The sequence below is a fragment of the Pseudoxanthomonas sp. SORGH_AS_0997 genome (assembly GCF_031453535.1).
GTDB lineage: Bacteria > Pseudomonadota > Gammaproteobacteria > Xanthomonadales > Xanthomonadaceae > Pseudoxanthomonas_A > Pseudoxanthomonas_A winnipegensis.
This window is the reverse complement of record NZ_JAVIZI010000001.1, coordinates 2,053,515-2,284,200: the sequence shown is the minus strand read 5'-3', so window position 1 is coordinate 2,284,200 and position 230,686 is coordinate 2,053,515. Positions and strand designations below refer to the sequence as shown.

General features: G+C 70.3%; 183 protein-coding genes, 1 other RNA gene, 2 pseudogenes and 1 riboswitch (2 of these 187 only partly in view). Of the genes and pseudogenes, 99 read left to right on the top strand and 87 right to left on the bottom strand.

Features of this window, described 5'->3' with window-relative positions; translation table 11 throughout:
• The 5 genes from ilvG to QE438_RS10070 form a co-directional block, all read right to left on the bottom strand.
• On the bottom strand, nt 1–870 hold the 5' portion of the coding sequence (ilvG, locus tag QE438_RS10090) for an acetolactate synthase 2 catalytic subunit (RefSeq protein ID WP_307183944.1). 855 nt of this gene lie to the left of the window's left edge; 870 of the gene's 1,725 nt are visible here — the first part of the coding sequence; it begins with the start codon at nt 868–870; its stop codon lies beyond the left edge, outside the window.
• Nucleotides 867–1,880: a ketol-acid reductoisomerase gene (gene ilvC / locus QE438_RS10085; protein WP_130517002.1), complete on the bottom strand. Its 1,014-nt coding sequence runs from the start codon at nt 1,878–1,880 to the stop codon at nt 867–869. The genes ilvG and ilvC overlap by 4 nt, the downstream gene beginning before the upstream one ends.
• A 314-nt stretch (nt 1,881–2,194) precedes the next feature.
• On the bottom strand, nt 2,195–3,727 hold the full coding sequence (locus tag QE438_RS10080) for a BCCT family transporter (protein WP_306995918.1): 1,533 nt from the start codon (nt 3,725–3,727) through the stop codon (nt 2,195–2,197).
• 277 nt (nt 3,728–4,004) lie between these two features.
• Nucleotides 4,005–5,942 (bottom strand): S9 family peptidase, encoded by a 1,938-nt coding sequence (locus QE438_RS10075; protein ID WP_306995920.1) that lies wholly within the window; start codon nt 5,940–5,942, stop codon nt 4,005–4,007.
• A gap of 570 nt (nt 5,943–6,512) precedes the next feature.
• Nucleotides 6,513–9,554 (bottom strand): TonB-dependent receptor, encoded by a 3,042-nt coding sequence (locus QE438_RS10070; RefSeq protein ID WP_130535666.1) that lies wholly within the window; start codon nt 9,552–9,554, stop codon nt 6,513–6,515.
• A 348-nt stretch (nt 9,555–9,902) separates the two neighbouring features.
• Here QE438_RS10070 and QE438_RS10065 point away from each other — a divergent pair, with 348 nt between their 5' ends.
• Both QE438_RS10065 and QE438_RS10060 read left to right on the top strand, forming a co-directional pair.
• Entirely contained in the window at nt 9,903–10,589 is a 687-nt protein-coding gene (locus QE438_RS10065) for an ion channel (RefSeq protein ID WP_131659004.1), read from the top strand.
• Between the two features lie 49 nt (nt 10,590–10,638).
• Entirely contained in the window at nt 10,639–12,486 is a 1,848-nt protein-coding gene (locus tag QE438_RS10060; protein WP_306995924.1) for a sulfotransferase, read from the top strand.
• A gap of 517 nt (nt 12,487–13,003) precedes the next feature.
• Here QE438_RS10060 and ppa read toward each other — a convergent pair.
• The 3 genes from ppa to QE438_RS10045 all read right to left on the bottom strand — a co-directional run bounded on the left by ppa (nt 13,004) and on the right by QE438_RS10045 (nt 17,010).
• Nucleotides 13,004–13,543, bottom strand: a complete 540-nt coding sequence (gene ppa, locus QE438_RS10055) for an inorganic diphosphatase (protein ID WP_130517015.1) — start codon at nt 13,541–13,543, stop codon at nt 13,004–13,006.
• Between the two features lie 121 nt (nt 13,544–13,664).
• Nucleotides 13,665–15,698, bottom strand: a complete 2,034-nt coding sequence (locus QE438_RS10050) for a sodium-translocating pyrophosphatase (protein ID WP_306995927.1) — start codon at nt 15,696–15,698, stop codon at nt 13,665–13,667.
• Nucleotides 15,699–15,852: 154 nt separating this feature from the next.
• On the bottom strand, nt 15,853–17,010 hold the full coding sequence (locus QE438_RS10045; protein ID WP_306995930.1) for a hypothetical protein: 1,158 nt from the start codon (nt 17,008–17,010) through the stop codon (nt 15,853–15,855).
• 252 nt (nt 17,011–17,262) lie between these two features.
• On the opposite strand from QE438_RS10045, the gene QE438_RS10040 reads away from it, so the two are divergent.
• A complete protein-coding gene (locus QE438_RS10040) occupies nt 17,263–17,775 on the top strand; it encodes a hypothetical protein (protein WP_130524302.1) in 513 nt (170 codons plus the stop codon).
• A gap of 37 nt (nt 17,776–17,812) precedes the next feature.
• Here QE438_RS10040 and QE438_RS10035 read toward each other — a convergent pair whose 3' ends face one another.
• Nucleotides 17,813–19,069, bottom strand: coding sequence for a 6-phosphofructokinase (locus QE438_RS10035; protein ID WP_307183945.1), 1,257 nt, complete (start codon nt 19,067–19,069; stop codon nt 17,813–17,815).
• Between the two features lie 131 nt (nt 19,070–19,200).
• Between QE438_RS10035 and QE438_RS10030 the strand changes: the two genes are divergently transcribed.
• From QE438_RS10030 to QE438_RS10020, 3 genes are all read left to right on the top strand, one after another.
• The gene (locus QE438_RS10030; RefSeq protein ID WP_130517025.1) at nt 19,201–19,767 is read left to right on the top strand and encodes an adenylate kinase; all 567 of its coding nucleotides are present in this window, start codon (nt 19,201–19,203) and stop codon (nt 19,765–19,767) included.
• A 128-nt stretch (nt 19,768–19,895) separates the two neighbouring features.
• Nucleotides 19,896–21,323 carry a UDP-N-acetylmuramate:L-alanyl-gamma-D-glutamyl-meso-diaminopimelate ligase gene (gene mpl, locus QE438_RS10025; protein WP_306995932.1) on the top strand — a complete coding sequence of 476 codons (1,428 nt, stop codon included), beginning with the start codon at nt 19,896–19,898 and terminating at the stop codon, nt 21,321–21,323.
• Nucleotides 21,324–21,409: 86 nt separating this feature from the next.
• The gene (locus tag QE438_RS10020) at nt 21,410–21,988 is read left to right on the top strand and encodes an LON peptidase substrate-binding domain-containing protein (RefSeq protein WP_130517029.1); all 579 of its coding nucleotides are present in this window, start codon (nt 21,410–21,412) and stop codon (nt 21,986–21,988) included.
• 227 nt (nt 21,989–22,215) lie between these two features.
• On the opposite strand, the gene QE438_RS10015 is transcribed toward QE438_RS10020, so the two are convergent.
• Nucleotides 22,216–24,255 (bottom strand): bifunctional DedA family/phosphatase PAP2 family protein, encoded by a 2,040-nt coding sequence (locus tag QE438_RS10015; RefSeq protein ID WP_306995934.1) that lies wholly within the window; start codon nt 24,253–24,255, stop codon nt 22,216–22,218.
• A 160-nt stretch (nt 24,256–24,415) separates the two neighbouring features.
• Between QE438_RS10015 and QE438_RS10010 the strand changes: the two genes are divergently transcribed.
• The 9 genes from QE438_RS10010 to QE438_RS09970 all read left to right on the top strand — a co-directional run bounded on the left by QE438_RS10010 (nt 24,416) and on the right by QE438_RS09970 (nt 35,598).
• A complete protein-coding gene (locus tag QE438_RS10010; protein ID WP_306995936.1) occupies nt 24,416–25,234 on the top strand; it encodes an NAD(P)-dependent oxidoreductase in 819 nt (272 codons plus the stop codon).
• A gap of 53 nt (nt 25,235–25,287) precedes the next feature.
• Nucleotides 25,288–25,722, top strand: coding sequence for a VOC family protein (locus QE438_RS10005; protein ID WP_306995938.1), 435 nt, complete (start codon nt 25,288–25,290; stop codon nt 25,720–25,722).
• Nucleotides 25,723–26,029: 307 nt separating this feature from the next.
• On the top strand, nt 26,030–27,904 hold the full coding sequence (locus QE438_RS10000) for a hypothetical protein (protein WP_306995940.1): 1,875 nt from the start codon (nt 26,030–26,032) through the stop codon (nt 27,902–27,904).
• Between the two features lie 289 nt (nt 27,905–28,193).
• Entirely contained in the window at nt 28,194–29,420 is a 1,227-nt protein-coding gene (locus QE438_RS09995) for an acetylornithine transaminase (protein WP_306995941.1), read from the top strand.
• Between the two features lie 279 nt (nt 29,421–29,699).
• The gene (locus QE438_RS09990; RefSeq protein WP_130517041.1) at nt 29,700–29,897 is read left to right on the top strand and encodes a zinc-finger domain-containing protein; all 198 of its coding nucleotides are present in this window, start codon (nt 29,700–29,702) and stop codon (nt 29,895–29,897) included.
• Nucleotides 29,887–31,020, top strand: a complete 1,134-nt coding sequence (locus QE438_RS09985; protein WP_130524294.1) for a glycosyltransferase family 4 protein — start codon at nt 29,887–29,889, stop codon at nt 31,018–31,020. The genes QE438_RS09990 and QE438_RS09985 overlap by 11 nt, the downstream gene beginning before the upstream one ends.
• Entirely contained in the window at nt 31,017–32,339 is a 1,323-nt protein-coding gene (locus QE438_RS09980; protein WP_131658993.1) for an O-antigen ligase, read from the top strand. The genes QE438_RS09985 and QE438_RS09980 overlap by 4 nt, the downstream gene beginning before the upstream one ends.
• Nucleotides 32,323–33,219 carry a lysophospholipid acyltransferase family protein gene (locus tag QE438_RS09975; protein ID WP_306995943.1) on the top strand — a complete coding sequence of 299 codons (897 nt, stop codon included), beginning with the start codon at nt 32,323–32,325 and terminating at the stop codon, nt 33,217–33,219. Before QE438_RS09980 ends, QE438_RS09975 begins: the two co-directional genes overlap by 17 nt.
• A 1,134-nt stretch (nt 33,220–34,353) precedes the next feature.
• Entirely contained in the window at nt 34,354–35,598 is a 1,245-nt protein-coding gene (locus tag QE438_RS09970; RefSeq protein WP_309733847.1) for a hypothetical protein, read from the top strand.
• Nucleotides 35,599–35,647: 49 nt separating this feature from the next.
• On the opposite strand, the gene lpxL is transcribed toward QE438_RS09970, so the two are convergent.
• A complete protein-coding gene (gene lpxL, locus QE438_RS09965) occupies nt 35,648–36,598 on the bottom strand; it encodes an LpxL/LpxP family Kdo(2)-lipid IV(A) lauroyl/palmitoleoyl acyltransferase (RefSeq protein WP_306995946.1) in 951 nt (316 codons plus the stop codon).
• 67 nt (nt 36,599–36,665) lie between these two features.
• Between lpxL and waaA the strand changes: the two genes are divergently transcribed.
• Nucleotides 36,666–37,958, top strand: coding sequence for a lipid IV(A) 3-deoxy-D-manno-octulosonic acid transferase (waaA, locus tag QE438_RS09960; RefSeq protein WP_306995948.1), 1,293 nt, complete (start codon nt 36,666–36,668; stop codon nt 37,956–37,958).
• A 277-nt stretch (nt 37,959–38,235) separates the two neighbouring features.
• Here waaA and QE438_RS09955 read toward each other — a convergent pair whose 3' ends face one another.
• The 3 genes from QE438_RS09955 to QE438_RS09945 all read right to left on the bottom strand — a co-directional run bounded on the left by QE438_RS09955 (nt 38,236) and on the right by QE438_RS09945 (nt 40,173).
• Nucleotides 38,236–39,081, bottom strand: coding sequence for a SirB1 family protein (locus tag QE438_RS09955; protein ID WP_306995950.1), 846 nt, complete (start codon nt 39,079–39,081; stop codon nt 38,236–38,238).
• Nucleotides 39,082–39,141: 60 nt separating this feature from the next.
• Nucleotides 39,142–39,597 carry a DUF192 domain-containing protein gene (locus QE438_RS09950; RefSeq protein ID WP_306995952.1) on the bottom strand — a complete coding sequence of 152 codons (456 nt, stop codon included), beginning with the start codon at nt 39,595–39,597 and terminating at the stop codon, nt 39,142–39,144.
• A gap of 81 nt (nt 39,598–39,678) precedes the next feature.
• Complete coding sequence (locus QE438_RS09945; protein ID WP_306995954.1) at nt 39,679–40,173, bottom strand: hypothetical protein; 495 nt, start codon at nt 40,171–40,173, stop codon at nt 39,679–39,681.
• 155 nt (nt 40,174–40,328) lie between these two features.
• Between QE438_RS09945 and QE438_RS09940 the strand changes: the two genes are divergently transcribed.
• On the top strand, nt 40,329–40,754 hold the full coding sequence (locus QE438_RS09940) for a helix-turn-helix domain-containing protein (protein WP_306995955.1): 426 nt from the start codon (nt 40,329–40,331) through the stop codon (nt 40,752–40,754).
• A gap of 183 nt (nt 40,755–40,937) precedes the next feature.
• On the opposite strand, the gene rpiA is transcribed toward QE438_RS09940, so the two are convergent.
• The 7 genes from rpiA to QE438_RS09905 all read right to left on the bottom strand — a co-directional run bounded on the left by rpiA (nt 40,938) and on the right by QE438_RS09905 (nt 46,222).
• Nucleotides 40,938–41,585, bottom strand: coding sequence for a ribose-5-phosphate isomerase RpiA (gene rpiA / locus QE438_RS09935; RefSeq protein WP_130517063.1), 648 nt, complete (start codon nt 41,583–41,585; stop codon nt 40,938–40,940).
• 102 nt (nt 41,586–41,687) lie between these two features.
• Nucleotides 41,688–42,161: an EVE domain-containing protein gene (locus QE438_RS09930; RefSeq protein ID WP_306995958.1), complete on the bottom strand. Its 474-nt coding sequence runs from the start codon at nt 42,159–42,161 to the stop codon at nt 41,688–41,690.
• Entirely contained in the window at nt 42,158–42,745 is a 588-nt protein-coding gene (locus QE438_RS09925) for a 5-formyltetrahydrofolate cyclo-ligase (protein ID WP_130524284.1), read from the bottom strand. The genes QE438_RS09930 and QE438_RS09925 overlap by 4 nt, the downstream gene beginning before the upstream one ends.
• A gap of 53 nt (nt 42,746–42,798) precedes the next feature.
• Nucleotides 42,799–42,983, bottom strand: a non-coding RNA gene (ssrS, locus tag QE438_RS09920) — 6S RNA.
• A 469-nt stretch (nt 42,984–43,452) separates the two neighbouring features.
• Nucleotides 43,453–43,749, bottom strand: a complete 297-nt coding sequence (locus QE438_RS09915; protein ID WP_130517069.1) for a cell division protein ZapA — start codon at nt 43,747–43,749, stop codon at nt 43,453–43,455.
• A complete protein-coding gene (locus QE438_RS09910) occupies nt 43,746–43,967 on the bottom strand; it encodes a TIGR02449 family protein (RefSeq protein ID WP_130517071.1) in 222 nt (73 codons plus the stop codon). The genes QE438_RS09915 and QE438_RS09910 overlap by 4 nt, the downstream gene beginning before the upstream one ends.
• A gap of 68 nt (nt 43,968–44,035) precedes the next feature.
• Nucleotides 44,036–46,222: a GGDEF domain-containing phosphodiesterase gene (locus QE438_RS09905; RefSeq protein WP_306995961.1), complete on the bottom strand. Its 2,187-nt coding sequence runs from the start codon at nt 46,220–46,222 to the stop codon at nt 44,036–44,038.
• Between the two features lie 216 nt (nt 46,223–46,438).
• Between QE438_RS09905 and QE438_RS09900 the strand changes: the two genes are divergently transcribed.
• Complete coding sequence (locus QE438_RS09900) at nt 46,439–46,978, top strand: UPF0149 family protein (protein WP_130517074.1); 540 nt, start codon at nt 46,439–46,441, stop codon at nt 46,976–46,978.
• Nucleotides 46,978–48,306: an aminopeptidase P N-terminal domain-containing protein gene (locus tag QE438_RS09895; RefSeq protein ID WP_306995962.1), complete on the top strand. Its 1,329-nt coding sequence runs from the start codon at nt 46,978–46,980 to the stop codon at nt 48,304–48,306. The genes QE438_RS09900 and QE438_RS09895 overlap by 1 nt, the downstream gene beginning before the upstream one ends.
• A 645-nt stretch (nt 48,307–48,951) precedes the next feature.
• Here QE438_RS09895 and pepQ read toward each other — a convergent pair.
• From pepQ to rph, 7 genes are all read right to left on the bottom strand, one after another.
• Nucleotides 48,952–50,277 carry a Xaa-Pro dipeptidase gene (gene pepQ / locus QE438_RS09890; protein ID WP_306995964.1) on the bottom strand — a complete coding sequence of 442 codons (1,326 nt, stop codon included), beginning with the start codon at nt 50,275–50,277 and terminating at the stop codon, nt 48,952–48,954.
• Nucleotides 50,278–50,781: 504 nt separating this feature from the next.
• Nucleotides 50,782–51,120 carry a PilZ domain-containing protein gene (locus QE438_RS09885; protein ID WP_130517082.1) on the bottom strand — a complete coding sequence of 113 codons (339 nt, stop codon included), beginning with the start codon at nt 51,118–51,120 and terminating at the stop codon, nt 50,782–50,784.
• Nucleotides 51,117–53,435 carry a DUF1631 domain-containing protein gene (locus QE438_RS09880; protein WP_306995966.1) on the bottom strand — a complete coding sequence of 773 codons (2,319 nt, stop codon included), beginning with the start codon at nt 53,433–53,435 and terminating at the stop codon, nt 51,117–51,119. The genes QE438_RS09885 and QE438_RS09880 overlap by 4 nt, the downstream gene beginning before the upstream one ends.
• A 407-nt stretch (nt 53,436–53,842) precedes the next feature.
• Nucleotides 53,843–55,000, bottom strand: a complete 1,158-nt coding sequence (hemW, locus tag QE438_RS09875; RefSeq protein WP_235872084.1) for a radical SAM family heme chaperone HemW — start codon at nt 54,998–55,000, stop codon at nt 53,843–53,845.
• Nucleotides 55,001–55,117: 117 nt separating this feature from the next.
• Complete coding sequence (rdgB, locus tag QE438_RS09870) at nt 55,118–55,714, bottom strand: RdgB/HAM1 family non-canonical purine NTP pyrophosphatase (RefSeq protein WP_306996372.1); 597 nt, start codon at nt 55,712–55,714, stop codon at nt 55,118–55,120.
• The gene (locus tag QE438_RS09865) at nt 55,714–56,100 is read right to left on the bottom strand and encodes a VOC family protein (protein WP_306995968.1); all 387 of its coding nucleotides are present in this window, start codon (nt 56,098–56,100) and stop codon (nt 55,714–55,716) included. The genes rdgB and QE438_RS09865 overlap by 1 nt, the downstream gene beginning before the upstream one ends.
• Nucleotides 56,097–56,825, bottom strand: coding sequence for a ribonuclease PH (gene rph / locus QE438_RS09860; RefSeq protein WP_130517090.1), 729 nt, complete (start codon nt 56,823–56,825; stop codon nt 56,097–56,099). Before rph ends, QE438_RS09865 begins: the two co-directional genes overlap by 4 nt.
• Nucleotides 56,826–56,928: 103 nt before the next feature.
• Here rph and QE438_RS09855 point away from each other — a divergent pair, with 103 nt between their 5' ends.
• From QE438_RS09855 to QE438_RS09810, 10 genes are all read left to right on the top strand, one after another.
• Nucleotides 56,929–57,789, top strand: a complete 861-nt coding sequence (locus QE438_RS09855; RefSeq protein WP_306995970.1) for a YicC/YloC family endoribonuclease — start codon at nt 56,929–56,931, stop codon at nt 57,787–57,789.
• Nucleotides 57,790–57,880: 91 nt separating this feature from the next.
• The gene (gmk, locus tag QE438_RS09850; RefSeq protein ID WP_130517109.1) at nt 57,881–58,495 is read left to right on the top strand and encodes a guanylate kinase; all 615 of its coding nucleotides are present in this window, start codon (nt 57,881–57,883) and stop codon (nt 58,493–58,495) included.
• Between the two features lie 10 nt (nt 58,496–58,505).
• Complete coding sequence (locus QE438_RS09845) at nt 58,506–58,832, top strand: low molecular weight protein tyrosine phosphatase family protein (protein ID WP_306995973.1); 327 nt, start codon at nt 58,506–58,508, stop codon at nt 58,830–58,832.
• Between the two features lie 136 nt (nt 58,833–58,968).
• Entirely contained in the window at nt 58,969–59,265 is a 297-nt protein-coding gene (rpoZ, locus tag QE438_RS09840) for a DNA-directed RNA polymerase subunit omega (RefSeq protein ID WP_130517111.1), read from the top strand.
• Between the two features lie 191 nt (nt 59,266–59,456).
• A complete protein-coding gene (locus QE438_RS09835) occupies nt 59,457–61,625 on the top strand; it encodes a bifunctional (p)ppGpp synthetase/guanosine-3',5'-bis(diphosphate) 3'-pyrophosphohydrolase (RefSeq protein WP_130517113.1) in 2,169 nt (722 codons plus the stop codon).
• An 802-nt stretch (nt 61,626–62,427) separates the two neighbouring features.
• The gene (locus tag QE438_RS09830; protein ID WP_306995977.1) at nt 62,428–62,814 is read left to right on the top strand and encodes a RidA family protein; all 387 of its coding nucleotides are present in this window, start codon (nt 62,428–62,430) and stop codon (nt 62,812–62,814) included.
• Nucleotides 62,815–62,915: 101 nt separating this feature from the next.
• Complete coding sequence (recG, locus tag QE438_RS09825) at nt 62,916–65,150, top strand: ATP-dependent DNA helicase RecG (RefSeq protein ID WP_306995980.1); 2,235 nt, start codon at nt 62,916–62,918, stop codon at nt 65,148–65,150.
• A gap of 150 nt (nt 65,151–65,300) precedes the next feature.
• The gene (locus QE438_RS09820; protein WP_306995982.1) at nt 65,301–66,239 is read left to right on the top strand and encodes a nucleoside hydrolase; all 939 of its coding nucleotides are present in this window, start codon (nt 65,301–65,303) and stop codon (nt 66,237–66,239) included.
• A 71-nt stretch (nt 66,240–66,310) separates the two neighbouring features.
• Nucleotides 66,311–66,553 carry a type B 50S ribosomal protein L31 gene (locus tag QE438_RS09815; protein WP_130517121.1) on the top strand — a complete coding sequence of 81 codons (243 nt, stop codon included), beginning with the start codon at nt 66,311–66,313 and terminating at the stop codon, nt 66,551–66,553.
• Nucleotides 66,554–66,800: 247 nt separating this feature from the next.
• Nucleotides 66,801–68,081 carry a citrate synthase gene (locus QE438_RS09810; RefSeq protein ID WP_130535706.1) on the top strand — a complete coding sequence of 427 codons (1,281 nt, stop codon included), beginning with the start codon at nt 66,801–66,803 and terminating at the stop codon, nt 68,079–68,081.
• 466 nt (nt 68,082–68,547) lie between these two features.
• On the opposite strand, the gene QE438_RS09805 is transcribed toward QE438_RS09810, so the two are convergent.
• The 6 genes from QE438_RS09805 to QE438_RS09780 form a co-directional block, all read right to left on the bottom strand.
• Complete coding sequence (locus QE438_RS09805; protein WP_306995985.1) at nt 68,548–69,558, bottom strand: HlyD family secretion protein; 1,011 nt, start codon at nt 69,556–69,558, stop codon at nt 68,548–68,550.
• A gap of 70 nt (nt 69,559–69,628) precedes the next feature.
• Complete coding sequence (locus tag QE438_RS09800; protein WP_286575196.1) at nt 69,629–69,832, bottom strand: DUF1656 domain-containing protein; 204 nt, start codon at nt 69,830–69,832, stop codon at nt 69,629–69,631.
• Nucleotides 69,819–71,969, bottom strand: coding sequence for an FUSC family protein (locus tag QE438_RS09795; RefSeq protein ID WP_307183946.1), 2,151 nt, complete (start codon nt 71,967–71,969; stop codon nt 69,819–69,821). Before QE438_RS09795 ends, QE438_RS09800 begins: the two co-directional genes overlap by 14 nt.
• Nucleotides 71,966–72,484, bottom strand: a complete 519-nt coding sequence (locus QE438_RS09790) for a MarR family transcriptional regulator (protein ID WP_306995990.1) — start codon at nt 72,482–72,484, stop codon at nt 71,966–71,968. The genes QE438_RS09795 and QE438_RS09790 overlap by 4 nt, the downstream gene beginning before the upstream one ends.
• Before the next feature lie 54 nt (nt 72,485–72,538).
• Nucleotides 72,539–73,456, bottom strand: a complete 918-nt coding sequence (locus QE438_RS09785; protein WP_306996375.1) for a M23 family metallopeptidase — start codon at nt 73,454–73,456, stop codon at nt 72,539–72,541.
• Entirely contained in the window at nt 73,444–74,538 is a 1,095-nt protein-coding gene (locus tag QE438_RS09780) for a phytase (protein WP_306995992.1), read from the bottom strand. The genes QE438_RS09785 and QE438_RS09780 overlap by 13 nt, the downstream gene beginning before the upstream one ends.
• A gap of 131 nt (nt 74,539–74,669) precedes the next feature.
• Nucleotides 74,670–74,795: riboswitch (SAM riboswitch) on the top strand.
• A gap of 91 nt (nt 74,796–74,886) precedes the next feature.
• Between QE438_RS09780 and QE438_RS09775 the strand changes: the two genes are divergently transcribed.
• From QE438_RS09775 to QE438_RS09765, 3 genes are read left to right on the top strand one after another with little or no spacing between them, the layout of a single operon-like run.
• On the top strand, nt 74,887–75,924 hold the full coding sequence (locus QE438_RS09775) for a homoserine O-succinyltransferase (protein WP_306995994.1): 1,038 nt from the start codon (nt 74,887–74,889) through the stop codon (nt 75,922–75,924).
• The gene (locus tag QE438_RS09770; RefSeq protein ID WP_130528431.1) at nt 75,921–77,138 is read left to right on the top strand and encodes an O-succinylhomoserine (thiol)-lyase; all 1,218 of its coding nucleotides are present in this window, start codon (nt 75,921–75,923) and stop codon (nt 77,136–77,138) included. The genes QE438_RS09775 and QE438_RS09770 overlap by 4 nt, the downstream gene beginning before the upstream one ends.
• Complete coding sequence (locus QE438_RS09765) at nt 77,135–78,220, top strand: homoserine dehydrogenase (RefSeq protein WP_306995997.1); 1,086 nt, start codon at nt 77,135–77,137, stop codon at nt 78,218–78,220. The genes QE438_RS09770 and QE438_RS09765 overlap by 4 nt, the downstream gene beginning before the upstream one ends.
• Nucleotides 78,221–78,385: 165 nt before the next feature.
• Here QE438_RS09765 and QE438_RS09760 read toward each other — a convergent pair whose 3' ends face one another.
• The 4 genes from QE438_RS09760 to QE438_RS09745 form a co-directional block, all read right to left on the bottom strand.
• A complete protein-coding gene (locus QE438_RS09760; RefSeq protein ID WP_165394628.1) occupies nt 78,386–78,544 on the bottom strand; it encodes a hypothetical protein in 159 nt (52 codons plus the stop codon).
• Nucleotides 78,545–78,759: 215 nt separating this feature from the next.
• Nucleotides 78,760–79,758 carry an alpha/beta hydrolase gene (locus QE438_RS09755; protein WP_306996000.1) on the bottom strand — a complete coding sequence of 333 codons (999 nt, stop codon included), beginning with the start codon at nt 79,756–79,758 and terminating at the stop codon, nt 78,760–78,762.
• Nucleotides 79,759–79,926: 168 nt separating this feature from the next.
• The gene (locus QE438_RS09750; RefSeq protein WP_306996002.1) at nt 79,927–81,309 is read right to left on the bottom strand and encodes an L-serine ammonia-lyase; all 1,383 of its coding nucleotides are present in this window, start codon (nt 81,307–81,309) and stop codon (nt 79,927–79,929) included.
• 33 nt (nt 81,310–81,342) lie between these two features.
• The gene (locus tag QE438_RS09745) at nt 81,343–82,068 is read right to left on the bottom strand and encodes a GntR family transcriptional regulator (RefSeq protein ID WP_130561528.1); all 726 of its coding nucleotides are present in this window, start codon (nt 82,066–82,068) and stop codon (nt 81,343–81,345) included.
• Between the two features lie 191 nt (nt 82,069–82,259).
• On the opposite strand from QE438_RS09745, the gene QE438_RS09740 reads away from it, so the two are divergent.
• Nucleotides 82,260–82,490 carry a glutaredoxin family protein gene (locus tag QE438_RS09740; protein WP_130524261.1) on the top strand — a complete coding sequence of 77 codons (231 nt, stop codon included), beginning with the start codon at nt 82,260–82,262 and terminating at the stop codon, nt 82,488–82,490.
• 13 nt (nt 82,491–82,503) lie between these two features.
• Here QE438_RS09740 and QE438_RS09735 read toward each other — a convergent pair whose 3' ends face one another.
• The 4 genes from QE438_RS09735 to QE438_RS09720 all read right to left on the bottom strand — a co-directional run bounded on the left by QE438_RS09735 (nt 82,504) and on the right by QE438_RS09720 (nt 85,098).
• Nucleotides 82,504–82,953: a nuclear transport factor 2 family protein gene (locus tag QE438_RS09735; protein ID WP_306996004.1), complete on the bottom strand. Its 450-nt coding sequence runs from the start codon at nt 82,951–82,953 to the stop codon at nt 82,504–82,506.
• 318 nt (nt 82,954–83,271) lie between these two features.
• Nucleotides 83,272–83,841: a YceI family protein gene (locus QE438_RS09730; protein WP_306996006.1), complete on the bottom strand. Its 570-nt coding sequence runs from the start codon at nt 83,839–83,841 to the stop codon at nt 83,272–83,274.
• Nucleotide 83,842: 1 nt separating this feature from the next.
• Nucleotides 83,843–84,421, bottom strand: a complete 579-nt coding sequence (locus QE438_RS09725) for a cytochrome b (RefSeq protein ID WP_130524258.1) — start codon at nt 84,419–84,421, stop codon at nt 83,843–83,845.
• Entirely contained in the window at nt 84,418–85,098 is a 681-nt protein-coding gene (locus QE438_RS09720) for a YceI family protein (RefSeq protein ID WP_306996008.1), read from the bottom strand. The genes QE438_RS09725 and QE438_RS09720 overlap by 4 nt, the downstream gene beginning before the upstream one ends.
• A gap of 188 nt (nt 85,099–85,286) precedes the next feature.
• On the opposite strand from QE438_RS09720, the gene QE438_RS09715 reads away from it, so the two are divergent.
• From QE438_RS09715 to QE438_RS09705, 3 genes are all read left to right on the top strand, one after another.
• On the top strand, nt 85,287–88,808 hold the full coding sequence (locus QE438_RS09715; protein ID WP_306996010.1) for a two-component regulator propeller domain-containing protein: 3,522 nt from the start codon (nt 85,287–85,289) through the stop codon (nt 88,806–88,808).
• A 512-nt stretch (nt 88,809–89,320) separates the two neighbouring features.
• Nucleotides 89,321–92,836 carry an ATP-binding protein gene (locus tag QE438_RS09710; protein WP_306996013.1) on the top strand — a complete coding sequence of 1,172 codons (3,516 nt, stop codon included), beginning with the start codon at nt 89,321–89,323 and terminating at the stop codon, nt 92,834–92,836.
• A 103-nt stretch (nt 92,837–92,939) separates the two neighbouring features.
• Entirely contained in the window at nt 92,940–94,709 is a 1,770-nt protein-coding gene (locus QE438_RS09705) for a hypothetical protein (RefSeq protein WP_306996015.1), read from the top strand.
• A gap of 38 nt (nt 94,710–94,747) precedes the next feature.
• Here the strand turns inward: QE438_RS09705 and hemE are convergent, their stop codons facing one another.
• The 4 genes from hemE to QE438_RS09685 all read right to left on the bottom strand — a co-directional run bounded on the left by hemE (nt 94,748) and on the right by QE438_RS09685 (nt 97,478).
• Entirely contained in the window at nt 94,748–95,818 is a 1,071-nt protein-coding gene (gene hemE / locus QE438_RS09700) for a uroporphyrinogen decarboxylase (protein WP_306996377.1), read from the bottom strand.
• 32 nt (nt 95,819–95,850) lie between these two features.
• Nucleotides 95,851–96,408: a GNAT family N-acetyltransferase gene (locus tag QE438_RS09695; RefSeq protein WP_306996017.1), complete on the bottom strand. Its 558-nt coding sequence runs from the start codon at nt 96,406–96,408 to the stop codon at nt 95,851–95,853.
• A gap of 2 nt (nt 96,409–96,410) precedes the next feature.
• Entirely contained in the window at nt 96,411–96,668 is a 258-nt protein-coding gene (locus QE438_RS09690) for a WGR domain-containing protein (RefSeq protein WP_130517162.1), read from the bottom strand.
• Between the two features lie 165 nt (nt 96,669–96,833).
• Nucleotides 96,834–97,478, bottom strand: coding sequence for a TetR/AcrR family transcriptional regulator (locus QE438_RS09685; protein ID WP_306996019.1), 645 nt, complete (start codon nt 97,476–97,478; stop codon nt 96,834–96,836).
• A 52-nt stretch (nt 97,479–97,530) separates the two neighbouring features.
• Between QE438_RS09685 and QE438_RS09680 the strand changes: the two are divergent.
• The 3 genes and pseudogenes from QE438_RS09680 to QE438_RS09670 all read left to right on the top strand — a co-directional run.
• Nucleotides 97,531–99,180: pseudogene (locus tag QE438_RS09680) on the top strand (TonB-dependent receptor); the annotation flags it as partial.
• Entirely contained in the window at nt 99,104–99,913 is an 810-nt protein-coding gene (locus tag QE438_RS09675) for a TonB-dependent receptor (RefSeq protein WP_309736242.1), read from the top strand. The pseudogene QE438_RS09680 and the gene QE438_RS09675, both read left to right, overlap by 77 nt.
• 17 nt (nt 99,914–99,930) lie before the next feature.
• Nucleotides 99,931–100,845 (top strand): tyrosine-protein phosphatase, encoded by a 915-nt coding sequence (locus tag QE438_RS09670; RefSeq protein WP_306996024.1) that lies wholly within the window; start codon nt 99,931–99,933, stop codon nt 100,843–100,845.
• Between the two features lie 76 nt (nt 100,846–100,921).
• On the opposite strand, the gene QE438_RS09665 is transcribed toward QE438_RS09670, so the two are convergent.
• Entirely contained in the window at nt 100,922–101,872 is a 951-nt protein-coding gene (locus tag QE438_RS09665) for a helix-turn-helix domain-containing protein (RefSeq protein WP_306996026.1), read from the bottom strand.
• Nucleotides 101,873–101,966: 94 nt separating this feature from the next.
• Here QE438_RS09665 and QE438_RS09660 point away from each other — a divergent pair, with 94 nt between their 5' ends.
• The gene (locus tag QE438_RS09660; RefSeq protein WP_306996028.1) at nt 101,967–102,911 is read left to right on the top strand and encodes an isochorismatase family protein; all 945 of its coding nucleotides are present in this window, start codon (nt 101,967–101,969) and stop codon (nt 102,909–102,911) included.
• A 15-nt stretch (nt 102,912–102,926) separates the two neighbouring features.
• Here QE438_RS09660 and aroB read toward each other — a convergent pair whose 3' ends face one another.
• The 3 genes from aroB to QE438_RS09645 all read right to left on the bottom strand — a co-directional run bounded on the left by aroB (nt 102,927) and on the right by QE438_RS09645 (nt 105,455).
• A complete protein-coding gene (gene aroB / locus QE438_RS09655) occupies nt 102,927–104,039 on the bottom strand; it encodes a 3-dehydroquinate synthase (RefSeq protein WP_306996030.1) in 1,113 nt (370 codons plus the stop codon).
• A complete protein-coding gene (locus QE438_RS09650) occupies nt 104,036–104,581 on the bottom strand; it encodes a shikimate kinase (protein WP_130517171.1) in 546 nt (181 codons plus the stop codon). The genes aroB and QE438_RS09650 overlap by 4 nt, the downstream gene beginning before the upstream one ends.
• A gap of 64 nt (nt 104,582–104,645) precedes the next feature.
• Nucleotides 104,646–105,455: a kinase gene (locus QE438_RS09645; RefSeq protein WP_307183948.1), complete on the bottom strand. Its 810-nt coding sequence runs from the start codon at nt 105,453–105,455 to the stop codon at nt 104,646–104,648.
• A gap of 48 nt (nt 105,456–105,503) precedes the next feature.
• Between QE438_RS09645 and pdxH the strand changes: the two genes are divergently transcribed.
• The 3 genes from pdxH to QE438_RS09630 are packed head-to-tail and all read left to right on the top strand — an operon-like array spanning nt 105,504 to nt 107,435.
• On the top strand, nt 105,504–106,118 hold the full coding sequence (gene pdxH, locus QE438_RS09640; protein WP_306996032.1) for a pyridoxamine 5'-phosphate oxidase: 615 nt from the start codon (nt 105,504–105,506) through the stop codon (nt 106,116–106,118).
• A gap of 55 nt (nt 106,119–106,173) precedes the next feature.
• Nucleotides 106,174–106,635 carry an aminoglycoside 6'-N-acetyltransferase gene (gene aac(6'), locus QE438_RS09635; protein WP_306996034.1) on the top strand — a complete coding sequence of 154 codons (462 nt, stop codon included), beginning with the start codon at nt 106,174–106,176 and terminating at the stop codon, nt 106,633–106,635.
• A gap of 5 nt (nt 106,636–106,640) precedes the next feature.
• Nucleotides 106,641–107,435, top strand: a complete 795-nt coding sequence (locus QE438_RS09630; RefSeq protein WP_306996379.1) for an ABC transporter substrate-binding protein — start codon at nt 106,641–106,643, stop codon at nt 107,433–107,435.
• Nucleotides 107,436–107,438: 3 nt separating this feature from the next.
• On the opposite strand, the gene QE438_RS09625 is transcribed toward QE438_RS09630, so the two are convergent.
• Nucleotides 107,439–108,809, bottom strand: a complete 1,371-nt coding sequence (locus QE438_RS09625) for an MFS transporter (RefSeq protein WP_306996036.1) — start codon at nt 108,807–108,809, stop codon at nt 107,439–107,441.
• Between the two features lie 94 nt (nt 108,810–108,903).
• Here QE438_RS09625 and soxR point away from each other — a divergent pair, with 94 nt between their 5' ends.
• Nucleotides 108,904–109,338, top strand: a complete 435-nt coding sequence (soxR, locus tag QE438_RS09620) for a redox-sensitive transcriptional activator SoxR (protein WP_130517177.1) — start codon at nt 108,904–108,906, stop codon at nt 109,336–109,338.
• A 19-nt stretch (nt 109,339–109,357) separates the two neighbouring features.
• On the opposite strand, the gene QE438_RS09615 is transcribed toward soxR, so the two are convergent.
• From QE438_RS09615 to QE438_RS09605, 3 genes are all read right to left on the bottom strand, one after another.
• A complete protein-coding gene (locus tag QE438_RS09615; RefSeq protein ID WP_306996040.1) occupies nt 109,358–109,828 on the bottom strand; it encodes a DUF4426 domain-containing protein in 471 nt (156 codons plus the stop codon).
• Nucleotides 109,829–109,833: 5 nt separating this feature from the next.
• Nucleotides 109,834–110,685 (bottom strand): pyrroline-5-carboxylate reductase, encoded by an 852-nt coding sequence (gene proC, locus QE438_RS09610; RefSeq protein WP_306996041.1) that lies wholly within the window; start codon nt 110,683–110,685, stop codon nt 109,834–109,836.
• Nucleotides 110,686–111,370: 685 nt separating this feature from the next.
• Nucleotides 111,371–112,024, bottom strand: a complete 654-nt coding sequence (locus QE438_RS09605; protein ID WP_306996381.1) for a YggS family pyridoxal phosphate-dependent enzyme — start codon at nt 112,022–112,024, stop codon at nt 111,371–111,373.
• A 128-nt stretch (nt 112,025–112,152) separates the two neighbouring features.
• Here QE438_RS09605 and QE438_RS09600 point away from each other — a divergent pair, with 128 nt between their 5' ends.
• The 4 genes from QE438_RS09600 (at nt 112,153) to QE438_RS09585 (ending at nt 115,905) form a co-directional block, all read left to right on the top strand.
• On the top strand, nt 112,153–113,190 hold the full coding sequence (locus tag QE438_RS09600) for a type IV pilus twitching motility protein PilT (protein ID WP_130517185.1): 1,038 nt from the start codon (nt 112,153–112,155) through the stop codon (nt 113,188–113,190).
• Between the two features lie 120 nt (nt 113,191–113,310).
• Nucleotides 113,311–114,441: a PilT/PilU family type 4a pilus ATPase gene (locus QE438_RS09595; RefSeq protein ID WP_130517187.1), complete on the top strand. Its 1,131-nt coding sequence runs from the start codon at nt 113,311–113,313 to the stop codon at nt 114,439–114,441.
• 61 nt (nt 114,442–114,502) lie between these two features.
• Entirely contained in the window at nt 114,503–115,072 is a 570-nt protein-coding gene (locus tag QE438_RS09590) for a hypothetical protein (RefSeq protein ID WP_306996045.1), read from the top strand.
• A 143-nt stretch (nt 115,073–115,215) separates the two neighbouring features.
• Nucleotides 115,216–115,905, top strand: coding sequence for a YitT family protein (locus tag QE438_RS09585; protein ID WP_309733771.1), 690 nt, complete (start codon nt 115,216–115,218; stop codon nt 115,903–115,905).
• A gap of 83 nt (nt 115,906–115,988) precedes the next feature.
• Here the strand turns inward: QE438_RS09585 and QE438_RS09580 are convergent, their stop codons facing one another.
• The 4 genes from QE438_RS09580 to QE438_RS09565 form a co-directional block, all read right to left on the bottom strand.
• A complete protein-coding gene (locus QE438_RS09580; RefSeq protein ID WP_306996047.1) occupies nt 115,989–116,855 on the bottom strand; it encodes a DUF72 domain-containing protein in 867 nt (288 codons plus the stop codon).
• Nucleotides 116,856–117,507: 652 nt separating this feature from the next.
• Nucleotides 117,508–118,077 carry a DNA-3-methyladenine glycosylase I gene (locus QE438_RS09575; protein WP_306996049.1) on the bottom strand — a complete coding sequence of 190 codons (570 nt, stop codon included), beginning with the start codon at nt 118,075–118,077 and terminating at the stop codon, nt 117,508–117,510.
• A 36-nt stretch (nt 118,078–118,113) separates the two neighbouring features.
• Nucleotides 118,114–119,913: a DNA helicase RecQ gene (gene recQ / locus QE438_RS09570; protein ID WP_306996052.1), complete on the bottom strand. Its 1,800-nt coding sequence runs from the start codon at nt 119,911–119,913 to the stop codon at nt 118,114–118,116.
• A gap of 267 nt (nt 119,914–120,180) precedes the next feature.
• Nucleotides 120,181–120,729: a Dps family protein gene (locus QE438_RS09565; RefSeq protein ID WP_130517195.1), complete on the bottom strand. Its 549-nt coding sequence runs from the start codon at nt 120,727–120,729 to the stop codon at nt 120,181–120,183.
• 84 nt (nt 120,730–120,813) lie between these two features.
• On the opposite strand from QE438_RS09565, the gene hrpA reads away from it, so the two are divergent.
• The gene (gene hrpA / locus QE438_RS09560) at nt 120,814–124,998 is read left to right on the top strand and encodes an ATP-dependent RNA helicase HrpA (protein WP_307183949.1); all 4,185 of its coding nucleotides are present in this window, start codon (nt 120,814–120,816) and stop codon (nt 124,996–124,998) included.
• Nucleotides 124,999–125,153: 155 nt separating this feature from the next.
• Here the strand turns inward: hrpA and QE438_RS09555 are convergent, their stop codons facing one another.
• The gene (locus QE438_RS09555) at nt 125,154–126,905 is read right to left on the bottom strand and encodes a chloride channel protein (RefSeq protein ID WP_307183951.1); all 1,752 of its coding nucleotides are present in this window, start codon (nt 126,903–126,905) and stop codon (nt 125,154–125,156) included.
• Between the two features lie 225 nt (nt 126,906–127,130).
• Here QE438_RS09555 and QE438_RS09550 point away from each other — a divergent pair, with 225 nt between their 5' ends.
• The 3 genes from QE438_RS09550 (at nt 127,131) to QE438_RS09540 (ending at nt 132,145) form a co-directional block, all read left to right on the top strand.
• On the top strand, nt 127,131–129,302 hold the full coding sequence (locus tag QE438_RS09550) for a bifunctional (p)ppGpp synthetase/guanosine-3',5'-bis(diphosphate) 3'-pyrophosphohydrolase (RefSeq protein WP_306990804.1): 2,172 nt from the start codon (nt 127,131–127,133) through the stop codon (nt 129,300–129,302).
• A 405-nt stretch (nt 129,303–129,707) separates the two neighbouring features.
• A complete protein-coding gene (locus QE438_RS09545) occupies nt 129,708–131,282 on the top strand; it encodes a hypothetical protein (RefSeq protein WP_306996055.1) in 1,575 nt (524 codons plus the stop codon).
• 2 nt (nt 131,283–131,284) lie between these two features.
• Nucleotides 131,285–132,145, top strand: coding sequence for an EcsC family protein (locus tag QE438_RS09540; protein WP_130524947.1), 861 nt, complete (start codon nt 131,285–131,287; stop codon nt 132,143–132,145).
• 67 nt (nt 132,146–132,212) lie between these two features.
• Here the strand turns inward: QE438_RS09540 and QE438_RS09535 are convergent, their stop codons facing one another.
• A complete protein-coding gene (locus QE438_RS09535; RefSeq protein WP_306990808.1) occupies nt 132,213–134,318 on the bottom strand; it encodes a glycosyltransferase in 2,106 nt (701 codons plus the stop codon).
• Between the two features lie 97 nt (nt 134,319–134,415).
• On the opposite strand from QE438_RS09535, the gene mrcB reads away from it, so the two are divergent.
• The 4 genes from mrcB to QE438_RS09515 all read left to right on the top strand — a co-directional run bounded on the left by mrcB (nt 134,416) and on the right by QE438_RS09515 (nt 141,417).
• Nucleotides 134,416–136,845, top strand: a complete 2,430-nt coding sequence (gene mrcB, locus QE438_RS09530; protein ID WP_306990809.1) for a penicillin-binding protein 1B — start codon at nt 134,416–134,418, stop codon at nt 136,843–136,845.
• Entirely contained in the window at nt 136,842–137,369 is a 528-nt protein-coding gene (locus QE438_RS09525) for a tetratricopeptide repeat protein (RefSeq protein WP_306990811.1), read from the top strand. Before mrcB ends, QE438_RS09525 begins: the two co-directional genes overlap by 4 nt.
• 31 nt (nt 137,370–137,400) lie before the next feature.
• Nucleotides 137,401–139,413, top strand: a complete 2,013-nt coding sequence (locus QE438_RS09520) for an ATP-dependent DNA helicase (RefSeq protein WP_306990813.1) — start codon at nt 137,401–137,403, stop codon at nt 139,411–139,413.
• 366 nt (nt 139,414–139,779) lie between these two features.
• Nucleotides 139,780–141,417, top strand: a complete 1,638-nt coding sequence (locus QE438_RS09515) for an NAD+ synthase (RefSeq protein WP_306990815.1) — start codon at nt 139,780–139,782, stop codon at nt 141,415–141,417.
• Here the strand turns inward: QE438_RS09515 and QE438_RS09510 are convergent.
• Both QE438_RS09510 and QE438_RS09505 read right to left on the bottom strand, forming a co-directional pair.
• Nucleotides 141,405–142,265: a PhzF family phenazine biosynthesis isomerase gene (locus tag QE438_RS09510; RefSeq protein WP_306990818.1), complete on the bottom strand. Its 861-nt coding sequence runs from the start codon at nt 142,263–142,265 to the stop codon at nt 141,405–141,407. The two genes, QE438_RS09515 and QE438_RS09510, sit on opposite strands and share 13 nt — an antisense overlap.
• Before the next feature lie 307 nt (nt 142,266–142,572).
• A complete protein-coding gene (locus QE438_RS09505; RefSeq protein WP_130528462.1) occupies nt 142,573–143,451 on the bottom strand; it encodes an outer membrane protein assembly factor BamD in 879 nt (292 codons plus the stop codon).
• 106 nt (nt 143,452–143,557) lie between these two features.
• Between QE438_RS09505 and rluD the strand changes: the two genes are divergently transcribed.
• The 4 genes from rluD (at nt 143,558) to QE438_RS09485 (ending at nt 146,567) form a co-directional block, all read left to right on the top strand.
• Entirely contained in the window at nt 143,558–144,562 is a 1,005-nt protein-coding gene (gene rluD, locus QE438_RS09500) for a 23S rRNA pseudouridine(1911/1915/1917) synthase RluD (protein WP_306990823.1), read from the top strand.
• Complete coding sequence (gene pgeF, locus QE438_RS09495; protein ID WP_306990826.1) at nt 144,559–145,329, top strand: peptidoglycan editing factor PgeF; 771 nt, start codon at nt 144,559–144,561, stop codon at nt 145,327–145,329. Before rluD ends, pgeF begins: the two co-directional genes overlap by 4 nt.
• Nucleotides 145,326–145,766: a DCC1-like thiol-disulfide oxidoreductase family protein gene (locus tag QE438_RS09490; protein WP_306990828.1), complete on the top strand. Its 441-nt coding sequence runs from the start codon at nt 145,326–145,328 to the stop codon at nt 145,764–145,766. The genes pgeF and QE438_RS09490 overlap by 4 nt, the downstream gene beginning before the upstream one ends.
• 144 nt (nt 145,767–145,910) lie before the next feature.
• Nucleotides 145,911–146,567, top strand: coding sequence for a hypothetical protein (locus tag QE438_RS09485; RefSeq protein WP_306990830.1), 657 nt, complete (start codon nt 145,911–145,913; stop codon nt 146,565–146,567).
• A 71-nt stretch (nt 146,568–146,638) separates the two neighbouring features.
• Here the strand turns inward: QE438_RS09485 and QE438_RS09480 are convergent, their stop codons facing one another.
• Nucleotides 146,639–149,074: a TonB-dependent receptor gene (locus tag QE438_RS09480; RefSeq protein ID WP_306990832.1), complete on the bottom strand. Its 2,436-nt coding sequence runs from the start codon at nt 149,072–149,074 to the stop codon at nt 146,639–146,641.
• A gap of 248 nt (nt 149,075–149,322) precedes the next feature.
• Here QE438_RS09480 and QE438_RS09475 point away from each other — a divergent pair, with 248 nt between their 5' ends.
• Together QE438_RS09475 and QE438_RS09470 are read left to right on the top strand one after the other, a co-directional pair.
• A complete protein-coding gene (locus QE438_RS09475) occupies nt 149,323–149,799 on the top strand; it encodes a DUF3574 domain-containing protein (RefSeq protein WP_130517227.1) in 477 nt (158 codons plus the stop codon).
• A complete protein-coding gene (locus QE438_RS09470) occupies nt 149,766–150,266 on the top strand; it encodes a GNAT family N-acetyltransferase (RefSeq protein WP_306990835.1) in 501 nt (166 codons plus the stop codon). Before QE438_RS09475 ends, QE438_RS09470 begins: the two co-directional genes overlap by 34 nt.
• A gap of 51 nt (nt 150,267–150,317) precedes the next feature.
• Here the strand turns inward: QE438_RS09470 and QE438_RS09465 are convergent, their stop codons facing one another.
• Nucleotides 150,318–153,341, bottom strand: a complete 3,024-nt coding sequence (locus QE438_RS09465) for a TonB-dependent receptor (protein ID WP_130517230.1) — start codon at nt 153,339–153,341, stop codon at nt 150,318–150,320.
• A 680-nt stretch (nt 153,342–154,021) separates the two neighbouring features.
• On the opposite strand from QE438_RS09465, the gene QE438_RS09460 reads away from it, so the two are divergent.
• The 7 genes from QE438_RS09460 to QE438_RS09430 all read left to right on the top strand — a co-directional run bounded on the left by QE438_RS09460 (nt 154,022) and on the right by QE438_RS09430 (nt 163,894).
• Nucleotides 154,022–155,743, top strand: a complete 1,722-nt coding sequence (locus QE438_RS09460) for a thiamine pyrophosphate-dependent enzyme (protein WP_306990840.1) — start codon at nt 154,022–154,024, stop codon at nt 155,741–155,743.
• Between the two features lie 278 nt (nt 155,744–156,021).
• Entirely contained in the window at nt 156,022–157,614 is a 1,593-nt protein-coding gene (locus QE438_RS09455; RefSeq protein ID WP_306990843.1) for a hypothetical protein, read from the top strand.
• A gap of 84 nt (nt 157,615–157,698) precedes the next feature.
• On the top strand, nt 157,699–158,643 hold the full coding sequence (locus QE438_RS09450; protein ID WP_306990845.1) for an alpha/beta hydrolase: 945 nt from the start codon (nt 157,699–157,701) through the stop codon (nt 158,641–158,643).
• Nucleotides 158,644–158,801: 158 nt separating this feature from the next.
• Nucleotides 158,802–160,133, top strand: coding sequence for a cytochrome c (locus tag QE438_RS09445; RefSeq protein ID WP_307183952.1), 1,332 nt, complete (start codon nt 158,802–158,804; stop codon nt 160,131–160,133).
• 1 nt (nt 160,134) lies between these two features.
• Nucleotides 160,135–160,635, top strand: a complete 501-nt coding sequence (locus QE438_RS09440) for a (2Fe-2S)-binding protein (protein WP_306990849.1) — start codon at nt 160,135–160,137, stop codon at nt 160,633–160,635.
• Nucleotides 160,628–162,925 (top strand): molybdopterin cofactor-binding domain-containing protein, encoded by a 2,298-nt coding sequence (locus QE438_RS09435; RefSeq protein ID WP_306990851.1) that lies wholly within the window; start codon nt 160,628–160,630, stop codon nt 162,923–162,925. The genes QE438_RS09440 and QE438_RS09435 overlap by 8 nt, the downstream gene beginning before the upstream one ends.
• A 138-nt stretch (nt 162,926–163,063) precedes the next feature.
• On the top strand, nt 163,064–163,894 hold the full coding sequence (locus QE438_RS09430) for a DUF3014 domain-containing protein (protein ID WP_306990852.1): 831 nt from the start codon (nt 163,064–163,066) through the stop codon (nt 163,892–163,894).
• A gap of 29 nt (nt 163,895–163,923) precedes the next feature.
• Here the strand turns inward: QE438_RS09430 and QE438_RS09425 are convergent, their stop codons facing one another.
• From QE438_RS09425 to QE438_RS09415, 3 genes are all read right to left on the bottom strand, one after another.
• Entirely contained in the window at nt 163,924–164,631 is a 708-nt protein-coding gene (locus tag QE438_RS09425; protein WP_306990854.1) for a glutathione S-transferase, read from the bottom strand.
• Between the two features lie 190 nt (nt 164,632–164,821).
• Nucleotides 164,822–166,138: a discoidin domain-containing protein gene (locus QE438_RS09420; protein ID WP_306990856.1), complete on the bottom strand. Its 1,317-nt coding sequence runs from the start codon at nt 166,136–166,138 to the stop codon at nt 164,822–164,824.
• A 259-nt stretch (nt 166,139–166,397) separates the two neighbouring features.
• The gene (locus QE438_RS09415) at nt 166,398–166,655 is read right to left on the bottom strand and encodes a GIY-YIG nuclease family protein (protein ID WP_130561549.1); all 258 of its coding nucleotides are present in this window, start codon (nt 166,653–166,655) and stop codon (nt 166,398–166,400) included.
• A 119-nt stretch (nt 166,656–166,774) separates the two neighbouring features.
• On the opposite strand from QE438_RS09415, the gene clpB reads away from it, so the two are divergent.
• Both clpB and QE438_RS09405 read left to right on the top strand, forming a co-directional pair.
• A complete protein-coding gene (gene clpB / locus QE438_RS09410) occupies nt 166,775–169,360 on the top strand; it encodes an ATP-dependent chaperone ClpB (protein WP_306990858.1) in 2,586 nt (861 codons plus the stop codon).
• Between the two features lie 203 nt (nt 169,361–169,563).
• Nucleotides 169,564–170,664, top strand: a complete 1,101-nt coding sequence (locus tag QE438_RS09405) for a sterol desaturase family protein (RefSeq protein WP_306990860.1) — start codon at nt 169,564–169,566, stop codon at nt 170,662–170,664.
• A 36-nt stretch (nt 170,665–170,700) separates the two neighbouring features.
• Here QE438_RS09405 and ybaL read toward each other — a convergent pair whose 3' ends face one another.
• The 4 genes from ybaL to QE438_RS09385 all read right to left on the bottom strand — a co-directional run bounded on the left by ybaL (nt 170,701) and on the right by QE438_RS09385 (nt 177,844).
• Entirely contained in the window at nt 170,701–172,428 is a 1,728-nt protein-coding gene (gene ybaL / locus QE438_RS09400; RefSeq protein ID WP_286575129.1) for a YbaL family putative K(+) efflux transporter, read from the bottom strand.
• Between the two features lie 321 nt (nt 172,429–172,749).
• The gene (locus QE438_RS09395; RefSeq protein WP_306990863.1) at nt 172,750–173,706 is read right to left on the bottom strand and encodes a DMT family transporter; all 957 of its coding nucleotides are present in this window, start codon (nt 173,704–173,706) and stop codon (nt 172,750–172,752) included.
• A 101-nt stretch (nt 173,707–173,807) separates the two neighbouring features.
• Nucleotides 173,808–174,635, bottom strand: a complete 828-nt coding sequence (locus tag QE438_RS09390) for an AraC family transcriptional regulator (protein ID WP_306990865.1) — start codon at nt 174,633–174,635, stop codon at nt 173,808–173,810.
• 791 nt (nt 174,636–175,426) lie between these two features.
• Nucleotides 175,427–177,844, bottom strand: a complete 2,418-nt coding sequence (locus QE438_RS09385) for a TonB-dependent receptor (RefSeq protein ID WP_306990867.1) — start codon at nt 177,842–177,844, stop codon at nt 175,427–175,429.
• 279 nt (nt 177,845–178,123) lie between these two features.
• Between QE438_RS09385 and QE438_RS09380 the strand changes: the two genes are divergently transcribed.
• Nucleotides 178,124–179,986, top strand: coding sequence for an ATP-binding cassette domain-containing protein (locus QE438_RS09380; protein ID WP_130517261.1), 1,863 nt, complete (start codon nt 178,124–178,126; stop codon nt 179,984–179,986).
• A 9-nt stretch (nt 179,987–179,995) separates the two neighbouring features.
• Here QE438_RS09380 and QE438_RS09375 read toward each other — a convergent pair whose 3' ends face one another.
• Entirely contained in the window at nt 179,996–180,883 is an 888-nt protein-coding gene (locus tag QE438_RS09375; RefSeq protein WP_306990869.1) for a LysR family transcriptional regulator, read from the bottom strand.
• A gap of 168 nt (nt 180,884–181,051) precedes the next feature.
• On the opposite strand from QE438_RS09375, the gene bla reads away from it, so the two are divergent.
• Nucleotides 181,052–181,972 (top strand): class A beta-lactamase, encoded by a 921-nt coding sequence (bla, locus tag QE438_RS09370; protein ID WP_306990871.1) that lies wholly within the window; start codon nt 181,052–181,054, stop codon nt 181,970–181,972.
• Between the two features lie 1,457 nt (nt 181,973–183,429).
• Here bla and metK read toward each other — a convergent pair.
• The gene (gene metK, locus QE438_RS09365) at nt 183,430–184,641 is read right to left on the bottom strand and encodes a methionine adenosyltransferase (RefSeq protein WP_130517268.1); all 1,212 of its coding nucleotides are present in this window, start codon (nt 184,639–184,641) and stop codon (nt 183,430–183,432) included.
• Nucleotides 184,642–184,866: 225 nt separating this feature from the next.
• Here metK and QE438_RS09360 point away from each other — a divergent pair, with 225 nt between their 5' ends.
• The 4 genes from QE438_RS09360 to QE438_RS09345 all read left to right on the top strand — a co-directional run bounded on the left by QE438_RS09360 (nt 184,867) and on the right by QE438_RS09345 (nt 190,865).
• Nucleotides 184,867–186,573 (top strand): GNAT family N-acyltransferase, encoded by a 1,707-nt coding sequence (locus tag QE438_RS09360; protein ID WP_306990873.1) that lies wholly within the window; start codon nt 184,867–184,869, stop codon nt 186,571–186,573.
• Complete coding sequence (locus QE438_RS09355; RefSeq protein WP_130517272.1) at nt 186,570–187,367, top strand: UDP-2,3-diacylglucosamine diphosphatase; 798 nt, start codon at nt 186,570–186,572, stop codon at nt 187,365–187,367. The genes QE438_RS09360 and QE438_RS09355 overlap by 4 nt, the downstream gene beginning before the upstream one ends.
• A 78-nt stretch (nt 187,368–187,445) precedes the next feature.
• On the top strand, nt 187,446–189,524 hold the full coding sequence (locus QE438_RS09350; RefSeq protein ID WP_306990877.1) for a hypothetical protein: 2,079 nt from the start codon (nt 187,446–187,448) through the stop codon (nt 189,522–189,524).
• Nucleotides 189,525–189,749: 225 nt separating this feature from the next.
• On the top strand, nt 189,750–190,865 hold the full coding sequence (locus tag QE438_RS09345; protein ID WP_307183953.1) for a metal-dependent hydrolase: 1,116 nt from the start codon (nt 189,750–189,752) through the stop codon (nt 190,863–190,865).
• Here the strand turns inward: QE438_RS09345 and dusB are convergent.
• The 4 genes from dusB to QE438_RS09325 form a co-directional block, all read right to left on the bottom strand.
• Nucleotides 190,811–191,809, bottom strand: coding sequence for a tRNA dihydrouridine synthase DusB (dusB, locus tag QE438_RS09340; RefSeq protein ID WP_306990879.1), 999 nt, complete (start codon nt 191,807–191,809; stop codon nt 190,811–190,813). The two genes, QE438_RS09345 and dusB, sit on opposite strands and share 55 nt — an antisense overlap.
• 95 nt (nt 191,810–191,904) lie before the next feature.
• Nucleotides 191,905–192,855: a ribokinase gene (locus QE438_RS09335; protein ID WP_130528491.1), complete on the bottom strand. Its 951-nt coding sequence runs from the start codon at nt 192,853–192,855 to the stop codon at nt 191,905–191,907.
• A gap of 153 nt (nt 192,856–193,008) precedes the next feature.
• Nucleotides 193,009–194,307 (bottom strand): nucleoside transporter C-terminal domain-containing protein, encoded by a 1,299-nt coding sequence (locus QE438_RS09330; protein WP_130517310.1) that lies wholly within the window; start codon nt 194,305–194,307, stop codon nt 193,009–193,011.
• Nucleotides 194,308–194,463: 156 nt separating this feature from the next.
• Complete coding sequence (locus QE438_RS09325) at nt 194,464–195,336, bottom strand: hypothetical protein (RefSeq protein WP_306990882.1); 873 nt, start codon at nt 195,334–195,336, stop codon at nt 194,464–194,466.
• 184 nt (nt 195,337–195,520) lie between these two features.
• Between QE438_RS09325 and QE438_RS09320 the strand changes: the two genes are divergently transcribed.
• From QE438_RS09320 to QE438_RS09265, 12 genes and pseudogenes are all read left to right on the top strand, one after another.
• Nucleotides 195,521–195,715: a hemin uptake protein HemP gene (locus tag QE438_RS09320; protein ID WP_165394674.1), complete on the top strand. Its 195-nt coding sequence runs from the start codon at nt 195,521–195,523 to the stop codon at nt 195,713–195,715.
• Nucleotides 195,716–195,750: 35 nt separating this feature from the next.
• Nucleotides 195,751–196,518, top strand: a complete 768-nt coding sequence (locus QE438_RS09315) for a Hemin transport protein (RefSeq protein WP_306990885.1) — start codon at nt 195,751–195,753, stop codon at nt 196,516–196,518.
• 307 nt (nt 196,519–196,825) lie between these two features.
• Nucleotides 196,826–199,084 carry a TonB-dependent hemoglobin/transferrin/lactoferrin family receptor gene (locus tag QE438_RS09310; protein WP_306990888.1) on the top strand — a complete coding sequence of 753 codons (2,259 nt, stop codon included), beginning with the start codon at nt 196,826–196,828 and terminating at the stop codon, nt 199,082–199,084.
• A gap of 86 nt (nt 199,085–199,170) precedes the next feature.
• The gene (locus QE438_RS09305) at nt 199,171–200,115 is read left to right on the top strand and encodes a DUF6607 family protein (RefSeq protein ID WP_306990890.1); all 945 of its coding nucleotides are present in this window, start codon (nt 199,171–199,173) and stop codon (nt 200,113–200,115) included.
• 99 nt (nt 200,116–200,214) lie between these two features.
• Nucleotides 200,215–201,180, top strand: a complete 966-nt coding sequence (locus QE438_RS09300; RefSeq protein WP_306990892.1) for an SPFH domain-containing protein — start codon at nt 200,215–200,217, stop codon at nt 201,178–201,180.
• Nucleotides 201,167–201,616 carry an NfeD family protein gene (locus tag QE438_RS09295; RefSeq protein ID WP_306990894.1) on the top strand — a complete coding sequence of 150 codons (450 nt, stop codon included), beginning with the start codon at nt 201,167–201,169 and terminating at the stop codon, nt 201,614–201,616. Before QE438_RS09300 ends, QE438_RS09295 begins: the two co-directional genes overlap by 14 nt.
• Before the next feature lie 81 nt (nt 201,617–201,697).
• The gene (gene gcvT / locus QE438_RS09290) at nt 201,698–202,804 is read left to right on the top strand and encodes a glycine cleavage system aminomethyltransferase GcvT (protein WP_306990896.1); all 1,107 of its coding nucleotides are present in this window, start codon (nt 201,698–201,700) and stop codon (nt 202,802–202,804) included.
• A 15-nt stretch (nt 202,805–202,819) separates the two neighbouring features.
• Nucleotides 202,820–203,227 (top strand): annotated as a pseudogene (locus tag QE438_RS09285) (DsbA family protein); the annotation flags it as partial.
• 285 nt (nt 203,228–203,512) lie between these two features.
• Complete coding sequence (gene gcvH / locus QE438_RS09280) at nt 203,513–203,908, top strand: glycine cleavage system protein GcvH (RefSeq protein WP_130517329.1); 396 nt, start codon at nt 203,513–203,515, stop codon at nt 203,906–203,908.
• Nucleotides 203,905–204,381: a hypothetical protein gene (locus QE438_RS09275; RefSeq protein WP_306990899.1), complete on the top strand. Its 477-nt coding sequence runs from the start codon at nt 203,905–203,907 to the stop codon at nt 204,379–204,381. The genes gcvH and QE438_RS09275 overlap by 4 nt, the downstream gene beginning before the upstream one ends.
• Before the next feature lie 396 nt (nt 204,382–204,777).
• Nucleotides 204,778–205,134: a histidine biosynthesis protein HisIE gene (locus QE438_RS09270; protein ID WP_130517333.1), complete on the top strand. Its 357-nt coding sequence runs from the start codon at nt 204,778–204,780 to the stop codon at nt 205,132–205,134.
• Nucleotides 205,135–205,438: 304 nt separating this feature from the next.
• Nucleotides 205,439–206,146, top strand: coding sequence for a DUF2968 domain-containing protein (locus QE438_RS09265; RefSeq protein WP_235871647.1), 708 nt, complete (start codon nt 205,439–205,441; stop codon nt 206,144–206,146).
• Nucleotides 206,147–206,934: 788 nt separating this feature from the next.
• Here the strand turns inward: QE438_RS09265 and QE438_RS09260 are convergent.
• Nucleotides 206,935–208,410, bottom strand: coding sequence for a serine hydrolase domain-containing protein (locus QE438_RS09260; RefSeq protein WP_130517337.1), 1,476 nt, complete (start codon nt 208,408–208,410; stop codon nt 206,935–206,937).
• 211 nt (nt 208,411–208,621) lie between these two features.
• On the opposite strand from QE438_RS09260, the gene QE438_RS09255 reads away from it, so the two are divergent.
• The 3 genes from QE438_RS09255 to QE438_RS09245 all read left to right on the top strand — a co-directional run bounded on the left by QE438_RS09255 (nt 208,622) and on the right by QE438_RS09245 (nt 211,342).
• Nucleotides 208,622–209,521 (top strand): DMT family transporter, encoded by a 900-nt coding sequence (locus QE438_RS09255; protein ID WP_306990901.1) that lies wholly within the window; start codon nt 208,622–208,624, stop codon nt 209,519–209,521.
• An 80-nt stretch (nt 209,522–209,601) separates the two neighbouring features.
• Nucleotides 209,602–210,918 (top strand): MFS transporter, encoded by a 1,317-nt coding sequence (locus tag QE438_RS09250; RefSeq protein ID WP_235873226.1) that lies wholly within the window; start codon nt 209,602–209,604, stop codon nt 210,916–210,918.
• Between the two features lie 67 nt (nt 210,919–210,985).
• Nucleotides 210,986–211,342 (top strand): DUF1304 domain-containing protein, encoded by a 357-nt coding sequence (locus QE438_RS09245; protein ID WP_131660440.1) that lies wholly within the window; start codon nt 210,986–210,988, stop codon nt 211,340–211,342.
• On the opposite strand, the gene QE438_RS09240 is transcribed toward QE438_RS09245, so the two are convergent.
• The 3 genes from QE438_RS09240 to QE438_RS09230 all read right to left on the bottom strand — a co-directional run bounded on the left by QE438_RS09240 (nt 211,337) and on the right by QE438_RS09230 (nt 215,323).
• Nucleotides 211,337–211,822 (bottom strand): hotdog fold domain-containing protein, encoded by a 486-nt coding sequence (locus QE438_RS09240; RefSeq protein ID WP_306990903.1) that lies wholly within the window; start codon nt 211,820–211,822, stop codon nt 211,337–211,339. The genes QE438_RS09245 and QE438_RS09240 overlap by 6 nt on opposite strands.
• A 73-nt stretch (nt 211,823–211,895) precedes the next feature.
• Complete coding sequence (locus QE438_RS09235) at nt 211,896–214,370, bottom strand: acyl-CoA dehydrogenase (protein ID WP_306990906.1); 2,475 nt, start codon at nt 214,368–214,370, stop codon at nt 211,896–211,898.
• Complete coding sequence (locus tag QE438_RS09230; RefSeq protein WP_306990908.1) at nt 214,367–215,323, bottom strand: alpha/beta hydrolase; 957 nt, start codon at nt 215,321–215,323, stop codon at nt 214,367–214,369. Before QE438_RS09230 ends, QE438_RS09235 begins: the two co-directional genes overlap by 4 nt.
• Before the next feature lie 125 nt (nt 215,324–215,448).
• On the opposite strand from QE438_RS09230, the gene QE438_RS09225 reads away from it, so the two are divergent.
• The 5 genes from QE438_RS09225 to QE438_RS09205 all read left to right on the top strand — a co-directional run bounded on the left by QE438_RS09225 (nt 215,449) and on the right by QE438_RS09205 (nt 221,602).
• Nucleotides 215,449–216,048, top strand: a complete 600-nt coding sequence (locus tag QE438_RS09225; RefSeq protein ID WP_130517351.1) for a TetR/AcrR family transcriptional regulator — start codon at nt 215,449–215,451, stop codon at nt 216,046–216,048.
• A 48-nt stretch (nt 216,049–216,096) separates the two neighbouring features.
• On the top strand, nt 216,097–216,681 hold the full coding sequence (locus tag QE438_RS09220) for an RNA polymerase sigma factor (RefSeq protein WP_130524902.1): 585 nt from the start codon (nt 216,097–216,099) through the stop codon (nt 216,679–216,681).
• A 201-nt stretch (nt 216,682–216,882) separates the two neighbouring features.
• The gene (locus tag QE438_RS09215; protein ID WP_309733658.1) at nt 216,883–217,212 is read left to right on the top strand and encodes a hypothetical protein; all 330 of its coding nucleotides are present in this window, start codon (nt 216,883–216,885) and stop codon (nt 217,210–217,212) included.
• Between the two features lie 11 nt (nt 217,213–217,223).
• A complete protein-coding gene (locus tag QE438_RS09210) occupies nt 217,224–218,117 on the top strand; it encodes a DUF4097 family beta strand repeat-containing protein (RefSeq protein WP_306990910.1) in 894 nt (297 codons plus the stop codon).
• A gap of 371 nt (nt 218,118–218,488) precedes the next feature.
• Nucleotides 218,489–221,602, top strand: coding sequence for a TonB-dependent receptor (locus QE438_RS09205; protein ID WP_306990912.1), 3,114 nt, complete (start codon nt 218,489–218,491; stop codon nt 221,600–221,602).
• Nucleotides 221,603–222,044: 442 nt separating this feature from the next.
• On the opposite strand, the gene QE438_RS09200 is transcribed toward QE438_RS09205, so the two are convergent.
• A complete protein-coding gene (locus QE438_RS09200) occupies nt 222,045–222,863 on the bottom strand; it encodes a hypothetical protein (protein WP_130517666.1) in 819 nt (272 codons plus the stop codon).
• A gap of 152 nt (nt 222,864–223,015) precedes the next feature.
• Nucleotides 223,016–223,915 (bottom strand): Hsp33 family molecular chaperone HslO, encoded by a 900-nt coding sequence (locus tag QE438_RS09195; RefSeq protein ID WP_130528511.1) that lies wholly within the window; start codon nt 223,913–223,915, stop codon nt 223,016–223,018.
• Nucleotides 223,916–224,079: 164 nt separating this feature from the next.
• Between QE438_RS09195 and mtgA the strand changes: the two genes are divergently transcribed.
• Together mtgA and QE438_RS09185 are read left to right on the top strand one after the other, a co-directional pair.
• Nucleotides 224,080–224,811, top strand: a complete 732-nt coding sequence (gene mtgA, locus QE438_RS09190; RefSeq protein WP_306996059.1) for a monofunctional biosynthetic peptidoglycan transglycosylase — start codon at nt 224,080–224,082, stop codon at nt 224,809–224,811.
• Between the two features lie 2 nt (nt 224,812–224,813).
• On the top strand, nt 224,814–225,806 hold the full coding sequence (locus tag QE438_RS09185; protein ID WP_306990915.1) for a glycosyltransferase family 2 protein: 993 nt from the start codon (nt 224,814–224,816) through the stop codon (nt 225,804–225,806).
• 100 nt (nt 225,807–225,906) lie between these two features.
• On the opposite strand, the gene QE438_RS09180 is transcribed toward QE438_RS09185, so the two are convergent.
• From QE438_RS09180 to QE438_RS09165, 4 genes are all read right to left on the bottom strand, one after another.
• The gene (locus QE438_RS09180) at nt 225,907–227,871 is read right to left on the bottom strand and encodes an AsmA family protein (RefSeq protein WP_306990918.1); all 1,965 of its coding nucleotides are present in this window, start codon (nt 227,869–227,871) and stop codon (nt 225,907–225,909) included.
• 76 nt (nt 227,872–227,947) lie between these two features.
• Nucleotides 227,948–228,616: a hemolysin III family protein gene (locus tag QE438_RS09175; protein ID WP_130517365.1), complete on the bottom strand. Its 669-nt coding sequence runs from the start codon at nt 228,614–228,616 to the stop codon at nt 227,948–227,950.
• 109 nt (nt 228,617–228,725) lie between these two features.
• Nucleotides 228,726–230,330, bottom strand: coding sequence for a peptide chain release factor 3 (locus tag QE438_RS09170; protein WP_306990920.1), 1,605 nt, complete (start codon nt 230,328–230,330; stop codon nt 228,726–228,728).
• 72 nt (nt 230,331–230,402) lie between these two features.
• Nucleotides 230,403–230,686: the 3' portion of a hypothetical protein gene (locus QE438_RS09165; protein WP_286575090.1), read on the bottom strand. It continues 361 nt past the right edge of the window; 284 of the gene's 645 nt are visible here — the last part of the coding sequence; its start codon lies beyond the right edge, outside the window; its stop codon occupies nt 230,403–230,405.

Genomic DNA, 230,686 nt, shown 5'->3' with positions numbered 1-230,686 from the left:
GCCGGTGGCGCGGTCGTCGAAGCGCGCGCCGACCACGATCAGCAGATCGCTTTCCTGCACGGCCATGTTGGCCGCGCGGGTGCCGTGCATGCCCAGCATGCCCAGGTAGTTGCCGTGGTTGGCCGGCAGTGCGCCCAGGCCGCGCAGGGTCAGCACGGTCGGGATGCCGCTGGCCTCGACGAACTGGCGGAACGCCTCGACCGCATTGCCCAGCGCGATGCCGCCGCCGCCGTAGACCACCGGCTTCTCGGCGCCGGCGATGGCCGCCAGCGCCTCGGCGATGGCCGCTTCGGACGGCGCCGGGGCCGGCGCGACCGCCGCCGGCACGTGATCGGGCAGGTGCGAGGCGTCGTTGATCTGCACGTCCTTGGGCAGGTCGATCAGGACCGGACCGGGGCGGCCCTCACGGGCGATGCGGAAGGCCTCGGCGAACACCTGCGGCAGATCCTCGACCCGGCGCACCAGGAAGCTGTGCTTGACGATCGGCATGGTCATGCCGAACACGTCCAGCTCCTGGAAGGCGTCGGTGCCGATCAGCGGCGTGGCGACCTGGCCGGTCAGGCACACCATCGGCACCGAATCGAGCATCGCATCGGCGATGCCGGTGATCAGGTTCGACGCGCCCGGGCCGGAGGTGGCCACGCACACGCCGACCTTGCCGGAGGCGCGTGCGTAGCCGTTGGCGGCCAGCGCCGCGCCCTGCTCGTGGCGCACCAGGATGTGCTTGAGCGCAGAGTCCACCAGCGCGTCGTAGAACGGCATGATGGTCCCGCCGGGATAGCCGAAGATCGTGTCCACGCCCTCGGTTTCCAGGGCGTGGGCGATCCAGCGGGCGCCATTGCGTGGGGCAGTGGCGGTCGGTGCGTTCATGCGGCGGCGGCCTGTGGTTGCGCTGCGGGCTTGGGGGCGTTGTCGGCCAGCCACACCATCTTGGCGCGCAGCTGCTTGCCGACCACTTCGATCGGATGCTCCAGATCGGCCTGCTTGAACTTCTTGTAGTTCGGCAGGCCCGCCTCGTACTCGGCCACCCAGTTCTTGGTGAAGGTGCCGTCCTGGATGTCGGTCAGGACCTCCTTCATGCGCGCCTTGGTCGAGGCATCGATCACGCGCGGGCCGCTGACGTAGTCGCCGTACTGCGCGGTCTCGGAAATGAACTCCAGCATGCGGGTAATGCCGCCTTCGTAGAACAGGTCCACGATCAGCTTCAGCTCGTGCAGCACCTCGTAGTAGGCGATCTCGGGCTGGTAGCCGGCTTCCACCAGCGTCTCGAAGCCGGCCTGCACCAGCGAGGACGCGCCGCCGCACAGCACGGCCTGCTCGCCGAACAGATCGGTCTCGGTCTCTTCCTTGAAGGTGGTCTTGATGATGTTGGCGCGCGCGCCGCCCAGGCCGGCGGCGTAGGCCAGCGCGTACTGCTCGGCCTTGCCCGACTTATCCTGGTAGACCGCGTAGATGCACGGTACGCCGCGGCCGATCTCGTATTCGCGGCGCACCAGCGCGCCCGGGCCCTTGGGCGCGACCAGGACCACGTCCAGGTCCTCGCGCGGGGCGATCATGCCGAAGTGCACGTTCAGGCCGTGGGCGAACAGCAGCACCGCGCCCTGCTTCATGTTCGGCGCCAGCACCTCGTTGTACAGCTGCTTCTGCACCATGTCCGGGGTCAGCACGGCGACCAGGTCGGCGTCCTTGACCGCCTCGGCCGGCGACTTGACCAGGAAGCCGTCGGCCTTGGCCTTGGCTTCGGTTGGGCCGCCCGGACGCAGGCCGACCGTCACATCGAAGCCCGACTCGCGCAGGTTCATCGCATGGGCGCGGCCCTGGCTGCCGTAGCCGACGATGGCGATGGTGGGCTGGGGGAGGTTGGAGGTCGAAGCGGTCATGGGCGGCGTTCCTGTCTGGCTGAAAGTTGGGGTTGAAACTTTTGAAGGGGCTGAAAGCACGAAACCCCGCACTTCGCAGTGCGGGGTTTCGTCAGGGTTTCGTGTGCTTGCTGCTTACACGACCGTCCGTCCCGCACCGTGAGGCGAGTGAATAAGTACGAGCACGAGGAGCGATGCCGCGGCGTGCGCGGTCTGCTGGGCGGTCGTGATCGGACGGAAGGCGTTCATCAGGCCGGCAGAAAACCATGCCCGGCGCGGGGCTGTCAAGCGCGGATTTCGTTGCGCCAGAAACCGTGCCGCAGCACCGGTGGGCCTCACCGCTCCCGCTCGCGCTCCAGCCACTGCGCGATGGCCCGGCGGTCGTGCTGCAGGCGGCGCTGCTGGTCCTGGTACTCCTGGTCCAGCGCGCGGTACAGCGCGACGATCACCAGCACCATCAGCAGGGCGAAGGGCAGGGCGGCCACGGTGATCATCGCCTGCAGCGCCTCCAGGCCGCCGACCAGCAGCAGCGTCGCGGCGATCAGGGCGATGGCCGAGCCCCAGACGATCTTGCGCGACAGCGGCGGGTCCTGCGCCTTGTCGTAGGACATGCTGGCCAGCACCAGCACGGCCGAGTCGGCCGAGGTGACGAAGAAGATCGACAACAGCAGCAGCGCCAGGCCGGACAGCAGCCAGGACAGCGGCAGGCCGTCGAACATCGCGAACAGGACCGTCTCGTAGCCCTGCGCCAGCGCCGCGGCCAGATCGACATGGCCGAACAGCTGCGCCCACAGCGCCGCGCCGCCGAAGCTGGAGAACCACAGGAAGCCCAGCAGGCTCGGCGCCAGCACCACGCCGAACACGAACTCGCGGATGCGCCGGCCGTAGGACACCCGCGCGATGAACGCGCCCACGAACGGCGCCCAGGCGATCCACCAGGCCCAGTAGAAGATCGTCCAGGTCGCCACCCAGGTCGAACGCGAGAACGGCGACATGCGCAGGCTCATGTTGACCAGGCTGTTGAGATAGCTGCCCAGGGTGGTGGTGAAGGTGTCGAAGATGAAGCTGGTCGGCCCCAGCACCAGCACGAACGCCAGCAGCAGCGCCGCCAGGCCGACGTTGAAGTTGGACAGCCATTTGATGCCGCGCTCCACGCCGGTGACGCTGGAGGCCATGTACAGCACGAAGGACACCGCGATGACGGTCAGCTGCACCGGCGCGGAGGCGTGGATGCCGAACACCCGCTCCAGGCCCGCGGCGATCTGGATGGTCCCGAAGCCCAGCGTGGTGGCCACGCCGATGGTGGTGGCCACCACCGCGGCGATATTGACCGCGTGGCCGATCCAGCCCTCATGCCGGCGGCCGACCACCGGTTCGAGCAGGTCGCTGATCAGCCCGCGTCCGCCGCGGTTGAACTGGAACCAGGCCATCGCCAGCCCGATCAGCGCGTACACCGACCACGGATGCAATCCCCAGTGGAAGAAGGCGTAGCGCATCGCCGCGCGCGCGGCGTCCATGCTGCGCGGCTGCAGCCCCTCGGGCGGGGTGATGAAATGCGACAGCGGCTCGGCCGCGCCCCAGAACACCAGGCCGATGCCCATGCCCGCGGCGAACAGCATCGACAGCCAGCTGGCGTTGGAGAACTGCGGCTGCGCATCCTCGCCGCCGATGCGCAGGTCGGCGAACCGGCCCACGCACAGGAACAGCAGGAACACCAGCGCGGCGAACACCACCAGCAGATACAGCGAGCCGGCCGCGCCGATGGTCTGCTTCAGCGCCGCCTGCATCACTGCATTGAACGCATCGGGCGCGACGCCGGCGGCGAGCACCAGCGCGATGACGATGAACAGCGAAATCCTGTAGACCACGGCCAGCTCCGTTCATGCGGTGCGCCCAGCGGTCGCCGCGAAAAGCGGTGCACGGTACAGCCGCGGCGGTGATCGGCACGTAGCGATGCACTGCACGGCGCATCACGGGCGCCGCATCGGCCCGATTGGCGCGTCTCACGCCCAGCACAGGCCTCAGCGCAGGCAACCCCCTCCGTCATTCCCGCGAAAGCGGGAATCCATGGACGTCGCGCCCTCGCATGGGCGCCACCCACTTCGCGCCCTCTAAACCACGACGAAAGCCTTCTCTCAGCGTCGCTTAGCGCGCCCCATCCCCGATATGCGCATCCAGGAAGGCCTGCAGCTGATTGAAGAAGGCGATGGAATTTGCCTCGTTGTAGAAGCCGTGGCCCTCGTTGGGCACCGCCATCCACTGCGGCGGATGGCCGGCGGCGGTGAGCGCGGCGCGCATCGCCTTGGCCTGGGCGAAGGGCGCACGCTCGTCGTCCTCGCCATGGGCCAGCAGCACCGGCACGGTGATCTTGCCGGCCAGGGTGACCGGCGAGTTGGCGGCCAGCTCGGCCGCATCGCGCCCGATCACCCGCTGCAGGTAGTGACGGCCCGAATCGGTGCGCTTGATGTCGCCCTTGCTGTACATCATGTCCAGGTCGTAGATGCCGGCCAGGCCGACCGCGCACTGGAACATCCCGGGCGCGCGCGCCACCGTCATCATCGCCGAGTAGCCGCCGAAGCTGCCGCCGTAGACGCACACGCGCTTGGGATCGGCCATGCCCTGGGCGATGGCCCAGCGCACGCCGTCGAGCAGATCGTCCTGGATGCGCGTGCCCCACTTCAGATAACCGGCCTCCATGAAGGCCGCGCCGCGCCCGCCGCTGCCGCGATAGTTGACCTGCAGCACCAGGTAGCCGCGGCTGGCCAGGAACTGCGCGTCGGTATCGAACTCCCAGTCGTCGCGGATGCCGTGCGGGCCGCCGTGCGGCAGCAGCACCATCGGCAGCGCCTTGGGATCGCGCACGCCCGCGGGCACGGTGACGATCGCCTCCAGGGGCAGGCCGTCGCTGGCGGTGAAGCGCTGCACGCGCCGCTCGCCCATCCGCGCCGGGTCGATGCCCTCGCGCGGGGTCAGCAGGCGGCGCAGCTTGTTGTCGCTGCGGTTGATCAGATACCACGCGCCCGGGTCGCGGTCGCTGTCGATGAACAGCAGCACGACCTGGCCGTCCTGGCTCTGGTTGACGAACTCCACATGCTTGCCCGGCAGCGCCGTGGTCAGCGCCTGATGCAGCTGCGCGTCGGGCGAGTCGGTGTCGAAATAGGTGAAGCGGCTCGGCCCGCGCCCGGCCTGCGCGGCGAACGGCACCGACGGCGCATGGGTCCACTGCAGATCGCTGACGCTGGCGAAGCTGTCGCGCGCCAGGACCTGCAGGTTGCCGCCCTGGGCGTCGCTGCGCACCAGTTCGGCCGGCCCGCCCTTGCGGCTGCGCAAGGCATAGAGCTGACGATCGTCCGGGCTGAAGGCGAACGGCTGCCACAGCTCGGCCTCGCTGGTGGGCATGGGCAGCCACGCGCCGTCGTCGCCGGCCCGGTACAGCAGCGGCTTGTCGTCATCGTCGGTGCCGATGGCGAAGCGCGGCTTGCCGGTGTGGTCGAGCACGAAGTCCAGGTCCGGCACGCCGATGTCGGCGATCAGGCGGAAGGTGACCTTCTCGGTGTCCACGTCGTAGAGCATCGAGCGCCGCGCTTCGAGCGAGAGCTGGCGCAGGTAGAAGTGGCCGTTGGGGATCTCCGGCACGCCTTCGATGTAGCCGAAGCCGCGGTCGAGCGTCGACCTGGCCGCGCGCTGCTCGTAGCCGTAGATGTACTTCTGCCCGCTGCCGTCGAAATTGCTGGCGATGACCTCGCCGTTGGGCCGCGGCTTCTCCAGGGTGCCGACCTTGCGGCCCTTGGCGATCACCAGCCGCGTGTTGCTGACCCATTGCACCTGGGTGGCCAGCTCATAGCGCGGGAACTTCAGCAGCGCCGTCTGCACCATGTCCGACAGTCGGTAGACCGCCAGCGCCGACATGCCGTGGTCCAGATCGACCGAGGCCGCCAGATACTTGCCGTCCGGCGAGAGCATCGGGTCGGACAGCTTGCTCGCCTGCGCGAACGCCTCCACCGGCACCGGCGCCTCCGCCCCGGCCTGCGCACACGCACATGCCACCACCGCGGCCACCATGGCCCGCTTCCATGCCTTCATCGTCGCCCCTTGTCGTGTTGTCGCCCATGCCGGGCGTCTATCCCCGCCAAAACGATAGCGCAAACCCGCAGGCGCGTGAATGCGGCGACGCCCGCCCGGGCAGGGTGTTGTCGTCGGCGTACCAGGCTGGGGAACTCGACTTCGCCAACCAGCCTCGACCCGGCCGGGCGCGGCTTCTCGGCTGGGTTCGCCATCCATGGCGGACTCGCCGCCGCGGGCCACCCCTGCTCCCTCTCCGCGCGCCCGGCCGGGTCGAGGCGCTGCGAGCGGATGGGTCGGGACTTGTTTTGACTTTCGACCCGAAGCCTCATCGCGTGAGGTGTGAGGCAGCGGGCCGGCGGGTGGGGGCCGCGCCCAGCGAGGCAGGGCGCCGAGCGCCCGAATCAGGGCGGGATGCCCTGATTGAGGGGAAAGCGGCCCCCCGCCCGCCGGACCGATACCCCTCCGAAGCCGCAAGGCGTCCCACTCGGGCACTTGAAGAAAGCACAAAATAAAAGACCCCGCCGGTCGCCCGGCGGGGTCTGTCTTGCGACTTCCAGACGGGCTCAGACCGACGCCCGATCAAACCACTTAGAAGTCGTACTGCACCTGGAAGCGCACATAGCGCGGGGTGGTGTAGTACTTGCCCAGCTTGTAGCTGTTGTAGGTCTCGCCGTACTGGGTGTCTTCCTTGGTCTCGTACACCTGCAGCGGCTTGACCGAGTTGAACAGATTCAGCACCGACATCTGCAGGCTCAGGCCATTGGCCCACTGCGGCTTGTAGACCACGTTCGGGTTGACGGCCCAGGTCCACGGCGTGCGGCCGGCGGTGCCCTGCTTGGCGATCTCGCCGTTGCAGTAGTGGAACACGCCGCCGTAGCCGTACTCGGTGCCGAAGGTGCCGGTACCGCCACCCAGGCAGCTGATCGGCGCGCCCGACTGGACCTGCAGATCAACACCCATCGACCACTCGTCGGTGAAGTTGTACGCACCGTACGCCTTCAGCGTGTGGCGATGGTCGTTGAACAGATAGCCATCGGCGCCGTACATGATCTCGGCGAAGTCGAAGTCCGAGGTGGTGCCGGTGTCGGACTGGCCATTGGTGCTCTTGACCAGACCCTCGTAGTTGCCGCTGAGCTTGGACCAGGTGTAGTTGATGCTGGCGTACCACTTGTCGGTGGCCTTCTCCGCGCTCAGGGTCAACGCCTTGTAGTAACGCTTGGCCTTGGGACCCAGGGCGCTGCCATCGACGTGGATGTTGTCGGCCTTGCCGTCGCCATCGACATCCAGCGTGATGTTCAGGTCTTCGCCCGGGTTGTAGAGGTAGCAGCCCGGCAGACCGTCCGGAATCGTCCACTGGTCAGCCCAGTGACCGGCCACGTCGTAGCCCTGCGCCTGGGCGGCGTTGTAGATCGCCCGCACATCGCAGGTGTCGTCGATGGCCTGGTTGATGCGACGGTAGGTGGCCTTGGCCCCCAGCGTCCAGCCGTCGACGAAGCTGTTGTCCGAGTGCAGCAGCTGCTGGTAACCCAGGATGGCCTCGTCCTGCGTGTAGGGCTTCAGGCCCTTGCTGGCCACGGCCTTCGGATCCGGCGCAACACCGTTCTCGCCGTTGATGACATAGTCGGCCGAGCCGCCGCGGAAGGGCGCGGTGTTCAGCGGCGCGCCGCTGACCGGATCGATGCCGTCATAGGTGTAGTAGTTGACGGTGTAGAACGAGGCGCTTGCGGCGCGCAGGGCGACGTTGGCCGCGATCGGCAGCGAGTAGCGGCCCAGCGAACCGAACAGCTTGCTGTCGCCGTTGCCGGCCACATCCCACGAGAAGCCCAGACGCGGCTGCCAGATGTCGTCCTGCTTGACGAAGGTGGTGCCCGAGCTGTTCTTGTTGTCGAACGAGTCGTTGCGGATACCGCCGTACAGCATGAAGTTGTCGGTGATCTGCCAGTTGTCCTGCAGGTACCAGGACTTCTGGTCGATCTTGACGCCGCCGCCGGTGCGGAAGTTGATCAGGCGCGCATAGCCGTCGTACAGGCGCCAGTAGCCGCCCGAGGAGTAGGCCGTGCCCGAGGTCGACTTCCACTGCTCATCGCTGTAGCCGAAGGCCACCTTGTGGTCGCCCAGCTGCCACTCGAAGTCGGCCTTGTAGCTGTCGCGGGAGTTCTTGCCGCCTTCCATGCCCACGCTCTGGGCCACGGCGCAGCCGATCTTCGTGCCGGTCTGGTCGATCACGTACGGGCAGTCGCCGATGGGGCCGAAGACGTTGCCGTCGTACGAGCTGTGCTTGCCGTCAGGGCTGATGGTGAACTGCGAATCCTTGTTGCGCATCTGACCGTACTGCAGCGCCATGGTCAGGTTGTCGGTCAGGTAGCTGGTCCACTTGAAGATGTCGGTCTGGCCGCCGCTCTTGCCGACCAGCTGGCCGTTGTAGTCGGTCTTGGCCGGATGATCGTCGGCGCCGTAGGCGGCGTTGTAGTAGTCGTAGGTGTAGCGGCTGCCGTTGTCGAAGCCGGTGTACTCGAGGTGGTTGGCGTCGTTGAGGTACCAGTCCAGCTTGACCAGCCAGTACGGCGTCTTGGACTCGTAGTCCTGCGCGGTGGTGGAGCGCGAGGCCGTGGAGGGCGACAGGGTCGGATTGCCGTCGGCGTCCAGCTCGGTCTGCACGTCCGAGCGCGCACCGTAGGAGGTGGTGTTGCTCTTGTCGAACTCGGCCAGCGCGAACACGAACAGCTTGTCCTTGATCAGCGGACCGCCGATCCAGCCGGTGTAGGTGTTGGAGGCGTTGTAGTTGTTGTGGTAGCTGCGGAAGATCTGGTCGTCGCTGTTGCGATAGACGTTGGGCACGCTGGCGCGCAGGCTGTCGGGCACGCTGGTCCAGCTCAGGCCGCCGTGCCATTCGTTGGTGCCGCGCTTGACGTTGACGCTGGTCACGCCGCCGGTGGAGAAGCCGTACTGCGCGCCGTAGCCGCCGGTCTGCACGTCCAGCTGGTCGATCGCCTGGAAGGGGACTTCCGAAAAGGACAGGCTGTCGTAGAGGTTGGTGATGTTGAAGCCGTTGACGTAGTAGCTGTTCTCGGCCGCCGAGGCGCCGCCGAAGGAGGCGTTGCCGAAGTAGCCCGAGCTCTTGACCGTGCCCGGGGTCAGCAGCGAGACGCTGGTGATGTCACGCGGCACCGGCAGCGCGTTGAGCTGCTCGGCGGTGAAGGTGGTGCGCGACTCGACGCTGGACAGGTCGATGCCGTTGACGTTCTTCATGCCGCGCACGACGACCGTGTCCAGGCTCTTGGCCGCGCCGCCGCCGCTCGCATCGGCGAACTCGGCGTTGACCGTCTGGCCGGCCACGACGGTGACGGTCTGGCTGGAGGCGGTGCCGTCGGCGCCGGTCAGGGTGACCGTGTAGGTGCCGGTGGGCAGGGCGGGAATGCGGAAGCGGCCGTTGGCATCGACCGGCACCTGACGCGACACGCCGGAGGCGGAACTGGTGATCTGCACGGTCTGGCCGGCGACGGCCGGCGCGGTACCGGCGATGTTGCCGGCGGTGCTCTGCGCGTAGGCAGCGCCCTGCGCCAGCGCGGCGCCGAGCACGAGGGCCAGGGCGGTGCGGCGCAAGCCGTGGTGACGATTTCTGTGGCTCATGTGAATGTGGCTTCCCAATAAATGCATCAAGGCAAAAGCGCCCCTCCGGACCGGCCCGCGGGATGCGGAGACGGGGGTAGGGCGCGGGCAATGCGCGCGGCCGCGTAACGGACGTCCAACGGCGCGCGAACGGGAACTTAACGAGCTAGTTCGTCCCAAGCGTGGCGATGTGTGTCGCAATTCACGTAATTTGTCACGGATCGTCAGAAATTAATGGCATCAAAACTAAAAGCCAGCTAATCAGTGACGTGTTTGTTATTTTTCAGACCTGTTAAGGGGGATTTCATCTTTTTGACGGCCCCGACAGGGAGGTGATTACGATGCGATCCCGCACTGCAAGATCGCCCCATGCGCCTGGACCTCCATTTCCTGCGTCGACACCCCTCGGCCATGCTGCTGGTCGTCCAGCTGGCCGGAGTGCTGCTCTACCCGGCCATGAACGACACCCGCACCGGCCAGGCGCTGCTGGGGGCGTTCGGCATCCTGGTGCTGGCCCTGGCGCTGTGGGTGGTCAACCGCAGCCCGGCGGTCAACTGGATCGCCTGGCTGCTGGCGCTGCCTTCGGTGGCCTGCTCGCTGCTCGGGGTGACCCGGCAGCTGCCGGGCCTGGTGACCTTCGCCCAGGCCATGGAATGCCTGCTGTACTTCTATACCGCCGCCAGCCTGATCGGCTACATGCTGGACGACCACCGCGTCACCAGCGACGAGCTGTTCGCCGCCGGCGCCACCTTCACCCTGCTGGCGTGGGCGTTCGCCTTCGCCTTCTCGGTGTGCCAGCAGTGGTACCCGGGCAGCTTCAGCGCCAACGGCGTGACCAGCGGCGCGCGCAGCTGGATGGAGCTGCTGTATCTGAGCTTCAGCGTGCTCTCGGCGGTGGGCCTGAGCGACATCGTGCCGGTGCTGCCGCAGGCGCGCGCGCTGGTCATGCTCGAGCAGTTCGCCGGGGTGATGTACATCGCGCTGGTGGTCTCGCGCCTGATCGCGCTGACCACCCTGCGCGTGCGCGCGCAGCGCGACGACCGGCCCGAGGGTTGACCCACGCGCTACGATGCGCGGCTTTGGCCACGCCTCGTCCGCGCACCGCATGAAACTGCAGGTTCCCTTCATCCAGCTCCCGGTCCTGTTCGATCCCGGACCGCTGCTGCACGAGGCGATGGCCGTGGCGGACAGGCACTGGCAGCGCTGCGCCGACGGCGGCGAGCGGCTGCGGCTGGTCAGCAGCGGCGGCGATGCGGCCAGCGGGGCGCTGTCAGGCCCGATGCGTGCCACGCCGTTCCTGCGGCAGATGCCGCTGCTGCAGCAGGCGCTGGCCGGGCTGGGCGCGACCTGGGGCCAGGTGTTCCTGCAGCGCATCGCGGTCGGGCGGCAGTGCGCGGCCGAAGTGGCGGTGGACTACTACCACCGCGAGCGCCTGCGCCTCCACCTGCCGCTGGCGAGCCCGCCGGACGTGCTGCTCGAATGCGGCGACGAGGTCGCGCACCTGGCGCCGGGCACGGCCTGGGTGTTCGATACCTGGCGTCCGCATCGCTTCGCCGGCCCGGCGCAGGGGCCGTGCCTGCATCTGGTAGCCGACACCGTCGGCGGCGAGCGCTTCTGGGAGCTGCTGACCCGCGGCCGCACGCCGGGCCGCGCCGAGCGTGAGCCCTGGCAGCCGCTGCAGCTGACCCTGGCGTCCGATCAGCGCGTGGTGCTGGCGCTGGAGGCGCATGGCGCGCCCCAGGTGATGACGCCCTGGGAGCTGCGCGAGCATTTGATGTTCCTGTTGAACGAGGCCGTGCCGCATCCACGTCTGGCCGGCCTGCAGGCCTTGCTGCTGCGCCTGTCGCGGCACTGGCATGCGCTGTGGGCGCGGCATGGAGCCGAGGCGGCCGGCAGGCCGGCGTATCGGGCGCTGCTGGCCTCCACCGCGCAGGCCTGCCAGCAGTTGGGCGTCGAACAGTTGGTGCTGCGCAACGGCATCGGCCTGTGGCCGGCGCTGCAGGCGCAGGTGCTGGACGTGGCCGTGGCCGAAGAGGACGGGCTGCGCCGGGGAGGCGCGCGGAAATCCGAGGCGCCGCCGACTGGGGCGCCCACGGTCGCCACGCCGAAGCCGCGCTCGCCGCCAACCCGCCTGCGGCAGCCGTTGTTCGTGGTGGCGGCGCCGTGTTCGGGTGCGGGTCTGGTGGCGCGCACGCTGGTGCGGGCGCCGGGTCTGTATGCCGCTGGCGAGGAGGCGCGTCGGGCGATCGACGGCATCCAGCGCCTGGCGGCGCCGCAGCGGGCCGACTTCAGTCATCGCCTGCTGGCGGGCGATGCGGTCGAGGACACGGTGCGCCGGGTGCGCGAGCGTCTGGCGCGCGGCTTGCGCGGTCACGACGGCAAGCCGGTGCCGGCCGCCGGCGGCACGGTGCGCCTGCTGCGTGCGGACGCGCGCGATGCGCTGCGGGTGCCGTTCCTGGCGCAGGCGTTCCCCGATGCGCGCTTCGTGTTCGTCCATCGCGAGCCGCATGACGCGCTGGGCAGTCTGTTGCGCGCCTGGGAGGAGGGCCGCCTGCAGGACGCGGGTGTGCTGCCGGGCTGGGAGGGGCCGGCGTGGACGTTGGCGCGGCCGCCGGGCTGGCAGGCGCTGTCCGGTCTGCCGCTGGAGGCTGTGGTCGCGGGTCAGTGGTCGGGGATCATGCGGGTGCTGCTCGACGATCTGGCGCAGCTGCCGCCCGAGCGTTGGCTGGGGCTGGACCTGGACCGGCTGCTGGCCGATCCGGACGGGGAGATGCAGCGCGTGGCGGGCTTCGCCGGGTTGGAATGGCACCTCGAACTGGGCCAGACCCTGCCGCGCGCGCAGTCGCCGGCCAGTCCGTCCTCGGCGGAGCGCTGGCGTCCGCATGCCGCGCGTCTGCAGCCTGCCCTGGGCGATATGCCGCAGCGCGCGCTGGAAGCTTCCTTCCACGGCTGAGCCGTTCTTCCGTTCTAGGTTGCGGCGGGTGCGCGTCGCGGCTTCGGCAGAGCAGTGCTTCCGGCTTCGGAAGGGCAGCGGTCCGGCGGGCGGGGGCCGCTTTCCCCTCAATCAGGGCATCCTGCCCTGATTCGGGCGCTCGGCTTCCTGCCTCGCTAGGCGCGGCCCCCGCCCGCCGGCCCGCTGCCGCGCGCGTCAGGTAATAGGGCTTCGGGTTTGTGCCCCCTCCCTTGTGCGCAGCGCAGGGGAGGGATGGGGAGGGGTCGGGGCTTTCCCGGTCAAGCCACAGAAGCAAAAGCACCCCACCCCGGCCCTCCCCTTCGCCTGCGGCGAAAGGGAGGGGGCACAGCATTTGCTCGATGCCTTCGAGTTGGAAGAAGACCTGATCTATTCGCCGAGGAGCCGCGCCCGGCTGGGTCGAGGCGGGTTGGCCAAGTCCGACGGCCTCGCGCTAGGGCGAGGGACACAAAAAAAAGGCGCCCTAGCGGGCGCCTTTCGTGACGACGGCTGGCCTGGATCAGGCCTTGTCGTGGCCTGCGTCGCGCGCGATGGCGTCTAGCAGGATCTTCTTGGCCTCGTCGGCGCCGCCCCACCCGTCGATCTTGACCCACTTGCCCTTCTCCAGGTCCTTGTAGTGCTCAAAGAAGTGGCCGATGCGCTCCAGCCAGTGGCCGCTGACCTGGGCGATGTCGTTGATGTGCGAGTAGCCGCTGAAGACCTTCTCCACCGGCACGGCCAGCAGCTTCTCGTCGCTGCCGGCCTCGTCGCTCATGCGCAGCACGCCGACCGGGCGGCAGCGGATGACCGAGCCGGGCACCAGCGGCAGGGGCAGCACCACCAGCACGTCGGCCGGGTCGCCGTCGCCGCACAGGGTGTGCGGCACGTAGCCGTAGTTGCAGGGGTAGCGCATCGGGGTGGACAGGATGCGGTCGACGAAGATCGCGCCGGATTCCTTGTCCACTTCGTACTTCACCGGCTCGGAATCCTTGGGGATCTCGATGATGACGTTGATCTCGTCCGGCGGATTCTTGCCGGTGGGGACGCTGCCCAGGCCCATGCGTTGCTCCAATGCTTTGAGGTGATCGAAAGTGGGCCGCATTCTAGCGCAGCGGTGCTGCAACGCAGCGCCAACGCCCGGCCAGGGGCTGCCAAGGCGTCGGCGCCATCGGGGCGCGGGCTCAGCCCAGCAGCGGAATGATGAGCAGCGCGGCGATGTTGATGATCTTGATCAGCGGGTTGATCGCCGGGCCCGCGGTGTCCTTGTAGGGGTCGCCGACGGTGTCGCCGGTGACCGCGGCCTTGTGCGCCTCGCTGCCCTTGCCGCCGAAGTGCCCGTCCTCGATGTACTTTTTGGCGTTGTCCCAGGCGCCGCCGCCGGTGGTCATCGAGATGGCCACGAACAGGCCGGTGACGATGGTGCCGATCAGCAGGCCGCCCAGCGCCTGCGCGCCCAGCACCAAGCCGACGATGATCGGCACCACCACCGGCAGCAGCGAGGGCACGATCATCTCGCGGATGGCCGCGCGGGTGAGCAGGTCGACCGCGGCGTGGTACTGCGGCTTGCCGCTGCCGTCCATGATCCCGGGGATCTCGTGGAACTGGCGCCGCACTTCCTCCACCACGCTGCCGGCGGCGCGGCCCACCGCTTCCATGGCCATGGCGCCGAACAGGTAGGGGATCAGGCCGCCGATCAGCAGGCCGATGATCACGCGGTGATCGGACAGGTCGAAGCTGTAGGCCGATCCGGGATGCGCGGCGGCCAGGTTGTGGGTGTAGTCGGCGAACAGCACCAGCGCGGCCAGCGCCGCCGAGCCGATCGCATAGCCCTTGGTCACCGCTTTGGTGGTGTTGCCGACCGCGTCGAGCGGGTCGGTGACCGCACGGACCTCGGCCGGCAGCTCGGCCATCTCGGCGATGCCGCCGGCGTTGTCGGTGATCGGGCCGTAGGCGTCGAGGGCGACGATCATGCCGGCCATCGACAGCATGGCCGTGGCGGCGATGGCGATGCCGTACAGGCCGCCGAGCGCGTGCGCGCCCCAGATCGCCAGGCACACGGCGACCACGGGCAGGGCGGTGGATTTCATCGACACGCCCAGGCCGGCGATGATGTTGGTGCCATGGCCGGTGGTGGAGGCCTGCGCGACGTGCTGCACCGGCTTGTACTGGGTGCCGGTGTAGTACTCGGTGATCCACACGATCGCGCCGGTGAGGACCAGCCCGATCAGGGCGCAGCCGTACAGCGGCAGGGCGCCGATGGCCGAGTCGCGCATCAGGGCGGTGGTGATGGGGTAGAAGGCGATCGCCGCCAGCACCGCCGAGACGATCACGCCCTTGTACAGCGCGCCCATGATCGAGCCGCCGGCCTTCACCCGCACGAACAGCGCGCCGATGATCGAGGCGATGATCGACACCCCGCCCAGCACCAGCGGGTAGAGGATCGCGTTCGCGCCGGCCTGCGCGGCCATCAGCCCGCCCAGCAGCATGGTCGCGATCACCGTGACCGCGTAGGTCTCGAACAGGTCGGCGGCCATGCCGGCGCAGTCGCCCACGTTGTCGCCGACGTTGTCGGCGATCACCGCCGGATTGCGAGGATCGTCCTCGGGAATGCCGGCCTCGACCTTGCCCACCAGGTCGGCGCCCACGTCCGCGCCCTTGGTGAAGATGCCGCCGCCCAGACGCGCGAAGATCGAGATCAGCGAGGAGCCGAAGGCCAGCCCGACCAGCGCATGCAGCGCCTGCTCGGTCGGCACCTGCAGCACATGGGTCAGCAGCGCCCAGTAGCCAGCCACGCCCAGCAGGCCCAGGCCCACCACCAGCATCCCGGTGATCGCCCCGCCGCGGAAGGCCACGTCCATCGCCGGGCCCATGCCGTGGCGCGCGGCCTCGGCGGTGCGCACGTTGGCCCGCACCGAGACATTCATGCCGATGTAGCCGGCCGCGCCCGACAGCACCGCGCCCAGGGCGAAGCCGATCGCGGTTGGCCAGCTGAGGAAGACGCCGACCAGCACGAACAGGACCGCGCCGGCGATGGCGATGGTCAGGTACTGGCGGTTGAGATAGGCGCGCGCGCCCTCCTGCACGGCCGCAGCGATCTGCTGCATGCGCGCGTTGCCGGCCGGGCGCGAGAGCACCCAGCGCGACGAGACGATTCCGTACAGGATGGCGATTGCCGCGCATGCCAGCGCCAGCGCAAGACCGTAGTGTTCCAACATGACCCCTCCCAAGGCAGATGGACGGTTCGCCGCGCGCATCGACACGCCCGGCGCCGAGGACGGGCGTCGATCGACCGGTGCCCGTTGTGGGGCAGTGTAGGCCTGCGCGCGCTCGGCGCGATGATGCAGTGCCGCGCGATGCGTGATGGCGCGCTCAGGCGTCGGCGCGCCGCTGGGCAGTGGGGTGCGGTCGGGCCGGTGCCGGCGGCGTGGCGCCGGTCTCGGCGGTCGATGCCAGGCCCAGGGCCAGCATGCGTCCGGTCACCCCGTCCCAATCCAGCACGCCGCTGTTGTCGATGCTGGCGCGGTCGTAGGCCAGGGCGCGGCGCAGCGCCGCCACGATGCTGCCCTCCACGCCGGGCGTGTAGGCCGAGGTGTGCACGCCGCGCGCGGCGAAGTCCGGCGCCACGATCGGCACCCGGCAATAGGTGTACTGCAGCATCTTCATGCTCGACTGGCTCAGGTAGTCGGCATTGAGCGCCGGCCGGTACGGCGCCAGTCCGGCATCGGCATGCTGCAGGTAGGGCACGATCGCATCGAAGGGCTGCTCGCCGTGCTCGACCACGTTGGGCGGCGGCGCCTGCAGCCGCGCGCCCTTGCCGAACAGGTGGAAGCGCACCTGCGGCTCGGCGCGCGCCATGCAGTCCACGGCGTGGTCGTCGAACAGCATGTCGCCCACGCTGACCACGTTGCGCGTGCCGGCCGGGTAGGGCGAGGGCCGCGGGGTGTCGAACAGCGCCTTGTCGATGCCGTGCGGGATGTAGTGCACGTGGGGCACGTGCGGGTAGTCGGCCACCATCACCTCGGCCGGCACGCGCACCAGGCTGAAGTGCGGCAGCGCCTCGCGCTCGGCATCCAGGATCAGCGGGTGGTACTTGAGCGTGGCGATGCGGTCGCACACGCTGTAGATGAAGCGCGCCTGCGGGAAGCGCCGTGCCAGGGCCGGCACCAGGCACAGGCCGGCGCCGTTCTCCACGACGAACACATCGGCATCGGCGATGCCCTGCAACAGCGTGCGCGTGAGCATCGCCGGATACAGCGAGAACAGCGGCCGGGTGATCGCGTCCAGCGCCGGGCGCCCCAGCGACAGTGGATGCAGCGCCGGCCGCCACAGGTACTTGCGCACGCCGGGCCCGACCTGGCGCCAGGCGTTGAACGGCCCCTGGAACCGGCGCGCCTGCGGCTTGAGCCGGGTCAGCGGGCTCAGGCCCACGGTCACGAAATCCACCGCGTGCCCCTGCCGCGCCAGCGACTCGGTCCAGAAGTGAAAGTCCACCTTGCGCGCCGAAGTGGCCTCGTGGACGGTCAGCATCACAATCTTCAAAACGCGAATACCCTCAAACACGCACGGCGGGAACGTTGCGCGTCCTCCATCTCGCCGGGATGACATGACGTGACGGAGTCCGCGCGCCTAGTGGAACGCGAGCCCGCCATGACACAGGTCACGCGCTCGCGCGCTCGGTTCAGCACGGTGTGGACACCGTGAAGGGGCGAAGCGATCCGGTGTTCAGCCACCGCGTGCCAGCCTGCCGGCCGCTTCCCTTCCCTTAGAAAGGACCTGCCCATGTCCGCATCCGCTTCCCGCCTGGCCCTGGCCGGCCTGCTGTGCCTGCCGCTGACGGCGCTGGCCCAGCAGGCGCCGGAGATCCAGCGCCCGGTTGGCACCCCACAGGCCAACGGCGTGCTGCATACGCTGCGCCAGATCCCCGAGGCCTGCACCCGCATCGAAGGCCGCTTTACCGGCGAGGCCGCCCAGCCCTATGCGATGAACCTGGTGCGCACCAGCAGCGTCTGCCAGGCGCGTGCGATGTTCATGGACTACGACAAGGTCCAGCCCAGCGAGGCCAAGGGCTGGAAGCTCAACGACATCATCAAGGTGCCCTCGGCCAGCTGCGCCGGCCAGCAGGCCGTGGTGCAGGTCTGGCGCAAGCCGGCCGGGCAGGCGCTCAAGCTCGACGGCCAGGAACGCGCCCGCCTGTACCTGCAGGACGCCAAGGCCCAGGCCCAGGCCGGCAAGCTGGCCGCACTGCCGGCCTACGCGGCCAAGCTGGAGGTCGAGGGCAAGCCCTGCCGGTAAGCATGGTGCTCTGGCCTCCGCCCGGGAATGCGCGGCCTCAGCCTTCCCAGGCAGGCAGTTTCCGCTTCACCGCCACGTTCTTGAGTTCCACGTACTTGGGCAGGCCGTCGCGGCCGTAGGGCAGCGGCGCCTCGCCCTGGATCAGCGGCGAGAGGTAGCGGCGCGCGCGCTCTGTGATGCCGAAGCCGTCCTTGCGGATGAAGCCGGCCGGCATGGTCTTCTCGTGGTTGGCGACCTTGGACAGCGGTGCCGGGGCGATCTTCCAGCGGTAGGGCGCATCGCCGCCGCGCACGATCACCGGCATGACCGCGTTGTGCCCGGCCAGGGCGTACTGCACGGCCGCCTTGCCCACGGCCTGGGCCTGATCCCAGTCGGTCTTGGAGGCGATGTGGCGGGCCGAGCGCTGCAGGTAGTCCGGCAGTGCCCAGTGCACCTTGTAGCCCAGCGCGGCCTTGACCTTGCCGGCCAGGTACGAAGCCACGCCGCCCAGCTGGGCATGGCCGAAGGCATCGGTGCCGCCGCCGGCGTCGGCGACGAAACGGCCGTCGGCGCTGCGGATGCCCTCGCTGGCCACGACCACGCAATAGCCGACCCGCTTGACCACCTTGTCCACCTGGGCCAGGAAGGCGGCCTCGTCGTAGGCGCGCTCGGGGAACAGGATCAGGTGCGGCGCCTGGTCCGGGCCGGTGCCGGCCAGACCCGCGGCCGCGGCCAGCCAGCCGGCATGGCGGCCCATGGCCTCGTAGACGAAGACCTTGGTCGAGGTTTCGGCCATCGCCGCCACGTCCAGCGCGCATTCGCGCACCGACACGGCGGTGTACTTGGCCGCCGAGCCGAAGCCGGGGCAGGTGTCGGTGACCGCCAGGTCGTTGTCGATGGTCTTGGGCACGCCCACGCAGGTCAGCGGATAGCCGAAGGCCTGGGCCAGCTGGGAGACCTTCCACGCGGTATCGGCCGAGTCGTTGCCGCCGTTGTAGAGGAACCAGCGCACGCCGTGGGCCTTGAGCACCTCCAGCAGGCGCTCGTATCGGGCGCGGTCGGCCTCCAGCGACTTGAGCTTGACCCGGCACGAGCCGAACGCGCCGCCCGGCGTATGCGCCAGCGCGGCGATCGCCGCGGCCGATTCCTTCGAGGTGTCGATCAGCTCCTCGCGCAGGGCGCCGAGGATGCCGTTGCGCGCCGCCAGGACCTTGACCTTGTGGCGCCTGGCCTCGCCGATGACGCCGGCGGCGGTGGCATTGATGACGGCAGTGACGCCGCCGGACTGCGCGTACAACAGGGTGGAAGCCGCCATCGTCTTTCCTGGGGTCTGGACCGGATGGGGTAAGCTTCCCATATCGATGCGCCGGTCGCGTCGGCGCCGCCGCCGTGCTGGCTGCCCGCTCCGGCCTCACAGGTTTCCTCATTGAATGCTGGAGTGACACGATGCGACTGGTTCTTCTGGGACCGCCCGGTTCGGGCAAGGGCACGCAGGCCACGCGCCTGAAGGACCACTTCAAGGTCCCGCACATCTCCACTGGCGACCTGCTGCGTGCCGAGGTGGCGGCCGGCACCGAGCTGGGCAAGCAGGCCAAGGCGGTGATGGATGCCGGCAACCTGGTCTCCGACGAGATCCTGCTGGGCATGCTCGAATCGCGCCTGTCCCAGCCCGACGTCGCCAACGGTTTCATCCTGGACGGTTATCCGCGCAACCTGGCCCAGGCCGACGCGCTGAACCAGCTGCTGGCCCGCATCGGCCAGCCGATGGACGCGGCCGTGCAGCTGGACGTGCCGACCGAGCTGCTGGTCGAGCGCATCGCCGGCCGCGCCCAGGCCGAGGGCCGCGCCGACGACAACCCCGAGTCGGTGCGCAAGCGCTTGCAGGTCTACGCGGACAGCACCGCGCCGGTGATCGACTTCTACAAGCAGCAGGGCCGTCTGACCGTGGTCGACGGCGTGGGCGAGCTGGACGAAGTCACCCAGCGGCTGACCGAGGCGCTGGCCAAGCGTTAGTCGAAAGCCGGGAGTGGGCGCGCAGGAGTGAAGACCGAGCAGAGGCAACCGCTGCCGGATTGGCTCGCTCCTCGCTTCTCGCTCCTCCCGCTCACTTCTCGCTCTTTCCCCTCACTCCTGCTGCAACGATGAGCAAACTGCACATCCTCGGCATCGCCGGCACCTTCATGGGCGGCGTGGCGGCGCTGGCGCGCGAGCTGGGCCACACCGTCGAAGGCAGCGACCAGGCGATCTATCCGCCCATGTCCACGCAGCTGGAGCGGCTGGGCATCGCGCTGGCGCAGGGCTATGCGCCTGGCAATATCTCGCCGGACTGCGATGCGGTGATCATCGGCAACGCGCTTTCGCGCGGCAACGCCGCGGTGGAGGCGGTGCTCGACGCCGGCCGCGCCTACACCTCCGGCGCGCAGTGGCTGAGCGAGGCGGTGCTGCCGGGGCGCACCACGCTGGCCGTGGCCGGCACGCATGGCAAGACCACCACCACCACCATCCTGGCCTATCTGCTGGAGGCCGCCGGGCGCGCGCCGGGCTTCCTGATCGGCGGGGTGGCCGAGGACTTCGGCGTGTCGGCGCGGCTGGGAGGCTCGCCCGCCGCGGCCGCATCCGGCGCCGCGCCGGACCAGGGCGATCCGGTGCCGGACGCCGACGCGCCGCTCTTCGTGGTCGAAGCCGACGAGTACGACACGGCCTTCTTCGACAAGCGCAGCAAGTTCGTGCACTACCGGCCGCGCGTGGCGATCCTCAATAACCTCGAGTACGACCACGCCGACATCTTCCCCGACGTGGCCGCGATCCAGCGCCAGTTCCACCATCTGGTGCGCACCGTGCCGGGCAACGGCCGGCTGATCGTCAACGGCGCCGATGCGCGCCTGGACGAGGTGCTGGCGATGGGCTGCTGGACGCCGGTGGAGCGCTTCGGCTTCGATGCTTCGCTGGACTGGAGCGCGCGCCTGATCGAGGCCGACGGCAGTGCCTTCGCCGTGCTGCGGCATGGGGTGGAAGTGGGCCAGGTGCATTGGCCGCTGGTCGGCCGGCACAACGTGCTCAACGGCCTGGCGGCGCTGGCGACCGCCAACGCCGTGGGTGTGGACATCGCCGGCGTGATGCCGGCGCTGGCCGCGTTCCGCAGCGTCAAGCGCCGGCTGGAGGTGATCGGCCAGGCGCGCGGCGTCACCGTGTACGACGACTTCGCCCATCACCCCACGGCCATCGCCACCACGCTCGAGGGCCTGCGTGCGAAGGTCGGCGCGGCGCGCATCGTGGTGGCGATGGAGCCGCGCAGCAATTCGATGCGGCTGGGCGCGCACGCACAGGCGCTGGCGCCGTCGCTGGATGGCGCCGATGCGGTGGTGTTCCTTCACCGGCCCGAGCTGGCCTGGGACGCCGGCAAGGTGATCGCCGCCGTCCGCGGCCAGGCGCGTGCAGTGCCCGACAGCGATGCGCTGATCGCCGCGCTGGGCACGCTGGTGCGCGAGGGCGACCATGTGGTGTTCATGTCCAACGGCGGCTTCGACGGGGCGCCGCGGCGCTTCCTGGCGTCCTTGCAGCAGGAGTGAGCGAAAGCCGGGCCTGTGCGCCCTGTGCCTTGCGCGCTTCGCTTCGCTCACCCCTCTTCACCTCCGCTCTGCCTACACTCCCGGCCATGCCCGCGACCGAGACGCTTCCCCTGTTCCCGCTCAACACCGTGCTGCTGCCCGGGGCGGGGCTGGGGCTGCGGGTGTTCGAGCGTCGCTACCTGGACCTGATCCGGGAATGCGGGCGCAGCGGGCGCGGCTTCGGCGTGTGCCTGATCCTGCAGGGTGGCGAGGCCGGCGCCCCCGCGACGCCCGCGGCCTATGGCACCGAGGCGACCATCGAGGACTTCGGCACCGGCAGCGACGGCCTGCTGACCCTGCGCCTGCGCGGCGGCCGGCGTTTCCACGTGCAGCGCACGCGGGTGCGCGACAACGGGCTGGTGGTGGGCGAGGTGGACTGGTGCCCGCCCGAGGACGACGACGAACTGCGCCCCGAGCACGGCCTGCTGGCCACGGTGCTGGAGAAGATCTTCGAGAAGGCCGGCGCGACCCCGCCCGGCATGACCGCCGCCGACCTGGACAGCGCCGCCTGGGTGGGCTGGCGCCTGGCCGAACTGCTGCCGCTCAGCGACGCCCAGCGCCTGGCCGTGCTGCAGGAAGACGACCCGCATGCGCGCCTGGATCATCTGCTGGCGCTGATGGCCTAGCGCCTTTCCCCGGCTAACGCCGCGACACACGCTCCCCCGTCGTTAGCCGCGACAAACTTTCTACCGTCGTTCCCGTGCAGGCGGGAACCCAATGGCTTTCCCGACGACAACCAAGGCACCGGAATCCCCCTTTCGCGGGAACGACGGGCGCTTGATCGGCGTTGATGGACGGCGACCGTCCGAAGGGCCTGTCACCCGCAGCGGGCATCGCACCCGCGCCGCAGGCCTCAGCGCGCCCGCACCGGCGGCAGCTGCGCGGGCGGGGCGTGTTCCAGCGGCAGCTGATCGGTGCGCAGGCGCAGCACCGGCAGGCCGGAGGACGGATGCGGCGCCAGCGCCTGCGGCAGACCGCGCACCGAATCGCGCACCTGGTCCAGCGAGGCGTCGGCGTCGGGCAGCGGCCGCCACATGCCGACCAGCCCGAACAGGGTCTGGTGGCGCAGCGTCTGCGCGCCGCCGATCCACAGCGGCACCTGGCCCGGCTGCAGCGCGATCGGGCTGGCCCACAGGCGCAGCGCGTACTGCTGGTCGGCGCGCGGGCCGGGCTTGAGCATCAGCAGGCTCTCGGCGCGCGTGTCCAGCGTCGCCGGCAGCACCGGATGGCGTTCCGGCGGCAGGTCGCTGTCCAGCAGCTGCAGCGCGCGCTCCCAGCCGGCCTGCGGCTGCAGGCGCCAGCCCTGGTCTTCCAGATGGCGCACCAGCGGCTGCAGCGGGCCGGCGACCTGCACGTCCAGCGGCCAGCGCTGGGCGTCGTCGAACTCGTTGCGCGTGGCCGGCAGCTTGCGCCAGTCGTCCTTCCACCAGTCCGGCAAGGGCCAGGCGATCGAGGCGATCGGCGCATCGAACAGCGCCAGCATGCGATCCACCGCGCGCGGCCCGTGCCACAGCGCGGCCAGCACGAACACGCCGTAGAACAGCCAGGCCAGCGGCTTGACCCACAGCGAGCGCCGCACCCGGCTGCGGTAGGCCACGCCCAGGATCAGCACCCACACCACGCCCAGCAGGGTGCCGCCCACCACGTCGCTGAGCCAGTGCGCGCCCAGGTAGATGCGGGCGAAGCCGATCGTGCTGACCACCACGCCGGCGACCACGTACGGCCAGGCGCGGTCGCGGCCCGGCAGCTCGCGCGAGATCAGCACGGCGAAGAAGCCGAAGATGATCGTGCTCATGGTCACCGCCTTGGACGGGAAGCCGAAGCCCCCCGCCACCACCGGCGGCTTGGGAATGTCCACCACCACGCCCAGCCAGCCGGTCAGGGCCACGCCGAAGACGATCGCCGCCACCCAGTGGCCCACCGCCAGCCAGCGCTTGCGCCAGGCCAGGTAGCCCAGCACCGCCAGCCAGGCCGGCGCCAGCACGTCGGCATCGCCGATCGCCGCGATCGCCGCCAGCGGGCGGTCGGCCAGCGGGTTGCGCAGGCTGTGCATGAGTTCGTACAGCGCCAGGTCCACGCCCAGCGGCTCGCCATGGCCCAGCACCACCACCAGGAAGGCGAACAGCACCCAGGCCAGGGCCAGCAGCGCCACCGCCAGCACCGCCAGCGAGACCGTCTCGCGGCGCCGGGGGTCGAACAGCGCCACCGAATGGCGCCCCAGCACCGGATGCGCGCGCGACCAGGCCAGGCCGCGCGCGAGCAGCGCATCGGCATGCGCGGCGAACCAGCGGTAGCTGTACAGCACCGCCGCCCAGATCACGCCCAGCACCACCAGCAGCAGGCCCACCACCACCGCCAGGCGCCCGGCGACCGCGGCGACTGCGTCGTAGGCCTGGCCCAGCATCCAGCCCGGCAGCAGGAACAGCACCGCCCAGGACAGGCCGGCGGCGGCGCTGGCCGGCAGATAGCGCTTGAGCGGCATGTGCAGCATGCCGGCCACCGCCGGCACGAACGGCCGGATCGGTCCGACATAGCGCGCGATGAAGATCGCCTTGAGGCTGTTGCGGTGGAACAGGCGCTCGCCGCGTTCGAGTAGCTGCGGATACTTGCTGAAGGGCCAGTGCGCGCGCAGCTGCGTGCCCCAGCGCCGGCCCACCCAGAAGCTCACCCCGTCGCCGACGAAGGCGCCCAGCGCCGCGCACACCACCGCGTAGGGGCCGGACAGTTCTCCCAGCCCGATCACCACGCCCACGCCGATCAGCAGCGGCAGCGCGGGCACGATCGCGCCCAGCACGATCAGCGAATCGCACAGGGCAATGAGGAAGACCACCGCGCCGGCGGCGACCGGATGCGCGGCGATCCAGTCGAGCAGGCCGTCGAACCAGGAGTCCATCGGCGAAATTATAGGTGCCCGGCGCGGGCGCGCAGGAGCGCGAAGTGAACGGCGCCCGCGCGCGGCGCCCGGTCCTCGCCTGCCGCGCATGCCGCTCTGCGCGGGCCTGGCACTTAAACTTGCGCGGCGACCGGCCCGGTCGCGCCATTGGCGCTCGCGCATGACGACTCTGTCAGGCAAGACTCTCTTCATCACCGGCGGCTCGCGCGGCATCGGCCTGGCCATCGCGCTGCGCGCCGCGCGCGACGGCGCCAACGTGGCCATCGCCGCCAAATCCTCGGTGCCCAATCCCAAGCTGCCCGGCACCATCCACAGCGCGGCCCAGGCGGTGAACGAGGCCGGCGGCAGTGGCCTGGCCCTGCAGTGCGACATCCGCGAGGAGGATCAGGTGCGCGCGGCGGTGGCGGCCACGGTCGACACCTTCGGTGGCATCGACATCCTCATCAACAACGCCAGTGCGATCTGGCTGCGCGGCACGCTGGACACGCCGATGAAGCGCTTCGACCTGATGCAGCAGGTCAACGCGCGCGGCAGCTTCCTGTGCGCCCAGGCCTGCCTGCCGCACCTGCTGCAGGCGCCCAATCCGCACATCCTGACCCTGTGTCCGCCGCCGTCGCTGGATCCCAAGTGGTGGGGTCCGCACACTGGCTACACGCTGGCCAAGATGGGCATGAGCCTGGTCACGCTGGGCCTGGCGGCCGAGTTCGGCCCGCAGGGCGTGGCGGTCAACGGCCTGTGGCCGCGCACGCTGATCGCCACCGACGCGCTGAACATGATCCCCGGCGTGTCGCTGGCCAACGGACGCTCGCCTGCGATCATGGGCGACGCCGCCCACGCCGTGCTGACCCGCCGTGCGACGGATTGCACCGGCCAGTTCCTGATCGACGATCAGGTGCTGGCCCAGGCCGGCGTCCACGACTTGTCCGGCTACGCCATCGACCCCACCCAGCCGTTGCTGCCGGACCTGTTCCTGGACTGACCTGCCTTCAGGCCCGCTGGCGCCTCTCTCCCCCTCTCGAGTTGTTCAACACCATGAAATATCTGCACGCCATGCTCCGCGTCCGCGACCTGGACGCCACCGCCAAGTTCTTCACGCAAGGGCTGGGCCTGCGCGAGACCCGCCGCAAGGACAGCCCCGAAGGCCGCTACACGCTGGTCTACTTCGGCGCCCCGGAGAACCCCGAGGCCGAGGTCGAGCTGACCTACAACTGGCCGGCCGAGGATGGCAGCGTCGAGGACTACGGCAGCGCCCGCAACTTCGGCCACCTGGCCTTCGAGGTGGACGACATCTACGCCGCCTGCGCCCACATGCAGTCGCTGGGCGTCACCATCAACCGTCCGCCGCGCGATGGCTACATGGCCTTCGTGCGCAGCCCGGACCTGATCTCCATCGAGCTGCTGCAGAAGGGCAAGCCGCTGGCCCCGGCCGAGCCCTGGGCCTCGATGGCCAATACCGGCACCTGGTAAGCCGGTTTCCCCGCGGCGCTTTGCGGCGCCGCGGGCTTCGGTCCGCATCGCCTGCGCCGGTGTGCGGCGGCAGGATGCGCGCCGTCCAGGTTGGAAGCACCGATCCGCCGTTCCCGCGAAAGCGGGAACCCGGTGACTTGGCTTGTCCGCGTGGAAGCCGCCGGGCTCTTCCGCGCGCCGCGCCGCGCGGGGCGCGGGGCTCGGCGCCGCGCCGGGCTGGCCGTATCATCGCCGCCGGCCGACGCGCGCTGGCCCGGGTCGAGGGCGCGGGCGGGCCGTGTCTTTCGTCCTTTGCCGGTATCGCCGAATGATGTCTTCTTCCGTGGCGCAGCGTCGCCTGCGCTGGCCGGCACCGGCCTATGCCGCCATCGCGCTGGTGGCCTGCGCGTTCGCCTTCGTCGGGTTGGCGCGCAGCAACTACTGGGCCGATGAGCTGTTCACGGTCTACGTGATTGGCGGAGGCGACGGCCTGGCCGGCGTCTGGCGGCGCGCGCTGACCGACGTGCATCCGCCGCTCTATTACATGTTGCTGTACGGCTGGAGCCGGCTGGGCGGGCTGTCGGAGGTCTGGCTGCGCCTGTCCAGCGCGCTGTGCGCGGTGCTGGCGCTGGCGCTGACCGCGCGCGTGCTGTGGCGGCGCTTCAGCCTGGCGGCGCTGGGCTTCGCCCTGGCGCTGGTGGCGGTGTCCACGTTCTGGTTCGAGCAGTCGCAGAACGCGCGCAGCTATGGCGCGGCGATCCTGATCGCCGCTGCGCTGATGGGCCTGACGCTGCGCCTGCGCGAACGCACGCCGGCGACCGGGGCCTTCCCGTGGGGCGCGTTCACCGCGCTGTTCGCGCTGGGCCTGGCCGGCAGCCTGATGCACTTCTACCTGCTGCTGCTCACCGGCATGGTGCTGGCCTGGCTGCTGCCGGTGCCGCGCCTGCGCGTGCCGGTGATCCTAACCGGGCTGCTGATCCTGGCCGTGGTCGGTGGCTACACCTGGCTGCTGCTGCACGCCACGCAGCAGGACGTGGACAAGACCTGGTACCGCGCCGATGTGCACTTCTTCTGGTCGCAGACGCGCATTGCGCGCAAGCACCTGGCTGCGACCGGCGCGAGCTGGGCGCTGACCGCGCTGATCGTGGCCGCGCTGTGGCAGCGCTGGCGCGGCGGCCGCGGCAGCCCGGGCGCGCGCGTGCCGGAAGGAGGCCGCCACGCGGCACGGCTGGCGCTGTTCGTGCTGCTCGGCGTGATCGCCAGCGGCGTGCTGGTCAGCTGCCTGGTCGCCCCGTCGTACTCGGCGCGCAATGTGCTGATCACCCTGCCGTTCCTGTGCGCGCTGCTGGCCTGGCTGTACGAGGCGGCCGGCCCGCGTCTGTCCGGGCGCGGCGGCCAGTTCGCCGCGGCGCTGCTGGTGGTGGCCGTGGCCAGCGGGCTGTGGATGTGCAGCGGGCGCTTCGTCGAGCGCAACGAGCCCTGGCGCAGCGGCGCGCAGTTCGTCGCGGGCATGCCCGGCTGCGCGGGGCAGCAGATCCCGGTGATGCATCCCTACAAGTTCGGTCCGCCCACGCCGCAGTACCGGGCCTTCGCCGAGCGCCAGTTCTTCGGTCACTACGCGCCGGCCGGGATGCAGCTGCGCGCGTGGATGCCCAACGAGCTGGTCGGCCGCCACCGCGTGCCGGAGCTGACGGCGTTGCTGGCGGCGCGCGCGCAGCAGGCCGGCAGCGGCGCCTGCCCGCTGCTGGCCTGGGCCGTGCACGACCTGGACAAGAAGTCCGCGCCGCTGCTGGCGCAGGACCTGGCGCGCGCGCCAGGCATCGCGCCGGCGCGGGTGGTGATGCAGACCTTCGAGCGCGCGCGGCGTCGCTCCACCGGCTGGCAACCGGTGGAGGATGGCTTCGTGTTCTACGTGGTGCCGGCGGACGCGCCCGGCGCCGCGCCGGCCGACCCCGGGCCGCTGGTGGCGATGCCCGCGGGCACGCTGGGCAAGCGCGAGGTGGTAACGCTGCTGCCGGCCGCGCCGGGGCAGGGCACGGTGGACCGCTTCGGCGTCCAGGACTGGCGCGACGGGACGCTGCAGCGCCAGGACACGGTCAGCACGCCGCAGCTGTTCTGCGATCCGCCGATGCGCGCCGACAGCGAGATCCGGCCCAATGCCAAGCGGCCTGGGTGTTCGGCGCCGGTGGGCGCTTCCCGGTAAAGCCGCTCGCCGCCATTGGCCGAAAAGGCCACAAGGGCGGCTTCCCACCTGTAGAGCGGAGCTTGCTCCGCTGGGGCCGTCCCGACGAACCGAACGAAAGGCAGCGGAGTCCCCAAAAGGGGATTGCCACAAGCTCCGCTCTACAGTGCGCCCCCGGGGCCTTTTCGGCCAATGGCGGCGATGGGGCTTTACCGATGCAAGATCGGTCATCGCAGTGACCCCCACACGCACCACCAGGCGATCGGCGACAATGCCCCGCTCATCCCCTCCGCACGCAGGACCGATCGCCATGACCGCCGCTTCCGACCTCATCGCCTCCGCCAAGCAGTACACGCTCAGCGTGTACCGCCAGCGCGAACTGGTGCTGGAGCGAGGCCAGGGCGCGCACGTGTGGGATACCGAGGGTCGCGAGTACATCGACCTGGCGGCCGGCATCGCCGTGTGCGGCCTGGGCCACCACGACCCGGACCTCACCGCTGCGCTGATCGAACAGGCCGGCAAGCTCTGGCACACCAGCAACATCTTCTACAGCGAGCCGCCGCTGCGCCTGGCGCAGGAGCTGGTGGAGTCTTCGCGCTTCGCCACCCGCGCCTTCCTGTGCAACTCCGGCGCCGAGGCCAACGAGGCGGCGATCAAGCTGGTGCGCAAGTGGGCGGCCGGGCAGGGGCGCGCGCCCGAGCGGCGCGTGATCGTCACCTTCCGCGGCAGCTTCCACGGCCGCACGCTGGCCACGGTCACCGCCACCGCCCAGCCCAAGTACCAGGAAGGCTACGAGCCGCTGCCCGGCGGCTTCCGCTACGTGGACTTCAACGACCTGGCCCAGCTGGAAGCGGCGATGGCCGGCGGCGACGTGGCCGCGGTGATGCTCGAGCCGGTACAGGGCGAGGGCGGCGTGCTGCCGGCCGCGCCGGGCTATCTGAAGGGCGTCGAGGCGCTGTGCCGCCAGCACGACGCCCTGCTGGTGCTGGACGAGATCCAGTGCGGCATGGGCCGCACCGGTGAGTTGTTCGCGCACTGGCAGGACGGGGTGACGCCGGACATCGTGACCCTTGCCAAGGCCCTGGGCGGCGGCTTCCCGATCGGCGCGATGCTGGTGGGGCCGAAGGTGGCCGAGGTGATGCAGTTCGGCGCGCACGGCACCACCTTCGGCGGCAATCCGCTGGGCGCGGCGGTGGCGCGCGTGGCGCTGGCCAAGCTGGGCTCGCCGCAGATCGCGGCCAATGTCGTGCGCCAGTCGCAGGCGCTGCGGGCGGCGCTGGCCCGCCTGGATGGCGAGCTGCAGCTGTTCGCCGAGGTGCGCGGCCGCGGGCTGATGCTCGGCGCGGTGCTGCGCCCGGCGTACGCCGGCCAGGCTGCGGCCATCCTCGACGCCTGCGCCGCGCACGGCCTGTTGCTGCTGCAGGCCGGCCCGGACGTGCTGCGCTTCGTGCCGGCGCTCAACCTCACCGACGAGGAACTGGCCGAAGGCCTCACCCGCCTGGAAGCCGCCCTGCGCGATTGGCTGGCCGCGCGCTGAGAGGCCGGCCAAGCCTGTGGGAACAACGCGCTTTTCCGATCAAGTCGCCACCGCCCTGTAGAGCGGAGCTTGCTCCGCTGGGGCTTTCCCGATGATCCGGCCGAAATGCAGCGGAGCAAGCTCCGCTCTACAGGGGGAGCGGGCCCTGTGGCCTTCTTGGCCTACGGCGGCGAAGGTGTGCAAGCGAAACCCATCGCCGCCGTGGCGGCTCCCACCGAAGCGGGGCAAGCCCCCTGCTAGAATCCTCGCCCTTCACGGTCTGCGTTCGAGTACCCCGCCATGAGCCAACCCGCCACCGCGCCGGCCAATGCCGAAAAGCGCTACACCGTCACCCGCGCCGACCTGCCGCTGAGCTGCCCGCTGCCGTCGATGGCGCTGTGGAACTCGCATCCGCGCGTCTACCTGCCCATCGAGGACGCGCCCAACCGCGAGGCCGACTGCCCGTACTGCGGTTCGCACTTCGTCCTTGCCGACTGAGCCGGGCACGCGCCGGCTGACGGTGGTGCAGCTGCTGCCGGCACTGCACGCCGGCGGCGTCGAGCGCTCCACCCTGGAAATCGCCGCCGCGCTGGTCGCGGCCGGCCATCGCGCCCTCGTGGTCTCCGCCGGCGGGCGCCTGGTGCCGGCGCTGGAAGCCAGCGGCGCCACCCATCTCACGCTGGACATCGGCCGCAAGGCGCTGGGCACGCTGCGCCATGTGCGCACGCTGCGCGCGCTGTTCGAGCGCGAGCGTCCCGACATCGTCCACGCGCGCTCGCGCCTGCCGGCCTGGATCGGCTGGGGCGCGCTGCGCGGCATGCCGCGCGCCGCGCGCCCGCACCTGGTCACCACGGTGCACGGGCTCAATTCGCCCGGCGCCTACAGCGCCATCATGACCCGCGGCGAGCGCGTGATCTGCGTGTCCGACACCGTGCGCCGCTACGTGCTGCAGCACTACCCCAGGACCGATCCGGCGCGCCTGCGGGTGATCCCGCGCGGCCTGGATCCGACGCAATTCCCACGCGCGCCGTGGCCTGATGCGCCGATGCGCGCCTGGGCCGCCGAGCAGTTCCCGCAGCTGGCCGGCGACGGCCCGCTGCTGCTGCTGCCCGGGCGCGGCACCCGGCTCAAGGGCCATGGCGACGGCCTGCAGCTGCTGGCCGCGCTGCGCGCTGACGGGCTGGACGCGCGCCTGTGGCTGCCTGGCGCGCGCGCGCCCGGCCGCGAGGACTATGTGGCCGAGCTGGAAGCCCTGGCGGCGCAGCTGGGCATCGCCCAGGCGGTCGCCTTCACCGAGGTCACCGCGCGCATCGCCGACGCCTATGCCGCCAGCGACCTGGTGCTGCAGCTCTCGCGCAAACCCGAGTCGTTCGGCCGCACCGTGATCGAGGCCCTCTCGGTCGGGCGCCCGGTGCTGGGCTGGGCGCACGGCGGGGTGGGCGAACTGCTGGGCGAACTGCAGCCCTCCGGCGCGGTGGCGCCGTTCGATGCGCAGGCGCTGGCCGCCGCCGCGCGCGCACTGCTGGCCGCACCGCCGGCGCCGCCGGCTACCATGCCCTACACGCTGGCCGCGATGCAGCGCGCCACGCTGGCGCTCTACCAGGAACTCACCGCCCCATGACCACGCCCGCCCCGACGCCCCGACTTGCCCCGCGCGCGGACGGCTGGCGCTGGGCGCCGGCCTGGATCCTGCTGTTCGTCGCGCTGTGGCCGGCGCCGGGCTATGCCGAAGCGGTGCTGGCGCTGGGCGCGCTGGCCGCGCTGGTGCAGCTGGCCCTGCACCGCTTCCGCGGCGGCGATCGCCTGCTCAGCAACGAGGCCTGGGCGCTGACCAGCGTGATGTTCTGCGCCTACTGGGTGCCGGAATTCATCTCCGCATTCGACGCGGTCGATCACGGCCGCGCCTGGGGTGAGGCCGCCACCGACCTGCGCTATCTGCCCTTTCTGTGGCTGGTGGCCTCGGCGGTGGCCAACGAGCGCGGCCGGCGGATCACCTTCGGCGGGCTGGCCATCATCGTGGCGATCTGGACGCTGGATGCGCTGGTCCAGGTGGCGGTGGGCACCAGCCCGCTGTTCTTCGGCATCGATGCGCTCAAGCAGGCCTTCAGCGGCCATCCGATGTGTTCGGCCGCCGAGGTCGAGGCGGTGGACCGGCTCAGCGGGTTCCTGGGGCCGTGCAACCTCAAGCTCGGCCTGGTGCTGGCCAGCCTGTCGCCGTTCGGCCTGTTCGCGGCCGGGCGCCGCTTCGGCATGGGTGGCTGGCTGCTGGCCGCGGCGGCGATCGGCGTGGTGGTCCTGCTGGCCGGCGCGCGCGCGGCCTGGATCACCTATGCGCTGGTGCTGGTGTTCTCCGGCTGGCGGCTGCTGGGCTGGAAGCCGCTGCTGGGCGTGTTCGCCACCGCCGCGGTGCTGCTGGCGGTGATGGCCGTGGCCTCGCCCAAGCTGGCCAAGCGCGTGCAGCTGACCACCGCGGCCTTCGCCGGCGACGAGGCCGGCGTGGACACCGCGCTGTCCGGGCGCGGGCGCATCTGGCAGGCCGCCGGCTGCATGATCGGCGAGCACCCGATCAACGGCGTGGGCGTGCGCAACTTCCGCGATGTCTTCCCGGCCTGCGATCCCACGCCGAGCGTGGCGCCGGCCTGGGGCCACGGCCCGGCGCTGCATGCGCACCAGATCGTGCTGGAGATCCTGGCCGAGACCGGCGTGATCGGCCTGCTGCTGTGGCTGTCCGGCGCGGCGCTGGCCTGGCGCGCCTGGCGCTTCGCCACGCCGGAAGCGCGCGATCGCGCGCGGCCGGCGATGCTGGCGCTGGCGGTGACGGTGTTCCCGTTGAACACGCACTTGGCCTTCTACTCGACCTTCTGGGGCGGGCTGACGCTGCTGCTGGCCGCGCTGTACGCCGGCAGCCTGCTGGCGCGCCACGATGCCGCCGCGGCCTGAGCCGCACTGCCCCGGCCTGGGTCCGCTGCGCTGGCTGTGCCGGCGCGTGGCGGCCTGGCCGCAGCGGCGCGTGCTGGCGCTGGGCCGCGCGCTGGCCTGGCTGCTGACGCCGCTGCTGGCCTCGCGCCGGCGCATCGCGCGAATCAATTTGGCGCTGTGTTTCCCGCAGCTGGACGCAGCCGCGCGCGAGGCGCTGGTGCGCGCCAACACGCGCGACAGCGTGATCGGCCTGCTGGAGATGATCCGCGCCTGGTACGCGCCTTCCAGCGCCTTGGCCGGCCTGTTCGAGGTCGAAGGCCTGGAGCACCTGCGCGCCGCGCAGGCGCAGGGCCGCGGCGTGCTGCTGCTGACCGCGCACTTCCCCAATGTCGACCTGGGCGCGCGCCTGCTGGGCGAGGCGCTGGGCGCGCCGATGTCGTGCATGGTCCGGCGCACCGGCGGTTCCTGCGGCGAGCGGCTGATGCAGGACGGGCGGCGGCGAGTGTTCGCCCATGTGGTCGGCAAGAAGGACGTGCGCGGCCTGCTGCGTGCGCTGTCGGGCGGCGCGCGCATGGTCTACCTGGCCGACCAGAACTTCACCTACAACAGCGCCTTCGTGCCGTTCTTCGGCGTGCAGGCCGCCACGCTGACCACCACGCCCGAGCTGGCGCGCCGCGCCGGCGTGGCGATCGTGCCGTACTGGTGCCAGCGCCTGGCCGATGGCCGCTACCGCGTGCGCGTGGACGCGCCCTGGCCGCAAACCGACGCATCCGACCCGAGCGCCTTCGCCGCGCGCTACATGCGCGAGCTGGAAGCGGTGATCCGCGCGCATCCCGCGCAGTACCTGTGGTGGCACCGGCGCTTCAAGACGCGGCCGGCGGGGGAGGCTTCGCCTTACTGACAAGGAGTGAGCGAGCGCCGCCGTTACTCACTCCTTACTCCTCCGCGCTCACTCCTGCCCAATGATGCGGCGCGGCGGGCGTCACACCTGGCGGCCGGGCCACAATCGCGCGTCGCTCCCGGGGGTCGAGCATGGCGCTGCGCAGCGTGTCCGCGGTTGTGTTGAGCATGGCCGCGACGGTCTGCCTGCTGGCAGAGGGGAGCAGGGCGGCGACGCAGGCAGACGCCGCGGCGCCGCGCGACGACGCAGGCGTGCCGTCCTGGACCGTCACGGCGCCCGTGCAGGAGCGCTACCTGGCCGCGCACGGCCTGCGCGGCTTCGCCGGCGGCTACGGCAGCGATGGGCTGGAGGTGTGGAGCTTCCCGGTGCAGATCGCATCGGGCTATCGGCTGGAATTCCTGCGCGGCGACGGCACGCGCTGGGAGGCCGCCGACGCGCCGGCCGCGGCCACGGTCGATCCCTTCGGCCTGACCCGCGTCTACGCGGCGCCGGGGCTGCGCGTGTCCGAGCGGATCGAGGCGCGCGACACGCTGCCCGGCGTGCGCGTGCGGCTGCGGGTGGAGCAGGCGCCGACCGGGCTACGCATCCGCGTGCACCTGGTGCCCTCGCTCAACCTGATGTGGCCGGCGGGCATCGGCGGCCAGGAATTCGGCTGGGACGATGCCGCCAAGGGGCTGCTCCTGCAGGAGCCCAGCGGCGCCTTCCGCGCCTTGGTGGCCTCGCCGCAGGCCGGCGCGCACAGCGTGCCCAACAACGACCGCCGCGGCAGCGCCTTCGGCCAGCCGCTGTTCCTGGACCTGCTGCCGTCCGCCTGCGGTCGCGCCCGCTGCGCCACGCTGGCGTTCGCCGCGCAGAGCGAGCGCGACGAAGACGTGTACGCCACGGCGGCCGCGCTGCTCGAGGCGCCCGAGGCGCCGGCCGCGGCGGATGCGGCGCGCTACGCGCAGGCCACGCGCCTGCGCATCGCCACGCCCGATGCCCAGGCCGACCGCGCGCTGCGCTGGGCGCAGGTGGCGCTGGAACCAGGCCTGGTCGTGCAACCCGCGGCTGGGCTGCGGCCTGGTCGCCGGCTACGGGCCCTCGCACGGCGCGCGGCGGCCGCAGTACGCCTGGTACTTCGGCGGCGACGGGCTGGTGACCACGCGCGCCCTGATCGCCAGCGGGCAGTTCGAGCGCGCGGCGGCGCAGCTGGCGTTCGAGCTGCGCTACCAGCATCCGGACAACGGCATGCTGTGGCACGAGCTGTCGCAGAGCGCGGGCTTCCTGCAGTGGGTGCGCGACTACCCGCATATGTACGCGCACGTGGACATCGCCTTCGATTTCCTGAGCGTCACCGCCGAGTACGCGCGGGCCAGTGGCGATGACGCCTTCCTGCGCGCGCACTGGCCGCAGCTGCTGGCGGCCTGGCGCTACTGCCGGGGGCTGATCGATGCCGGCGACGGCCTGCCGCGTGTGCCGGCGGGCAAGATGAGCGGCAACGAGCAGGACGCGCTGACCGATGAGCTGACCCTGTCGGCGGCCTGGGTGGACGCGGCGCAGGCGATGGCGGTGATGGCCGACACGCAGGGCGAGGCGGCGCTGGCCGCGCAGGCGCGCGCCGACGCCGTGCGCGCCCGCGCTGCCATCCGCGCGCGCTATCGCGACCCGGCGGGGCAGTGGATCAGCGGCTTCCACCGCGACGGGCGCCCGGGCGAGCGCTTCAGCGGCGCGGACCTGGCCGCCATCGGCAGCGGCGCGGCCACCCCACAGGAGGCCGCGGCCATCTTCGCGCAGCTGGCCTCGCCGGACGTGCTCACCGACTGGGGCCTGCGCAGCAAGCCGGCGAGCGCGCCGGACTACGAACCGCAAGCCTATTCGCGCGGCAGCGTCTGGGGCCTGGGCAGCGCGGGCGCGGCCGAGGCGATGTGGCGCGCCGGCCGCGGCGCGCAGGCGGCGGACCTGTGGCAGCGGCTGGTGCCCTGGGCGGCGCAGGATGCGCCCGGGCACATGCACGAGGTGCAGTCGGGCGCGGCCTTCGTGCCGCAGCGCGAGTCGGTGCCCGAGCAGACCTGGTCCTCGGCCTCCTTCCTGTCGGCCGCCATCGGCGGACTACTGGGCCTGGAGGTGGACGGCGCGCGGCGGCGGCTCGCCTTCGCGCCGCAGCCGCCGGCCGAATGGGACTGGCTGCGCGTGCAGGGCGTGCGCGTCGGCGCCGATGGCGGCACGGTGGACCTGGCCTGGCGGCGCGAAGCGCACCGCGCCGTGCTGGAGCTGGACAACCATGGCCAAGCCTTCGACCTGACCTGGCGCCAGCTGGGCGGCGATGCCGCACCGCCCACGCTCGAACGCCGCATCGGCCCCGGACGTACGCGTCTGGTCCTGCCTTGGAGCGAGGAGTGAGCGCAGAGGCGTGAGGCATGAGCAGGAGCGGCTTTCGCTCACGCCCGCCTCACCGATACAGCGCGCCGCGCCCCTCAGGCTGGCGCTTGAAGCGCCGGTGGATCCACAGGTACTGCGCCGGCGCCACGCGGATCATCGCCTCGATCGCCGCCATCACCCGCGCCGTGTCGGCGGTGGCGTCCTTGGACGGGAAGTCCTCGAACGCCGGCGACAGCCGCAGCGTATAGCCGCCATCGGGCCGGCGCTCATGGGCGAAGGCGATCACCGCCGCGCCCGACAGCCGCGCCAGCTGATGCGTCGAGGTCAGGCTGTAGGCCGGCCGGCCGAAGAACGGCACGAACACGCTCTCGCCCCGGCGCGTGTCCTGGTCCGGCGCGAACCACAGCAGCCCGCCCTGCTTGAGGTGCTTGAGCGCCGGGCGCAGCTCCTCGCGGCCGAACATCGCCGTGGCGTAGCGCAGCCGGCCGCGCTTGACCGCCCATTCCATCGCCCCGGTGGCGTGCGGGCGATACATGCCGGCCAGCGGCGCGTAGTCGCACATCAGCCGCGCGGAGAGCTCCAGCGTGGTGAAGTGGCCGGAGATCACGATCACCCCGCGCCCGCCGGCCTGCGCGGCCCGCAGATGCTCCAGGCCTTCCACGCGCAGGTCGCGGCGCATCGGCGCCACATCGCCCCACCAGGCGCGCGCGAACTCGAACAGGCCCACGCCCAGCGCGGTGAACACCTCGTCCAGCAGCCGCGCGCGCGCGGCCGCGTCCAGTTCGGGGAAGCACAGTTCCAGGTTGCGCGCGGCGACCTTGCGGCGCGCACCCAGGACGATTTTGAGCAGCCGGCCCAACGGCTTGCCGAGCCTGCGCTGCAGGCCCCAGGGCAGGCGCGCGGCCAGCGCGGCCAGGCCGATCCCCAGCCACGTAGGCCAGGTGGAGGGCGCCAGCGGCGCCGGGCCGGGGTCGAAGGGCGTGGCCTGGCGCGGTGCGGCCTGCGCGGAACGGTCGGTCATGGCCGCCATTGTAGGCCGGGCGGCGCTGGATCCCCGTGCCGCGTCCTTTCTCGTATCCTTGCGCCCGATGCGTCGTGACCTGACCGAAACATGGTTGCGTGCCCTGTATTCGGCCGTGCTCTACGTGCTGACGCCGGCCACGGTCTACCACCTGATCTGGCGCGGGTTCCGCGTGCCGGGCTATTTCCAGCGCTGGGGCGAACGCTATGCCGCCTGGAGCGGGGCGCCGCACGACGTGGACGTGTGGGTGCACGCGGTCTCGGTGGGCGAGGTCAACGCCGCCGCGCCGGTGGTCGACGCCCTGCGCCGCGACCATCCGCACCTGAAGCTGCTGATCACCACCATCACCCCGACCGGCTCGGACCGCGTGCGCGCGCTATGGGGCGATGCGGTGCTGCACGTCTACGCGCCCTACGACCTGCCCGGCGCGGTCGGCCGCTTCCTGGCGCACTTCCAGCCCGGCGTGGCCCTGGTGATGGAAACCGAACTGTGGCCCAACCTGCTGCTGGGCTGCCGCGACCGCGGCATCCGCAGCTACATCCTCAACGCGCGGCTGTCGGCGCGCTCGCTGCGCGGCTACCGCGTGCTGGCGCCGCTGATCCGCCGCGTGGTGGCCAGCGTGCACCGCATCGGCGCCCAGTCCGTCGCCGACGGCAAGCGCTTCGTGCGCCTGGGCGCCTCGCCCGAGGCCATCGTCGACACCGGCAACCTCAAGTTCGACATCGCCGTGCCGCAGGGCCTGGATGCGCTGGTGACGCAGTTCGGCCGCCAGGTCGGCGCGCGGCCGGTGTGGATCGCCGCCAGCACCCATCCGGACGAGGAAGCGCAGGTGGTGGCCATCCACCGCCGGCTGCTGGCGCGCTTCCCCGACCTGCTGCTGCTGTGGGCGCCGCGCCATCCCGAGCGCTTCGGGCGCGTGGCCGAGCTGGCCCAGGCCGCCGGCTGGCGGGTCGGCCGGCGCAGCCTCGCCGGCTGGCCGCGCGCGGGCGATGCGGTGTTCGTGCTCGACACGCTGGGCGAGCTGATGGGCTTCTACGCCTGCGCGCAGGTGGCCTTCGTCGGCGGCAGCCTGCAGGCCATCGGCGGCCACAACCTGCTCGAGCCGGCCGCGGTCGGCACCGCGATGGTCACCGGCCCGCATCTGCACAACTTCGTGGAGATCTCGCGCCGCCTGCAGGAGGCCGGCGCGCTGGAGATCGGCCGCAATGCCGAGGAGGTCGGCACGCTGCTGGAAGCCCTGTTGGCCGACGCACCACGGCGCGCACAGATGGCCCAGGCCGGCCGCCTGCTGGTCGAACGCGGCCGCGGCGCCCTGGCCCGCACCATGGCGATGGTCGCCCCGGACCTGCGCCCGCACTAGCCGCGCCAGAAGACATCAGCCGCCTTCGGCGGCCGCCCTGTAGAGCGGAGCTTGCTCCGCTGGGGCTTTACCCACGAACCAACCGAAGCGCAGCGGAGCAAGCTCCGCTCTACGGGGCTTGCCAATGATCCGATAAAGCGCAGCGGAGCAAGCTCCGCTCTACAAGGAGGGCGCGGCGTGAGCGGAGGAGACCGCGACTCCGGCAGCGCCATCCCATGGCTGCCGGCGCTCGGGGCGAGGCCAGATCCGGCTTGCCTCGAACCCGCAGCCTCAACCCTCAATGCGTCCGCGAACGCCCGGCATTGAGCTCGATCAGCCGTTCGCGGATCGCATCGGCATCCTGCGCCTTCGGCGCCACCTGCAGATAGCGCGACAGGTCGGCCTGCGCGCCGCGGGCGTAGTCGAGCCTGAGATAGGCCAGGCCGCGATCGCGCAGGGCGTCGGGCTGGTCGGGCACCAGCTTGAGCACGCGGTCGGCGCTGCGCGCGGCGCGGTCCCATTGGTCGCGCTCGGCGTAGACCCCGTGCAGGTTGCGCAGCACGCGCACCAGGATCGCCCGGTGCGAGGCCGGGTCCAGGATCTGCAGCAGCGCATTGTCGTCGGGCACATCGCCGCCCAGGTGCGGCTTGGCGCGCTCGCGCAGCTCGTCGGCGCCCAGCGGCCGGCCGCCGTTGAACGGGTCCATCACCAGGATGCCGTCGTCCACCGGCAGGCGCACCAGGAAATGCCCCGGGAAGGACACCCCGTCCAGCGGCACGCCCAGCCGGCGCGCCACCTCGATCTGCACCACCGCCAGCGAGATCGGATTGCCCAGGCGCCGCTCGAACACCTCGTTGAGGTAGCTGTTGCGCGGGTCGTAGTACTCGTCGTGGTCGCCGGCGTAGCCCAGCTCCTCGAACAGGTGCCGGTTGATCGCCGCCATCTTCAGCGGCCAGGAGGCGATCAGGTCGATCTCCGGGCGCAGATGCTCGGCGTGGCTCTGCACCAGGGTGTCGTAGAGGTCGGCGTCCAGCTGCGGGTATTCATCGCGCGCGATCAGCAGCGCGGTGCCCAGCAGCGGTAGCGCGTCGTCGGCCTGGCCGGCCAACGAACCCCATTCCGGCAGTGTCAGTCGATCCCCCATGCCCACAGACTGCAGGCATTCGCGCGGCTTATCAAGCCCGCCCGTGTGGTGCGTTGTCGCCTAGTTGGGCTGGGCTTTCAGCTCGACCTTGGGGTCCACTTTCAGCGTATCGCCGTCCTTGACGCCGAGCTTGGCGGCCTGGCCCGCGTTGAGCTCCAGCACGTACAGCGCCGGGGCCTTGCTGGGATAGGACGGGCAGGCGTTGCCGGCGCTGCACGGCGGCACGTCGCGCTGCTGGCCGACCAGCTTGAAGTCGTGGTCGAAGTAGAGGATGTCCAGCGGGATGTGGGTGTTCTTCATCCAGTACGACAGCGGCTGCTCGTCGTCGTGGATGAACAGCATGCCGTGGTCGGCGGCCAGCTCGTCGCGGAACATCAGCCCGCGCTGGCGCTCGCCTTCCTGATCGGCGATCTCGACCTGGTAGCGCTGTCCGGCCAGCTCCACCCAGGGCGTGCGCGCGCAGCCGGTGGTGCAGATCAGCAGGAGCGCGGTGAGCAGGACGAGGCGAAGAGACATGCGGACAGCCGTGGCGCGTTCGGGAGCGCGCACCTTCGTGCAAGGCCCGGGGCAGGTCAAGTGCGCCGCGGCCGGCGGCCGTCACCGCGCGTCCGGTCGCTCCGCGTCGTAGGCCTGGGCGATGCCGGCGTACTGGCCACGCGCGCGGCGCGCCAGCGCATCGACCACGGACGGGTCCGGCTGGCCGAACAGCTGGCCGGCCAGCGCCGCGGCCGCGGCCTCCAGGCCGAGCGGATCGTCCGGCGTCCCGGCGCGCGCAGCGGCGTCGTACTGGCCGAAGCGCTGCTCCAGCAGCGCGGCCAGCCCCGCGTGCACCGCGTCCCGGGTGACCCCGGTGGCCTCGGCCTGCTTGGACAGCAGCCACCACGGCGGCCGCGGCGTGGCCTGGCGCGCGGGCGGCGCGCCGCCCAGCACCCGCAGCAGCGCGAACTGCGCCAGCCAGACGCGGAACACGAACAGCTCCAGCAGACAGGCCGGCGGATCGCCGTGCCGTTCCAGCACCTGCGCATAGGCCAGGCGGTAGTCGATCCAGCGGTAGGAGGCTTCGACGGCGGCGTAGGGCGAGCTGTGGTGCATGCGACATCCTGTCGGTGCGGTTCCGCGCGCATCGGGGCCTGGATGAAGCACAGGCCCGTGCCGGGCGGGGAGTCTGGCTTGTCTAAAGCCTAACTTTACTTTATTTGAAAGTCAGATGCGCAAGTTGCAGACTCCGGCCTCGCTACCGTCGTGGCATGGATATCGCGCGCAGACGGCAAGGCTTCGCCAGCCGTTTCAACAAGGCCCTGGAGACCTCGGGTCGTTCGGGGCTCAGCGACGGCGAGCTGCTCAAGCTGTTCGGCCGTCACGGCATCGCGGTGACCACCCAGACCGTCTCCAACTGGCGCAACGGCAAGCACATGCCCCGGCTGGAGCAGATCGAGGGCCTGGCCGAGGCGCTGAACATGGAGGCCGCCGAGCTGGCCTTCGGCGGCAAGGGCGGCAAGCTGCGCGTGCAGGAGCCGCGTGCGGCCTGGCACGTGGGCAGCCCGGAGGAGCGCACCCTGGTCGAGGGCCTGGCGCTGCTGGAGCCGGAGGAGAAGGCGCTGGTGCAGGAACTGGTGCGCGTGCTGGGCCAGCGCCACGCCGCCAAGCGCCGCGGCCGCCGCAAGCGCGTCTGACGCAGCCTGGGGGAGCCACCGGCGCTTCCGATTTGTAGAGCGGAGCTTGCTCCGCTGCTCTTACGTCCGGTTCGCGGCAAACGCCCGCAACGTAGAGCGGAGCTCGCTCCGCTGCGCTTCGTCCGGTTCGTCGGGAAAGCCCCAGCGGAGCAAGCTCCGCTCTACACGGGGGATCGGCCTGCTTTACAGCACCTGCGGCGGCTCGCCGCCGACGATGACCACATCGGCGCGGCGGCGCGCGAACAGGCCGACGCTGACCACGCCCGGGATCTGGTTGAGCGCGGTCTCCATCGCCACCGGGTCGGTGATCGACAGGTTGTGCACGTCCAGCACCACGTTGCCGTTGTCGGTGACCACGCCGTCGCGCCAGACCGGCTGGCCGCCGGTCAGGGCCAGGATCTCGCGCGCCACCAGGCTGCGCGCCATTGGGATCACTTCCACCGGCAGCGGGAAGCGGCCCAGCACCGGCACCTGCTTGGACGGGTCGACGATGCACACGAAGCGCGCGCTGGCCTGGGCGATGATCTTCTCGCGCGTCAGCGCCGCGCCGCCGCCCTTGATCAGGCACTTGTGCGGGTCGCATTCGTCGGCGCCGTCCACGTACAGCGACAGCGTGCCGGTGTGGTTGAGGTCCAGCACCTCGATGCCGTGCGCCTTCAGCCGCGCGGTGCTCTGCTCGGAGCTGGACACCGCGCCCTTGATGCGCGACGGATCGCGGCCGAGCGCGTCGATGAAGTAGGCCACGGTCGAGCCGGTGCCGACACCGACGATCATGCCGTCTTCGAGGTAATCCATGGCTTTTTCGGCGGCCAGGCGCTTGGCTTCGGTCATGAGGGCAGGTGTGAGTTGAGCGGAGTGAGGAGTGAAAAAAGGCAGGAGCGAAGGCGATGAGCAGGAGAGGCGAGCGTTCGCTCACTTCTCACGCCTCTTCGCTCACTTCTGCTCCAACGACAGCAGCAGCTTCCACTGCGCCGCCGTCACCGGCAGCACCGACAGGCGCGTGCCCTTGCGGATCAGCGCGAAGTCCTCGCCCAGCGCATCGGCATGCGCGCGGATCTGCGCCAGGCTGACGCCGTGCTTGAGATGGCGCACGTACTTGACGTCCACCAGCTCCCAGCGCGGCTGCGCCGGATCGGACTTGGGGTCGTAGTACTTGGACTTCCTGTCGAACTGGCTCGGGTCGGGATAGGCCGGGGTCGCCACCTCGGCCACGCCGTAGATGCCCGGCACCTCGGCGTTGGAGTGGTAGAACAGCACGCCGTCGCCGACCTGCATGGCCTTCATGAAGTTGCGCGCCTGGTAGTTGCGCACGCCGGTCCACGGCTCGGTGCCCACGCGCCCCAGGTCATCGATGGAGAAGTCGTCCGGTTCGGACTTCATCAGCCAGTAGCGGCGGCGGGCGGTCATCGCGGTTCCAGGAGGAGCGTGGAGGATTCGGTGCAGATCGCGTCGGGACGCACGTCCCAGGCGCGCGGCGGCGGCAGGTCGGTGCGCTGGGTCTCGAAGCCCACGCCCACCAGCCACGGCGGCGGCGCGCTCGCGGTGCGCATGGCGAAGCTGCGGTCGTACCAGCCGCCGCCCATGCCCAGCCGGTGGCCGCTGGCATCGAAGCCCACCAGCGGCATCACCACCAGCGCCATCTGCTCGGGTTCCAGCGCCGAGGAAGGCGCCACATCGGGTTCGGGAATGCCGAAGCGGTTGGTGACCAGGCCATCGCCCGCGCGCCACGGCGCGAAGCGCAGCTCTTCGCCGTGCAGCACCGGCAGGCAGTACACCAGGCCGGCGGGCAGCTTGAGCTGGAAGGCGTGCAGGCCGATCTCGCCATCGGTGGCCCAGTAGCCGGCGACATAGCCGCGCTCGGGCAGGAACGGCAGCGCCAGCAGCCGCGCGGCCAGGGCCTCGGCGCCAGCGATGCGCGCGGCGGCGGGCAAGGCGCGGCGGCGTTCGCGCAGGCGCGCGCGCAGGGCGGGCAGGGCGTCGCTATCGCTCATGAAAAAAGAATGCCGCGTCCTGGTGCAGGGCGCGGCATTCTAGAAGATTGAAGACATCCTCCGCCAATGGCGATGCGGCGAAACGACCTTGAACCCGGGGTTCAAGTGGGACAGCTTGGGGGCCATCGGGCTTCCCGCTACAAGGCGGACTTGCGCTCCCGGCTTCCGTTGCTGCCCCGCGGTCGTCATTAAGGGACAAGGCGAATGTTTTGCACGCTGTCGATCACAGCAGAGGATGCGTGGCCAGTATAGCGATGCATCGAGGTTTGCCTAGGCCGTTCGTCGGCGCGGTTCAGTGCGCGGTGGTGGACGTGCAGCGGATGTGTGGATGACGCATGGCATCGTGCGCGCTGCGATGCAGAGGTGAATGCTGATTGCGAAGGCCTCATCGCCCAGAGAGCGGCTCCCATTCCTGCGTGGGAATGACGAGGACGACAGACAGAACTGCGTCTGGCGATGGCCCACCTGTAGAGCGGAGCTTGCTCCGCTGCTCTTCGTTCCGTTCGTGGGGAAGGCCCCAGCGGAGCAAGCTCCGCTCTACAGAAGGGCGGCCGCTAGAGTTGAGGAGACAGTTACTCCCACAAGAGCGGGATGGAATGACGAGGACGACAGGCCGAACTGCGGAGGGCAGGAACTATCACTGCGTCACCGGGCTACTGACGACTTTTTGCGATAGCCGCCATGGCTTCTCCTACCTGGCACCCGCGTCAGCGCGGTTCGAGCCAGCCGTCCAGGCGGCGGTGCAGGTCGGCCAGGGTGCGCGTGAGTTCGCTGTCCTGTGCGGCCTGCTGGTCGCGCAGCTGCTGCAGTTCGTGCGCCAGGTTGAGCGCGGCCAGCACCGCGATGCGGTCGGCCGAGGCCATGCGGTGCGCGCCGCGCACCTCGCGCATGCGCGTGTCCAGCAGCTTGGCCGCGGCCATCAGGCTGCCGCGCTCGCCCGGCTCGACGCCGATGGTGTATTCGCGATCCAGGATATGGACGTTGACCGGCTCGCTGCTGCTCACGTGTGCTGCTCCAGCGAGCGCAGGCGGGTGATCATCGCTTCCACGCGCGAACGCGCCAGTTCGTTCTTGGCCAGCAGCTGCGAGCGCTCGCTGCTCAGCTGCTCCTGCTGCACGCGCAGGCTGCGGTTCTCCTCCGTCAGCCGCTGGCAGCGCTCGCCCAGCTCCTGCAGGCGCGAGGCCAGGGCGCGCAGCTGTTCGATGGCATCGGGTGGATTCATGCCGGCACCTTAGGCACGGGGCCGGCGGCCGGTCAAGCTGGAGGCGGGCGCGCGGCGCAGGCCTGGGTTCAGGCGCTGGCGCGCAGGTCAGGATCGGGGGCGTAGTCGCGCAGGAATTCCAGGCACTGCAGGCGCTCCATCGCCCGGGCGACGTAGTGGCCCTGGACCTCGTCGCAGCCGCGCTGGCGCAGGAAGGCCAGCTGCGCTGCGGTCTCAACCCCCTCGGCCACCACCTTGAGCGAGAGCGACTGGGCCAGGGCGATGATGGCGCTGGTGATGGCCTCGTCCTCGAGGTTCTGGTCCAGGTCGCGCACGAAGGTCTGGTCGATCTTCAGCGTGGTCAGCGGCAGGCGCTTGAGATAGGCCAGCGAGGAATAGCCGGTGCCGAAGTCGTCGATCGCGATCGACACGCCCAGCGCGCGGCAAGCCTCCAGCACGCTGCTGCTCTGCTCGGGATTGGCCATCAGCACGCTTTCGGTCAGTTCCAGTTCCAGTCGCGAGGGGTTGACGCCGGCCTCGGCCAGCACGCGGGCGACCACGTCGGCCAGGTCGCCGCGCTGCAGCTGCAGGGCCGAGACGTTGACCGCCACGCTCAGATGGGTCAGGCCGGCCTCGTGCCAGGCGCGCAGGGTCTGGCAGGCCTGGCGCAGCGCCCAGATGCCGATCTCCACGATCAGGCCGCTCTCCTCGGCCAGCGGGATGAACAGGCTGGGCGAGATCTCGCCCAGTTCGCGGCTTTCCCAGCGCAGCAGCGCCTCGGTGCCGGTGATGCGCTCGCGATGCAGCGATAGGCGCGGCTGGTAGACCACGCGCAGCTCGTCGCGCTCCAGCGCCCGGCGCAGCGCGCTGGACAGGATGGCGCGGTGGCGGGTCTTCTCGTCCATCACCTCCGAATACACCGCCCAGGTGTGGCGGCCGGCGGCCTTGGCCTGGTACATGGCCGTGTCGGCGTGCTTGAGCAGCTCGGTCGGCACCTGGGCGTGCTCGGGGTAGAGGCTGATGCCGATCGAGGGCGAGACCGCCAGTTCCAGCCGGTCGCCGAAGGACAACGGCTGGGTGAAGGCCTGGATGATGCGCTCGGCCACGCGCTCGGCATCGACCGGCGCGGCGATGCCTTCCAGCACCACGGTGAACTCATCGCCGCTGAGCCGGGCCACGGTGTGCTGGGCGCCGACGGTCTGCTGCACGCGCGCGGCGGCCGCGCGCAGGATGCGATCGCCGGTGGCGTGGCCCAGCGAGTCGTTGATGTCCTTGAAGCGGTCCAGGTCGATGAACAGCACCGCCACGCGGCCCTTCTCGCGGCGCGCGCGCACCACCGCGCGCGAGAGCCGCTCGGACAGCAGCGAGCGGTTGGGCAGGCTGGTCAGGGTGTCGTAGTTGGCCAGGTAGCGCAGCTCCTGCTCGGCGCGCTTCTGCTCGGTGATGTCGCCCAGCACCAGCACCACCATCGGCCGCTGCCCGCTGCCGTCGGGCACCACGTTGGTCTCGATGCGGCACAGGATCTCCTCGCCGTCCTTGCGCACCTTCCAGGCCTCGCCGGACCAGCGGCCCTCGCGCGCCAGCTGCTGGCTCATGCGCGAGGCGCTGTCGCCCAGCTTCTGCCGGCTGTCCAGCAGCGACAGCGGCTGGCCGGCCACTTCGGCGCCGTCGTAGCCGGTCATGCGGCTGAAGGACGGGTTGACGGTGATGAAGCGGTAGTCGGCATCGAGCACGGCCACCGCCTCGCTCATGCTGCGCATCACCTCGCTGGCCACGCGGTGCTCGTATTCGGCGCGGCGGCTGGCGGTGATGTCGCGCGCGGTGCCGGCCAGGCGCAGGGCGCGGCCGTGGGCGTCGCGCTCGACCACCCGGCCGCGGGCGCGGACCCAGATCCAGTCGCCGTCGCCGCGCAGGTCCATGCGGTGTTCGGACATGAACAACGGTTCCTGCCCGCGCAGGTGGCTGCGCAGGCGCTGGGTCACCAACGGCAGGTCGTGCGGATGCACCGCGGGCATCTTGCCGATGCGGGTGAGCATGACGATGGTGTGGCTGGCGGCAGACTGCTCGTCGGCGCGCATGCGATGCAGGCGGCGGCCGATGAGGTCGTAGTCCCAGAACACCTCGCCGGAGGCCCACAGCGCCAGCTTGAGCGGATCCTCGCTCTCCGGCGCGGGCGATACGTGCGCACGGTGGCCGGGCAGGTACGGCCGCCACAGCGCGCGCGTGCCGACCGCGATCACGCCCAGCAGCACCAGCGCCGCCAGCGCCATCCACATCGATGACAACGATATCGAAGCGGCGCCAGCGCCAAGCAGGAAGGGCAGGGAGGACGGTGGCATCACGTGGGAACGGCTCCGCCGCGGCGGCCAGGACAGGCGCTGCCCGGCAGTGTAGGCGTGAGCGCCGTCACACAACAAGCGGCGCTGCGGGCTTTCGATTTACACTTGTTCGATGCATCCGTTTTTCAAGTCAGACCGTGCGCAGGTGACCCCATGAGCCTGCCCACTCCCGAGGACGTCGACCAGGCCGCGCGCGCGCTGGCCCTCGGCGCCAGCCCTTACGAACTCCACGGCGCGCTGTGCGGCTGGCTGGCCGGTGGCGGCGCCAATGCGCAGGACTGGCCGGCCCGCGTACTGGCCGACCCGGCGCTGCCGACGCCGCCGGCCGACAGCGCGCTGGACACGCTGCGCACCACCACCGCCACCCAGTTGGAGGACCGCGGCTTCGGCTTCGACCTGCTGCTGCCCGATCCCGCCGCCGGCCTGGAGGAACGCGCGCAGGCGCTGTTCGACTGGTGCCGGGCGTTCCTGGGCGGCTTCGGCCTGGCCGCGGTCGGCGATGCGCCGCTGTCCGACGATGGCGCCGAGGCGCTGGCCGACCTGGGCAAGCTGGCCCAGGCCAGCCCCGAGCTGGGCGAGGGCGAAGAGGACGAGGACGCGCTGGCCGAGATCGAGGAATTCGTGCGCGTGGCCGTGCTGCTGCTGCACGGCGACTGCGTGCTGGCGCCGCGCCATCGCAAAAGCCTGAACTGATGCGCGCGGCCACCGGCATCGGCGCGGCCGAATTCGCGCGCCGGCGCAAGGCCCTCATGCGCATGGCCGGCGAGGACGCCATCCTGGTGCTGCCGGCCGCGCCCGAGCGCGTGCGCAGCCACGACACGCACTATCCGTACCGGCAGGATTCGGACTTCTGGTATCTCACCGGCTATCCCGAGCCGGGTGCGGTGCTGGTGCTGATCCCTGGCCGCCGCCACGGCGAGGTGATCCTGTTCAACCGCGACCGCGACCCGGCGCGCGAGGTCTACGACGGCCCGCGCATCGGCCAGCAGGGCGCGGTGGACGGTTACGGCATGGACGATGCCTATCCGATCGAGGACATGGACGAGATCCTGCCGGGCATGCTGGAAGGCCGCTCGCGGGTGTATTACCACTTCGGCCGCGACACCGAGTTCGACCTCAAGCTGATCGGCTGGGTCAACCAGGTGCGCGCCCAGGCGCGCGGCGGCGCGCAGCCGCCGCACGAGTTCCTCGAACTGGGCCATCTGCTGCACGAGCAGCGGCTGTTCAAGTCCGCCGACGAACTCAAGCTGATGCAGCGCGCCGCCGAGATCAGCATCGACGCGCACCTGGCCGCGATGCGCGGCGCCCATGCCGGCGTGCGCGAGTACCAGCTGCAGGCGGTGATCGAATGCGTGTTCCGCGCCAGCGACGCCTGGCCGGCCTACGGCAGCATCGTCGGCGCCGGCGCCAATGCCTGCATCCTGCATTACGTGGCCAACAACGCGCAGGTCAGGGCGGGCGAGCTGGTGCTGATCGACGCCGGCGCCGAATACCGCAACTACGCCGCCGACATTACCCGCACCTTCCCGGTGGACGGGCGCTTCAGCAAGCCGCAGCGTCAGCTGCACGACCTGGTCGGCGCCGCGCAGGCCGCCGCGCTGGCGCAGGCGCGCCCGGGCATGCCCTACGAGGCCGGCCACGAGGCGGCGGTGGAAGTGCTGACCGAGGGGCTGCTGCAGCTGGGCCTGCTCAAGGGCAAGCTGGAGACGTGCATCGCCGAGGGCAGCTACAAGCGTTTCTACCGGCACAAGACCGGCCACTGGCTGGGCCTGGACGTGCACGACGTGGGCGACTACCGCCTGCAGGGCGAGTCGCGCCTGCTCGAGCCGGGCATGGTGTTCACCATCGAGCCGGGCCTGTACATCTCGCCCGACGACACCAGCGTGGAGGCCAAGTGGCGCGGCATCGGCATCCGCACCGAGGACAACGTGGCCATCACCGCCGACGGCCACCGCGTGCTCACCGCCGCGCTGGCGCGCAGCGCCGACGAGATCGAGGCGGTGATGGCCAGCGGCGGTTGAGATTCGGGCAAGCCGCTGTCTCCTCAAATCTCGCAGCGGCCTATCTGTAGAGCGGAGCTTGCTCCGCTGGGGCCTTTCTCACGAACTGACCGAAGAGCAGCGGAGTCCCCAAGAGGGGATTGCCACAAGCTCCGCTCTACAGGTGGGAGCCGCCATGCCGGCGAAGGGCGCTCCAGGTAAAGCCTCACTGCCACGCTGGCGCGCAGCGCCGACGAGATCGAAGCGGCTCAAATCTCACAGCGGCCTATCTGTAGAGCGGAGCTTGCTCCGCTGGGGCCTTTCTCATGAACTGACCGAAGAGCAGCGGAGCAAGCTCCGCTCTACACATGGGAGCCGCCATGGCGGCGAAGGGCGCTCCACGTAAAGCCTCACTGCCACGCTGGCGCGCAGCGCCGATGAGGTTGAAGCGGTGATGGCTAGCGGCGGTTGAGATTCGGGGGAAGCCACTGTCTCCTCAAATCTCGCAGCGGCCTATCTGTAGAGCGGAGCTTGCTCCGCTGGGGCCTTTCTCATGAACTGACCGAAGAGCAGCGGAGTCCCCAAGAGGGGATTGCCACAAGCTCCGCTCTACACGTGGGAGCCGCCATGGCGGCGAGGGGCTCTACCGGGAAAGCTCCATCGCCGCCATGGCGGCTCCCACCCACATCAGCGCTCCGCAAATGCCGGGCGGGTGAGGTTGTCGGCGCCGGTCTCGGTGCACAGCACCTCGTCCTCGATGCGGATGCCGCCATAGGGCTTGAACTGCGCCACGCGGTCCCAGTCGATCGCCTCGCCGTGGCCGGCGGCCCTGGCGTCGTCCAGCAGCATGTCGATGAAGTACAGGCCCGGCTCGATGGTCACCACCATGCCCGGCTCCAGCACGCGGGTCAGGCGCAGGTAAGGGTGACCTTCGGGGCGCTCGATGCGCCCGCCGCGGTCGGAGGCCGCGAAGCCGGCCACGTCGTGCACCTGAAGGCCGATCGCGTGGCCCAGGCCATGCGGGAAGAAGGTCGCCGACAGCCCGCTGGCAACCGCCGCCTCGGGCGAGACGGTGATGACGCCGAAGTCCTTGAGGATGCCCATCAGCGCCAGGTGCGCGTCCAGGTGCAGCTGCCTGTAGTCCACGCCCGGCGCCACGGCCTGGCCCATGCGGATCTGGGCCGCGTCCAGCGCCTGGATCATGGCCTGGAACTCGCTGCCCGGGTCGGCCGCGTAGGTGCGGGTGATGTCGCTGGCGTAGCCGGCGGCGCTGGCGCCGGCGTCGATCAGGAAGCTGCGCGACTGCGCGGGCGCCACCCGCTCCAGTTCGGTGTAGTGCAGCACGGCGGCGTGTTCGTTGAGGCCGATGATGTTGCCGTAGGGCAGCTCGGTCGCGTCCTGGCCGACCGCGGCGCAGTAGGCCATGTGGATGTCGAATTCGCTGGCGCCGGCGCGGAAGGCCGCCTCGGCCGCGCGATGCCCGCGCACGGCCAGCGTCTGCGCCTGGCGCATCAGCGCGATCTCGTAGGGCGTCTTGTAGGCGCGGTGGTAGGCCAGGTAGTCGATCACCGCCTCGGGATTGTTGGGCACGTAGGCGCCCAGCGCGCTGTGCGCCTCGCCCAGAATCGCGCAGCGCGCGACGTCCTTGGGCAGCAGCGCGGCGGCCTGGTCGGCGGTGCGGATGATGTCGATGTCGACGTGCGCGACCCACCAGCCGCTCGGCGCGGCCGGCACCACGTGCCAGTAGTCGCGCGGCTGCAGGAAGATCAGGCGCGGGCGCTGGCCGGGCGTGTACACGATCCAGCTGTCGGGCACGCGCGTCAGCGGCAGCCAGGCCTTGAACTGCGGATTGACGTAGAAGGGGTAGTTCAGATCGTCGGCGTGCTGGTAGTGCAGGCGGCCACTGGGGACGACCAGATGGTCCAGGCCGCCGCGCGCCAGCGCTTCGTCCGCGCGCGCCTTGAGCGTGTCCAGGTGGGCGGCGTAGCGCGGGGCGGGATCGGGCAGGGACATGGCGGCGGCTCGTTGCGGTGAAGAGTCGCGAAGTTTACCCGCCGCCTGGTGCGGGGCTCTTGTCGCGGTGTGTTGCACGCGGGGCTGTGCGTCCGCAGCGCCTGATGGCGCTTGGCGTCGAAGCGCCTAGCCCAAAACCGTCGTTCCCGCGTTCGCGGGGATGACGTGCTTTGCGTGCATCGCGCGCCGCGGGATTGGCCTTCGGCGAACCGGTGGGCTCCAGGCGCGCGCCGCACCAGCAGCAGGACCTCTCTACCGTCATTCCCGCGAAAGCGGGAATCCATGGACGTTGCGCGATCTGCTCGGAAGTCCCTGGATCCCCGCGTTCGCGGGGATGACGAACTTTGAGTCCACCGCGCGGAGTGGGGATTGGCCTTTGGCGAGTTGGTGGGCTCGCCGTAGCAGGAACAAGTCCTCCGTATCGTCGTTCCCGCGAAAGCGGGAACGACGATGAAGCGGCGTAGCGCTGCCAATCCAACGGCCGCGCATCGGCGTGCGGTCGCGCTAGCGTTCGATCCAGTCGCGCAGCGCGGACAGGTGCTCGGCCGAGACGGTGAGGAAGCGCAGGCCGGCCAGCGACTGGCCGGGCGTGTGCGCCGCGCCGGTCCACAGCAGGTGCGCGCCGACGTCGATATCGGTCTCCCGGCCGGTGGAGCCGACCGGCAGCGAGAACTGCAGCTGGTACAGCGCGTCCTCGCGCACCGGCGTGTCGGCCACGAGCAGCATGCCGGCTTCGGACAGGTTGCCGACGCGGCCGACCAGCTGGCCGGTCATGGTGTCGGTGACGGCGATGGCGCCGTCGGGGCTGCGGCGCTGGGCGCGGCGCGCTTCGGTGATGCTCATGCGGCCTCCATGCCGGCCAGGTCGCGCAGCTTGGCCAGGGCGGCCTGCCAGGCCCGGTCGAGCAGGCTGCCGTGCTCTTCGCTGACCGGGCGCGCCTGGTCGATGGCCATCAGCCGCGCGACGCTGTCCAGCGTGTGCTCGCCGACCTTCTGCCCGCGCGCGCTGACGAACAGCGCGTGGCCGCTGGTCGGGTTGTACCAGGACAGGCGCAGCCGGCGCAGGTCGCCCTGCTGGTTCTGCACGAATTCGAACCAGGTGCCGAACGGCAGCCGCCGCAGCGATTCGTAGCTGGCCTGTTCGGCCGGCGAGCGCGGCAGCGGCGCGGGCCGGCGCGGGGCGACCTGCGCGGCGGCGGCGACCTTGGCCTGCAGCTTCAGCGCCGGCTCGCCGGGCAGCTCGGGCTCGGGCGCGTTGGCCAGGCGCCGGGCGATCACCGCGGCCTCGTCGCTGTGGTAGCCGACCTTGACCAGCGCCTGCTCGATCTGCGTCGGCAACGCGGGCTCTGGCGTGTCCTGCCCGGTCACCGCATCGGCGATGCGCGTGGTCAGCGCGCAGACTTCCTGCCATTCGTCCGAGTCATCGCCGTGGCGCAGGCGGATCAGGGTCAGCACGTCGGCCCAGGCCTGCGACAGCAGGGCCTGCACGAAGGGCGGGATTGGCCGCGCGCCCAGGGCCTGGTCGATGCTGTCGGCGGCGGCGGTCTTGGCGTTCTCCAGGCGGTCGCGCCCGCGCACGGCCTCCACCAGCCGGCGTTCGGCCACCTCGGCCTTGCGCGCGGCCGTCTGGAAATGGTCCTGCACGTCGCGGTGGGCCTGGGCGAACACGGCCTCGTCGCCGGTGTATTCGGTCAGCACCTTGGACACGGCCGCCTTGAGCTTGGCCAGCAGGACCGGGTCGGTGTCGTCCTCGCCCAGCCAGTTGGCGCCGGACTCGGCCACGGCATTGAGCAGTTCGCGCGCCGGATGCTGCGGGCTCAGGAAGAAGGCGCGGTCGTTCAGCGCGGCCTGCACCACCGGCACCTGCAGCTGGCCGAGCATGTCCGAGGCCGGGCCGCGGCGGACCTCGCGGCCGATCTGCCGATACAGCAGGTCCAGCAGTTCGAAGGTGTCGGCATCCTCGCGCGCCAGCTCGGCCTGCGGGCCGTGCAGGCGGCGCAGGCCGGCCAGGACGCGTTCGCGGATGTCCTCCAGCGCCAGCGGCGTGCTCGGCACCTGGCCCTGCGCGACCTGCAGCTGCAGGGTCTGCAGCGTGCTGAGCACGTGCGCGGTGGGCAGCGACGCCTCGCTGGCCGCGCCGAAGCCGCCCGTATGCGGGGCGCCGACCGAGGGCGGGGTGGCGTTGGCGCCGCCCGCAGCCGGGCCCGGCGAGGCGGCGGGCGACGGGGACGCGGGGTGCGAGGCGCCGGGCTTCATCCAGGCCGGCAGCAGGCCGGCGTCCTTGGCCGCCGGCGGGGCCGCGCTGGCGCGGGCGTGGCTGGCCGAGAGCAGCCGCTGCAGCGAGGCGAAGCTCACCACCGGCGCGGTCGAACGCCGGGCCTGACCGGGGCGGACCCAGCCGGGCAGCTCCACCGGCGGCAGGCCGGTCTTGGATGCCGGCGGGGCCGATGCGGGGTCTGACGCGCTGCGTGCGGCCGGCGTGCGGGCGCGCTGCGGGGCGAACACCAGCCCCGGCAGCACGCCCTGGCGGCCCAGGGTCTGGGCGATCTGTTCGAGCAGCTCGCCATAGCCGGACATCACGTGCTGTTCGAACAGGCGGTACAGCTGCAGCTGAGAGGTCAGGTCCACCTCCAGCGTGGCCGCGCCCACGCGCAGGGCCTGGCACAGCGAGTGCGGCGACAGCGGCTGGCGCGCCTCGTCCAGCGCCGGGCTGCCGGCCAGCACCCCGAAGCGCTGGGACAGCAGGTGCAGCGCCTGCTGGTGGCGATGGCTGTGGCGGCGCGCGATCTCCTCCAGGACGATGTTCTGGTCGATGACCGCGTCCTCCACCAGGGTCAACAGCGCGGGCGGTTGTTCGACGGCCTGAGGGAGCTGGGGCGGGCTGCGCAGGACGGCCAGCTCGGCCTCCAGCCGCGCCAGCAGCGCCGGCAGGACCTTGGCCCGGTCGCGGCGCAGGTGCTGCAGGTGCGACAGGTAGCTGGTCTGCGTCTCGTTGCTGCGGGCGCGGTTGGCGCTGAGGAACAGCTCCTGCTCCAGCGCGTCCAGGCTGGATTCCACGCCCAGGAACAGCGCCTGCTGCAGCTGGGCCAGCAAGGCCTCCAGGATCCGGCGCACGCGCACGGGCAACGCGGCCGAAGCCAGCGTGTCGGTGGCGGTCAAGATCGGTGAAGCAGCCCCTGGAGCGACCATCGGGTTCCCGTGCGGTCATGCGCTTTGCGGCGGTTTTGTAACACAACGCCATCGAAGGCCGACAATGGCCGCACTGCGAGGGGTCTTGGCCTGGCCGGTGGGATGCGCCGCAGCCGGTCATCGCGGCGCTGAGTTCTGCGCCTCGTGGGAGCCGCCCTTGTGGCCTTTTCGGCCAATGGCGGCGATGAGGCTCTACCGGGAAAGCCCCATCGCCGCCATGGCGGCTCCCACCTGTAGAGCGGAGCTTGCTCCGCTGCTCTTCGTTCGGTTGGTGGGGAAGGCCTCAGCGGAGCAAGCTCCGCTCTACAAGGAGGCCGCGGCTTGATCCGAGAGACAGGTGCTCCCACCAAGCGACAGCGCGCGCGAAGGCGGTGCGCCTAGCCTTCCAGAAACAGCGCCATCACGTCGTTGGCGAAGCGCAGCCCCAGCGGCGTCGGCACCACGCGCCCGTCCTCGACCTGCAGCCAGCCGTTGGCCTGCGCCTGGGCCAGCGGCGTGGCCAGATGCGCGGCCGGCAGCCCGGTGCGCACCTGGAAGTCGCGCAGGGCGAAGCCTTCCTTGAGTCGCAGCAGGTTGAGCATGTACTCGAACGGGCGCCGCGCCGGGGCGATCTCGTCGTCGCCGCCGATGCCGGCCGGCGTGCCGGCGCTGGCCAGATACGTGGTCGGATGCTTGACCTTCCAGCGGCGCAGGATGCGCTGCCCCGCGCCGGAGCTGATCTTGCCGTGCGCGCCGGCGCCGATGCCCAGATAGTCGCCGTAGCGCCAGTAGTTGAGGTTATGCGCGCACTGCCGTCCCGGGCGGGCGTAGGCGCTGACCTCGTAGTGCGCATAGCCGGCGTCGGCCAGCGCCGCCTGGCAGGCCTCCTGCATGTCGTACGCATCGTCCTCTTCCGGGATGCCCTGCGGCGGCCGGGCGAAGAACACCGTGTTGGGCTCCAGCGTGAGCTGGTAGTGCGACACGTGCGCCGGCTGCAGGGCGAAGGCGCGCTCCAGATCGTGCAGCGCCATCGCCAGCGACTGGCCGGGCAGGGCGTACATCAGGTCCAGGTTGAGATTGTCCAGGCCGGCGTCCTGGGCCAGCTTGACCGCGTGCTCGGCCTGGGCGCTGTCGTGGATGCGGCCCAGCCGCTGCAGGCAGCCATCGTCGAAGCTCTGGATGCCGAAGCTCAGCCGGTTCACGCCGGCGGCGCGATAGGCGCCGAAGCGATCGTGTTCGGCCGTGCCCGGGTTGGTCTCCAGGGTCACCTCGCACTCGGGCGCGAAGCGCAGCCGGGCGCTGGCCGCCTGCAGGAAGCGGTCGATGTGCTCGGCCGGGAACAGGCTGGGCGTGCCGCCGCCGAAGAACACGCTGTGGATCGTGCGGCCCCAGACCAGCGGCAGGTCCTGGTCCAGGTCGCGGATCAGCGCGTCGATGTAGGCATCGAAGGGCAGCGCGCCGCTGCCCTGGTGCGAGTTGAAGTCGCAGTACGGGCACTTGCGCACGCACCAGGGCAGATGCACGTAGAGCGACAGCGGCGGCGGGATCAGCTTCACGTCCGCGGGCTGGGCCGCATGCAGCGGATCGAACAGCCGCGCGTCATCGGGCCGGGCGTCGGCGGAATCGACAGGGGGTGCCACGGGAAGCATCGGGTCGGGCCAGGTTTGCCGGTGTCAGAACAGCGTGGTCAAACGCTGGCCGAGCGCTTCCAGCGCGCGGGCGCGGTGGCTCAGCCGGTTCTTCAGCGCGGTGTCCATCTCGGCCGCGGTCAGGCCGTGGTCCGGATCCAGGAACAGCGGGTTGTAGCCGAAGCCGCCGTTGCCGCGCAGCTCGCGGGTGATCTGGCCTTCCCACGCGCCCTCGGCGATCAGCGGCTGCGGATCCTCTGGATGGCGAAGCAGCACGATCACCGCGTAGAAGCGCGCGCGACGCTGATCGTCGGGCACCTCCCGCATCGCCTCCAGCAGCTTGGCGTTGTTGGCTGCGTCGCTGGTGGGCTGGCCGGCGTAGCGCGCGCTGTACAGGCCGGGCGCGCCGCCCAGCGCATCGACGATCAGACCGGAGTCGTCGGCCAGCGCCGGCAGCCCGGTGACCGCGGCGGCGTGGCGCGCCTTGATCAGGGCATTCTCGACGAAGGTCGGGCCGGTCTCGGGCACGTCCTCCACGCCGAGCCGCTTCTGCGGCACCACCTCGTAGGGCAGGTGCGCCAGCATCGCGGCGAATTCGTCCAGCTTGCCGGCATTGCCGCTGGCCAGGACCAGGCGCTTGATCATTTCGGCTCCAGCAGATCCCAGGTGTTGCCATACAGGTCGCGGAACACCGCGACGGTGGCATAGGCCTCCTCGCGCGGGTGCTCCAGGAATTCCACGCCGGCCGCGGTCATGGCGGCGTGGTCGCGCCAGAAGTCGTCGGTGTGCAGGAAGAAGCCCACGCGCCCGCCGGTCTGGTCGCCGATGCGCTGGCGCTGTTGCTCGTCGCTCGCGCGGGCCAGCAGCAGGGCGGCGGCGCGCTGGTCGCTCGGGCCAACCACCACCCAGCGCTTGTGGCCCTGGTCGAGGTTTTCGAGCAGGGCGAAGCCCAGCTTGCCGGTGTACCAGGCGATCGCCTCGTCGTAGTCGGCCACCACCAGCGTGGTCAGGGCGATGCGTCGGGTCACGGCTGGGCGAGCGCGTCGCGCTGGGCCTGCACCAGCTGGGCGATGCCGGCCTGGGCCAGGCCGAGCAGCGCGTCCATCTCCTCGCGGCGGAAGGCATGGCCCTCGGCCGTGCCCTGCACCTCGATGAAGCCGCCGCCGTCGTTCATCACCACGTTCATGTCGGTGTCGCAGTCGCTGTCCTCGGCATAGTCCAGGTCCAGCACCGGCACGCCCTTGTAGATGCCCACCGACACCGCGGCGATCGCGCCGAAGATCGGGTCGCGCTTGATCTCGCGTCGCGCCTTCAGCCCGTTGATCGCATCGACCAGGGCCACGTAGGCGCCGGTGATGGCCGCCGTGCGCGTGCCGCCATCGGCCTGCAGTACGTCGCAGTCCAGGGTGATGGTGCGTTCGCCCAGCGCGCCGCGGTCCACGCAGGCGCGCAGCGCACGGCCGATCAGGCGCTGGATCTCCAGCGTGCGCCCGCCCTGCTTGCCGCGCGCGGCCTCGCGGTCCGAGCGGGTATGCGTGGAGCGCGGCAGCATGCCGTATTCGGCCGTCACCCAGCCCTCGCCCTTGCCGCGCAGGAAGGCCGGCACCTTGTTGTCCACCGAGGCGGTGCACAGCACGCGCGTGTCGCCGAAGGACACCAGCACCGAGCCCTCGGCATGGCGGGTGAAACCGCGCTGGATGGACACGGGGCGGAGCTGGTCGGCGGTGCGACCACTGGGGCGGGAAAACGTCATGCGTGGGATGCCTGCTTGAGGAGGGGCGGCGATCTGGAGACCGGCCGGCCAGGCACCCTAGGGTACCATCCACGCCCTCTTCGCCCTCCGGAAAAGCCCCGCCGTGATCCGTTCCATGACCGCCTACGCCACCGTCGAACAGCCCGTGGACGGCGGCGCGCTCAGCGCCGAACTGCGTGCGGTCAACCACCGGTTCCTGGAACTGAGCCTGCGCCTGCCCGACGAGCTGCGCGCGCTCGAGCCGGCGCTGCGCGAGCGCGTGGCCGCGCGCGTGGGCCGCGGCAAGCTGGATCTGATGCTGCGCCTGCGCACCGCCGAAGGCGAGGGCGGCCTGCACCTGGACCAGGGCATGGTCGATGACCTGGCGGCGGTGAATGCGCAGCTGGCCGCGCGCTTTCCCGCGTTGCGCACCAGCCTGACCGAGCTGCTGCAGTTCCCCGGCGTGCTGCGCAGCCGGGCGCTCGATGCCGAGGCGCTGCAGGCAGCCGCACTGGCGCTGCTGGAACGGCTGCTGGACCAGTTCGTCGATGCCCGCGAGCGCGAAGGCGGCAAGCTCGCCCAGGCCATCGCCGAACGCGTGGACGCCATCGCCGCGCGCGCGGCCGAAGCCCGCACGCTGATCCCGCAGATCCGCGCCGGCCAGCGCCAGAAGCTGGAGGCGCGCCTGGCCGAGCTGGCCCAGCCGGCCGACCCGGGCCGCCTGGAACAGGAACTGGTGCTGTCCCTGCAGAAGCTGGACGTGGACGAGGAGCTGGACCGCCTGGACAGCCACATCAAGGAGATCCGCCGCGTGCTCAAGGGCGAGGCGGCCGTGGGCCGGCGCCTGGACTTCCTGCTGCAGGAGTTCAACCGCGAGGCCAACACCCTGGGCTCCAAGTCGGTGGACGTGCGCACCACCAACATCGCCGTCGAGCTCAAGGTGCTGATCGACCAGATCCGCGAGCAGGTGCAGAACCTGGAGTAATCGCCCGGCCCTTTCCGCGCGCGGCGTCTTTGCTAGACTTGCGCGCCTTTTACGACCGTCGCGCTCCGGCGCGGCAGCTAAGGCCATCGCCATGCGCGGCACCCTGTATATCGTCGCGGCCCCGTCGGGCGCCGGAAAGAGCAGCATCGTCAATGCCACGCTGGCGCGCGACCCGCGCATCAGCCTGTCGATCTCCTTCACCTCGCGCGCGCCGCGGCCGGGCGAGCGTCATGCCCAGCACTACCACTTCGTCAGCGAAGCGCAGTTCCAGGCGATGATCGACGCCGGCGAGTTCTTCGAATACGCCCGTGTGCACGGCGACTGGAAGGGCAGTGCGCGCCAGTCGGTCGAGCCGCAGCTGGCCGCCGGCCAGGACGTGCTGCTGGAGATCGACTGGCAGGGCGCGCGCCAGGTGCGCGAGAAGGTGCCCGAGGCGGTGAGCGTGTTCATCCTGCCGCCTTCGCGCGATGCGCTGGAGGAGCGCATGCGCAAGCGCGGGCAGGACAGCGAGGACGTCATCGCCCAGCGCCTGGCCGCCGCGCGCGAGGAGATGTCGCACTACGGCGAGTTCGACTACGTGATCGTCAACGAAGTCTTCGACACCGCGGTGGAGGAGATGTGCGCCATCTTCACCGCCAGCCGCCTGCGCCGCGAGCGCCAGGCCGCCGAACACCGCGCCCTGATCGAGGCGCTGCTGGCGCAGTGATCGCGCACGCTTGAACGTCCTGTTCGTCTGCAGCCAGAACCGCCTGCGCAGCCCGACGGCCGAGCAGGTGTTCGCCGGCTGGCCGGGCATCGAGGTCGCCTCGGCCGGCCTCAACCACGATGCCGAGAACCCGCTGACGCCGGAGCTGCTGGCCTGGGCCGATCTGGTGCTGGTGATGGAAAAGGCGCAGCGCACACGCCTGTCGCAGAATTTCCGCCCGCATCTGGGGGACGTCCGCGTGGCCTGCCTGGACATCCCGGACGACTACGATTTCATGGATCCGGTGTTGATCGCGCTGTTGCAGGCACGGGTCCCGCGGCACCTGCCGAGGCGCTGAACGCCTAGTTCAGTGGCCTAACCGATTGATTTGCAAGGCGTGGATTGCAATCGAGGCCGGCGATCCCTAGAATTGCTGGTCCCTTTCCGCTAGTCGCGCGGCCCACCTGTCCGGTGGATGGCCGCCAGGAGCCCACATGGCCCGCATCACCGTAGAAGATTGCCTGGAAGTCGTCGACAACCGTTTCGAGCTGGTCATGATGGCCGCCAAGCGCGCCCGCCAGCTGGCCAACGGCGTCGAGGCCACCATCGACAACGAGACCGACGACAAGCCGACCGTGCTGGCGCTGCGCGAGATCGCCGCGCGCAAGGTCGACAACGACCTGATCGACCGCGTCGAGAAGGCCGAGCGCGAGCGCGCCGAGCGCGAGGCGCTGGAGTGGGCCGCCGCCGAAGTGGTCGCCGACGACGACATGTCCAAGGGCGACGACTAAAAGCCCATCGGCTTTCTCGCCTGATGCAGCGGCCCGCCCATGGCGGGCCGTTGTCGTTTCCGGTGCCGGTTCGCGCGCAGGCGCGAGCGGGTGCCGTTGGCTGGAACGCGCGCTGCATGAACCCGTGTGATGCAGCGCATGCGCGCCCATGGTGCATTGCTGCGACCGGGCCGCTGGCATAGGCTTCGCGCATGACTCCCGGGCGTTCCAGCAAAGCCATCCAACCCGCACCGCCGCACGAGGACGACGTACCCGAGTACGTGCGTCGCTTCGAGGCGGCCGCCAGCTATCTGCCCGCCGATCAGTTGCCGCTGCTGCGCCGGGCCTGGCAGGTCGGCGCAGCAGCGCACGAGGGCCAGACGCGCAAGTCAGGCGAGCCCTACATCACCCATCCGGTGGCCGTGGCCCAGGTGCTGGCCGAACTGGGCATGGACGTGGAGACGCTGATCGCCGCGGTCCTGCACGACACCATCGAGGACACGCCGCTGACCCGCGAGGAAATCGCCGGCGAGTTCGGCGAGGCGGTGGCCGAACTGGTCGACGGCGTGACCAAGCTGGACAAGCTCAAGTTCCGCGACCGCAAGGAAGCGGCGGCCGAGTCGTTCCGCAAGATGCTGCTGGCCATGTCGCGCGACCTGCGCGTGATCATGATCAAGCTCGCCGACCGCCTGCACAACATGCGCACCCTGGGCGCGCAGAGCGCCGAGGCGCGCAGCCGCATCGCGCGCGAGACGCTGGACATCTACGCGCCCATCGCCCAGCGCCTGGGCATGAGCCTGGTCAAGTCCGAGCTGCAGGACCTGAGCTTCGCCGCCATGTATCCCTGGCGCCACGCGATCATCCGCAAGCACATCCAGAGCCAGCCGGTGATGCGCCGCGAGGCGCTGGCGCAGATCGAGACCCAGCTGACCCAGAGCCTGACCCGCGAGGGCATCGCCCATCGCCTGGTCAGCCGGGTCAAGACCGCCTGGAGCATCTACACCAAGATGCGCAGCGAGGGCAAAAGCTTCGACCAGGTGATGGACGTGTTCGGCTTCCGCGTGGTGGTGACCAGCGTGCCGGACGTGTACCACGCCCTCGGCGCGGCGCATGGACAGTTCAAACCGCTGGACGGGCGCTTCCGCGACTTCATCGCGATCCCCAAGGCCAACGGCTACCAGTCGCTGCACACCGTGCTGTTCGGCCCGTACGGCTCGCCGATCGAGGTGCAGATCCGCACCGAGGAGATGGACCTGGTGGCCGAGCGCGGCATCGCCGCGCACTGGACCTACAAGTTCGGCACGCAGATGCCCAACAGCGCGCAGAGCCGCGCCCATGCCTGGATTTCCGAGCTGATCGAGAACCAGCGCTCGGCCGGCTCGTCGCTGGAGTTCCTGGACAACGTCAAGGTCGACCTGTTTCCCGACGAGGTCTATCTGTTCACGCCCAAGGGCAAGATCCTGTCGCTGCCGCGCAATTCCACCGCGCTGGATTTCGCCTATGCGGTGCACACCGACGTGGGCAACCAGGCGGTGGCCTCGCGCGTGGACAAGAAGCTGGTGCCGCTGCGCACCAAGCTCACCAGCGGCCAGAGCGTGGAGATCATCACCGCCAAGTCGGCCGCGCCCAAGCCGCAGTGGCTGGAGTTCGTGGTGACCTCCAAGGCGCGCACCGCCATCCGCCACCAGCTCAAGCAGCTCGGCCACGAGGATGCGGTGCAGCTGGGTCATCGCATGCTCGACCGTGCGCTGGAGGACCTGGACAGCTCGCTGGACCGCCTGCCGGCGCAGCGGCTGGAGAGCTTCCTGATCGAGCACAAGTACCCGCGCCTGGAGGCGCTGCTGGAGGACGTGGCGCTGGGCAACTGGATGCCGGCCCAGGCCGCGCAGGCGATGATGGCCTTCGCCGACCTGCGCAGCGGCGGGCATTCCAAGCATTCGCAGGAGAAGATCCTGATCACCGGCGGCGAGCGCGGCGTGATCAGCTTCGCCAACTGCTGTCAGCCGATCCCGGGCGACGAGATCATGGGCTTCCACACCGCCGGCAAGGGCATCGTGGTGCACCGCCTGGACTGTCCCAACGTGGCCGAGTTCCGCAAGTCGCCGGATCGCTGGGTGGCCATCGACTGGGACCCGGGCGTGAGCGGCGACTACGACGCCAGCCTGCTGATCGAAGTGGAGAACCGCACCGGCGTGCTGGCCCAGGTGGCCGCCGCGGTGGCGCAGAGCCAGTCCAACATCGAGCGCGTGGAGTACCTGGAGCGCGACATCAACGCCGCGGTGCTGCGCTTCAACATCCAGGTGCGCGATCGCAACCATCTGGCCGAGGTGATGCGTCGCCTGCGGCGCTTGCAGACGGTGCTGGGGGTTCGGCGGGCGTAGTGGGGCGGGGATTCGGGATTCGGGATTCGGGATTCGGGATTCGGGATTCGGGATTCGGGATTCGGGATTCGGGATTCGGGATTCGGGATTCGGGATTCGGGATTCGGGATTCGGGATTCGGGATTCGGGATTCGGGATTCGGGATTCGGGATTCGGGAAGAGCGTCCCCTGTCGATCTGAAGGTCCTGCGCTTGTGATTGCGAAGCTGTGGAAGGGCTGGCGACTCGCGTTCTCTGAGCCGAAGGCTTTTCGCCCCCTCCCTTTCGCGCAGCGAAGGGGAGGGCTGGGGAGGGGTTCGCTGTTGCTGTTGCTGTTGCTGTTTCGCTACTAGAAGTCACACCACGCGAAGAGCACCCCTTCCCCTCAATCGCTAGCCGCGATTTCGAGCTCCCCTGCGCTGCGCGCAAGGGAGGGGGCCAATCAAGCGGTCTGACGCGACGCTGCCAATCCCCAATCCCCAATCCCCAATCCCCAATCCCCAATCCCCAATCCCCAATCCCCAATCCCCAATCCCCAATCCCCAATCCCCAATCCCCAATCCCCAATCCCCAATCCCCAATCCCCAATCCCCAATCCCCAATCCCCAATCCCCAATCCCCAATCCCCAATCCCCAATCCCCAATCCCCAATCCCCAATCCCCAATCCCCAATCCCCAATCCCCAATCCCCAATCCCCAATCCCCAATCCCCAATCCCGAATCCCGAATCCCGAATCCCGAATCCCGAATCCCGAATCCCGAATCCCGAATCCCGAATCCCACCCAGCTAAAATACCCAGCCCCGTCCCCAGAACCCCAACACCATGACCAAGCAGATCATCCACACCGACCACGCGCCGGCCGCGATCGGCCCGTATTCGCAGGCCGTGCGTGCCGGCGACACGGTGTACTTCTCCGGCCAGATTCCGTTGGATCCGGCCACCGGCAACCTGGTCGAGGGCGACATCACCTCGCAGGCGCGGCGTTCGTTCGACAACCTCAAGGCCGTGGCCGAGGCCGCGGGTGGGTCGCTGGGCGACATGGTGCGCCTGGGCCTGTACCTGACCGACCTGAGCCAGTTCGCCGCGGTCAATGCGGTGATGCAGGAGTACTTCAGCGCGCCGTTCCCGGCCCGTTCGACCATCGAGGTCTCCGGCCTGCCCAAGGGCGCGCTGTTCGAAGTCGACGCGGTGATGGTGCTGGGCGCGTGATCGGGCCTGCGTGCGGCGTTGTCCGACGTGCGCATGCGTCGATCTGAAGTAGCAATCGCGCAAGGCGGCCGGCATCCTAGCGGCCTATGACCGGCCCCACGATGCCCGCCGTCCGCAGCCTGGAGCCCGCCTTCCACCAGCCCATCGTCGGGCTCAGCGGCGCCGGCCCCAAGCTGGCCGAAAAACTCGCCGCGCGTGGCTTGCTGACGTTGCAGGACCTGTGGCTGCTGCTGCCGCTGCGCTACGAGGACCGCACCTCCCTGACACCGATCGCGCGCCTGCAGCCCGGCGTGGCGGCGCAGGTGGAGGGCACCATCGAGGCGGTCGAGCGCGGCTTCCGCTACCGCCCGGTGCTGCGGGTGGCGATCGGCGACGAGTCGCGCGCTACGCTGGTGCTGCGCTTCTTCCATTTCCGCGCGGCGCAGGTGGCGCAGTTCGCCATCGGTGCGCGGTTGCGCGTGTATGGCGTTCCGCGCCAGGGCCAGCAGGGCCTGGAGATCATCCATCCCAGCTACCGGTTGCTGGACGCGCAGGGCGATACGCCGCTGGGCGAGACGCTGGAGCCGGTGTATCCGGCCATCGAAGGCGTCGGTCCGGCGGTGCTGCGCAAGCTGATCTCGCAGGCGCTGGATCGCCTGCCGGACCAGGCCGCGCTGGAGCTGCTGCCCGAGCCGCTGCTGCGCCAGCAGCGCCTGCCCGACGGCCAGGCCTTGCCCTCCCTGCGCGAGGCGCTGCTGACCATGCACCGCCCGGCGCGCGATGCCGACGTGGCGGCGCTGTCGGCCGGCACGCATCCGGCGCAGCGGCGTCTGGCGCTGGAGGAGCTGCTGGCCCATCACCTCAGCCTGCGGCGCCAGCGCATCGCCCTGCAGCAGCATGGCGCGCATGCGCTGGCGGGCAAGGGCGCGCTGGTGGCCAAGCTGCTCAAGACCCTGCCGTTCAGACTGACCGGCGCGCAGCAGCGGGTGTTCGCGCAGATCCGCGCCGATCTGGCCCAGCCGCGGCCGATGCTGCGCCTGGTGCAGGGCGATGTCGGCAGCGGCAAGACCGTGGTCGCGGCGCTGGCGGCGATGCTGGCGGTCGAATCCGGCAAGCAGGTCGCGCTGGCCGCGCCGACCGAGCTGCTGGCCGAACAGCACCTGGCCAACCTGCGCGGCTGGCTCGAGCCGCTGGGCGTGCGCGTGGCCTGGCTGGCCGGCAAGGTCACCGGCAAGGCGCGCGCCAAGGTGCTCGAAGACGTCGCCAGCGGCGCGGCCCAGGTCGTGGTCGGCACGCACGCGCTGATGCAGGAAGCGGTGGCCTTCCACGACCTGGCCCTGGCCATCGTCGACGAGCAGCACCGCTTCGGCGTGCACCAGCGCCTGGCGTTGCGCGACAAGGGTCGGGCGGCACCGCAGGCGCCGTCCGGGCGAGCCAGGGATGGCGAGCGGCAAGGCACCCGGGATGGTGATCAGGCGATCGATCGGCGTCTGTCTCCACACCAACTGGTCATGACCGCCACGCCGATCCCGCGCACGCTGGCCATGGCCGCCTATGCCGATCTGGACGTCTCGGCCATCGACGAACTGCCGCCGGGCCGCACGCCGGTGCAGACCATCGTGCTCAGCGCCGAGCGTCGCCCCGAGCTGATCGAGCGCATCCGTGTGGCCTGCGCCGAAGGCCGGCAGGTCTACTGGGTGTGCACGCTGATCGAAGAGGCCGACGACGACGCCAAGGCGCAGGCCGGCAGCGCCGGCCCGGGGCTGCGCTTCGAGGCGCAGGCCGCGCAGACCACTTTCGAGCAGCTGACCGCGGCGCTGCCGCAGGCGCGCGTGGCGCTGGTGCACGGCCGCATGAAGCCGGCCGAGAAGCAGGCGGTCATGCGCGCCTTCAAGCAGGGCGAGTGCGACCTGCTGGTGGCCACCACGGTGATCGAGGTGGGCGTGGACGTGCCCAACGCCTCGCTGATGGTGATCGAGAACGCCGAGCGTCTGGGCCTGGCGCAGCTGCACCAGCTGCGCGGGCGCGTCGGCCGCGGGGCGATGGCCTCCTCGTGCGTGCTGCTCTATCAGGCGCCGCTGTCGCAGATGGCGCGCGAGCGCCTGGACACGATGCGCCAGACCAACGATGGCTTCCTCATCGCCGAGAAGGACCTGGAGCTGCGCGGCCCGGGCGAACTGCTCGGCACGCGCCAGACCGGCCTGGCCGCCTTCCGCGTGGCCGACCTGGCGCGCGATGCCGGCCTGCTGCCGCAGGTGCACGCCCTGGCCGACCGCCTGCTCGACACCGATCCGGCGCTGGCCGATCGCCTGATCGCACGCTGGATCGGTGGCGCCGCGCGTTACGCCAGCGCCTGAGCCGCTGGCAGGAATGAGCGCGGAGAACTGAGGCATGAGCGGGCGCCGCTTTTTTCTGGCTCCTCACTCCTTTCCACTCGCTTCTGGCTTCTCTCCTCCGGCTCCCGGCTATGTCAGACTCGGCGACCGTTCCATGAGAGCTCCCGGAGCATGACCGCGAAGATTCCGCTTCTCATCGATACCGACCCGGGCGTGGATGACGCGCTCGCGCTGTTGATGGCTTTCAACGACACCGCCCACGACGTGGTCGGCCTGACCATCGCCGCCGGCAACGTCGGCCTGCAGCACACCGTGCGCAATGCGCTCAAGCTGTGCGAGGTCGCCGGCCGCAGCGAGGTGCCGGTGTTCGCCGGCTGCGCCGCGCCGCTGCTGCATCCCTCGCCCGACGCGGCCGACGTGCATGGCCTGGATGGCTTCGGCGACACGGGCTACGCGCCCGCGAAGCATGGCGCCCAGGCCGAGCACGCCGCGCTGGCGATCCTGCGCCTGTCGCACGAGTACGCCGGCCGCCTGCTGCTGGTCACCCTGGGCCCGCTGACCAACGTGGCGGTGGCGCTGAAACTCGATCCGACCCTGCCGCAGCGTGTGGCGCGGCTGGTGGTGATGGGCGGGGCGGCATCGGCGCACGGCAACCTGACCCCGGCGGCCGAGTTCAATGTGGCCTTCGACCCGGAGGCTGCGCATCTGGTGTTCCAGGCCTTCCCGCAATTCGACGTGGCCGACTGGGAGGCCACGCTCGCCCACGGGCTGCACCACCGCCGGGTGGAGCAGTGGCTGGCCGCGCCGTCGCCGCGCGCGGCCTTCTACGAGACCATCTCGCGCCAGACGCGGCTGTGGTCGGCCGATCGCCGCGGCGATCATTGGCATAGCGCCGATGCGCTGGCCATGGCCCTGGCCCTGGATCCGGACGGCGCCACCGAGCTGGTCGAGCGCCCGCTGGCGGTCGAACTGGCCGGCACCCTGACCCGGGGCGCCACCGTCACCGACTGGAACCGCCAGACCGGCCGGCCGGACAACGCCCGGCTGCTGCTGCGCTACGACCAGGCGCGGTTCGAGGCGCTGGTCGAGGCAGCCCTGGCCGCCGCGTAAGCCAGGTCTTGCACGGGGTGGGGTGGGCCGCTACAATGCGCGGCTCACCTTTTCGACATCTGGTGCCCGCCATGAAGGCCGACATCCATCCGCAGTACCGCGACGTCGTCTTCCACGATGTCACCTCCGACTTCAAGATCCTGACCCGCTCGACCCTTGCCAGCAAGGAAACGATCAAGTGGGAAGACGGCAACGAATACCCGCTGGTCAAGGTCGAAGTGTCCTCCGCCTCGCACCCGTTCTACACGGGCAAGCACAAGGTCATGGACACCGGCGGCCGCATCGACAAGTTCCAGAAGCGCTACGCGCGCTGATCGAACGCGATTCCTGAGCGGTTCGAATGACGGCTGTGTCCCTCGCGGGACACGGCCGTTTTCGCGTGTGCGCCCCGGCGCCGGGCGGCATCATCCTTTGGTCTGACGGGAACGGTCCGTCACGGCCCTCGATACCGGGCCGTATGCGATAATCCTCGGACTGCGCGGCTAGGTTTCCAGTCGTCGCGGATCCTGTCTACGCGCCACGGCCGACAGGCTTTGGCGCTTCCCCACGAAGGAGTGCACTGTGTCCGAACTTGACCAGGCCACGCTGAGCGCCGGCGACAAATCGGCGACTCTGCCTGTACTGAAACCCACGCTTGGCAACGATTGCGTCGACATCTCCAAGCTGACCAAGGAAACGGGTCTCTTCACCTACGATCCCGGCTTCGGCGCCACCGCCGCCTGCAAGTCCGCCATCACCTACATCGATGGCGACAAGGGCGTGCTGCTGTATCGCGGCTATCCGATCGAGCAGCTGGCCGCCCATTCCAGCTTCACCGAGGTCTCCTACCTGCTCATGAACGGTGAGCTGCCGTCCAAGGACGAGCTGGCCAAGTTCGAGCACGAAGTGACGCATCACACGATGATGCACGAGTCGCTCAAGAGCTTCCTCAAGGGCTTCCACTACGACGCACATCCGATGGCCATGCTGGCCGCCTCGGTGGCTTCGCTGTCGGCGTTCTATCACGACACCCTGGATCTGGGCGATCCCGAGCAGCGCCGTCTGGCGGCGATCCGCCTGATCGCCAAGATGCCGACCCTGGCCGCCGCGGCGCACCGCTACGCGCTGGGTCAGCCGATCCGCTATCCGCGCAACAACCTGGGCTACGTCGAGCGCTTCCTGCACATGATGTTCGAGGTGCCGAGCGAGGACCTGGAGCTCAGCCCGGTCGTGGCCAAGGCCATGGATCTGCTGTTCATCCTGCACGCCGACCACGAGCAGAACGCTTCGACCTCGACCGTGCGTCTGGTCGGTTCCACCGGCGCCAATCCCTACGCCTCGGTCGCCGCGGGCATCACCGCGCTGTGGGGCCCGGCGCACGGCGGCGCCAACGAGGCGGTGCTCAAGCAGCTGGCCGAGATCGGCGATGCCAAGAATGTCGCCAAGGCGGTCGAGCGCGCCAAGGACAAGAACGACCCGTTCCGCCTGATGGGCTTCGGCCATCGCGTGTACAAGAACTTCGACCCGCGCGCCAAGATCATCCGCGAGATGACCCACAAGGTGCTGGGCGAGCTGGGCGTCAACGATCCGCTGCTGGAAGTGGCGATGAAGCTGGAAGAGGCCGCGCTGAAGGACGACTACTTCGTCGAGCGCAAGCTGTATCCCAACGTGGACTTCTACAGCGGCATCATCTACAAGGCGCTGAACATCCCCACCGAGATGTTCACCGTGCTGTTCGCCATCGGCCGCACGCCGGGCTGGGTGTCGCACTGGCTGGAACAGCAGGTCGACCCGGACGCGCGCATCGGCCGTCCGCGCCAGATCTACGTCGGTTCGCCGAGCCGCGACTACCCGAAGGCCTGATCGGTCTTTGGGATCGTGTGAGAAGAAGCCCCGCGGTTGCGGGGCTTTTTTTTGCCTCGGGGCGCGGCGACGAATAGCGCAGGACTCCTTCCAGCTCGGAGGCACTGAGCAAGCGCTCTGCCCCCTCTCCTTCGCCTGCGGCGAAAGGGAGAGGGCTCAGACCGAAGCCTTCTGACCTGACGCGCGAGGCAGCGGGCCAGCGGGCGGTGCCCGCGCCTAGCGAGCAGGAGCCTGTAGAGCGGAGCTTGCTCCGCTGCTCTTCGTTCGGTTCGTAGGGGAAGGCCCCCCAGCGGAGCAAGCTCCGCTCTACAACAGGCCGCTGCGAGATTTGAGGAGACGGTTGCTCCTGCCGAGCCTGGATTGCGATGTGCTGCGAACGCACTGACGCGTGAGGTGGGCCTTGCAGGAGCCGCCATGGCGTCGTTGGCGCTTCAGACGTGCGTCGCGGGCTCGGTGCCGGCGCGGCTCAGTCCCGCGCGTGCGTGCCCGGGTGCACGGTGACCGAGGCGGTCATGCCGGCGGCCAGGAGGGTGTCCTTCGGCACGCTGGCCGGGTCGATGCGCACGCGCACCGGCACGCGCTGGGCCAGGCGGATCCAGTTGAAGGTCGGGCTGACGGTGGCCAGCAGGTCGCTGCTGCTGGTGGGGTTGTCGGCGTCGGTGATGCCGCGGGCGATGCCTTCGACGGTGCCGCGCAGGGCGTGGCCGCCGCTCATCAGGCGGATGTCGGCGCGGTCGCCCGGGCGGATGTGCGGCAGCTTGGTTTCCTCGAAGTAGCCGTAGACCCACATCGTGTCGCTGCGCACCAGCGCCATGCGCGCCGCGCCGGCGCTGGCGTAGTCGCCCACGCGCACGTTGAGGTTGGTGATGTAGCCGTTGGCGGCGGCGCGCACGGTGGCGCGTTCCAGGTTGAGCTGGGCCAGGTCCAGTGCGGCCTGGGCCTGTTCGACCGCGGCCAGCGCCTTGGACTGGGAGGCGGTGGCGGCATTGCGGTTGGCGCGGGCCTGCTCGACCGCGGCCTGCGCGGCGCGCGCGGTGGCATCGGCATCCGCGCGGGCCTCGGCCGAGATCACCGCGGCGGCGGCCTCGCGGCGCTGGGCCTGGGCCGCGTACTTCTGGTAGTCGGCCTGGCTGGCGGCGGTGCTGGCCGCGGCGGCGGAGATGTTGGCGCCGGCGGCGCGCGCGGCGGCCTGCGCGGCGGCCAGGTCGGCCTGGGCCTGGGCGACGGCCAGCTCGAAGCGGCGCGGGTCGATGCGGAACAGGACATCGCCGGCCTTCACGGCCTGGTTGTCCTGCACGTCGACCTCGGCGACCAGGCCGGACACGTCCGGGGCGATGCGCACGATCTCGGCGCGGATGCGACCGTCGCGCGTCCACGGCGAATACATGTAGTGCTTCCACAGCGCGTAGCCGATCAGGGCGGCGGCCAGCACGACGAGGGTGGTCAGCGCGGTGCGGATCAGGGGTTGGGTGTTCATGGCGGTTGGGGTTGAAAGGGGTTGGAGAGGGGGCGTGGCGCTTGCCGCGAGTGGCCGGGCGTTGGCGGGTTCAGTTCAGCAACAGCAGGCCGAGCAGCCCGAACACGCACACGTACACGGCCAGGCGGAACAGCGGCGGATGCCAGGCGTAGCGATACAGGCCGGCGCGGGCGGCCAGGCCGTCGAGCAGCCAGAACACCACGAACAGGACGGAGGCCAGCACCAGCAGGCCGGGGACGTAGACGCCGCCGATGGAGATTTCAGGAGGTAGCACGGGCAGGCTCCGGGGCAGGGGCGCGGCCGGCGGCGCCGGCCAGCACCGAGTCGGCATCGCGCAGGGCGCTGCGCAGCAGGTGCAGGTGCTCGCGCACCGGCTGCAGCGACGGCGGCACGGCGCCTTCGATGAGGGTCTGGTTCAGCGCGGCGTCCAGGTGCGCCAGCGCGGCGTCGTGGTCGGCCGGGGAGAGGTGGTCGTAGAGGCGGCCGATGGCGGCCACGGCGGCGTCGATATGCGCCTCGATGGCCGGCGGCACGGCGGCGTCGATGCTGTCGTGGCGCAGCTCGATCAGGGTGCGCCCGGTCTCGTGCACCGACAGCGCCCAGGCCAGCAGGGTGCGCGATTCGTCGCTGCCCTGCTGAGTGTGGTTGACCACCTGCAGGAAAAGGTCGCGGCTGACGCTCTCGAAACGCGGCGCCAGTCCGCTCAGCGGCGCGCGCGCGGCCAGCGTGACCTGGCGGCGCAGTTCGATCAGCAGGCGGCGACGCTGCCCCGGCGTGCCGATCACCGAGGGGATCAGCTGGAAGGCCAGCATCGCCAGCAGCGCGCCGATCCCTAAGGCCACTGCACCGTTGATGAAACTGGAGGTATCCAGGTTGGGCGCAAGGCCCAGGCCCAGACCGACGACGCTGCCCAGGCACATGCCCAGACTGAGGCCGAACAGCGTCGGCCGGGTCGACAGGTAGACGGCCACCATGAAGAACGGCGCGCTGCCCAGCACCAGCATGCCGAAGCTGTCGATGCGCGGCAGCACCAGGGTGAAGCAGAGGAAGGCCGACAGCAGGCCCAGGAAGATGCCCTTGGTGGTCTGCGCCGCCGCGATATGCGCATTGGCGCCGGAGGCCAGGATCGCGGTGAAGGCGATCACGTTGGCCATCGCGCCGGCGCCGCTGGTCCAGCCGCTCTGCATCCAGGCCAGGCCCAGCACGAAGGTGACCAGGAAGCTGCGCGCCACGGTCACCGCCACCGCGACCCGGTCGGTGGCGTAGTGGAAGCGTATCTGCTCGTTGGCGCGGCGCAGCGGCGCGCTCACGCCCGGCTGCTGCAGGGCGGCGGCGGTGTGGGTGAGGTCGCGCAGTTCGCCGGTCAGGCGCCGCAGCAGCGAGGCGCCGGTGTCGAAGTCGTCCAGCAGCGGCGCGGCCAGGCTGGCGCGCAGCGCGGTCGCGCGCGCCGGCTGCGCCTCGTACACCGCCTCCAGGCGATCGCTGAGCCGCGCGTAGTCGGCGCCGGCGGCGCGCTCGGCCAGCGCATCGCCGAGCGGGCGGTACAGCTGCAGCAGCGCGGCGAAGACCGGGTCGTCGCGGTCGCGCTGCTGCAGCCGGTTCATCAGATGGTGCAGCGACTGGAAGCGCGTGGAGGCGGCCATGAAGCGCTGGTTGAGCAGGCGCATGCGCCGGCTGCGCACGCGCGCCTCCGGGTCCTCGAACACCACCGAGGCGCGCAGGTCCTCCAGCGCCATGCTCTGGCGCACGAAGCGCAGGTGCGCCTGTTCGATCTGCGCGCGCGGGATCGTCCCGCGCGTGCCGTCGCGGACGAAGTCCAGGAAGCTGTCCATCAGCGTGGTGGCCGTGGTGCGCAGGCTGTTGCGCAGACGCACCGGGAACACCACGTCGAACACCACCGCGCTGACCAGGATGCCGAGCAGCACCTCGGTCAGGCGCGCGATGGCCAGGTCGAACACGTGCATCGGCGTATTGACCGCCGGCAGGGCGATGATCGCCACGGTGTAGCCGGACAGCACGAAGCCGTACGAGCGGAAGTTGCGGAACGCCAGCGCGCCGCCGGCGCACATCCCCACCCATAGCGACAGCGCCAGCAGGAACAGCACCGGCTGCTGCGGGAACAGCGCGGTGATGGTCACCGCCGCGATGCTGCCCACGATCGTGCCCAGCGCGCGGTAGAACGACTTGGCCAGGACCATGCCGCTCTGCCGGTTCATCAGCACGATCACGGTGACCATCGAGGTCGAGGGCGAGGCGAAGCCCATGCGCATGGCGATCCACGCCGCCAGGTACATCGACAGCAGCACCTTGAACACGAACAGCCAGGCCGGGCCCTCGCCGCGCAGCACTTCGCGCACCTGCGTGGACAGCGGCACCTTTGCGGGGCTCGCGGCGGTGGGTGCGGCGCTCACTGCGCCTCCTCCACGCCACGCAGCAGCTTGGCCAGCAGCAGCTTGAGCTTCTCCAGCTCATCGGCCTGGAGATGACGCGTATAGGCCAGCAGCACGGCGCTGATGTCGGGGATGAGGGCGGTGACGCGCGCGCGCCCGGCCTCGGTCAGGCGCAGCAGCCACATGCGCCGGTCGTGCGGGCTGGGCTCGCGTTCGACCAGGCCCTTGTCGACCAGCTGCTGGGTCAGGCGGGTGATGTTGGCCGACTTCTCGCTGGTCGCATCGGCGATCTGCGAGGGGTTGATCGCACCGTCCGGGCTGGCCTCGATCATCATCAGCACGTTGTACTCGGCGTAGGTGAGGCCGTGCTCACGCATGGACTCGTTGCCGTGATCGGTGGTGAGCTTGTAGAGCAGCTTGACCAGGCGCACCACCGTGGCGGCGGGGCGCGGGAAGCCAGGGTGACGGCGGCTGGTGGCGGCCAGCCCCTGTTCGGTCGCATCGAAGCGGCTGGTGGCGGGCGGGATTCTGTTCACAAGCTAATATTACACTTATGTAGTAAATCCTGCGATCAACGCCACCTGAACGGGTCAATGGGCCAGGCGCAGTTCTCCCAAGGGGCCGACCAGGCGCGCCGGCACCGAGACCAGGCGCATGCCGGCGTTGATCTGGACCACGAAGTGCAGGTGTGGGGCGGAGGAAAAGCCGGTGTTGCCGGACAGCCCGATGCGCTGGCCGGCGGCGACCGACTCGCCTGGACGCACCAGGCTGCCTTCGGGCCTGAGGTGGGCGTAGAGGGCCATGCTGCCGTCGGCGTGCAGGATGCGGATGAAGTTGCTGCGCCCGCGCAAGGCCTCGCGCTGCGGCCCGCCGTGTTCGAACCCGTCCTGCACCTGCAGCACCACGCCCGCGCGCGCTGCCAGGATCGGCGTGCCCTCGGGCAGGGCGAAGTCCAGCGCGTCGGCGTTCTCCGCATCGTCGTGGCTGAAGTGCCCGCCGGGCCCTTGGTCCACGCGCACCGGCGCATCGAACGGCAGCCGATACACCGCCTGCAGCGGCCGCGCCTGCGGATCGCCGGGGACCGCGTCGAGCTTGAGCTGGAAATCGCTGCCGGCCTGGGGATCGGCCACGATCAGCGTGGCGACCAGGGCGCGTCCGTGCGCGGGCAGCAGCTTGCGTACCGGCAGGGCGGGCGAGGCGACCACGCCGCGCAGGCGCAGCGCGTCCAGCTGCACCTGGACCGGCCCGGGCAGCGGGTTCTCGACCCAGGCCAGGGTGCGGGTGGGCGTGCGTTCGAGGCGCAGGCGGGCAAGGGTGCCATCCGCGGGGTCGCGACTCGCGGCGGGCGCTTGCGGGTCTCCGTCTACAGCGGACGTCGTACGCGCCTGCGCGGCGGCCTGAGGCGCGGGGCGGACCGTGTTCCACCACGGCAGCGCGGCGCGCGTCGGGCCCGGCAGGAGCAGGGCCAGCGCGACGCCGCACGCCGCGCGCCGGATCACGGCAGGCAGCTGCCGCGCAGGTGCAGGGCGCGGCCGATGTCGCGCAGGTCGAAGGCGGCGATGGCCTGGTTGTCGTGCTGTACGAATAGCGCGCCGTCGGGGAAGCGCGTCGTGCCCGCCGCGTAGAGCGCCTCGCCATCGGTCTGCGCCACGACCTTGCCGGTGAAGGTGCCCACCGGCGCCAGCGTGTCGCGGCGATAGACCCGGAACAGCGTCGGGGTGAGCTGGTCGGCCGCGATCCACCAGCCGTCGTCCAGGTCGCAGTCCCATAGCGCGATGCCCTCGGCATCGGCCAGGAACACCGGCAGGCTGGCGCCGCGGAACCGGCCTTCGAGCGTGTAATCGCGGAAGGTCGAGCCCACGCGCCGGTCCTCGTCGGCGATCAGCAGGCGGTCGTGCGCCGGATCGCCGGCGATCGATTCGACCATGCGCAGCATGCCGGCCTGGCCGGTATCGCCGAAGCTGCCGGCCGCACGCACCTGCAGGCCGCCGTCGGGCTGCAGGTCCACCTCGAAGCGGCGCACGCGCTGGTCCATCTGCTCGCGCGGCGGCAGCTGCCCGGTGCGGAAATCGGCCATGAAGCTGTCGGTGACCAGCAGCTCGAGCAGGTCCGGCGCGGTCTCGCGCAGCCACAGCCCGTAGGGCACCTTGAGCGTGTCGGCGCCGATGAAGCCGCGCGTCTTGAAATCCGGCAGCGACAGCGCCTGCACGCGGTGGTTGTCGCGCTCGGCCACGAACACCGTATCGCCCCACACCGCGATGCCGTTGGGCCGCCCGAACTGGCCCGGCCCCTCGCCCGGCCCGCCGACCGTACGCAGGCGCCTGCCGCTGTCGGCATCGAACACGATCAGCTGGTCGCTGGCCTTGGCGGTGGCGATCACCCAGGCGCCGCCGTCCTCGGTCGGCCAGACCGCCAGCGAGTCCAGCTCGGCCTGCGGCAGCGGTTCGGAGATCCAGGCCTCGCTCACCACCGCGTCGGGCGCGGGCGCCTTCAGCACGGTCTCCGGGGTCGGGCCAGGGGCGGGGCGGGGCAGGCTGGTGCAGCCGGCCAGCAGTAGGCCGGCGAGCAGGAGCAGGGGAGCGCGGTTCATGGGCGGCGATTATGCGCGAGCGTTCCGCGCAGACAGCGTCCATGCGGTACGCGGGCGGCGGTTTCAGGTGGAATCATCGCTCCATCGCGATGGAGCGATTGACAACCGCTTCCGGCGCTGGCAACCTGCGCCCACCATCGAGACCGGCAGAGGGACAGGCCCTTTGAAGCCGGGGCAGCCAGCGGGACGCGCAAGCGCCTCGTGGTCGGTGCCAAATCCTGCGGCGACGCCTTCGCGTTTAGACCGAAAGATGGTTCGTACGATGCATCGACGGCATGGCCGTTCGAAGCGCACGACGAACGCGAGCTTCCCGCGAAAGCTCGATGGCCGCTCCTTCCCGGATCCGCCATGAGCCTCGTGAACGCCGCCGCCCTCCCCGAATCCCCCGACGTCGATGCCTGTTGTGCCGGTGCGCAGGCCAGCGCCGCGGCCGCGATCCGCGGCGAACTGCCGGTGGCCCTGGCCCTGCGCCACGCCGGCGCGCGCACGCTGAACCTGCGCTACGAACTGCACGGCCCGGCCGGCGCGCCGGTGGTGTTCGTGGCCGGCGGCATCTCCGCGCACCGCCACGTCGCGGCCAGCGCGCAGTTCCCCGAGAACGGCTGGGCCAACGACCTGGTCCGCGCCGGCCGCACGCTGGATCCGGCGCGCGTGCGCATCCTGTCCTTCGACTTCATCGGCGCCGACGGCCAGCTCGACGCGCCGATCGATCCGGCCGACCAGGCCGATGCCATCGTCGCGCTGCTCGATGCGCTGGACATCGCCGCGCTGCGCGCCTTCGTCGGCTACTCCTACGGCGCGCTGGTCGGCCAGCACCTGGCCGCGCGCCATCCGCAGCGCGTCGAACGCCTGGTCGCGGTCAGCGGCGCGCATCGCCCGCATCCGTTCGCCTCGGCCTGGCGCGCGCTGCAGCGCCACGCGGTGGCGCTGGGCCAGCTGCAGTGCGCCGACCAGCAGGGCCTGTCACTGGCGCGCCAGTTCGCGATGCTGAGCTACCGCACGCCCGAGGAGTTCGGCGAGCGCTTCGACGCCGCGCCCGAGCTGGTCAACGGCCGCGTGCGCGTGGCCGCCGAGGACTACCTGGACGCCGCCGGCGCGACCTACGTCGCACGCACCCCGGTCACCGCCTTCCTGCGCCTGTCCGAATCCATCGACCTGCACCGCATCGACCCCTCGACCATCGCCGTGCCCACCCTGGTGGTGGCGGTGGAGGGCGACCGCCTGGTGCCGCTGGCCGACCTGGTCACCCTGGTCGAAGGGCTGGGCAAGCGCGGCAGCCTGCGCGTGCTGCGCTCGCCCTACGGCCACGACGCCTTCCTGAAAGAAACCGACCGCATCGACGCGATCCTCGCCACCGCCCTTCGCCCCACCGGAGACACCCTGTGAGCCATTCCTCCCACGACGCCATTCCCTGCAGCGCCGCCACCGCCGCCGTGCGCGCCGGCATCGATCGCGACACCGCCTACGGCGCGGTGACGCCGCCGATCGTGCTGTCGTCCAACTTCTCCTTCGACGGCTTCGGCAACAAGCGCCAGTACGACTACACGCGCAGCGGCAATCCCACGCGCGACCTGCTGGGCGAGGCGCTGGCCGAGCTGGAAGGCGGCGCGGGCGGGGTGATCACCTCCACCGGCATGGGCGCGATCAACCTGGTGCTCAACGCGCTGCTGCAGCCGGGCGACAAGCTGGTGGTGCCGCACGATGCCTACGGCGGCAGCTGGCGCCTGTTCAACGCGCTGGCGGCCAAGGGCCACTTCGAGCTGATCACCGCCGACCTGACCAATCCGGTGTCGCTGGGCGAGGCGCTGGCGGCCTCGCCCAAGCTGGTGCTGATCGAGACCCCGTCCAACCCGCTGCTGCGCATCACCGACCTGCGCCTGGTCATCGAGGCCGCGCACAAGGCCGGGGCCAAGGTGGTGGTGGACAACACCTTCCTGTCGCCGGCGCTGCAGCGGCCGATCGAGTTCGGCGCCGACCTGGTGCTGCATTCGACCACCAAGTACGTCAACGGCCACAGCGATGTGGTCGGCGGCGCGGTGATCGCGCGCGAGGCCGAACTGCACCAGCAGCTGGTGTGGTGGGCCAATGCGCTGGGGCTGACCGGCTCGCCGTTCGACGCCTTCCTGACCCTGCGCGGCCTGCGCACGCTGGACGCGCGCCTGCGCGTGCATCAGGAGAACGCGTCGGCCATCGTCGCCGCGCTCGACGGCCATGCGGCCGTGGCCAAGGTCTACTACCCGGGCCTGGCCTCGCATCCGGGCCATGCGCTGGCCGCGCGCCAGCAGAAGGGCTTCGGCGCGATGATCTCCTTCGAGCTGGACGGCGGCGAGGCGGCGGTGCGCGCCTTCGTCGACGGCCTGCGCTACTTCACCCTGGCCGAGTCGCTGGGTGGCGTGGAGAGCCTGGTCGCGCACCCGGCCACCATGACCCACGCGGCGATGACCCCGGAAGCGCGCGCCAAGGCCGGCATCTCCGACGGCCTGCTGCGCCTGTCGGTGGGCATTGAGCTGGCCGAGGACCTGGTCGCCGACCTGCGCGCCGGCCTGGCCCGCGCCCAGGCGGTGATCGCCCAGGCAAGCCGGAAAACGGTCGACGCATGAGCGCGGTGATCCGCCTGGGCACGCGCCGCGCACCGCGTCTGGCGTTGCTGGGCACCGGGGTGGTCGGCAGTGCCCTGGTGGGCCGCTATCAGCGCCTGCAGGCGCGCGGCGTGGCGCTGCCGGCGTTCGCCTGGATCGCCAACTCGCGCGGCGTGGTCGAAGGCGAGGGCGATCTGCACGAGGGCCTGGCGCAGCTGCGCGCCGCGCCGGCCAATGCGCGCATCGTGCCGCCCTGGGCCGAGGCCGATGCGCTGGACACCGGCGATATCGTCATCGACGCCACGGCCAGCGATGCCATCGCGCTGCGCCACGCCGAATGGCTGGGCCGCGGCGTGCACGTGGTGACCGCCAACAAGCTCGGCCGCGGCGCCGATCTGCTGCGCGCCCAGGCGATCGCCGAGGCCGCGCGCGAGGGCGCGGCGTGCTACGGCGACAGCGCCACGGTCGGCGCCGGGCTGCCGCTGCTGCGCAGCCTGCGCGCGCTGGTCGCCGGGGGCGATGCGATCGCCTCGGTCGAGGGCGTGCTGTCGGGCTCGCTGGCCTTCCTGTTCCATAGCTTCGATGGCCGCACGCCGTTCTCGGCCTGCGTGCGCCAGGCGCGCGAGGCCGGTTTCACCGAACCGGATCCGCGCATCGACCTGTCCGGCGAGGACGTGCGCCGCAAGCTGCTGATCCTGGCGCGCGCGGCCGGCGTGCCGCTGCAGGTCGGCGATGTGCGGGTCGAGTCATTGGTGCCGCAGGTGCTGGCCAGCGCGTCCGACGCGCAGGTCGATGCACTGCTGGACACGCTGGATGCGCCGCTTGAAGAGCGCCTGCGCGCGGCACGTGCGCAGGGCGCGCAGTTGCGGTTCGTCGGGCGTTTCGATGCGCGCGGCGCCAGCGTGTCGCTGCAGGCCCTGCCCGCGGGACATGCGCTGTGCGGCGGCGCCGGGACCGATAATCGCGTGGCGATCCACAGTGATCGCTATGCGCAGCAGCCGCTGCTGATCCAGGGGCCGGGCGCCGGCGCCGAGGTCACCGCCGCGGCGATGCTGGACGATGTGTTGGCCGTGTTGCCGGGTCGGGCCTCACTGGCCGCGTGACGTTGGTGCCGGCGGCCTCAGGCGGTCAGCGATTGCATGCTGTCCGTTGTTCGTTGGCGTATCGGGCGGACAGGGACGGCAGGCGCGCGATACCGCGCTTCGGCGCGAACGTTCGGCGCACCTCCGCCTTCCGTGCGCCTTCGCGATGCGTCGTGTCTGCGCGCGTCAGTCGCGCGGCAGCAGCCCGTGGGCGTTGCGCGCCGGCGGCGCCAGGCGGCTGAGCTGCAGCTGCTGCAGCACGCGGGGCTCGTGCTCGGCGCTCCAGCCGCTGGCGCTGCTTTCGAAGCACGTGGCGCACACCACGATGCCGTAGCGTTCGATCACGCGGCCCGCGTCAGAATCTGGCGCGAAATACAGTTTTTGGTCGCAGCAGAAGCATCTTGCGGTCATGGAATCGGGTAGCACGGCCTGTCCCCTGGCATTGGTTGGAATGCATGGGGAGGGATCGCGCATGGGGCGTGCCAACTTCGCGGGCGAAACTGTGACTTCGCTTCGGATTCGCGCCCAGACATCGAGAAACGCGACGCGGCGCACACTCGTCATGGCGCCAGCGCCTTCAGCAGCGCCGCATTGAACCGCGCCGGATCCTGCACCTGCGGCGAGTGCCCCAGGTCGTCGAACTCGATCAGCTTCGCGCCCGGGATCGCCGCGGCCGCGCGCTTGCCCAGCACCGGGTAGTTGCCCAGCGTGGCGCGGATCTGCGGCGGTGCCTTGCCCTTGCCGATCGCGGTGCGGTCCTTGAGGCCGATGAACAAGGTGGTCGGCACGGCGATCCTGGGTAGCTCGTAGACCACCGGCTGGTTGTAGACCATGTCGTAGGTCAGCGCCTGGTCCCAGGCGTTGATCTCCTTGCCGGCGCCGGCGTACAGGCCGGCCTGCATGCGTGCCCAACGCTCGAAGGCCGGCTTCCAGGTGCCGGCGTAGTACACGTCCAGCTGGTACTGCTTGATGCTCTCGAAGCTGGTCTTCAGCTCGCCGGCATACCACTGGTCCACGCTCTGGTAGGGCACGCCGACGGCCTTCCAGTCCTCCAGGCCGAGCGGGTCGACCAGCGCCAGGTGGCTGACCTCGCCCGGGAACATCAGCGCATAGCGGATCGCCAGCATGCCGCCCATCGAGTGGCCCACGATCACCGCCTTGTCGATGCCCAGACTGGCCAGCAATGCATGGGTGTTGTCGGCCAGCCCGGCCAGCGAGAACTGGTAATGGCGCGGCTTGGACGACTTGCAGAAGCCCACCTGGTCCGGCGCGATCACCCGATAGCCGGACCTAGCCAGGGCCACGATGGTGTCCTCCCAGGTGGCGGCGCAGAAGTTCTTGCCATGCAGCAGCACGGCGGTCTGGCCGTTGGCCTGGCCGGTCGGCGCCACGTCCATGTAGACCATTTCCAGGTCCTGCTGCTGCGCGCTGAAGTCGTAGCGCTGGACCGGATGCGGATAGTCGAAGCCTTCCAGGCGCGGGCCGTAGGCGGGCTGCTGCTGGGCGAGGGCGGGCGCGGCCAGGGCGGCCAGGCACAGGGCCAGGAACGAACGCGGCATGCGCGACTCCAGTGGAGGGACGAGAGACGCAGCGTAGGCAGGCCCGGGCGAGGCCGCAGTGAGGACCTCGCGCAGGCGTGCCGGCGTGTCCCAGTCCGCGGGACGCACTGGATGCCAGGCGCGAGCGCCAGCCGGGAACGCATCAGCGACGGCGCGTCCCCGCGCCGGTCAGCACTCGATGACGTTCACCGCCAGGCCGCCGCGGCTGGTTTCCTTGTACTTGTCGCGCATGTCGCGGCCGGTGTCGCGCATGGTGCGGATCACCTTGTCCAGGCTGACCTTGTGCTTGCCGTCGCCGCGCATGGCCATGCGGCTGGCGTTGATCGCCTTGACCGCGCCCATCGCGTTGCGCTCGATGCAGGGGATCTGCACCAGGCCGCCGATCGGGTCGCAGGTCAGGCCCAGGTTGTGTTCCATGCCGATCTCGGCGGCGTTCTCGATCTGGCTGGTGTTGCCGCCCAGCGCCGCGGTCAGGCCGGCGGCGGCCATCGAACAGGCCACGCCGACCTCGCCCTGGCAGCCGACCTCGGCGCCGGAGATCGAGGCGTTCTCCTTGTAGAGGATGCCCACCGCCGCGGCGGTCAGCAGGAAGTCGAACACGCGCGCCTCGTCGGCCCCGGCGCAGAAGCGGTCGAAGTAATGCAGCACCGCCGGGATGATGCCGGCCGCGCCGTTGGTAGGCGCGGTGACCACGCGCCCGCCGGCGGCGTTCTCCTCGTTGACCGCCAGCGCGTACAGGTTGACCCAGTCCAGCGTGGTCAGCGGATCGCGCATGGCCGCCTCGGGCTTGGAGGACAGCTCGCGGTACAGCGCCGGCGCGCGCCGGCCCACGTGCAGGCCGCCGGGCAGGGTGCCTTCCTGGCGGATGCCGCGCGCCACGCAGGACTGCATGGCGCTCCAGAGCTCGCGCAGGCCCTCGCGGATCTCCTCCGGGCTGCGCCAGACCTGCTCGTTCTCGAACATCAGCTGGGCGATGGACAGGCCGGTCTCGTTGCTGCGCGCGATCAGCGCATCGCCGCTGGCGAAGGGATGCGGCAGGGCGGTCTCGTCGGCGACGATACGGTCCTCGGCGGCCTCGTCGGCATTGACCACAAAGCCGCCGCCGACCGAGTAGTAGTCGCGCGTGGCGATCACGTTGTCGGCAGCGTCGAAGGCGGAGAAGCGCATGCCGTTGGTGTGGAACGGCAGCTTCTGGCGCTTGTTCATCACCAGGTCGCGCTTCTCGTCGAAATCGATGGCGTGCTGGCCCATCAGCCGGATGCGCTTCTCGCCGCGGATGCGCGCCAGGGTGGCCGGGATGATGTCCGGGTCGATCAGGTTCGGGCGGTGGCCTTCCAGGCCCAGCAGCACGGCCTTGTCGGTGCCGTGGCCGCGGCCGGTCAACGCCAGCGAGCCGAACACCTCGGCGCGCAGCCGCGCGGTGCGCGCCAGCTGGCCCGGATCGAGCAGCCAGCGGTGCACGAAGCGCTCGGCCGCGCGCATCGGCCCGACGGTGTGGGAGGAGCTCGGCCCGATGCCGATCTTGAACAGGTCGAAGGTACTGACGGCCACGGTGGATTCCAGGCAGGGGTTGCGTTGATGGGGTCAGCGCGACGCGCGCGCCTGCGGCGCTGGCGCATCGGGCTGCAGGTGGCGGGCCAGCGCCGCGCGCACGCTGGCGTGGGTGCGGGCCATGTGTTCGTCGTGCAGGCGGCAGGCCTTGATCACGTTGCGCGCCAGGGCCGCATCGGCGATGGCCATGTGCTCGTCCAGCGAGAAGCGCTTGTCGCGGGCGCGCGGCAGGGCGGCGTACCGATAGCGCTCGGCCTGGTGATAGAACATGTCCTGCAGGCGCAGCAGCCAGGGCGAGCGGCAGGCGCCGAGCAGGGCGCGGTGGAAGGCGAAGTTGCGCGCCTCCAGTTCGTCCAGCACATCGCCCGGCGGCTGGGTGGTGCTGCCGGAGAGGTCGCGTTCGATCGCCGCCAGCGCGTCCAGCGCCTGGACCACCTGCGCCTCCCAGGCCGCATCGCCGTGCAGGATGGAGTCGTTCATCGCCTCGTCCACCACCAGCACGCGCACCTTGGCGATGTCGTCCAGCTCCTGCAGCGACAGCGGCGCCACCCAGAAGCCGCGCTGGTCCGCGCTGACCACCAGCTGCTCGCCGCACAGGCGCGCCAGCGCCTCGCGCAGGGGCGCCAGGCCGATGCCGTAGCGCTGCTGCAGCTCGGCCAGCTTCAGCTTGGCGGCGGCCTTGAGCCGGCCGCGCACGATGTCGTGCCGCAGCTGCTGGTGGATGCGGCTGGCCAGGGTGCCGGTGACGGCGGCGTCCATAAAATCGAAATTATTCGGAGGAGTGCGGGCTCATCCGGCATTGTAGGCCGGCTTGGTGGCGCTTAATTTCGATATTCGCGCCCGGTCATGGGATCGTCCCGAAACCATGCCGTGGTGGACACTCGACGCCGCGTCTCCACGCGGGTTAACTCAGTCGCTCGCTCGCTCGCTCGCCTGCCCGCCACGCCCGCATGACCGACCTGCTGCTCTACCAGCGCGACGACTGCCACCTGTGCGATGCGGCCCTGGCCGTGCTGGCCGCCGCGCGCGTGCCGGAGCCGGCCAGCGTCTTCATCGACGACGATGCCGCGCTGGAGGCGCGCTACGGCCTGCGCGTGCCGGTGCTGCGCGACGCGCGCTCGCAGGCCGAACTGGACTGGCCCTTCACCATCGAAGCGGTGCGCGCCTTTTTGGCGCGCTGAGGGCCCGGCAGGCTCAGTGCGCCGGCGGCGGCGTGTTCGCCTTGATCGGCGTGTACTGCGCGGACACCAGCACCCAGCCCTGCGGCGTGCGTTTGGCGGTGGCGCCCAGGCGCATCGCCATCGCGCGCTCGCCGACCACGTAGTGCAGCTGCGCCGAGAGCACCGCGGCGTCGCCATGCGCGCGCACGACCACCTCGTCCATCGTCACCGGCGGCGCGGCGACCTTCTTGTCCGGCGCGTAGAACGAGAGCACCGCGTCGTGCTCGTCCACCTGGCCCAGCGGGCTGATCTCGACGAACGAGGCATCCAGCACCTGGCGCAGGCGCTCCAGGTCGAAGTCGAGTTCGGCCTGCTGGTACTGGCGCAGGGCGTCTTCCGGCGTGGCCGGCAGGGCCGACGGCGCGGCGGCCGCGGGCAGGGACAGCGCGGCGGACAGCAACATCGCGATCAGGGGCGCACGCATGCTCGAAGGCCTGGCAAGGAAAGTGCCGGCACGATGCGCTGCGCGCGCGGACCCCGCATGGCCGGGAAGTCATGCGCACCTCTGGCCTAGTGCTTCCCCGCATTGTGGGAGCCACTGTCTCTTCAAATCTTGCAGCGGCCTGTAGCGCGGAGCTTTTGGCAATCCCCTCTTGGGGAATCCGCTGCGCTTCGTTCGGTTCGTGGGGAAGGCCCCAGCGGAGCGAGCTCCGCTCTACAGGTGGGAGCCGCCATGGCGGCGATAGGGCTTTAACGGGAAAGCTCCATCGCCGCCGTGGCCACTCCTACCCATCTTTCCCGCTCAGCTGCCGGGCTTGAGCACGACCTTGGTGCTGATGGCCACCGCGTCGGGGATGGTCTTGGTGTCCTTCCAGTCGCCGCCGCCGACGCCGAAGTCCAGGCGCTTGACCGTGGCCTTGCCGGCCAGCGTGGGCTGCGCGCCCGGCGTCCACACGAAGGTCAGGGTCACTGGCTTGGAGACCCCGCGCAGGGTCAGCACGCCGTCGGTGCTGTAGCGATCGCCGCCCAGCGACTTGAAGCCCTTGGCCTTGTAGGTGGCCTGAGCGAACTTGCCTACGTCGAAGAAGTCAGCGCTGGCCAGGGTCGAGTCGCGGTCGCCGTTGCCGCTGCTGGTGCCGGCCAGGCCGATGGTGACGTCGATCGTGCCCAGCTCCGGGTGGGCCGGATCGAAGCTGACCTTGGTGTCGAACTTGCCGAACTTGCCGGTGAAGGTCTCCCCGTCGTAGCTGCTGGCGAACACCAGCGTCGAGCCGGGCGCCTGCACGTAGGTGGCGGCGCGGGCCGGGGCGGCGACGAAGGCGGCCACCAGGGCGGCGGCGGTCAGGGCGGGGCTGATGAAATTGCGGGACATGTCATGCATCCTTCGGTTGGGCCGACACGCGCAACCAGCCGCGCGGCAGCATGCGGGCGAGCGTGGCGTCGCCCTGGAACAGGTGGTGGTAGAACGCCGCGCCGGCGTGCAGCGCCACCAGCACGATCAGCACGTACAGGCCCCATTCGTGCGCCGAATGGGCCAGGTGGCGCAGGTGTTCGTCGGGCGCGACCAGCTTGGGCATCTCGAACAGGCCGAAGAACTTGAACGGCCGCAGCCCGCTGGCCGAGTCGTACAGCCAGCCCGACAGCGGCATGGCGAACATCACCCCATACAGCAGCACATGGGTCAGCGTGGCGATGGCGTGCTGCCAGCGCGGCGTGCCCGGCACCGGCGGCGGCGCGCCGGCGTACAGGCGCCAGGCCAGGCGCAGCGCCACCAGCACCAGCACGGTGATGCCCAGCGACTTGTGCGCGGTATAGACCCAGAAGTACTTGGGCGTACGCGGCAGGTCGCCCATGGTCAGGCCGACCACGCACAGCACCAGCAGCAACAGCAGGATCAGCCAGTGCAGGGTCTGGCTGACGGCGCCCCAGCGTTGGGCATTGGCTCGGGTCATGGCGTGGCGGGTTCCTGGGCGGGCGTGGACGGGGAGGTGGCGTCGGCGGGCGTGGCGGCGGCGGGTTCGAGCGCCTCGCGCGTGCGCGTGGCCTCCACCTGCAGGTTCAGCTGCACCGCATCGCCGATCACCGAGGGCCAGGCATCGATGCCGAAGGCCGCGCGGCTGAGCGTGGTGGTGGCCGAGAAGCCCACCGTGCGCCGGAACGGCGGCAGCGGATGGCGCTTGAGCTGGTTGAAGGTCACCGCCAGGGTGACTTCGCGGGTGACGCCGTGCAGGGTCAGCTGGCCGACCACGTCGAAGTGGTCGCCGCCGCGCGGCATGACCCGGGTGGAGACGAATTCGGCGCGCGGATGGTCCTTGACGTCGAGCAGGTTGGAGGCGGCCACGGCCTTGTTCCAGGCCGCATCGCCCAGATCGGCGCGGTCCAGCGGCACGCTGACCTGCACGCGCGCGCGGCTCCAGTCGTCGGGGTCGAATTCGATCAGCCCGGTGCTGCCCGAGACCGTGCCCATCGCCTGCGAGAAGCCGGCGTGCGAGACGGAGAACAGCACCCGGGTATGGACCGGATCGAGCTGGTAGGTCTCGCTGGCGGCCCAGGCGGCGCCCGGCATGGCCAGGGCGACGAGCAGGCAGAGGCGCGAGCGCAGCGTGCGGAGGCGGGATGGGTTGGGCATGGGGGGATTCTAGGCATGCCGCCGGTCGCGCGCTTCGGGCCCTGCGGCAACATTCCATTGCGCGGCGCGCAATGGCGTTCTGGCCGGACCCGCGGCGTGCGCAGTTGCCAGCCCCGGCCACGGGCCTGCACGATGGCCCGCAGGCGGGTCGTGATGGCGCGCGCAGGCGGGTGAAGGAAGAGATCCGGATGTGGGGACGCGCGATCGTGTTGTGGAGCCTGCTGGCCTGGAGCGGGCTGGCGGGCGCGCTTGTCCCGCTGACCCCGCAGCCGCGGCAGATGGGCGTGGCCGACGGCCTGCCCAGCGCCACCATCACCGCCTTCGCCGAAGACCATCTGGGTTATCTGTGGATGGCCAGCAGCGACGGCCTGGCGCGCTATGACGGGCGCGGCTTCCGCATCTGGCGGATGGAGCACGGGCTCAGGGACAACCAGCTGTGGGCGCTGTACGTCGATGCGCAGAACCAGCTTTGGATCGGCACCGAGAACGAGGGCGTGGCGGTCTTCGACGCCGATCGCCGCAACTTCCGCTTCTACAACCGCGCCAACACCCCGCAGCTGCGCAGCAATTCCATCTGGTGCATCTCGGCCACGCCGGATGGCAGCCTGTGGTTCGGCACCTCGGCCGGCGGGCTGACCCGGCGCCTGCCGGACGGGCGTTTCGAGCTTTACCGGGCCCGGCCCGACGACCCGCGCGCGCTGCCCGGGCGCGATGTGGTGCACATGGCGGTGACGCCGGACGGCAGCCTGTGGGTGGGTACGCGCAGCGGCCTGGCGCGCTGGACCGGGCATGACTTCGAACGCGTGCCGGCCGCCGCGCTGCCTTCGCCCACGATCAACCGCCTCACGGTCGAGGCCGACGGCAGCCTGTGGGTGGCGACCAGCCGCGGCGTGTCGCTGCGCAAGCCCGACGGCAGCTGGGTGCGCGACCCGTGGCGGCCGGTCACCCACATCCCGATCCTGCAGACCATGCTGCGCGACATCGCCGGCACCTACTGGCTCGATACCGCCGCCGGCATGGGCTACAAGGCCGCCGACGGCACGGTGCGCAACGTGCCGCTGTACAGCGTCTCGGCGCGCGGCGTGGTCAAGCCCAACTGGATGGGCGGCTACGAGGACCGCGACGGCGGCCTGTGGTTCGCCAGCCTCAACGCGGGGCTGTGGCATCTGCCGGCCAACTGGCGCCAGTTCGCCGTGCTCACCAACGACGCCAGCGACCCGAGCACCATGACCAACCCGTTCGTGCTGGCGCAGGCGCCGTCCAGACGCGGCGGGCTGTGGCTGGTCGGCACCCGCGGCGCGCTGGACTGGCTCGATCCGGCGACCGGCCGGGTGGAGCAGCACATCCAGCCGCTGGATCCGGTCAACTGGCCGCAGTCGGTGGAAGAGGACAGCCAGGGCCGGGTCTGGGTCGGGCTGATCGACAAGCTGCTGCGCTACGACCCGGCCACCCGCCAGCGGCGCGAGTGGACCGTGGACGATGCCCGCGACAAGCCGCTGCCCGGCGGCATCGTCGAACTGCGCCGCTGCGGCGCGCAGCTGTGGATCAGCACCAACTCGGCCGGCCTGCAGCTGCGCGACGAGCAGGGCCATGTGCTGCGCAACCTGGAACGCGGCACCGCCGACTATCCCTCCGGCCTGGTCGTGCAGCAGATGCGCTGCGACGCCGACCAGCGCCTGTGGCTGGCCACCAACCAGGGCGTGCTGACCTGGGACGCCGCGCGTGGGCGGCTGACCGCCGTGCCCGGCGCGCCGGATCAGCCCGTGTTCTCGCTGGACCTGGCCGCCGACGGCAGCCTGTGGACCGGGCGCATGGGCCAGCTGGACCATTACGCCTGGGACGGCCATCGCCTGCGCTGGCGGCAGTCGATCGGCATCGCGCAGGATTTCCCCTCCATCGCCCCGACCGGGATGCGCGTGGATGCGCGTGGCGTGGTGTGGACCATCTCCAGCCGCGGCCTGGCGCGGGTCGATCCGATCCAGGGCACGGTGCGCACCTACAGCGTGCGCGATGGCCTGCCGAACCCCGAGATCCGCCACGGCACCCTGGTCCAGGCCGTCAGTGGCCAGCTGTCGATGGCCACGCCCGATGGCCTGGTGCTGTTCGACCCGGCGCGGCTGGTGCCCTCGGCGCGGCGGCCGGACCTGCAGTTCGAATTCGTCGGCGTGCGCCGCGGCGATCGCGGCCTGGACCTGACCCATGTCGGCCATCCGCTGCTGGACAGCGAGGACCGCGACCTGCACGTGATCGCGCGCCTGCTGTCCTTCACCGGCGCCGAGGGCACCACCTATCGCTTCCGCCTCAGCGGCTACGACCCGGGCTGGGTCGAGGTGGGCAACACCGGCGAGCGCATCTTCTCGCGCCTGCCGCCGGGCCGCTACGCGCTGGAAGTGCAGGGCCGCAGCAGCGACAGCGTGTGGTCGCAGGTCAAGACACTGCGTTTCCGCGTGGCTCCGCCGTGGTGGCAGAGCCCGTGGGGCGTGGCCTGCATGGTCGGCCTGCTGATCGTGCTGATCGCTTGGTGGATGCACGCCTACCGCCGGCGCCTGCGCCGCCGCACCGAATGGCAGATGGCCCAGCACCGGCGCAGCGTGGCCGAGCAGGCTTCGCAGGCCAAGACCCAGTTCCTGGCCACGCTCGGTCACGAGGTGCGCACGCCGATGACCGGCGTGCTGGGCATGAGCGAACTGCTGCTGGCGACCAAGCTGGACGAGCGCCAGCACCGCTACATCCGCTCGATCCAGAACGCCGGTCGCCACCTGCTGCGGCTGGTCAACGACGCGCTGGACCTGGCGCGCATCGAGGCCGGCCGCCTGGAGCTGGATCAGCAGGACTTCGACCTGCGCGAACTGCTGGACGAAGTGGTCGCGCTGACCGCGCCGATGGCCGAACGGCGCGGCCTGACCTTCACCAGCGAGATCGATCCGCGCCTGCCGGCCGCGCTGCGCGGCGATGCGGTGCGTGTGCGCCAGATCCTGCTCAACCTGCTGAGCAACGCGGTCAAGTTCACCGAGCGCGGGCAGGTCCGCCTGCAGGCGCTGCCGCTGGACGGGCAGGGCCTGCGCCTGGTGGTCAGCGACACCGGCCCGGGCATCAACGCCGAGCAGCAGGCGCGGCTGTTCCGGCGCTTCGAGCAGGGCGACGGTGCGCACACGCGCTACGGCGGCAGCGGCCTGGGGCTGGCGATCAGCCAGGAGCTGGCCGCGGCGATGGGCGGCGGCATCGCGGTGGAGAGCACCCCGGGCGAGGGCACGCGCTTCGTGGTCGACCTGCCGCTGCCGGTGGCGCAGGGCGATGCGACCGGCGCGGTCCAGGCCGACGCCGTTGAGGTGCCGCTGTCGGTGCTGCTGGTCGAGGACGACGCCACCATCGCCGAGGTGATCGTCGGCCTGCTGCAGGCCCGCGGCCACCGCGTGCGCGCCGTGCCGCACGGGCTGGCCGCGCTGACCGAACTGGCGCTGGCGCCGGTCGATATCGCCCTGCTCGATCTGGACCTGCCCGGCATGGACGGGCTGGCGCTGGCGCGCGAACTGCGCCGCCAGGGCTTCGCCCAGCCGCTGCTGGCGGTGACCGCGCGCGCCGACGCGCAGGCCGAAGTGCAGGCGCGCGAGGCCGGCTTCGACGCCTTCCTGCGCAAGCCGGTGACCGGCGAACTGCTGGCCGCCGCGATGACCGCCGCGCGCGCGGCGGCCAATCTGCGCAAGGAGTAGCGCTGGCCGCGGGTGTCGTCGTTCCCGCGAACGCGGGAACCCAGCGACTTCCGCGCGAAGCCGCGAAGCTCGATTCGCGTCCCTGCAAAGGGGGCCGTCCCGTTAAATCCCGCAGCGGTCTGCCTGTAGAGCGGAGCTTGTGGCAATCCCCTTTTGGGGACTCCGCTGCTCTACGCTCGGTTCGTGGGGAAAGGCCCGCAGCGGACGGTTCGTCGGAAAGGCCTCAGCGGAGCAAGCTCCGCTCTACAGGGGGCGGCCTCCACCGGGATTGAGGCGAGGTCCACGCCCGATGGATCCGGATGCCTTTCGACTTTCGATCCCGAGCCTTCTGGCATCACGTTCGAGGCTCCCGCCCGCCGGACCGATGCCCCTCCGAAGGAAGCAGGAACGCACGCGCCCAAATCCATCCGGAAGAGACCCCACTTTTTGCCGTTCCGCACAGCACAAGCGCTTGCGCACGCCGATGCGCGTTGCGAGGATGAACCGGGGACATCGATGGAGTGAGCCGAAGCATGGAATGCCGGTGCGAGGGGCTGCGCCGTGTGCTCTGGACGCTGGCGCTGTTCTGCGCCGTGGCGAAGGCCCACGCGCAGGTGCCGCAGCGGCCCGCGTTCCGCCTGACCGCCACCGCTGAAGGCCTGCCCTCGACCTCGATCACCGCCCTGGCCACCGATCGCACCGGCTATCTGTGGCTGACCACCTACGACGGACTGGCGCGCTTCGACGGCGCCGAGTTCACCGTCTGGCAGCACGACCCGCGCGACCCCGCCTCGGTGGCCGGCAACCTGCAGCAGGCGCTGTATGTCGATCCGCGCGATCAGGTCTGGGTGGCGAGTGCCGGCTTGAGCGTGCTCGATGCCGAACGCCGCGGCTTCCGCCACTACCGCCGCGCGCGGTACCCGCAAATGCGCAGCGACGATGTGTACGCCATCGCCGGCCTGGAGGACCACGTCTGGTTCGGCACCAACGGCGGCGGCCTGTACCGCATCGACGCCGACGGCGCGCTGACCCGCTTCGACCACGCCAACACCGGCGGCGTGCTGCCCTCGGATGTGGTCACCAGCCTGGCCGTCGATGCGCGCGGCCGGCTCTGGGTCGGCACCGAAGCCGGGCTGGCCTATGTGCAGGGCCGCCGACTCCACGCGCTGCCCGCAGGCGGCCCCGGCGCGCTGGCCGTGCTCTCGCTGACCCGCGTCGGCGACACGCTGTGGGCCGGCACCCGCGCCGGGCCGCGCGTCCTGGGCCGCGACGAGGTCTGGCGCACGCTGCCGTGGTCGGCGATGTTCGAGGGCGCCAATCAGATCCTGGCCGTCGCCGATGCGGGCGACGGCGAATCCTGGCTCGGCACCGCCAACGGCCTGTGGCTGACGCATGGCGCGCAGGCGCCGCAATGGGTGCGCGATCGCGACGGGCTGTTCGACCGCCACTTCGTCACCAGCTTCCAGGCCGTGGCCGGCGGTGGGCTGTGGATGGGCGTGGTCGGCAAGGGCCTGGCCTATCTGCGCCCGGACTGGCGGCGCATGGCCGTGCTGCCGGCGGCCAAGGGCACCTCGATCAGCCCCTACTGCAGCGTGGCCCCCGGCCGCCACGGCGTGCTGTGGCAGACCGACGCGGCCGGCACGCTGGAGCAGGTCGACAGCCGCAGCGGCGCGGTGACGGTGACCGCCTTCCGCGGCATCGACCCGCTGCATCTGGGCCTGACCAGCGCGGTGCAGGATCGGCGTGGCGCGCTGTGGCTGGGCGTGCGCCCGGCCGCGCTGGTGCGGCTGGATCTGGCCACCGGCGCGCGCCGCGACTGGCCGCTGCACAGCGCCGGGCAGGTGGCGTTCGCGCCCGAGACCCTGCTGGAGGATGCGCGCGGCGATCTGTGGCTGGGCACGCCGGGCGCGGTGCAACGTCGCGATGGCCGCAGCGGGGAGGTCCTGGATGCATTCGCCCGGCATCCCGTCACCGGCCACGAACTGGCCTTCCAGCAGCTGCGCCTGGGGCCCGATGGCGAACCCTGGATCGCCAGCGGCACCGGCCTGCTGCGCTGGGAGCCGGCCACGCGGCGCCTGCTGCCGGTGGACGGGCCAGACGGCGCGCTGGAGGTGTCCGGCTTCGTGCCCGAATCGGCGCAGGCGCTGTGGGTGTTCCGCATCGGGGAACTGGAACGCTGGCAATGGCGCGAGGGCCGCTGGCAGCTGTCGCGCCGCATCGAGGCCGGCCTGCCCAACGTGACCGCCAACGGCATGCAGCGCGACGGCCAGGGCAGGCTGTGGCTGGCCACCCAGCGCGGCCTGCTGCGCGTGGACGTGTCCGATCCGCAGCGCGCGGTGGTACGCACCTTCGGCGTGCGCGACGGACTGAGCAGCCAGGAGTTCCTCGAAAAATGCCTGTACCGGCTCGAAAGCGGCGTGCTCGCCTCGACCACCAGCGATGGCGCGCTGGTGCTGATCGACCCGGCCACGCCCGACCGCGCCGCGCTCTCGCCGCCGCTGCTGCTGCGGCCGCCCACGGTCGTGCGCGAGGGCCGCATCGAAGCGCTGCCCGCGCCGACGCCGCGCCTGCGGCCGGACGACCGCGAGTTGCGCGTGGGCATGCGGCTGCTGGCCTTCGACGATGTGGCCGGCAGCCGCTACCGCTCGCGCCTGCTCGGCCTGGATCCGGACTGGGTCGATCAGGGCGCCAGCGGCGATCGCGTGCTCTCCGCGCTGGCACCGGGCGACTACACGCTGGCGCTGCAGGGCTTCGACGCCAGCGGCAACGCCTCCGCCGTGCATCGATTGCATTTCAGCGTGGCCCCGCCGTGGTGGCGCAGCGTGCCCGGCCTGCTCGTGCTCTCGCTGCTGGGGCTGTGCCTGCTGCTGGCCGGCGCCTGGGCGTATCGACGCCGCGTGCAGCGGCGCAGCGAATGGCAGATGGCCCAGCACAGGCGCGTGCTGGCCGAACAGGCCTCGCAGGCCAAGACCCACTTCCTGGCCACGCTGGGCCATGAGGTGCGCACGCCGATGACCGGCGTGCTGGGCATGAGCGAACTGCTCGCCGCCACGCCGCTGGACGCCAACCAACGCGGCTATGTGGCCGCGATCCAGAAGGCCGGCACGCATCTGCTGCGACTGGTCAACGACGCGCTGGACCTGGCCCGCATCGAGGCCGGACGGCTGGCGCTGGACGTGCAGGACTTCGACCCGCGCGAACTGCTGGGCGAGGTCGCCGCGCTCATCGCACCCAACGCCGAGCGCAAGGGCCTGGCCTTCGACTGGCAGGTGGACGCGGAGGTGCCGCGCGCGCTGCGCGGCGATCCGCTGCGCGTGCGCCAGATCGCGATGAACCTGCTGGGCAATGCGGTCAAGTTCACCGCGCGCGGCCGCGTCGCGCTGCACGCGCAGGCGGCGGAGGCGGGCGTGGTGCTGATCGTCAGCGACACCGGACCGGGCATGAGCGCCGAACAGCAGGCGCGGCTGTTCCAGCGCTTCGAGCAGGCCGAGGGCGCACGCACCACGGCGCGCTACGGCGGCAGCGGCCTGGGGCTGGCGATCTGCCAGGAGCTGGCCCTGGCCATGGGCGGGCGGATCACGGTGGACAGTGCGCCGGGGCAGGGCACGCGCTTCCTGGCGCACCTGCCGCTGCCTGCCTCGGAAGATGCACAGGAGCCGGCGGTGCGCGATCGCCCCGCACAGCAGGTGCAACCGCTGTCCGTGCTGCTGGTCGAGGACGACGCCACCGTCGCCGCGGTCATCAGCGGCCTGCTGCAGACACGCGGCCACCGCGTGCGTGCGGTGGCGCACGGGTTGGCGGCCCTGACCGAGGCGCGCGTGGAGCGCTTCGACATCGCCCTGCTCGATCTCGACCTGCCCGGCCTGGATGGCCTGGCCCTGGCCACCCAGTTGCGCGCCCTGGGCCTGGACCTGCCGCTGCTGGCAGTCACGGCCCGCGCCGATGCGCAGGCCGAACCGCTGGCGCGCGCGGCCGGCTTCGACGGCTTCCTGCGCAAGCCGGTCACCGGCGACCTGCTCGAGGACGCGATCGCGGGGCTGTGTCGATGAGGTGGGCTGGTGAGCATTCCGTCTAGGTTTGCGCGCGCTTCGGTAAGGATGCCGTACAGCGCTTGGTAGCATCGCGCCTCCGATCCGCTGTCGAGCCGTCGTCATGGATGAGTCCTCCACGCCGCCCTTGTCCGCTGTCCGTGCCGATCCGCCGCCGACTGCGCTTACCGGCAAACTCGATGGCCGGCTGACCGAGCACGGCGCGCAGGCCGAAGGCCAGCTGCGCGCCGGCGGCGAACACCTCAAGGCCGGGCTCGACGCCAGGGTCGAAGGCGCGATCACCCACGCCGAGGGCCAGGTGCGCTACACGCTGGAAGGCCGCCTGAGCGGTTTCGTCCAAGGCAACGCGGCGGCGCGCGGCTTCGGCGTCGACGCCCGCGTGCAGGAGGGCGGCACGGTCAGGTTCGAGGCCGCGGTGCCCGAGCGTGCCGCGCGCGAGATCGACCCGCGTTCGATCAATCCCTTCGACCCGGCGTCGATGCCGGCGGGCACGCGCATCAGCATGGACGCGGCGCACACCGGCAGCGTCGAGGTCGGCACCCGCCTGCGGCAGCTGGCCACCCGGGATCGTGTGGGGCAGGAGCAGGGCGTCCAGGTCTCGATCGAGGCGCTGGAGGGCCAGCGCGTGCGCGTCGTGGCCGGCCCGCGCGAGGCGGTGGAGGCCTACCACGGCGTCGGCCTGAAGCTCGGCCCGGCCAGCGCCATGCTCGGACGCGAGGATCACGTCTCCGGCGGGACGCTGCACACCGCGCAGTTCGATCTGTCCAATCCGCAGGGCCGCCAGGCCTACGACGCCTTCATGCGCTCCGGCGTCATGCCCGAACGCGATGCGCCCGGGCTGTCCGAGGTCAGCACGGTCTCGCGCCTGGACCTGCGTTCGGAAGGCAAGGTCGATCTTGGCTTGGGCGCACGCTCGACCTCGCTCTCGACCGGCGTCAACAGCGGCCAGGCCGTGCGCACCGTGCACGGCGACGGCAGCGCCGAGGTCTCGCGCACGCTGCGCTACCGCGAGCACGATGTCAGCCTGCGGATCGACCAGTCGTTCGCCGCCGATGGCACGCCGGGCGAGCGCAGCTATCGCTATCGCTTCACTCCGGACGACACCCAGGCCGGTCAGCTCAACGCGGTCTACGGGCGCGAGGGCGCGACGCCGTTCAAGGCCGGCCAGGAGGCCACCTTGCGCTTCACCGAGCAGGAGATGGCGGGGCTGCGGGCCCAGACCCTGCGTGCCAACCAGAACATCGCGCGCACCGGCGGCAACGATGTGATCCGCCTGCTGGCCGAGCCGACGCCGCAGGGCGGTCAGCGCACGCCGGAACGCTTCGCCGTCGACCTGATCCACAACCCCAGCACGCTGGCCGGCCTGCCTTCGACCCTGTACACCGTCGCGCTGCGCTCGGGCGAAGAAGCGCGCGGACGGCCGCTGTCGTTCTCGCCGCTGCCCGGGCAGCTGGAAGGCGCCGCGGTGCAGGCACCGCGGGCGCCCGCCTCGGGGGCGCCATCGCCGGCCGCACCGAAGGTCGACTTCAACACCGCCGCGACCTCGCCGCCGCAGCTGGGCCATGCCGGCCATCCCGATACGCCGCTCTTCACCGCGATCCGGGACCGCGCCCCCGCCGGCGTGAGCGAAGACCATCTCGCCCGGGCCACGCTGCTGGCGCGTCAGGAAGGCATCACGGTCGAGCGTTTGCGGCAGGTCGGCGTCCACGACCAGACCCTGTGGCTGGCGGGCGATCAGCCGGGCCAGCGCGCCGGCGTGGATCTGCGTCAGCCGGCGCCGCAGGCGCAGCAGACCGGCGCCCAGTTGCTGACGATGCCGCAGTCGCAGGACCAGGCGCAGCAGCAGGAGCGCCAGGCGATGGCCCGCGGCTGAAGCCTGGCGCGCGAAGTCGCGCGCCAGGCTGTCGCGCTTCAGCGCGCGCTGTGCCGATGCACGGCCTGGACCAGTGCGGTGACGTGATCGGGGTTCATGTCCGGCGACATGCCGTGGCCGAGGTTGAAGACGTGGCCATCGCGCGAGCCGCCGTTGCCGGCGGCGTAGCTGTCCAGCACGCGCTTGACCTGCACGTCGATCGCCGCGGGCGAGCCGTACAGCACCGCCGGGTCGAGATTGCCCTGCAGCGCCACCGTGCCGGCGGTGCGGCGTGCGGCTTCCTCCAGTTCCACCAGCCAGTCCACGCCGACCGCCTCGGTGCCGCTGGCGGCCAGCGCCTCCAGGTGCGCGGCGTTGCCCTTGCCGAACAGGATCAGCGGCGCGCGCTCGGCGCCGTGTCCGCGCTGCAGCTCGGCGGCGATGCGCTGCAGGTAGGGCAGGGAGAACTCGCGGTACATGGCCGGGCTCAGCACGCCGCCCCAGGTGTCGAACACCTGCAGGGCCTGCGCGCCGGCTGCGTGCTGGGCGGCCAGGTAGGCGATCACCGCATCGGTGTTGACCTTGAGCAGGGCGTGCAGCGTGTCCGGGTCGTTGAGCGCCATCGCCTTGATCCGGGCGAAGTCCTTGCTGCCGCCGCCTTCGACCATGTAGCAGGCCAGCGTCCACGGGCTGCCGGAGAAGCCGATCAGCGGCACGCGGCCGTCCAGCTCGCGGCGGATCAGGCGCACCGCGTCCATGACGTAGCGCAGCTCGGTCTCCATGTCCGGCACGCCCAGGCGCGCGACCTCGTCGGCGCTGCGCACGGTGTGGCGGAACTTCGGGCCTTCGCCTTCGACGAAGTACAGCTCCAGCCCCATCGCATCGGGGATGGTGAGGATGTCGGAGAACAGGATCGCCGCGTCCAGCTCGAAGCGTGCCAGCGGCTGCAGCGTGACCTCGCAGGCGATCTCGGGGTGCTTGGCCATCCCCAAGAAGCTGCCGGCGCGCGCGCGCGTGGCGCGGTACTCGGGCAGGTAGCGCCCGGCCTGGCGCATCAGCCACGCGGGCGTGCGATCGGTGGGCTGGCGGCGCAGGGCGCGCAGCAGGCGGTCATTCTTGAGCGGCGGCAGGGACAAGGCAGGTCTTCCGTAAAGAGAGGGAATCAGGCGGGGGAGGGCGCGGGGACGCGGCCCGGCAGGATCAGGCCGTACAGCAGCAGGTCCTCGAAGACCCCGTGCTTGCATTCGTGTGCCACCAGGCGGCCTTCCAGGCGCAGGCCGGCCTTCTCCATGACCCGCGCCGAGGCCGGATTACGCGCCAGGCAGGCGCCGCCGATGCGGCTGATGCCGTGCGCGGCGTGGCCATGATCGATCAGGCGGTGCGTCGCTTCGGTGGCGTAGCCCTGGCCCCAGGACGGCACGCCGATCCAGTAGCCCAGCATCGCCCGCGCGTGGGTGCGGGACATCTCGTGCAGATCGACCGTGCCGATCAAGGCACCGTCCTGGCGCAGCGTGATCGCGTAGGCGATGCGCGTGCCGGCGGCCAGCGCCGGCGCCAGTCCGGCGATCCAGGCCTGCGCCGCGCCGTCGGGGTAGGGGTGAGGAATATTGGCCGTGGTGTCGGCCACGCGCGCGTCGCCGGCCAGGCGCTGCACGTCGGCCGCGTCCGAAGGCAGGTACGGACGCAGCCGCAGGCGCGCCGTGTCGAGGACCGGCTGCATGGCTAGGCGCGCGGCGCCTCGAAGCCGTGCACGAACATCACCTGATAGCCGCGCTTGATGTGCGTGTCGCGCAGCTTCTCGAATGCGGCGGTGGCCTCGGCCTGGGCCATGAACTGCTCGCGTCGCAGCTGCCCGCGCCCCCCGACCTGGCCGGCCTCGCGCAGCAGCTCCCAGCCGCCGAACAGGTCCGGCTGCAGGGTCAGCTGCAGGTAGCGGGGCGTCTGGCCCACGCTGGGGTGTTGCTGGAGAAGGACGCGCATGAAGCGAGTTTATCGCAGCGCGGGGGAAGGCCCGCGTCGCGGCTCCCACCCGTAGAGCGGAGCTTGCTCCGCCGCGTTTCGGCCGGATCATGGAAAAGCCCCAGCGGAGCAAGCTCCGTTCTACAGGGAGACCGCAGCTTGATCTGAGAGACCGTTGTTCCCGCCTCAGCCGCCCAGCACCTGCGCCATGGTGCTGGCCAGCATGGCGCGCACGGTGTCCGGCGCGATGTCCGGGTCGCGCGCCGCACGCATCGCCAGGCCTTCGACCACGGTGCGCATCAGCAGGGTGCGCCGCTGCAGGTCGGCTTCGTCGATCGGCGCGCCGCGCGACAGATCGTGCTGGCGAAGCCAGTCGCAGACGGTCTGGGTGGTGAGGCGGTCGTGGCGCTGCAGGACCTGGGCCACTACCGGGTCGCGCTGCGCCTCGGCGGTGATCTCCACGTACAGCGCCACGCTAGCGATGCTCGCGTCCCCACCGGCGATCGACTCGCCGCGCGTCCACAGCCGGTGGATCTCCAGCAGCTCCTCGACGATGTTGGCCGACAGCGGCGTGGCCCGCATGCCCTCCTGGTCCGAACGCAGCTGGCGCTCGATCAGCGCCAGGATCATCGCCCGCTTGTTGTCGAAGTAGCGGTACATCAGCCCCTGGCTGATGCCGGCCTCGGTGGCGATGTCGCTGACCGAGGCGGCGTGGAAGCCGCGGGCGATGAAGCAGCGCTGGGCGGCATCGAGGATGCGTTCGCGCTGGGCTTGGGCGCGCGCGTTGAGCGGGACGGTGGGGTCGAGCGCGGCGGAGCGTTGCGGAGGCATGGGGCTGGTCGGGGGTGCCACAAGGCCGCGATGTTAGTCCATCCGAAACGGAATGAACGGTCATTCATTTGTCATCGCCGGCACACAGACTGCGTCCGCTTCCCGCCACCCCATCCCCACCCTCATGCCTCCCACGCCACGTTCCCGTGCCCTGCGTCCGCAGGCGCTCGCGCTCTCCCTTGCCGCCCTGTTGCCTTCGCTGTCGCTGGCCCAGCAGCAGGATGCCTCCACTCAGGGCCCGGCTCCCGGCGCCTCCGACGACAGCCGCGAGGCCGTCGAGCTGGACCAGGTCGTCGTCACCGCGCAGAAACGCGTCACCAACCTGCAGCAGACGCCGATCTCGGTCTCGGTCGCCGATGCCGAGGCCCTGAAGGACCGCAAGATCATCTCGCTGGGCAATCTGGCCGACGGCGCGATTCCCTCGCTGCGGGTCACGCCCTTCGCCACGCGCAGCTCGGCGCTGAACATCGGCATCCGCGGCATCGGCGCGGCCGCCGATGCCAACCAGCCGGCGCGCGACGCGGGCGTGGGCGTCTACGTCGATGGCGTCTTCCTGGGCCGCTCGCAGGGCCTGGGCGCCATGCTCTACGACGTGGAGCGCATCGAGGTGCTCAAGGGCCCGCAGGGCACGCTGTTCGGCCGCAACACCGAGGGCGGCGCGATCAGCATCGTGACCCGCCAGCCCACCGGCGAGCTCGGCGGCAGCCTCACCGCCGGGATGTCCAACTACGGCGGCTACAACACCGGGCTGCATCTAGACCTGCCCAAGGTCGGCGAGGTGAGCTTCAAGCTCGACGCGGTGCAGGCCAAGCGCGACGGCACCACGGACAATCCGATGCCGGGCCAGAAGGATTTCAACGCCTACTCCAAGCGCGGTGGGCGGCTGAGCGCGCTGTGGCAGCCCAGTGCGGGGTTCTCGGCGCTCTACGCCTACGACAATGCGTACGACGCCACCACGCCGTACCACACCCAACTGCTGGTCGCCGGCCCCTATGCCAGCCCGCTGCAGAAGGCCGGCGCCAGCACCGACCGGCGCGACAGCGCGATCCTCGGCGGCCCGCAGCGGCCCAATGTCGGCCGTACCGATGGCCACCTGCTCAACCTCAGCTGGGACCTGAGCGACGCGCTGACGTTGAAGTCGATCAGCTCCTACCGGGAACTGGAGCAGGGCCAGTTCGACATGGGCCTGATCGACGCGATCTCCACCTATTCCGGCGCGGGCCGGCCGTTCGCGCGCTACAGCTTGGCGCAGGTCTACCAGCACCAGTACAGCCAGGAGTTCCAGCTGATCGGCAACACCGCGCAGGTGGAGTATCTGGCCGGCGCGTTCTACTACCACGAGGCCGCCGGCGACAACGCGCAGACCCCGAACATGCTGGTGTGGGGACCCGGCGGCAACAGCTACACGCTCAACCCGGCCACCAATCCGCTGGACCTGCGCAAGGTGACCATCGACCGCGCGAGCAAGGCCTGGACCGACAGCCTGGGCCTGTTCGGCCAGGCGACCTGGACGCCCGCGTCGCTGGAGCGCCTGCATCTGACCGCCGGTGGCCGTTTCACCCGCGACGACAAGAACGGCCGGCTGTACATCGTCAACGGCGCCGGCACGGGGCTGCGCTTCGACGATGCGTGGAGCCGGTTCGATCCGATGGTCAACATCGCCTACGACCTGGGCGCGCAGGCGATGGTCTACGCCAAGTACAGCACCGGCTTCAAGGCCGGTGGCGCCAACTCGCGCTCGACCAATTACACCGCCTTCGATCCCGGAAGAGGTGACCGCCTACGAGCTGGGCCTGAAGTCGCAGTTCTGGGACAGCCGCGGCCGGTTCAACCTGGCGCTGTTCGATGCCACGGTCGAGCACAAGCAGGTGGACTTCACCTTGCCGTTCGATCCCAACAGCGGCGTCACCCGCACGACCGCGGTGACCACCAACGCGCTGGGCAAGGTCCAGTCGCGCGGCGCGGAGCTGGAGTTCTCGCTGATGCCTGTGGAGAACCTGACCCTGCGCCTGAGCCATGCCTATACCGACATCGACGCGTTGCGCACCGTCGACCCGTTCGGCGCCGGCGTGCAGGTGACGGTGCAGCCGCTGCTGGCGCCGAAGAACGCCAGCAGCCTGGCGGTGGACTACCTGGTGCCGCTGGCCAACGCCTCGGCGCTGAAGTTCCACCTGGACGGCAACTGGTCCGACGGCTTCTACACCTCCGAGTACGACCAGACCCTCACCGACCGCTCCACCGTGGTCAACGCGCGCGTCGCGCTGGTGGACGTGCCGATGGGTTCGGGTGGCGCGACGGCGGAGTTTTCGCTGTGGTCGCGCAACCTGCTCGACGAGCAGCACCTGTTCTACAAACTCAACAGCGCCGCGCTCGGCCAGACCGGCATCTTCAACGATCCGCGCACGTTCGGCCTCGACGTGACCGTCCACTTCTGATCCATCGGAGTCCGCAGATGAAGCTTTCCCATTCCCCGCTGGTCCTGGCACTGGCGCTGCTGTGCGCCTGCGCGAGCCAGCAACCGGCCCGTTCCACTGCCTCCGCACCGGCCCCGCCGCCGCCCAATCCGCCCGCGGCGGCCAAGGCCGGCAACGTGCAGCCGCTGCCCGACGACGCGCAGCGCGTGGTGCCGCTGCAGGGCGTCTGGAACGCCCGCAGCTTCGCCGGCCTGCAGGGGCGCGATGGCCCGATCCCGGCGGACGCGTTCCTGCGCACCGCCGACCTGGGGCGCGCGACGGCCGCCGACCGCGACGCGCTGGCCAAGGCTGGCGTGCGCCTGGATATCGACCTGCGCACCGCCGACGAGCAGGCGCAGTCGCCCGACCTGCTGGCCAGCGATCCGCGCTTCGACTATCAGCGCATCTCGCTGATGGGCGTGGAGAAGATCGACCTGGGCCAGATGATGAGCGGCTTCCCCGATTCGCTGGGCGTGGCCTATGTGCAGTGGCTGGGCCGCAATCAGCCGCAGTTCCGCCAGGTCTTCACCCGGATCGCCGCGCAGGAGCAGGGCACGGTGCTGTTCCACTGCACCGCCGGCAAGGACCGCACCGGGGTGATCGCGGCCCTGCTGCTGGACCTGGCCGGCGTGCCGCACGACGACATCGTGCACAACTACGCCATCTCGGCCCACTACCTGGAGGGCCAGCCGAAGGACAGCGCGATGAATGCGCAGCTCATGAGCGCGATCCAGGCCCATCCCGAGCTGGGTCGAAAGCTGGCCGGCATGGCCGGGACCGCGCCGCAGAACATGGAGCTTTTTCTGGAGACCCTGACGCGCCAGTACGGCGGTGCGGAGGGCTATCTGAAGACCATCGGCCTGAGCCAGGGCCAGATCGAGCGCCTGCGCGCACGCCTGGGCCAGGCCGGCTGATCCGGAGGTCGCCGGCCAGCCTTGGCTGTGGCCGGCCCAGCCGCATGAAGCGTCTGGGCTCACCGGCAGCGATGGTTCAACCGCGAAAGCTGCGCCGATAGGCCGAGGGCGAAGTGCCAAGCGTGGCGGCGAAGCGCTGGCGCAGCGAGACGGCGCTGCCGAATCCCGCCTCGGCCGCGACGCGATCCAGCGCCAGGTCGCTGGTTTCCAGCAGCCGCTGCGCGCGCGCCAGGCGCTGGTGCGCCAGCCAGTCGCCGAGGCTGGCGCCGGTCGCCTGGCGGAATCGCCGGGTGAAGGTGCGCCGGCTCATCAGCGCGCGCGCGGCCAGCGCGTCCACGTCCAGGCGCTGGTCCAGGTGGGTCATGGCCCATTCGAGCACCTGCGCCAGCCGTGCGTCGCCCGGGTCGGTGGGCAGCGGCTGCTCGATGTACTGGGTCTGCCCGCCCTGGCGATGCGGCGCGACCACCAGCCGCCGCGCGATGCGGTTGGCGACCTCGGCGCCGTACAGGCGGCGCACCAGATGCAGGCAGCAGTCGATGCCGGCCACGGTGCCGGCCGAGGTCAGCACGTCGCCGTCATCCACGTACAGCACATCCGGCTGCAGCCGCACCTGCGGATGGCGCCGGGCGAAGGTCTCCAGCGCGGCCCAGTGCGTGGTCGCCGGGCGGCCGTCGAGCAGCCCGGCATCGGCCAGCACGAAGGTGCCCAGGCACAGCCCCACCAGCTGCGCACCGGTGGCGTGAGCGCGGCGCAGCGCGTCGATCAGCGCCGCCGGCGCCGGTTCGTCCCGATCGCGCCAAGAGGGGACGATCACCGTGTCGGCGCCGTCCAGCCCCTCCAGTCCGTGGGCCGGCTGCACGCTGAAGCCGGCATCGGTGCGCAGCGGACCGGGCTCGGCCGCACAGACGCGCAGTTCGAAGGCGGGCAGGTCCGGCTCCGGGCGCGGCTCGAACACCTGGCACGGCACGGCCAGGTGGAAGGGACTGATGCGGTCGAAGGCGACCACGGCGATGCGATGCGGCGACATGGCCCGATTCTATCGAAAGTCGCACATCGGGCCACTCGTCGACCCCGCGACCGATGCCCAGACTGGCCGCCTTCTTTAACGAAAGGCTGCCGCCATGCCCGCTCCCCGTCGCGCTCTGCTGGTCATCGACGTCCAGAACGAATACTTCACCGGCCAGCTGCGCATCGCCCACCCGCCGGTGTCCGCATCGCTGCCCAACATCGTCCGCGCCATCGACGCCGCCCGCGCACAGGGGGTGCCGGTGGTGGTGGTCCAGCACACCATGGCGGCCGAGGCGCCGGTGTTCGCCGATGGCAGCGACACCTGGGCGCTGCATCCGGACGTGGCGGCCCGCCCGCGCGATCACCACCTCCTCAAGGCGCATCCCAGCGTGTTCACCGCCACCGACCTGGCCGCGTGGCTGGCCGCGCGCGACATCGATACCGTGACGGTGGTCGGCTACATGACCCACAACTGCAACGCGTCCAGCGTCTTCGAGGCCTTCCATCGCGGCCTGCACGTGGAAGTGCTCGGCGATGCCAGCGGCGCGCTGCCCTACGCCAACGCCGCCGGCCAGGCCAGCGCGGAGGAGATCCACCGCATCTTCAGTGTGGTCTTCCACAGCAACTTCGCCGCCGTGGTGAGCACCGAGGCCTGGATCGCGGCGCTGCAGGCCGGCCAGGCGCTGCAGCCGGACAATGTGCTGAGCTCCCACCAGCGCGCGCGGGCCGCCACGACCGAGCCGACGCCGACGGTGATCCGCAGCCGCGACTTCACCGGGACGCGCGCCTGGGAGGCCTTGCCGATCGCGCGGCTCGACGGCGTCGGCGTGCGCCTGCACTGGACCGACCAGCCGTATGTCTGGCACGTCAACGACGGGCAGGAGGTCTTCGCCGTGCTCGACGGACGCGTGCGGATGCACTGGCGCCAGGATGGAGCCGAGCAGACCGCGCTGCTGGAAGCCGGCGATGTCTTCCACGCGCCGGAAGGCACCGAGCACGTCGCCCATCCGCAGGGCGCGGCGCGGATCCTGGTGATCGAGCGCGAGGGCAGCCTCTAGCGGCGCGGCCTGGGCTCAGCCCATGCCGGCCAGCACCGGCAGTACCTGGGCCTCGTCCACGTCGGGCACCACCTCGGCCCTGCCGATGCCGCGCCACAGCACCAGGCGCAGGCGGCCGGCGATGTTCTTCTTGTCCAGGCGCATGCGCGCCAGCAGGGCCTGCGGCGACAGACCGGGCGGGATCTCGGTGGGCAGGCCGCAGGCGGTGAGCAGCGCGATCAGGCGCTCGGTGTCGGCGGCCTCGCTCATGCCCAGCCTGGCCGAAAGCCGCGCGGCCAGCACCATGCCCACGGCCACCGCCTCGCCGTGGTTGAGGTTGTCGTTGGCCACGCCGCCGTAGCCCTGTTCGGTCTCGATGGCGTGACCGAAGGTATGGCCCAGGTTGAGCAGGGCGCGCTCGCCCTTCTCCAGCGGATCGCGCGCCACGATCGCGGCCTTGGCCTCGCAGCTGCGTGCGATGGCGGTGGCCAGCGCGCCGGCATCGCCGTCCAGCAGCGCGGTGTGCTCTGCCTCCAGCCACTCGAAGAACAGCGGATCGCCCAGCGCGCCGTACTTGACCACCTCGGCCAGGCCGGCGCGCAGCTCGCGCGGCGGCAGCGTGGTCAGCGCGGTGGTGTCGGCGAACACCGCGCGCGGCGGATGGAAGGCGCCGACCAGGTTCTTGCCCTGCGGGATGTCCACCGCGGTCTTGCCGCCCACCGAGGAATCGACCATCGACAGCAGCGTGGTCGGCAGCTGGACCACGTCCACCCCGCGCATCCAGCAGGCCGCGGCGAAGCCGGCCAGGTCGCCGACCACGCCGCCGCCCAGGGCGAACACGCAGGCATCGCGGGTGGCGCCCAGTTCGGCCAGCGCCTCGATGGCCGCGCCGAAGTGGGCCAGCGTCTTGGACTCCTCGCCGGCCGGCAGCACGAAGCGCGCCAGCTGCAGCTCCGGGCGCGCCTCGCTCAGCGCCTGCGCCACCGCGTCGGCGTACAGCGGTGCCACGTGGGTATCGCTGACCAGCAGCGCATGGCGGCCGCGCACGTGCTGGGCCAGTTCCGCGCCGGCGCGCAGCAGGCTGGGGCCGATGTGGATGGCGTAGGGCGCGTCGCCGCCGACGTGGACGGTCTGGGTGGCGGGGGTCATGCGGTGGAAGCTCCGGTGGGTTGCCAGTCGCGCGCCAGCCGACCGACCAGGGCGGCGGTGGCTTCGCCCGGCGTGAGGCGGTCGGCGTCGAGCACCAGGTCGGCGACCTGGCGGTAGAGGGGATCGCGCACGGCGATCAGGTCGGTGAGCACCTGGCGGCGGTCGACGTTCTGCAGCAGCGGGCGGTTGCGGTCGCGGGCCACGCGCCGCAGCTGGGTCTCCACGTCCACGCGCAGGTAGATGACGAAGCCGCGCGCCTGCATCAGCGCGCGGTTGTCCGCATCGAGCACCGCGCCGCCGCCGCTGGCCACGACCTGGCCTTCGCCGGCCAGCAGCTGCGCCAGCGCCGCGCGTTCGCGGGCGCGGAAGCCGGCCTCGCCCTCGTGCTCGAAGATCTCCGGGATGCTCGACCCGGCGGCCTCGACCACGGCGTGGTCGGCATCGACGAAGCGCAGGCCGAAGCGTTCGGCGATGCGGCGGCCGATCGAGGTCTTGCCGGCGCCCATCGGGCCGACCATCACGAGGTTGGGGGCGGGATTCATCGCTCCGGATGATACTGGCGCCTCGCGCGCGCCGGCCACGGCCGTTGCAGGCGAAACTGCGGCCTCAGCCGGCGATCACCCGCCGCTGCGCGTCCACGCGGACCACGTGGTCGGCCAGCGTCGGCAGGGTGCGCAGCGCCTGGCGGCTGACACGCTCGTAGTGCTGGACGAAGCGCTCCAGCTGCGGGCGGGTCATGGCGCTGCGCTCGGGATGCTCGGCCTGCAGGCCTTTTTCGGCCTGCCAGCGCCAGTCCACGACATGCTCGAAGCCCGGCGGCTGCAGGAACCACAGCGCGTCGCAGGTCCGCCACAGCGCCGGGTAGTCGCGCGCCAGGGCGGCGTTGCAGTGGCTGCGCCAGGTGGCGTCGCGGTCCTCGTCGCGCTCCAGCGCGTTGATCGGCGCCACCAGGGCGGCCTGCGCCTGGGCCGGCGTGCCCAGGCACCAGCCATCGAAGATCACCAGATCCACCGGCCCGTCCAGCCGCGGCCAGGTCGATTCGGCCGCGCGGTCGTCGGCCAGCTTGTCGAAGCGTGGCAGCGCCACCGGGCGGCCCTCGCGCAGGGCCTGCAGCGTGTGCAGGGCCAGCGGCAGGTCGTGGGTGCCGGGCGGGCCGCGGGTGACCAGCAGCGGGTGCACCTGGCGCGCCAGGGCCTGGCGCGCGGCGCGGGTCAGGTAGAAGTCGTCCAGCGACAGCACCGCGCTGCGCAGGCCTTCGCGCTGCGCGGCCTGCGCCAGCTGCGCGGCCAGCGTGGACTTGCCGGTGCCCTGCAGCGCCGACAGGCCCCAGACCGGCACCGCCTGCGGCAGCGCACGCGCGCTGCGCAGCGCCGCGGATACCAGTGAATCGGGGAAGCCGTGCGTGGGATGCGTCATCGCGCGACAATAGCGCACCGCCTGCGGGCCGCTGCCGTATCCAACCAGATGAGCGAAGTGCAAGTCGATCTGTACGCCGAAGCCCTGAACACCTTTTCGGCCCTGTACGAAGAAGCCCGCCAGAGCGGCACCGAGCCCGAGTACAACGCCATGAGCGTGGCCACCGCCACGCTGGACGGCCATCCCTCGCTGCGCACCGTGCTGCTCAAGGCGCACGACGCGCGCGGCCTGGTGTTCTACAGTCATCTGGACAGCCAGAAGGGCCGCGAGCTGCAGGCCAATCCGCGCGCGGCGCTGCTGCTGCTGTGGCGCACGCTGCGCGAGGCCGGCATCCAGGTGCGCATCGAAGGCGCCGTGCAGCTGGTCACCGATGCCGAGGCCGATGCCTACTTCGCCACGCGTCCGCGCGAGAGCCAGCTCGGCGCCTGGGCCTCGGCGCAGTCGCACACGCTGAAGGACGCGGCCGAATTCCACGATCGCCTGGCCCAGGTCGAGGCCGAGTTCGACGGCGGCCCGGTGCCGCGTCCGGATGGCTGGACCGGGTTTCGCGTGGTGCCGGACAGCTTCGAGTTCTGGTACGGGGCCAGGTTCCGCCTGCACGAGCGCTGGCGCTATAAGCGCGCGCCGGACGGCCACTGGTCCAAGCGGATGCTGTTTCCTTGATCGCCCGCCTGCGGCGCCTGTCGGGGCACCGGCCGACCGTCCTGTTGCCGCTGTCTTGAGCGCCGCGTTCTCGATCCGCCCGGCCAGCGCGCAGGACCTGCGCGCCTGGGCCAGCCTGCAGGGCGAGCTGTGGCCCGACCAGGACCTGGACGCCCGCGCGCACGTGGCCGAGGCGCTGCAGCGCGCCGAGGCCGGCAACTTCCTGGCCTTCGCCGCGGACGGCACGGCGGTCGGCTTCGCCGAGGCCGCGCTGCGCAACGACTACGTCAACGGCACCGACAGCTCGCCGGTGGCCTTCCTGGAGGGCTGGTACGTCAATGCGCACTGGCGCGGTCAGGGCGTCGGACGCGCGCTGCTGTCGGCGGTGCGGCACTGGGCGCAGGCACAGGGCTGTACCGAGCTGGCCTCCGACACCGCGCTGGACAACGTGGCCGCGCAGCGCGCGCATGCCGCGTGCGGCTTCGCCGAGACCGAGCGCGTGGTGTACTTCCGCATGTCGCTGGACGACGAGGCCTGATGGCGATCGGCCCGCGCCGCATCGTCTGCCTCACCGAGGAGCCCTGCGAGACGCTGTACGCGCTGGGCGAATCGGCGCGCATCGTCGGCATCAGCGGCTTCACCGTGCGCCCGCCGCAGGCGCGGCGCGAGAAGCCCAAGGTCGCCGCGTTCACCAGCGCCAACCTCGACAAGATCCTGGCGCTCAAGCCGGACCTGGCGATCGGCTTCTCCGACATCCAGGCCGAGATCGCCGCCGCCCTGGTCAAGGCCGGCGTGGAGGTGTGGATCGCCAATCACCGCAGCGTGGCCGGCATCGTCGATTACGTGCGCCGGCTCGGCGCGCTGGTCGGCTGCGCGGCGCGCGCCGAGGCGTATGCCGGCGCGCTCGAGCGCGGCCTCGATGCCATCCGCGCGCAGGCCGCGTCGCTGTCGCAGCGGCCGATGGTGTACTTCGAGGAATGGGACCAGCCCCTGATCACCGGCATCCAGTGGGTGGCCGAGCTGATCGAGATCGCCGGCGGCCGCGACGCCTTCCCCGCGCTGTCGCGCGAGCCGCTGGCCAAGGGCCGCATCCTGGCCGATGGCGCGCCGGTGATCGCCGCGGCGCCGGACATCATCCTGGGCTCGTGGTGCGGCAAGCGCTTCCGCCCCGAGCAGGTGGCCGCGCGGCCCGGCTGGAACGCGATCCCCGCGGTGCGCGAGGGCCAGCTGCACGAGATCAAGTCGCCGCTGATCCTGCAGCCCGGCCCGGCCGCGCTGACCGACGGCGTGCAGGCGATCGCCGCGATCATCCAGGCCTGGAGCCGCCGAACGCGCTGACGCTCAGGCGGCGCCGGTGCGGCGCGCCAGCCACAGCGCCACGCCCGCGCAGCCCAGCGACAGCGCGAACGGCGCCGCATGCGCCAGCAGCGGCGCGCGCGCCAGCAGGGCGGCGAACACCGCCCCGCCGATGGTCAGCATGGTGGCCACCGTCACCGCTTCGCACAGCTGCAGCGCGGCGCTGTTGCGGCCCTGCTCGGCCGGCGGCGACAGCGACAGGGTCAGCACCGACAGGCTGGCGTAGAGCAGGCCCATGCCCAGTCCGGTGCAGGCCCAGCCGAGGATCGGCACCAGGACCGGCAGCGCCGGCCAGGCCGCGGCGACGGTGGTGGCCACGCCGATCGCCAGCAGCGCGCAGCCGGCGCGCACCAGGGTCTGGCGACGCAGGCGCGTCTGGTGACCCTGGAACCACGAACCGCAGAACCAGCCCAGCGCGCCCACGCTCAGCGCGATGCCTGCCCGGGTGGGCGACAGGCCGTGGGCCTGGCCCAGCACCAGCGGCAGGAAGGCCTCGCTGCCGAAGAACGCCGCCGCGGCCACGCCGCGCAGGCCGATCACGCTGGCCAGCCCGCGCGCCCCGCGCAGCGTGCCGCGCGGCAGCAGCCGCCAGACGCTGACCAGCAGCAGCGCCAGGGCGGGCAGCAGCACCAGCGCGGCGCGTGCGCCCGGCAGGTGGGCGGCCACTGACAGCGCGCATACGCCGATCGCCGCGCCGACGGCCCAGCCGATCGCATGTCCCGGCGCGCCCGCCTGCTTCGACGCGGGCAGGGCCGCCAGCGCGGGACGCAGCAGCCAGGCCGCCGGAAGCGCCAGCACCGGCACCGCCAGGAACACCCAGCGCCAGCCCAGGTGCTCGACCACCAGCCCGCTCAAGGCCGGACCGATCAGCGAGGGCACCACCCAGCCCGCGGAGAACGCCGCGAAGATCTTCGGCCGCAGCGCCTGCGGATACTGCCGGCCGACCAGCACGTACAGCGATACCGACAGCGCGCCGGCGCCCAGGCCCTGCACCAGGCGCCCGGCGATCAGCATCGGCATGCCGATCGCCAACCCGGCCAGCAGCAGGCCCACGACGAAGCAGGCCAGCCCGCCCCACAGCGCACCGGCCGGGCCGCGCCGGTCGCACCAGCGCCCGGCCACGGTCATGCCGACCACGCTGGTGGCCAGTGTGCTGCCGAAGGCGAAGGCATACAGCGGCAGTCCGTTCAGCGCCGTGGCCACCGTCGGCATCGCCGCGGCGATGGCCAGGGCCTCGAAGGCGCTGAGCGAGACCAGCGCGACCATGCCCAGCGTGGTGGCCCGGTAGCGCGGCGCCAGGACCGAAGTGACGGCGATGCCCTGCTCGGGCGTGGAAGTCGAAACGGAAGCACGCATGCAAACTTTGCTCTCTAGGCGCCGCGGCGGACACGCTTGCCTGGCGGCGGCGGGGACGGCAGCATGCAACCTCAACTTTGCTTGAGGTCAAGCCATGCAGGAACTGGCGGTCGGCGAGGTGGCCCAGCGCAGCGGCATGGCGGTGTCGGCGCTGCACTTCTACGAGAAGAAGGGGTTGATCCGCAGCCTGCGCACCGCCGGCAACCAGCGGCGCTACCGGCGCGATGTGCTGCGGCGTCTGGCGGTGATCCGCGTGGCCCAGCGCGTGGGCGTGCCGCTGGAATCGGTGCGTCGCGCCTTCGACGCGTTGCCCGAATCGCGCACGCCGACCCGGGCCGAGTGGGCACGCATGTCGGCCGCCTGGAAGCACGAACTGGATCAGCGCATCCTCGCCCTGCACCAGCTGCGCGACCAGCTCACCGACTGCATCGGCTGCGGCTGCCTGTCCCTGCGCCGCTGCCGGCTGAGCAATCCGGGCGATGCGCTGGGCGCCCAGGGCGATGGCCCGCAGCGGTGGCAGGTGGAGTAGGGCCGCCTTCGAGGGCGCTTCAGAAACTGCGTTCGAAGCGCAGCGGACCGCCGCCGATGTCGCTGGCCACGTCCAGCTCGAAGCGCAGCGTGTCGCGCGGGCTGATCTCCACGCTGCCGACCTGATCGACCGCATCGCCGGTCCGCAACGGCTTGAAGGTGATCTGCTGGCGACGGCCGGACAGATCCACCGCCACACCGCGCACGCTGCCCTGGACCGGCACCTCGTCGTCGCCCCGCCGCTGCCGCAGCGCCACGATCACCAGCGCCCGGCCGGCGCCGCGGTCCAGTCCGTAGGCCTGGGCGGCCGATTCGGGCAGGGCCAGGCTGGGCAGCGCGTTGTAGCGCACCTGCAGCGCGCCCAGCGTGCGCACGCTGTCCACCGGCGCCACCGGCTGCACGCGCTGCGGCGCCTGCCCGCCCGAACATGCGGCCAGCGCCAGGAGGCTCGCCAGCGGCAGGACCAAGCGCGAGGGCAGACGCGCCGGCACGGCGATCAGTCGTTGGCCGCCGACAGTTCGCCGCCGCGCCGCGCGGCCGCGGCGATGGCCTGCGCGGTCAGCGCCTCGAAGCCACCGGCCTGGAAGGTCTCGATCGCGGCCTGGGTGGTGCCGTTGGGCGAGGTCACGCGCCGGCGCAGTTCGGCCGGCGGTTCGCCCGCCTCGGTCAGCATGCGCGCCGCGCCGAGCACGGTCTGCAGCGTCAGCGCACGCGCCGCTTCGGCGGGCAGGCCCTGGGCGATGCCGGCCGCCTCCATCGCCTCGGCCAGCAGGAAGACATAGGCCGGCCCGCTGCCGGACACGGCGGTGACCGCATCCATCTGCGCCTCGGTGTCGATCCACACGGTCGGGCCGGCGCTGGAGAGCAGGGCATCGGTGCGCGCACGCCCGGCGTCGTCGACCTGCGGCGTGGCGAACAGACCGGTCACGCCCGCCCCCAGCATCGCCGGCGTGTTGGGCATGGCGCGCACCACCGCGACCTCGCCACCCAGCCAGCGCGAGAGCTGCGCGGCGGTGATGCCGGCGGCGATCGAGACCACCAGCGGCTTGGCCGACTGCGCCGCAGTGGCCAGGCCTTCGCACACCCCGCGCATCACCTGCGGCTTGACCGCGAACAGCCACAGCGAGGCGCCCTGCACGGCCTCGCCGGCCTCCGCGAACACCTGCACGCCGAACTGCCGGGCCAGGCCATCGCGCAGCTCGGCCACCGGCTCGGCCACGCGGATGCTGGCCGGCGCCGCCCCGCGTGCGATCAGCCCGCCGATCAGGCTGCGCGCCATGTTGCCGCCGCCGATGAAGGCGACCGTGTCGACGGCCGGCGCTGCGGATTCGGAACTCGATACGGTCATGGCGGCCTGATGCCCGGTGCGGTGAAGGATCGCCCGGATTATCGCCGTTCCCGGCGCACCGATGTGGGAGCCCCCTTTAGGACCTCTTTCCTCTTTGAAGCCTCTTCCCCCTGTGGGAGCCGCCATGGCGGCGATGAGGCTTTCCCGGTAGAGCCTCGCGCCGCCATTGGCCAAAAAGGCCGCGAGGGCGGCTCTTACCTGTAGAGCGGAGCTTGCTCCGCTGCTCTTCGTTCGGTTCGTGGGAAGGCCCCAGCGGAGCAAGCTCCGCTCTACACGCAGACCGCTGCGAGATTTGAGAGACAGTGGCTCCCACCAAGCGTCAGGCCTTGACCGGCCGCGCGCCGAACAGGGCGGTACCCACCCGCACCATGGTCGGGCCTCAGCCACGGCCAGCACGCAGTCCTCGCTCATCCCCATCGACAACGTATCCATTGCGGCGCGGCGTGGCGCATTCATGTAGTCGCTTCGCCTTGCTCCTGTGGGAGCCGCCATGGCGGCGATGAGGCTTTCCCGGTAGAGCCTCGCGCCGCAATTGGCCAAAAAGGCCACGAGGGCGGCTCTTACCTGTAGAGCGGAGCTTGCTCCGCTGCTCTTCGTTCGGTTCGTGGGAAGGCCCCAGCGGAGCAAGCTCCGCTCTACACGCAGGCGGCTGCGAGATTTGAGAGACAGTGGCTCCCACCAAGCGTCAGGCCTTGACCGGCCGCGCGCCGAACAGGGCGGTGCCTACCCGCACCATGGTCGCGCCCTCGGCCACGGCCAGCGCGCAGTCCTCGCTCATCCCCATCGACAGCGTATCCACGCCGGCGTGGCGCGCCGCCAGCGCATCGAACAGCTGCTTCATGCGCACGAACGCGGCCCGGCGCAGCGCCGGATCCTCGTGCGGCGCCGGGATCGCCATCAGCCCGCGCAGCGCCAGCCGCGGCTGCGCGGCGATCGCCTCGGCCAGCGACTCGACTGCTTCGGGCGCACAGCCATGCTTGCTGGATTCATCGTCGATGTTGACCTGGATCAGCACGTTGAGCGGCCCGCGCTGCGGCGAGCGCGCCGCCGCCAGAGCCGCGACCAGCTTGGGCCGGTCAACCGTCTGCACCCAGTCGAACAGCTCCGCCGCCAGGACCGCCTTGTTGGACTGCAGATGGCCGATCAGATGCCACTCCAGCGCCAGCGCGGACAGCTCGGCCCGCTTGGCCTGCGCCTCCTGCACATAGTTCTCGCCGAACACGCGCTGGCCCGCGGCGGCCAACTCGGCCACCGCCTGCGCCGGATGAAACTTGGACACGGCCACCAGCGTGGGCATGGGCCGCTTGGCCGCGTCGGCTGCGTTCCGCAGCCTGTTCAGGGTGTCGCTCAGACGCTCGGAAAGCACGGTAAACAGGCCCGTTGGCAGTGTCGGGAAGGGCGCTATACTGCCTTTCGGGGATGTAGGGTTCCAGTTCGCAACACTTTCCACAGGGGCAAACCAGACGCATGGATATCGCCGAACTACTGGCCTTCTCGGTCAAGAACAAGGCCTCGGACCTGCATCTGTCCGCCGGGCTGCCGCCGATGATCCGCGTGGATGGCGACGTGCGCCGCATCAACATCCCCGCCCTGGATCACAAGCAGGTCCACGCGCTGGTCTACGACATCATGTCGGACAAGCAGCGCCGCGATTACGAGGAATTCCTCGAGGTCGACTTCTCCTTCGAGATCCCCTCGCTGGCGCGCTTCCGCGTCAACGCCTTCAACCAGAACCGCGGCGCCGGCGCGGTGTTCCGCACCATCCCGTCCGAGGTGCTGACCCTGGAGGACCTGGCCTGCCCGCCGCTGTTCCGCGAGATGGTGCAGCAGCCGCAGGGCCTGATCCTGGTGACCGGACCGACCGGCTCGGGCAAGTCGACCACGCTGGCGGCGATGATCGACTACATCAACAAAAGCGAATACGGCCACATCCTCACCGTCGAGGACCCGATCGAATTCGTCCACACCTCGCAGAAGTGCCTGATCAACCAGCGCGAGGTGCACCGCGACACGCACGGCTTCAACGAAGCGCTGCGCTCGGCGCTGCGCGAGGACCCCGACTACATCCTGGTCGGCGAGTTGCGCGACCTGGAGACCATCCGCCTGGCGCTGACCGCCGCGGAAACCGGCCATCTGGTGTTCGGCACCCTGCACACCAGCTCGGCGGCCAAGACCATCGACCGCATCATCGACGTGTTCCCCGCCGGCGAGAAGCCGATGGTGCGCTCGATGCTGTCCGAATCGCTGCGCGCGGTGATCAGCCAGGCGCTGCTGAAGAAGGTCGGCGGCGGCCGCACCGCCGCCTGGGAAATCATGGTCGGCACCCCGGCCATCCGCAACCTGATCCGCGAGGACAAGGTCGCGCAGATGTATTCGGCCATCCAGACCGGCCAGCAGTACGGCATGATGACCCTGGACCAGCACCTGCAGGACCTGGTCAAGCGCAGCCAGATCACGCGCCACCAGGCCAAGGAATACGCCAAGGACAAGCGGTTGTTCGAGTAGTGGGGATTGGGGATTCGGGATTGGGGATTCGTAAAAGCGGTCCTCTTCCCGATCCCGGCGTCGCCCGCTCCTCCCAATCCCGAATCCCCAATCCCGATTCCCAGCTCCGAAGGAGCACGCATGAGCGCCATCGACTTCACCTCGTTCCTCAAGCTGATGGCGCATCAGAAGGCGTCGGATCTGTTCATCACCTCGGGCATGCCGCCGTCGATCAAGGTGCATGGCAAGCTCACCCCGATCACGCAGACGCCGCTGACGCCGCAGCAGTCGCGCGACCTGGTGCTCAACGTCATGACCCCCGCCCAGCGCGAGGAGTTCGAGAAGACCCATGAGTGCAACTTCGCCATCGGCGTGGCCGGCGTGGGCCGCTTCCGCGTGAGCTGCTTCTACCAGCGCAACCAGGTGGGCATGGTGCTGCGCCGGATCGAGACCAAGATCCCCAGCGTCGATGAGCTCAACCTGCCGCCGGTCATCAAGACCCTGGCGATGACCAAGCGCGGCATCATCATCTTCGTCGGCGCCACCGGCACCGGCAAGTCGACCTCGCTGGCGGCGATGATCGGCTACCGCAACCAGAACTCGACCGGCCACATCATCACCATCGAGGACCCGATCGAATTCGTGCACAAGCACGAGGGCTGCATCATCACCCAGCGCGAGGTCGGCATCGACACCGACAGCTGGGAGAACGCGCTGAAGAACACGCTGCGCCAGGCGCCGGACGTGATCATGATCGGCGAGGTGCGCACCCGCGAGGGCATGGACCACGCCATCTCCTTCGCCGAGACCGGCCACCTGGTGCTGTGCACCCTGCATGCCAACAACGCCAACCAGGCGATGGACCGCATCATCAACTTCTTCCCCGAGGACCGCCGCAGCCAGCTGCTGATGGACCTCTCGCTCAACCTCAAGGGCGTGGTCGCCCAGCAGCTGGTGCCGACCCCCGACGGCAAGGCGCGCCGGGTGGCGATGGAGATCATGCTGGGCACGCCGCTGATCCAGGACTACATCCGCGACGGCGAGATCCACAAGCTCAAGGAAGTGATGAAGGAGTCCACCAATCTGGGCATGAAGACCTTCGACCAGAGCCTGTTCGAGCTCTACCAGGCCGGCGAGATCTCCTACGAGGACGCCCTGCGTTACGCCGACTCGCAGAACGAGGTGCGCCTGCGCATCAAGCTGGCTCAGGGCGGCGACGCGCGCACCCTGGCCCAGGGCCTGGACGGCGTTGAGGTCGCCGAGGCGCGCTGAGTCGCCGATTCAAGGAACCGTGGTGCCCAAGGGGCGCCGCCACTGACGACAGGGGATGTTGATGGAACTACAGGCGGAAAATCCGTATCAGGCGCCTCGGGCGCCGCTCGACAGTGTGTCCGCCGGCCCGTCCAGGACGGTGCCTTTGCTTTATGCGCCGGCGACCTGGAAGTTCCTGCTGCTGTCCTTTGGCACGCTGGGCCTCTATCTCATCATCTGGTTCTACCGCAACTGGGTCGCCTTGCGGCGCGCCCGGCAGGTCGATCTCTGGCCGGTACCGCGCGCGATTTTCTCGGGCATCACCGCCTACTTCTGCTTCGAGCAGATGGAAGATCTGCTCGCCAAGCGGATGGGGCGCCGAGCTCCGCAGCTCAATGGCGGGCTGATGGCGTTCCTGTACTTCATCCTTTGCGTGACCTCGCGCCTGCCGCATCCCATCTGGATGATCTCCCTGCTTGCGCCGCTTCCGGTGCTCTGGGTCAACCTGCGGGTGCGCGCGGCCCACCTGGCCAGCAGCGAAGAGATCTGCGCCGACGATCCCCTGTCCTGGGGAGCCTGGATTCTGGTGGCGTTTGGCTTCCTCTTCTGTGCGCTGGCCCTGGTCGGCTTGCTGCTGCCGGATCCGGGCTAAGCGGTTTCCGGCGTAACGAAAGTCGGAACTTGGCTCGCTAAACTGCACGCGCCCCTTCCTGCTGCCGCCCGCCGTGACACCTGCCAAGCCGCCTTCCGACGCTTCTGCCCTCGATACGCCTGCGCAGGAGATCGGCCTGGACGATGGCGGCGCCGATCATTCGCCGCCGGGGCGTGGTGGTCACCTCGGGGCCGCTGACGCCGCCGCCGGATTCGGAAGGCACGGCGGTCGATGATCGGGCGTTCCACCACTCCGTGGCCGAAGACGTGCAGGGCATGGTGCTGGCCACGCTGACCGCTTCGTTGGGGCTGGCGGTGTTCGCCAAGGGCGGGCTGATGATCGGCGGCATGGCGGGCGTGGCCTTCCTGGCGCATTACACCTTCGGCTGGAACTTCGGTCTGATGTTCGTGCTGGTGAACCTGCCGTTCTACTGGCTCTCGGTGCGGCGCATGGGCTGGGAGTTCACCCTCAAGACCTTCGTGGCGGTCGGCGCCTGCGGCGTGCTCACCGACCTGCTGCCGCACTGGGCACCGTACGCGCAGATGACGCCGCTGTACTCGGCGCTGGTCGGTGGCGCGTTGGTCGGCATGGGCATCCTGTTCTTCATCCGCCACCACGCCAGCCTGGGCGGCGTGGGCATCCTGGCCGTCTACCTGCAGCGCACGCGCGGCATCAGCGCGGGCAAGGTGCAGATGACCTTCGATGCGGTGCTGATGGGCGTGGCCTGCTTCACGCTGGCGCCGTCGAAGGTGCTGTACTCCGCGCTGGGGGCGGTGGTGCTCAGCCTGGTGCTGATGTTCAACCACCGGCCGCATCGGTATATGGGTGTGTGATGTCCCGCGGGCGCCTCGTAGCGGTGGACTGACCTGGTATCCACCAATCACCTGCCGCTTCGCGCCTGCCAGTGTGTTGGCGATCAGGCTTCGATTCGCCGACGCAGGGACTGCGCATCGAAGGGGGCGTGGACCTTGGCGTCGTTGTCGAAGTAGCAGTAGACATCGCGCGATGACCTGCGCGGAGGGGCCAGCGAAGCGAACTTGCGTGCATCGGCCGCTTCACCGCCGTTCGCCCAACGCCGGATCCGAGCCGCCCAGCGGTCGAGCGCGGCATCGCTGTAGCCGCTGGCATACAGTTCCGTATCGCCGTGCAGGCGGATGTAGACGAAGTCGGCGGTGACATCCTCCGCATAGGGATGACGGCCGGCAGTGTCGGCCACCACCAGCGCGACGTTGTGGCGTCGCAGGAGACGGACGAAACGCGGATCGGCGAAGCTGTCATGGCGTACTTCGACCGCGTGGCGCAGCCGGCGCAGCGGTTGCTGCGGAAGGGCGCAGCGGCCGGCCATCCGCGGCTCCCGGCGCCGGGCCAGCGCCAGCGCTGCGTCGGTGTCCCGCGGCAGCAGGTCGAAGAACGCAGCGAACAGCGTCTCGTCGAAAGCCAGATTCGGAGGGAATTGCCACAGCAGCGGCCCCAGCTTCGTACCCAGGCGCAGCAGGCCGGAGGCGAAGAAGTTCGCCAGCGGCCGGTCGATATCCCGCAGGCGCTTGACGTGGGTGACGAAGCGAGGCCCCTTGACCGCGAACACGAAGTCTTCCGGCGTCTGCTCCGCCCATTGCGCCCAGCTGGAGGGAGACTGCAGAGAATAGAAAGAGCCGTTGAGCTCGATGCTGGGAAACATCGCCGACGCATATTCAAGCTCGCGCCGTTGCACCAGCCCTTCGGGATAGAACCTGCCGCGCCATCCCGCATAGCGCCAGCCGGAAATGCCGACCCTGATCGTCATGCCTGCAGTGTTGCCTGCGCCAGGCGCGGGCAAGGTGAAGAGGCTAGGCATCGCGGAAAGGCTCAGCCTCGCGCCGGGGCTCTGACGCTATGGGCATCGCGGGCGTGGGCCGCTCCTTCCACGGTCGCTTCATCCGCGAAGGGCTTGCTGGCAGGTCACATCCCCGTTGAGGGGGTTCGAAGTCTCGGATCGCCTGAGTACCCGGGCCGTCATTCCCGCGAACGCGGGAATCCAGGGACGTTGCGCTTTGCTTTTGAGCCTGCCTGTATTGGCCTGCCCTCAGGCATCATCCCTCATGCTTTGAAGGTTCGTCATTCCACGTGATTTGTGGGGCGGTGCTGTTCTTTTCAGGGACACCGCGTACTCAAGTGGGTTCTGTCGTCTGGGGCTCCGCGATTTCTGTCCCGGTCTCTTCGCCGCACGTTGCGGGACGGGAGAGCGGCAGCAAAAGCGAAAGGAGCAACGTCCCTGGATTCCCGCGTTCGCGGGAATGACGGAAGAAAGTGAACGACGCGCTGTGCGCTTTCGCGAGAATGACGGAGGGGAGTCGCGACGCGTTGCACGCGTTCCCGGAATGATGGGACAACGCGAACGACGAAGGACCCCTGTCCACGGGGAGGGTGGCTTAGGCCAAGTGATCCAAGCGCTGGCGCTACTTCTTCGTCTTCGCCGACCTCAGTGGCTTGCTCGCCTGCATCCACGCCGGCTTGTGCCTGGCCGCGGCGGCGAACGCCGGGCAGCCTTCGTGGTGCGCGCCGGGCAGGTAGCCCAGGCTCATCAGGAACTCGCCGGTGATCTCGCCGCCGGTGAAGCGGAAGGTCCGCTTGAACAGCTTCACCCAGTCCGCTTTTTCCAGCGGGTGGTGGGCGTCCAGCCAGGCGGCGAAGCTGCCGTGCGAGGCGCGCAGGGTCTGGATGACCTGGGCGTTGTGGATCGCGGCCAGCACCTTGAGGCGGTTGCGGATGATGCCGGCGTCGGCCAGCAGGCGCGCGATGTCGGCCTCGCCGTAGGCGGCCACCTGGTCCACGTCGAAGCCGCTGTAGGCGGCGCGGAACGCGACGCGCTTGCGCAGGATGGTCTCCCAGCTCAGGCCGGCCTGGTTGATCTCCAGCAGCAGGCGCTCGAACAGCACCGATTCCTCGCGCTGCGGAAAGCCGTACTCGGTGTCGTGGTAGTCGCCGTGGATCGGGTGGCCGGGGGCGATCGCGCAGTAGCCGCTCATGGGGGCAGTCCGGGTCGGTGAAGGGAGGGGCGGGCGTCAGCCCGCCTCGCGGACCACGTCGATCAGCGCCGGCCCATAGCGGTCCAGCTTGCTGCCGCCTACGCCGCCCACGCGCGCCAGGGCGCGCAGGTCGGTCGGGCGCTGCTGGGCGATGTTGCGCAGCGTGGCGTCGTGGAAGATGACGTAGGCCGGCACGTTCTGCTCCTTGGCCAGTTGCGCGCGCAGGCGGCGCAGGGCCTGGAACAGCGGCTGGTCGGTCTCGGGGACCTCGGCCGCGGCCGGGCTGGTGCCCCCGCTGCGCTGGCGCAGCTTGGGCGAATCCTTGCGCAGCAGCAGGGTTTGCTGGCCCTGCAGGACCGGCTTGGCCGAGGGCGTCAGGCGCAGGCTGCCGTGGCCTTCGGCGTCGACCTCCAGCACGCTGGCGGCCACCAGCTGGCGGAACACGCCGCGCCAGGTCGCCGCGTCGAGATCGCTGCCGATGCCGTAGGTGGTGAGCTGATCGTGGCCGAGCTGGCGGATGCGCTCGGTGTCGGCGCCGCGCAGCACGTCGATCAGATGCGCCGCGCCGAAGCGCTGGCCGGTGCGGTACACGCAGCTCAGCGCCTTGCGCGCGGCCTCGGTGGCGTCCCAGGTCGCGGCCGGGGTCAGGCAGTTGTCGCAGTTGCCGCAGGGCTGCGGGTAGGTCTCGCCGAAGCCGGCCAGCAGCACCTGGCGCCGGCACTGCATCGATTCGCAGTAGCCCAGCAGCTGGTCGAGCTTGCGCCGCTCCAGGCGCTTGCGCTCCTCGGCGGCCTCGCCCTGTTCGATCATCTGCTTGAGCAGCACCACATCGCCCAGGCCATAGGCCAGCCACGCCTGGGCGGGCTCGCCGTCGCGGCCGGCGCGGCCGGTTTCCTGGTAATAGCCCTCCAGCGACTTGGGCAGGTCGGTGTGGGCGACGAAGCGCACGTCCGGCTTGTCGATGCCCATGCCGAAGGCGATGGTCGCGCACATGACGATGCCGTCCTCGCGCAGGAAGCGGCGCTGGTTCTCGGCGCGCAGCCGCGCATCCAGGCCGGCGTGGTAGGGCAGGGCGTCGAAGCCCTTCTCGCGCAGGAACTCGGCGGTCTGCTCGACCTTCTTGCGCGACATACAGTAGACGATGCCGGCCTGGCCCTTGTGGTCCTCCAGGAAGTCCAGCAGCTGGCGGCGGCCGTTGTCCTTCTGTACCACGGTGTAGCGGATGTTGGGCCGGTCGAAGGAGCTGACGAAGCGGCGCGCGTCCTCCAGCTGCAGGCGCTCGGCGATCTCGGCCTGGGTCGGCGGGTCGGCGGTGGCGGTCAGCGCGATGCGCGGCACCTGCGGCCAGCGCTCGTGCAGCACGGTGAGCTGGCGGTACTCGGGGCGGAAGTCGTGGCCCCACTGCGACACGCAGTGCGCCTCGTCGATGGCGAACAGGCTCACTTGTGCGCGATCGAGCAGCGACAGAAAGCGTGGGGTCAGCAACCGCTCGGGTGCCACGTACAGCAGATCCAGCTCGCCGGACAGCAGGTCGCGCTCGACCTGCTGGGCGGCCTGGGCCTCGAGCGAGGAGTTGAGGAACTCGGCGCGCACGCCCAGCTGGCGCAGCGCCTCGACCTGGTCCTGCATCAGCGCGATCAGCGGCGAGACCACGATCGCCGTGCCCTCGCGCAGCAGCGCCGGCACCTGGTAGCACAGCGACTTGCCGCCGCCGGTGGGCATCAGCACCAGGGCGTCGTGGCCGCTGGCCAGGTGCTCGACGATGGCGGCCTGCTCGCCGCGGAAACCAGGGTGTCCGAACACCCGGTGGAGGATTTCTAGCGCACGTTCCTGCATGCGTACAGGATACCGGGCCGCGGTCTCATCCCCCAGATACGCAATGCCCGGCGCAGGGCCGGGCATCGACTACAAATCACGTCGGAAATCTCCGACGCTGCACCCCGCATGCCACCTCCAGCGCCCAGCAAGCCCACTGGTGGAGAGCCCCCTTGAGTCAAGGGGGCGCGCCGAAGGCGCGGGGATCTGGGTGCCAAGGCGCGGGGCCCAGCATCTGCGACGCAGATGCTGGGAGGTCATGCCTGCGCCGCAGGCGGGACCGGACCCTTACTGCAACAGCGACCGCAGCATCCACGCGTACTTCTCGTGGGTGTTCAGGCGCTGGGTCATCAGGTCCACGGTCGGGTCGTCGCTGCCGTTCTCGGCGGTCTTCAGCGTCTGGCGCGCGGTGCGGCAGACCGCCTCGTTGCCGACCACCAGCTGGCGCACCATCTCCTTCCAGTCGGCGCTGTCGGACAGGCCGGCCTCCTCGGGGATGGAGCTGAGCGCGACGAACTCGCGGTACGAACCCGGCGCGTTGTAGCCCAGGGCGCGGATGCGCTCGGCGACTTCGTCCAGCGCGCCCCACTGTTCGGTGTACTGGGTCTCGAACATCAGGTGCAGCGAGTTGAACATCGGCCCGGTCACGTTCCAGTGGAAGTTATGGGTCTTCAGGTACAGCGTGTACGCGTCGGCCAGATAGTGCGACAGGGCGGCGGCGATGTCCTTGCGATCGGCCGGACTGATCCCGATATCCACACGCGGGGCGCTCGGCGCGGCGGCGGCCAGCGGCGTGCCCTTCTTCTTGGTGGCGGGTTTGGTCTTGGTCTTGGCCATGTGCAACTCCTCATCAGTGGCGATGCGTCACAATAAACGCCGCAGATGAAGATTGGTAATCAAAAGATTCACGCAGAACGATTCATGGCTTCAATCGCCCCGCTTCCCGCCCAGCCCGACGCCGCGCGGCGCGCCATCGATGGCGCGCTGAGCCGCGACCGTGGCCGCCTGCACGGCCTGTGGTCGCGCTGGAAGGCGGCACCGGAGGACGCGCAGCTGCGCGCGCGCTTCGGCCAGGCGCTGGCCGAGTCGGTGGCCGCCTGCCAGGCGCGCGCGGCCAACCTGCCGGCGGTGACCCTGGACCAGGCGCTGCCGATCGCGCGCGAGGGCGAGCGGATCGTCGAGCTGATCCGCCAGCACCAGGTCGTGGTGATCGCCGGCGAGACCGGCTCGGGCAAGACCACCCAGCTGCCCAAGCTGTGCCTGGCGGCCGGGCGCGGCGCGGCCGGCATGATCGGCTGCACCCAGCCGCGCCGCATCGCCGCGCGCGCGGTGGCCCGCCGCGTGGCCGAGGAGCTGCAGGTGCCGCTGGGCGGCGCGGTCGGCTACCAGGTGCGCTTCAACGACAACGTCGGCGACGACACGCGCATCAAATTCATGACCGACGGCATCCTGCTGGCGGAGATCGCCAGCGACCGCTGGCTGTCGAACTACGACACGATCATCGTCGACGAGGCGCACGAGCGCAGCCTCAACATCGACTTCCTGCTGGGATATCTGAAGCAGCTGCTGCGCAAGCGCCGCGACCTGAAGGTCATCGTCACCTCGGCGACCATCGACACGGCGCGCTTCGCCGCGCACTTCGACGATGCGCCAGTGGTCAGCGTGGAAGGGCGCACCTTCCCGGTGGAAGTGCGCTATCGCCCGCTGGAGGAGCAGGGAGTGGAGCGCGGGGATTCGGGATTGGAGACCGCGGATGGCCGCGAGCGCTCGACATCCCGTGCTTCCGCCAATCACGACGCCCGAATCCCCACTCCCGACCTCACCGTCAACGATGCGATCGTCGCGGCGGTCGACGAGATCACCCGCGAAGACGCGCGCGGCGACGTGCTGATCTTCCTGCCGGGCGAGCGCGAGATCCGCGATGCGCACCAGGCGCTGGAACGGCGCAAGTACCGCCACACCGAGGTGCTGCCGCTGTACGCGCGGCTGTCGGCCAAGGACCAGGACGCGGTGTTCAATCCCGGCGCGCAGCGGCGCATCGTACTGGCCACCAACGTGGCCGAGACATCGCTGACCGTGCCGCGCATCCGCTACGTGGTCGATCCCGGCCTGGCGCGGGTCAAGCGCTACAGCCCGCGGCAGAAGCTGGACCGCCTGCACATCGAGCCGGTCAGCCAGGCCAGCGCCAACCAGCGCATGGGCCGCTGCGGGCGCGTGGCCGAAGGCATCTGCGTGCGCCTGTACGCGCAGGCCGATTTCGAGGCGCGTCCGCGCTATACCGACCCAGAGATCCGGCGTTCCTCGCTGGCCGGCGTGATCCTGCGCATGCTGCAGCTGGGCTTGGGCCGGATCGAGGATTTCCCGTTCCTGGAGGCGCCGGACGAGCGCGCCATCGCCGATGGCTGGCAGCAGCTGGTCGAGCTGGGCGCGGTCACCGAGGCCGACCGCCACGGCCTGCGCAAGCTGACCGAGGTCGGCCGGCGCATGGCGCGCCTGCCGGTGGACGTGAAGCTGGCGCGCATGCTGGTCGCCGCGCAGGCGCACGGCTGCCTGCGGCCGATGCTGGTGATCGCCGCGTTCCTGGGGATCCAGGATCCGCGCGAGCGCCCGCCCGAGGCGCGCGAGGCAGCCGACAACGCGCATGCCAAGTTCGCCGATGCGCGCTCGGAGTTCGTCGGCATCCTGCGGCTGTGGGACGGCTATGCGCAGGCGCACGAGGAGCTGACCCAGTCCAAACTGCGCGACTGGTGCGGGCGCCACTTCCTGGGCTTCCTGCGCATGCGCGAGTGGCGCGAGCTGCATCGCCAGCTGCGGGTGCTGTGCGAAGAGCTGGGCTGGGCCGAAGAACCGGCCGCCGCCGCGATGGCGCCACTGCTTGCCGGTTCGCCCGCCGCGCCGGTCGGGCAGGACGGCAAGCCCGCTTCGCGGCCCACGCGCGGCGAACTGCATCGCGCCGCGCGCCTGGCGCGCGAGGGCAAGGCCTCGCCGCCGGGCGCAGCGCCGGCCCAGGCCGCGCCTGCGCCCACGGGCCAGGACGACAGCGCGCCGCGGATCAGCGAGCGCGAGCGCAGCGCGGCCTACCAGTCGCTGCACCGCGCGCTGATCGCCGGCCTGCCGACCCAGGTCGGGCATCGCACCGAGAAGGGCGATTTCCTGGCCCCGCGCCAGCGCCGGTTCCATCTGTTCCCCGGCTCGGCCCTGGCCAAGAAGCCGCCGGCCTGGGTGCTCACCGCCACGCTGCTGGACACCCAGCGCGTGTGGGGCCTGACCAACGCGGCGATCGAGCCGGACTGGGTGATCGCCGAGGTGCCGCAGCTGCTGGCGCGCAAGCATTTCGACCCGCACTGGTCGCGCGCGCAGGGGCAGGTGCTGGCCTCCGAGCAGATCAGCCTGTTCGGCCTGGTGCTGGCGCCGAAGAAGCCTGTGCACTACGGCCGCATCGCGCCGCAGGAGGCGCATGAACTGTTCGTGCGCCAGGGCCTGGTGCCGGGCGAGATCAACACGCGCGCCTCGTTCGTCGCCGACAACGGCAAGGTGCTGGCCGCCGCGCACGAGGAAGAGGCCAAGCTGCGCCGCGCCGGCATCGTCGCCGACGAGGACTGGCAGGCGCGCTGGTATCTGGACCGCATCCCGGGCGAACTGCACTCGGCCGCAGGCCTGGACGCGTGGTGGAAGACGCTGCCCGACGACAAGCGCGGCGGCCTGCGCTGGTCGCTGGCCGACCTGCTGCCGGGCGAGGGCAGCGAGGCCGATCGCTATCCGAAGTATTTCGCGCTGGGCGATGCGCGCCTGCCGCTGCACTACACCTTCGAGCCGGGCGCGGAGGACGACGGCGTCACCCTCGAGGTGCCGCTGCATCTGCTGAACGCCCTGGATGCGGCGCGGCTGTCGTGGCTGGCGCCGGGCTTCGTCGCGGAGAAGGCGGCCGCGCTGATCCGCACGCTGCCCAAGGCGCAGCGGCGCAACTTCGTGCCGGCGCCGGACTTCGGCCGCGCTTTCTTCGAGGCGCATCGCAAGCCCTCGGGCGACGATCTGCGCGGCGAGCTGGCGCGCTTCCTGGCCAAGGCCACCGGCGTGGCGGTGAGCGCGCTGGATTTCGACGAAGCCGCGCTGGAGCCGCATCTGCGCATGCACCTGCGCCTGCGCGACGAGCAGGGCAAGGTGCTGGCGTCCTCGCGCGATCTGGAGGCGCTGCGCGAGCGCTTCGGCACGCAGGCCGGCCATGCCTTCGCCGCGCGCGCCGGGCGGGCGCTGGCCAGCGAAGGCCTGCACGCCTTCCCGCACGACCCGATCCCGCTGCAGGTGCCCGGCGAAGCCGGTGTGCCGGCGTATCCGGCGCTGGTGGACGAGGGCGACAGCGCCGCGCTGCGCATCTTCGCCGACCGCGCGCAAGCGGCCGCGGCGCATCCGCGCGGCGTGCGGCGCCTGCTGGAGCTGGCGCTGGCCGACAAGGTCAAGCAGGCACGCAAGCAACTGCCGGTCTCGCCCAAGACAGGGCTGCTGTATGCGGCCATCGAGTCGCAGGAGCGCCTGCGCGGCGATATCGTCGATGCGGCCCTCAACGCGGTGCTGGCCGAGGGCCTGGGCGAGATCCGCGACCCGGGGAGCTTCGCCCAGCGCCGCGACGCGGCCGGCAAGGCGCTGTTCGGCGAGGCGATGGAGCGGCTCAAGCTGGCCGAGGCGATCCTGGCCGGCGTGGCCGAGCTCAAGCCCGAGCTGGAGGCGCCGCTGATGGGCTGGGCGCGCGGCAACCTTGACGATCTCACCGCCCAGCTGGCCGCGCTGGTGCATCCGGGCTTCCTGCGCGACACGCCGGCGCCGGCGCTGGCCCAGTTCCCGCGCTATCTCAAGGCGATGAAGCTGCGCGCCGAGCGGGCCAAGCGCGATCCCACCCGCGACCAGCAGCGCATGCTGGAGCTAGTGCCGTTCATGCAGGCGCTCGAGGATGCCGCCGCGCTGGGCCGCGCCGCCTCGGACGACTGGCAGGCGCTGCGCTGGGATCTGGAGGAACTGCGCGTGTCGCTGTTCGCCCAGGAGCTGGGTGCCCGCAGCGGCGTCAGCCCGAAGAAGCTGGCCCAGCGCGTGGCCGCCCTGCAGGGGCGCTGACTCGCTCCCTCCCTTTCGCGTAGCGAAGGGGAGGGCTGGGGAGGGGTGCTGTTGCTTTGGCTTTTCAGGCGCTCCGCGAAAGGCACCCCCTCCCAGCCTCCCCCTGCCCGCTGCGCGGGCAAGGGGAGGGGCAGAGGCGCGGCAGCGCCCAGGGATCACTCATCTCCGCTGACGCGCTCGCCCATCAGCTCGCGCTGTCGCTTCTCCAGCTCCTCGGCGTAGCGCTTGCGCACGAAGTTTTCGGACAGCACGCCGAGCACCTTGCGCTCGTCGTCGACCACGGCCAGTTCGTCGGCCTGGGTGGCGTCGAAGACCTTCATGATCGACACGATGTCGGTGTCGGCGGTCAGCGCCGTGTCGCGGTGCTGGGCGTACTGCGCCACGGTGGCGTCCTCGCGCACGCGGTCGGCGTAGACCGTCGACAGGGGCACCAGCCCGGCGTAGTGGCCGCGCTCGTCCTCCAGCACCACGCGCTGGGTCGAACCCAGCGGGAAGCGGCGGCGGAACTCGGCCACGCTGGTGTCCTGCAAGGTGTGGTTGGCGTCCTTGCGCATCATCTTGCCGGCCGACAGGTTGCGCACCCAGCCCACGTCGCGCGCGCTGCGGATGCTTTCCCCGCGCAGGTGCAGGCGCCAGGTCGAGAACGAATAGCCGAAGGCCTGGCGCACCACCGTGTTGGCGACCAGCACCGCCACCATCACCGCGGTGGTCAACACGAAATCGTGGGTGCCCTCCAGGATCAGCATGGCCATGGTCATCGGCGCGCCGACGATGGCCGCGGCCAGGGCCGCCATGCCCACCAGCGCCGCGCCGGTGACGTCCACCACCGAGGCCTGGACCAGCTGGTTCATGCCCACCGCGAAGAACGCGCCAACCAGCGAGCCCATGAACAGAGAGGCGAAGAACAGGCCACCGCGGAAGCCGAAACCCAGGCAGATGCCCGAGGCCAGGCACTTGAGCACCAGCAGCGTGGCCAGCAGCTGCAAGGTGTTGTCCCCGCCGATGTCCAGGTGCAGCGCGCCGTGGCCGGAGGAGAGCACCTGCGGCGAGACCAGCGCCAGCGGGATCAGCAGCAGGCCGCCGATCACCGGCCGGCCCCAGATCGGCAGCTGGATCTTGCCGACGCCGCGTTCGATCCCGGCCACCAGCCGCATCACCGCGATGCCGATCAGCGCGCAGGTCAGCCCCAGGGCGATGTAGATGGCGTAGTCGCGCGGCTCGAGCTGGTAGGCGGTGGCCGCCGGCAGCGTATAGGCCGACGCGCCCAGCGTGTCGGCCATGAACGCCCCGGCCAGCGCGGCGGCGGCCACCGGCGCCAGCGCCGAGGGCACGTAGGCGCCGATGACGATCTCGAAGGCGTAGAACGCCCCGGCCAGCGGCGCGCCGAAGGCCGCGGCGATCGCCCCGGCCGCGCCGGCGCCGACCAGGGTGCGCATGTCGGTGCGGCGCACGCGCAGGATGCGGCCCAGCTGCGAACCGGCGCCCGAGCCCATCTGGGTATAGGTGGCCTCCAGCCCGACCGAGGCGCCGAAGCCGTTGGACAGCAGCGTCTGCGCGGCGACGATCAGGTTGTCGCGCATCGACATGCGGCCGCCGTGCAGGGCGTTGGCTTCGACCGAGTCGATCAGCGCGCGCTTGCGTCGCCGCGCGATGAGCGTCACCAGCCCGACCAGCAGGCCGCCCAGCGGCAGCACCAGCAGCTGGCTGAGGCTGACATGGTCGAGCATGCTCAGGCGCTGGTCCGGCGCCAGGCCGTACAGCCAGGCCTGCAGGCGATGGGCCATGCCGCTCTGCAGGACGGTCAGCGCCGCGGCGATCAGCCCGACCAGCGCGGCCAAGCCGATGAACCACAGGTCGCTGGCGCGGAACTGGCGGCGCAGCCAGTCCAGCGGACGGTGCGCCTGCACGCCGCACCAGCGCGCGAGCGGCTGGAGCCTATCGGCGAGGCCTTGCATCAATACGCACGCGAACGGTCCCTGCCTGTGTACGCGCAGACCGGCGCGGCGCAGGGATGCGCGGGGCGCCGGGGGCGGATCGCACGGTGTGTGCGCGGCATGGGTGTTCTTCAACGAGGGGCAGGCCGTTAGTGTAGTCGTACCCTTCGATCCCCACCGTGTGATGGTGCACGCCTGATGTCCGTTTCACCGACGCTGCCGCTGTCCGCCTCCGACGCCGCCTTATCCGTGCTGCCCTCCGGCCTGCGCGACCAGGTCGAGCCCGCCCTGGCCCAGCCCGGCGCGCAGGACGGCATGCCCGATCCGTGGCCGGTGCTGGCCAACACCCTGGCCACCCTGGCCGGGCTGTCCGCCGACGCCGAGGTGCTGGGCGCGGCCCTGCTGTTCGGCCTGCCGGGCCTGCAGCCGGCGCTGCTGGGGACGCTGCGCACGCGCCATCCCGGCCTGCCGGCGCTGCTGGATGGCCAGGCCGCCGCCGCGCAGGTCTGGGCGCTGCATGCCGAGCCGGCCTCGGCGCGCAATACCGAAGGCCTGCGCCGGCTGCTGCTGGCCATGGTCCACGACCTGCGCGTGGTGCCGATCCTGCTGGCGCGGCAGCTGGCGCGCATGCGCGCGGCCGCGACGCTGCCGGCCGACCAGCGCCGCGAGCTGGCCCTGCTGACCCGCGACATCCATGCGCCGCTGGCCAACCGACTCGGCATCTGGCAGCTGAAGTGGGAGCTGGAAGACCTCTCCTTCCGCTACCTGCAGCCGGACACCTACCGCTCCATCGCCGCGCAGCTGGACGACAAGCGCGGCGGGCGCGAGCGTTACATCGAGCAGGTCAAGGCGACCCTGCGCGAAACCCTGGCTGCGCATCACATCGCGGCTGAAGTCAGCGGCCGGCCCAAGCACATCTACAGCATCTGGAAGAAGATGCAGCGCAAGCAGGTGGCGCTGGACGAGCTGTTCGACCTGCGCGCGGTGCGCATCGCGGTCAGCGACGTGGCCCAGTGCTATGCGGCGCTGGGCGTGGTGCATGCGCTGTGGACGCCGATCCCGTCGGAGTTCGACGACTACATCGCCCGGCCCAAGGCCAACGACTACCGCTCGCTGCACACCGCCGTGATCGGCCCGGAAGGGCGGGCGCTGGAGGTGCAGATCCGCACCCACGAGATGCACGCCCAGGCCGAGCTGGGCGTGGCCGCGCACTGGCGCTACAAGGAGGGCGGCGGCGATGCCGCCTTCGACCGCAAGATCGCCTGGATGCGCCGGCTGCTGGAGCATGCCGGCGACAGCGAGGCGGGCGATACGGCGAAGGCCGAGGCCGCGCTGGGCGGGGAGTTCGCCGCTGAGCTGGCCGAGGACCGCATCTACACGCTCACGCCCAAGGGCGAGGTGATCGACCTGCCGCGCGGCGGCACGGTGCTGGATTTCGCCTACCACGTGCACACCATGGTCGGGCACCGCACGCGCGGGGCCAAGGTCAACGGCCGCATCGTGCCGCTGGGCCACGTGCTGCGCAGCGGCGACCGCGTGGAGATCATGACCGCCAAGACCGGCGAGCCCAAGCGCGACTGGCTGCTGCCGGCCAATGGCTTTCTGGCCAGTGCGCGTTCGCGCGACAAGGTGCGCGCGTATTTCCACAAGCTCGACCGCGCCGGCAACATCGCCGCCGGCAAGGAGCTGTTGGAGCGCGAACTCAAGCGCCTGCATCTGCACCAGCTGGACCTGGGGCCGGCGCTGCGCAAGTTCCGCGCCGAGAGCGCCGAGGAGCTGTACATCCAGGTGGCCCTGGGCGACACCGGCCCCAGCCAGGTCGCCCGCGCGCTGCAGGAAGAGCAGCGCGCGCAGGCCGGCGACGGCCCGCTGCCGCCGCAGAACCCGATCCGCCGCCCCGTGCAGCGCGCGCCCGGCGCGGACAAGTCGCGCTTCACCGTGCAGGGCGTGGGCAACCTGCTGGTGCAGCTGGCCAAGTGCTGCCAGCCGGTGGCCGGCGAACCCATCGTCGGCTACCTCACCCGCGGCCGCGGCGTCACCGTGCACCGGCGCGACTGCGCCGCGCTGCGCCGGCTGGCCGCCCAGCATCCGCAACGCGTGCTGCCGGTGGAGTGGGGCGTGGCCGGCGGCGGCTACGAGGTCGATGCGCTGATCAGCGCCATCGACCGCAAGTGGCTGCTCAAGGACATCACCACGCTGATCGCCCAGGAGGATGCGCATGTGCTGGACATCCACAGCGACAGCGCCGGCGGCGCCGGCAAGATCCGCTTCCGGCTGAGGCTGAAGGTCTCCGACTACGGTCAGCTGTCCACTCTGCTCGGCAAGCTGGACGCGTTGCCCGGCGTGCAGGACGCGCGTCGCGCCGGTTGAGCGAGACTTTCAAGGCGCTTTTGCCACACGGGAAGCGCGCCCCCGGCTGCGCCGCCGCGCAGCCGTTCCACCGCAGCTTTAGGCCCCCTCCCTTTCGTGCGTAGCACGAAGGGGAGGGCTGGGGAGGGGTGCTTTGTTGCTCTTGCACTTCAGGCACCGCGCGAAAAGCACCCCCTCCCAGCCTCCCCCTGCCCGCTGCGCGGGCAAGGGGAGGGGCAGATCACGCTTCGATCGTCGTTCCCGTGGACGTAGGAAACCCAGCCTTGTGCACGCAGCGCGAGGGGCATTGGATCCAACGTGTTCGCGGGAATGACGGTGGATCGCGGTGCCCGGCTTCTCCCGCAAATCGGCTGTTCAGCATAGGGAACGGCTTGTCACGTTGGCTGGCGGATACTGCCGCGCGTGATGGAGCCGCACGACCGATTGCCTGACGGCAGGATCGAACCGCGCATCGACTGGCAGGCCACGCCAGGCGAGCAGGATCGCGTGCGCCCGCTGCCGGCGCAGCGCCAGACGCGGCGCTGGCCGTGGATCCTCGGTGCGGCCGTGCTCGCGCTGTTGGTCGCGGCGGTGGCGTTGCGCCAGCCGATCGCCGATCGGCTGTGGCAGGGCACGCGCGTGCAGGCCCTGCTCGACCAGGGCGAAGCGGCGCTCAAGCAGGGCCGGCTGAGCGCGCCGGACGGCAGCGGCGCGCGCCAGCGCTTCGAGGCCGCGCTGGCGCTGGACAACGACCGTAGCGAGGCACGCGACGGCCTGGCCCGCGTCGGTCGCGCCGCGATCGGTCAGGCGCGCGCCGCGCTGACCGCAGGCGATCTGGCCGGCGCGGGCCAGGCACTCGATCTGGCCCGCCAGCTGCAGGTGCCGCGCGCCGACGCCGACGCGATCGCGGCCGAACTGCGCCAGCGCGAGGCCCGCGCCGCCGGCATCGGCACGCTGCTGGCCCAGGCCGTGGCCGCGCGTGCGGCCGGGCGCATCGTCGGCGGCGACGACGCCGCGCTGCCGCTGTTCCAGCGCGTGCTGGCGCTGCAGCCGGACAACACCACCGCGCTGGAGGGCCGCGAGGATCTGCTGTCCGACCAGCTGCAGCAGGCGCGCCGCGCGTTGTCGGCCGGGGAGCTGGCCCAGGGCGCGCAGCTGATCGAGCAGGTGCGCGGCTTCGACGCCGGTCACTACGACCTGCCGGCCGCGCGCGCGCAGCTGGCGCGCGCGCTGGACGATCAGCGTCGCCAAGCCGAGGCCGATCTGCGCCGCGGCCGCTTGGACGCGGCGCTGGAGCGCTACCGCACCGTCCTCGCCGCCGCGCCCGGCGATGCCGCCGCCACGAGCGGCGTGCAGCAGGTCGCCCGGGCCTACGCCGAGGACGCCCAGCGGCAGGCGGCGGATTTCGATTTCGAGCAGGCGCGCGCCGCGCTGGCCCAGGCCCGCGCGCTGGCGCCGCAGTCGGCGGCCGTGGCCGAGGCCACGCGCGCGATCGAGCGCGCCCAGCGCAGCCAGGCGCGGATGGAGCATGCCGCGCCGCCCTCGCCGCAGCGCCAGCGCCGCGTGATCGCCCTGCTGGAAGAGGCCGAGCGCGCCCAGGCCCGCGGCGACTGGGTCGACCCGCCGGGCGAAAGCGCCTACGACAAGCTGCGCGCCGCCCAGGCGCTGGCGCCGGACGACGCGGCCGTGCGCCGCGCCGCGCAACGCCTGCTGCCCAACGTGCAGGGCTGCGTGAGCCGCGCGCTGGCCGCCAACCGCGTGCGCGCCGCGCAGACCTGCCTGGACGCGTGGCAGGCCATGGCGCCGGGCGATGCCAGCCTGGCGGCGGCGCGCCGGCAGCTGGCGATGCGCTGGATCGACATCGGCAGCGAGCGCCTGGGCGCTGGCGAGCTGGGCGTGGCCAGCGAGGCCCTACAGCGCGCGCGCGGCCTTGACCGCAGCGCGCCGGGGCTGGCCGACTTCGCCGCGCGCATCGCCCACGCCCGCGCCGGAGGCGGCTGAGCATGGCCCGCGCACAGCCGCTGGTCGGCGAACTCATCCCGGCAGGCCAGGCCGGCACGCTCGGCCCGCACGAGCTCGAACAGCTGCGCCAGGCCGTGCGCAGGCTCGAGCACCCCAGCTTCGGCGCGCGCGTGGCCAACCTGGTCGGCGCGCCGGTGGAGCGGCTGGTCGGCTTCCTGCCGCGCCGGGCCCATGCGCTGATCGCCGCGGCCACGCGCAAGGCCATCGGTGCGGCCCTGCGCCTGTCGCTGACCACACTGGACACGCGCGTGCCGGCCGAAGGCGCGCGCAAGTCCTCGGACTGGTGGCACCTGGGCGCGACCTCGGCCACCGGCGCCTTCGGCGGCGCGTTCGGCCTGACCGCGCTGGCGATCGAGCTGCCGCTGACCACCACGATCATGCTGCGCTCCATCGCCGACATCGCCCGCAGCGAGGGCGCCGACCTCAACGACCCGGCCGTGCGCCTGGAATGCGTGCGCGTGCTGGCGATGGGCGGCCCGTCCTCGGCCGACGACGCGGCCGAGGTCGGCTACTACGCCGCGCGCGAGGCGATGAGCCGCATGGTCGCCGACGCGGCCACGCACGTGGCCCGCCACGGCCTGCAGAAGGAAGGCGCGCCGGTGCTGGTCGGCCTGGTCAAGGCCATCGCCGAGCGCTACTCGATCCAGGTCAGCGAGAAGGCCGCCGCGCAGTGGATGCCGGTGCTCGGCGCGCTCGGCGGGGCGACGGTCAACGCCGTGTTCACCGACCACTTCCAGAGCATGGCCCGCGGCCACTTCGTCGTCCGCCGCCTCGAACGCCTGCACGGCCCGGAGACGGTGCGCGTGGCGTATGAGGCGCTGGCGCGGCTGATGGAGGAGTAGGGGAAGAGGAGTGAGCAGAAGCAGGAGCGTCTGCGTTTGGTCTTACTCACTCCTCACTCATCTCCACTCACTCCTGCTCCAAAAACAGCCGCCTCACCGTCGCGCGTGCCGCGTCCAGCGAGAAGTGCCGGCGCACATTGTCCAGGCCGTTTTCGGATAGCTGGCGCCACAGCGCGGCGTCGCCGTCCAGGCGCAGCACGGCGTCGGCGAAGGCCTCGGGCGTGTCGGCCACCAGCACATCCAGGCCGGCGCGCAGGTGCATGCCTTCCACCGCGATCGAGGTCGCCACCACCGGCAGACCGTGGGCCATGGCCTGATTGACCTTGCCCTTGACCCCGGCACCGAAGCGCAGCGGCGCCAGCGCGATGCGGCTGGCGTCCAGCAGCGGCTGCAGGTCGGGCACGTGGCCGTGGACGATGAGATGGGCGCCGGCCAGGCGCCGTACCTGCGGCGGCGGGTCCATGCCCACCACGTGCAGGCGCAGGCGCGGGGCGCGGGCCAGGATCAGCGGCAGCACCTGCTCGCCGAACCACACCACCGCATCGACATTGGGCGGGTGGTGGAAGCCGCCGACGAACAGCAGATCGGCGCGGTCCTCGAACGCACCGCCGGGCGCGGCCGGGCGATGCAGGTTGGACAGGATCTCCACGCGCACCTGCGGCGCCACGCGCGCCAGTTCCTCGGCCTCGACCGGGCTGACCACTACGGTGGTGTCGGCCGCGGCCATCACCGCCAGTTCGCGCGCCTGGGTTGCCTGCGCTTGGCGCAGCATGGCCGCATCGCCGCCGGTCTGCGCGCCGCGCTGCTCGCGCAGGTAGTGCAGGTCCACGGTGTCGAACACCACCCTGGCCTGCGGCGCATGCGTGCGCAGCAGCGGCACCACCGCGTCGGCCACGTAGTGACGGCAGACCATGGCCGTGGCGAAGCGCGCGCCGTGCTGGCGCAGGAAGCGCGGCAGGGCCGTGGCGAACGGCGCGTACCAGACCTCCACGCCCATGGCCTGCAGCGCCTGCGTATAGCCCGGCACATGGGCCAGGTCGGCGGCGAGGAACACCACGTGCGCGCCTTCCTCCTGCAGCAGCGCGATCAGGTTGACCAGGCGCAGCGAGGCCGAGTCGCGGTCCGGCCGCGGCGTCATCGAATCGATCAGCAGCACCTGGCGCTGGTGCGCGTGCAGGCTGGCCGGAGAGGGTTCGCTGCGCTGGGTCGGATGGGCCTGCAGCGTGGCCTGCCACTTGTCGGCGAACACGGCGGCGTTGCGCACCTGGTAGGCCTTGATGCCACTGCCGGTGTCGTTGCCGGCCGTGGCGCCTTCGCGGTGCACGACCACCGAGGCCGGCTGGTACAGCACGCGTCGGCCGGCCGCGCGCACGGCGAAGGCCAGGTCGGTGTCCTCGTAATAGGCCGGCGCGTAGCGGGTGTCGAAGCCGCCGACCTGGTCGAACAGCGCGCGCGGAATCGCCACCGCGGCGCCGGAGAGGTAATCGGCCTCGCGAACATAGTCATAGCGCGGGTCGTCGGGCGAGTCGAAGCGGCCGTAGTTCCAGGCCGAGCCATCGGCGAAGACCACGCCGCCGGCCTCCTGCAGGCGGCCGTCCGGATAGACCAGCTTCGCCCCGGCCAGGCCGGTGCCCGGATGGGTATCGAAGGTGCCCAGCAGCGCCTCCAGCCAGCCGGGCTGGGGCAGGGTGTCGTTGTTGAGGAAGACCAGGTAGCGCCCGCGCGCCAGCGCCGCGCCATCGTTGCAGGCGGCGATGAAGCCGCCGTTGCGCGGCCGCAGGTGGTAGCGCAGGCCCTGCACCTGCGGCAGGCAGGCAGCGGTGTCGTCGGGCGAGCCGTCGTCGACCACGATGATCTCCACCGGCAGCGCCGGCGGCCGGGCGGCCAGCGCGCGCAGGCAGTCCAGGGTCATCTGCAGCTGGCCGTAGACCGGGATGACCAGGCTGGCCAGCGGCGCCTCGGCGGCCGGCACGGCGAAGGGCGAGAACGGCTGCGAGGCCGGCAGCCACAGCGGCCGGGCGGGGGCGGGGCGGTTCAGGGCGCCGGTCAGGCGCTGCCAGGCGCGGCGGGCGGTCGGGGCCAGGCCGCGGCTGCGCGCGCTGGCGATGACGCGCCGCAGGGTGGAGGCCGCGCGCGTCCAGGCAAAGCGCGCCTCATCCCACAACATCCTCATCAGAACTCAACTCCGGCTGATCGGGCGGAAGGCCGCGCGGCCGGCCGCGTGCGGGGCTGCGCTAGACTCTCCTGTCCTTTTCATTGTCGCACCACCTGTGGCCCGCAACGATTACGACGCCGACGAGGCGTACGACGACGAGCACGACGAGGCCACAACGGCCCCCCCGGCCTGGCGCAACCGCCTGATCACCGCCGTGTTGGCGCTGCTGGGGCTGGGGCTGGGCTTCATGATTCCGTACGTGGCCTACCTGAACCATCAGGTCAGCCAGCGCTTCGGCGCGCTGCAGTGGCAGATCCCTACCCGCGTTTACGCGCGCCCGCTGCCGCTGGCCGAGGGCGAGGCGCTGGACGCGGCCACGCTCAAGACCGAGCTGGACGCGGCCTCCTACCAGGACGACGGCAAGGGCCAGCTGCCCGGCACCTATGCGCGCGACGGCAACCGCTTCACCATCGCCAGCCGCGGCTTCACCGACGTGGACTACATCATCCCGGCCACGCGCATCCAGGTGACGCTGTCGGCGGGCGAGGTGCAGGGCCTGCGCGACCTGGCCCGCGGCCGCAACATCCGCTCGGCGCGGCTGGACCCGGCGCGCATCGCCACCCTCTACGGCCAGCAGCAGGAAGAGCGCCGGCTGGTGCGGCTGGAGGACGTGCCCGAACTGCTGGTCACCGGCCTGCAGGCGGTCGAGGACCGCGACTTCGCCACCCACCACGGCATCGACCTGTCCGGCATCGCGCGCGCGGGCTGGGAGTTCGTCAGCAGCGGCGGCCAGGTGCGCCAGGGCGCCAGCACGCTGACCCAGCAGCTGGCCCGCAGCGGCCTGCTCGGCATCGGCCGCGAGCAGACCGTGGGCCGCAAGTTCAACGAGATCCTGTACGCGCTGATCCTGGAGGCGCGCTACGACAAGCGCACCATCCTGGAGGCCTACTTCAACCAGGTGTACTGGGGCCAGCGCGGCAGCCAGGCGATCCACGGCGTGTCGGCGGCCTCGGAGTTCTGGTTCGGCCGCGACCTGGACAGCCTGTCCACCGAGCAGATGGCGCTGCTGATCGGCATCGTCAAAGGCCCGTCCTACTACGATCCGCGCCGCCATCCCGAGCGCGCCCGCGAGCGCCGCGACCTGGCCCTGCGCCGCATGCTGGCGACCAGGCTGATCGACCAGAAGGAATTCGACCGCGCGGTGAAGGCCCCGCTGGGCGTGACCACCGACCCGGGCATCACCGCGGCCAACCGCTTCCCGGCCTATGTGGACCTGGTGCGCCGCCAGCTGGCCCACGACTATCCGTCCGACGCGCTGCAAGGCGCCGGCCTGACCGTGATGACCGGCATGTCGCCCTCGGCCCAGGCCTACGCCGAAGGCGCGGTCAAGCGCACCATCGACCAGCTGCAGAAGGGCAAGCGCCCGCCGCTGCAGGCCGGCCTGGTGCTGACCGACACCCACAACGGCGACGTGCTGGCGGTGATCGGCAACCGCGACGTGGCCGTGCCGGGCTTCAACCGCGCGGTCGAGGCCCAGCGCCAGGTCGGCTCGATCATCAAGCCCTTCGTCTACCTGCTGGCGCTGTCGCAGCCGGACACCTGGTCGCTGGCCAGCTGGGTGGACGACGAGCCGATCACCGTGCCGCTGGATCGTGGCCGGAGCTGGAGCCCGTCCAACTCCGACAACCGCAGCCACGGCCGGGTGCGACTGATCGATGCGCTGGCCCATTCCTATAACCAGGCCACCGTGCGCGTGGGCCTGAAGGTCGACCCGCAGCGCGTGGCCGACCTGCTCAAGGTGCTGGCCGGCGTCGAGGCCGAGCCCAACCCCTCGCTGATCCTGGGCGCGACCGACCAGAGTCCGTATGCGATGGCGCAGGCCTACCAGTTCCTCGCCTCCGGCGGACAAATCCAGCCGCTGCACGCCGTGCGCGGCGTGATCGACGCCCAGGGCCGGGTGCTCAACCGCTACGACAAGACCCCGGCCAAGGCGCAGGAGGGCGATTCGATCGCCGCCCACCTGGTCACCGTGGCGCTGCAGGCGGTGGTCACCGACGGCACCGGCCGCCAGCTGCTCAGCGACGGCCTGGGCCGGCTGTCGCCGGCCGGCAAGACCGGCACCAGCAACGACGGCCGCGACAGCTGGTTCGCCGGCTACACCGGCGATCACCTGGCCGTGGTGTGGATGGGCAACGACCAGAACCTGGAGACCGGCCTGTATGGCGCCACCGGCGCGATGAAGGTCTGGTCGGGCATCTTCTCGCGCCTGCCCAGCGCCCCGCTGCAGGTCTCCAGCCAGGGCCTGGACTGGCAGTGGGTGGCCGATTCGGCCGCCACCGACGCCAGCTGCCCGGGCGCGCGCCGCTTCCCGTTCGTGGCCGGCCACGCGCCGCCGTACCAGGCCTGCCAGCAGTTCTCCACGCCGGAGGAACAGTCCGGCGGCTGGCGCCGCTGGTTCGGCCTGCCGCCCAAGGACGAGCCGGAAGCCCCGGCCCGCGAACTGCCGACCCCGACCCCGCCGCCGCCGTCCACGAGCCCGCTATGACCCGTCCCTGCCGTCTTGCCCTGGCCTGCGCGCTGCTGCTGCCGCTGGCCGCCTGCGTGACCGAACCGCCGCCGCCGCCGGCCGCCCCGGCGCCGCCGCGCCTGACCCCGACCCAGGCGCTGAACGCCGTGCTGGCCGTGGCCAAGGCCGACGACCGCGAACTGGACGTGCAGCCGATCCGCGACCCGCAGGTCGAGGACCTGCGCGAGGCCTCGGTCGCCGCCCAGCGCCGCCGCGACTGGCAGGCCTCGGCCGAGGCGCTCAACCAGGCCCTGCTGATCAGCCCGGACGATCCGGCCGTGCTGCAGGAGCGGGCCGAGGTCGCCCTTGCCCTGGGCGACTGGGAGCGTGCCGAGACCCTGGCGCGCAAGGCCTTGTCGCTGGGCTCGAAGACCGGCCCGCTGTGCCGGCGCCACTGGTCGACCATCGAGCAGTCGCAGATCGCCCGCGGCGAGACCCAGAACGCCGCCTCGGCGCACGCCCAGATCGCGGCCTGCACCGTGGCCGGCTTCGACCGGATGTGAGCGGCGCCGGTCGCCGCCGCGCGGCGCGCTGATGGCGCAGCTGTCGCAGGCCAGCTGCGAGGCGCTGGGCGAGGGCGGCGCCCTGGCCCAGCGGCTGGAGAACTTCGTCCCGCGCCAGGCGCAGCTGGCCCTCACCGGGGCCATCGCCGATGCGCTGGATGCGCGCGAGACCCTGCTGGCCGAGGCCGGCACCGGCACCGGCAAGACCTACGCCTACCTGGTGCCGGTGCTGCTGTCCGGGCTGAAGGCGATCCTGTCCACCGGCACCCGCGCGCTGCAGGACCAGCTGTTCCACCGCGACCTGCCGCGCGTGCGCGCCGCGCTGGGCGTGGGCCACAGCGCGGCGCTGCTCAAGGGGCGCGCCAACTACCTGTGCCGCTACCGGCTGGCGCAGGCGCGCGGCGAGCCGCGCTTCGTCTCGCGCGAACAGGCCGACCAGTTCCAGCGCATCGTGGTGTGGAGCGGGCGCACCCGCTACGGCGACATGGCCGAGCTCGAATCGCTGCCCGAGGATTCGCCGCTGCTGCCCATGGTCACCTCGACCGTGGACAACTGCCTGGGCACCGAATGCCCGTTCTGGGACGACTGCTTCGTGGTCCAGGCGCGCCAGCGCGCGCAGGCCGCCGACGTGGTGGTGGTCAACCATCATCTGCTGCTGGCCGACCTGGCGCTCAAGCAGGAGGGCTTCGGCGAGATCCTGCCGGGCGCGCAGGCGTTCGTGATCGACGAGGCGCATCAGCTGCCGGAGCTGGCGGCGAACTTCTTCGGCGAAGGCTTCGGCCTGCGCCCGCTGCAGGAGCTGCTGCGCGATGTCCTGATCGAGGCGCGCCAGGCGCCCGGCGCGCTGGCGCCGCTGCAGCCGCCGGTGGCCGCGGCGGAGCAGACCCTGCGCGAGCTGCGTGCGGCGATGGAGTTCCTGCCGCCGCGCGGCACGCGCGAGCGCGCGCTCGGCAGCGCGCCGGTGCGCGAGGGCTTCGACGCCCTGGTCGTGGCGCTCGAGGACCTGGCCCGCGCGCTGGCGCCGCTGGCCGACACCACGCCCGGCCTGGACGCCTGCAACGCGCGCTGCCGCGATATCGAGGGGCGGCTGTTGCGCTGGCTCGGCGATCCCTCGGCGAACGGGCCGCAAGCCCTGCTGCGCCATGCCGATGTGCCCCCGGCGGACCTCGACGACCTGCCGCTGACGCCGGACGACGCGCCGCACGACGCCTCGACCGATGTGTTCTGGTACGAACTGACCCCGCGCGGCTTCCGCTGCCAGCGCACGCCGCTGGATGTATCCGGGCCCCTGCGGCAGCATCGCGAGGCCTCGCATGCGGCGTGGGTGTTCACCTCGGCCACGCTGACGGTGGGCGGTGGCTTCGACCACATCGCCCAGCGCCTGGGCCTGGACGACCCGCACACGCTGCTGCAGCCCAGCCCGTTCGACTGGCCGCGCCAGGCGCTGTGCTACCAGCCGCCGGGGCTGCCCGATCCCAACGCCCGCGGCTACGGCACGGCGCTGGTCGCCGCGCTGCTGCCGGTGCTGCATGCCTCGGACGGGCGCGCCTTCCTGCTGTTCGCCTCGCACCGCGCGCTGCGCGAGGCCGCCGAGGCGCTGCGCGACGCGCCCTGGCCGTTGTTCGTGCAGGGCCAGGCGCCGCGCGCCACGCTGCTGCAGCGCTTCCGCGAATCGGGCAATGGTGTGCTGCTGGGCTCGGCCAGCTTCCGCGAGGGCGTGGATGTGGTCGGCGAGGCCTTGAGCGTGGTCGCCATCGACAAGCTGCCCTTCGCCGCGCCGGACGACCCGGTGTTCGAGGCGCGGCTGGAGGCGATCCGCAACGCCGGCGGCAATCCCTTCCGCGACGAACAGCTGCCGCAGGCGGTGATCGCACTCAAGCAGGGCGTGGGCCGGCTGATCCGCAGCGAGACCGACCGCGGCGTGCTGGTGCTGTGCGACCCGCGCCTGTCCGGCAAGGCCTATGGCCGGGTGTTCATGCAGTCGCTGCCGCCGTTCGCGCGGACCCGCGAAGTGGCCGATGTGGCGGCGTTCTTCGGCAAGTGAGCGAAGCGCTGGTTGGGGAGCTGGTGCGGAAGTTGAGGGAGGAGGCCAGGGAAAGCCCATTGCCGGCATGACGGCTCACATCGAGCAAAGGCACGGCGGTGGATTGGGTGGGGAGACAATCCCCAGATCAAGCCGCCGCCTCCTTGTAGAGCGGAGCTTGCTCCGCTGCGTTTCGATCGGGTCTTCGGGAAAGCCCCAGCGGAGCAAGCTCCGCTCTACACAGCGGGGATCCGCCTGGGCGACGATGAGGCTTGACCGACGAGGTCCGACTTCATCGACGGTCGCGCCCGGTGCGCCGTTCGCACAGGCCGACCGGGCGCTTCTGAAATAATGCGCGGGTCTGTCCCGCATCGCATCAGGTGACCCATGCCCGCAACGCTTCGCATCGCCATGGCCCAGTTCGACTATCCGGTCGGCGACGTGGCGGGCAATACCCGGCGCATCATCGAGCAGATCGCCATCGCCCGCGACGAATACGGCGCCGACGTGGTGCTGTTCCCCGAGCTGGCGCTGAGCGGCTATCCGCCGGAGGACCTGCTGATGCGGCCCTCGTTCCTGGCCGACTGCCACCGCGCGCTAGCCCAGGTCGCCCAGGCCGCCACCGGCATCGTCGCGGTGGTGGGCTGGCCCGAGAGCGCCGGCAGCGTGCTCTACAACGCCGCCAGCGTGCTGCGCGACGGCCGCGTCGAGGCGACGTATCGCAAGCGCGAGCTGCCCAACTACAACGTGTTCGACGAGCGCCGCTACTTCCACGTCGACCCCGACGGCGGCAGCTGCGTGTTCGAGGTCAAGGGCGTGCCGGTCGGCGTGGTGATCTGCGAGGACCTGTGGTTCGCCGAACCGCTGGCTGACACCGCGCGCGCCGGCGCGCAGCTGGTGCTGGTGCCCAACGCCTCGCCGTTCGAGCACGGCAAGCACGCCCAGCGCGATGCGCTGCTGGCCCAGCGCGTGGCCGAGACCGGCGTGGCGCTGGCCTATCTCAACGTGGTCGGCGGCCAGGACGCGCTGGTGTTCGACGGCGCCTCGGTGGTGGCCAGCGGCAACGGCGAGATCTCGCCGGCGGCGGTGGCCTTCGCCGAGCAGTGGCTGGTGGCCGATTACGACGCCGCCTCGCGCGTGTTCTCGCCGGTGCTGTGGCGCGACGAGGGCGACGAGAGCCGCGACGGGCTGGCCTGGCGCGCGGTGGTGCGCGGCATCGCCGACTACTGCGGCAAGAACGGCTTCAGCAAGGTCTGGGTGGGGCTGTCCGGCGGCATCGACTCGGCGATGGTGCTGGCGCTGGCCGTCGATGCGCTGGGCGCCGACAACGTCACCGCCGTGCGCATGCCCTCGCGCTACACCGCCGGGCTGTCCAACTCGCTGGCCGAGGAACAGTGCCGCGCGCTGGGCGTGCGCATGGAGACCGTAGCGATCGAGGCGCCGTTCAAGGGCTACCTGGAGGCGCTGGGTCCGTTGTTCGAAGGCCACCCGGTCGACACCACCGAGGAGAACCTGCAGTCGCGCGCGCGCGGGGCGATCATGATGGCCCTGTCCAACAAGTTCGGCGGGCTGCTGCTGACCACCGGCAACAAGAGCGAGTACGCGGTCGGCTACGCCACCATCTACGGCGACATGTGCGGCGGCTACGCGCCGATCAAGGACCTGTACAAGACCGAGGTGTTCGCGCTGTCGCGCTGGCGCAACACCGTGGGCGGCGCGCCGGTGATTCCGCCGGCGGTGATCGACCGCCCGCCCTCGGCCGAGCTGCGCGAGAACCAGCTCGACCAGGACTCGCTGCCGCCCTACGACGTGCTCGACGCGATCCTGCTGCGCTATGTCGATCTGGAGCAGTCGCGCGAGGAAATCATCGCCGCCGGCTTCGACGCCGACACCGTCCACCGCATGCTGCGCCTGGTGCGGGTCAACGAATGGAAGCGCCAGCAGGCCGCCCCCGGCCCGAAGGTCTCCCTGCGCGCCTTCGGCCGCGAGCGCCGCTACCCGATCAGCAACCGCTACCCGGCCTGAGCCGGCGCCGGAATCGGCACGGCGCGGCCGCTCACCCGGATCGGACCCGCCGCCGGGATGTGCACCCGTAGCTGGCTCGGCCGGCCCATGTCCTCGCCCTGCACGATGTGGAGATCGGTCGGCGCCTGGACCGCGCCGAGCGCGCGCAGATAGGCGCCGAAGGCCGCCGCGGCCGCGCCGGTGGCCGGATCCTCGACCACGCCACCGGCCGGGAAGGGATTGCGCGCGGCGAATTCGCACTCCGAGACGCGCCAGACCAGCGCCACCGTGGCCAGCTCGTGCGCCTGCGTCAGCGCCTTGAGCCCGGCGAAGTCGTAGTCCAGCCGCGCCAGCCGCTCGCGCGTGGCGGCGGCCAGGATCAGGTGGCGCGCGCCGGCGTAGGCGATGGCCGGCGGCAGCGCCGGGTCCAGCTCGTCGGCGCTCCAGCGCAGCCGGGTCAGGGCCTGGTCGAGCAGGCCCGGCGGCAGTGCCGGCAGCACGTGCGGGGCGACGCTGGTCAGGGTCGCGCCGATGCCGGCGTCCTCGTGCGCGGTGACCACCTCGACCAGGCCGGCGCGGGTGCGGAAGCGCAGCGTGCCCGGGCCATCGCGCTGCGCCAGCGCGACCGCGCCGGCAATGGTGGCGTGGCCGCAGAACGGCACTTCGTCCAGCGGACTGAAGTAGCGCACGTCGAACGCGCCGGCCTCGCCCGGCTGGACGAAGATCGATTCGGAATAGCCCAGCCGCGTGGCCAGCGCCTGCATGTCCGCCGTCGCCATGCCCGAGGCATCGAGCACGACACCGGCAGGATTGCCGCCCTCTGGCCGATCGGTGAACGCGCTGTAGTGCAGGACATGAGGTGAGGACACGCACGGACCTTGGGAGCGGGAGAGTCGCCTCAGCTTAGGGCGTGGCGCGCACGCGGCCCAGCGCCACGGCGCGATGCTGGATTCCAACCGCGGCCGTGGCTTGGAGTCGTCAATGGCGTGGATATCGTCGCCCAACCGATCACACCACCATCGTCGTTCCCGCGAAAGCGGGAACCCAGGGACTTTCGTACGGAACGCCTGAGAAGGCTCAGCGCTTCCGCGCGACCCCATGCGTGTCAGCACTTCTGCCACCCACAAAGAAAAGGGGCCTCAAAGGCCCCTTTCATCCCACAACGATCCGCCTCGCTCAGTGCGCGTCATCGCGCTCGTTGTCCAGCGCGGACTTCTCGCCGGCGAAGGGGTTGAGCTTGCGCATGGTCGAGGGGAAGTCCGGCCACTTGCCGGCCAGCCAGGGGTGCTGCGGGTCGTTCATCTGCAGCACGCGGCGGGCGTCGTCGGCCAGCGGCTTGTTGCCCAGGCGGGTGTAGGCCTCGCCCAGCAGGGCGACGGCGTCGTACTGGTACTCGCTCTGCGGCAGGGTCTCCAGGATGTACTTGGCGCGGCCCACGGCGGCGGTGTAGGCGCCGCGGTGCAGGTAGTACAGCGCGGTGTCCATCTCGTGGCGGGCGAAGGTATTGCGCAGCTGGACCATGCGCAGGCGCGCGTCGGCGGCGTAGCGGCTGTTGGGGTAGCGCTCGGAGACGGTGTTGAAGTCGCTATAGCCCTGCAACGGGGTGGACAGGTCGCGGCGGCTGGAATCCAGGCTCCAGACCTTCTGCAGGAACACCGTGTCGCGGTTGGAATTGGCCAGTCCGCGCAGGTAGTACATGTAGGGCACGTTGCGCTGGGTCGGGTAGGTGCGCAGGAAGCGGTCGATGCTCGACACGGCCTCCTCCAGCTTGCCCGACTTGTACTGCGCGTAGGCCAGTTCCATCTGCGCCTGCTCGGTGTACGGGCCGTACGGGTACTGGGCGATCAGCGACTGGAACTGCTTCTCCGCGCCGGACCAGTTGCCGCGGGTCATGTCGGTGTGGGCCTCGGTGTAGATGGCCTCGACCGGGCGCGAGTCGACCGCCTTGTCCTTCTTGTTGCGGCCGCAGCCTGTGGCCGTGAGGGCCACCACCAGGAGCAGGAGCAGGACGCGGACGGTGGCGCGGGCGGACGGGGCTGCGAAACGCTGGGACATGGGCTGGCGGACGGGCCGCATCGGGGAAACGAGGGGGCGATGATAGCCTAGGCGGCTGCCGGGCCATGAATTCCGGCCAACTTCTTCACTGGAACCGCTTGACCGGATGACTGCCGTAGCCGACGACGACGCCCCCCTGGACGCCCCCGCCACACAGGGCCCGCGCAGCGCCCAGGTGCCCACGCACGCGGCCGGGCGCCGGTTCGACGCGGTGCTGGCCGAGCTGTTTCCCGAGTTTTCCCGCTCGCGCCTGTCCGAATGGATCAAGTCCGGCGACGCGCGCCTGGACGGGGAGATGGTGCGCCCGCGCGACCCGGTCACCCCCGGCCAGGTCGCCACGCTGGACGCCGTGCTGGACACCCAGACCCACGCCCAGCCCGAGGACATCCCCCTGCAGGTGCTGTACGAGGACAGCGAGGTCCTGGTGCTGGACAAGCCGGCCGGGCTGGTGGTCCACCCCGGCGCCGGCAACCCGACCGGCACCCTGGTCAACGCCCTGCTGTTCCGCGACCCGGCGCTGTCCGCGCTGCCGCGCGCCGGCATCGTCCATCGCCTGGACAAGGACACCTCCGGGGTCATGGTCGTGGCCAAGACCCTGCCGGCGCACACCTCGCTGGTGGCGCAGCTCTCGGCACGCGAGGTGCATCGGCAGTATCTGGCGGTGGTGGTCGGCGCAATGGTGTCCGGCGCGACCGTCGATGCGCCGATCGACCGCCATCCGCGCGACCGGCTGAAGATGGCCGTGCGCGAGGACGGGCGCGATGCGGTCACCCACGTGCGCCTGCGCGAGCGCTTCCGCGGCCATACCGCGGTCGAGTGCCGGCTGGAGACCGGCCGCACCCACCAGATCCGCGTGCACATGGCGCATCTGCGCTTTCCCATCGTCGGCGATCCGCTCTACGGCGGCCCGCTGCGCCTGCCGCGCGGGGCGAGCGAGGAGCTCAACGCCCAGCTGCGCGGCTTCCGCCGCCAGGCCCTGCACGCCGAGACGCTCGAGTTCAGCCACCCGACCACCGGCGAGCCGGTGCGCACCAGCGCGCCGGTCCCGGCCGACATGCTGGCGCTAATGGCGGCCCTGCGCGACGACGCGGCCGCGCACAAGAGCAAGTGAGCGCCCTGCTGCCCGCGCACTGGCCCGCGCCGCCCGGCGTGCGCGCGCTGGTGACGCTGCGCTTCGGCGCCGGCGGCTCGGCTGCGCCATTTGACGCCTTCAACCTGGGCAACCGCAGCGCCGCCGCGGGCGATGACCCCGCACAGGTGGAGGCCAACCGCGCCGAGCTGGCCGCGTTGGCGGGCCTGCCGTCGCTGCCGCACTGGCTGCGCCAGGTGCATGGCACCGGCGTGGCGCACTTCGAGACACCGCTCGGCGCGCCGCGCGCGCAGGGCGATGAACCGGAAGCCGACGCCGCCGTCACCGATGCCCCCGGCGTGGTGCTGGCCATCCTCACCGCCGACTGCCTGCCGGTGGTGTTCGCCGCCGTAGACGGCAGCGAGGTGGCCGCTGCCCACGCCGGCTGGCGTGGGTTGGCCGACGGGGTGCTGGAGCGCACCGTCGCCGCGATGCGCACGCCGGCCGCGCACGTGCGGGCGTGGCTGGGCCCGGCGGCGGGACCGGAGGCCTACGAGATCGGCCAGGACGTGTTCGACGCGTTCACCGCGAGCGACCCCGGCGCCGCCGCGGCCTTCGTCGCGACCCGCCCCGGCCACTGGCGCGTGGACCTGTACGCGCTGGCGCGCCGGCGCCTGGCCGCGGTCGGCGTGACCGACGTGCACGGCGGCACGCTGTGCACCATCGGCGATCCGCAGCGCTTCTTCTCGCATCGCCGCGACCGCCGCAGCGGCCGCATGGCCACCCTGGTGTGGCGGGCGCCGACATGAGCGCGCCCGCGCCCTCCGGCGGCGATCCCGCCGCCGAGACGCAGGGCGCGGCGATCATCGTGTTCGACGGCGCATGCGCCATGTGCAACGGCTGGGTGCGCTTCCTGCTGCGACACGATCGCGCCGCGCGCTATCGCTTCGCCGCCATGCAGGGCCGCACCGGCGCGGCCCTGCTGGCCGAGCACGGCCTGGACCCGCACGACCCGTCCTCGTTCCTGCTGGTCGACCGCGACGGCGCCCACGTCGAGACCGACGCCATCGCGCGCGTGCTCGGTGGCCTCGGCGGCGGCTGGCCGTTACTGGCCACGGCCATGCGCGCCGTGCCGCGCGGCGCGCGCGACCGCGTCTATCGCTGGGTCGCCCGCAACCGCCGGCGCTGGGCCGGCGCCGCCTGCACCGTGCCCAGCCCCGAGCAACGCGACCGCTTCCTGGACTGACTTGGCGCGGAAGGTGGGCGCAGACTCGCCGCATCGTCAGTGAGATGTCCCATTGCCGCAGCCAAAGGTGGTGAAATCCCCTCCAAGCGCGGTCACTCCCATCCCTGTCCTGCCTTCAGGCGCCTGCATGCCCTTGGAGTCGCGATGAAACGAATCCTGATCATGGTGGTCGTCCTGGTAGCAGCCATGCTTGCGGCTGTAACGCTGCGGAACAGGCCAGAGGGCTCATCGCTCGAGCGGGCGGATCCTGTCGCCAAAACGGTCGAAGAAGAACAAGCGCCTGAGAGCCCGGCGGCGAAGGGCAGCGGTGAACGCTCGGAGGCGCCAGGTCTTTCATCCAGTCAGTCGGTCGAAAGCCGATCCGCGCCCGAGGCCACCAGGAAGACCGGTTTCAAGCCGCTCGATAGCGACGGAGCCAAGCGCATCGACCTCATGGTGCACAAGCTCAGCTACGCAAATCCCGAGTTCATCGATCTTTACACGCTTGCCGAGAAAGAGAAGCAGGACCCGGCCTGGTCCCCCGACCTGGCCGAAAAGATAGAAGTCTCGCTGCGCTCGCATGGCCTGGAATACGACGCCCTGCAGATCGGGACGCCTTCCTGCTCGGCCTCGCTGTGCATGGTCAAGGCCGTGGCCCTGCGCGGGTATGCCGATCAGTTGCCGGCGTCCAATTGGCAGCGCTTGGTCGGCTCGGTCTTCGGGGAGAGCTGGTTTGCCGAGAACTTCATGGACGCCCACACCTATCTGGCGGATGACGACATCGGGACGACGTACATCTCCATCTTCGAGCGCAAGCAGTAGCTTTCCGATCAGGCAGGACCGGGGGTCGGCCCGTCCAGGTGACGGGCCGACCCTTCAGAACGTCAGCGCACTCAGAAGGTGAAGCGCACCCGCCCGTAGTAGTACGCGCCGTTGCTGCCGATCGGCGAGAGCACGTCGTAGGGCAGGTTGCCGAAGTAGGCGATATCCGGGATCGAGCGGTCCGGATACTGGTCGAGCAGATTCTGCCCGCCCAGGGCGATGCTCCACTGCGGCGTGATGCGGTATTCGACTTCCGCATCAAGCTGGTACTCGGCGCTGTAGGTCTGGCGCGGGACGAAGCCGTCGCCGAAGTCGAACACGCGCGTGGCCTTGCCGTAACGGCTCAGGCGCGAGGTGAGCGACCATTTGTCGTCGCTCCAGCTCGCCGCCAGCGCGGCGCGCGTGCGCGGCGTGGCCTCGGTCAGCGTATTGCTCTCTTCCACGCCGAACAGCACGTAGTCCGGGTCCAGCGCGAGCAGCTGCCCCGGCGTGGCGACCAGATGCTTCAACTCGGTCTTGGCGTAGCTCCAGGTGCCGGTCAGCAGCAGCTGGCCATCGCCGACGGACTGGCGCCAGTTGCTGACCAGTTCCGCGCCGCGGGTGCGGGTGTCGGCGGCGTTGACGAAGAAGCTGGCGCTCTGCACGCCGGCCACGCCGAAGCGGTCCTGCACGAAGTCGGTCAGCGCATCGCCGGTGATGTCCTCGGACAGCGCGACGCGGTCGTCGATGTCGATCTGGAAGAAGTCCAGCGACACATCGAACTGGCTGCCGATGCGGCTGGTGAAGCCCAGGCTGTAGTTGTGCGACTTCTCCGGCTTGAGCGGCTGGGCGCCCAGCGCCTGGGCGATGGGGTTGTTGACCGACAGCAGCCGGCCCTGCACCAGGCGGCCGGCTGCGTCGTAGCCGGTGGAGGTGGCCTCGTAGCCGATCTGGCTCAGCGAGGGCGCGCGGAAGTTGTTGGACACCGCCGCGCGCACGGCGAAGGCGGGCACGAACTCGTAGCGCGCGGCCAGCTTGCCGGTCCACTGGCCGCCGAAGTCCTGGTAGTGCTCGTAGCGTCCGGCGATGTCGGTGGAGAAGTGCTCGCCGAACTGGCTGGACAGCGAGGCATAGGCGCTGGCGACGTTGCGCGACAGGTCTGCCACGTCCTGCGGGGTCAGGCCGCCGCCGGCCTGCGAGCCGGTCGGGCGGTCGGTGTAGGGGCCGGCCGCGTAGCTGGCCGGGTCGCCGGCGCCGGTCTCGTAGCGCTCGCGGCGGAACTCCACGCCGGTGCCCAGCGTGTGGGTGGCCGTGCCGGCCTCGAACACCCGGCTCAGGTCCAGGTTGGCCACGGTCTGGTCGAAGGCGTAGTCGCCGGTCTTGAAGCGCGTGGGGCTGCCCGGGCCGAGCGAGGCGTTGAGCGAATCCTTCAGCCGGTAGGTGAAGTCGTTATGCCCATAGTCCAGGCTGGCGTCGTAAGCCCATTCGCCCCACTGGCCGCGCGCGCCGGCCACGGCCTGCGCGTCGCGGTTTTCGCCCAGCGACACCGGACGGTAGCCGCGCGGGTAGACCTGCTTCCAGTTGGCCACGCTGTCGGGATAGCGGAAGTAGTTGGCGCCCTGCGTGTCGCGCTGGTTGAAGGTGCCGAAGGCATAGAACTCGGAGGTGGCGCCGAACGGCACCGCCGCGTTGATCCAGGCGTTGAGATCCTTGGACTTGCCGTCGCCCAGCACGTAGTTGCGCTTGCCGGCCAGGGCCAGGTTGTCCGGCGTCTGGTCCTCGAAGAAGGGGATCTGGTCGAAGCCGGCGCGGTTGGTGCCTTCGCGGTTCTTCAGCTCCACGCCCAGCTTGAAGAAGCCGTCCTCGCCGATGCGATCGCCGACCTTGGCGCTGAAGAAGCTGGTCTGGCCGTCGGTGATCTCGCGGTGGATCGGTTCGACATCGGTGTGGTTGGCGCCGAAGCTGGCCTCGATCGCGCCGGCGTCCGGATCATCGTCCAGGATCACGTTGATCACCCCGGCCACCGCGTCCGAGCCGTATTGCGCGCCGGCGCCGTCGCGCAGCACCTCGATGCGCTTGATCGCGCTGATCGGGATGGCGTTGAAATCGACCGGCGTGGTGCCCTTGCCGATCTTGCTGTCGGTGTTGACCAGGGCCGAGGTGTGGCGGCGCTTGCCGTTGACCAGCACCAGCACCTGGTCGGGCGAGAGCCCGCGCAGCTGCGCGGCACGCACGTGGTCGGCGCCGCCGGAGTTGGACTGGCGCGGGAAGTTGAACGAGGGCAGCAGCGCCTGCAGCGCGCTGCCCAGTTCGCCATTGACCACGCCGGCCTTGCGGATGTCCTCGGCGGTGAGCACGTCCACCGGCGCGGTGGACTCGAGCACCGTGCGGTTGCTGGCGCGGGTGCCGGTGACGATCACCGTGTCCAGGTTGGTGGCGGTGGCCGGGGCGGCGTCCTGGGCGAAGGCGGGGGCCGACAGGGCCAGGGCGATGGCCAGGCTCAGCGGCCTGACGAACGGGGACGACATGGCGGTTCTCTCCTGAAGCGATAACGTTCGCGACCGGTCGCGCCGGCCGTGGCGGCGACTGGGGTCGGCAAGGATTGCTGCATCCATCCGGATGAAGCGATATATTAACTTGACGTAAAGGCGATGCGCGAGCCGTGGCTCGGTGCCGTGCGGCATGAGCTCATGCCCGGCGGTTATCCGCGCCGCGCCGCGTCGGCCTTTCGATCGTGTTCTCCTTGCCCATTTCCGACCCCACCGAGACCTTGCCGATGCTGCTGCGTGCCCCGTTGATCGCCGTTCTGTTCACCTTGAGCGCCTGTGCCAGCGTCGCGCCTTCGCACCCCGCGCCCGCCGCCGTCAGCGCCACCCTGCAGGGCGATGCCTTGCGGCCGGCGCAGGCCAGCGGCTGGGTGCGCAGCGAGCTGTACTTCGGCGTGGGCGTGGAGGAAGGGCCGGGCGGGCGGCACGAGGACCAGCCGATCAGCGAGGCGCAGTGGCGCGCCTTCCTGGACAAGGAGGTCACCGCGCGCTTCCCGGATGGCTTGACCGTGCTGGATGGCTACGGCCAGTGGCTGTTCCGCGGCGCCGCGGCGCCGGAGCGGCTGAAGACCAAGGTGCTGGTGATCCTGCACGAGGACACGCCGCAGCGCCGCGCCGACATCGAGGCCATCCGCCTGGCGTGGAAGCAGGCCACCGGCCACCAGTCGGTGCTGTGGTCGCGTCAGCCGGTGGAGGTGTCGTTCTGAGCGCGTCGCCTTTTCAGATCCGCGTCGACGACCTGAGCGGCGCGCAGACCCGCGCGCTGCTGGAGTACCACCTGCGCCAGATGCACGCCAATTCGCCGCCTGGCAGCGTGTTCGCGCTGGATCTGAGCGGCCTGCAGGCGCCGGGCATGACGGTGTGGAGCGCCTGGCGTGGGCAGGCGCTGGTCGCCATCGGCGCGCTCAAGGACTGGGGCGAGGGCACCGGCGAGCTCAAGTCCATGCGCACCCATCCGGACCACCTGCGCCAGGGCGCGGCGGCCGCCGTGCTGGACCACATCATCGCGGTGGCGAAGGCCCGCGGCCTGCGCCGGCTGAGCCTGGAAACCGGGTCGGGCGAGGCCTTCGAGCCGGCGCTGGCCCTGTACCGCAAGCGTGGTTTCAGCAACGGGCCGGCGTTCGGCGACTATGTCGCCAGCGATTTCAACCAGTTCCTGCACTTGCCGCTTTGAAGCATCGATGCAGGCGGGCGAGGACATCGCCCGCCTGCACCAGGCCCCACGTCAGAAGTCGTAGGACACCGACAGCCGGATCGAGCGCGGCGGCTGGCGGATGGTGACGGTCTGGAACAGCGGGTTGTTGGGACTGGCGTCGGTGCTGGGCGTGGTCTGGGCGAAGGCGTAGCGCTGCAGCGCGACCTGGCTGTCGAGCACGTTGAAGATGCTGCCGGTGAAGGCCAGGCGGTGATCGCCGAAGTCCGGCGTCCAGGTCACGCCCAGGTCCAGCTGGGTCATCCACGGCATGCGGCCCTGCTTGCCCGGAGGCGAGGGTTCACCGTTGCAGAAGTGGTAGACGCTGCCATAGCCCAGCGGATCGAGCTGCTGCTGACCGTAGAAGCTCAGGCAGTGGCGCGGCGTGCCCGACACGGCCGCGAAGTTGGCCGACACCAGCCACTCCGGCGAGAAGGTGTAGTAGCCGTAGAGCTTGAGCTGATGGGTGTGGTCGTTGTTCTGCGGTCCGTTGGCGTTCTCCATGATCGTCCAGTTGTCCCAGTCGTAGCTGGTGGACGTGCCGCCCTGGCTGGCATCCGAACGCACCTGGCCCTCGGTATTGCCGTAGCTGCGCGAGAACACATAGCTGGCCTTGCCGTACCAGTTGTCGGCGACCGGATGCTCGAGCACCGCCTCCAGGCCGTAGTACTTGCGGATCAGCTTCTGCTTGAAGCCCAGGTCCTGCATGCTCATCGGGAAGTCGAAGTACGAGCCGTCGCCATCGATCATGGTGAAGACGTTGGTGCGGCCGGGATTGATCAGGTAGCAGGTGTTGAAGTTGGCCACATCGTGCCCGGCGGCATTGGCCGCGGCGGCGACCTGCGACATCGAGCAGAAGTCGTCGATCGCGTTGCGCAGATTGCGGTAGGTGCTCTTCAGGCCCCACACCCAGGCATCGCCCAGCGTGTGTTCGAAGCCCAGGATGAACTCGTCCTGGTATTCCGGCTCCAGCGTGCGCGCGGTGGCGGTCTTGGGATCGGGCGCCTGTCCGAACTGGTTGAGCGCCGAGTACTCGCCGGAGATGTCGGTCAGCCCGGTGGGCGAGCCATCGGCGGCGATGCCCGAGTAGGTGTACAGGTGGGTGGTGTTGTAGAAGCCGGCGGCGACGATCAGGCCGGGGTTGAGCGGCAGGCCCAGGTAGTAGCGTCCGGCGTTGGCGTAGACCTTGAAGCTCGAATCGCCGTGCACGTCCCAGGCCGCGCCCAGGCGCGGCGCCCACTGCGGTTTGGTCTGGCGGATGTAGGGCACGCCGTCGGAGTTGAAGTTGGTGAACTGGTCGTTGCGCAGGCCGATGCTCAGCAGCAGGTTGTCGGCCACCTGCCACTTGTCCTCGATGTACTGCGCCTTCTGCGAGGAGCTGATGGTGGTGATGCCGCTCCAGGTGTTGCGCTGCACGTAGTAGCCCGCCGCGCCGTTGGGGAAGCCGGCCACCGGGCCGATGCCGTGCGAGGCGTCCAGCGGCAGGCTGGGATCGTCGGCGCGCTGGTAGGACCAGACATAGCCCGGGCCCGGCGCATGGCCACCCTGGTCCAGGGCCTGCGAGCGGATGTTGTCGATACCGGCGCTGAGGGTGTGGTTGCCCAGGGTCCAGGCCAGGTCCACGCGCAGGTTGCTGGAGTGGTTGCCGCGGTCCGGTTCGCTGAGGTCGCCCTGGATCTGGTTGTTGTAGCGCGGCGTGCCGCCGTTGAGCGCCGGGTTCTGGTAGGTCCAGTTGTCCACGCGCACCAGGGTGGGGTCGTAGTTGGGCGGCTGCGCGTTGTACATCTTGGTGTCCATCTCGCCGTAGGTGGCCGAGAGGGTGAGCGTGTCGGTCAGGTAGCCGGTGTAGCGGGCCACCCACATGTCGCCGCCGTACTGGCTGTCGCCGTTGGCGTACAGAAAGCCGCTGCGCGTCAGGGTCTTGTAGTCGTAGCCGTAGACGTTGCTGGAGCTATCCAGCCGGTCGCGCACGCCGGTCAGCTCCAGCAGGTTGTTGTCGTTGATGTTCCAGTTGAGCTTGACGTAGGCGCGCGGCATCTTGCTGGTCTGGCTGACGTAGTTGCCGCCGCTGTCCAGCGTGTTGGTGGAATCGGTCCAGTCGCGCTGGAACTCGCCGGCGGCGAAGAAGAACAGCCGGTCGCGGATGATCGGGCCGCCGGCGTAGGCCGAGACGGTGTAGCTGTCGGTGCGGTTGGCGCCGTTGTAGTGATACAGGTCGCCGGCCAGTGGCGAATCGGGCAGGCCGTTGGCGTAGTGGGAATTCTTGGCCTCGGCGCGGCCCCAGTCCGGCTGCCACAGCACCTGCGCGCCGTAGTGCCACTGGTTGGTGCCGTGCTTGCCGACCGCGTTGATCACGCCGCCGTCGGAGCGGCCGAACTGCGCGCTGTAGCCGCCGGTATAGATCTCCTGCTGGTCGATGGCGCCGTAGGGCAGGGTCAGGCCGCCGGCGGTGTTGAGCGGGTCGGTCGTGTTGAAGCCGTTGATGTAGTAGGCGTTCTCGGTCGGCGAGGAGCCGCCGAAGCTCACCAGCTCCTTGCCGGTGTCGCTGTGGAAGCCGCCGCTGTTGGCGACCACGCCCGGCGCCAGCTTGGCGATGTCCTCGGCGTTGCGGGCCAGCGGCAGGCGCGCCAGCTGGCTGGCGGTAATGACCGTGCGCGAGTCCACCGCCGAGGCGTCGATGCTCGGCACCGCCGAGGCCGACACCTTGACGGCGCCCAGGTTGGTGGCGCCTGCCGTCGCCGCGGGCGCGGCGAAGGACACTTCCGAGGCCACGCCGACCTTCACCAGCACGTGGGCGTCGGCGCCGAGCGGCTGGCCGTCGCGGACCGCGCTCAGGGTGTATTCGCCCACCGGCAGGGCCGGGCTGCGGTACTGGCCATCGGCACCGACCTGGATCTCGCGGGTGGTGCCGGTGGCGCTCTGGATGCGGATGGTGCTGCCGGCCTCGGCCTGGCCGTACAGCGTGCCGGTCGTGGATTGGGCGAAGGCCGAGGGGCTGGCCGACAGCGCGAGCGCGGCCGCCAGGGCGTGGAACAGGAGGGAGCGGGAAAACGACATGGATCGGGTCTCCGGGGCGTGGTTGAGCGCGTCCGCACCGGCCGGAAGGACCAATGAGACATGCGGATCGCGGATGGCGAGAACTGCGGCCACGGCAACGCGTCCTGTGCGGACGTGGCGAAACGGGCACTGCGACTACGAGGAATCCCCTGGCGGAGCGCGTCCGCCGAGCGTTTTTTACCATTCTGTAATCGGTTTCACAACCTACTGACAAAATCAACAGCAGGCCCGCCCTGTCTACTTTTCAGCGCGACGGAGGTGGTTGCGTTCGAAACCGTCGGTGCGATGTGTTGAAGCCGTCGGAAGCAGGAGATGTGCGCCTGAGCTTTCGCTTTGACGCAGGTCTCGTGCATCGCGCGGTGGGCGCCGTGCCGCAACGCGGGGACTGCATGAACGTCCATGAAGACCCGCGTTAGCGGGGATGACGAGCGTTGCGTTCGCAGCGCCAAGCCGCGGGAAAACCTCTCCTTGTCGTGCCCGCAGAAGCGGGAAAACGGCGCCTTTCATGCGGAGGGCGAAAGCCCCTGGCGCCTGCATCGATCACCAACGCCCACCAACGCACGCGAGGCATGCCTTCGCGGCGCGCGACGCCGCGCTGCAATCGAACGTCGCACGAAGCGCACGTGACCCTCACCGCGCGCTGGCTAGCCTCCAGGACCCCACGTTTGAAGGTCATCCCCATGAGCAAGCGCGTTGCAGAGATCGTCGTCGAGACCCTGGAGGCGGCGGGCGTTCGGCATTGCTACGGCATCGTCGGCGACACCCTCAACCATGTCACCGACGCCATCCACCGCAGTTCGATCCAGTGGGTGCACATGCGCCACGAGGAGGCCGGCGCCTTCGCCGCCGGTGCCGACTCGCTGATCAGCGGCCAGCTGACCGCCTGCGCGGGCTCGTGCGGGCCGGGGGGCCTGCACTTCATCAACGGGGTGTTCGAGAGCAACCGCAACCGCGCACCGATGGTGCTGATCGCCAGCCAGATCGTCACGCCCGAGCTGGGGATGGAGTTTCCGCAGGAAGTGGACTTCAAGGCGGTCTACAGCAGCTGCAGCGTGTTCTGCGAGCAGGTGCACAGCCCGGAGCAGGCGCGGCGCGTGGTCGCGCTGGCCTGCCAGGCGGCGATCAGCCGACGCGGCGTGGCGGTGGTGATCCTGCCGGCCGACATCAGCCAGGCGCAGGTCAAGCACGACCTGCCCTTCGCCGTGCATCACGCCGCGCCGGTGCTGCGGCCCAACGACGGCGAGCTGCAGCGCATGGCCGAGCTGCTCGACCGCGGCACCAGGATCGGCATCTACGCCGGCGCCGGCTGCGAGGGCGCGCACGATGCGCTGGTCGCGCTGGGCGCACGGCTCAAGGCGCCGATCGCGCACACCTCGCGCGCCAAGGACTTCGTCGAATACGACAACCCCTACAACATGGGCATGACCGGCATCTTCGGCATCGAGTCCGGCTACCACACGCTGATGGCCTGCGACACGCTGCTGCTGCTCGGCGCGGACTTCGCCTGGGGCCAGTTCTATCCGGACAAGGCCACGATCGTGCAGGTGGATCGGGACGGCAGCCATCTGGGCCGGCGCCATCCGATCGATCTGGGTGTGGTCGGCGACATCGGCCCGACCCTGGAGGCGCTGCTGCCGCTGCTGGCCCAGCGCGAGGACAGCGGCTTCCTGGACGAATGCATCGCCCACCGCGACAAGGCCATGGCCAAGCGCGCCGAGGAGGAGCAGCCGGGCGAGGGCGAGCTCATCCATCCCCAGCACCTGACCGCGCTGCTGGACCGCTACGCCGACGACGATGCGCTGTTCACCGCTGACGGCGGCTCGCCGATGGTGTGGGTGCTGCGCCATATCCGCGTCAACGGCCGCCGCCGCACGCTGCCCAGCCTGCTGCACGGCACGATGGCCAATGCGATGCCGCAGGCGCTGGGCCTGCAGAAGGCCTTCCCGCAGCGGCAGGTGATCTCGCTGTCCGGCGATGGCGGGATCGCGATGCTGCTGGGCGATCTGCTCACCGCCATCCAGGAAGACCTGCCGATCAAGGTCGTGGTCTACAACAACAGCTCGCTCAACTTCGTCGAGCTGGAGCAGAAGGTCGAAGGCCTGCTGGACAACTACACCGATCTGAAGAACCCGGACTTCGGCCGCCTGGCCGAGGTGATCGGCTACTACGGCCGCACCGTGACCCGCAGCGCCGACCTGGAGCAGGCGGTGCGCGACTTCCTGGCCCATCCCGGCCCGGCGCTGCTGGACGTGCACACCAGCCCGACCGAGCTGGTCATGCCGCCGCAGATCGAGGCCGGGCAGGTGGCCGGCACCGCGCTCTACGCGGCCAAGGCCGTGCTGAGCGGGCGCCTGGGCGACGTCAAGGACCTGCTGACCACCAACTTCCTCAACAAGAAGTAGTCGCCCCGCTCGGGTGCCGACCTGTAGAGCGGAGCTTGCTCCGCTGAGGCTTTCCCCACGAACCGAACGAAGAGCAGCGGAGCTTGCTCCGCTGGGGCTTTCCCCACGAACCGAACGAAGAGCAGCGGAGCAAGCTCCGCTCTACAAGGAGGTCGCCACTTGGTCTGGTAGACAGTTGCTCCCACCGACTCGGGCAGGATGCTTTGTGCATGGCATCGCGCTGTCAGGGGCGCGCGGGCGTCGTACCATCGCGCGGTCCCCACGCTTGGCCCTCCCGCATGTCCTCATCCGCTTCGCCGGCGCCGGTGCGCCCGCGCTGGTTCGTCGCCGGCGACCTCAACGGCTTCTTCGGCTTGGTCGTCGACAACCTGTCGATCCTGGGCTTTATCGCGATGGCGCTGGTGGGGATCTTCCAGTTCCCGGCCGAGGTGGTGTTCGGGCGCATGTTCCCCGGCACTGCGTTCGGCGTGCTGGTCGGCAACCTGGCCTATACGGTGATGGCGCGGCGGCTGGCGCAGCGCACCGGGCGCGAGGACGTCACCGCCATGCCGCTGGGCCTGGACGCGCCGACCAGCATCGGCATGGCGCTGCTGGTGCTGGGCCCGGCCTTCGTCGGCTTCAAGAGCGGTGGCATGGCGCCGGACGCCGCGGCGATCGCCACCTGGCAGCTGGGCATGGGCGCGCTGGTGGTGATGGGGCTGTTCAAGCTGGTGCTGTCCTTCTTCGGCGAGGCGGTCACGCGCGCGCTGCCGCGTGCGGCGCTGCTGGGCTCGATCGCCGGCATCGCGCTGGTGCTGATGGGCCTGCTGCCGCTGCTGGAGACGCTCAAGTCGCCCGTGGTCGGCCTGCTCACCCTCGGCCTGCTGCTGTACGTGCTGATCGCCAAGGGTCGGCTGCCGATCCGCCTGCCCGGGGTGCTGGTGGCCTTCGTCGTCGGCACGGTCCTGTATTACGCGCTCGGCCTGGCGGGGCTGGGGGCGCCGGGCTTCCAGCTGCCGGCGCTGGTGGCGCCGCATATCGCGCTGCCGTGGCCGTCGCTGGGCTTCGTGCAGGGGCTCTCGTATGCGGTGCCGTATCTGCCGCTGCTGCTGCCGTTCGGCCTGCTGATGGTGGTCGGCGGCATCAACGTGTCCGAGAGCGCGCGCGCGGCGGGCGACGACTACCGCACCCGCGACATCCTGCTGGTCGAGGCCATCGCCACACTGGTGGCGGGCGTGTGCGGCGGCGTGGCGCAGACCACGCCCTACATCGGCCAGCCGGCCTACAAGCACATGGGCGCGCGCAGCGGCTACACGCTGCTCACCGGCCTGTTCATCGGCATCGGCGGCATGCTGGGCATCGTCTCGATGCTGGTGCAGTGGCTGCCGCTGGCGGTGCTCTCGCCGATCATCGTGTACGTGGCCATCGACATCACCACCCAGGCCTTCCAGGCCACGCCGCAGCGGCATGCCGGCGCGATGGTGCTGGGCTTCCTACCGTCGGTGGCCTATCTGCTGCTGATCAAGGCGCATGGCTGGATCGCGCCGGAGGCCTTCGCCGCGATGGCCAGCACGCTCGATGGCCACGGCCTGCCGGAGATGGCGGTGATCGCGGTGCTGGGCAACGGCTTCATCATCACCGCGATGCTGTGGACCGGCGCGGTGGTGGCGATGATCGACGGCGTGCTGCGGCGCGCGGCGGCGTTCTGGCTGGTGGCGGCGCTGTTCACGCTGTTCGGCGTGATCCACTCGGTGATTCCCAGCGGCGGCATCTATGTGCCATGGCAGCTCGAGGGCCTGGCCGCGACGATCTGCTGGCAGTTCACCGGTGCCTACCTGGCGCTGGCGGCGTTGATGGGCGTGCTGGCGCTGCAGCGGCGTCCGGCGCCCTGAAGGGAAGGGCACGGCGGCGGCCCTTGACGGGCGTTCGCGGCGCCTTCGACCATCGCCGCTTCTCCCCCGTGCCGTGAGCTCCCGATGACGCCCGCCTCCCCGATGGTCCGCTGCCTGCGGCGTGTGACCCTGCTGGCCCTGCTGTGCCTGGTCACCGCCGCGACCGCGCAGGCCGTGCCGCCGGATTCCGCGCCGTGGTGGACCGGCCTGCCGCCGATGAAGCACACCACGGTCTATGGCCAGACCCTCCGCTACTACGACGTGGGCAGCGGCCCGACCCTGGTGCTGCTGCACGGCCTGGGCAGCAACGCCGGCTTCGACTGGGGCGCGGTGATCCCCGAACTGGCCAAGCACTACCGCGTGCTGGCGCCGGATCAGCTCGGCTTCGGCCAGTCCGCCAAGCCGTCGATCGCCTATGGCGTGACCACCTGGGTGGACATGCTGGGCGGGTTCCTGCGCGACCGCGACGTGCAGGAGTTCTCCCTGGCCGGCGAATCGCTCGGCGGCTGGATTGCCGGCCTCTACACCGTGCGCGCCAGCCAGTCCGGCCTGCCCATGCCCACGCGCCTGATCCTGGTCGACGCCGGCGGCCACCCCTCGATGAAGCCCATCCCCGGCAAGTCCGGCGGCCCGGCCTCGTGGCCGCCGCTGTCCATCGCCGGCACGCGCGAGGGTCTGGCGCGGTTCGTCTTCCACGACCCGAACAAGGTCACCGCGCAGATCGCCGAACAGGCTTTCGCCATGCGCCTGGCCGAGGGCAGCCAGTACACCCAGGACAGCTTCCGCCAGGGCCTGGGCGCCGATGCCAGCGTGTTCCTCGACCAGGCCGCGCTGGCGCGGCTCGACCTGCCGGTGCTGGTGGTCTGGGGCGCGCAGGATCGGCTGGTGCCTCCGGCCAACGGCAAGGACTTCGCCGCCTGGATCCCGCATGCGCGCCTGGTGACGATCGATCAGGCCGGCCACGCGCCGGCGGTCGAACAGCCGCAGCGCTTCCTCGAAGCGGCCCTGCCGTTCCTGCAAGGGCGTTGAGGTTCAACAGCCCGGCACTCCTGCCGGACTGCGTGGGCCGATCCTGACCCGTTCCCACTTCAAGCGGAAGCAGGCTTACACTTCACCCGCTACGGCAGCCGCCGCCACCGTAGCGACCCGGAAGAGGACTGGCGGCTGTCTTCATTGCGGGATCGGCGATGTTGAAGCGACTTGCCCTGGGTGTGCTGGGACTGTTGGTCCTGGCGGTGGTCGGCCTCTGGCTGCTGGCCTGGCGACCTTCCATCGAGCCCATCGCGCCGCCGGCCGCGGCCAGCTTCCCGGCCGAGCTGGTGCAGCGTGGCCAGGTGCTGGCCGGTGCCGGCTACTGCGCCACCTGCCATACCGCCAAGGGCGGCGCGCCGTACGCGGGCAACTACCCGATGGAAACCGCGTTCGGCACGCTCTACTCCAGCAACATCACGCCCGATCCGGACACCGGCATCGGGCGCTGGTCGCAGGCGGCCTTCGTGCGGGCCATGCGCCAGGGCGTGGCCCGGGATGGGGCGCAGCTGTTCCCGGCCTTCCCTTACCAGCATTTCGAGCTGGTCAGCGACGAGGACCTGCATGCGCTGTATGCCTTCCTGATGACCCGCCCGCCGGTGCACCAGGAGAAGCGCGAGAACGAATTGCCCTTCCCCTTGAACTGGCGCGCGCTGCAGGCCGGCTGGAAGCTGCTGTTCTTCCGCCACGGCCAGTACGGCCCGGTCACCGGCAAGGACGCGCAGTGGAATCGCGGCGCCTACCTGGCCGAGGGGCTGGCGCATTGTTCGGCCTGCCACAGCCCGCGCAACGCGCTGGGTGCGGAGAAGACCGGCGCTGCGCGTTACGACGGCGCGCGCATCGACGGCTGGTACGCGCCGCCGCTCAATGCGACCAACCACGCGCCGGTGCCCTGGACGCAGGACGAGCTGTACACCTACCTGCGCACCGGCGCCACCGCGCTGCACGGCAGCGCCGCCGGGCCGATGTCGCCGGTCGTGCATCACGGGCTGTCGGCGCTGTCCGACGAGGACGTGCAGGCCATCGCCGCCTACTATGCCGAGCGCTTCGGCACCCGCGGCCAGACCGCCGCACCTGCCGCCGGCGTGCTGGAGAAGGGCATGGCCGGCGACGCGCTCAGCCCCGCGCACCAGCTGGATCAGGCCGCCAACCTGTACAACGCCGCCTGCGCCTCGTGCCATTACAACACCGCGCCCCATCCGCAGCTGGCGCGGCCCGAGCTGGGCCTCAACAACGCGCTCACCGCCGACGAGCCCGACACCTTGATCCAGGTGTTGCTGCATGGCATCGGCACGCAGGAGGGGCAGGCCGGCGTGCTGATGCCCGGTTTCGCGCACAGCTTCAGCGACGCGCAGATCGTCGCGCTGGCGGCGTGGCTGCGCCGCACCCGCACCGACCGCCCGCCGTGGCCGGACCTGGAGCAGCGTGTCGCCGAACTGCATGCCAAGACACCGCCCGGCCCGCAGGCCGACACCACCGGAGACCAGTGAGATGACCCAGTTCTTCGTCAACGGTGCGCCGGTCGAAGTGGATACCCAGGACGACACCCCGCTGCTGTGGGTGATCCGCGATCAGCTGCATCTGACTGGTGCCAAGTTCGGCTGCGGCATCGGCATGTGCGGGGCCTGCACGGTGCACGTCAACGGCCGCGCCATCCGCTCGTGCATCACCCCGGTCGGCGCGGTCGCCGGGCAGCAGGTGACCACCATCGAGGGCCTGTCGCCGGACGGTCAGCACGTGCTGCAGCAGGCCTGGGTGGAGGCGCAGGCGCCGCAGTGCGGCTACTGCCAGCCCGGCCAGATCATGCAGGCCGCGACCCTGCTGGCCGACTTCCCCGATCCCACCGACGCGCAGATCAACGCGGTGATGGCCGGCAGCCTGTGCCGGTGCATGGCCTATGTGCGTATCCGCAAGGCGATCAAGCTGGCCGCCGGCCAGCTGCAGGCCGCGCAGGCCCAGACCGCTCCCGCCAGCGAGGCCGGCCATGAATGAGATGACCCCGCCGCGTGGGCTGCGTCTGAGCCGCCGCAGTTTCCTGATCGGCGCGGCCGGCACTGGCTTTGTCATGGCCTTCGCGCGCGCCGCGGTGTTCCTGCCCGAGCAGGCGCAGCAGGTGGTCGCCGAAGGCGGCTACGACCCGGACCTGTGGTTCCACCTGGCGCCCGACGGCACGGTGACGGTGCATGTGATCCGCGCCGAGATGGGGCAGCACGTCGGCACCGCGCTGGCCCGCATCCTGGCCGACGAGCTGGAAGCGGACTGGGCCAAGGTCCAGGTCGAGCACGTGGACAGCGATCCCAAGTGGGGGATGATGGTCACCGGCGGCAGCTGGTCGGTGTGGCAGAGCTTTCCGCAGCTCAGCCAGGCCGGCGCGGCCGGGCGCATCACCCTGATCGAGGAGGCGTCCAAGCTGCTGCACGTGCCCGTCGCGCAACTGAGCGCACGCAACAGCGTGGTCAGCGGTGGCGGACGATCGATCGGCTATGCCGAGATCGTCCAGCGCGGCGATCTGCGGCGCAGCTGGAGCGCCGAGGAGCTCAAGGCCCTGCCGATCAAGCCGCCGGACCAGCGGCGGCTGGTCGGCGTGGACACCCGGGCGCTGGACATCCCCGGCAAGACCGACGGCAAGGGCGTGTACGGCATCGATGCGCGCATCGAAGGCATGGTCCATGCCGCGCCGGTCGTGCCGCCCACGCGTAACGGCTCCAAGGTCGCCTCGGTGGACGATTCGGCCGCCAAGCAGCTCAAGGGCTACCAGGGCCATCTGGTCCTGGACGACCCCTCGGGCACGGTGCCCGGCTGGGTGCTGGCGGTGGCCGATTCCACCTGGACCGCTTTCCAGGCGGCGGCGCTGTTGAAGGTGCAGTGGACCAGCGACGACACCGCCAAGGTGTCCGAGCAGGATCTGCAGGCCCATGCCGCCAGCCTGATCGACGATGCCAAAGCCGGCGCGCGTGTCGTGGAAGGGCCGGTCGAGGATGTCTTCGCCAAGGCCGCGCGGACGATCCAGGCCGACTACACCACCGCCAGCGTGCTGCACTTCCAGCTCGAACCGCTCAATGCCACGGCGCTGCTCAAGGACGGCGTGTGGGAGATCCACACCGGCAATCAGTGGCAGTCGCTGATCCTGCCCACCCTGGCCAAGGCGCTGGGCGTGGGCGAGGACAAGGTGGTCCTGCGCACCTATCTGCTGGGCGGCGGCTTCGGCCGTCGTCTCAATGGCGACTACGCGGTGCCCGCGGCGCTGGCGGCCAAGGCGCTGGGCAAGCCGGTCAAGCTGACCTTCGCCCGGCCCGACGATGCGCGCTTCGATTCGTTCCGTTCGCCTTCGCTGCAGCGCCTGCGCATGGGCTTCGATGTGCAGGGCAAGGTGCTGGCGATGCAGCACGATGCCTGCGCCGGCTGGCCCACCCAGGTGATGGCGCCGACGCTGATGCCCAAGGCCAAGAACGGTGTGGCCTACGATCCGTTCGCCATCTCCGGGGCCGACCACTGGTACACGGTCGGCGCGCACCGCGTGCGGGCGATCACCAACGATCTGGCCAATCGCGCCTTCCGCCCGGGATGGCTGCGGTCGGTCGGGCCGGGCTGGACCAACTGGGCGCTGGAGAGCTTCATGGACGAGGCGGCGCACGCGCTGGGCGCCGATCCGCTGCAGTTCCGCCTGGGCCTGCTCGACGGCGCCGGCGACAACGGCGGCAGCGCGCCCAACGCGGTCGGCGGCGCCAGCCGCCAGGCCGGCGTGCTGCATCACCTGGCTGGCCTCTGCGGCTGGGGACAGGCCTTGCCGGCCGACACCGGACTGGGGCTGGCCACCTCGTTCGGCCAGGAGCGCGACATGCCGACCTGGGTGGCGTGCGCGGCGCGGGTCCACGTCGATCGCGCCAGCGGCGAGGTCAAGGTGGAGAAGCTGTGGGTGGTGACCGACTGCGGCACCGTGGTCCATCCCGACGGCGCGCTCGCCCAGACCGAGGGCGCCTGCCTGTGGGGCCTGAGCATGGCGCTGTACGAGGGCACGACCTTCGAGAACGGCCAGGTGCGCGACCACAACCTCAACGCCTACACGCCGCTGCGCATGGCCGACGTGCCGGAACTGCAGATCGAGTTCGTCGCCAGCACGCAGGCCGCCGTCGGCCTGGGCGAGCCGGCCACCACGGTGGTGGCGCCGGCGATCGGCAACGCCATCTTCCGTGCGGTCGGCGCGCGGGTGCGGCATCTGCCGATCACGCCGGCGCAGGTGCTGGCGGCGTTGCCGGCGGCCCAGGCCAAGGCGCCGGCCTGACCTGGCGCCTGCCGCGGCGCAGGCCATCGCGGCAGGCCTGGACCTGACTCGTGGCCAAGCGGCGGATGCCGATGGGGAACCGGTTCCGCAGGCAGGCGGTCACACCGGTCTCCCTTCGCAACAGAGGCGTCGTGCCTGATGCCGTCATCTCCTTCTTCGACGCCGCGCTGGCCCTGGGTCATCGTCGTGGTCCTGGTCGCCGCCGCCGGCTGGTGGCTGTTCGGCCAGCGCGAGGCGCCGCAGTCAGCCCCTGACACCGACGCGGCGACCGCAGCGCAGCCGCAAGGCCCGGCCGCCTCGACGCCGCCCGCCGGGTCGCAGCCCCAGGCCGCCCCGGCCATCCAGCATCCGGTGCCCGGCGATGCGGCCGATGCCGCACTGCCGGCGCTGGCCGCCAGCGACGACGCGGCCTGGCAGGCCTTGTCCGGCGCGTTCGGCAACGACGCGGCGCTCGGCATCGTGCTGCGCGAGCATCTGATCCAGCGCCTGGTGGTGATGATCGACAACCTCACCCAGCCCAGCCTCACGCGCACTGCGCTGGCGGTGAAGCCGGTCGAAGGCACGCTGCAGGTCAGGGAAGGCGAGACGGCGATGGAGATCGACCCGGCCAATGCGCAGCGCTATGCGCCGTATGTCGCGGCCTTCACCCATGCCGACCCCGCCACGCTGGTGCAGGCGTATCGGCGCTTCTATCCGCTGTTTCAGCAGGCCTACCTGGAACTGGGCAAACCCAATGCCTACTTCAACGACCGCCTGGTGGAGGTGATCGACCATCTGCTGCAGGCGCCGGATCCCAGCGGGCCGCTGAGCGTCGAACCCGACGGCAAGGGCCGCCTGCGCTTCACCGATCCGGCGCTGGAGCGCCTGTCGGTGGGGCAGAAGGCGCTGGTGCGTCTGGGCCCGCAGCAGGAGGCCGCGGTGAAGCAACAGCTGCGCGCCATCCGCACCGCGCTGACGCGCATGGACTAGGCCTGCCCGAAAACGAAGGGCAGGGCGCCTCAGGCCGCGTCCAGCTCCGGGTAGTGGCGGAAGATACCGTTGGTGTTGAACGGCAGCCGCCGCTCCGAGGCGAGATAGGACGCGATGCGCGGGCGCTGCGCGACGCGCTCCTGCAGGCCGTGCAGCAGCGGCAGCTCCGGCGCCAGCGCGGCCATGCGCCGCGGGAACATGTACTGCAGCCCGCTCATCAGCTGGAACAGCGACAGGTCGACGTAGGAATGCTGGCGCAGCGCATGCCGGCCATCGGCCTGCGCGAGCACCTGTTCGAAGTAGCCCAGGAACTTGGGCAGGCGCTGCGCGCGCAGGTCCGCCGCGCGGCGCTGCGCCTCGGCCTGCTGGTCCTGGTAGTACAGCGAGGAGGCGATGGGGTGGTGGGTGTCGTGCACCTCGGCGACCAGGTCGGCGATGGTCAGCTGCAGCTGCAGGGCCTGCAGGCGGCGCGACTCGGCCTCGGGCACCAGCTCCAGCGTCGGGCCCAGGTAATGCAGGATCGCGCTCACCTGGGCCAGCACCAGGCGCCCGGCCTTGAGGAAGGGCGGCGCGAACGGCCGCGCGCCATCCTGCTGGCCGGCCAGGAACGGCTCCATCGCCGCATCGCCCTGTTCGCGGACCACGTCGGTGTAGTCGGCGCCGGCATCTTCCAGCGCCAGCCGCACGAACTCGCCGCGCCCCTGAATGCCGCTCCAGTAGTACAGCTCGTAATGCATCGCGCGCTCCGCGTCCGGGGGAACGCGTCAGGCTAGTCGAGCCGTGGCGAGGGAGGCGTGATGCGCGCCCGGTGTGTCGCGATGCGCGGTTCTCGAAGTGTTGAACGACTGCCGCCGATCGTCGGCGTGCGCCGCTTGTCCCGCACACCAGCGCCCGGCCAATCGCCGGGCGCCGGCGTCGCCGCAGCCCTCAGTAGACCTCCAACTCGTAGATGCGCGTGGCCGGGTCGCCGTTCTGCGTCGGCGTGTTGATCTTGAGCTGCACGTGGCGCGCCGTGACCGGATTGATGTCGTGCGTGCTGACGTTGGCGGTGTTGCTGCTGGCGCTGGCCACGGTGGACCAGGTGCTGGCGTCGGAGGACACCTGCAGCGTGTAGGCGCGGGTGTTCAACGCGGTGTTCTCGCCACCGGCGCCGGCGTGTCGCACGATCACGCGCTTGATGCTCTTGGCGCTGCCCAGGTCGACCCGCAGCCACGCGCCGCTGACCAGAGAACAGAACTTGTCGCTGGTGCCGCCCGAGACGCTGCCGTTGACCGCCTTGGCCGGCGTCTCGTTGGCGTTGCAGGCGCTGCTTCCGGTCGCGGTCCTGGCATAGGCCAGGTTCGGCGAGGCGGTGCCGGTGCCGGTGCTCACCGCCTGGTTGATGGCGCCCGCATAGTCGGCCGCGGTGCCCTGCGCGGCGCAGGCCTGGATATCGTCGTAGAGCCAGATGAAGCCGCCGGCGATGCCGGCCGAGGACTTCCAGGCGCTCATGCGACTGTTGACGCTGGCCGGGCTGTCGCCGCTGGCGCAGTTGCTGCCGTGTCGGCTCCACAGGCCCGGATCGACGGTGATGCCCAGGCTGTCGGACCAGGACTTGGGATCGTTACCGGCGCCGCCGTCGTAGACCTGCAGATAGACCCCGTCGACGCGCTCGCCCAGGTTGCCCTTGAGCGTCTTCCAGAACGTCACCTGCGTATACGGCGCGAAGGTGATCGCCAGGCCCAGGCTGTCGTAGAGCATCTTGCCGAAGGCGGTGGCCGAGGCCAGGTCGTAGGCCGACTCGTCGTCGAAGTTGACGGCGTTGGCGCCGGTGGCGTTCTTCAGCGCCTGGAAGTTGCGGTACAGGATGCTGTCGGACCCGGTGCCCTGGCTGTTGATGAGCGCTTTGATGTTCTCGAAATCGGTGGCGCCCGCCGAGCCGACGGACAGCTCGATGCGCGTCACCGAGGTCGGCGCGGTCTTGAGGCGGGTCAGGCGGCTGGGCCAGCCGCTGTCGCCCACGTAGCTGCCGTTGGACACGATCAGCTTGTCGTTGAGGTACAGGTCGCCGTTGGACTGGACGTGCACGCTCCAGAGCATGACGGTGGTGAAGCCCGAGGCGCGCAGATCGTCGATGACGCTGGTACCGCCGGAGTAGAACGGGCCGCCGCCGTAGATGGCGGAGTCGGCACGGGCCTGGCCGGGGAACAGCGGGGCGAGCGCAGCGAGCAGCAGGCAGAGCGAGAGACGGGTCGTGCGGTGCATGGTCCAGCTCCTGGTTGGCGAAGGCGGGGGACGCCGACGCTCGGCAGGGCGGTGGGCGTCGTCAATTCGCGGAAAACGGTTGCGGCCCACCGCCTGCGTCGATGTGTGATCCATGACGCAGTTGGGCGCGCCTGCGACGCCCTGGAAAAGTCGGAGATTAGATCGATCCAAATCCTGCTATTGCGCCGCAACAGCGGTTTTGCGCGAAGGCATGCGCCGATCGCCGGCCTGCCGTGCGGTTGCGTGTCATGACGCGGGGCTAGGCTCCCGTCAGCCAGGCCTGCTTGCGGGCGCGCGGCAGCTGCTTGACCTGCCATTCGGCGCGCGCGGCGCTGGCGCGGTCGGGGTAGGCGCGGCTGGCCAGGATGCGCAGCGGCGGATGGGCGCGGGTATAGCGCGCGCCGCGGCCCTGCTGATGGGCAGCGAAGCGCGCGGCTACGTCGGTGGTGATGCCGCAGTAGTAGCTGCCGTTGCGGCATTCGAGCAGATAGACGAACCAGGGCGCGGGCGCAGGCATCGGCGGGAATTATGCAGCGCCTGAGCGCTGCGTCTCACCACCCCTTGAAACACGCTGGCTGAACGCCATGTGGAAGACATTGCCGGTATCGCCGGCCCCCTTTCTTCGAGGATGTTCCCATGCGAATGGACAAGCTGACTTCGCGCTTTCAGCAGGCACTGGCGGATGCGCAGTCGCTGGCCGTCGGCCGCGACAACAACTTCATCGAGCCGGTGCACCTGATGGTGGCGCTGATCGACCAGACCGGCGGCAGCACCAAGGCCCTGCTGCAGCAGGCCGGCGTCAACGTGCCGCTGCTGCGCGAGCGGCTGGGCGAGGCGCTCGATGCGCTGCCCAAGGTCACCGGGCAGGCCGGCAACCTGTCGGTCGGCAACGACCTCAGCCGCCTGTTGAACGTCACCGACAAGCTCGCCCAGCAGCATGGCGATGCCTTCATCGCCAGCGAGTGGTTCGTCCTGGCCGCGGTCGAGGACAGCGGCCCGCTCGGCCTGATGCTGCGCAACGCCGGCGCCGACAAGGCGCGGATCAGCGCGGCCATCGACAAGATCCGCGGCGGGGAGAGCGTGCAGAGCGAGAACGCCGAGGACCAGCGCCAGGCGCTGGAGAAATACACCATCGACCTGACCGCGCGCGCCGAGTCCGGCAAGCTGGATCCGGTGATCGGCCGCGACGAGGAAGTGCGTCGCACCATCCAGGTCCTGCAGCGCCGCACCAAGAACAACCCGGTGCTGATCGGCGAGCCCGGCGTGGGCAAGACCGCCATCGTCGAGGGCCTGGCCCAGCGCATCGTCAACGGCGAGGTGCCCGAGAACCTGCGCAACAAGCGCGTGCTGAGCCTGGACATGGGCGCGCTGATCGCCGGCGCCAAGTTCCGCGGCGAGTTCGAGGAGCGCTTGAAGGGCGTACTCAACGACCTGGCCAAGAGCGAGGGCCAGATCATCCTGTTCATCGATGAGCTGCACACCATGGTCGGCGCCGGCAAGGCCGACGGCGCGATGGACGCGGGCAACATGCTCAAGCCGGCGCTGGCGCGCGGCGAGTTGCACTGCATCGGCGCCACCACGCTGGACGAGTACCGCAAGTACATCGAGAAGGACGCCGCGCTGGAGCGCCGCTTCCAGAAGGTCTACGTGGGCGAGCCCAGCGTCGAGGACACCATCGCCATCCTGCGCGGGCTCAAGGAGCGCTATGCGCTGCACCACGGCGTGGAGATCACCGACCCGGCCATCGTCGCGGCCGCCACGCTCTCGCACCGCTATATCACCGACCGCCAGCTGCCCGACAAGGCCATCGACCTGATGGACGAGGCGGCCAGCCGCATCCGCATGGAGATCGACTCCAAGCCGGAGGAGCTGGACCGCATGGAGCGCCGGTTGATCCAGCTCAAGATCCAGCGCGAGATGCTCAAGAAGGAGAAGGACGAGGCCTCGCGCAAGCGCCTGGCCGATCTGGAGAGCGACATCGAGGCGCTGGAGCGCGAGTTCTCCGATCTGGAGGAGATCTGGAAGTCGGAGAAGGCCGCGCTGCAGGGCACGACCAAGATCAAGGAGCAGATCGAACAGGCCAAGCTGGACCTGGAAGCGGCCCAGCGCCGCCAGGACTACGCCAAGATGAGCGAGATCCAGTACGGCGTGCTGCCGCAGCTGGAGAAGCAGCTGGCCGCCGCCGCCGAAGCCGAGCACACCGAGTTCAAGCTGGTGCAGGACCGCGTCACCGCCGAGGAGATCGCCGAGGTGGTCAGCCGCTGGACCGGCATCCCGGTCAACCGCATGCTCGAGGGCGAGCGCGAGAAGCTGCTGCGCATGGAGGACGTGCTGCACCAGCGCGTGGTCGGCCAGGAAGAGGCCATCCGCGTGGTGTCCGACGCGGTGCGCCGCTCGCGCGCCGGCCTGGCCGATCCGGACAAGCCCAGCGGCTCGTTCCTGTTCCTGGGGCCCACCGGCGTGGGCAAGACCGAGCTGTGCAAGGCGCTGGCCGAGTTCCTGTTCGACAGCTCCGATGCCATGGTGCGCATCGACATGAGCGAGTTCATGGAGAAGCACGCCGTGGCGCGGCTGGTCGGCGCGCCTCCGGGCTACGTGGGCTATGAGGAAGGCGGCTACCTGACCGAGGCCGTGCGCCGCCGGCCGTATTCGCTGATCCTGCTGGACGAGGTCGAGAAGGCCCATCCGGACGTGTTCAACATCCTGCTGCAGGTGCTCGACGACGGCCGCCTGACCGACGGTCAGGGCCGCACCGTGGACTTCCGCAACACCGTCATCGTGATGACCTCCAACCTGGGCTCGCACCAGATCCAGGAGCTGTCCGGCGACGACTCGCCCGAGGCCTATACGCAGATGAAGGCGGCGGTGATGGGCGTGGTGCAGGCGCACTTCCGCCCGGAGTTCATCAACCGGCTGGACGACATCGTCGTGTTCCACCCGCTGGACAAGGCGCAGATCAAGCAGATCGCGCGCATCCAGATGAGCGGGCTGGAGAAGCGCCTGGCCGAGCGCGGGCTGAAGCTGGAGGTGTCGGACAAGGCCTTCGAGCTGCTCGGCAACGTCGGCTTCGACCCGGTCTACGGCGCGCGTCCGCTGCGTCGCGCGATCCAGGCGCAGCTGGAGAACCCGCTGGCGCAGAAGATCCTGGCCGGCGAATTCGTCAGCGGCGACACCATTCAGGTCGATGCGCAGGGCGGGCAGCTGGTCTTCAGCAAGGCTTGATCCGGGGGGCGGGATTGGGGATTCGGGATTGGGGATTCGCAGGAGCGGTCCTTCGATCCCGGCCTCGCCCGCTCTGACCAATCCCGAATCCCGAATCCCGAATCCCCAATCCGCGACGGCCCTAGCCGTCGAGGACAGCTTGGCGAAAGCCAGCGGCGTGATGCTGTGGGGGCCGGCCTCGTGCCCCTCTTCGCCGTCTTCGCATGTCTGGTTTCGCCCTGGTGTCGTCCGTCGCCCATGCCTGGTCCACGCTGGTCGACCTGCTTTCGCGGCATGCCGTGGCGCCGCTGCTGGATGCGCTGCACCTGCGTGGCCTCAGCGACGACCCGCACGACATCGCCGCCTCGCTGCTGATCGCCGCGCTGCAACTGGGGATCATCGGCCTGGTCTTCCGCCCGCTGGAGAGCCTGTGGCCGGCCGAACGCTGGGAAGATCGGCGGCTGGCGCGGATCGACTTCCACTACACCTGGGTGATGCTGGTCGGGGTCTTCCCGCTGTTCTCGTTCCTGGTGCTGACGCCGCTGGCCAACCTGGCCGGCGGCGGCGCGGATGCCGGCACTGCCGGGCACGGCCTGCGCGACGCCTGGCCCTGGTTGGACCGCCATCCTGCGGTGCTGTTCGTCGCCTACTACGTGGTCTACGACTTCACCTACTACTGGATGCACCGCGTTCAGCACTGGATGCCCTGGTGGTGGGCGATGCATTCCATGCACCACAGCCAGCGCCAGCTCAGCTGCTGGGCCAACGACCGCAGCCATTACCTGGACGGGGCGCTGCAGTCCTTCGTGCTGGCCGGGGTGGGCGTGGCCTTCGGCATCCGCGCCGACGAGTTCGCCTGGATGATGCTGCTGGGCGAGCTGGTGCAGAACTTCTCGCACGCCAACGTGCGCATCGGCTTCGGCCCGGTGCTGGGCAGGGTGCTGGTGGATCCCACCTTCCATCGCCTGCACCACATGGTCGTCGATCCGCAGCGGCCCAACCTGCACAACTGCAACTTCGGCCAGGTGCTGGCGGTGTGGGACGTGCTGTTCGGCACCGCGCTCTACGGCGAGCCGGTGCGGCCTACCGGCGTGGCCGACCCGATGGTCGACCGCGACAACGAGCTGGGCCTGGTGGCGATGCAGTGGGAGACGCTCAAGCGCTTCTGGGGCGCGGTGCGCTGCCGCGCGGGCTGGACGCCGGGGGACGTGGCCTTCGATGCGCACTATCGGCCGGTGCCGGTGCAGCACGAGGCGCATGCGCCGGTGCCGACACACGGTGCGCAGGGCGTGCCGGCGCCGGAGGGCGAGCGCGTCCGCTGCTGATCCGGCCCGCGGCGCCGGGGCGGGCGTGCGGCCGCCTCAGGCAGACGTTGCGGCCGGCTCGGCAGCGGGCGGGCGGCCCTGTCGGTAGGGCGGCATGGCCATGATCATCTCGGCCAGCGAGAACGCCAGTTCGCGCTCGGCCAGCACGGCGGCATCGGCGCCGTGTTCGAGCAGGTGTTCGACCTCGGCCTCGCTGTGTGCGCGCGCCAGCACGGTCAGCTCGGGATTGAGCGCGCGCAGCTTGGCGATGGCCTCGCCGGCCTCCAGCGGCTGCGGGATGGCCAGCACCGCGATGCGTGCCTTGTCCGGCTGGGCCTCGGCGAGCACCGCATCGGCCGCCGCGCTGCCGCGGATGGCGGCAATGCCGGCCGCGTGCGCCTTGTCGACGTTGTCGCGGCTGTCGTCAATCACCACCACTGGCACGCCGCGCTCGTGCAGCACGTGCACCAGGTTGCTGCCGACCCGGCCGTAGCCGATCACGATGGCGTGCTCGCCGGCGCGCAGCGGCGGGCCGGGCAGGGGCTCGGGCTCGACCGCCGGGATGCCGGGGGCGTCCTGCGGATGGCGCCGCAGCCAGCGGTCCAGCGCGGTGAACAGGAAGGGGTTGGCCACGATCGACAGCAGCGCGCCGGCCAGGATCAGGTCGTGGCCCTCCTGCGGCAGGATCTTCAGGGCCAGGCCCAGGCCGGCCAGGATGAAGGAGAACTCGCCGATCTGCGCCAGGCTGGCCGAGATGGTGAGCGCCGTGCCCTTGGGATAGCCGAAGCTGCGCACGATGGCATAGGCCGCCAGCGACTTGCCGACCACGATGATCAGGAAGGTGGCCAGCACCTGCAGCGGGTACTTCACCACGATGGTCGGGTCGAACAGCATGCCGACCGAGACGAAGAACAGCACCGCGAACGCATCGCGCAGCGGCAGCGAATCGTTGGCCGCCTTGTGGCTCAGCTCGGACTCGTTGAGCAGCATGCCGGCGAAGAACGCGCCCAGGGCGAAGCTCACCCCGAACAGCTTGGCCGAACCGAAGGCCACGCCCAGCGCGATCGCCAGCACCGACAGGGTGAACAGCTCGCGCGAGCCGGTCGCCGCGACGCGCTCCAGCGTCCAGGGAATCACCCGGCGCCCGACCAGCAGCATCACCGCCACGAACGCGGCCACCTGCAGCAGCGTGGCGCCCATCGCCTTGGCGATCTCCATCCACGCCCCGCCGCCGGCACGGGCGCCGGCCTCGCCTTCGCCCAGCGCGCCGGCCAGCGCCGGCAGCAGCACCAGCGCCAGGACCATGGCCAGGTCCTCCACGATCAGCCAGCCCACCGCGATGCGGCCGCGGCTGGTGTCGAGCATGCGCCGCTCCTCCATCGCCCGCAGCAGCACCACGGTGCTGGCCACCGACAGCGCCAGGCCGAAGACGAAGCCCTGCATCGGATTCCAGCCCATCCACCATGCCAGGCCGAAGCCCAGCAGCGTGGCCACGGTGATCTGCACGACCGCGCCGGGGATGGCGATCTTCTTGACCGACATCAGGTCTTCGAGCGAGAAGTGCAGGCCCACGCCGAACATCAGCAGCATCACGCCCAGCTCGGACAGCTGCGTGGCCAGGTCCTGGTCGGCGACGAAGCCAGGGGTGAACGGCCCGACGATCATGCCGGCCACCAGATAGCCCACCAGCGGCGAGAGCTTGAGCTTGTTGGCCAGCGCGCCCAGCACGAAGGCCACGGCCAGGCCGACGGCGATGATGTCGATCAGGCTGGTGTCGTGATGCATGGGCGTCCTTCGTGTTGCGAGCCATCGAGTTTGGCTCAGCATGAACAGGCTGCGCAAATCGAAAATGACCGAACGGTTCATGCGGCCTATCGCTCATGACCGAACCGACAGCTGCGATGCCCCGACCTTACGCCCATCGCCGTTCGCTTCATGCCGATGCGATCTTATGGTGGCCGCGCGCCCCGCTCGGCGCCACACGCCCCAACCACCGTCATTCCCGCGAACGCGGGAGTGCCTTTCGGCAGACGCATGTCTGCCTATCCGTAGATTTTGGCGATCACGCGCGAAACGCCAAGGCAGCGCCCGCCACCGCACAGCCCGCTATGGATGGACTTCCGGCCGGATACGCACGGCCACCAGCACACCCGCGATCAGCAGCCCGATTCCGAGCAGCATCACGCCGCCGGGCCAGGTGCCGCGCAGCAGGAAGGCGTAGAGCAGGGCGGCCAGGGTCTCGAACACGATGAGCTGGCCCACCAGCGCGGTGGGCAGGCGTTGGCTGGCGGCATTCCAGCACAGCGTGCCGGCCCAGGAAGACAGCAGGCCGATGGCGCCCATGAGGCCGACGAAGGCCCAGGGGCGAGGACCCAGCGGCGCCACATCGGCCGCCGCGCTCGCCGTTGCGTAGCGCCAGGCCAGATAGGCCGCATAGCCGAGCAGGGCGATCGGCAGGGTCGCCAGGCCCTGGGCCGTGGCCCAGGCGCGCGCCTTGCGGTTCGGATGGGCGCGCATCCAGTCGCCGTTGCGCAGGGGATACCAGGTCCAGCAGGCGACGGCGCCGACCGCGAGGATCGCGCCCCACAGGTAGCGGCTGCGCTGGGCCGCAGAGGCGTGGGCGAGCGTGGCCATCTCGACCTGGTTGACGCAGGCGATGCCGGCCAGGATCACCAGCAGGGCGGGGGCGAGGCGGGGCCAGGGCAGACGCCCGTCGCGGGCGTGGTTGCGCAGGTTGGCGGCGATGGCGATGACCACGGGCAGGGTGCCGATGATCATGGTCGGCAAGGGCGCGCCGGCGCGCTGGATGGCGCTCGAAAGACACAGGTAGTACAGGAAGTTGCCGACCACCGAGAGCTTGAGCGCTTCGGTCCAGTCGGCGCGCGTGAGCCGCCGCAGTTCAGCGCGGTCCCACCAGGCCAGCGGCAGCGTGATCAGGCCGAACGCCAGGTAGCGGCCCAGGGTGTGGAGGATGGGCGGGTATTCGGGCAGCAGCAGCGGCCCGACGAAGACCAGGCCCCACATCAAGCCTGCCATCAAGGCGAATGCCACGCCTGCGCCCATGGTCGGTGTTCCCCTGCGATGCCGTCACGTCAGGGCGCAGGGTGGCGCGTGGGCGCGGCCGCCGTCTTGTACCAGCTTGCGCTTGCGGTCGTGTCGGAGGCTCAGCGGATCTGGCGTTGATAGCGCGCCGGGGTGACGCCGTAGCGGCGTGCGAAGGCGCGGGTCAGATGGGCCTGGTCGGTCAGGCCGGTGGCCGCGGCGACATCGGCCGGGCGCACGCCCCGGGCCAGCAGGCGCTTGGCTTCGGCCAGGCGCAAGGCCATCAGCATCTGGTGGGGGGTGAGGTGGTATTGCGCCTTGAACTTGCGCAGGAAGTGGAAGGGGCTCAGGTTCGCCACGGCGGCCAGGTCGGCCAGTGCCAGCGGCTCGTGCAGCGCGGCGCGCATGGCGTCGATCACGGGCGCGAGGCGTGGGGTGGCGCCATCGCGGAGCTCGCGCGTAGCGGTCCGCGCCAGGGGGCGCAGGCTGGCGATGAATTCCAGCAGCAGGCCATCGGCCTGCAGGGCATCGCTGCATTGCCACAGGTGCTGGTGCAGGGAGGTCAGGCGCTGCGCGAGTTCGGGATGGTGCGATTCCACCACGTCGCCGAACCACCAGTGCGCTTCGCCGCTGAGCGCGCTGACCAAGGCCGGATCCAGATACAGCATGCGGTAGCGCCAGCCGCCTGCGGTTTCCGCGCGGCCGGTATGCGGTACGTCGGGGTGCATCAGGACGAGGGACTGTGGGGTGGCGAGGTGGTCGGCGCCGCGATAGCGGAACCGTTCGACGCCGGTCTCGATGATGCCCAGTCCGTACGCCTGGTGCGTGTGCGGTTCGAAGGCATGCTGCACGATGTTCGCGCGGTATAGCTCGGCGCCCGGCCGGCCCGCCACGTTCCGAAATTCGGCGTGGTCCTCGGAAGCGGTCAGGGGCTCTGGCAGGTGGGGCATGCCGAGAGTCTAAGAGCGATGCGTGCCCTGGTGGCGGTGCTTGAGTCAGGGAGATTGACTAATCTGCTGCTCGCAGCGTCATCAGCGTTAGGAGCGCAGTGCCACAACGTTCCGGTCCTCTCGTTCCACGTGCCGGGTGTTCTAGTTCCGTCGAAGAACAAAAAGCGTTCTTTGCCTGATTGGGGTATGGCGGCGCGTGGTTGTCGTTCGGCTTCGGAGGGGCAGCGGTCCGGCGGGCGGCGTCCGCTTATCCCTCGGTCAGGGCATCCTGCCCTGACTCGGGCGCTCGGCATCCTGCCTCGCTAGGCGCGGCCACCGCCCGCCGGCCCGCTGCTGCGCGCGTCATGCAGTGGGGCTTCGGTTCGAAAGAGGTCTTGCTAACCCGACTCAGAGCCTCGGCCGGGTGTGCAGAGCCTGATCATGATGGTTCGCGACGGTGCATGGGCGCGACGTGTCCTTGCAGCATGCCCGACGGCAGCTGCGTTGTCGGACTCCAATGTGGGAGCCGCCATGGCGGCGATGAGGCTCTACCGAGCATGCCTGAGTCGCGATTAGGCTTTACCGGGAAAGCCCCATCGCCGCCATGGCGGCTCCCACCAGGCATGATGCGGAGGCTCAATCCTCTCCGGTCCAAGGCTGAGCCTGGGAAAGTTGGTGAGCCGAGGAGCCTTGCCCCGTCGGATCAAGGCTGGTGGGCAAAGTGCGCCAACCAACCCTGTGCCTGGGCGCAAGAAAAAAGCCCCGGCCAGATCGGCCGGGGCTTTGGGTTCACGCGATGACGCTGGAGCGGCTTACCAGGTGTAGGCGATGCGGCCGTACACGTAGGCGCCGTTGAAGCCGAACGGCGAGTAGTTGCTGTACGGGAACACGCCGCTGGTGGAGTTGGCGTAGGTGTTTTCCTGCGGATAGGTGTCCAGCACGTTGTCCGCACCCACCGTCAGCGTCCACTGCGAAGTCGGCTTGTAGCTGGCGTTGACGTCCACCAGCCACTTGGCGTCGAAGGTCTGGTCGTTGGCCGGCGTGGTCGAGTTGCGCACGGTGACGCTGCCATAGCGCGTGCCGGTCAGGCCCACGCTCCAGTGGTCGCTATGCCAGGTGCCGCCGACGATCGCCTTGCTCTTGGGGAAGCTGTCTTCCAGTCGGCCGATCTCGTCGCGCCCGACCAGGCCGGTGGTGATGCCCAGGCCGGTCAGCACGGCCGGCGAGGCGTCCAGGCGGGTCACCTCGGTCTTGCCGTAGCTGTAGCTGGCGGTCAGGTCCAGGCCGCTGGTGGCGAATGGGATCGCATAGGTGCCCACCACGTCCACGCCGCGGGTGCGGGTGTCGGCGGCGTTGGTGAAGTAGCGGAACTGGGTCACCTGGTCCTGGCCCAGGCTGGTCAGCAGCGCGCGCGCGGCAGGGGTGGTGTTGACGTTGGAGGACAGCAGGATGCGGTCGTCGATCTTGATCTGGTAGGCATCGACCGTCAGCGAGAACGCATCGGTCGGCTGCAGCACCAGGCCCACGCTGTAGGAGGTCGAGGTCTCGGCCTTGAGCGGCTTGGCGCCCAGGGCATGGGCCACGGCGGTGTCGGCCGGGAAAGTGCCGGACTGGAAGAACACGCCGTTGTTGATCGTGCTGGAGATGGCCTGGAAGCTCTGCTGGGCCAGCGACGGGGCGCGGAAGCCGTTGGACGCCGTGGCGCGCAGGGCCACGCGGTCGGTGAAGGCGTAGCGCGCCGACAGCTTGCCCGAGACCTTGCTGCCGAAGTCCGAGTAGTCCTCGTAGCGACCGGTCAGGCCGGCGGAGAACTTGTCGGTGAAGTCGGCTTCCAGCCCGGTGTAGACCGCGTAGCTGTGGCGGTCGGCATGCACGGCGTTGGCCGGGGTGAAGCCGCCGAAGCCCTGCGCGCCGGAGCTGGAGCCGGCGATGCCCTGGCCCGCGTTGGCGTAGGAGCCGTACTCGCCCGGCGACTGGTTCCACTTCTCGCCGCGGTACTCGGCGCCGAAGGACCAGGTCACCGGATAGGCCAGGCCCCAGTCCAGCGCCTGGGTGAAGTCGGCGTTGAAGATGTTCTGGGTGTACTCCAGCGCGCCATCGTAGAAGCTGGTCGGGCTGGCCGCGCCGAGCGTGTAGTTGATGGTGTTGCGGGTGTGGTAGTCGATCTTGTTGTAGCCGTAGTTGTAGCTGACGTCCCAGGTGAAGCCGCCGTCGGTGTTGCCCTTGAGCCCGGCGATCAGCGAGCGGTCCTTGGAGTACTGGTTGATCACCGGCACGTAGCCGTCCGGATAGAACTGCGCCAGCAGCGCGCTCTGGTTGTTATGGTTCTTCGAGCGGTAGAAGGCGTAGGAGTCGATGTCGCGGTTGCTGGCGATAGCCGTGGCGTAGGCGCTGAGGTGGTCGCTGAAGTCGAAGCTGGTGTTGGCCGACACCGCGCCGGCGTTCACGTCCGGGTCGCCGATCACGAAGGCCTTCTGGCCCACCGAGGGGAAGTTGCCGGTGTTGGGCGTGCTGCCGGCGTAGGCGCCGGAGCGGTTGGTCGGATCCTGGTAGCCGACCTGGCCGGCCACGTGCAGCTTGCCGCGACCGTCGGCGAAGCCGACGCCCGCATCGCCCGAGAGCTGGTACTGCTCGCCATCGCCCTTGGCGTACTTGCCGTAGTTCACCGCCAGGCTGCCGCCGCTGCCGGCGCCCTTGAGCACGATGTTGACCACGCCGGCGATGGCGTCCGAACCGTACTGCGCCGAGGCGCCGTCGCGCAGCACTTCCACGCGCTCGATGGCCGCGACCGGAATGCTGTTGAGGTCCACCGCCGAGGAGCCGCGGCCGATGCTGCCGTTGAGGTTGATCGCGGCCGAGCTGTGGTAGCGCTTGCCGTTGACCAGCACCAGCACCTGGTCGGGCGAGAGCCCGCGCAGCTGCGCCGGGCGCACGCCGCTGGTGCCGTCCACCAGCGCCGGGCGCGGGAAGTTGAGCGAGGGCAGGGCGCGCGAGAGCGCGGTGGCCAGTTCGGTGGTGCCGGTGGACTGCAGGGTCTCGGGCGAGATGATGTCGATCGGCGACTGGGATTCGGCCACGGTGCGGTCGGCCACATGCGTACCGGTGACGATCACGGTATCCAGCGTGCTGGCTTTGACGGGCGCCGAAGAGGCGGCGTCCTGGGCGAAGGCGGGGGCGGCGGCCAGGGCGAGAGCCACGGCGGCGGCGAGGGGACTGGTCTTGCGGTTCATCTATGCAACTCCGGTAATAAAGGCTCGCATCGCTGGGGGAGGGCTCGTCGCCTGAACAGGGGGCGAGGTCGCGATGCACTTTCGAATTAACGCTTTTCTAACTGATGTGTCAAACCCGGTTTCGGCTGAAATCGCTTTGGCCGTGCGCGCCGCGCGCCGGAAAATCCGCGGTTGCGGCGCCCCGCGCGGGCTCCGAGTCAAGTATTCGTTAACGTTAGAATGGCGTCGCAGGAAGGGTCCTCATCTCCTCATGCCCTTCGGTTATTTCGGAAAACCCCCATGATTTCGTTGCGTAATTTCGCCCTCCGTCGCGGCGAACGCCTGCTGTTGTCCAATGTCGACCTGGCCATGCACGCCGGCTACCGGGTCGGCGTGGTCGGGCGCAACGGCACCGGCAAGTCCAGCCTGTTCGCCGCGGTGAAGGGCGAGCTGGAGGCCGACAAGGGCGATGTCGAGTTGCCCGGCAAGGTGCGCATCGCCAGCGTGGCGCAGGAGACGCCGGCCCTGCCGGATGCGGCGCTGGACTTCGTGCTGGGCGGCGACACCGAAGTGGCCGCCGTGCTCAAGGCCGAGGCCGACGCCATGGCCGCCGAGGATTGGGAAGCGGTGGCCGCCGTGCACATCCGCATGGAGGAAGTCGGCGGCTACGACGCCCAGGCGCGTGCCGGCAAGCTGTTGCACGGCCTAGGCTTTCCGGCCGACACTCACCAGCGCGCGGTCAAGGACTTCTCCGGCGGCTGGCGCGTACGCCTGAACCTGGCGCGTGCGCTGATGATGCCCAGCGATCTGCTGCTGCTGGACGAACCGACCAACCACCTCGACCTGGACGCGGTGTTCTGGCTGGAGCAGTGGCTGCTGAAGTATCCCGGCACGCTGCTGCTGATCAGCCACGACCGCGAGTTCCTGGACAACGTGGCCACCCACACCCTGCACCTGCATGGCGGCGGCGCCAAGCTCTACGTCGGCGGGTATACCGACTTCGAACGCCAGCGCACCGAGCACCTGCGCCAGCAGCAGATCCAGCACGAGAAGGCCGAGGCCGAGCGCGCGCATCTGCAGAGCTTCATCGACCGCTTCAAGGCGCAGGCCAGCAAGGCCAGCCAGGCGCAGAGCCGCATCAAGCGCCTGGCCAAGATGGCCGGCACCGAGGCGGTGCGTGCCGAGCGTGAGTTCCGCATCGAATTCGCCGCGCCGGCGCGCCTGCCGTATTCGCTGATCCGGCTCAACCATGTCGAGGCCGGCTACGGCGAGGACACGGTGATTCTGCACAAGGTCGGCTTCGGCCTGGAGGCGGGCGACCGCATCGGCCTGCTCGGCCCCAACGGCGCGGGCAAGTCCACCCTGGTCAAGACCCTGGTCGGCGAACTGGCGCCGGTGCATGGCGAGCGCAGTGCGCACCCTGACCTGTGCATCGGCTACTTCGCCCAGCACACGGTCGAGTCGCTGCACGAGGGGCAGTCGCCCATCGACCATTTCCGCGAGATCTCTCCGGATGCGTCCACCCAGTCGTTCCGCGACTTCCTGGGCAAGTGGAACTTCCCCGGCGATCGCGCCTTCGAGGTGGTCGATGGTTTCTCCGGCGGCGAGCGGGCGCGCCTGGCGCTGGCGCTGATCGCCTGGCAGCAGCCCAACGTGCTGCTGCTCGACGAGCCGACCAACCATCTGGATCTTGAGATGCGCGAGGCGCTGGCCGAAGCGCTGAGCATCTTCGAGGGCGCCATCGTGATGGTCAGCCATGATCGCCATCTGATCGGCCTGGTCTGCGACACCTTCTGGCGCGTGGCCGACGGCGTGGTCGAACCGTTCTCCGGCGACCTGGACGACTACGCCGCCTGGCTGCGCACGCGCCCGGCCGCGCAGGGCACCAAGCAGAAGCTGGCCCAGGCCGCGCCCACGCCACCGCCGCCGACCCCGCCGCTGGTGCAGAAGAAGCCGCCGAACCCGCACAAGCTCAAGGCGGCCGAAGACAAGGTGGCGCAGCTGGAAGCGGCCGTGGCCGCGATCGATGCGCAGCTGGCCGACCCGGCCAATGCCGCCGACGGCAGCCGGCTGGCCGCGCTCGGCCGCCAGCGCGAGCAGGCCGCCGGCGACCTGGCCAAGGCCGAGGCGGCCTGGATGGCCCTGTACGACGACGCGGCCTGAGCCGGGGCGTCAGTCCGCAGGAGCTGCGTCCTGCGCCACGCGCTGTTCGAGCCAGCGCCGGAACTGCTGCGCGGCCGGGCTCTCGGGCCGCGAGCGCAGCCGGGTGAGCCAGTAGCGACCCAGCGCGATGTGCAGATCGAACGGCCGCACGAGCTGGCCGCTGTCCAGCGCCTGCTGGAACAGCTCCACCGGCAGCAGCGCCACGCCGGCGCCCGCGGTGGCGGCCGCGGCCATCGCCAGGGACGTGTCGAACACCGGCCCGCGCGCATCCAGCGGCGCGATGCCGGCCGCCGCGCACCAGCGCGACCATTCGTCCTGCCGGTAGGTGCGCAGCAGCGTATGCGCGGCCAGGTCCTCCGGGCGGTGCAGGGTCCTGGCCAGGGCCGGGGCGCACAGCGGGGCGAAGCGCACCGCCATCACCGGGGTGCTGTGCTGGCCCGGCCAGTCGCCCTCGCCGAAGCGGATCGCCAGCTCCAGCCCCTCGCCGGCCAGATCGACGCGGTTGTTGTGGGTCTGCAGGCGCAGGTCGATGGCCGGATGCGCCGCGCCGAACTGCGCCAAACGCGGCAGCAGCCAGCCGATGGCGAAGGTGCCGACCACGCCGACGTTCAAGGTCTCGCGATAGCGGCCGTCGGTGAAGCGATCCAGCGTGGCGGCGATGCGGTCGAAGCTTTCGTTGAGCATCGGGTACAGCGCCGCGCCCTCGTCGGTCAGCGCCACGCCGCGCGCCAGCCGATGGAACAGCACCACCTGCAGGCGCGATTCCAATACACGGATCTGATGGCTCAGCGCGGCCTGGCTGATGTGCAGCTCCAGCGCGGCGCGGGTGAAGTTCAGGTGGCGTGCGGCGGCCTCGAAGGCGCGCAAGGCATTGAGCGGCAGGGCGGATCGGAGCATGACGGCCGTACGGGAGGGAGAGGATGCAGGCACGCAGGCGGGGCGTCGTGCGATGGGCACTGTAGCCCAAGCCATCGATCCAGCTTATGGCTGCCCCTGAAACTTCGCGCTGGTGGCCGCAGGGCTGCCTTCCAATAATCCTGGGACCCAACCGTTCGGAGTGCCGCCATGTCTGACCGTCGTCGATTCCTCCAGCGCAGCGGGACCGCGCTGCTCACCGCCTTCGCCGCGCCCTGGGCGGCCGCCGTCGCGCCGGTGGCGCCTGCCGCCGCGAAAGGCAGCGTGGTGGCCGCGGCGATCGCCGGCGCCAAGGACTTCGCCGCGCTGGAGCAGGTCAGCGGGGGACGGCTGGGGGTGACCCTGCTGGAGGTCGGCACCGGCCGCCGGATGGGCCGCCGCCAGGACGAGCGCTTCCCGATGTGCAGCACCTTCAAGGCGCTGTTGGCCGCGCACGTCCTCAGCCTGGCCGACGCCGGGGCGCTGTCGCTGGATGAGCGGCTCCCGATCCGCCAGGCGCAGCTGCTGTCCTGGGCGCCGGAGTCGGAGCGGCACGTGGGCAAGGACCTCACCGTGCGCGATCTCTGCCGCGCGGCCGTCACCAACAGCGACAACACGGCGGCCAATCTGCTGCTGGCGCGCGCCGGTGGGCCGCCGGCGCTGACGGCGTTCCTGCGCAAGCAGGGCGACGCGGTGACCCGCAGCGATCGCTACGAGCCGGAGATGAACAACTTCGCACCCGACGATCCGCGCGACACCACCAGCCCTGCGGCGGTGGCTGCCAGCCTGGCGCGCTTCGCGGTGGGCGATGGCCTGTCCAAGGCATCGCGTGCGCAGTACGCGGACTGGCTGATCGACAACCAGACCGGCGACGACTGTCTGCGCGCCGGCCTGGGCAAGCGCTGGCGCGTGGGCGACAAGACGGGCAACAACGGCCGCGACACGCGCAACGATCTGGCGGTGCTGTGGCCGCTCGCGGGCGGCACGCCGTGGGTGCTGGTGGCGCTGCTGCAAGGCGCCAAGGTCGATTCGGATCAGCGCGACGCGGTGCTGGCGCGCGTGGGTGCGCTGGCGGATCAGATGATCGGTTGAGGGCGAGGCTGCGTTTGGTGCGCGGCAGGTTGTTTGGACTGCTGATCTTCGCGTCTGGGCGCTCTTGCTTTGACTGGGCAGCGATCCGTCAGGCGGTGTTCGCTGCCCCTTGATCGGGTCATCTGCCCCGCGTTGTATCCCCTACCGTCGTTCCCGCGAACGCGGGAACCCAGGGACTTTCGCTCGGAGGACCAAGACCAGGTTCTTCTCGCGATCCTCAGGCCGCGTTGCAGCTGAGCGTTGCGGCTTCGGAGGAGTGGTGCTTCCGGCTTCGGAGGAGCAGCGGTCCGGCGGGCGGGGGCCGCTTATCCCTCAATCAGGGCATCCTGCCCTGATTCGGGCGCTCGGCTCCTGCCTCGCTAGGCGCGGCCCCCGCCCGCCGGACCGCTGCTGCACGCGTCACGTCGCAGGACTTCGGTTTGCGGGGCGGGGGCTTTCGAACCTTCCTCGCGCGTAACGCGATCAGTGACGGGAAGGTGTCGACTTGAGGCCCCCCTCCCTTGCGCGCAGCGCAGGGGAGGGATCGGGTCATCTGCCCCGCGTTGTATCCCCTACCGTCGTTCCCGCGAACGCGGGAACCCAGGGACTTTCGCTCGGAGGACCAAGACCAGGTTCTTCTCGCGATCCTCAGGCCGCGTTGCAGCTGAGCGTTGCGGCTTCGGAGGAGTGGTGCTTCCGGCTTCGGAGGAGCAGCGGTCCGGCGGGCGGGGGCCGCTTATCCCTCAATCAGGGCATCCTGCCCTGATTCGGGCGCTCGGCTCCTGCCTCGCTAGGCGCGGCCCCCGCCCGCCGGACCGCTGCTGCACGCGTCACGTCGCAGGACTTCGGTTTGCGGGGCGGGGGCTTTCGAACCTTCCTCGCGCGTAACGCGATCAGTGACGGGAAGGTGTCGACTTGAGGCCCCCCTCCCTTGCGCGCAGCGCAGGGGAGGGATGGGGAGGGGTCGAGGCTTTCCCGGTCTAGCCACAGAAGCGAAGAGCAAAAGCACCCCACCCCGGCCCTCCCCTTCGCCTGCGGCGAAAGGGAGGGGGCAGAGCGCTGCTCGATGCCTTCGAGTTGGAAGACGTCCTGATCCATCCACAGTGGGGCTTCCACCGGTCGGTGCTGATCCCATGTGGGAGCCGCCATGCCTCCCACTTGTAGAGCGGAGCTTGCTCCGCTGGGGCTTTCCCTACGAACCGAACGAAGAGCAGCGGAGCGAGCTCCGCTCTACAGACGGGCGGCTGCTAGATTTGAGAGACAGTTGCTCCCACAAGAGCATGCAGCGCTGTCAATCCTTTTCATCCCGGCGTCCGCTGTCGTTGGCGGATCGAGCCGAGGAGCCGCGCCCGGCCGAATCGCGGCTGGGCGGCGACGTCCGATTTTGCAGCGGCCAGAATCTCGGCGAAGGACCAACAAACAAAAAGGCCGCTTTTCAGCGGCCTTTCTGCGGTCTGCGGCGCGGGCGCGCGGCAGGCTTACTTCAGCTTGGCATCGGCGCGCAGGGCGTCGGCCTTGTCGGTCTTCTCCCACGAGAAGGCGGTGGCGGTGTGCTGCGTGCCGGCGCCGTCGGTGTAGGTGAATTCCTTCGGCTTGCGGCCGAAGTGACCGTAGGAGGCGGTCGGCTGGTACATCGGGTGGATCAGGTCGAGCATCTGGATGATGCCGTACGGACGCAGGTCGAAATGCTTGCGGATCAGCTTCTCGATCTTCTCGTCGGCGATCTTGCCGGTGCCGAAGGTGGTGACCGAGATCGAGGTCGGCTCGGCCACGCCGATGGCGTAGGAGACCTGCACCTCGCAGCGGTCGGCCAGGCCGGCGGCGACCACGTTCTTGGCCACGTAGCGCGCGGCGTAGGCGGCCGAGCGGTCGACCTTGGACGGATCCTTGCCGGAGAACGCGCCGCCGCCGTGGCGGGCCCAGCCGCCGTAGGTGTCGACGATGATCTTGCGCCCGGTCAGACCGCAGTCGCCCACGGGGCCGCCGATGATGAACTTGCCGGTCGGGTTGATGTGGAACTTGGTGCCCTTGTGCAGCCACTTGGACGGCAGCACCGGCTTGATGATCTCCTCGCGCACCGCCTCGATCAGGTCCTTCTGCTTGATGCCCGGATCGTGCTGGGTCGACAGGACCACCGCGTCGATGGCCGTGGCCACGCCGTCCTCGTAGCGCAGGGTGACCTGCGACTTGGCGTCGGGGCGCAGCCAGGACAGCGGCGAGTTCTTCTTCTTGCGGATCTGCGCCTGGCGCTCGACCAGCCGGTGCGAGAGGTGGATCGCCGCCGGCATGTAGCTGTCGGTCTCGTTGGTGGCATAGCCGAACATCAGGCCCTGGTCGCCAGCGCCCTGTTCCTCGGGCTTCTTGCGGTCCACGCCCTGGTTGATGTCCGGCGACTGCTTGCCGATCAGGTTGAGCACGCCGCAGGTCTCGCCGTCGAAGCCGACCTCGGAGCTGTTGTAGCCGATGTCCAGGATGACCTTGCGGGTCAGGGCTTCCAGGTCGATCCAGGCGCTGGTGGTCACTTCGCCGGCCACGATCGCCACGCCGGTCTTGACCAGCGTCTCGCAGGCCACGCGGGCGCGCTTGTCCTGGGCCAGGATCGCGTCCAGGACGGCGTCGGAGATCTGGTCTGCGATCTTGTCCGGATGGCCCTCGGAGACCGATTCGGAAGTGAACAGGTAGCTGGACATCAGGCTTATATCCTTTGATTCGGATGAAAAGATGGCCGCGCATGATACACGCGCGGCGCCGGCCGCGCATGGTGGCGTGCCCCGTGTTGCCGGGACGTTACTTTCCGCGCCCCGGCCCGCGGCCGGGCCGTGTCATCGCCGTGCCGCACGCGTGCAACGCGGCTGACGCCATCGCGGCCCAGTCTGGCGTTCCAGATCCGCCGCTGACCGGGATGGGACCCGACCATGCGCCCTCTGGAAGACACCCTGCTCGAACGTTATCCGCGCTGGTTCGGCGGCCGCCGTGGCCTGCTGACCCGGCCGCTGCTGCGCCGCTACGGCCACTGGTCCGGCCTGGACCAGGCGCTGGCCTTCCTGAACGCGCACCGGGACAGCACGCCCTGGGACTTCGTCGCCGCCGCGCAAGATTTCCTGCGGCTGGACGGCAGCTTCGATGCGCAGGCCCTGGCGCGCATTCCCGCCAGCGGCCCGCTGCTGGTGGTCGCCAACCATCCTTCCGGCGCGCGCGATGCGATGGCGCTGCTGCATCTGGTCGGCCAGGTGCGGCGCGACGTGCGCATCGTCGCCAACGAGGTGCTGACCCACATCGCGTCGCTGCGCCCGCTGCTGCTGCCGGTGCGCGTGTTCGGCGGCAGCTCGGCCGCCGGCAGCCTGCGCGCGGTGCGCGCGGCGCTGGATGCCGGACAGTGCGTGATCGTGTTTCCAGCCGGCGAGGTGTCGCGCCTGTCGCCGCTGGGCGTGCGCGATACGCGCTGGCGGCCGGGCTTCGTGCGCTTCGCCCGGGCCAGCGGCGCCCAGGTGCTGCCTGTGCGCGTGCAGGCGCGCAACTCGGCGCTGTTCTACGGCGCATCGGCGGTGTTCAAGCCGGCCGGCACGGTGCTGCTGCCGCGCGAGATGTTCGCGCGCCGCCAGCAGCCGCTGCGCCTGTACGTGGGCCAGGCGCAGGCCCTGGCCACGCACGCCGACGAGACCACCGTGCTGCGCCAGCTGCGGCGCGCGCTGTATGCGCTCGGCAGCCGCGCCGATGCCGGGGCCGAATCGCCGGCCGCGCTGGTCGCGTCGGTGCCGGTGGCGCAGCTGCGCGCGGCGATCGCGGCGCTGCCGAGCTTCGGCCGCACCAGCGAGGGCCGGCGCATCGTCGCCGGGCCGCTCGCCGCCGACTCGCCGCTGCTGCGCGAGATCGGCCGCCTGCGCGAGCTGACCTTCCGCAAGGTGGGCGAGGGCACGGGCCGGGCGCTGGACGTGGACGACTACGACACCTGGTACGACCACATCGTGCTGTGGGACGAGGAGGCCGGCGCGGTCGCCGGCGCCTACCGCGTGGCGCGCGGGGCGCAGGTGCTGGCCAGGCGCGGGCTGGCCGGGCTGTACACGGCCAGCCTGTTCGACTGGTCCGAGGGCGCGCTGCCGCGCATCGCCCAAGGCATGGAGCTGGGCCGCAGCTTCGTCGCGCCGGACTACTGGAACAGCCGCAGCATCGACCAGCTGTGGCAGGGCATCGGCGCTTACCTGGTGGCGCATCCGCAGGTGCGCTATCTGTTCGGCGCGGTGTCGATGAGCGCGGCGCTGCCGCAGGCCGCGCGCGAGCAGATCGTGGCCTACTACCAGCGCTTCCACGGCCAGGACGCTGGTGCCACCGCGCGCCATCCCTTCGTGCTGCAGGCGGTGCCGGCGGCGTTCGAGACGCTGGATGCGCAGGCGGCCTTCGCCGTGCTGCGCGAGAACCTCGCCGCGCTCGGCGCCCAGGTGCCGATGCTGTTCCGCCAGTACACCGAGCTGTGCGAACCGGGCGGCGCGCGCTTTCTGGCCTTCGGCGTGGACGCCGACTTCGCCGGCTGCGTCGACGGGCTGATCGAACTGGACCTGGAGCGCATGCACACGCGCAAGCGCCAGCGTTATCTGCACACCCCCACGCAGGAGCAAGCCGCATGAACCGCGCCGTGTTCGTCTCCGATGTGCACCTGGGCTCCACCCATTGCCATGCCGCCGAGTTCGCCGACTTCCTGACCCGGCTCAAGTGCAGGCAGCTCTATCTGGTCGGCGACATCGTCGATCTGTGGTGGATGTCGCGCCGCCGCGCGCGCTGGGACGCCGCCCACCAGCGCGTGGTCGAGGCGCTGCACGCGCTGGCGCGCAACGGCACCGAGCTGATCTACGTGCCCGGCAACCACGACCGCGCCGCGCGCCGTTTCTGCGGGCTGATGCTGCCGGCCATGCAGGTGCGTCGCCGCGTGATCCACACCACCGCCGACGGCCGCCGCCTGCTGGTGGTGCACGGCGACGACTACGACGCGGCCACGCACTTCGGCGGGCTGCAGGAGCAGTTCGGCGACTGGCTGTACTACCGCATCCTCACCGGCAACAAGCTGGTCAACCGCATGCGGCGGCGCTTCGGCCTGCGCTACTGGTCCCTGGCCGAATACCTCAAGCGCAAGAGCGCGGCGGCCGAGCGCTACATCGCCCGCTTCGTCGAGGCCGGCCTGGCCGACGCGCGCCGGCGCGGCCTGGACGGCATCGTCTGCGGCCACATCCATCGCGCCGCGCTGATCCGACGCGACGGCCTGGTGTACGCCAACGATGGCGACTGGGTCGAGAGCCTCACCGCACTGTGCGAGACCGCCGACGGCAGCCTGCAGCTGGTGTCCCACGCCGGCCAGGTGCTGAGCGAACTGCCGGCGCGCCTGCGCCTGGTACCTGACGAGCCAGCGCTGCCGCAGGCGGCCTGAGCGCGCGCTCGATGTAGTCGCGCTTTCATTCCGCGCGACGCCTGTCCGGGTGGCGCCGCCGGCTGCGTGTGCTGGGGCATGGAGCCAAGACTGCGCGCATCATTCCCCGGACTGCTGCTGATCGCGGCCCTGCTGGCGTTGGCGCTGGCGCGCGCGATGGTCGGCACCGCCCGCGATGGCCTGACCCTCGACGAGCCCTACCACTACGCCGCCGGTGTGTCCTACGCGCGGCTCGGCGACTACCGGATCAATCCCGAGCATCCGCCGCTGGCCAAGCTGTGGACCGGCTGGCTGGCGCCTGCCTCGGTGGTGCTGCCGCCGCTGCGCGCGCTGCACGAGAAGGACGACGAGCGCATCTACACCCAGTCCATGGCCTACCTGGACAACGCGCCGGCCGATTCCCAGCACCATATCCGCGTGGCGATGTTCGCGCTCAACCTGCTCCTGCTGGCCGCGCTGGCGCTGCTGGTGTGGAAGGTGGCGGGCCTGTGGTGGGCGGCCGGGCTGCTGGCCTGGCTGGCGGTGGATCCCACGGTCGGCGCGCATCTGCCGGTGCTGATGACCGACCTGCCGGTCGCGCTCGCCCTGGGCCTGACCGCGGCCAGCGCGGCCTGGCTGGCCAGCACCTGGCGCTGGCCGGCCTGGCTGGCCTTCGCGCTGTCGGCGGGGCTGGCGCTCGGGTCCAAGCATTCGGCGCCCGGCGCGCTGGCCGGCGTCGGCGTGGCGCTGCTGCTGGCCGCGGCCTGGCGGCACTGGCGCAGCCGGCGGGACGCGTTGCCCGGCGCGCACGAGCGCGCCGCGACCCTGCTGGCGCGGTGGGCGGCGGTCGCACTGGCCGCCCTGGTCGCGGTGGCCGTGCTGTGGTCGCTGTACGGATTCGGCTTCCATGCCGGGCGCGATGGCAGCGACGCCTTCAACCGGCCGATGGCGCCCAAGATCGACGACCTGGCCTCGCCCGTGCAGCGCCGGGTGCTGCATGCGCTGGACGACGCGCGCCTGCTGCCGCGTGCCTATCTGTGGGGCATGGCCGACACGCTGCGCGCCGGCGTGGAAGGCCGCGGCCAGCGCGAGCACAAGCTGTTCGGCCACGACTTCAAGGGCGCGCCGCCTTGGTTCTTCTGGCCTGGCGCGCTGGCGGCCAAGCTGCCGCTGCCGCTGCTGGCCGGCGCGCTGCTGGGCCTGCTGGCGCTGTGGCGCGCGCCGCTGTCGAGCGGGCAGAAGCACCTGCTGCTGACCATGGGCGCGCTCGGCGCGGCGTACTGGGCCAGCCTGCTCGGCTCGCGCGGCACCTATGCCGGTGTGCGCCATGCGCTGCCGCTGTTCCTGCCGCTGGCCACGCTGGCCGGCGCGCTGGCCTGGCGTGCCTCGGTGTCGGCACGGCGGCGCTGGCTGCTGCCGCTGGCCTTCGCGCCCACCGCGCTGGCGCTGGTGATGACCGCACGCGAGCCGCGGCTGTGGGAGTACTTCAACGAGCTGGGCGGCGGCAGCGCGGACGGCTGGCGCAACTTCTCCGACGAAGGCGTGGACCTGGGCCAGCGCCTGCCCGAGATCAGCCGCTGGATGCAGACCCACCAGCCGCCGGGAACCACGCTCTACAACAGTTATATGTACATGCCCGAATGGGTGCGAGGCAGCGGCGCGCCGCTGCGCGAATACGTGGAGAGCGTGGACGACACCAACGTGGACGGACACTACGCCGGTCTGTTCGTTATGCGGTTGAGCAGCACCATTCCCGAGCCCGAGTACCACTGGGACCCGGCCGTCACCCTGCGCAACCTGCATCAGGTGGGGCGGATCGGCGTGCTGGGCATCTGGCAGGGCCGGATGGACGACAAGCGCCTGCGCGTGCGCGGCCTGTATCGCGAGGTGCTCAAGGAGGTCTATCGCACGCCCTCGCCCGACTGGCGGCAGGTGGCCACGCGCTGCGCGGAGATCCTCGAGGCGGTGCCGTTCGCCACCGGCTGCTATGTCGAGCGCGGCAATGCACTGGCGCGGCTGGGCGATGTCGCCGGTGCGCGCAAGGCCTGGGCAGGCGGGGCCGATCAGCTCTCGCCCGACGATCCCATCGGCTTGCAGCTGCGCGCGCTGGTCAAGGCCAGCGAAGGCGATCGTCTTCCGGCCAACTGGCGGCCGGTGCGCAATCCGAGTCTGGAGTGAGGGGCTTCGGCCCGGGTTGATCGCCGGCATCGGCATGCGTCGGGCCTGAAGCATGGGGACCGGGCCGTGCGTGCGTGGCGTCAGGGCAGGGCGGCTCGATCGGCCATCCCATCGGATCGCTCGTGCAATTCGATGCATGGCGCGATCGGGTCGGACGCTGGCGGCTCCGCATGGAAGCAGCGGCACACAGAGCCCGCAGCCCCGACCGAGCAGGCATGATGGGGCATGGATTCGGTCACTCATCTTCTGCTTGGCGGCGCCATCGGCGCGGCCCTCGCCCCGGCGGGTCAGCGCCGGGCCGCCATCCTGGCCGGCGCGGCGCTCAACACCTTGCCGGACCTGGACGTGCTGCTGCTGCCGCGGTTCACCGACGACCCGGTGATGCTGATGACCTGGCATCGCAGCTTCCTGCATTCGGTGTTCGTGCTGCCGCTGATCGGCGCGCTGGTGTGGTGGGTGTGCCGGATGCGTGGCACGCGGGTGAATTCGGCGCCGGCGCGCTGGTTCTGGCTGATCCAGGCCTGCCTGCTCAGCCATCCGCTGATGGACGCCTGCACGGTCTATGGCACCTCGCTGCTGTGGCCGCTGGAGGTGCCGCCGACGATGTGGTCGCTGTTCTTCATCATCGAACCGGCCTTCACCCTGTGGCTGCTGCTGGGCTGCGTCATTGCCTGGTGCGTGCCGCGCAAGCCGCTGGGCCAGCGCGGCGCGATCGCCGGCCTGGTGCTGGCCGCCGGCGTGCTGGGCGTGGCCGGCCTGGCCAAGGCGAGGGTCGATCGCGAGGCCGAGCGCACCCTGGCGGCGATGGGCCTGGGCGATGCGCCGCGCTTCTCCACGCCGATGCCGTTCTCCACCCTGCTGTGGCGGGTGGTGGCGATAACGCCGTCCGGCTATGTCGATGCCGAACGCTCGGTGTTCGATCGGGGGCCGATGGTGTTCCGCGGCCATCCCTCCAACACCCAGGCCCTGGCGGAGGCGATGCGGATCGGCATCCCGGCGGTGACGCGGCTGGACTGGTTCAATCATGGCTTCATGCGCGCCCGGGTGCAGGACGGGCAGCTGGTGCTGTCGGACCTGCGCATGGGCCTGGATCCGGACTACACCTTCAATTTCGCCGTGGCCGAGCTGCGCGATGAGGACTGGCAGGCGATGGCGCCGCAACAGATCCAGGCGCCGCTGCCGATTTCAGGCGTTGCCGGCTTCAGGCGATTGATCGGCGCGGTGTGGCAGCGCACCTGGCATGAGGACGACACGCCGCTGCGGGCGCTGATCCTCGGGCCGCAGGCTCAGGCGGCGTCGGCGAACGACACCGCCACGCCGGCTTCCAGCGCGTCGAAGTAGTCGCGCGTCAGGCGCAGCTGTTCCGCGGCGCTCTCGGCGCGGTTGACCACCGCGCGGAAGGCGGCGTTCTCCGGGCGGTCCTTGGCGTACCAGCCCAGGTGCTTGCGCGCGATGCGCACGCCCTGCGGCTCGCCGTAGAAGTCGTGCAGGGCCTGCAGATGGCCGAGCAGGATGTCGCGCACCTCGCCGATCGTGGGGGGCGGCAGTTCCTCGCCGGTGGCCAGGTAGTGGGCGATCTCGCGGAAGATCCACGGCCTTCCCTGCGCGGCGCGGCCGACCAGCACCGCGTCGGCGCCGGTGTCGCGCAGCACCTGCGCGGCCTTGCGCGGGGAGTCGATGTCGCCGTTGGCGAACACCGGGATGTCCAGCGCGGCCTTGATCGCGGCGATGGTGTCGTACTCGGCCACGCCGGTGTACTGCTGATCGCGCGTGCGCCCGTGCACGGCCAGGGCGGCGATGCCGGCGTCCTGGGCGATGCGGGCGATGGTCGGTGCGTTGCGGTGCTCGGCGTCCCAGCCGGTGCGGATCTTCAGCGTCACCGGCACGTCCACGGCCTGGACTACCGCCGCGACGATGCGCGCGACCAGCGCTTCGTCGCGCATCAGCGCCGAACCAGCCCAGGCGTTGCACACCTTCTTGGCCGGGCAGCCCATGTTGATGTCGATGATCTGCGCGCCATGGTCGACGTTGTAGCGCGCCGCCTCGGCCAGCTGCGCGGGCTCGGTGCCGGCGATCTGCACGCTGACCGGCGCAGGTTCACCCTCGTGGTCCATGCGCCGCAGCGACTTGTCGGTGCTCCAGAAGCGCGGATCGGAGATGGTCATCTCCGACACGGCCAGGCCCGCGTCCAGCCGCTTGCACAGCTGCCGGAACGGCTTGTCGGTGACCCCGGCCATCGGCGCCAGGATCAGCGGCGGTTCGATCTTGTAGGGGCCGATGCGCATGGGCGAGGGGCGAGGAGTGAGCGAAGAGAAGCAAGGGATGAGCGGAGGGCGGCAGGAGTGCGTGCTGTTACTCACGCCTCCTCTCCACTCACTTCTCAGCTTTCCGGCGTGAGCCGCGGCATCGACACAGCGGCGCCTTCGCTCTCGGTCGAGCGGGCGGCGAAGCGGTTGGCGAAGCGCACGTGCAGGTTGAACGCGGCCTGCGGCGCGTGCGCCAGCGAGGCGGCCAGCGCGCCGTTGAAGGCATCGCCCGCGCCGGTGGTGTCCACCGTCTGCGCGGTGTCGGCTGCCACGCGGTAGTAGGCCTGCGCGTCGCCGCGCAGATGCTCGTCCTCGTGCGAGACGAAGGCGCCGACCGCGCCCAGGGTGATGACCACCGTGCCGCCGGGCAGCAGCTGGCGGCACAGGCCGTGCAGCGTGTTGCCGTCCAGCGCGGCCACATCGTCGCCTTCCATGCGCTGGCCGACATGGCGGCCCAGCAGGGCGGCGAACTCGGTCTCGTTGGGCGTCAGGATGTCGCTCTGGCGCAGCAGCGCGATGCTGGCCACCGCGTTGGCCGGGGCGGGGTTGAGGATGGTGGTCACGCCCGCGGCGCGCGCGCTGGTCAGCGCCGCCTCGATGCTCTCCAGCGGCGACTCCAGCTGCGCCAGCACCACCTGCGCGCCGGCCAGCAGCGGCTGCTGCTGGGCGATGAAGCCGGGGCTCAGGGTGAAGTTGGCGCCGGGGCCGATCACGATGGTGTTGCGGCCGTGGTTGTCCACGTAGATGCCGCCGGTGCCGGTGGGTTCGTTGCTGGCTTCGGCGACGACCTGCACCCCGTCCTGCTCGGCCAGGCCGCGCGCCATCGCACCGCCGACATCGCCGCCCAGCGCGCACACGAACGTGGTCGCCGCGCCCGCGCGCGCGGCCGCGATGGCCTGGTTGAAGCCCTTGCCGCCGGGGCCGGAGCTGTAGCGCCCGGCGATGGTGGCGCCGGCGGTGGGCAGCGCATCGCAGCGCCAGACGTGGTCGACATTGAACGAGCCGACGACAACGACAGAACTCATAGACATCTCTTCTTCGAATCCAACATAAAAACGGCGGCCGCAAAGCCGCCGTCGGGGGCGTCAGTATGCCGCAGCGCGGCACAGGCCTAGCGGCGAACGGCGTCAGCAATGCTGAACGAGGCGCGCGCGGTCAGCGCGCGCGGGCGACTTGGTTCAGCTGAAGTGGCTCAGCACGCCGGCGATGGTGGCGGTCATAAACGTGGCGATCGAGCCGCCCAGCACCGCGCGCAGGCCGAAGCGCGCCAGGTCCGCGCGGCGCTCCGGGGCCAGGCCGCCGATGCCGCCGATCTGGATCGCGATCGAGCTGAAGTTGGCGAAGCCGCACAGCGCGTAGGTGGCGATCAGGCTGCCGTCGGCGCTGAGCGACACGCCCGGCACCTGGCCGTTCACGATGCGCGCCAGCTCGGTATAGGCGACGAATTCGTTGATCACCACCTTCTGCCCGATCAGCGAGCCGACCGTGGTCGCGTCCACCCATGGCGTGCCGATCACCCAGGCCACCGGCGCCAGCACATAGCCCAGGATCGTGGCCAGGTTGGTCGGCCGGCCGATCGCGGCGGCCAGGCCGCTCCATTCGCCGAACCAGGTCAGCGGCGCGTTGAGCAGGGCGATCAGCGCGATGAAGGCCAGCAGCATGGCGCCGATGTTCAGCGCCAGGCGCAGGCCGTCGCCGGCGCCGGCCGCGGCCGCATCGATGACGTTGCTGGTGGTCTTCTCCACTTCCATCTTGACCGTGCCGCGGGTCAGCGGCGTGCCGGTCTCGGGGATCAGGATCTTGGACACCACCAGCGTGGCCGGCGCGGCCATGATCGAGGCCGCCAGCAGGTGCTTGGCGTAGAAGGCCTGCTGCACCGGATCGCCATTGCCCAGCATGCCCACGTAGGCCGCCAGCACGCCGCCGGCGATGTGGGCCATGCCGCCGATCATCATCGTGATCAGCTCCGACTCGGTCATCCGCGGGATGTACGGGCGCACGGTCAGCGGCGCCTCGGTCTGGCCGATGAACACGCTGGCGCAGACGCTGGTGGTTTCCGCGCCGGACACGCGCATCACCTTGGTGATGGCCCAGGCCATCGCCCGCACCACTGCCTGCATCACGCCCAGGTGGTAGAGCACGCCCATCAGTGCGGAGAAGAAGATGATGGTGGGCAGCACCTGGAAGGCGAAGATGAAGCCCGCCTTGGGCACGTCCATCAGGCTGCCGAAGATGAAGTTGGAGCCTTCGCCGACGAAGCTCAGCACCTTCACGAACACCTTGCCCAGCCAGTCGAAGACATCGCGCCCGCCGGGCACCAGCAGAACCAGCGCGGCGAAGCCGATCTGCAGCGCCACGCCGGTCACCACCAGGCGCCAGTCCACCGCGCGCTTGTTGTTGGAGAACAGCCAGGTGATGCCCAGCAGCACGACCAGCCCGAACAGGCCGAACGCGGCCCGCGATACACCTTCCAGCATTGCGATCCCCAAGACCACGCGACGTCGAAGCGATGCAGCCTAAGTGAGGGGGACGGGCGCGGCAAGGCGAGGCGGCGCGAAAGACCGCCGCGCGGGCGCCGGGCGGCATGGGACGGGACGCGGCGGGCACGGTTCGCGCGGGCGCCGCGCCCGTTGCTACTGGCAGGGTGCGGCGGCCGGGTCGTCGGGCCGCAGCTCCAGGTCCACGGACACCGGCGCGGCCAGCGCCCGGCTGCCGAAGGCCTCGCGGAACAGCCGCTGCGCCTGGCGTTCGGCGTCCACGCGCTGGCGCAGGGCCAGGGTCGAGACGTCCGGCGCCGGGCCGGCCTTCAGGTAGGACAGCAGCAGCCGGTAGCGATAGGCCAGCGCCGGGTCGTCCGGCACCCGCGCGTCGAGCAGGCCCTGATCGTCGCTGTAGGCGTTGGCCAGCAGCAGCGCCGCGCGCGGATCGCCGGCCTGCAGCGCACGCTGCAGCATTGGCACGGCCTCGCCATACCAGTCGGCGAAGCCCGGGTCCTGCAGGTAGCGCTCGTGGTCCTGGGCCTTGGCCGCCTGCGGGAAGGGGCCGGCGGCGTAGCGCAGCAGGGCGTCGCGGTTGCCGGCCAGCGCCGCCTTGCGCAGATAGAACGCGGCCTTGCCGCGCAGCGCGGCGTCCACGCCCTGGCAGCGGTCGCGGCCGGCATCGGCGGGCGAGGGCGCGGCGCACAGCATCAGTTCCACCGCGATCCGGCAGGCGGCCGCCGCCTCGCCGGCATCGGCCCGGCGCAGGACGGCCTGAAGATTGGCGCCGAGCGGTTCGCCCCAGGGGGGCAGGGCGGAGGCGGCGAGCGCGTCGGTGCGCGTGGGCGTCGCGCCGGCCGGATCGTTGCGCGCGGCGAAGGCGCGCTGCGCCTGCGCGGTCTGCGCCGCGATCCGCGCCGACAGTGCGGCCGCCTCGTCGGCCTGGCGCCGCCAGCGCCAGACACCGAATCCCACGGCCGCCAGGACCAGTACGCCCATCACCAGGTTGAAGCGACCACGCGGGCTCACGCCGTGTCCTTGCTCGATCCGACAGCGACGAGTCTGCCATGGGCCCCGTGCATCCCGCGCCGCCGTGGCGCGTGCGCAGATAAAGAATCGGAAGCGCGATGACCATCGAAAAATTCAATCAGGACCATTTGACTCTTCAATGAGAATGATTATCATCCACGTCGAACCACACAGGAGCTGCTCCATGTCCGCCAACACCATCGCCTTCCCCCACGCCGACACGCGCGCCGCCGAGCGCAGCCCGCGCGTGGTGCCCCCGGCCGAGACCCTCAACAGCGAAGCCCTGCTCAAGGGCCGTCGCGAGATCCTGATCCAGCACGGCGACCGCGTGTATCGCCTGCGCCATACCAGCAACGACAAGCTGATCCTGACCAAGTAAGTCTTGGTTTGGCGGGCGATGGAGCGCCCGCTGCCGTGTTCGCGCCCGCACCGGGCGGCAGCGGCCAGTTCGCGCGCGACGATGGCTCTCCCTCTCTCACCATCGCCGCGCGCGGGCCGCTGTCGCCGCCGGTGCACCTGCCTGACGCCATCCGCCCCCAGGAGCCGGTCATGACCCTCGACACGATTGCGCCGACCACGCGCGCCGATGCGACCCGCTCGCTGCCGCTGCCGCAGCAGCTGGCCGCGCTGGGCACCGTGCTGTGCCTGTATCGCGCCCAGCAGGGCAGCGAGCTGGCCGGCTGGAACCAGGCGGTGCGCGCGGCGATCCAATCCGGCGTGGAAAGCGACGGGCTGCGCGAGAGCCTGCTGTTCTTCGACCGCGACGGCGTCTGCTGCTGGCGGCTGTGCCTGCTGCCGGACAGCGACTTCCTGGCCTGGGACCAGCTCAGTGCGCGCCTGCCGGCGCATGCGGCCGGCAACCCGCATGGGCGCGGGGTGAGCGAACGGCTGTGGCAGCGCCTGGCCCGGCGCCTGACCGGCGAACAGTGGCGCGCGTGTCCGGTGCGCCTGCATGCCCTGGCCGCCGCCGGCGCGCAGGCGGTGCTGGCCGCCAGCCTGACGCCGGTCTCCGCGCTGGGCGCGGCCGCCACGCGCGAGATCGTGCACGCCGAGGGCGCCGAACTGGCCGCCTGGGACGACTGCTGCTGCGCGCAGGCCGCGCTGCAGTCGGTGGGCGTCGGTGCGGCGCATGGCGACCTGGCCGACTATGTGTTCAGGCCCGACCTGAAAGCCAGTCGATGACTTCGCGCGCATCACCCTTATGTATGCCACTGGCTCGCCTCGTCCGATGGCGTGCGCCGCCTGCCTGGGACGGGCGCGACCGCGCCGGGCCGCCCTTGGCTGAGGCGGGCGCGGCCGACTGAAGCCCGGGCGCCTGCGCCTGGCCGAGGCGACATCGCCAAGTCGGGATCGCCGCGACCGGCGCTTCCCTGTTGAACCTCACCTTGCGGTGGCCCTGCGTCACCGCGTCTTCCTCCTCCTCCTGGGCGCCAGCCTCGACCGTGCACGGTCGCGCCAGCCTGCCGGGTCACCTTGCAAAGGGCCTGTCATGCCGACGTTCCGTGTTTCCCTGCTTGCCTGTGCGCTCGTCTGCGCGCTGGCGTCCCCGGCGCGCGCCGCCGATTCCTCCGTCGCTCCGCCGGGCGCGTCCGGCGATGCGCTGCCCACGCACGACTTCGATCCGCTGCAGGTCACCGCCACGCGCAGCCAGCGCGCGGTGTCCGACGTGCCCAATACCGTGGGTGTGATCGAGCGCCAGCGTCTGGACCAGACCCTGGTCTTCGACATCAAGGATCTGGTGCGCTACGAGCCCGGCGTGTCGGTGACCTCCAGCTTCGGGCGCTTCGGCCTGGGCGGTTTTCGCATCCGCGGGCTGGAAGCCAACCGCGTGCAGATCCTCACCGACGGCATCCGCGTGCCCGACGCGTTCGCCATCGGCAGCTATTCCAATGCCAACCGCAACTTCGTCGACCTGGACACGGTCAAGCGCGTGGAGATCCTGCGCGGGCCGGCCAGCGCGCTGTATGGCTCCGACGCGCTGGGCGGCGTGGTCGCCTTCGTCACCAAGGACCCTTCGGATTATCTGAAGGCGGGCAAGGACGCCTACTTCGGCCTCAAGTTCGGCTATGCGGGCGACTGGAACGGCCTGTTCGCCGGCGCCACGGCGGCCTTCGGCGGAGAGCGCTGGAGCGGCCTGGCCGCGGTCAGCCATCGCCAGGGCCAGGCGCAGGAGAACATGGGACACGACCGCAGCCTGGCGCCGGTCGGCACCGCGGCGAACACCCGCACCGCGCCCAATCCGCAGGATCGCAACGGCACCAGCGTGCTGACCAAACTGGTCTACGCACCGTCGCAGACCAACCGCCTGCGCCTGACGGTGGAGGGCAACCGCGACGACACCGACACCGACGTGCTCACCTCGCGCGGCTACACCGCCTCGACCCGCGCCACCACCCTGGACCTGCGCGGCGACGACCACCAGTCGCGCGAACGCGTGGCCCTGGCCCAGGAGCTGGACGCGCTGGACTGGACGCTGGCCGACAGCCTGGACTGGCAGGTCTACTGGCAGGACAGCCAGACCACGCAGGACACCCACGAGCTGCGCACCACCGCCAGCCTGGGCCAGCATCGCCGCGATCGGCGCTTCGACTTCGAGCAGCGCGAGATCGGCGTGCAGGCCAACCTGCTCAAGACCATCGACGCCGGCAGCGTGGTCCACACCCTGCGCTACGGTCTGGACCTGCAGCGCACGCGCACCGAACAGGAACGCGATGGCCAGGTGACCTACGCCAACGGCACCAGCACCAATGTGATGTCGCCGGACGTCTTCCCGGTGCGCGACTTCCCGATCACCGATACCACCTCCTCGGCCCTGTACGTCCAGGACGAGATGGCCTTCGGCCAGCGCTTCAGCCTGGTGCCGGCGGTGCGCGTGGACCATTACGACCTGGACCCGAAGCCCGACGCCATCTTCGTCGAGGACAACCCGGGTGTGGCCGTGACCGGCCTGAGCAAGACCAGCGTCTCGCCCAAACTGGGCGCGGTGTGGAAGTTCGCCGGCGACTGGTCGCTGTACGGCGGCTACGCGCGCGGCTTCCGCGCGCCGCCCTACAACGACGCCAACCTGGGCTTCACCAATCTGCAGTTCGGCTACACCGCCATCCCCAACCCGGACCTGAAGCCGGAGACCAGCAACGGCTTCGAGCTGGGTCTGCGCTACACCGGCCCGGCGGTGTACGCCGCGCTGACCGGCTATCGCAACGATTACCACGACTTCATCGAATCGCAGGGCTTCGTGGGCTACAACGCGCAGGGCCTGATGGTGTTCCAGTCGCGCAACGTGTCCCGGGCACGCATCTATGGCGGCGAGTTCAAGGGCGGCATCGACCTGGGCGCGCTGGCCGGCTGGAGCGGCTGGTCGCTGCGCGCGGCCGCGGCCTGGTCGCACGGGCAGGACCTGACCGCCGATGTGCCGCTGGACACGATCGATCCGCTGACCGGCACGCTCGGCCTGATCTACGACGCGCCGACCTGGGGCGTGGAGCTGGCCGGTTCGTTCGCCCGGCGCAAGGATCGGGTGTCCGACGCGACCTACTTCCGCGCGCCCGGTTATGGCGTGGCCGATCTGCTGGCGCACTGGAACTTCGCCCCCGGCGCGCGGGTGAACCTGGGCGTGTTCAACCTGGGCGACCGCAAGTACTTCAGCCCGGGCGACGTGCCGGTGGGCACGTTGGCCAGCAGCGCGACGCTGGATCGCTACACCAGTCCGGGCCGCACCGTCTCGGCCAGCCTGACGGTGGAATGGTGAGCCTGCGCATGCGCCTCGCACACCGCCGCACGACACCCGCGCCTGGCGGGTTCCAGCCTCTGTCCCAAGTCAAAGGAAAGCCTTCCATGTCCTGTCGCCTGTCCATCGCCGCGCTCGCGGCCCTCGCCGTGCTCGCGCCGGCGCATGCGCAATCCGCCGATCCGGCGCGCGACCATGCGGCCATCGTGAAGATCGCAGGAGAGTTCGCGGTGGACTTCGCCTTCGACGAGACCGTGCTGCTGCAGCCCGGCTACGAGCGCGCCGCGGCCATGCGCAGCAGCGCCGACGAGGCGGTGGTCGTGGTCGAGGACACGCCCACGCGGGTGGTGCTGCAGCACCTGCTGGTCGACGGCAAGAGCGGCCACGTCACCAAGCACTGGCGCGAGGACTGGGTCTACCAGGCGCCGCGGCGGTTCGAGTTCAGCGCCGACCAGACCTGGACCGTGCGCGCGCTGTCGCCGCAGGAGACCGCCGGCGCCTGGACCCAGTGCGTGTACGAGGTCAGCGACGCGCCGCGCTACTGCGGCACCGGGCGCTGGACCTACAGCGGCGAGGTGGCGACCTGGACCAGCGACGAGAGCTGGCGCCCGCTGCCGCGCCGCGAATACACCCGCCGCAGCGACTACAACGCCCTGCGCGTGGTCAACCGCCACACCATCACGCCCAACGGCTGGAGCCACGAGCAGTTCAACACCAAGGTGCTGCGCAGGCCCGACGGCCGCCAGGTGGAGATCGCGCGTGAGTTCGGCTTCGACGACTACCGCCGCGACAGCCAGGTCGACTTCGCCCCGGCCTACGCCTACTGGAAGGCGACCAGCGACTTCTGGGCCGGCGTGCGCGCGCGCTGGGCCGGATTCCTGAACGCGCCGCCGGGGCTGCACCTGAAGACCAAGCTCGATGGCATGGCGATGGTGATGCCGCTGTTCGAGCAGGCCGACACCCTGGTGCAGGGCGGCAAGGTCAAGGCCGCCGACACCGATGCGGTGTTCGCCAAGTATGTGGAAGCCGCGCCGGCGCCCGCCGATCGATGAAGGTGCGGCGGCCGCCCCGTACGGCGGCGCATCCCGCAGGCCCGACCCTATAATCGTACTCGGGAGCGCCCGCCTCGGGCGACAGGCAAGGGGAGTGCAATGGGAGCGGGAGCGATTCTGGCTTTTGTCTTGGTGACTGCTGTCGTTATTTTGCTGCTGCGAAGCGTGCGTGTCATTCCGCAGGGTTTTGAGTACACCGTCGAGCAGTTCGGCAAGTACACGGCGACACTGACGCCGGGCCTGCACGTTCTCATCCCTGTCATGCAAGGCATTGGCCGCAAGGTCAACATGATGGAGCAGGTCTTCGACGTGCCCTCGCAGGAAGTCATCACCAAGGACAACGCGGTGGTGAAGGTGGACGGGGTGGTGTTCTTCCAAGTGCTGGACGCGGCCAAGGCGGCCTATGAAGTGTCCAACCTGGACCAGGCGATGATCGCCCTGGTGCAGACCAACATCCGCACCGTCATCGGCTCGATGGACCTGGACGAGTCGCTCAGCAACCGCGAGACCATCAACGCGCGCCTGCTGGGCGTGGTCGACCACGCCACCAGTCCGTGGGGCGTCAAGGTCAACCGCATCGAGATTAAGGACATCCAGCCGCCGCGCGACCTGGTCGATTCGATGGCCCGGCAGATGAAGGCCGAGCGCGACAAGCGCGCCTCGATCCTGGAAGCCGAGGGCGCGCGCCAGTCGGAGATCCTGCGCGCCGAGGGCGAGAAGCAGAGCGCCATCCTCGAGGCCGAGGGCAAGCGCGAGGCCGCCTATCGCGAGGCCGAGGCGCGCGAGCGCCTGGCCGAGGCGGAGGCCAAGGCCACCACCCTGGTGTCCCAGGCCATCGCCGACGGCGATGTGCAGGCGATCAACTACTTCGTGGCGCAGAAGTACGTCGAGGCGTTCAAGGAGCTGGCCACCGCGCCCAACCAGAAGTTCGTGCTGATGCCGATGGAGGCCTCGGGCATGATCGGCTCGCTCGGCGGCATCGCGCAGCTGGCGCGCCAGGCGCTGGGCGAGGACGGCCCGCGGCCGCCGGCCATGCCGCCGAAGGTGCCGCGTGCCGGCGTTTGACGCGGTAACCCTGCGCCTGGCGTTCTGGGCTGGCCTGGCGCTGGTGCTGTTCGCCGCCGAGGCGTTGGTACCCGGCGCCTCGCTGATGTGGTTGGGCTTCGCCGCCACGGCGATGGTGCTGGTGATGCTGGTCGCGCCCGGGCTGGAGGTGCTGCCGCAGGCGGCGCTGTTCGCGGTGTTCGCCATCGCCTCGGTGCTGGTGTACCGGCGCTGGTTCCGCGCCCGTGCGCAGATCAGCGACAAGCCCTTGCTCAACCGGCGCGCCGAACAGCTTGTCGGCCAGACCGCCGTGCTCGAGCAGCCCATCGTGCGCGGCCGTGGCCGCATCCAGCTCGCCGACACTTACTGGAGCGTGGCAGGCCCAGACCTGCCGGCCGGCGCGGCGGTGCGCGTGGTGTCCACCGACGGCATGACCCTGCAGGTGGAAGCGGCCTGACCGGCGCGGCCGTGGCCTGGGTCACGGCCGCGGGGCGGCGAGGTTCTGGGATAATGCCGGCCTCTTTGTAAGGACCAGCCCATGACCCAGAAGACGATCCTCAACGACAGCCACCGCGCGCTCGGCGCCAAGATGGTCGATTTCGGCGGCTGGGACATGCCGATCAGCTACGGCTCGCAGATCGAGGAACACCACGCCGTGCGCCGCGACGCCGGCATGTTCGACGTCAGCCACATGACCGTGGTCGACCTGCGCGGCCCGCGCGTGCGCGAGTTCCTGCGCTACCTGGTCGCCAACTCGGTGGACAAGCTCAAGAAGCCGGGCAAGGCGCTGTACACCGCGATGCTCGACGCCAACGGCGGGGTGATCGACGACCTGATCGTGTACTTCCTGGAGGACGCCTTCTTCCGCTTGGTGGTCAACGCGGCCACCCGCGAGAAGGACCTGGGCTGGATCAACAAGCAGGCCGCCGCCTATGGCGTGGAAGTGATCGAGCGCCCCGAGCTGGCGATGATCGCCGTGCAGGGGCCGAACGCGCGCGCCAAGGTCATTGGCCTGCTGCGCGAGGAGGATCGCGAGGCGGCCGACAAGCTGGCGCGCTTCGCCGCGCTGGATGCGGTCAGTAGCGCCGGGGTAGAACTGTTCCTCGCCCGCACCGGCTACACCGGTGAGGACGGCTTCGAGATCGTGCTGCCGGCCGAGCGCGCCGTGGCGTTCTGGGACGCGCTGCTGGAAGCCGGGGTCAAGCCGGCCGGCCTCGGCGCGCGCGACACGCTGCGCCTGGAGGCCGGTATGAATCTCTACGGCCAGGACATGGACGAGACCGTCTCGCCCTACGAGGCGGCGATGGGCTGGACCGTGGCGCTGGATGAGGGCCGCGAGTTCGTCGGCCGCGAGGTGCTCGAGGCCCAGCACCTGCAGGGCGCGCCGCGCCAGCTGATCGGCCTGGTGATGGACGAGAAGGGCGTGCTGCGTCACGGCCAGAAAGTGCTCACCGCGCAGGGCGAGGGCGAGATCCTGTCCGGCACCTTCTCGCCGACCCTGGGCAAGGCCATCGCCTTCGCCCGCGTTCCCAGCGGCGAGCCGGGTGAGGTACGCGTGGACATCCGCGGCCGCGAAGTGCCGGTGCGCGTGGTCAAGTTCCCCTTCGTCCGCGACGGGCAGCCGCAGCCCGGCGTCCTCGTCTAAAGGCGGCTCGCGACCATGGCCGAGCAACTGGACTACTTCGTCACCCTGCTTTCGCCCTGGTCGTACCTCGGACATCGGGCGTTCCTGGACATGGCCGCGCGCCACGGCGCGGTCGTGCGCACGCGGCCGGTGCGGATCTTCGATCTGTTCGGCGAGGTCGGCGCCCTGCCGCTGGCGCAGCGTCCGCCGGTGCGCCAGGCCTACCGGCTGATCGAACTGCAGCGCGTGCGCGAGCAGCGCGGCCTGCCGCTGAACCTGCGGCCGAAGTTCTACCCCTGCGATATCGCCCTGGCCGATCGCACGGTGATCGCGCTGATCGCGCAGGGCCACGATCCGCAGGCCTACATGGCCGACGCGTTCGCCGCGCTGTGGGCCAACGAGCAGGACCTGGCCGATCGCGCGACGCTGGCGACGCTGCTGTCCGCGCACGGCTTTCGATGCCGAGGCGGTGCTCGCGCTGGCCGACGCGCCCCAGACCCATGCGACCCACCAGGACAACACCCGCGCCGCGATCGATGCCGGCCTCCCTGGCCTGCCGGGTTACGTGCGCGACGGCGAGCCGTTCTGGGGCCAGGATCGGATCGATCTGCTCGACGACGCCCTGCGCAGCGGCCGCGCGCCGTACCGCGCCGGGTGACAAGTCGCGGCGGCCTTTCGTTAGACTTGCGCCATTCCCAACCATCGCGCCCAACCGGCCGGAGCATCCTCATGAGCGAGATCCCTGGTGATCTGAAATTCCTCAAGTCCCACGAGTGGGCGCGTGTCGAAGGCAACGGCCGCGTCACCGTCGGCATTTCCGACCATGCCCAGGGGCTGCTGGGCGACCTGGTCTACGTCGAGCTGCCCAACGTGGGCGATGCGGTCACCGCCGGCAACGCCTGCGCGGTGGTCGAGTCGGTCAAGGCCGCCTCGGACGTCTACAGCCCGGTGTCGGGCACGGTCGTCGAGGTCAACGAGGCGCTGGCCGACAAGCCGGAGACCATCAACGAGGACGCCTATGGCGAAGGCTGGCTGTTCGTGGTCGAGATCAGCGACGCCGACGAGCTCAACGACCTGCTCGGCCCGGACGACTACGCCGAGCAGCTGGAAGAAGACGAAGAATGATCCATGCACGCCGGCCCGGTGCCGGCGTCGCACGCAAGACCAACGCCGCGTCCTGGACGCGGCGTTTTTTTATGGGTCCGTTCCGGCGCCATCGCGGCGTGATGTTCGTGTCGTCGAGACGCTCGCCTGCATCGACATGGCAGGCGATCGGCATGCGCAGGACGCCGCGCGCTTGGAAAAAGTTTGCGCAGTTGGCGCGCGAGGCAGCTTGTGCGACGCGAAAACGCATGCCGCGAGCGCCTTCGGAATCAGGTGCGATTCAACTGCGCGACACCTTCGGCGCCACCATCGGCACGCGCGTCCAAGCGCATGCGTCGGCAGCCGCGTCACGCGCGACGCGCGCAGCAAACTGCATAAAAAAAGCACTCTGCTCGACATGCGTTGTCGCGCGCGTGTCGCCGCGCCATCGGTTCGAACGCCATCGGCTCGGCAGGCCGTCGCGGCAAGGCGATGACGCGCTTCAAAACGCATGAGAAATTTTTCTGAAAAACCATTGACACTAGAAAAAACCGTGATTAGGTTTCGCCCCAACGCGCACAGGCGCTATGCAAATCAAGCGAGTCGGTCATCGCGACGAAACCCACAACGGCAAGGTCGCCCGCCCGTACCCCCGGCAGGATGGTCGAAGGCTTCGCTTCCCCTGAAGAAATTCGAACCCCGATCCGCATCGACACCTGCGCCGCAGTCGCCGCAGGTGTCTTTGCTTTGACGGGTGCACGACGTCGGCCCCGGCCGGCGTCGCAACAGATCCGCCCCAGCGCGCATGGCGCGTCGGCGGCTGCATGCGGGTCCGACTCCCGCGGCGTTTTGAGTACTGGGCTTAGCAACGGATGTTTCATCCAAAGTAATCACTGACGAGGAGCCATCACATGGCAACGAAGAAAGCTGCGAAGAAGCCGGCCAAAAAGGCCGTCAAGAAGGTCGCCAAGAAAGCGGCCGCCAAGAAGGCTGTAAAGAAGGTCGCCAAGAAGGCCGCCAAGAAGGTCGCTAAGAAGGCCCCGGCGAAGAAGGTCGTGAAGAAGGCTGCCAAGAAGGTCGCGAAGAAGGCCGCCAAGAAGGCCCCGGCGAAGAAGGTCGCCAAGAAGGCCGCCAAGAAGGCTCCGGCGAAGAAGGCTGCCAAGAAGGCTCCGGCCAAGAAGGCTGCCAAGAAGTCGCCGGCCAAGAAGGCGACCAAGAAGAAGGCCGCTCCGGTCGCTCTGCCGGCAACCCCGGCGCCGCTGATCTAACGAGAAGTATCGCGGCGACATCGCCGCGCGCTGTCGTTCTGACTGCAGCTTCCTTCCCCGGTTGCCCAGCGGGGAAGGAAGTGTTTTTTTTTAGGGCGCCGCCCCGGCGCCGCACGCGACACCCGGCCCGGCCCGCGCATCGCCGACCACGGCATCGGCCTGCCAGGCGCAGGAACAAAGTGGCGCCCGCGCCCTGCGGCCCGCGAAAGCCGCGTGCTAACATCCCGACCGTATGCCCTGCGCAACGCAGGGGGGCGATCACGCCAGAGAAGTCGGGGCAAGACGGATGATTCATCGGGGGAGCATGTCAAGGATCTGGTTCGGCGCGGCCATCGTGCTGATCTCCACGGCCTGTGCGCCGCTGCCTGCCGCCACGCGGACCAAGCAGGCCCCGCCGCCCGAGCAGACCGCCGAAGTGGCCGAGCCCAGCATCGGCAACACCGCCGAGGAGCTGCGCCACCTGATGGACGCCGGCTCGCTGACCGAGCTGCGCACCACCTACAACGGCAACTACGGCGCCAGCCTGCTGTTCCATGCCGACTCGCTCAACTATTACGTCACCCTGTTCCGCGACAAGCAGTTCTGGCGCGTGATCCGCACCAGCTCGGTCGAGCAGGCCGAGCAGGTCTACAAGACCTTCGTCGACCAGACCAACCAGCTCTCCCAGGTCTATATCGACACCGTGCGCCTGGAGGCCGGCAAGCGCTACACCGAGCGCATGGTCGAACTGAACCAGAAGCGCCTGCAGGGACTTCAGGCCGAAGTCGAACAGCAGCGCCAGCAGGCCCTGCAGGTCAGCAACGCCCTGCAGCAGAACAAGCAGCAGGCCGTGAGCCTGAGCAGCGACCTGCGCGCCACCAATACCGAACTGGAAGCGCTGACCCGCCGCATCGAACAGCTGCAGCAACAGCAGGGCAATCCCGCGCTGGAGCTGCCGCCGACACCGGCCACCGCTCCGGCAGCGCAGCCGGCTGCGCCGAGCCCTTCGGTGCCGGCGCCGGGCACGGACTGAGCGAAGCGCCGGGTCGCGCCGTTTCGGCATGGCCCGGTTCGCAATCAAGCCCGGCAGTTGCCGGGCTTTTTTGTTCCTCGCCGAGCTTAGGGGCGTCAAGCGCCTGACGACCTGCATGCGGTCTTGGCCCATCCATTCGCCGACCGGCCTCGCCCAGCCGAGCGCACCTGCTCGGTTGGTCATCCTCCCTGGCTGACGCTCGGATGGGAAAGGAATGAGCTCGCCGCATCCCGTGGGAACCACTGTCTCTCAGATCAGCCGCGTCCTCCTTGTAGAGCGGAGCTTGCTCCGCTGGGGCCTTCCCCACGAACCGAACGAAGAGCAGCGGAGCAAGCTCCGCTCTACAGGGGGAGCCGCAATGGTGGCGATGAGGCACTACCAGGATATGCGTGAAGCGCGATGAGAGATCGCGGGTAAAGCCCCATCGTCGTCATTGGCCCAGAAGGCCAGAAGGGCGGCTCCCAGGGGATTTTCGCAAGGACTGTTTTATCGCCGTCCGACGGACCGCTGCCCCTGCGAAGCCGAAACGCGTGCGCCGCGATCCCTCGACCGAGAGACCCGCTTGTCTTGATTCCAGGGGCTACTTGCGCCAGTCGGCCGGGCACCCGTTCGATCAGACGCTGCCGCAGTGAGCGGCACTGCGAAGGCGCACGCCGCACGGGCAGCAGCCCGCGACCCGCCCAGCGCGAACTGCGGCAACCACGCATCCGAGGCCGGGGGTATTTCCCAACGAAAAACGCCGGGCAAAGCCCGGCGTCGTTCTTGGCTGATGTTCGCCGGTTGGCGGATCAGTGCGGCGCAGCCACGGCCTTGCTCGAAGCCGCGCCGGCCTCGTCGTCGTCGCTGACGTTGTCGTCGGAAGCGGCGTGCATGGCCTGCGGCAGCGGATGACCATTGGTCTGCGCCAGCAGCAGCTGCTTGGCCATGTCGGTGTCCAGCCAGCGCTGCGGCGACAGACCCAGCGCGGTGTCCAGCACCGTCGGCAACAGGCCGGACGGCAGCGGACTGTTGCTGTTCCACAGGATCGCCACGCCGAAGTCGCGCCCCGGCACCAGCGCGACCAGGCCGCGATAGCCCTCCACCGCACCGGCATGGAACACGACCTGCTGACCCGAGTAATCCAGCACGCGCCAGGCCAGCGCATAGCTGGCCGACTCCACGCGCGCACCGCGCCAGCCGGCGCGCATCTCGCCCGGCGTGCTGATCAGCGGCGCATGCAGCGTGGCCAGCAGCGGCGCCGGCAGCACGTCCGGGCGATGGCCCAGCTGCGCCAGCAGCCACTGCGCCATGTCGCTGGCGCTGGCATTGACGCCGGCGGCCGGCGCCAGACGGTAATAGGTCGGCTTGGGATTGATCGAAGCCCAGCCACTGCGCGCACGCACGTGCGGCTTGGCCCAGCTCGGGCTGTTCTCGATGCCGGCCAGGCCGATGCTGGCGTCGTTCATGCCCAGCGGCTTGAAGATCCGCCGGTCCACGGCCTGATCGTAGAAGCTGCCGGTCGCGGCGAAGACCACATCGCCGATCAGGCTGAAGGCGACGTTCTGGTACTCGTAGCACTGCCCCGGGCGGCAGCCCAGCGGCGCGGTGGCGAGCTTCTGCGAGACCGTGTAGTAGTCCGCGTTGCCCTCGATGTCGTTGTCGAAGGCGTTGTGCCAGCGCAGACCGGTGCGGTGGCTGAGCACGTCGGCCACGGTGACCTCACGCGTGGCGACCGGATCGATCAGACGGAAGCTGGGCACATAGTCGGCGACCTTGCTGTCCCAGCGGATCACGCCGTCGTTGACCAGCAGCCCGGCCATCGTGCCGGCGAAGGCCTTGGACAGCGAGGCCAGACGGAAGACGGTATGCGCATCGATCGGACGCGGGTTGCGCACATCGGTCACGCCATACCCCTTGGCGCTGATGATGCGGCCGTCCTGGACCACGGCCATGGCCAGCCCCGGGACGCGCTGGCCCACGGTCAGGTCCTTGGCCAGCGCCTCGAACGCGGCGACGTCGAAGCCCGGCGCGACCGGGCGCACATCGCTGGGCGACAGCGCGGTGCGATACGGCAAGGGCTTGGTGGGAGATTCGTAGGGCGCCGGCGCGGCGCGCCAGGCGGCGGCTTGTGTCGCGCCTTCGGCGGCGCCGCTCATGGTGACCGTCGCCAGCTGTGCGGGCAGGGTCGGCGTCTGTGCAGTGGAGGACACGGCCAGCGGCAGCAGCGCGGCCAACAAGGTCATCGTCAGCGATCGCGCACGATGGCGCCCCCTGAGGTTTTTCATGTGCGAGATGCCCGCGTGATCTGGCGTGTTTTGGATCATAACGCTCATGTCGAGAAATGCACAAACGGCCGGAGATTGGCCGGCCATCTCGTTCATCCCATTGATCTTTTTGAACAGCGCGCCACGCCCTCCGCGCGCCCTGTTCAGCGTCTCGCAACGCGACCAAAGCGGTAATGACGGCGTTGCAAGGTGCGGGCGATCATGCCCCGACATGGCCGCGCCAGCCCCCGACACCCCGCCAAGTTCCGGCCGCGATGCGCTGCTGGGGATCGGGTTCGTGCTGGTGTGGTGCACCGGCTATATCGCCGGCAAGGTCGCCGTCGCCCACGCCGCGCCGCTGACCTCGCTGACGCTGCGCTTCGGCATCGCCGCGCTCGTGTTCGGCGCGCTGGCCCTGATCGGGCGGGTGGGGCGCTGCCGGCGCGTGGACCTGCTGCACAGCGCGGCCACCGGCGTGCTGATGCTGGCCCTGCACTTCGGCGCGGTCTACGTGGCCTTCCAGTGGGGCGCCAATGCCGGCGTGTCGGCCCTGGTGATCGGCGCCATGCCGCTGCTGGTGGCGCTGGTGGCCACCCTGGACGGCAGCGAGCGGCTGGGCGCGTGGCGCTGGTTCGGCATGGCCCTAGGCCTGCTCGGCGTGGCGCTGGTGGTGGCTGACCGCGTCGATGGCGCCACGCCGCTGAAGGCCTGGGCGATGCTGGCACTGGGGCTGGTCGGCATCACGGCCGGCACGCTCTACCAGAAGCGTCACGCCGCGCACCTGGACATGCGCCTGGGCCTGACCGTGCAGAATGCCGCCGCCACGCTGGTGCTCTTGCCGTTCGCGCTGTTGGAGGGGTTCCGCTTCGACGACAGCGCGGCCTTCCACGGCGCCCTGGCGTGGCTGGTGCTGGTCAACTCGATCGGCGGCTTCGCCCTCCTGTTCCTGCTGATCCGGCGGGGCGCGGCGACCAGGGTCGCCGCGCTCTTCTTCCTGATGCCGCCGGTGACCGCGGTGTTCGGCCACCTCACCCTGGGCGAGCACCTGACCTGGCTCAAGGGCGCGGGATTCGCCTGCGCGGCGATCGGCGTCTGGCTGGCCACGCGCAGCGAGGCGCCGCGGGCCGCCTAGCGATCCGCGCCTGTGCGCTGGCGATGTTGCAGTGCATCGGCTACCGTGCGCGGCAATCGAACGCGCCGGAGTCGCCGCCCGTGGTCACGCACAAGCCCCACCGGATCGAAGGGGGAGAGGGTCGGGCGCTCGCGCTGTCCTTCGTGTGCTTCTTCTGTGTGCTGGCCGCCTACTACGTCGTGCGCCCGGTCCGCGAGCAGCTGTCCGCGGCCGTGGGTTCGACCCAGTTGCCCTGGTTCTATCTGGCGACCTTCATCGCCACCCTGCTGCTGACGCCGGTGTTCGCCGGGCTGGCCTCGCGCTGGCCCAGGCGGCGGCTGGTGCCGCTGGTGTATCTGTTCTTCATCGTCTGCCAGCTGGCCTTCATTCCGGCCTTTACCTCGGTCGGCCTGCTCAGCCCGCGCGCGCTGGGCATGGTGTTTTTCGTCTGGGTGAGCGTGTTCAACCTGTTCGTGGTGTCGGTGTTCTGGATCTTCATGTCCGACATCTGGAGCCTGGCGCAGTCCCGGCGCCTGTTTCCGATCATTGCGGTGGCCGGCACGCTGGGCGCGCTGGCCGGGCCGATGCTGACGCGCTCGCTGGTGCAGCTGCTCGGCGTGGCGCCGCTGCTGCTGGTGTCGGCGGCGCTGCTGGGCGTGTCGACCGTGTGCGTGGTGCTGCTGGGCCGCTGGGCCAGCGCGCACGGCGCGCGCCGGCATGAAGACGGGCACGAGGCCGCGCTCGGCGGCAGCATGTGGGACGGCCTGAAGCAGATCTTCGCCGACCCCTTCATGCGCGGCATGGCGATCCTGCTGCTGCTGGCCGACGGCATCGGCACGGTCAACTACGCCCTGTTGGTCGATTACTCCGGCGCGACCTTCGCCGATGCGGTGGCGCGTACGCGCTTCCACGCCGATGTGGACCTGGCCGGCAACCTGCTCACGGTGATCGTGCAGCTGACCATCACCCGCTGGCTGCTGCCCCGGCGCGGACCGGGCACGCTGATCCTGCTGTGGTCGGTGATCAGCATTGCGGTGCTGCTGCTGGTGGTGTGCTCGTCCAATCCGCATGCGCCGCTGTTCGTGCTGCCGGTGCTGATCGGCCCGGTCGCGCCCACGGTGCTGGCGCTGGTGGTGAGCCGCGGACTGGCCTACGGCATGGCCGAGCCGGCGCGCCACAGCCTCTACACCCGCGTGCCGCGCAACGTGCGCTACAAGGGCCAGAACGCGGTGGACACCGCGGTGTGGCGCTTCGGCGACGTGGCCATCGCCACCGGCATGAACGGGCTGAAGTCGGTCGGGATGACCATCGGTGGCTTTGCCGCGGTCAGTGCGCTGGCCGCCTTCGCCGCGGCCGGCATCGGCTGGCGCCTGTGGAAGCGCGTGGAGCAGATCGACGAGTCGGCCGCACCGCGCTGAGCCGGACGCGTGCTTACCGGCCGCGCACGCGGCACACTGCGCGCCTGCTCACCGACCGGATGGAACCATGCCTGCCATCGCCCTCGTCCTGACCGTCCTGGTCGCATTGCTGCACCTGTGGTTCCTGGTGCTGGAGATGGCGCTGTGGACGCGCCCGCTCGGGCTCAAGACCTTCCGCATGTCGCCGGAGAAGGCGCAGACCACGCGCGTGCTGGCGGCAAACCAGGGGCTCTACAACGGCTTCCTCGCCGCCGGCCTGCTGTGGGGCGGGCTGCTGCTGCGCGACGTGCGCGTGGTGGCGTTCTTCCTGGCCTGCGTGGTGGTGGCCGGTGCCTTCGGGGCGGCGACGGTGAGCCGGCGCATCCTGTGGATCCAGGCCGCGCCAGCGGCGCTGGCGCTGGTCTGTCTGTTCGCCGGCCTATGAGCGCGGCGCGCGCGCCGGCTTCGGCGAGACCCACATGTCCACCTGCGCGGTGAACACGGTGTCGCCAGCGGCATCGCGCACGGCCACGTCCACCGGCAGCGCATAACCCTCCGTCGCCTCGCGTATCGGCGCGGCCGGCGTGGCCACCGCCTGCTGCGGGCCGACCGCCTTTTTCAGATAGCGCACCGACATGCCCTGGGGAATCCAGCGCATCGAGGCGGGCAGGCTGGCGTCGGTCATCAGGCCGGCGGTGAGCTCGGCCAGGTTGCACAGGGCGATGGCATGTACCGTGCCGATGTGGTTGTGCACGCGGCGGCGGTCGGCGATGCGCGCCTCGCAGCGCCCGACTTCCAGTCGCGTGATGCGCGGGGCGATGCTGCCGAAGTAGGGCGCCTTGAAGCACACCGCGCGCGAGAACAGCCAGCCGCCTGCGGGCCAGCGCTGCAGGCGGCGATACAACGCCAGGAGAGGTGCGGCCATGTGAGGCGACTCCGGACAAGACGACGGCGGACCGAGGTCCGCCGTCTTGGGCAACGAAAAAAGCGCGGGGAACTCAGGCGGCTTCGCGCGCGTCGGCCTGTCGCACCTGCTGGCGGTAGCCGGCCGAGCGCAGTTCCTCGGTGTCGAAGTCGTCCACGCTGATGGTGTCCATCGTGATCGCACGCAGCTCTTCCAGCTGCACGCGCTCCTCTGCGGTGATCAGCCCTTCGCGCACGGCCTCGTCCAGCTGCGCCGGGAAGTCCAGCGCCTCGATGCCCTTGGTCTTGAGCGCCTTGATGAACTTGCGCTCGACCGGCTCGGCGGCCACGGCCTTGGCCAGATAGCTGGCGATGCGGCCACCCGGGTTGTTCTCGCACGGGGTCAGGAACACACCGCGGGCCAGCTGATCGCGCGCGGCATTGGGCGTCATCAACAGCGCGGCCACGCGATGACCCAGGCGGTCGCCGGGCGCCTCGGCACGGCGGCCCCAGGGGAAGATCAGCGCCCACATCAGCCAGCCGATCGGACGAATCGGGAAGTTGCGCAGCGCCGCCGACAGCGCCAGCTCGATCTCGTGCACGCTGTTGTGGAAGGCCCAGGCCAGCAGCGGCTGCTCGGCCTGCGGCGCGCCCTCGTCGTGATAGCGCTTGAGCATGGCGCTGGTCATGTAGATGTGGCTGAGCACATCGCCCAGGCGGCCGGACAGCGACTCCTTGAACTTCAGCTTGCCGCCCAGCGTCATCATCGAGATGTCGGCCATCAGCGCCAGGTTGGCCGAGTAGCGGTCCAGCTTGCGGAAGAAGCGCTTGGTGTAGGCATCGCCCGGGGCCGCGCCGATGCGCGAGGCGGTCAGGCCGAACCAGAACGAACGCACCGCGTTGGAGATGCCGAAGCCGATATGGCCGAACAGGCTGCGGTCGAACGCGTCCAAACCCGCGGCGCGGTCCGGATCCTGCGCGGCCTTCATCTCCTTCATCACCCACGGATGGCACAGGATCGCGCCCTGGCCGAAGATCAGCAGGCTGCGGGTCATGATGTTGGCGCCTTCCACGGTGATGGCCACCGGCGAGGCCTGCCAGCTGCGGCCGGCGAAATTGCGCGGGCCCAGGATGATGCCCTTGCCGCCGATCACATCCATCATGTCGGCGATGCACTCGCGGCTCATGCTGGTGCAGTGGTACTTGGCGATGGCCGACGGCACCGACGGCACGTCGCCGCGGTCCACGGCCGCGGCCGTGGCCTGCGACAGCGCGCTGATGATGTAGGCCTTGCCGCCGATGCGGGCCAGGGCTTCCTCCACGCCCTCGAAGCGGCCGACCGACAGGCCGAACTGCTTGCGGATGCGGGCGTAGGCGCCGGTGACCACCGCGCCGGCCTTGGCGCCGCCGCTGGCGGTGGAGGGCAGGGTGATCGAGCGGCCCACGGCCAGGCACTCGTTGAGCATGTTCCAGCCCTTGCCGGCCATGTCGGCCCCGCCGATCAGCTGGCTGAGCGGGATGAAGACTTCCCTGCCGTGGATCGGGCCGTTCTGGAACGGCGAGTTGAGCGGGAAGTGGCGACGGCCGATCTCCACGCCCTCGGTGTCGCGCGGCAGCAGCGCCAGGGTGATGCCGATGTCCTTGGTGTCGCCCAGCAGACCATCGGGGTCGTACATGCGGAAGGCCAGGCCGATCAGCGTGGCCACCGGTGCCAGGGTGATGTAGCGCTTGTCGAAGGTGAGCTTCAGGCCCAGCACGTTGGCGCCGTTCCACTCGCCCTTGCAGACGATGCCGTAGTCGGGGATGGAGGTCGCATCGGAGCCGGCGAACGGCCCGGTCAGGCCGAAGCACGGCACTTCCTCGCCCACGGCCAGGCGCGGCAGGTAATAGTCCTTCTGCTCCTGGGTGCCGTAGTGGTTGAGCAGCTCGCCCGGGCCCAGCGAGTTGGGCACGCCGACCGTGGAGCTGACCACGCTGGAGATGGAGGCCAGCTTCTGGATCACCTTGTGGTGGGCCAGCGCCGAGAACCCCAGGCCGCCGTACTGCTTGGGAATAATCATGCCGAAGAACTTGTTCTTCTTGATGAAGTCCCACAGCTCGGGCGGCAGGTCGGCGTGGACGTGGGTGATCTCCCAGTCGTTGACCATCCGGCACAGCTCCTCGACCGGGCCATCCAGGAAGGCCTGCTCCTCGGCGGTGAGCTGCGGCTTGGGATAGTTGAGCAGCTTGTTCCAGTCCGGATCGCCGGTGAACAGCTCACCCTCGAAGCCCACCGAACCGGTCTCCAGCGCGATGCGCTCGGTCTGCGACAGCGGCGGCAGCACCTTGCGGAAGAACTTCATCATCGGCGCGCTGACCAGCGCCTTGCGCGAGGCCGGCAGCAGCAGCGGCAGGGTGATCGCCGCGACGATGACCGCGGCCACGATGCATGCCGTGGCGCTGGCGCCGAGCAGCCAGCACGCGACCAGGGCGCAGCCGCTGATCGCGGCCCACGTGGCCAGGCGCATGCGGTGATAGGCGGCGATCGCGCCGGCCAGCAGGACGGCGAGGAACGGGACCAGGATGCTCATGAGCGTGCTCCGGAAGCGGAATCGAAAGCGGTATTGAAGGAGCGGGGGTGCCGGGCGCGCGCCAGCGTGCCCAGGTAGTCGAGCACCACCGCGGTGAATGCATCGTTGTCGTCGCCGGCCAGCATGTGGCCGACATTGGGAACCTGGATGTGCTGCGCGTGCGGCACCAGCGCCTGGAAGGTGCGCACGTTGTCTTCGGAGACCAGCTCGCTGCGGCCGCCGCTGATCAGCAGCACCGGGCAGCGCACGCTGCGCGCCGCCGCGGCGATGTCGTCCTGATGGCGGGCGCTGTCGCGCACCAGGTCGTCGACCAGGCGCCGATCCCAGTGCCAGTGCCAGCGGCCGTCCTCCCCTGCGTGCAGCAGCGCGGCCAGCTCGTCGGCCGTCTTGCGGGCGCGCCGGTGCGGCAGATAGCCGGCCACCACATCGGCGGCATGCTCGAGCGAGTCGAAGCCGTCGGGGAGCGCGGTGACGAACTGCAGTACGCGGGCCAGCCCGGCCTCGTCCCAGTGCGGGGTGACGTCCACCAGCACCACGGCCGAGAACAGCCCGGGCCAGCGGCTTTCGGCCAGCAGCCCGAACAGGCCACCCATCGAGGCACCGACCAACACCGGCGGCTCGGCCTGTTCGCCGGCGACGATGATCAGGTCGTCGACGAACTGCGCGCCGTCGTAGGCCACCTCCTGCGGGTTGCGCTGCGACTCGCCGTGGCCGCGCGCGTCGTAGGCCAGGCCCGCATGCCCCTGCGCGGCCAGGCGCAGGCCAGTGCGCTGCCAGGCGCCGCGGGTCTGGCCGAAGCCATGGGTATAGAGCACGGACCCCTGGTCCGCCGGCGCACCCGCCGGGGGCAGGTAGGCCGTGCCGGCCAAGTGGATGCCGCAGGCGCCGACGAGGTCGACCGCGCGCGTGGCGGCCGATCCAGGGGCGTCGAGCGGAGAGCGGGTGTCAACCATACGCACAAGTATGGGCGTGTGTTTCGAGCGCCGTCAATCCATACAAGCGTTTGATTCAACAAAAGAAAATGATGCATTGCAGCAAACGTACCGCTGCATGCTCATGCGTATGGTTAAATGCGGCGATGAACACGCCAGCGCCTTCGCCACGCCCCGTTCCCGCCTCGCGCTCGGCCCGTTTGAGCGCCGACGACTGGGCCCAGGCCGCGCTGGACATGGTCGCCGAGCAGGGCGTGGCCGCGGTCGCCGTCGAACCGCTGGCGCGGCGCCTGGGTGTGACCAAGGGCAGCTTTTATTGGCATTTCCCCTCGCGCGACACCTTGCTGCAGGCCGCGCTGGAGCGCTGGGAGATGGTCGAGCAGGAGAGCGTGTTCGGCAGCCTGGAGGCCGTGCCCGACCCGCGCGAGCGCCTCCGCCAGCTGTTCCTGCTGGTCGCGCACGAGGCCAAATCGCACATTATTTATAGTGAGCTGCTCAAGGCGCTGGACCATCCGGCGGTCGCGCCGGTCATCCAGCGCGTGTCCCAGCGCCGTCTGGACTACCTGATCGCCTCGTTTCGCCAGGCCGGCATGAGCCGCACCGACGCCCAGCACCGCGCGCGCCTGGCCTATGCGGCCTACGTCGGCTTCCTGCAGCTGTCCCTGCAGCTGCACCAGCCGCGCATGCAGCACGAGGAGTTCGAGGATTACGTCAACCACATGATCGCCGCGCTGATCCCCAATTAGTTCGCGACGGCCTTAAACCTTCCCGCCGCAGCGCGCATCCGAACTGGCATGCTGACCTCGGCCGTGACCTTCGCCACCGACCCGCTCGCCACCGACGCCACCGAAGTGGACGTCGAACAGGCGCGCGCCGCCGCCGCCGGCGATACCCGCGCCTTCGAGCAGCTCTACCGACGACACGTGGGCAAGGTGCACGGCGTGATCGTGCGCTTGGTCGGCGGCCACGGCGCCCGCGCCGAGGACCTGACCCAGGAGACCTTCGTGCGGGTGTGGCGCGCGCTGCCCGAGTTCCGCTTCGAAAGCGCGCTGTCCACCTGGCTGCACCGCATGGCGGTCAATACCGCGTTGATGGAACTCCGCAGCCGGCGCGCCGGTCCACGCTGGGAAGAGGAGGTCGACGGCGACGACGTGGCGATGCTCGACCCGCGCGAGCAGGGACCGGCCCTGCGCATGGACCTGGAGCGCGCGATCGGCACCTTGCCGCCACGCGCCCGCGCCGTGCTGGTCCTGCACGACGTGGAAGGCTGGAAACATGAGGAAATCTCCGCATCACTGGGCATGGCCGTCGGCAGTTCCAAGGCGCAGCTGCACCGCGCCAGGCAGTTGCTGCGGGTCCGTCTGGAGGCACACCAATGAACGAACAACACGACGACGATCTCCGCTTCGCCCTGCGCACCCTGCGCCAGGACGCGGCCCCCCGAACGCGACCTCTGGCCCGATATCGCCGCACGGCTGGAACCGCGCAGCGCCGAGCAGCCAACGCACCCCGCGCCGCGCAGACAGCGCACGCGGCGCTGGCAGCCCTTCGCCCTGGCCGCCGCGCTGGCGCTGGTGGCGGTGATCGGCTGGCGCCTGCAGTCCGGTCTGCATCCCGCGTCCTCGGCGCCGACGCCGTCGCTGGCGCAGACGCCACCGCGGGCGCCCAGCCACGCTCCGCTGCGTGCCGAGGCCGTGCGCATGACGCGCGATTACCAGATCGCGCTGGAGCGGATGCAGGGCGCGCCGATGCCGGTGGCGCTGCAGCCGGCGCTGGAGGATCTCGATCGCAGCGCCAGCCAGGTGCTGGAAGCGATCGACCACAACCCGCGCTCTGCCCAGCTGCTGCAGACCCTGCGTTACACCTATGACCGCCGCCTGGCGCTGACCCGCCGCGCGGCCCTGAGCTAGAGGCCCCGATCATGCGACACCTCGTCTTCCTCGCCCTGCTCCTGGGCAGCGCCGCCGTCCAGGCCGGCACCCCGATCAACCAGACCCTGCCGCTGGACGCGCGCGGCAAGGTCGAAGTGGACAATCTCAAGGGCCGCATCCAGGTGCGCACCTGGGATCGCAACGAAGTCCAGTTGCGCGGCACGCTCGGCGATGGCGTGGAGAAGCTCGACGTCGATGCCGACGGCGGCGGCTCGCTCGACATCAAGGTGCGCTATCCGAAGGACGGCGGCTGGGGCGGCAAGTCCTCCGGCCCGACCGACCTGCAGCTGACCGTGCCGGTGCGGGCCTCGCTGGAGCTGCACTCGGTGTCGGCCGATATCGACGTGTCCGGCGTGGCGTCCGACGAGCTGTCGATCAACAGCGTCAGCGGCGAGGTACGGGTGGCCGCTGCCCCGCGCGAGGTCTCGATCAACACGGTCAGCGGCTCGGTCACCGCCACGGTCAACAGCAGCCAGGTCGATCTGCAGACCGTCAGCGGCGCGGTCGATCTGCGTGGCCGGCTCAGCGGCGAGGTCGAGGTCGAAACGGTGTCGGGCAGCATCCAGGTCGCGGTCAAGGAAGAGCGCCTGCGCGAGCTGTCCACCAACAGCGTCAGCGGCAGCACGCGCGTCTCCACCGCCCTGGCCCGCAACGGCAAGCTCTCACTGTCCAGCGTCAGCGGCAGCGTGCTGCTGGTGGCACCGAAGGATCTGTCCGCCCACGTCAGCGGCGAGACCTTCAGCGGCAGCCTCAAGGCCACCGGTGCCAGGATCGAGAAACCCGAATACGGCCCCGGCCGCTCCTTCGACAACCGCTACGGCGACGGCGAAGGCGAGATCACCCTGGAGACCTTCTCCGGCGACGCCGAGCTGCGGCTGGAATAACACGCCCGTCAGATGACATCCGACGCGGTGGCTGACCGTTGTGTCAGCCGCCGCGTTTTCGCGTGCGCGATCGCCACTTAAAGCCCTAGATGCATTAGAAATTATTTGCGTTCTAATTAGATAAGTGTCTGATTAGATAGGTATTTTTCACAATGATTTCCAAAGTTCCAATTTTCGTAAACTTTGCGTTATGCTCGGTTCTCGCAGGTGAAATAACGTGCCTGTAAGCGGCCGTGGCAGGGGTTGGGGAGCCAGGCCAATTGGTAGTGGGATCGAACTTTCAGAGAGAGAGAGCATTTATGACCACCCATCAGGGTTCGCGGTTGTTTTCTAAGGGGTTGAAACGCACCGCGCTCAGCGTCGCACTGAGTATGAGTGTTGCCGCCGGGGTACAGGCACAGAGCACCACCGGCAGCATCTACGGCAGCGTGCCGGCCGGCACCACCATTACCGTCACCAGCAGCACGGGCCTGACGCGCACCGTGACCGCCGATGAGTCCGGTCGCTACAACATCAGTTCGCTTCCGGTCGGCATCTACACGGTGGATGCCTCGGGCGTCGGCAAGAAGGACGTCACCGTCACCGTCGGTTCCGGCGCCAACGTTTCTTTCGGCGGCAGCGCTACCGATCTGGGCACCATCACCGTGCGTGGCACCTCGGTCCCGGTGATCGACGTCAAGGCCACCGATACGCGTACGGTCATCACGGCTGAGCAGCTGCGTCGCCTGCCGATCGCGCGTTCGGCCGAAGCCATCGCCCTGCTGTCGCCCGGCGCCGTTACCGGCAACGGCGCGAACTTCGGTGGCCAGATCTCGTTCGGCGGTTCGAGCGTCGCCGAGAACGCCTATTACCTCAACGGTTATTTCTCCGGCAACCCGATGACCAACGTCGGCGGCTTCACGCTGCCGTACGGCTCGATCGAACAGCAGGAAACCTACACCGGCGGCTACGGTGCGCGCTACGGCCGCTCCAGCGGCGGCGTGATCAGCCAGATCGGCAAGAGCGGCAGCAACGACTGGCACTTCGGCGGTCAGGTGGTTTACACCCCCCGCGGCCTGAAGGCCGAGCGTCCGGATCGCTACTTCCCGAACCTGGGCCTCCCGGCCGACTACAGCTACGCGACGCCTGAACTGGCGGGGACCAAGTACGACAGCGGCGACAATCGTCTGCAGTGGTCCAACGTGTACAGCGCCTACGTCGGTGGCCCGATCATCAAGGACAAGCTGTTCTTCTTCGTGTCCGGTGAGACCACCAAGGGCAAGGAGAACGTGCCGGGTGGTAACCCCGACGCCGGTTTTGCCGCGACCGGCAGCCGCTACAACACGGATGACCCGAAGGTCTATGCCAAGGTCAACTGGAACATCACCGACAATCACCTGCTGGAGGCGACCTACGTCAGCGAGAAGTACGACCAGACGGGTAACACCTACGGGTTCGATTGGGACTCGTATGCGTACGGCGACTATCTGATTCCGGCGACCAAGACCACCTCGAACACCGAGTTCTCGGTCTTCAAGTACACCGGTTACCTGACGGACAATCTGACCCTGAGCGCGAGCTATGGTCGGTCGCGCAACCGCTACAACACCGATCCCTATCTGACGGGTTCGCCGTACATTGCCGGTGCGAGCAGCCAGAATCCCTCGCTCAACGGCGGCACGCCGAACACCAACTCGCAGGCGACCTACCGCGCCACCAAGAGCACCAGCGACTACACCAACGGCTTCCGTGCCGAGCTGGAGTGGGTGCTGGGCGATCACACGCTGATCGCTGGTGTGGATAACACCAAGCTGGAAGGCGTCAACGAAGGCACCAGCCAGGTCGCCGATTACTGGGCTTACGGCAAGGCAGCGAGCAGCGCCAGCAACTCCAGCGCCGCGCTGGGCGTGGGTCCGACCGGTACGGTCGCCGGCGCCTGTAACGGCACGCCGAACCGCGCGAACGCCAACGGTTCTTCCACCAACTGCGGTTACTACACCTATCAGCTCAAGTACTTCGACACCACGTCGATGCACAACAAGCAGAACGCGTACTACCTGGAAGACCGCTGGCAGATCACCGACAACTTCCTGGTTTCGCTGGGCATTCGTGCCGACCAGTACGAGAACTTCGATGCGGTCGGGACCAAGTTCGTGGACAGCGGCACGCAGTGGCAGCCGCGCCTGGGCTTCGCTTGGGACGTGTACGGGGACAGCTCGCTGAAGGTGTTCGCCAACGCCGGCCGTTACTTCCTCAACATGCCCAACGCGGTCGCCATCCGTGGCGTCGGCGCGTCGACCTATACCCGCGAGTACTACACCTACACGGGTATCGCCGATGACGGCACGCCGACCGGCCTGACGCCGATCAATCGCATTGGCACCAATACCCCGGCTGGCCCGGTGTCGTCCAATGGCGAATTCGGCACGCCGAAGGATCCGCTCACCTACGTGCCGGAAGACATCAAGTCCCAGTATCAGGACGAGTTCTCGATCGGTTTCGAGGCGCAGCTCACCGAGAACTGGACCGGCGGCGCGAAGTTCACCTCGCGTAAGCTCAAGTCCGCGATCGACGACTTCTGCGATCCGGTCACGCTGATGGAAGGCGCCGGCCTGGAAGTGCTGAACTACGACTACAGCCGCGCCGCTTACATCGGCCAGTCCGAGGACGGCAAGTACTACGCCGGTTCGGCGTGCTACATGTTCAATCCTGGCGGCAGCAACACCTACGCCCTGCAGGAAGTCACCCCGAACGGCAGCAGCTACCAGAACGTCAACGGCGTCTACAAGCGCGTGAAGGTGTCGTCCGCCGACCTGGGCTTCCCGCGTCTGGAACGTAGCTACAAGGCCGTCGATCTGTTCCTGGAGCGTCCGTGGGACGGCAAGTGGGAGGCGCGCATCGATTACACCTTCAGCAAGTCGAAGGGTAACTCGGAAGGTCCGGCCAACTCCGATACCGGCCAGGGCTCCAACGCGCACGATAACGGCGTGGCGACCAGCCAGAACTGGGATGCGTGGCAGATCATGCAGTACGCCGATGGCTATCTGCCCAACGATCGTCGTCATCAGCTCAAGGCGCGCGTGTCCTATGCCATCACCCCGGAGTGGATCGTGGGCGTGAACGCCCGGATCTCCTCTGGTGCGCCGATCAGCTGCTTCGGCTACTACGATCCGGACGGCACGATTGCGCACGATTCGGCGGCTGCGGACCCGATTGGCTACGGCAGCAGCTACCACACCTGCTTCGGCGAAGCCTGGCCGCCGGGTAAGGAAACCTCGCCGTGGCTGCACCGCTACGATCTGGCCGTCACCTACAAGCCTGCGTACTTCGACGACAAGCTGGCCCTCAACATCAGCGTGTTCAATGTGCTGAACGAGCGCAAGCCGACCTCGTATGTCCAGACCAGCGAAGACGACGGTCCGTACAGCGTCAACAATAACTACATGCTGCCGGTGAGCTTCAGCACGCCGCGCTACGTGCAGTTCTCGGCGTCGTACGACTGGTAAGCGTCTAGGAACAGTAGGTGCTTCAGGGCCGGCCCTCGCAAGAGGGCCGGCTTTTTCTTTAGGCTTCTTTTGGCGCTAGGCCATTCGAGTTTCCCAAGGTCATGCCTGAGCGCTAGGGCCTCGGCTCGTATTCGTCCACATCGTGCGTCCCGCAGATGTTTGGCAGCGCCGTTCGTGGTGGGCGGCCGCCTTTGGCAGGAGATGACCAACCCTGAGTCGAGCGCAGGTTATCGGCGAGTTAGAGTCAGCGACCGGTTCCAAAGCAAGGCAGACGGTCAAGCCAGATCGGCCGGTCCGGTCAGTACGCTGCCGAAGAGCTGAGGCGAGGGGGGGCGGCAGGAAAGGTGCAGCGGGATCCGCTCGTGCTGCAGGATCAGGCCTTGGCCAACGGGACGCGAATAGCATCGCGTCGGTGCTACATCCGTCTTCTGGGCTTGCGCCCTTACAGATCCTGCTCGTAACGCACGTAAGGCACGGTGCCGTCGTCGCCGATGGGCGAGTTGGGAGCAAAGGGATTCTTGCCGCTGGTGACGATGTTCTCGGCACCGACGGTGAGCTGGCCGCTCCACGGGGTACGCCAGGTCACGCCGACACCCAGGCCTTCCCACTTGCCCGGCTGACCGGGGGCGTCGACGACGCGGCCGATGATGCTTCCGCTGAAGGCGCCGTAGCCGCCGCCGAGGCTGAGGCTCCGGCTGGTCCACTGATCGGGAATGCTGGTCAGCTCGGAGGCGGGCACCAGTTTGGCGTGCGCCACGGTGCCGCCGATGGTGACGAAGCCTTCGCGGCCCAAGTTCTTCTGGCCGAACACGGCCAGGTCGTTCTGCTCGAAGCGGCCCGGCGACACGCCGTTGCCGGTCATCCAGGCGGGCAGGGTGTCGTGACCGCTGCCCAGGCTCAGGCCCACCTTGCCGCCGGGGCGGCTGAGGCTGGTGGTGGCGCTGAGGTGCTGGCCGTTGTTCTGGCCGTCGTCGTCCAGACGGGCGACGTTGCAATAGGTGATCAGGCTGCTGATGCTGCTGCCGATGCCATTGCGGTTGTTGCACAGCAGGCCGAGCGATTCGCCGGCATCCAGACCGAAGGCGGCGCTGAGCGTGTTGCGGCCCATGCGCCAGCGGGCGCCGGCGGCGGCTTCGTCGGTCGGCTCCAGGATCAGGGCGCCTTCGACCTGGCCGTTGCTGTTCCACACCGGCAGCATCGTGGTGGAATTGGCGCGCGTCTGTGCGAGCGCACCCGTCCCGGCCGTGGACACGGCGAGCATCAGGGAAAGCAGCGTTCGAGAAGTACGCAGGCGCATGGTTCGGCTTGGACCAGCAGAGCGGGATGAAGTTCCCCTCCCGACATCCTCAAGCTAACTGATTTATGTTTATTTAACAAGCCAGGATGACGTGAAATCGTGCGCTGCCGCCCGGTTCACTGCAGCCGTTCCGAGCTGCTCGCCACCATCGGCGTGGGCTCGAACAGCGCGTCGATCTGCGCCGGCGTGAACTGGTAGGTGCGCCCGCAGAATTCGCAGCGGACCTCGGCCTGCCCGGTCTCGGCGGCGGCCTCCGCTTCCTCGCGTCCCAGCGAAACCAGCATGCTTTCCACCCGCTCGCGCGAGCAGGAGCAGCCGAAGCGCACGGGCCGTTGGTCCAGCACCGATACCGATTCCTCATGGAACAGGCGGTGCAGCAGGGCGGTGGAGGCGGTCCCGAGCAGTTCTTCGCGGCCGAGGGTGTCGAACAGCAGGCCGGCGCGGTTCCAGCCGTCGGCGTCGCCTTCGTCGCCGGGCAGCTTCTGCAGCATCAGGCCGGCGACCTGTTCGCCGTCGGCGGCCAGCAGCAGGCGCGTCGGCAGCTGCTCGGAATTGCGGAAGTAGCCTTCGAACGCGGCGTCCAGGGTCGGCGTGCCCAGCTCGACCAGGCTCTGGTAGCGCTGCGGCTGGCGCGGGTCGAGCCCCGGATTCTCGATGGTGATGGCGAGCAGGGCATCCTGACCCAGGGCGGTGAGATCGGCCGGCGCGTCGCCGGCCTCGCCCAGCTGGACGATGCCGCGGACCGTGCCCGCGGCGGTGCACTCGGCGAACAAGGTGCGCAGGCCGCGGCTGGCGCGCAGCTGCACGGACAGGCGCCCCTCGATCTTGATGTGGCCGGTGAACAGCGCGGCGGCGGCGATGGCCTTGCCGAGCAGGTCGCGGGCCTGCGGCGGATAGTCGGCCGGTTCGAGCAGTTCGGCCCAGGTCTGGCGCAGGCGCACGGCCACGCCGCGCACGCCGGCCTCCGGCAACAGGAAGCGGGTGCGCAGGTCGGTGGTGTCGGCGGATGCGGTCACAGGTGAATCCAGGAAGAAGTGGGAATGGCGACGCAGCCCGGCCGCCCTGGGTCCCCTTCAATGCGGTCGCGGCGGCCGTTTTCCAAGCGCCCGCCCACGCGTGGCCTGCGGGAAGAGGGGGGTGAACAGGTAACATCATCGCGCTTCATCGCCGCCAGCCGAGGATTTCCGCCATCGACGCCAAGCCTGCTGTCTCCCGCCGCCGTCGCTGGTTGCGCTGGCTGCTGGCGCTGCCGTTCCTGATCGCCGCCGCCTCGGCGCTGCAGGTGATGGTGCTGCGCTTCGTCGACCCGCCGTTCTCCGCGTTCATGGTGGCACGGCAGCTGGAGGCCTGGGGCGAGGGCGACTGGCGCTTCCATCCGGTCTACGAATGGCGCGACCTGGAGCGGATCGCGCCCGCGCTGCCGCTGTCGATGGTCGCCGCCGAGGACCAGCGCTTCGCCGATCACGACGGCTTCGACCTGCAGGCCATCGAGAAGGCGCGCGCCCACAACGAGCGCGGCGGCCGCGTGCGCGGCGCCAGCACGATCAGCCAGCAGGTGGCCAAGAACCTGTTCCTGTGGTCCGGGCGCAGCTATGTGCGCAAGGGCATCGAGGCCTGGTACACGGTGCTGATCGAGCTGTTCTGGCCCAAGCGCCGGATCCTTGAGGTCTACGCCAACATCGCCGAGTTCGGCGACGGCGTGTACGGCGCGCAGGCGGCGGCGCGCAGCTTCTGGCGGACCGATGCCTCGCGGCTCAGCGCCCAGCAGGCAGCGCAGTTGGCGGCGGTGCTGCCGGCGCCGCGCAGCTACGACGCCGCGCGGCCGGGGCCTTATGTGGCCCGCCGCGCCGGCTGGATCCAGCGTCAGGTCCGCCAGATCGGCGGCGCCACTTATCTTGAATCCCTGGAGTGACCATGGCCTTCGACCTGTTGACCGTGGTGGTCGCCGCACGCAACGAGCAGGAAGCCCTGCCGCGCCTGCATCCGCGCCTGCGCGCGGTGCTCGACCGGCTCGACGGGGTCACCGGACGCGTGCTGTACATCGACGATGGCAGTACCGATGCGACCTGGTCGGTGATGCAGCGCCTGGCCGAGCAGGACCCGCTGGTCGAACTGCTGCGCCTGTCGCGCAACTTCGGCAAGGAAGCGGCGCTGACCGCCGGCCTGGACCAGGTCGCCGAGGACAGCGCGGTGTTGATCCTCGATGCCGACGGCCAGGACCCGCCGGAGCTGATCCCGCAGTTCGTCGCCGCCTGGCGCGAGGGCCATGACAACGTGTTCGGCACGCGCGTGGAGCGCGACGGCGAGAGCTGGCTCAAGCGCCTGACCGCGCATGGCTTTTATCGCGTGATCGGACGCCTGTCCAAGACGCCGATTCCGGCCGATACCGGCGATTTCCGCCTGCTCTCGCCGCGCGCGTTGGGCGCGCTCAGGCAGCTGCGCGAGCGGCATCGCTTCATGAAGGGCCTATTCGGCTGGGTGGGTTACTCGCAGCTGGCCGTGCCTTATCACCGCGAGGCGCGCATCGCCGGGCACAGCAAGTTCGGCGCGTGGAAGCTGTGGAACTTCGCCCTCGAGGGCATCACCAGTTTCTCGACCGCGCCGCTGCGGGTGGCGACCTATCTGGGGCTGTTGGTGGCGGCGATGGCGTTCGTCTTCGCCGTGGTCATCGTGGCCCGCGCGATGCTGCACGGTGACCCGGTGGCGGGCTGGCCCAGCCTGATGACGGTGGTGCTGTTCCTGGGCGGGACGCAGCTGATCGCGCTGGGGCTGATCGGGGAGTATCTGGGCCGGCTGTACGAGGAATCCAAGCAGCGGCCGTTGTATCTGATCGATCAGTGGCGTCCGGCGCGGCAGGGGTTCACGCCAGCAGCGGAGGCGACGGCTCGGCGTCAGTCGGTCGATTGAGGTTGGCGGTGTCTGTTGCGCAAGGGCAGGGATCGTTGGCGTTCCTGCAATAGCGCCGAAGTCCCCGTCATTCCCGCGTTCGCATGAATGACGGGGAGGCTTACTTGGCGTACTGGCCGCCGCAGTTGGCGTCTTCGCCACCGCCCAGATCCAGGGTCGCCAGCAGCGCGGCCGGCGGTGCGATGCTGCCCAGCGCCAGGGCCACCGCGCCGCGCAGCCCCAGCTTCTTGAGGTCGGGGCGGAACGAGGGATCCTTGAAGGTGCCGCCGATATCCAGCGGCGTGCGGAAGCTCAGGATGCTGCGATCCTTCGGCCGCGGCCGCAGCACCAGGTCCAGCGACTCGTCCTTCAGATTGATGGTGCCCTCGCCGAGCACGAGGGTGTCGGTGGTGTCGAAGGCCATCGCGCGGGTCTGCATCAAGCCGTCCTTGATGCCGAAATCGGCGAACGCGCAGCGGATCGGCACCTGCTTGTTGCGGTCGAACAGATAGCCCAGCGACTGGGTCACATCCAGGCCGGCCAGTTCGACCAGCAGCTGCGGCAGGTGCCCCTTGCCCATGCCCACGCCCAACTGGCCATTGGCGTTGGCCGCCATCTCGGCGATCGAGTTGCCGGTGGTGTCGATATCGATTCCGCCGCCGATGCGTCCGATCGCGTCCTGGGTGAGCTTGACGCTCGGAAACAGCTGGCCCAGGTTGAGCGTGCGCACCGCGATCTGGGCGCGGGTGCGGATCACGGGCTGGCGCGCGTCCATGCGGATGTTGGAGCGGATGTCGCCGCCGGCCACGCCGAAGTTCAGCGGCTGCAGCTGCAGCAATCCGTCATCGAGCAGCAGGTGCGCATCCATGTCGTCGATCGGCAGCTTGGGCGCGTTGATGCGGGTCGCCTTCAGGCGCACGTCCGCATCCATCGCGCGCAGCTTGGACAGGTTGTAGCGCTCCTGCGGCAGCACGCGCGGGCTGGCGGCGAGCCTGGCGGCCTGCGCTTCCTGCTTGGCGCTGCGCGTCTCGGACGGTCCGCCCTTGGAGGGAGCATTGATGAAGCCGGCCAGGTCGTCGAAATCCAGGCGTTTGGACACCAGATCGGCGTCCAGCTTCAGCCGCGGTCCGCCGACGGTGACAGCAGCCGAACCGCCCAGATCGCTGTCGCCGACCTTGCCGGCGAACTTGTCGTAATGCCAGACATTGCCAGCGCGGGTCAGGGTGCCGTCGATCGCGTAGGGCGGCGTTTCCGGCAAGGCCACGCCGATCAGCGGATACAGATCGGCCAGGTCCTGGCCGGACAGCGCCATGCGCAGGTCGAAGCCGCCCAGATGCAGCGGATCGATCAACGTGCCGCGTGCGTGTGCCTTGGTGGCGCCGGCGGCGGCGTTGAGATCGATGCGGTACGGGCGCTCGGTCTGGGTGAGGTCAAGCGGCGACTGGATCCGTCCTTTCAGCGTAAAGGCGTTGGCGCCCCAGCGGCCCGCGCCGGTGAGGTCGATCGGCGGCGCGCGGTACTGCGCGTCCGGCTTGCCGCTGCTGGCCTGCACACGCAGGTCGGTCTTGTTGGGCGGGTCGAGGTAGTGCAGGCGCAGCGCATCGACGATCACCGCGCCGAAGCGCACGTCCATGCCGCCGTCCTGCGAGGGCTCGTCGCGCTTGAAGTTCCAGTTGCCGCCGCCCTGCGCGGTGGTGCGATTCTGCAGTTCAACGACGGGCTGGGTGATGCGGATCGCGGGCAGCGAGACGTTGCGGTGGAACAGCAGTTGCGGCACGTCCAGGTCCAGCTCCAGGTGCTGGACGGTCGCCATTTCCGGGGCGGTCTTGAGCGCCCAGTCCGCATTGGCAAGGCGCAGGCCGTCGGCGCGGATGGTGCTGATCCGGCCCAGATCCACGTCCAGGTTGCCGTCGATGTGGAAGGCGCGCCCGGTCTTGGCCGACACCGCGCGCTCGACCGGCCCTTTGAACCAGTTCCAGTCCCAGAAGATGATCAGCAGCACGATCAGCACTGCGACGATTCCCAGTGCGGTCAGCACGGGATGGGCGCGAACGAACGGGCGCGGCGTGGTATCTGCGGGCGTCATGAGCCCTACTATCGGCAAGCCGGGTGTTCACGTTCCGCGAAGAACGTGCCGCCGGCTCCGTCACGCGCAGGCGGTGTCAGCCGCCGTGATGCAGGCGCGGCACCAGCACCTGACCGGTGACGGCGATGAAGTGGCAGACGCTGCCGGCGAGCACGAACAGGTGCCAGATCGCGTGGAAATAGCGCACCGAATCGCGCTGGTAGAAGTAGGTGCCCAGCGTGTAGAACAGCCCGCCGGCCAGCAGCCAGCCCAGCGTGAAGGCATCGACCGATTTGAGCAGCGGCTCGATCGCGACTACCACCAGCCAGCCCATGACCACGTAGACGATGGTCGAAAACAGCTTGAAGCGCCCGGTATAGAACAGCTTGAACACCACGCCGATCACGGCGATGGTCCAGATCGCCGCGAACAGGCCCCAGCCCCATGGCCCGCGCAGTCCGATCAGCGTGAACGGCGTGTAGGTGCCGGCGATCAGCAGATAGATCGCGCAGTGGTCGAAGATCTGCAGCCGCGCCTTGGCCATCGGGTGCTGGATGGCGTGGTACAGCGTGGAGGCCACGTAGAGCAGCAGCAAGGTGCTGCTGAAGACGATCGCCGTCCCCAGCTGCCAGGCGTCGCCGTACAGCGCGCTCAGGGTGATCAGCACCGCGCCGCCGGCCAGCGCCGCCACCGCGCCCAACCCATGGGTCAGGGCGCTGGCGATCTCGTCACGCAGGTTGGTCTCGGGATGCGCCTGCAGAGCCATGCTGCGAACTTTATCGCACCGCGATGAGCGTGGTGCGTCGCAGCAGTCGCGGTGACGCCCGCCGACCGGGACGGATTCAGCAAATCCGGACGCGCGCCGCGGGCTCGGCTCAGCCCGCGGCCAGCGCGTGGGCGTGTTCGCGGGTGGCCGAGAAGCGCACGTCCGGCGCGCGTTCCTGCGCCAGCTGCAGGTTGACCCGGGTCGGCGCCAGGTAGACCAGCTCGCCGGCCGCGTCGATGCCGAGGTTCATCGCGTTCTTCTCGCGGAACTCCTCCAGCTTCTTCGGATTGTCGCAGTGCACCCAGCGCGCGGTGGTCACGCCGACCGGCTCGAAGATGGCATCGACGCCGTATTCGTCCTTCAGGCGATAGGCGACCACGTCGAACTGCAGCACGCCCACGGCCCCCAGGATCAGGTCGTTGCTCATCAGCGGGCGGAAGAACTGCGTGGCGCCTTCCTCGCTCAGCTGCGCCAGGCCCTTCTGCAGCTGCTTGAGCTTGAGCGGATCGCGCAGGCGTGCGCGGCGGAACAGTTCCGGGGCGAAGTTGGGAATGCCGGTAAAGCTCAGGCTCTCGCCTTCGGTGAAGGTGTCGCCGATGGAGATCGTGCCATGGTTGTGGATGCCGATCACATCGCCCGGATAGGCCTCGGCCGCGATCTCGCGGTCGGAGGCCATGAAGGTCAACGCGTTGGCCAGCTTCTGCTCCTTGCCGCTGCGCACGTGGAAGGCCTTCATGCCGGCCGAGAACCGGCCCGAGCACACGCGCATGAACGCCACGCGGTCGCGGTGCTGCGGGTCCATGTTCGCCTGGATCTTGAACACGAAGCCGGTCAGCTTGCTTTCGGTGGGTTCGACCTCGCGGCCGGTGGTGGCGCGCGGCTGTGGCGACGGCGCATGCTCGACGAAGAAGTCCAGCAGCGGCTGCACGCCGAAGTTGTTCACGCCCGAGCCGAAGAACACCGGCGTCTGCTGGCCGGCCAGGTACGCCTGCGGGTCGAAGCTGTGGCTGGCGCCCTGCACCAGCTCCAGTTCCTCACGCAGGTCGTCGAGCATCTTTTCGCCGATCTTTTCGGCCAGGCCCGGCGCGTCCAGCGAGGCGAAGATGGTCGAATCCTGGCGGGTGAAGTTGCGGCCGGGTTCGTACAGGTGCACCTCGCCGGTGAGCAGGTGGACCACGCCCTTCAGGCGCTGGCCCATGCCGATCGGCCAGGTCACCGGCGCGCACTGGATGCCCAGCACGGTCTCCACTTCGTCCAGCAGCTCGATCGGATCCTTGCCCTCGCGATCGAGCTTGTTGATGAAGGTCATGATCGGCGTGTCGCGCAGGCGGCACACCTCCATCAGCTTGATCGTGCGCTCCTCCACGCCCTTGGCCACGTCGATGACCATCAGCGCCGAGTCCACCGCGGTCAACACGCGGTAGGTGTCCTCGCCGAAGTCGGCGTGGCCCGGCGTGTCGAGCAGGTTGACGATCTTGTCCTCGTAGGGGAACTGCATCACCGAGGAGGTGACCGAAATGCCGCGTTCCTTTTCCAGCGCCATCCAGTCCGAGGTCGCATGGCGCGCGGCCTTGCGGCCCTTGACGCTGCCGGCCATCTGGATCGCGCCGCCGAACAGCAGCAGCTTCTCGGTCAGCGTGGTCTTGCCGGCGTCGGGGTGGGAAATGATGGCGAAGGTGCGGCGGCGCGCAGCTTCGCGGGACACATCGGACATGGTCGTCGCGCCCGGGCGGGCGCGCAGGGAATCGAAGGAGCCGGCAAGTATAGCGGGGCGGCCCGCCCGGCTTCAGCCGGCCTCGTAGCCGGCGATCTCTTCGCGGGCCAGCAGCGCGGCGACCTGGGCGGCCGAGGCGCGGTCCATCGGCGCCTCGTCCACCACCGACAGCGGCGCCTGGCGCAGCGCCTGGCGCGGCAGTACGGCGATGTCGAAGCTGATCCCGTCAGCGGCGAAGACCCAGACAGTGACATCGGCGTGGCGCTGGCGGTCCATGCGCAGCCGGCGCACGCGCGCGTCGGCCGGGATGCGGTGGTCTTCCAGGAAGCGCGCCACCGCGTCCTCGTCGTCGCTGT

What these genes read in the sequence shown, in the direction of transcription:
- ilvC (WP_130517002.1), bottom strand. Translation starts at nt 1,880, where the DNA reads ATGACCGCTTCGACCTCCAACCTCCCCCAGCCCACCATCGCCATCGTC.
- QE438_RS10075 (WP_306995920.1), bottom strand. Translation starts at nt 5,942, where the DNA reads ATGAAGGCATGGAAGCGGGCCATGGTGGCCGCGGTGGTGGCATGTGCG.
- QE438_RS10070 (WP_130535666.1), bottom strand. Translation starts at nt 9,554, where the DNA reads ATGAGCCACAGAAATCGTCACCACGGCTTGCGCCGCACCGCCCTGGCC.
- QE438_RS10065 (WP_131659004.1), top strand. Translation starts at nt 9,903, where the DNA reads ATGCGCCTGGACCTCCATTTCCTGCGTCGACACCCCTCGGCCATGCTG.
- QE438_RS10060 (WP_306995924.1), top strand. Translation starts at nt 10,639, where the DNA reads ATGAAACTGCAGGTTCCCTTCATCCAGCTCCCGGTCCTGTTCGATCCC.
- ppa (WP_130517015.1), bottom strand. Translation starts at nt 13,543, where the DNA reads ATGGGCCTGGGCAGCGTCCCCACCGGCAAGAATCCGCCGGACGAGATC.
- QE438_RS10050 (WP_306995927.1), bottom strand. Translation starts at nt 15,698, where the DNA reads ATGTTGGAACACTACGGTCTTGCGCTGGCGCTGGCATGCGCGGCAATC.
- QE438_RS10045 (WP_306995930.1), bottom strand. Translation starts at nt 17,010, where the DNA reads ATGCTGACCGTCCACGAGGCCACTTCGGCGCGCAAGGTGGACTTTCAC.
- QE438_RS10040 (WP_130524302.1), top strand. Translation starts at nt 17,263, where the DNA reads ATGTCCGCATCCGCTTCCCGCCTGGCCCTGGCCGGCCTGCTGTGCCTG.
- QE438_RS10035 (WP_307183945.1), bottom strand. Translation starts at nt 19,069, where the DNA reads ATGGCGGCTTCCACCCTGTTGTACGCGCAGTCCGGCGGCGTCACTGCC.
- QE438_RS10030 (WP_130517025.1), top strand. Translation starts at nt 19,201, where the DNA reads ATGCGACTGGTTCTTCTGGGACCGCCCGGTTCGGGCAAGGGCACGCAG.
- mpl (WP_306995932.1), top strand. Translation starts at nt 19,896, where the DNA reads ATGAGCAAACTGCACATCCTCGGCATCGCCGGCACCTTCATGGGCGGC.
- QE438_RS10020 (WP_130517029.1), top strand. Translation starts at nt 21,410, where the DNA reads ATGCCCGCGACCGAGACGCTTCCCCTGTTCCCGCTCAACACCGTGCTG.
- QE438_RS10015 (WP_306995934.1), bottom strand. Translation starts at nt 24,255, where the DNA reads ATGGACTCCTGGTTCGACGGCCTGCTCGACTGGATCGCCGCGCATCCG.
- QE438_RS10010 (WP_306995936.1), top strand. Translation starts at nt 24,416, where the DNA reads ATGACGACTCTGTCAGGCAAGACTCTCTTCATCACCGGCGGCTCGCGC.
- QE438_RS10005 (WP_306995938.1), top strand. Translation starts at nt 25,288, where the DNA reads ATGAAATATCTGCACGCCATGCTCCGCGTCCGCGACCTGGACGCCACC.
- QE438_RS10000 (WP_306995940.1), top strand. Translation starts at nt 26,030, where the DNA reads ATGATGTCTTCTTCCGTGGCGCAGCGTCGCCTGCGCTGGCCGGCACCG.
- QE438_RS09995 (WP_306995941.1), top strand. Translation starts at nt 28,194, where the DNA reads ATGACCGCCGCTTCCGACCTCATCGCCTCCGCCAAGCAGTACACGCTC.
- QE438_RS09990 (WP_130517041.1), top strand. Translation starts at nt 29,700, where the DNA reads ATGAGCCAACCCGCCACCGCGCCGGCCAATGCCGAAAAGCGCTACACC.
- QE438_RS09980 (WP_131658993.1), top strand. Translation starts at nt 31,017, where the DNA reads ATGACCACGCCCGCCCCGACGCCCCGACTTGCCCCGCGCGCGGACGGC.
- QE438_RS09975 (WP_306995943.1), top strand. Translation starts at nt 32,323, where the DNA reads ATGCCGCCGCGGCCTGAGCCGCACTGCCCCGGCCTGGGTCCGCTGCGC.
- lpxL (WP_306995946.1), bottom strand. Translation starts at nt 36,598, where the DNA reads ATGACCGACCGTTCCGCGCAGGCCGCACCGCGCCAGGCCACGCCCTTC.
- waaA (WP_306995948.1), top strand. Translation starts at nt 36,666, where the DNA reads ATGCGTCGTGACCTGACCGAAACATGGTTGCGTGCCCTGTATTCGGCC.
- QE438_RS09955 (WP_306995950.1), bottom strand. Translation starts at nt 39,081, where the DNA reads ATGGGGGATCGACTGACACTGCCGGAATGGGGTTCGTTGGCCGGCCAG.
- QE438_RS09950 (WP_306995952.1), bottom strand. Translation starts at nt 39,597, where the DNA reads ATGTCTCTTCGCCTCGTCCTGCTCACCGCGCTCCTGCTGATCTGCACC.
- QE438_RS09945 (WP_306995954.1), bottom strand. Translation starts at nt 40,173, where the DNA reads ATGCACCACAGCTCGCCCTACGCCGCCGTCGAAGCCTCCTACCGCTGG.
- QE438_RS09940 (WP_306995955.1), top strand. Translation starts at nt 40,329, where the DNA reads ATGGATATCGCGCGCAGACGGCAAGGCTTCGCCAGCCGTTTCAACAAG.
- rpiA (WP_130517063.1), bottom strand. Translation starts at nt 41,585, where the DNA reads ATGACCGAAGCCAAGCGCCTGGCCGCCGAAAAAGCCATGGATTACCTC.
- QE438_RS09930 (WP_306995958.1), bottom strand. Translation starts at nt 42,161, where the DNA reads ATGACCGCCCGCCGCCGCTACTGGCTGATGAAGTCCGAACCGGACGAC.
- QE438_RS09925 (WP_130524284.1), bottom strand. Translation starts at nt 42,745, where the DNA reads ATGAGCGATAGCGACGCCCTGCCCGCCCTGCGCGCGCGCCTGCGCGAA.
- QE438_RS09910 (WP_130517071.1), bottom strand. Translation starts at nt 43,967, where the DNA reads ATGAATCCACCCGATGCCATCGAACAGCTGCGCGCCCTGGCCTCGCGC.
- QE438_RS09905 (WP_306995961.1), bottom strand. Translation starts at nt 46,222, where the DNA reads ATGTGGATGGCGCTGGCGGCGCTGGTGCTGCTGGGCGTGATCGCGGTC.
- QE438_RS09900 (WP_130517074.1), top strand. Translation starts at nt 46,439, where the DNA reads ATGAGCCTGCCCACTCCCGAGGACGTCGACCAGGCCGCGCGCGCGCTG.
- QE438_RS09895 (WP_306995962.1), top strand. Translation starts at nt 46,978, where the DNA reads ATGCGCGCGGCCACCGGCATCGGCGCGGCCGAATTCGCGCGCCGGCGC.
- pepQ (WP_306995964.1), bottom strand. Translation starts at nt 50,277, where the DNA reads ATGTCCCTGCCCGATCCCGCCCCGCGCTACGCCGCCCACCTGGACACG.
- QE438_RS09885 (WP_130517082.1), bottom strand. Translation starts at nt 51,120, where the DNA reads ATGAGCATCACCGAAGCGCGCCGCGCCCAGCGCCGCAGCCCCGACGGC.
- rph (WP_130517090.1), bottom strand. Translation starts at nt 56,825, where the DNA reads ATGACGTTTTCCCGCCCCAGTGGTCGCACCGCCGACCAGCTCCGCCCC.
- gmk (WP_130517109.1), top strand. Translation starts at nt 57,881, where the DNA reads ATGCGCGGCACCCTGTATATCGTCGCGGCCCCGTCGGGCGCCGGAAAG.
- rpoZ (WP_130517111.1), top strand. Translation starts at nt 58,969, where the DNA reads ATGGCCCGCATCACCGTAGAAGATTGCCTGGAAGTCGTCGACAACCGT.
- QE438_RS09835 (WP_130517113.1), top strand. Translation starts at nt 59,457, where the DNA reads ATGACTCCCGGGCGTTCCAGCAAAGCCATCCAACCCGCACCGCCGCAC.
- QE438_RS09830 (WP_306995977.1), top strand. Translation starts at nt 62,428, where the DNA reads ATGACCAAGCAGATCATCCACACCGACCACGCGCCGGCCGCGATCGGC.
- recG (WP_306995980.1), top strand. Translation starts at nt 62,916, where the DNA reads ATGCCCGCCGTCCGCAGCCTGGAGCCCGCCTTCCACCAGCCCATCGTC.
- QE438_RS09820 (WP_306995982.1), top strand. Translation starts at nt 65,301, where the DNA reads ATGACCGCGAAGATTCCGCTTCTCATCGATACCGACCCGGGCGTGGAT.
- QE438_RS09815 (WP_130517121.1), top strand. Translation starts at nt 66,311, where the DNA reads ATGAAGGCCGACATCCATCCGCAGTACCGCGACGTCGTCTTCCACGAT.
- QE438_RS09805 (WP_306995985.1), bottom strand. Translation starts at nt 69,558, where the DNA reads ATGAACACCCAACCCCTGATCCGCACCGCGCTGACCACCCTCGTCGTG.
- QE438_RS09780 (WP_306995992.1), bottom strand. Translation starts at nt 74,538, where the DNA reads ATGAACCGCGCTCCCCTGCTCCTGCTCGCCGGCCTACTGCTGGCCGGC.
- QE438_RS09775 (WP_306995994.1), top strand. Translation starts at nt 74,887, where the DNA reads ATGAGCCTCGTGAACGCCGCCGCCCTCCCCGAATCCCCCGACGTCGAT.
- QE438_RS09765 (WP_306995997.1), top strand. Translation starts at nt 77,135, where the DNA reads ATGAGCGCGGTGATCCGCCTGGGCACGCGCCGCGCACCGCGTCTGGCG.
- QE438_RS09755 (WP_306996000.1), bottom strand. Translation starts at nt 79,758, where the DNA reads ATGCCGCGTTCGTTCCTGGCCCTGTGCCTGGCCGCCCTGGCCGCGCCC.
- QE438_RS09745 (WP_130561528.1), bottom strand. Translation starts at nt 82,068, where the DNA reads ATGGACGCCGCCGTCACCGGCACCCTGGCCAGCCGCATCCACCAGCAG.
- QE438_RS09740 (WP_130524261.1), top strand. Translation starts at nt 82,260, where the DNA reads ATGACCGACCTGCTGCTCTACCAGCGCGACGACTGCCACCTGTGCGAT.
- QE438_RS09735 (WP_306996004.1), bottom strand. Translation starts at nt 82,953, where the DNA reads ATGCGTGCGCCCCTGATCGCGATGTTGCTGTCCGCCGCGCTGTCCCTG.
- QE438_RS09730 (WP_306996006.1), bottom strand. Translation starts at nt 83,841, where the DNA reads ATGTCCCGCAATTTCATCAGCCCCGCCCTGACCGCCGCCGCCCTGGTG.
- QE438_RS09725 (WP_130524258.1), bottom strand. Translation starts at nt 84,421, where the DNA reads ATGACCCGAGCCAATGCCCAACGCTGGGGCGCCGTCAGCCAGACCCTG.
- QE438_RS09720 (WP_306996008.1), bottom strand. Translation starts at nt 85,098, where the DNA reads ATGCCCAACCCATCCCGCCTCCGCACGCTGCGCTCGCGCCTCTGCCTG.
- QE438_RS09715 (WP_306996010.1), top strand. Translation starts at nt 85,287, where the DNA reads ATGTGGGGACGCGCGATCGTGTTGTGGAGCCTGCTGGCCTGGAGCGGG.
- QE438_RS09710 (WP_306996013.1), top strand. Translation starts at nt 89,321, where the DNA reads ATGGAATGCCGGTGCGAGGGGCTGCGCCGTGTGCTCTGGACGCTGGCG.
- QE438_RS09705 (WP_306996015.1), top strand. Translation starts at nt 92,940, where the DNA reads ATGGATGAGTCCTCCACGCCGCCCTTGTCCGCTGTCCGTGCCGATCCG.
- QE438_RS09695 (WP_306996017.1), bottom strand. Translation starts at nt 96,408, where the DNA reads ATGCAGCCGGTCCTCGACACGGCGCGCCTGCGGCTGCGTCCGTACCTG.
- QE438_RS09690 (WP_130517162.1), bottom strand. Translation starts at nt 96,668, where the DNA reads ATGCGCGTCCTTCTCCAGCAACACCCCAGCGTGGGCCAGACGCCCCGC.
- QE438_RS09685 (WP_306996019.1), bottom strand. Translation starts at nt 97,478, where the DNA reads ATGCCTCCGCAACGCTCCGCCGCGCTCGACCCCACCGTCCCGCTCAAC.
- QE438_RS09675 (WP_309736242.1), top strand. Translation starts at nt 99,104, where the DNA reads ATGCGTGGAGCCGGTTCGATCCGATGGTCAACATCGCCTACGACCTGG.
- QE438_RS09670 (WP_306996024.1), top strand. Translation starts at nt 99,931, where the DNA reads ATGAAGCTTTCCCATTCCCCGCTGGTCCTGGCACTGGCGCTGCTGTGC.
- QE438_RS09665 (WP_306996026.1), bottom strand. Translation starts at nt 101,872, where the DNA reads ATGTCGCCGCATCGCATCGCCGTGGTCGCCTTCGACCGCATCAGTCCC.
- QE438_RS09660 (WP_306996028.1), top strand. Translation starts at nt 101,967, where the DNA reads ATGCCCGCTCCCCGTCGCGCTCTGCTGGTCATCGACGTCCAGAACGAA.
- aroB (WP_306996030.1), bottom strand. Translation starts at nt 104,039, where the DNA reads ATGACCCCCGCCACCCAGACCGTCCACGTCGGCGGCGACGCGCCCTAC.
- QE438_RS09650 (WP_130517171.1), bottom strand. Translation starts at nt 104,581, where the DNA reads ATGAATCCCGCCCCCAACCTCGTGATGGTCGGCCCGATGGGCGCCGGC.
- QE438_RS09645 (WP_307183948.1), bottom strand. Translation starts at nt 105,455, where the DNA reads ATGACGCATCCCACGCACGGCTTCCCCGATTCACTGGTATCCGCGGCG.
- pdxH (WP_306996032.1), top strand. Translation starts at nt 105,504, where the DNA reads ATGAGCGAAGTGCAAGTCGATCTGTACGCCGAAGCCCTGAACACCTTT.
- QE438_RS09625 (WP_306996036.1), bottom strand. Translation starts at nt 108,809, where the DNA reads ATGCGTGCTTCCGTTTCGACTTCCACGCCCGAGCAGGGCATCGCCGTC.
- soxR (WP_130517177.1), top strand. Translation starts at nt 108,904, where the DNA reads ATGCAGGAACTGGCGGTCGGCGAGGTGGCCCAGCGCAGCGGCATGGCG.
- proC (WP_306996041.1), bottom strand. Translation starts at nt 110,685, where the DNA reads ATGACCGTATCGAGTTCCGAATCCGCAGCGCCGGCCGTCGACACGGTC.
- QE438_RS09600 (WP_130517185.1), top strand. Translation starts at nt 112,153, where the DNA reads ATGGATATCGCCGAACTACTGGCCTTCTCGGTCAAGAACAAGGCCTCG.
- QE438_RS09595 (WP_130517187.1), top strand. Translation starts at nt 113,311, where the DNA reads ATGAGCGCCATCGACTTCACCTCGTTCCTCAAGCTGATGGCGCATCAG.
- QE438_RS09590 (WP_306996045.1), top strand. Translation starts at nt 114,503, where the DNA reads ATGGAACTACAGGCGGAAAATCCGTATCAGGCGCCTCGGGCGCCGCTC.
- QE438_RS09585 (WP_309733771.1), top strand. Translation starts at nt 115,216, where the DNA reads ATGGCGGCGCCGATCATTCGCCGCCGGGGCGTGGTGGTCACCTCGGGG.
- QE438_RS09580 (WP_306996047.1), bottom strand. Translation starts at nt 116,855, where the DNA reads ATGACGATCAGGGTCGGCATTTCCGGCTGGCGCTATGCGGGATGGCGC.
- QE438_RS09575 (WP_306996049.1), bottom strand. Translation starts at nt 118,077, where the DNA reads ATGAGCGGCTACTGCGCGATCGCCCCCGGCCACCCGATCCACGGCGAC.
- recQ (WP_306996052.1), bottom strand. Translation starts at nt 119,913, where the DNA reads ATGCAGGAACGTGCGCTAGAAATCCTCCACCGGGTGTTCGGACACCCT.
- QE438_RS09565 (WP_130517195.1), bottom strand. Translation starts at nt 120,729, where the DNA reads ATGGCCAAGACCAAGACCAAACCCGCCACCAAGAAGAAGGGCACGCCG.
- hrpA (WP_307183949.1), top strand. Translation starts at nt 120,814, where the DNA reads ATGGCTTCAATCGCCCCGCTTCCCGCCCAGCCCGACGCCGCGCGGCGC.
- QE438_RS09550 (WP_306990804.1), top strand. Translation starts at nt 127,131, where the DNA reads ATGTCCGTTTCACCGACGCTGCCGCTGTCCGCCTCCGACGCCGCCTTA.
- QE438_RS09545 (WP_306996055.1), top strand. Translation starts at nt 129,708, where the DNA reads ATGGAGCCGCACGACCGATTGCCTGACGGCAGGATCGAACCGCGCATC.
- QE438_RS09540 (WP_130524947.1), top strand. Translation starts at nt 131,285, where the DNA reads ATGGCCCGCGCACAGCCGCTGGTCGGCGAACTCATCCCGGCAGGCCAG.
- QE438_RS09535 (WP_306990808.1), bottom strand. Translation starts at nt 134,318, where the DNA reads ATGAGGATGTTGTGGGATGAGGCGCGCTTTGCCTGGACGCGCGCGGCC.
- QE438_RS09525 (WP_306990811.1), top strand. Translation starts at nt 136,842, where the DNA reads ATGACCCGTCCCTGCCGTCTTGCCCTGGCCTGCGCGCTGCTGCTGCCG.
- QE438_RS09520 (WP_306990813.1), top strand. Translation starts at nt 137,401, where the DNA reads ATGGCGCAGCTGTCGCAGGCCAGCTGCGAGGCGCTGGGCGAGGGCGGC.
- QE438_RS09515 (WP_306990815.1), top strand. Translation starts at nt 139,780, where the DNA reads ATGCCCGCAACGCTTCGCATCGCCATGGCCCAGTTCGACTATCCGGTC.
- QE438_RS09505 (WP_130528462.1), bottom strand. Translation starts at nt 143,451, where the DNA reads ATGTCCCAGCGTTTCGCAGCCCCGTCCGCCCGCGCCACCGTCCGCGTC.
- rluD (WP_306990823.1), top strand. Translation starts at nt 143,558, where the DNA reads ATGACTGCCGTAGCCGACGACGACGCCCCCCTGGACGCCCCCGCCACA.
- QE438_RS09490 (WP_306990828.1), top strand. Translation starts at nt 145,326, where the DNA reads ATGAGCGCGCCCGCGCCCTCCGGCGGCGATCCCGCCGCCGAGACGCAG.
- QE438_RS09485 (WP_306990830.1), top strand. Translation starts at nt 145,911, where the DNA reads ATGAAACGAATCCTGATCATGGTGGTCGTCCTGGTAGCAGCCATGCTT.
- QE438_RS09480 (WP_306990832.1), bottom strand. Translation starts at nt 149,074, where the DNA reads ATGTCGTCCCCGTTCGTCAGGCCGCTGAGCCTGGCCATCGCCCTGGCC.
- QE438_RS09475 (WP_130517227.1), top strand. Translation starts at nt 149,323, where the DNA reads ATGCTGCTGCGTGCCCCGTTGATCGCCGTTCTGTTCACCTTGAGCGCC.
- QE438_RS09465 (WP_130517230.1), bottom strand. Translation starts at nt 153,341, where the DNA reads ATGTCGTTTTCCCGCTCCCTCCTGTTCCACGCCCTGGCGGCCGCGCTC.
- QE438_RS09460 (WP_306990840.1), top strand. Translation starts at nt 154,022, where the DNA reads ATGAGCAAGCGCGTTGCAGAGATCGTCGTCGAGACCCTGGAGGCGGCG.
- QE438_RS09455 (WP_306990843.1), top strand. Translation starts at nt 156,022, where the DNA reads ATGTCCTCATCCGCTTCGCCGGCGCCGGTGCGCCCGCGCTGGTTCGTC.
- QE438_RS09450 (WP_306990845.1), top strand. Translation starts at nt 157,699, where the DNA reads ATGACGCCCGCCTCCCCGATGGTCCGCTGCCTGCGGCGTGTGACCCTG.
- QE438_RS09445 (WP_307183952.1), top strand. Translation starts at nt 158,802, where the DNA reads ATGTTGAAGCGACTTGCCCTGGGTGTGCTGGGACTGTTGGTCCTGGCG.
- QE438_RS09440 (WP_306990849.1), top strand. Translation starts at nt 160,135, where the DNA reads ATGACCCAGTTCTTCGTCAACGGTGCGCCGGTCGAAGTGGATACCCAG.
- QE438_RS09435 (WP_306990851.1), top strand. Translation starts at nt 160,628, where the DNA reads ATGAATGAGATGACCCCGCCGCGTGGGCTGCGTCTGAGCCGCCGCAGT.
- QE438_RS09430 (WP_306990852.1), top strand. Translation starts at nt 163,064, where the DNA reads ATGCCGTCATCTCCTTCTTCGACGCCGCGCTGGCCCTGGGTCATCGTC.
- QE438_RS09425 (WP_306990854.1), bottom strand. Translation starts at nt 164,631, where the DNA reads ATGCATTACGAGCTGTACTACTGGAGCGGCATTCAGGGGCGCGGCGAG.
- QE438_RS09420 (WP_306990856.1), bottom strand. Translation starts at nt 166,138, where the DNA reads ATGCACCGCACGACCCGTCTCTCGCTCTGCCTGCTGCTCGCTGCGCTC.
- QE438_RS09415 (WP_130561549.1), bottom strand. Translation starts at nt 166,655, where the DNA reads ATGCCTGCGCCCGCGCCCTGGTTCGTCTATCTGCTCGAATGCCGCAAC.
- clpB (WP_306990858.1), top strand. Translation starts at nt 166,775, where the DNA reads ATGCGAATGGACAAGCTGACTTCGCGCTTTCAGCAGGCACTGGCGGAT.
- QE438_RS09405 (WP_306990860.1), top strand. Translation starts at nt 169,564, where the DNA reads ATGTCTGGTTTCGCCCTGGTGTCGTCCGTCGCCCATGCCTGGTCCACG.
- ybaL (WP_286575129.1), bottom strand. Translation starts at nt 172,428, where the DNA reads ATGCATCACGACACCAGCCTGATCGACATCATCGCCGTCGGCCTGGCC.
- QE438_RS09395 (WP_306990863.1), bottom strand. Translation starts at nt 173,706, where the DNA reads ATGGGCGCAGGCGTGGCATTCGCCTTGATGGCAGGCTTGATGTGGGGC.
- QE438_RS09390 (WP_306990865.1), bottom strand. Translation starts at nt 174,635, where the DNA reads ATGCCCCACCTGCCAGAGCCCCTGACCGCTTCCGAGGACCACGCCGAA.
- QE438_RS09385 (WP_306990867.1), bottom strand. Translation starts at nt 177,844, where the DNA reads ATGAACCGCAAGACCAGTCCCCTCGCCGCCGCCGTGGCTCTCGCCCTG.
- QE438_RS09380 (WP_130517261.1), top strand. Translation starts at nt 178,124, where the DNA reads ATGATTTCGTTGCGTAATTTCGCCCTCCGTCGCGGCGAACGCCTGCTG.
- QE438_RS09375 (WP_306990869.1), bottom strand. Translation starts at nt 180,883, where the DNA reads ATGCTCCGATCCGCCCTGCCGCTCAATGCCTTGCGCGCCTTCGAGGCC.
- bla (WP_306990871.1), top strand. Translation starts at nt 181,052, where the DNA reads ATGTCTGACCGTCGTCGATTCCTCCAGCGCAGCGGGACCGCGCTGCTC.
- metK (WP_130517268.1), bottom strand. Translation starts at nt 184,641, where the DNA reads ATGTCCAGCTACCTGTTCACTTCCGAATCGGTCTCCGAGGGCCATCCG.
- QE438_RS09360 (WP_306990873.1), top strand. Translation starts at nt 184,867, where the DNA reads ATGCGCCCTCTGGAAGACACCCTGCTCGAACGTTATCCGCGCTGGTTC.
- QE438_RS09355 (WP_130517272.1), top strand. Translation starts at nt 186,570, where the DNA reads ATGAACCGCGCCGTGTTCGTCTCCGATGTGCACCTGGGCTCCACCCAT.
- QE438_RS09350 (WP_306990877.1), top strand. Translation starts at nt 187,446, where the DNA reads ATGGAGCCAAGACTGCGCGCATCATTCCCCGGACTGCTGCTGATCGCG.
- QE438_RS09345 (WP_307183953.1), top strand. Translation starts at nt 189,750, where the DNA reads ATGGATTCGGTCACTCATCTTCTGCTTGGCGGCGCCATCGGCGCGGCC.
- dusB (WP_306990879.1), bottom strand. Translation starts at nt 191,809, where the DNA reads ATGCGCATCGGCCCCTACAAGATCGAACCGCCGCTGATCCTGGCGCCG.
- QE438_RS09335 (WP_130528491.1), bottom strand. Translation starts at nt 192,855, where the DNA reads ATGAGTTCTGTCGTTGTCGTCGGCTCGTTCAATGTCGACCACGTCTGG.
- QE438_RS09330 (WP_130517310.1), bottom strand. Translation starts at nt 194,307, where the DNA reads ATGCTGGAAGGTGTATCGCGGGCCGCGTTCGGCCTGTTCGGGCTGGTC.
- QE438_RS09320 (WP_165394674.1), top strand. Translation starts at nt 195,521, where the DNA reads ATGTCCGCCAACACCATCGCCTTCCCCCACGCCGACACGCGCGCCGCC.
- QE438_RS09310 (WP_306990888.1), top strand. Translation starts at nt 196,826, where the DNA reads ATGCCGACGTTCCGTGTTTCCCTGCTTGCCTGTGCGCTCGTCTGCGCG.
- QE438_RS09305 (WP_306990890.1), top strand. Translation starts at nt 199,171, where the DNA reads ATGTCCTGTCGCCTGTCCATCGCCGCGCTCGCGGCCCTCGCCGTGCTC.
- QE438_RS09300 (WP_306990892.1), top strand. Translation starts at nt 200,215, where the DNA reads ATGGGAGCGGGAGCGATTCTGGCTTTTGTCTTGGTGACTGCTGTCGTT.
- gcvT (WP_306990896.1), top strand. Translation starts at nt 201,698, where the DNA reads ATGACCCAGAAGACGATCCTCAACGACAGCCACCGCGCGCTCGGCGCC.
- gcvH (WP_130517329.1), top strand. Translation starts at nt 203,513, where the DNA reads ATGAGCGAGATCCCTGGTGATCTGAAATTCCTCAAGTCCCACGAGTGG.
- QE438_RS09275 (WP_306990899.1), top strand. Translation starts at nt 203,905, where the DNA reads ATGATCCATGCACGCCGGCCCGGTGCCGGCGTCGCACGCAAGACCAAC.
- QE438_RS09270 (WP_130517333.1), top strand. Translation starts at nt 204,778, where the DNA reads ATGGCAACGAAGAAAGCTGCGAAGAAGCCGGCCAAAAAGGCCGTCAAG.
- QE438_RS09265 (WP_235871647.1), top strand. Translation starts at nt 205,439, where the DNA reads ATGTCAAGGATCTGGTTCGGCGCGGCCATCGTGCTGATCTCCACGGCC.
- QE438_RS09260 (WP_130517337.1), bottom strand. Translation starts at nt 208,410, where the DNA reads ATGAAAAACCTCAGGGGGCGCCATCGTGCGCGATCGCTGACGATGACC.
- QE438_RS09255 (WP_306990901.1), top strand. Translation starts at nt 208,622, where the DNA reads ATGGCCGCGCCAGCCCCCGACACCCCGCCAAGTTCCGGCCGCGATGCG.
- QE438_RS09245 (WP_131660440.1), top strand. Translation starts at nt 210,986, where the DNA reads ATGCCTGCCATCGCCCTCGTCCTGACCGTCCTGGTCGCATTGCTGCAC.
- QE438_RS09240 (WP_306990903.1), bottom strand. Translation starts at nt 211,822, where the DNA reads ATGGCCGCACCTCTCCTGGCGTTGTATCGCCGCCTGCAGCGCTGGCCC.
- QE438_RS09235 (WP_306990906.1), bottom strand. Translation starts at nt 214,370, where the DNA reads ATGAGCATCCTGGTCCCGTTCCTCGCCGTCCTGCTGGCCGGCGCGATC.
- QE438_RS09230 (WP_306990908.1), bottom strand. Translation starts at nt 215,323, where the DNA reads ATGGTTGACACCCGCTCTCCGCTCGACGCCCCTGGATCGGCCGCCACG.
- QE438_RS09225 (WP_130517351.1), top strand. Translation starts at nt 215,449, where the DNA reads ATGAACACGCCAGCGCCTTCGCCACGCCCCGTTCCCGCCTCGCGCTCG.
- QE438_RS09220 (WP_130524902.1), top strand. Translation starts at nt 216,097, where the DNA reads ATGCTGACCTCGGCCGTGACCTTCGCCACCGACCCGCTCGCCACCGAC.
- QE438_RS09210 (WP_306990910.1), top strand. Translation starts at nt 217,224, where the DNA reads ATGCGACACCTCGTCTTCCTCGCCCTGCTCCTGGGCAGCGCCGCCGTC.
- QE438_RS09205 (WP_306990912.1), top strand. Translation starts at nt 218,489, where the DNA reads ATGAGTGTTGCCGCCGGGGTACAGGCACAGAGCACCACCGGCAGCATC.
- QE438_RS09200 (WP_130517666.1), bottom strand. Translation starts at nt 222,863, where the DNA reads ATGCTCGCCGTGTCCACGGCCGGGACGGGTGCGCTCGCACAGACGCGC.
- QE438_RS09185 (WP_306990915.1), top strand. Translation starts at nt 224,814, where the DNA reads ATGGCCTTCGACCTGTTGACCGTGGTGGTCGCCGCACGCAACGAGCAG.
- QE438_RS09180 (WP_306990918.1), bottom strand. Translation starts at nt 227,871, where the DNA reads ATGACGCCCGCAGATACCACGCCGCGCCCGTTCGTTCGCGCCCATCCC.
- QE438_RS09175 (WP_130517365.1), bottom strand. Translation starts at nt 228,616, where the DNA reads ATGGCTCTGCAGGCGCATCCCGAGACCAACCTGCGTGACGAGATCGCC.
- QE438_RS09170 (WP_306990920.1), bottom strand. Translation starts at nt 230,330, where the DNA reads ATGTCCGATGTGTCCCGCGAAGCTGCGCGCCGCCGCACCTTCGCCATC.